The organism is Psychrobacillus syltrankelensis (assembly GCF_055454035.1).
Map to the genome: position 1 here is coordinate 2520172 of NZ_CM144227.1, position 230686 is coordinate 2750857.

Below are 230686 nucleotides of genomic sequence, written 5' to 3' on the forward strand. Positions count from 1 at the left end.
ATTTTAACACTGATTTCCTTGCAAGTCCAAAATGCTCGTCTTTCGCTAATGTTATTGCTTCCTCGACCTGATTCGTCATTTTACTTACCGTAGAGGCCATCGATTCTGTAATTCCAGCTTCTATTAATTTCTGTTTTAAGAAGGATTGTGGCATAGAACTTAAACTAAGTTGCTGACATCTAGAGCTTATTGTGGGAATTAACGCATGAGCTTTATCAGTTAAAAGAATTGCAGTTATTTCACTTTGAGGCTCTTCTAAAAATTTTAACAATGCATTAGCTGCACTAGCATTTAGCTGATCCGCATGGTGAATAACATATATTTTTCGTCCAGTTTCAATAGCTGTCTTACTCATCTCATGTATTAATTCATCAATTTGACCCCTTTTAATAAATTGACCGTCTGGCTCTAGTTCAATAAAGTTCAAATGATTATTTGATCTTAATCTTTTACACGATCGACATGTTTCACATGGAACATTTTTTGTCGGATTTTCGCATAAAATGAGTTGAACAAAAAATTGCATGACCCTAACTTTTCCTGTCCCTTTTGCACCCTCTATTACGTATGCATGTCCTATGCGCTTTTTCGAAAAAATAGACTGTATTTGTTTGATAGCAACAGGCTGTAATTTTTCTATACCTTCTATTGACCAACTTTCCATGTTTTATCACCTTCTTAAATTAAATACGTTTTTATGTAATTAAATTAGCGCAAGAGTAACTGAGAGGTAGAAATGTACTTATCTTTTTGAAAAAATCCCGTGCCTCGCTTAAAGCGAAAACACGGGAAATTTACGTGTATAGATTGATTAGTAGACCTTTTATTTCTCCTATCTTATCTAACAAATCAATGGAGCTTTTCTCTTTAACTAGAATTTCTTCCGCTAACTCGACTAATTTTTCATCAATAGTCTCAACTATTTTTAGTTTTCTACCTTCGCCAAAACGATTCCAAGTATGTGATTGTTTTAAACCCATTCCAAAATCCACGGCTTCATGTAAAAACTTTCGTATTAGCATTTTAAACTTTGCCATATCACGTAAATTTCTTGAACGTGCAAGTCTATCTCCCGCAGTTGAAATATCTCCTAATAATCTAGTCAATGTTTCCGTCTGCATTCTTTGATCATGTTTCGTTATCATTTGTCCGAACTTTGCTGATTGTGTGCTATTTTGAATAGAATCTTTACGAACTTTATCTATTCCAACTCGTAAATCCTGATTAATTTTCATTTTTTTCTACGCCTTCCTTCATTATTAGAAATGATGGAATTGTTCAATTGGTAGAACAAATACTGTGGCGCCTCCAACCTCTACTTCCACTGGATATGGGATATATGAATCAGCATTTCCACCCATTGGTGAAACAGGTGCAACCATTTGCTCTCTTGCTCTACAATTATCTCTAATTAACTCTAACGCTGATGATACTAATGAGTCGTCTGTGCCGATTAAAAACGTAGTATTACCAGAGCGTAAAAACCCACCTGTACTAGCCAGTTTAGTTGCTCTGAACTTTGCTTTTGTTAAAGCATTAGACAATCGATTACTATCCTGATCCTGCACTACCGCTACTATCAATTTCATCGATACTCACCCCTATTATTATTTTCTTCTTATTATAACATGAATTATCTAATAATTTCTAATTCCCTTTTTATAACATCATAAACTTCTTCTAATACTATCTCTAATGATTGAGAAGCATCGACTACTTGAATACGACTTGGATATTGGTCGACGAGTGATAAATAGCCTTCTCTTACTTTTTGATGAAAAATTAGACTTTCTACGTCTAATCGATTTTTTTCTCTGTTTTTATGTGCTTCGATTCTGGCAAGTCCTACTTTAGGTTCTATATCAAATAGGATAGTTTTATCCGGCATTGTTTTACCTATAGCAAACTTATTAATAGCCAAAATTTCATCTACCCCTATCCCTCTTGCATAACCTTGATAAGCAAGAGAGCTATCGATAAATCGATCACATATAACAATTTTTCCTGCATCTATTGCTGGTTGTACCTTTTCTATTAAATGCTGTCTTCTTGCTGCTGCATATAATAAAGCTTCTGTACGGCTATCCATCATTGTATGCTCATTATCTAAAATTATGTCTCTAATTTTTTCTGAAATCATAATTCCACCAGGCTCCCTAGTCATAACCACATCATAGCCTTCTTCTTTCAATTTAATTCCAAGTAGATTCATTATGGTTGTCTTTCCAGCACCTTCAGGACCTTCACTTGAAATAAAATACCCTTTTTTCTGCACATTTACTCCTCCACTACATATATTAACTTTTCATCCAGTCTATGTTGACCTTGAAATGACGCACCTTTTTCTATCCATTCTTCTAATTCCGTTAACATAGCTATCGTTATCTTCTCACCAACCAATATTAGTGGAATGCCTGGGGGATAGGGAATAATCATTCCTTTTGCAATTCTACCCAAGGACCGTGCGTACGGTATCCATTCCCCTTGTTTTTCATTTAACAAACTTATATTCATATGTAATGTTGAAATAGATTTTTGTTTTATTAATGGAACATCATTTGGAATAATAGGAACTTCTTTACGCAAAATATCCACAGCATGCTTTATCCGCTTTCTAATTTCTGCAAAAGGATACTCATGCTCAACTTTTAATAATGGCAAAATCATTAAAACTTGATAAGCGTCCGCAAGTTCGACATAAATATGCTGCTGTTCCAACACTTTTTGTAATTGAAATCCTGAGTACTTTTTCATACGTATCAATAATTTTAGAGGATCATCTACCTGCACGATTTCTAATTGAGGAATCGTTTCTAATGTCCCTATAAATAATTTCCTTCTATATATAAGCTGTTTAAAATCAATTTCATTGTATCTCTCCACATAGCTTCTTGAATCATCTAATGAAGCTAATAAGAGATATGATGGACTACTTGACTGTAGCATCCTTAAATATTTATTTACTCGACTTGTATCTATTAAATTGGAGTTGACATGTAAAAAGGAGCCCATCGTCAATGCAGGTAATGTTTTGTGAGCTGATTGAACCACTATGTCAGCTCCATATATAAGAGAAGACTTTGGAAAGTCTTTATTAGCCCGGAAATGTGCACCATGTGCCTCGTCCACCAATACTGGAATGTTTTTAGCATGACATAAGTTTATTATGCTTTCTAATTGTAACGAAGAAACTCCATAATAATTCGGATAAGTTAGTACAATAGCTTTAGCTTGAGGATATTCCGCTAATGCTTTTTGAATAACTTCAAATGTAACATATGAAGCGGTTTTCGTTCTCTCATCCCATTCAGGAGTTACAAAGATAGGTTCTGCTCCCACTAGTTCAATTGCATGAAAAATAGATTTATGTGCATTTCGTTGAACAATGATTTGCTCACCAAACTGACATGTAGCATAAATCATCGATAGATTTCCTACGGTAGTTCCATTTACCAAAAAAAAGCTTTTTTGAGCTCCGTATACCATTGCAAGCAGGTGCTCGGCCTCTTTTATAGCTTCCTCAGGATGATGGTAATCATCTAATCCACTTAATTCGGTCAGATCATACTCCATCGTTTTTTTTATTGTATTTGGTAAATTTGATAAAAGTCCGTTTTTATGTCCAGGAACATGAAAAGAAATGCTTTTTTGTTTATGAAATTTTTCAATAGCTTCGACTAGCGGACGTTTCTCCTGCATTTTTATGACCCCACTATTTATTATGACTTCCTTCTCCTATTATACATCAACAAATAGCACACGACCTTAAAATTAAGTGTTGTTTCTATGGGAGAGTTGTTACTATTTCAATTAAAAGGGGGAAATTCAAAAGTTTTTTCGATAGCTTAACATATTGGGAAATCAAGTGTCTTAATTATAGGTTATTTCTATGTGAAATAGGTCTTAATCAAACCTTTATACAGAAGAGAACACTTGAATTATTATCTATAGTCATTTATAAAAAGGCACTTCGAGACCAGTTGAACCAGAAGTGAGACCAAATTTATAGCAGGCGAGATTAAATTTCACAAATTACTTTCTCGCTACTCACTTCAAGTTCCTACAGTAATTAATTTTATATCAAAATAATAGAAAAAAGCCGCCACCGATTACTCGGTAACGACTTTCTCTAGTGCCTAGCGACGTCCTACTCTCACAGGGGGAAACCCCCAACTACCATCGGCGCTGAAGAGCTTAACTTCCGTGTTCGGTATGGGAACGGGTGTGACCTCTTCGCCATCATCACTAGACTGTTCGGCTTTCAATACACATCGTACTTCTTCGTCAACTTCATTCGTTCGGTCAGTCACGTACTTGAGTACGCTCCTTTCCTCTCTCAATCGTTTCCTCGAATTACTCGTGTCTTGAAACCCTCTTACTAGAGTGCTTGTTCACTCAAAACTGGATAAAAGACATTGGAATATGCAAATTCTATTTGGTTAAGTCCTCGATCGATTAGTATTCGTCAGCTGCACGTGTCGCCACGCTTCCACCCCGAACCTATCTACCTCATCGTCTTTGAGGGATCTTACTTACTTGCGTAATGGGAAATCTCATCTTGAGGGGGGCTTCGTGCTTAGATGCTTTCAGCACTTATCCCGTCCACACATAGCTACCCAGCGATGCTCTTGGCAGAACAACTGGTACACCAGCGGTGTGTCCATCCCGGTCCTCTCGTACTAAGGACAGCTCCTCTCAAATTTCCTACGCCCACGACGGATAGGGACCGAACTGTCTCACGACGTTCTGAACCCAGCTCGCGTACCGCTTTAATGGGCGAACAGCCCAACCCTTGGGACCGACTACAGCCCCAGGATGCGATGAGCCGACATCGAGGTGCCAAACCTCCCCGTCGATGTGGACTCTTGGGGAGATAAGCCTGTTATCCCCGGGGTAGCTTTTATCCGTTGAGCGATGGCCCTTCCATGCGGAACCACCGGATCACTAAGCCCGTCTTTCGACCCTGCTCGACTTGTAGGTCTCGCAGTCAAGCTCCCTTCTGCCTTTACACTCTTCGAATGATTTCCAACCATTCTGAGGGAACCTTTGGGCGCCTCCGTTACACTTTAGGAGGCGACCGCCCCAGTCAAACTACCCGCCTGACACTGTCTCCTACCCGGGTTACGGGTATGGGTTAGAATTTCAATACAACCAGGGCAGTATCCCACCGACGCCTCCTCCGAAGCTGGCGCTCCGGGCTCTAAGGCTCCTGCCTATCCTGTACAAGTTGCACCAAAATTCAATATCAAGCTATAGTAAAGCTCCACGGGGTCTTTCCGTCCTGTCGCGGGTAACCTGCATCTTCACAGGTACTATAATTTCACCGAGTCTCTCGTTGAGACAGTGCCCAGATCGTTACGCCTTTCGTGCGGGTCGGAACTTACCCGACAAGGAATTTCGCTACCTTAGGACCGTTATAGTTACGGCCGCCGTTTACTGGGGCTTCAATTCGCACCTTCGCTTGCGCTAAGCACTCCTCTTAACCTTCCAGCACCGGGCAGGCGTCAGCCCCTATACTTCACCTTACGGTTTTGCAGAGACCTGTGTTTTTGCTAAACAGTCGCCTGGGCCTATTCACTGCGGCTCTTCTAGGCTATACACCCAAAAGAGCACCCCTTCTCCCGAAGTTACGGGGTCATTTTGCCGAGTTCCTTAACGAGAGTTCTCTCGCTCACCTTAGGATTCTCTCCTCGACTACCTGTGTCGGTTTGCGGTACGGGCACCTATCACCTCGCTAGAGGCTTTTCTTGGCAGTGTGAAATCAGGAACTTCGGACTAAGTCCTCGCCATCACAGCTCAATGTTACAGAGTGCGGATTTGCCTACACTCACACCTTACTGCTTGGACGTGCATAACCAACAGCACGCTTACCCTATCCTTCTGCGTCCCCCCATTACTCAAACGGTGGTTTGGTGGTACAGGAATATCAACCTGTTGTCCATCGTCTACGCCTATCGGCCTCGACTTAGGTCCCGACTAACCCTGAGCGGACGAGCCTTCCTCAGGAAACCTTAGTCATACGGTGGATGGGATTCTCACCCATCTTTCGCTACTCATACCGGCATTCTCACTTCTAAGCGCTCCACCAGTCCTTCCGGTCTGACTTCAACGCCCTTAGAACGCTCTCCTACCACTGATACCATAGGTATCAATCCACAGCTTCGGTGATTTGTTTAGCCCCGATACATTTTCGGCGCAGCGTCACTCGACCAGTGAGCTATTACGCACTCTTTAAATGATGGCTGCTTCTAAGCCAACATCCTGGTTGTCTAAGCAACGCCACATCCTTTTCCACTTAACAAATACTTTGGGACCTTAGCTGGTGGTCTGGGCTGTTTCCCTCTTGACTACGGATCTTATCACTCGCAGTCTGACTCCCAAACATAAATCATTGGCATTCGGAGTTTGTCTGAATTCGGTAACCCGGGACGGGCCCCTAGTCCAAACAGTGCTCTACCTCCAAGATTCTAACGTTTGAGGCTAGCCCTAAAGCTATTTCGGAGAGAACCAGCTATCTCCAGGTTCGATTGGAATTTCTCCGCTACCCACACCTCATCCCCGCACTTTTCAACGTGCGTGGGTTCGGACCTCCAGTAAGTGTTACCTTACCTTCATCCTGGACATGGGTAGATCACCTGGTTTCGGGTCTACGACCACATACTCATTCGCCCTATTCAGACTCGCTTTCGCTGCGGCTCCGTCTTCTCAACTTAACCTTGCATGTAATCGTAACTCGCCGGTTCATTCTACAAAAGGCACGCCATCACCCATTAACGGGCTCTGACTACTTGTAGGCACACGGTTTCAGGATCTATTTCACTCCCCTTCCGGGGTGCTTTTCACCTTTCCCTCACGGTACTGGTTCACTATCGGTCACTAGGTAGTATTTAGCCTTGGGAGATGGTCCTCCCAGATTCCGACGGAATTTCACGTGTTCCGCCGTACTCAGGATACACTCAAGAGAGAATGAACTTTTGACTACGGGGCTTTTACCCTATCCTGCGGACCTTTCCAGATCGCTTCGTCTAGCTCATTCCTTTGTAACTCTATATAGAGTGTCCTACAACCCCAAGAGGCAAGCCTCTTGGTTTGGGCTCTTCCCGTTTCGCTCGCCGCTACTCAGGGAATCGATTTTTCTTTCTCTTCCTCCAGGTACTTAGATGTTTCAGTTCCCTGGGTTTGCCACAGATGCGCTATGTATTCACGCAAATGTACTGCTCCATTACGAACAGTGGGTTTCCCCATTCGGAAATCTCCGGATCAAAGCTCACTTACAGCTCCCCGAAGCATATCGGTGTTAGTGCCGTCCTTCTTCGGCTCCTAGTGCCAAGGCATTCACCGTGCGCCCTTATTAACTTAACCATTCGGCTTCCAATCCACTGCTTGTGTCTTGAAATCCTCAAAAATAGTAGTTAAAAGTACTACACAAAAAATAATCACAAATGTGATTACAAATTGAATTTCTTGAATTTGTTTCTTTCAATGTCGTTTTATCCAGTTTTCAAAGAACAAGAGTTAAAGCTGTTGAATCTTCATATAAAATGAACATTCAAAACTGAACTGCAAAACGTTAAGATACAGATAAAAATCTGTATTCCGATATTATCCTTAGAAAGGAGGTGATCCAGCCGCACCTTCCGATACGGCTACCTTGTTACGACTTCACCCCAATCATCTGTCCCACCTTCGGCGGCTGGCTCCCGTAAGGGTTACCCCACCGACTTCGGGTGTTACAAACTCTCGTGGTGTGACGGGCGGTGTGTACAAGGCCCGGGAACGTATTCACCGTGGCATGCTGATCCACGATTACTAGCGATTCCGGCTTCATGTAGGCGAGTTGCAGCCTACAATCCGAACTGAGAACGGTTTTATGGGATTAGCTCACCCTCGCGGGGTTGCGACCCTCTGTACCGTCCATTGTAGCACGTGTGTAGCCCAGGTCATAAGGGGCATGATGATTTGACGTCATCCCCACCTTCCTCCGGTTTATCACCGGCAGTCACCTTAGAGTGCCCAACTGAATGCTGGCAACTAAGATCAAGGGTTGCGCTCGTTGCGGGACTTAACCCAACATCTCACGACACGAGCTGACGACAACCATGCACCACCTGTCACCGCTGTCCCCGAAGGGAAAGATCTATCTCTAGAACGGTCAGCGGGATGTCAAGACCTGGTAAGGTTCTTCGCGTTGCTTCGAATTAAACCACATGCTCCACCGCTTGTGCGGGCCCCCGTCAATTCCTTTGAGTTTCAGTCTTGCGACCGTACTCCCCAGGCGGAGTGCTTAATGCGTTAGCTGCAGCACTAAGGGGCGGAAACCCCCTAACACTTAGCACTCATCGTTTACGGCGTGGACTACCAGGGTATCTAATCCTGTTTGCTCCCCACGCTTTCGCGCCTCAGCGTCAGTTACAGACCAGAAAGCCGCCTTCGCCACTGGTGTTCCTCCAAATCTCTACGCATTTCACCGCTACACTTGGAATTCCGCTTTCCTCTTCTGTACTCAAGTCCCCCAGTTTCCAATGACCTTCCACGGTTGAGCCGTGGGATTTCACATCAGACTTAAAGGACCGCCTGCGCGCGCTTTACGCCCAATAATTTCGGACAACGCTTGCCACCTACGTATTACCGCGGCTGCTGGCACGTAGTTAGCCGTGGCTTTCTAATGAGGTACCGTCAAGGTACGAGCAGTTACTCTCGTACTTGTTCTTCCCTCACAACAGAGTTTTACGATCCGAAAACCTTCTTCACTCACGCGGCATTGCTCCATCAGACTTTCGTCCATTGTGGAAGATTCCCTACTGCTGCCTCCCGTAGGAGTCTGGGCCGTGTCTCAGTCCCAGTGTGGCCGATCACCCTCTCAGGTCGGCTACGCATCGTCGCCTTGGTGAGCCGTTACCTCACCAACTAGCTAATGCGCCGCGGGCCCATCCTGTAGTGACAGCCGAGACCGTCTTTTAACATTTCCACATGTGAGGAAATGGATTATTCGGTATTAGCCCCGGTTTCCCGGAGTTATCCCAATCTACAGGGCAGGTTGCCCACGTGTTACTCACCCGTCCGCCGCTAAATCAGAAGAAGCAAGCTTCTTCATCATTCGCTCGACTTGCATGTATTAGGCATGCCGCCAGCGTTCGTCCTGAGCCAGGATCAAACTCTCCATAATAGAGAACTTAAAAAGCTCATTTTGTTTTGCTGGCATCATCATTAAATGATGTCATTTTTGTTTTGCTATCAAACTAACAAGTTAGTCTTTCAAGCTGTATGTCTTAACGTTTTGCATGTTCAGTTTTCAATGTTCATGTAGTCTGCCGTTTCGTTTACCTCTTGGCGACTTCTACAATATTACTCTCTTATACTTTATAAGTCAACACTTTTTTAAAAAACTTTTAAATTAAAATAGAAATAGCCACTACAGAGGCTACACCAGGCACTCCTAACACTGCTACCATCACACCTGTAAACAAATTAATAGGAACTTGGTAACCAAACAAGCCTAAAAGTAAATGGACTCCAAACAGTAAAAAAAACGAAAAACCTAAACGAAATAAGAAGAACGGTAAACTCTCCGTTACTTTTGAAAATGATGTTCTAAACAAAAGAAACAATAGTAGCAATACCGAACATACAATGATAACTAACTTCATGAAACATCTCTCCTCCATAAAATCACTATCTCTTAGTATATGAAGCTAGTACCACTATCATTCTTACTTTAATATGACATTTCTAATTTTTGCCTCTTTATATAAATAGAAATGAATACTCTCTGCAATTTTTCTTTTTGCTACTATATCTAAATCATAATCATTTAAATAATCTTCTATCAATTGTGTTTGTTGCCAATCTTCTTTTGTGGATTTTATTAGAATCACAAACTGATCATCAAATTCTTTTTTTAATTTACCTTTTTGGAAAAACATTTTACTACAACTCCCTTACAACTCTCGGCGACCCTCTAAAGCTTTTGACAAGGTTACTTCGTCCGCATACTCTAAATCTCCACCTACTGGTAAACCATGTGCAATTCTAGTTGTCTTAATACCAGAAGGCTTCAAAAGACGAGATATATACATAGCTGTTGCTTCACCTTCTATTGTAGGGTTTGTTGCAAGTATTAGCTCTTCCACTTGTGTGTCTTGTAATCTTTTTAAAAGCGAAGGGACATTAATATCTTCCGGTCCTATTCCATCCATTGGAGAAATTGCTCCATGTAGAACATGATACAATCCATTGTAGTCTCTCATTTTCTCCATAGCTATTACGTCTTTCGTATCTTGGACTACACAAATCATTGATAAATCACGTTGTTGATCTTGACATATATGACACGGGTCAATATCAGTAATATGACCACAAACAGAGCAATAACTTAAGTTTCTTTTTGCATCTACTAATGCTTTCGCAAAGTCTAAAACTGTATCTTCTTTCATCGTTAATACAAAAAATGCCAGTCGAGCCGCAGTTTTGGGCCCGATTCCTGGCAATTTCATAAAACTATCTATTAGTTTTGATATTGGTTCAGGATAATGCATGTCTTATTCCTCCTAGAACATGCCAGGGAGGTTCAATCCTTTCGTGAATTGACCCATCGTGGAGTTCGTCGTTTCTTCTGCTTTTTTTATTGCTTCATTTGTAGCAATTACAATTAAATCTTGAAGCATTTCTACATCTTCTGGATCTACTACAGCTGAATCTAGCACTACTTCCAATACTTCTTTATGTCCCGAAACAACAACCTTTACCATTCCACCGCCTGCAACTGCTTCAAAGCGTTGATTACCTAGTTCTTCTTGGGCCTCCGCCATTTTCTTTTGCATTTTTTGCATTTGCTTCATCATACCTTGCATATTTCCCATTCCACGCATAATTAATTTCCTCCTTAGTCGTCATGTACTTCTACAAATTCTTTTCCAAATAACTTTTCTGCTTCTACAATTAATGGATCTTCTGATATTTCTTCCATATCATGTAAAAGTTCCATTGCCATACTAGGCTTAGATTCATCATTTTCTGTATGACTTTGTTTTAAGCCATTTTGTTTGATAAATTCTTCTCTTATTTTCAACCAGCTTTCCTCTGGTACATATATTACTTCGTATACAGTTCCAGTTAAGTTTGTAATGAGTTGAGGAAAAGAGGTAGAAAATGTTTTATTCTCTACAGCCATTTGACAATGGATATCATACTTAAATTTTAACACAAATGCACTTGATGATGCTGCAACTGGTTCAGCGTCATTTAAAAGTGCTGCATGTGATTTTTGGAGCTGTTGTAAAATATTAGCCCATTGAGATTTAATTGTTTGAATGTCTGTTTTTGTTGCAGTTTTTAATATTTCATGAATACGACCACTTGATACTTTGACACCTGACGTTGATCTCTGTCGTTGTTTTTTTGGTTGTTCCTGTACCGCACCATTTGCTTGAGGTATAATCCCTTGACTGATTTGTTGTTGCAATTGTTGCAATTGATTTTCAAGTGATTTTACTTTCTGTTCAAGCTCTGTGCTACTTTCACTGGACAAGGACGCTTCTCTAGGAACTTGTGCTAAACGAATAATAGCTGTTTCTAGATAAACCTTTGCATGATTAGAAAACCGCATTTCTTGTTGCGTATTCGTCAAAATAGAGATGCTTTTATACAATGTATCTATTGGAAATTTAGAAGCTAGGTCAAGAAAGGTAATGTCTCCAGTAGCTATTTCCAGAAGCTCAGTTTGTTCGGGCGCAACAATTAATACAAGTAAATCTCTGTAAAATGTAATAAAGTCTTCCGTTAAACGAACAGGATCTTTCCCATCATCTACTAATTGTTCGATACAACTTAAAGCTTTCGCTATATCCTTTTCAATTAATGCAGTTGCTAACTGAAAGAAGACATCCTGACCAATGGAGCCTGTTACAAGTAATGCATCCTCTAGTGTCATCTTCTCTCCACTAAAAGATACTACTTGATCGAGCATACTTAGGGCATCACGCATCCCTCCAGCAGCTGCTTGGGCTATAATTTTTAATACATGTTCATCATATTCAATATTAGCATCAATTAATACTTCTTTCATTCTAGCGACGATGTCGGTGGAAGTAATTCTTTTAAAATCAAATCGCTGACATCTAGAAATAATTGTTAAGGGAATCTTATGTGGTTCAGTTGTTGCCAAAATAAACACAACATGCGCTGGTGGTTCTTCTAATGTTTTTAACAACGCATTAAAAGCACTTGTAGAAAGCATATGCACTTCATCTATAATATACACTTTGTAACGAGCATTTGAAGGTGCAAAACGTACTTTTTCAATAATATCTCGCATTTCTTCCACGCGAGAATTCGAAGCTGCATCAAATTCAATCACATCTGTGTTGGAACCATCCATAATACTTTTACAAGTTGCACAATTATTACACGGTTCTTTAGTTGGCCCGTTTTCACAGTTCAATGCTTTTGCAAAAATCTTAGCTGCACTTGTTTTCCCTGTTCCACGTGGACCTGAAAATAAATACGCATGTGTAGTTTTATTGTAAAGGAGGGCATTTTGAAGTGTTTGTTTAATATGGGATTGCCCGGACATCTCCGCAAACGACTGAGGTCGATAAGCGCGGTAGAAAGCTTGATACGACAACAAGTTCCCCTCCTTCTCATTTTAAGTTAAATAGTAAATTTATTATACCATAAAGAAGCACTCACTTCGCTTATTAATGCATAGGTTTAATATAAAAAAACTCATTCGTCTATTAGACAAATGAGTGGATATTTTAAATTATTGCCGTGCACCTTCCTTCGCTTGAAACACATAAGCGGCACCCTTGTCGTTAACTCGGTTTAGGCTACCCCGCGGCACATGAGTAAGCACCACTTAATGCTGCTTCCTTCCGGACCTGACATGGTTCATGGGCACTCATTGCGCAGGACCCAAACGTCAACATCACGTGCAAATACCAGACCCTACATGTATTCAACCTCAGAGAAGGGGTTCAGTCTCGCTAGAGCGGATTGCGAGTTACAAGACACCGCTACCTTCCCACCTAGCACGGCATAATTAGTATAGCATTTTTTTAAAAAAAATCAATGAATAAGAGAATATAAGTTTGAAATACTTGCTATGTTCTACACTAACTATTGATATAACTACTTTTATTTTAGCAATCACTATGTCTTATTTTTTAAAAAAATAATTCTTCAAATGTATTGACTTTGATTTTTATCCGTGATAAATTAGTTCATGTACTTCGGAGGAATACCCAAGTCCGGCTGAAGGGATCGGTCTTGAAAACCGACAGGCGGGTCATACCGCGCGGGGGTTCGAATCCCTCTTCCTCCTCCATTTTTAAAATACACACACGCATAAATTTGAGATTGAATTCGTTGCATTGGTAACGAATTTTTCTTAAACTACCGTGTTCAGAATATTATGAACGCAACTATTAAAGTTACGTTCTTTTTTTATGAATTAAAACCCTCTTGCATAGTCGCAAGAGGGTTTTAATTATTTTCTTAATGCTTCTGTTTGTTCCATAAAGTGTCCAATTCTCCCAATGATTGCTTCTACACTTTCAGGGTTTTGAACGATATCATAGTCGGTAATATTCAAACGAAGTACAGGACATCCATTAAATGAATCAATCCATTTTTCATAGCGTCCATGCATTTCTTCCCAATAGGATATTGGGGTTTGCTGCTCCATTGGACGTCCTCTATCATGAATACGATCAATAATATCATCTAAAGATCCCTCAAGATAAATTAATAGATTGGGATGCGGAAAATATGGTGTCATAACCATTGCCTCAAACAAACTAGTATAGGTTTCATGGTCAACTGGATCCATCGTTCCCTTTTCTTTATGCATTTGAGCAAATATGCCTGTATCCTCATAAATGGATCGATCTTGAATAAATCCACCGCCATATTCAAACATTCTCTTTTGCTCTTTAAAGCGCTCTGCTAAAAAGTAAATTTGTAAATGAAAGCTCCATTTTGAAAAGTCTTCATAAAAACGATCTAAATATGGATTTGAATCAACTTTTTCAAAAGATGTTTTAAAGTGTAATGCATCAGCAAGAGCTTTTGTCATAGTAGATTTGCCTACTCCAACTGTTCCAGCAATTGTTATAACCGCATTAGGAGGAATGCCGTACTTCTCTCTCATATTCATGTTTAAAAACTCCTTCTATGTAATGTTGCATCTATTTTTTCTAAAATTAGTTGTAAGTCTTGTCCATTATTAACAAAGTCAATTTCATCTCCGTTAAACCGAAGAACAGGTACTTCTGGATGTTTTTTTTCAAAATCATCGATGAACATACGATAATCTGCTGCAAGTTGTTGCAAGTAATCTGGGCTTATTTTCTTTTCAAAGTCCCTTCCTCGTAAATTGATTCGGTTAATAAGAACATCTAAGCTAGCATCTAAATAGATTACCATGTTTGGAACAGGCATATCATTCGTTAAAATTTTATAGATTGCTTCATATTTTTCATATTCTACTTCATTTAACGAGCGTTTAGCAAAAATTAAATTTTTAAATATATGATAATCTGCTGTTACTGCTTTCGTTTTTGACAGGTAGTTCTTTTGGATATCACTTAATTGTTTATAACGATTGCAAAGAAAAAACATTTCCGTTTGGAAACTCCATTCTGCAATATCGTCATAAAATTTATCTAAAAAAGGATTTTCATCCACAATCTCTTTTAATAATTCAAATTGATAGTTAGAAGCAATCGCTCTGGCTAAGGAGGTTTTCCCTACCCCTATTGGACCTTCTACAGTTATAAATGGAATGGACATAAACTTTAACCTCGCTCTAATATTTCAAGTCGTGCCCTTTATTTTATCATAGTGAGAAAACGAAAAACAGAGCAAATCCACCTTTCTATACGAAAGGTAAATTTGCTCCTATTTTTTCTTCACACGGAACATTTCATTTAATAAATACCAATTTTGTGGGAAGTCAAAACCACTATGCCAATAGGAGATTCCTAGAAGTTTTAGTTCTTTCAATAATTTAAATTTTGCTTGAATAGATCGTGCATCCTCAAACCATACCTCATGCTCTTTTCCATCCTTCCAATAATGAAAGAAAGGAGCTTGGGCAATTTGATCGTACTCTATTGCTACATTTCGTTCCTTTGCTATTTGGAGAGCTCGCTGAGGGCTTACTGCTTTAGCAAAGGGATTTCCAGGTTTATAGGGAAGCGTCCAGTCATATCCGTATAAATTTTGTCCCATCATAATTTTCCTTGAGTCTATTTCTGTTTTTGCATATTCAAGTACCTTTCGAACTGGTCCTATTGGAGAAACTGCCATTGGTGGTCCTCCACTATAGCCCCACTCATAAGTCATTATTACAACAAAATCTACCACTTCACCGATTGCCCTATAATCGATCGCTTCATACCATTTTCCTTTTAGATCAGCACCCGTTTTTGGTGCAAGACTTGATGAAATCATAAATCCTTTAGCAAATTCTTTTAATCCCTTTAAAAAAGCTACATAGTTTTCTCGGTCCTCTTTAGCAATATATTCAAAGTCGGTATGAATATGTGTTGTTCCTCTAGCATTAGCTTGTGCCACCGCTTGCTTATAAACTGTTTGTTTCACCTGTTCATCCGTAAAAATAGTATGCGCTAATGTATCACTAAATGCTCCATTTTCGATATTTGTTATTACTATTGCCGTCTCAACTTGATGGCTCTTTGCTACATCAGATAATTTACCCCAATTCATCTCTGTCAATGATCCATCTCGTAAAATTTCATACGCAAAAGGCATCAAATACGTTAACCCTGGTGCAGCTTTTTCAACTTGGTCAATTACGTGCTGGGATGGGATTTCTGTATACCACTCTACATATAAGTTTGTTTCAATAATTGGTCTATCTGGGCTTGGAGTAGAAGGTAAAACTAGTGCTTGCCCTATGACTAACACATCGGGGTCTGGTAATTCATTAATAGAGGCAAGCGTTGCCGCATTTGTACCGAAATGCTTTGCTATGGAGTATAAGCTATCTCCACTTTTCACCACATATATCAATCGATCACTCCTTCAAAATACAATATGCAAGAGCTAAATAAAACATGCTACACTAAGGTAAAGGGGTTGATTCAAATTGGATGAACACTATATGAATATAGCGCTAGAAGAAGCTAAAAAAGCTGCACAACTTGGAGAAGTACCAATTGGAGCAGTTATTGTATATAAAAACGAAATTATTGCAAAGGCTTTTAACTTAAGAGAAACTACACAAAATGCCACTACACATGCGGAGCTACTAGCCATTCAAGAAGCTTGTAAGAAGATAGGAAGTTGGAGATTAGAGGAAACGACTTTATATGTCACTCTTGAGCCCTGTCCAATGTGTGCAGGTGCTATTTTGCAATCCCGTATCCCCCGGGTTGTATATGGAGCAAGAGATGTAAAAGCTGGATGTGTAGATTCACTTTATCATCTTTTAAATGACAGTAGGTTTAATCATATGTGTGAAGTATCGGAAGGTATTCTTGCAGAAGAGTGCGGGAATCTTCTTACTCAATTTTTTCGCAATCTACGAGCACAAAAAAAGAACAAGAAACATCTCTAAATAATGTTTCTTGTTCTCCCTATTATTTTATAACTGTTTTTCCACCCATGTATGGAACTAATGCTTCTGGAACTACTACTGTACCATCTGCTTGTTGATAGTTTTCTAATATAGCTGCAACAGTACGTCCAAGGGCAAGTCCACTTCCATTTAAAGTGTGTACATATTCCGGTTTTGCTCCTACTTCTCTTCTAAAGCGAATACCTGCACGTCGAGCTTGGAAATCTTCAAAATTACTGCAAGAAGAAATTTCTTTGTACTCCCCGTAGCTTGGTAACCATACTTCAAGATCGTATTTTTTAGCAGCAGTAAAACCTAAATCTGCTGTACACATATTAAGCACACGATAAGGAAGACCTAATAATTGTAAAACTTTTTCTGCATGACCTGTTAAAAGCTCTAACTGCTCATATGACTCTTCTGGTTTCACAAAACGAACTAACTCTACTTTATTGAATTGATGTTGACGGATTAGTCCTCGCGTATCGCGACCTGCTGAGCCCGCTTCTGAACGGAAGCAAGCACTAAATGCAGCAAATGCTTGTGGAAGTTGTTCTCCCCCTAAAATTTCATCACGATAATAGTTTGTTACAGGTACTTCTGAGGTAGGGATTAAGAAATAATCCTCTTCATTTACTAAAAATGCATCTTCTTCAAACTTTGGAAGTTGCCCAGTCCCTGTTAAGCTCGTACGATTAGCTAAATATGGTGGAAGCATTTCCGCATATCCATGCTCTTCTGAATGTAGATCCATCATGAAGTTTATTAAAGCACGTTCAAGTCTCGCACCTAAACCTAAATAAAATGCAAAGCGACTTCCTGTAACTTTCGCTGCTCGTTCAAAATCAACTATTTTTAAATCTGTTGCAATATCCCAATGGGCTTTTGCTTCGAAATTAAAAGAAGGCACTTCTCCCCATTTACGAATTTCCACATTATCATCTTCAGAATCACCAATAGGAACGCTGTCGTGTGGAATATTTGGAATACGCATCATCATATATTCAAATTTTTCCTCGACATCCCTTAATTCATCATCTAATTTTTTTATTTCATCGCCGACTTCACGCATACGAGCAATTAGGTCATCCGCGTTTTCTTTATTTCTTTTCATTTCTGATATTTTTTGTGAAAACTCATTTCTTTCTGCTTTTAACACTTCTGTTTTTGCAATCAGTTCTCTTCGTTTTTGATCTAATGGCAAGAATTGATCAAACTCTGAAATCTCTTCTCCTCGTTTAGCAAGTTTGGCTTTTACTTCTTCATAATGATCTCTTACAAACTTTACATCTAACATGTTAATTTCCTCCTCAATTTTAATTAAATTTGCCTTGGCATAAAATCTGTGACTTCCGCCAGAGACTTTAACCTCATTCAATAAGCGTATTTATATACACTACTTATACAGTTAAAAACGACAAAAAAGCCCTCATCCCTGTAAAAGGGACGAGAGCTACCCGCGTTACCACCCTGATTGATCCAGCAAAACACCAAATCCACTTGTTCAATAACGGCATTTCAACCGGCAACGACTTACTAAAAGTTCAGTCGAGCAACTCAAAGGATGGATTCGCAAGTGTTTATATCAGCTTACACCAACCGCTGACTCTCTATAAAAAACGTGCTTGCTACTACTTCCTATCATCGTTTTTAAATCATGAAATTACTCATACTTTACTATAGGTTTACTTGTTTTGCAAGCGTTTCCTTTATCATTTCAGTAAAATATGAAGTAATTCGATAATCCTCCGTCAGTTCTGGATGAAAGGAGCAACCAAGTATGTTGTCTTTTTTCACCATTACGATTCTCCCTTCAAAAGTAGCAATTATTTCTACACCATTCCCTATTTCCACAATATGAGGTGCACGTATAAATACTGCTGGAAAATCAGTTGCTATATCTTTAATGTTTAGTTTAGTTTCGAAGCTGTTTACTTGTCGACCAAAAGAGTTACGCTCTACTGCAACATCAAGAGCCCCAATATGTGAAAAATTATACCCTGTAAGATGTTTAGCAAGTAAAATTAGCCCCGCACAAGTGCCGAACATTGGTTTTCCTGCAGCAGCAAATTGTTGAAGAGGAAGAAGCATCTCAAATCGATCAATTAGTTTACGCATCACTGTACTTTCTCCACCTGGAAGGATTATTCCATCTACTAAAGCTAAATCGTTTGTGTTTTTTACAGCTATAGCCTCTGCTCCACATTCTTCAATTGATCTAACATGTTCACTAACTGCTCCTTGAAGAGCTAAAACACCTATTTTCATTATTTTACCACCCTCTATCTTGCATACGTTCTTCTGCAGATAAACGAGAAATTTCAATTCCCTTCATCGGAATTCCTAAGTCTTTTGAAACTTCTACAAGTAATTGATAGTCTTGGTAATGTGTTGTTGCTTCTACAATAGCACGAGCAAATTTCTCTGGGTTTTCTGATTTGAATATTCCTGAACCAACAAATACTCCATCTGCTCCAAGTTCCATCATTAAAGCAGCATCTGCTGGTGTTGCTACACCACCTGCAGCAAAGTTTACAACCGGTAATTTTCCATTATGTTTAATTTGTAACAGAATATCATAAGGAGCTCCTAAATTTTTTGCTTCTGTCATTAGCTCATCTTCGTTCATATGAACGATTTTTCGAACATGTGCATTTACTTTACGTAAATGACGGACAGCTTCCACGATATTTCCTGTTCCTGGTTCTCCTTTTGTACGAAGCATAGAAGCCCCTTCCCCAATACGACGAGCTGCTTCTCCTAAATCCTTGCATCCACAAACGAAGGGGACTGTAAATTCACTTTTACCTATGTGATATTCTTCATCTGCAGGAGTTAACACTTCTGATTCATCAATATAGTCAACGCCCATTGCTTCTAAAATACGAGCTTCTGTAATATGCCCAATACGTGCTTTGGCCATTACTGGAATAGTTACAGCCTCCATTACTTCTTCTATAATTCGTGGATCAGCCATTCGAGCAACACCACCTGCTACACGAATATCTGATGGTACACGCTCTAATGCCATCACTGCTACTGCACCTGCTGCTTCAGCAATTCTTGCTTGTTCTGCATTGATAACGTCCATAATAACGCCACCTTTTTGCATTTCAGCCATTCCTCGTTTTACTCGATCTGTCCCTGTTAAGTTTATCGTCATTATTATTCCCCTCCATATTCCTTTATGAATGTAGTATAATAAAAAAAGTGACCATTTTAAAAGTGTCAAAACTTATTTGAATGAAGGGGTCAGATTGACAATGAAAATGGATTCTCTTATGTTTCAACTAGAAAAAGATGCTCAAACACCTTTATACGAGCAACTTTACAATGAGATTAAAGGAGCAATAATAGACGGAACTATCAAAGAAGGAGCTAAACTACCTTCAAAAAAAAAGTTGGCAGAGTACTTGGCAATTAGTCAAACAACCATTGAATTTGCTTATAGTCAGCTAGTGGCAGAAGGTTTTATTTCTTCCGAAGCAAGGAAAGGCTTTTATGTTCAAAACTTAGAAGAATTAGCACTTATAGAAAAAGAATCTCCTGTTATAGTTATGGAAGAAAAAGAGATGGATGCAATTTCTATCGATTTTTCTCCTGGTAAAATTGATACTGAGTCATTTCCATTTTTCGTCTGGAGAAAATTTTCCAAAGAAATAATTAATGATATGAACAAAGACTTTCTTCAACTTGGACATCCGCAAGGTGATTATGTATTAAGACAACAAATCTCCTCTTATTTATATCAATCACGTGGTGTAAAGTGTACACCTGAACAAATTATTCTTGGATCTGGAACAGAGCAATTAATGCCTTTAATCATTCGTTTACTAGGCAAAGAAGCTATATATGGAATTGAAAACCCTGGGTATCCACTTACTCACCATTTATTTCTAGACGATAAGCAAAAATCTATTCCAATTTCTGTAGATTCAGAAGGTGCTGTGGTATCTAAATTGGATGATACAAACGCAACAGTCATGTATGTAACACCTTCACATCAATTTCCTACAGGGGCTGTTCTTTCTGCCACTCGGCGAAGTCAGCTTTTATCTTGGGCTTATCAGCAAGATAATCGATATATTATAGAAGACGATTACGATAGTGAGTTTAGATACACAGGTAGACCAATCCCTTCTTTACAAGGAATTGATCAAAATCAACGCGTCATTTATTTAAGTACGTTTTCTAAATCATTAATGCCCTCTTTACGAATTGCATATGCCGTTTTACCTGAATCTCTAATCATCCAATACAAGCAAAAGTTTTCTTACTACGCCGCTACTGTTCCACGTATGGATCAGCAAATATTAACCAAGTTTATGGATTCAGGTCATTTTGCAAAGCATTTAAATAAAATGAGAAAAATTTATAAAAAAAAGTTAGAAATTGTAACAAAAACTATAGCTAACTTTAATCCAATTGTTACTATCTCCGGTGAACAATCCGGGATGCATATTTTATTAACAATCCGTACTTGTAAAAGAGAAGAAGAGTTGATAGCACTTGCTAGACAATCCGGAATTAGAGTATATGGTCTTCGGGAGTATATAACTGGGGATTTGGAAAATACTTCTGATCCTCAAATAGTTCTAGGTTTTGGGGGTATAGATACTAATGATATCCCGTCCTCCATAAACGCATTAATAAATGCATGGGAAATAAGAAAAACGTAAACGTCCTTTAAATGCATCCTGTCCTCACCGTTTCCAGAGTACTTTGGAAGATACATTGGCTACATTATTACCGTTAGAGTAACTGTAGAAATACCGTTGATTTCCAATATAGAGGAGAAAACCTGTACATGTAATAGTAATTAAAAAACCATAAATCTTAGGTTCATGGCACAAAAATTAAGATACTTTCTTGGCTTCTAAGAAAAGAAAAACACCGTAAACTCATTTAGAGATTACGGTGTTTTCATTTTAAAATAGACCGCCAACAAAATCAGTTGTACTATGCCATAAGTTGCCGAAGAATTTCCCAATTCCCTTAAACATTAAAATAATCCAACTAGCTCGATCAACATCTTCTGTTGTCACTACATTTACTTGTGTTGCTTTATCAGTAATATAACCATAGTCTGTTCCCTCTGTCTTTTCGAGATGAACTGTACCAACTACAGTACCTTTTTTAACTTCTGCCTCTAAAGCTTTTTCTTTAGGTGTAAAAATTGGCTTGTACTGATCTTTTTCACTTGTTTTAATAACCATTGAAATTGGATCTTTTACTGCAATCTTAACTGAATCTTTTTTTCCTTTTTCAACTGGAAGTGTTTCATTTTTAGGGATTTTATAACCTGCTGGTATTACTTCTGTTTTAGAAAATTGTGCAAACCCATAGTCAAATAATGCTCTTGCTGCATCAAATCGAGCTTTATAAGAACCAACTCCATTTGCATCTACAGCCTTCATCACAACTGCAATAACACGCATTCCATTTCTTGTAGCTGTTCCCGTAAAACAATGTCCTGCAAATTCTGTTGTACCTGTCTTTAATCCATCTACACCTTCGTATTGGTAAACTAATCCCGGTAGCATCCAATTCCAGTTGCTCATCTCAATTGCATCCGAAGTCCCTGCACGAAACGTTTTTTTAGGGATCTTCGTCGTTTCTAATACTTCGGGATAATCCTTCATTAATCTGTAAGCAAGAGTCGCTACTGATTTAGCTGGCATAACATTTTCATCATTATCACCTGAATTAGCTGGATACATGCCTTGTAAATCTGCATTATTCAAACCTGTTGAATTGACAAATTTATAACCTTTTAGACCTATTTCTGCTGCTTTATCATTCATTAACTTTACAAAGTTTTCTTCTGTTCCTGCAATAGTCTCTCCTATAGCTATTGTTGCCGCATTTGCAGAGTATATTGCCATTGCTTCATAAAGTTCACGAATTGAATAGCTACCATCTTGACGAAGAGGTACATTACTTAATCGTCGATCTTGAGAAATTTTGTATGTATAATCTGTAACAAGATATTGTTGATCCCAAGATATTTTTCCTTCTTTAATCGCTTCAAATAATAAATACTCTGTCATCATTTTAGTCATACTTGCAATACCTAAAGGTGCATCAGCATTCTTCTCATATAAAATTTTACCTGTATCGGCGTCAACTAATATCGCAGCATCGACATTTAAATTCAAACTTTCCTCAGCTTTTGTAACAGTCGGTATCCCACATATAACTGAAACAAGAAACATAGGAAGTACTAGCCTTTTAATCATTGATGTCATCCAAACTTTCTTCACTACTGTACCCCCACTATAAGTTTATTCAATGCCCATTTTAACACACTTTGTTACACCATAGCACTATCGACAAAAAAAGCACCCATTTTGCCTATATAAAGACGTTAAATGGGTGCAAAAAGTTCGTAATATGTTACTTATGATATGGAATAGTTAGGTGCTTCTTTCGTAATTTGCACATCATGTGGATGACTTTCTCTTAAACCTGCACCTGTCATTCGAATGAATTGAGCATTTTCACGTAAGTCCTGTAAATCTTTTGTTCCACAATACCCCATACCAGCGCGAACTCCACCAAGTAGTTGGTGAACGGTATCTGCAAGTGGCCCTTTGTATGGAAGACGACCTTCAATTCCTTCCGGCACTAACTTTTTCGCTTCTTCCTGGAAATAACGATCTTTCGAACCTTTTTCCATAGCTGCAATTGACCCCATACCACGGTACGTCTTAAAGCGTCTACCTTGGAAGATTTCTGTCTCTCCAGGACTTTCGGTTGTACCTGCAAGTAAGCTTCCTAGCATTACAACATGTCCACCTGCAGCAAGAGCTTTAATAATATCACCTGAGTACTTAATTCCACCATCTGCAATTATTGTTTTTCCAACTTTTCGGGCTTCAGTCGCACAATCATATACCGCAGTAATCTGTGGTACACCAACACCAGCTACAACACGAGTCGTACAAATAGATCCTGGACCAATACCTACTTTTACAACATCTGCCCCAGCTTCAAATAAAGCTCGTGTTGCTTCACCAGTCGCTACATTTCCAGCAATAATGTCTAAATCAGGATATGCTTCACGAATACTCTTGACAGTGTCCATAACACCTTGTGAATGCCCATGTGCCGTGTCAATTACAATAACATCTACTTGTGCTTGAACAAGCTTTTCAATACGGTGCATTGTATCTTTTGTAACTCCGACAGCAGCACCAACTAGCAATCGTCCATGTTGGTCTTTTGCTGCATTAGGAAATTCAATAACTTTTTCAATATCTTTAATTGTAATTAAACCTTTAAGAACACCATCTTCATCTACAATTGGTAATTTTTCAATTTTATATTGTTGTAAGATTTTCTCTGCATCTTCTAAAGTAGTACCAACTGCAGCAGTTATTAACTTTTCTTTCGTCATTACTTCATCAATTATTAAAGAATAATCTTGAATGAAACGTAAATCCCGATTTGTAATAATTCCAACTAACTTTTGTTCTTCTTCATTATTTACAATTGGAACACCAGAAATTCTGTATTTTCCCATTAAATGTTCCGCATCATATACTTGATGAGTTGGAGTTAAGAAAAAAGGATCCGTAATAACACCATTCTCAGAACGCTTAACCGTTTCTACTTGTTCAGCTTGTTCTTCAATACTCATGTTTTTATGAATAATACCAAGACCACCTTGACGAGCCATTGCAATTGCCATTTTTGCTTCGGTAACAGTATCCATACCAGCACTAATCATAGGTATGTTCAATTTGATTTTTGGGGTTAATTGAACAGACAAATTTACGTCTTTTGGTAACACTTCCGACTGTGCTGGAACTAGTAAAACATCATCAAACGTTAAACCTTCTTTTTGAAATTTAGACTCCCACATTTTCCTAATTTCCTCCTCTATAAGTGAATATTATTGTAAGGTTATCAGCGCCACGGCACACTGTCAAGAACCAGGAAGTAAAAAAAGTATTCGAACTTTTCTATTAAAGAAGTTTTTTTATAACTTCTTCGATTTTTAAAGGAGATGTCTGAGGTGCATATCTGTCTACCACTTTTCCTTCCTTATTAATAAGAAACTTTGTAAAATTCCATTTGATTGATCCCGATAAAAATCCTTTTTTCTCAGTTACTAAATATTGAAACAGTGGATGCGCATTTTTCCCTTTAACATTTATTCTTTTAAACATTGGGAATGTTACTCCATGATTTAACTGGCAATATTCCATTGTACTTTCCATATCATCAAATTCTTGGTTATTAAATTGGTTACAAGGAAATCCAAGTATAATTAGACCCTCTTCCTTATAGGTTTCGTACAATTTTTGTAGATCGGTAAACTGTGGTGTAAAACCACAATGACTAGCAGTATTAACAATAATCATTATCTTTCCTTTGTATTCATGTAAAGAAACTTCTTCTCCTTTATTATTCGTAACAGTAAAATCGTAAACTGTATTCATTTTTTTCTCCTTTTTAATTTATTTTTACCTAATTTCTTTCTCTTAATAAACATAAGAACCATATTTGATAAAAATGAATTAGAATCTTATTGCTGCCTCTTAATTTAGAATTTCATAGATAACGAATTCTAAACTAGCCCTCAGAAAAACGCGAGCGGTCCTTTAAGTACATCTTATCTTCTCTATTTCTAGAGTGCTTTGGACGAAACATTGGCTACACTATTACCGTTATAATTTTGGAACGTGAAGTGACTGCGTCACTTCACGATTCACTTTTTTTGGTAATCTTGTGGCAGATGTTTGTCCGTCGCCCTCTTGGAATTCGTGAGGACATGATGCGTTTGGTTTGGATAATTAGAGAAAAAATACTTTCCTACTCTTTTAAATGCGGACGAAGATACAATTTCGTCCGCTTATGCTTTCTATATCAATGGATATTATCTAATTTTCTTGACTACCACCTACTCTAATCATGCACCAACTGATTCAAGTATACTTTGTACTGTAAAAGGAAAAACTATCAAGATCAAGCACTTGAAAGTATACTATGAAGCCTTAATATTACTAGATTCCTAGCATCCAAGATTCTTATACTATCTCTTCAAAAAAGTACATCCCCTAAGAATAAGGTTAAGAATTATTTCTCTCAGCATACATTGAATTAATATTTACTACAACTTTAAATGATCCAAGATCTGCTATCATGTTAATAAGTTTTTAATCATAAAACAATCCATAGTTCGAGACCAGATGAACCAGAGGCAAGAACAATTTTCACAAAAAGAGTTGTCTCTTGTAAAATGAAATCTTTCAATTTATAAAGCAAATCTAAAACTAATTATCACATTTGGATGATTAAACTTGTAAAAAGTCACTAACGATTTTAGTGCCTTGTGACTTCCTACTCTCACAGGGAGAAACACAACTACCATCGGCATTAAAGCTAACTCCTGTGTTTTGTTTGCGAAAGCAGAGGGATGGCAGATTATCGCGAATTTTATTTAATTAAAACAAAAAAAGTCGCTACCGATTATTCGGTAACGACTTTTTATAGTGCCTAGCGACGTCCTACTCTCACAGGGGGAAACCCCCAACTACCATCGGCGCTGAAGAGCTTAACTTCCGTGTTCGGTATGGGAACGGGTGTGACCTCTTCGCCATCATCACTAGACTGTTTGGCTTTCAATACACATCGTACTTCTTCGTCAACTTCATTCGTTCGGTCAGTCACGTACTTGAGTACGCTCCTTTCCTCTCTCAATCGTTTCCTCGAATTACTCGTGTCTTGAAACCCTCTTACTTGAGCGCTTGTTCACTCAAAACTGGATAAAAGACATTGGAATATTCAAATTCTATTTGGTTAAGTCCTCGATCGATTAGTATTCGTCAGCTGCACGTGTCGCCACGCTTCCACCCCGAACCTATCTACCTCATCGTCTTTGAGGGATCTTACTTACTTGCGTAATGGGAAATCTCATCTTGAGGGGGGCTTCGTGCTTAGATGCTTTCAGCACTTATCCCGTCCACACATAGCTACCCAGCGATGCTCTTGGCAGAACAACTGGTACACCAGCGGTGTGTCCATCCCGGTCCTCTCGTACTAAGGACAGCTCCTCTCAAATTTCCTACGCCCACGACGGATAGGGACCGAACTGTCTCACGACGTTCTGAACCCAGCTCGCGTACCGCTTTAATGGGCGAACAGCCCAACCCTTGGGACCGACTACAGCCCCAGGATGCGATGAGCCGACATCGAGGTGCCAAACCTCCCCGTCGATGTGGACTCTTGGGGAGATAAGCCTGTTATCCCCGGGGTAGCTTTTATCCGTTGAGCGATGGCCCTTCCATGCGGAACCACCGGATCACTAAGCCCGTCTTCGACCCTGCTCGACTTGTAGGTCTCGCAGTCAAGCTCCCTTCTGCCTTTACACTCTTCGAATGATTTCCAACCATTCTGAGGGAACCTTTGGGCGCCTCCGTTACACTTTAGGAGGCGACCGCCCCAGTCAAACTACCCGCCTGACACTGTCTCCTACCCGGGTTACGGGTATGGGTTAGAATTTCAATACAACCAGGGCAGTATCCCACCGACGCCTCCTCCGAAGCTGGCGCTCCGGGCTCTAAGGCTCCTGCCTATCCTGTACAAGTTGCACCAAAATTCAATATCAAGCTATAGTAAAGCTCCACGGGGTCTTTCCGTCCTGTCGCGGGTAACCTGCATCTTCACAGGTACTATAATTTCACCGAGTCTCTCGTTGAGACAGTGCCCAGATCGTTACGCCTTTCGTGCGGGTCGGAACTTACCCGACAAGGAATTTCGCTACCTTAGGACCGTTATAGTTACGGCCGCCGTTTACTGGGGCTTCAATTCGCACCTTCGCTTGCGCTAAGCACTCCTCTTAACCTTCCAGCACCGGGCAGGCGTCAGCCCCTATACTTCACCTTACGGTTTTGCAGAGACCTGTGTTTTTGCTAAACAGTCGCCTGGGCCTATTCACTGCGGCTCTTCTAGGCTATACACCCAAAAGAGCACCCCTTCTCCCGAAGTTACGGGGTCATTTTGCCGAGTTCCTTAACGAGAGTTCTCTCGCTCACCTTAGGATTCTCTCCTCGACTACCTGTGTCGGTTTGCGGTACGGGCACCTATCACCTCGCTAGAGGCTTTTCTTGGCAGTGTGAAATCAGGAACTTCGGACTAAGTCCTCGCCATCACAGCTCAATGTTATAGAGTGCGGATTTGCCTACACTCACACCTTACTGCTTGGACGTGCATAACCAACAGCACGCTTACCCTATCCTTCTGCGTCCCCCCATTACTCAAACGGTGGTTTGGTGGTACAGGAATATCAACCTGTTGTCCATCGTCTACGCCTATCGGCCTCGACTTAGGTCCCGACTAACCCTGAGCGGACGAGCCTTCCTCAGGAAACCTTAGTCATACGGTGGATGGGATTCTCACCCATCTTTCGCTACTCATACCGGCATTCTCACTTCTAAGCGCTCCACCAGTCCTTCCGGTCTGACTTCAACGCCCTTAGAACGCTCTCCTACCACTGATACCATAGGTATCAATCCACAGCTTCGGTGATTTGTTTAGCCCCGATACATTTTCGGCGCAGCGTCACTCGACCAGTGAGCTATTACGCACTCTTTAAATGATGGCTGCTTCTAAGCCAACATCCTGGTTGTCTAAGCAACGCCACATCCTTTTCCACTTAACAAATACTTTGGGACCTTAGCTGGTGGTCTGGGCTGTTTCCCTCTTGACTACGGATCTTATCACTCGCAGTCTGACTCCCAAACATAAATCATTGGCATTCGGAGTTTGTCTGAATTCGGTAACCCGGGATGGGCCCCTAGTCCAAACAGTGCTCTACCTCCAAGATTCTAACGTTTGAGGCTAGCCCTAAAGCTATTTCGGAGAGAACCAGCTATCTCCAGGTTCGATTGGAATTTCTCCGCTACCCACACCTCATCCCCGCACTTTTCAACGTGCGTGGGTTCGGACCTCCAGTAAGTGTTACCTTACCTTCATCCTGGACATGGGTAGATCACCTGGTTTCGGGTCTACGACCACATACTCATTCGCCCTATTCAGACTCGCTTTCGCTGCGGCTCCGTCTTCTCAACTTAACCTTGCATGTAATCGTAACTCGCCGGTTCATTCTACAAAAGGCACGCCATCACCCATTAACGGGCTCTGACTACTTGTAGGCACACGGTTTCAGGATCTATTTCACTCCCCTTCCGGGGTGCTTTTCACCTTTCCCTCACGGTACTGGTTCACTATCGGTCACTAGGTAGTATTTAGCCTTGGGAGATGGTCCTCCCAGATTCCGACGGAATTTCACGTGTTCCGCCGTACTCAGGATACACTCAAGAGAGAATGAACTTTTGACTACGGGGCTTTTACCCTATCCTGCGGACCTTTCCAGATCGCTTCGTCTAGCTCATTCCTTTGTAACTCTATATAGAGTGTCCTACAACCCCAAGAGGCAAGCCTCTTGGTTTGGGCTCTTCCCGTTTCGCTCGCCGCTACTCAGGGAATCGATTTTTCTTTCTCTTCCTCCAGGTACTTAGATGTTTCAGTTCCCTGGGTTTGCCACAGATGCGCTATGTATTCACGCAAATGTACTGCTCCATTACGAACAGTGGGTTTCCCCATTCGGAAATCTCCGGATCAAAGCTCACTTACAGCTCCCCGAAGCATATCGGTGTTAGTGCCGTCCTTCTTCGGCTCCTAGTGCCAAGGCATTCACCGTGCGCCCTTATTAACTTAACCATTCGGCTTCCAATCCACTGCTTGTGTCTTGAAATCCTCAAAAATAGTAGTTAAAAGTACTACACAAAAAATAATCACAAATGTGATTACAAATTGAATTTCTTGAATTTGTTTCTTTCAATGTCGTTTTATCCAGTTTTCAAAGAACAAGAGTTAAAGCTGTTGAATCTTCATATAAAATGAACATTCAAAACTGAACTGCAAAACGTTAAGATACAGATAAAAATCTGTATTCCGATATTATCCTTAGAAAGGAGGTGATCCAGCCGCACCTTCCGATACGGCTACCTTGTTACGACTTCACCCCAATCATCTGTCCCACCTTCGGCGGCTGGCTCCCGTAAGGGTTACCCCACCGACTTCGGGTGTTACAAACTCTCGTGGTGTGACGGGCGGTGTGTACAAGGCCCGGGAACGTATTCACCGTGGCATGCTGATCCACGATTACTAGCGATTCCGGCTTCATGTAGGCGAGTTGCAGCCTACAATCCGAACTGAGAACGGTTTTATGGGATTAGCTCACCCTCGCGGGGTTGCGACCCTCTGTACCGTCCATTGTAGCACGTGTGTAGCCCAGGTCATAAGGGGCATGATGATTTGACGTCATCCCCACCTTCCTCCGGTTTATCACCGGCAGTCACCTTAGAGTGCCCAACTGAATGCTGGCAACTAAGATCAAGGGTTGCGCTCGTTGCGGGACTTAACCCAACATCTCACGACACGAGCTGACGACAACCATGCACCACCTGTCACCGCTGTCCCCGAAGGGAAAGATCTATCTCTAGAACGGTCAGCGGGATGTCAAGACCTGGTAAGGTTCTTCGCGTTGCTTCGAATTAAACCACATGCTCCACCGCTTGTGCGGGCCCCCGTCAATTCCTTTGAGTTTCAGTCTTGCGACCGTACTCCCCAGGCGGAGTGCTTAATGCGTTAGCTGCAGCACTAAGGGGCGGAAACCCCCTAACACTTAGCACTCATCGTTTACGGCGTGGACTACCAGGGTATCTAATCCTGTTTGCTCCCCACGCTTTCGCGCCTCAGCGTCAGTTACAGACCAGAAAGCCGCCTTCGCCACTGGTGTTCCTCCAAATCTCTACGCATTTCACCGCTACACTTGGAATTCCGCTTTCCTCTTCTGTACTCAAGTCCCCCAGTTTCCAATGACCTTCCACGGTTGAGCCGTGGGATTTCACATCAGACTTAAAGGACCGCCTGCGCGCGCTTTACGCCCAATAATTCCGGACAACGCTTGCCACCTACGTATTACCGCGGCTGCTGGCACGTAGTTAGCCGTGGCTTTCTAATGAGGTACCGTCAAGGTACGAGCAGTTACTCTCGTACTTGTTCTTCCCTCACAACAGAGTTTTACGATCCGAAAACCTTCTTCACTCACGCGGCATTGCTCCATCAGACTTTCGTCCATTGTGGAAGATTCCCTACTGCTGCCTCCCGTAGGAGTCTGGGCCGTGTCTCAGTCCCAGTGTGGCCGATCACCCTCTCAGGTCGGCTACGCATCGTCGCCTTGGTGAGCCGTTACCTCACCAACTAGCTAATGCGCCGCGGGCCCATCCTGTAGTGACAGCCGAGACCGTCTTTTAACATTTCCACATGTGAGGAAATGGATTATTCGGTATTAGCCCCGGTTTCCCGGAGTTATCCCAATCTACAGGGCAGGTTGCCCACGTGTTACTCACCCGTCCGCCGCTAAATCAGAAGAAGCAAGCTTCTTCATCATTCGCTCGACTTGCATGTATTAGGCATGCCGCCAGCGTTCGTCCTGAGCCAGGATCAAACTCTCCATAATAGAGAACTTAAAAAGCTCATTTTGTTTTGCTGGCATCATCATTAAATGATGTCATTTTTGTTTTGCTATCAAACTAACAAGTTAGTCTTTCAAGCTGTATGTCTTAACGTTTTGCATGTTCAGTTTTCAATGTTCATGTTGTCGACTTGTTTTGACGACTTCTCTATAATATCAAGTTTTGATAAGTATGTCAACACCTTATTGAAATAAAATATAAAACTCTTTCCCTTTTATAAATAATGGAGGAAAGAGCCGAATATAGTTATATAACTGTTTCTATATATACATTCCGATTTGCTGCCAAATCAATTATTTGACCAGTATCTATTAATCTAATCATTGGTCGAAAAGGTGAATCTCTGTGAACAAATACTACCTCTCCTTTATCTCCATTAGATAAAAGAACACGAGTAGAAATAGGTAAAGCTCCTATTAATGAAATCAGAGCATTAACTACTTCAATGCTATATTTACCAAACTCTTCCTCTTTAATCATTTCCAAAACTTTGAATGAAGAGCTTTTTGCTCGATATATTCTTTCACATGTCATGGCATGGAAAACATCTGCTACAGCAATTATTTGTGAAATGATTGAAATGTTATTCATTTTTTCGCCTTTCGGATAACCGCTACCATCCAATCTTTCGTGGTGTTGAAAAATAGCAATTTTCATTTCAGGCTTTAATAATGGGCTATCTTTAATCATTTGAAGACTATAAATCGTATGTTTCTTTATCTCCGAAAAGTCTGCTTCAGTTAAATAAGATTTCTTTTCTCTTATTTTCTTATCCACTTTTGCCATCCCGATATCCGCCATTAAACCTGCAGTCGCTATCTGAATCAACTGTCCGTCTGAATACCCCAATTTTTTAGCTATTGCACCAGATAGTATCCCAACAGCTATGGAATGGTGAGAAATATACCTTTCTATAGAAGAGTAATTATTTAGATGGAAAAAGATCTGCCTTTCTGCAGTTGCTCTTTCTACTAAGGGTATTATAATATTACGTAACTTTGCTACATCAACTTTCATACCAGATTCCCATGAATTGAATTCCTTTTGGTAATTCGTTACGGCATCATTATATAAGTGAACAAAATCTGATTTAGTTTCTGTTATTTTTTCTTTTTTTGTTTCATTTACTTTTTCGTTGTTCAATTTACTTATTATTTCTTCTTCTGATCTATTAAATTGATTATCTATAGCTATTGGTACTTTATTTATATTAAAAGCTTGTAGTACTTGAATATGTTCCCTTGTTAGTCTTGTATCTTTGCGAATAATAGGTGTCTTGGTATTAACCAAGATATCTTCTGCAATAGTGCTGCCTAATCTTAACTCTTCTAAATTCTCCAATGTAAATTCCATTGTGTGTCCTCCTTCCTCTCTGTTTTTTCTTAATTATACCAAATATTCATTTTATATATATGTAAAAAAAACTCTTAGGCAAATATATTTACCTAAGAGTATCTTCTTTTTATTCTTCTATATCTTCTATTATTGATCCATCTATTTCATCTGAAGAAATTTCATCTACTATTTCTTCATCTTCTTCTTTTTCTACTTTTGCCACGGTAGCAATTAATTCTTCGTCCGCTAATCTCATTAATCGAACACCTTGAGTACTTCTTCCAGTTACTGAAATATCGTTTACATCCATACGTATAAGCATGCCGTTTATCGTAATTAACATTAAATCTTCGGTTCCATCAACTGCCTTAACTGCAGATAAAGGACCGTTTTTATCTGTAATTTGACAAGTTTTTACACCCATTCCACCACGACTCTGTAAGCGATATTCTGATTCTGGTGTACGTTTACCATAACCATTCTCTGTGACAACAAGGATTTCTTGATCTGGTTCGATAATTTCCATTCCTACTACGAAATCATCATCTTTTAAGCGAATACCTCTTACTCCACTAGCTGTTCTACCCATAGAGCGGATATCAAGTTCTTCGAATCTAACTAATTTACCTTGACGTGTTCCAATAATGATTTGCTTAGTTCCATCCGTTAAACGTACAGCAATTAACTCATCATCTTCACGTAAAGAAATGGCAATTAATCCATTTGCTCTAATATGTGCAAAACCAGACACAGGCGAGCGTTTAGTTACACCTTGTTTTGTTGTGAAAATAAAATAGTTATCTTCCTCGAAAGATGCCATTGGAATCATTGCAGTTACCTGTTCATCTTTTTCAATACCAAGCAGATTAACAAGTGGCAATCCTTTCGCTGTCCGACCATACTCTGGAACTTCAAATCCTCTTGCACGATACACTTTACCTTTATTTGTGAAAAACAGAATTGTATCATGGGTCGAAGTGTACAATAAATGTTCTACGAAGTCATTTTCATTCGTACCCATTCCTTGAACTCCACGTCCTCCACGTTTTTGGCTTTTGTACGTATTTGCAGGTAAACGTTTAATATAACCTTTATTTGTTAAAGTAAGAACGGAATTCTCCACTGGAATCAAGTCTTCATCTTCTAAAACTTCTGCTCCACCTGCAACTATTTCTGTTCTTCGCTTATCACTATAACGGTCTTTAATTTCTGTAATCTCTTCTTTAATTATCTCAAGTATTCTATATTCATTAGCTAAAATAAACTTCAATTCATCTATTAATTTCACTAGTGCACTATACTCGTCTTCAATTTTGTCACGTTCTAAACCTGTTAAACGTTGCAAGCGCATATCTAAAATTGCTTGTGCTTGTCGTTCTGACAAATTGAATTTCTCCATTAATCCATTTTTTGCTTCTTCACCAGTTCTAGAGCCTCTAATTAAAGCAATAATTTCATCTATGTGATCTAAAGCAATGCGTAAGCCCTCTAAAATATGAGCTCGATCCTCTGCTTTATTTAGTTCGAATTGGGTGCGACGTCGAATAATTACTTTTTGATGCTCTAGATAATAGTAAAGCATTTCTTTAATATTCAATACTTTAGGTTGGTTATCAACCAGTGCAAGCATATTGACACCGAAGCTAGATTGTAATGCAGTTTGTTTATATAAATTATTTAGCAATACATGAGAATTAGCATCTTTTCTAACCTCAATTACAATTCGCATTCCATTTCGGTCGGATTCATCTGCTAAATGTGTAATACCATCTATTTTTTTATCACGAACTAATTCTGCAATTTTCTCGATTAAACGGGCTTTATTTACTTGGTAAGGTAATTCAGTAACAATAATTACTTCTTTACCACTAGATTTTTGTTCAATTTCAACTTTTGCTCGTATTAATACAGAACCTCTTCCTGTCTCATAGGCACGACGGATACCGCTTCTACCTAAAATAATCCCACCGGTAGGAAAGTCAGGACCAGGAATAATGGTCATTAACTCATCAATTGTAATTGCAGGATTCTCAGATAAAGCTAATACTCCATCAATTACTTCTCCTAAATTATGAGAAGGAATATTTGTTGCCATCCCAACAGCAATTCCTGAAGCTCCGTTTACAAGTAGATTTGGATATCTACTTGGTAAAACAACAGGTTCTTTTTCTTGTCCATCATAGTTATCTTTATAATCAATCGTATTTTTATTGATATCACGTAATAATTCTAAAGCTATTTTAGACATTCGTGATTCGGTATAACGCATGGCCGCTGCTCCATCACCATCTACGGATCCAAAGTTACCATGACCATCGACTAACATATAACGATAACTAAAATCTTGCGCCATACGTACCATTGCCTCATAAATAGAAGAGTCACCATGCGGATGATATTTTCCCATTACATCTCCAACAATACGGGCAGACTTCTTATGAGGTTTATCCGGTGTATTTCCCAACTCCTGCATACCATATAAGATTCGACGATGAACAGGTTTTAAACCATCGCGAACATCTGGTAATGCACGGGATACAATTACGCTCATTGCATAATCAAGGAAAGATGTTCTCATTTCTTGACTAATATTAATCCCTTTAACACCTTTATTCGGCATTTCCGACATTCTCAAGACCTCCAGTCACACACTTACTTAAATATCTAAATTTTTAACATATACTGCATTTTCTTCGATAAATAGACGTCTTGGCTCTACTTCCTCACCCATTAACTGTTCAAATACGGCATCTGCCTCCATGGCATTGTCTAAGTTAATTTGAAGTAATGTGCGAACGTCTGGGTCCATAGTTGTTTCCCATAGTTGAGTTGCATCCATTTCCCCAAGTCCTTTATATCGTTGAATATTTGGTTTAGAAGTTTTCGGTAAACGGTCTAAAATTTCTTTAAGTTGCTCATCGTTATAGCAATATTCAATATGTTTACCTTGTTTCACTTGATATAAAGGTGGTTGAGCAGCATAAACATAACCAGCTTCAATTAATGGACGCATGAAACGGAAAAAGAAAGTAAGCAATAATGTTCGAATATGTGCACCATCTACATCCGCATCTGTCATAATAATAATTTTATGGTAGCGTGCTTTTTCTAGTGTAAATTCTTCACCTATTCCCGTGCCAAGTGCTGTTATCATTGCACGAATCTCAGCGTTCCCAAGAATTCTATCTAAACGTGCTTTCTCTACATTTAAAATCTTTCCGCGTAACGGTAATATTGCTTGGAAATGACGATCTCTTCCTGATTTTGCAGATCCACCTGCTGAGTCACCTTCGACAATATAAAGTTCACTTTCTGCGGGTACTCGTGAAGAACAATCTGCCAGTTTACCAGGAAGGCTTGAAACTTCTAGTGCAGATTTTCTTCTTGTAAATTCACGAGCTTTTTTTGCAGCAACGCGAGCTCTTGCAGCCATTAACCCTTTTTCTACTACCTTTCGAGCAATTTGTGGATTTTCTAATAAGAATCGATCAAATCCTTCTGAAAATAAACTATTTGTAATAGTACTCACTTCTGAGTTACCTAGTTTTGTCTTCGTTTGTCCCTCAAATTGGGGATTGGGGTGTTTAACGGACACGATTGCTGTTAAACCTTCCCTTACATCGTCCCCAGATAAATTAGTATCTGCCTCTTTTAATAGACCATTTTTCCTAGCATAGTCATTTATTACACGAGTGAGGGCCATTTTGAAACCCGACTCATGTGTCCCGCCTTCATACGTATTAATATTATTTGCGAAGGATAATATATTTGATGAGTAACCAGCATTATATTGCATAGCAATTTCAATGGATATTCCATCTTTTTCACCTTCTACAAATATAGCTTCTTCCGTAATAGGTTCTTTTGTTTTATTTAGATCTTCAACGTAGGATTTAATACCGCCTTCATAGAAATATTTAACGGATTTTTCTTGTCCTTCACGTTCATCAGCAATTGTAATAGATAACCCACGATTTAAGTAAGCTAATTCTCTTACACGATGAGCTAAGATATCAAATTCATATACAGTAGTTTCAGTGAAAATTTCCGCATCTGCTTTAAATCTTGTGGTTGTTCCAGTTTCTTCAGAATCTCCAATGATTTCTAACGGAGAATTAACATCACCGCGTTTAAATTTAATACTATGAATTTTTCCATCACGTTTTACATATACTTCTGTAAATTCTGATAGGGCATTTACAACGGAGGCACCAACACCATGAAGTCCACCGGAAACTTTATAGCCCCCACCACCAAATTTACCTCCTGCATGAAGAACGGTCATAATAACTTCGACAGCGGGTTTCCCCATTTTTTCTTGATTACTAACAGGGATTCCACGTCCGTTATCTTCGACTCTAATCCAATTGTCTTTTTCAATTGTGACTATAATATGATCACAATAACCTGCAAGGGCTTCGTCTATACTATTATCAACAATTTCCCACACTAGATGGTGGAGTCCTTTTGAACTGGTAGTACCAATATACATCCCAGGGCGTTTTCTTACAGCTTCTAGTCCTTCTAAAACTTGTATCTGATCAGCATCATATGATGATTCTAATTCTTTTTCTTCCATTGCCAAATTGCTCACCCACTCTTTCATCGCAATAATAGTGAATTTAAACCTGTTAAAGATATTAGGAATTCTTTACTTTTTTATAGACTACTGTTTTGTTTCCACTTCACCATGTTCCACATGAAACATTTGAGCTTGTTGAATCGTTTCATGTGCTAGACCATCTACACTTGTTGTAGTAACAAAGGTTTGCACATCCCCTTGAATGGTATTTAACAAATGCGATTGTCTATAATCATCAAGTTCTGACAAAACATCATCCAGCAATAAAACAGGAGCTTCACCTACCTCCTGTTTTATAAGTTCAATTTCAGCAAGCTTTAAAGATAATGCAGTGGTACGTTGCTGTCCTTGTGATCCATATGTTTGAACATCATAATTATTAACAAAAAACTGAAGATCGTCTCTATGAGGTCCAGTTAGAGTAACTCCTCTATCAAGTTCTCTTCTTTGACTTTCAAATAACTTTTTTTCTAAATAGTCCTTCATTTCACTTTCTGACCATTCCGCATTTATTCCAGAGGTAGTGTGATAGGATACGGTTAACTTTTCTAAACCTCTTGATATACCGAAATGGATTGGTTCTGCCCATTTTTGTAATAGGTCCATAAACTGATATCTTTTTTGAATTACTTTTACTGCAGCATCTATATATTGCTCTGTATATACATCAAACATAACATCGTTTAAAATTGATTTCCCTTGATGTTGTTTTAAAATATGATTTCGTTGTTTTAAAACTTTTTGGAAATGAAGTAAATCATGTAAATAAACAGGGGAAATTTGACCGATTTCCATATCAAGAAATCGTCTTCTAACTTGTGGACTACCTTTTACTAAATATAAATCTTCAGGAGCAAACATTACGACATTTAATTGTCCGATATAATTACTAAGCTTTGTTTGCTCTAGGTGGTTTACTTTTGCCTTTTTTCCTTTTTTCGACAAAACTAATTCCAAAGGTAAACGACCATATTTCTTTTGAATATCACCTTTTATTTTACCATAGTCTGCTTCCCAACGTATTAATTCTTTATCATTAGCTGTTCGGTGTGACTTTGCCATGGATAAAACATAGAGTGATTCCATTAAATTTGTTTTTCCTTGAGCATTTTCTCCAAGTAAAACATTAATTTTAGAGGAAAATTCCAATTGAATTGAATCATAATTACGGTAATCTTTTAACTCTAATCGTTCGATATACATATCAATCCCCGTTCTCTGGTCCAATCATTTGGAATCTTCCTACAGTTGGAATATTCACAATATCCTTATTTCGAAGTTTACGGCCTCTTCGCTGTTCCTCTTCTCCATTTACATAAACGATATTCTCGCTTAAAAACCATTTAGCCATTCCACCAGAACTTATTGTATCTGTCATTTTTAATAATTGACCAAGTGTGATAAATTCTGAGTCAAATCGAATCTCTTCCAAAAATAATTCAACCTCTTCTCATTTTCATTATCCCTTCATTTTACTCTAAATAATCAAATAAGTAAAAAAGATAGTCACTGCAGTGACTATCTCGAAGTTAATATGTTCTTACAGGTAATATTAGTTGCAAAATGGAGTCATCATGTACGGACTTCAAAACAAAAGGTCTCATAGCTCCCGAAAATAATATTTTTATGTCTTGTCCATCAATTGCTTTTAGGGCATCCATCATGTACTTAGCGCTAAAAGATATTTTTAATTCTTCTCCTTCAATTGACTCTGCCAAAATTTGTTCTTCAACATTCCCTATTTCAGGAGAATTGGAGGATACTTCAACAAAACCTTGTCCAATAGTTGAAAAACGAACAACATTATTTCTTTCCTCTCTAGCTAATAATGAGGCGCGATCTATTGCTTGCAACAACGACTTTCCATTTACTAAAATCGTAGTTTTATATTCGCTTGGTATTAATCTCGATGTATCTGGATAATTTCCTTCTAATAATCTTGAATAGAATAATACGTCTTCAGTTTTAAATAAAATTTGTTGTTGGGTCATTACAATTGCTACCTCAGATGAAGTCTCCTCTAAAATTTTATTTAACTCATTTAAACTTTTTCCAGGAATTACGACTGTATATTCTTCTTGAGGTAATTCATTTATAACAGTTTTCCTTCTAGCAAGTCGATGGCTATCTGTTGCTACACAATGAAGTTCACCATCTTTCAGTTGCCAGTTTACACCAGTAAGTACCGGGCGACTTTCAGATGTAGATACTGCAAATACAGTTTCTTTTATAATAGATTTCAATAAATCAGAAGGCATAACAAATTGACGATTTTCCTCGATTTGTGGAAGCAAAGGATATTCAGTTGCATCTAATCCTATTAAGCTAAATTCCGATTTTCCAGATCTAATATGTGTTTGAAACTGATTAGTTACTTCAATTTCTATATCATTTGTAGGTAATTTACGAACAATCTCATTAAAAACTCTTGCTTGTAAAACAATAGAACCTGTTTCTGTGATTCTAATAATTTGTTCCCCGTTTTTTTCTACTGGGATAAATGTTTGGATAGTGATATCTGAGTCACTACCTGTAATATAAAGTCCTTTATTTACAACTTCTAATTTTAGACCAGTTAATATCGGAATAGTTGTTTTGGAACTAACTGCTTTCATTACATCATTTAATCCCTCTAACAATCTATCTCTTGTTATATCGAATTTCATTTTTTTACCTCACTTATATAATTATTATTTATTTAAAAGATTAATAGATATAGTAATAGGGCCTGTGGATTTGTTGATAACTCTCTTTTTCCTTACGCACACTAAACTGTCCACATGTTAATAAGTTGTGTTTAAAACCACTGAGAATCACCTCACTTATCCACAATTACTTTTAACGTCCTAAAATTGATTTTATTTGTTTCACATCATCTTGTAAGTTCAAGTCATCTTTTAGCATTCTAGAAATTTTCTCATGCGCATGTATCACGGTAGTGTGATCACGCCCCCCAAATTCTTCTCCGATTTTAGGTAAAGAGAAATCAGTAAGCTCTCGTGAAAGATACATTGCTACTTGACGAGGAAATGCAATAGATTTAGTACGCTTCTTAGCAGTGAAATCTTCTAGTCTAATATGAAAATGCTCTCCAACAACTTTTTGGATATCTAGAATCGTAATAATTCTTGGACGAGCGTTTGGCATAATATCTTTAAGTGCTTCTGCAGCTAAATCAGGATTAATATCTTTATTTACAAGCGAAGAATATGCAACGACTCTAATTAGTGCACCCTCTAATTCACGGATATTCGAATCAATTTGATTTGCAATATAAGCCATTACTTCGTCTGGTATATCTAAACCATCCGCTCGTGCTTTTTTACGTAAAATAGCAATTCTTGTTTCTAAATCAGGCGGTGCTATATCTGTGATTAAACCCCACTCAAATCTAGAACGAAGGCGGTCCTCAAGTGTAGGAATTTCTTTTGGTGGTCGGTCACTTGAAATAACAATTTGTTTAGATTCTTCGTGTAAAGCATTAAAAGTATGGAAAAATTCTTCTTGAGTTGATTCTTTTCCTGCTAGGAATTGAATATCATCTATTAATAGGACATCAATATTACGATATTTATTTCGAAATTCAATTGTTTTATTATCACGAATAGAGTTAATAAACTCATTCGTAAATTTTTCAGAAGATAAATAAACCACTTTAGCATTTGGATTGTGTTCTTGTACATAGTGACCAATCGCATGCATTAAGTGGGTTTTACCTAATCCTACTCCTCCATAAACAAAAAGAGGATTATATGCTTTAGCAGGAGCTTCTGCCACTGCTAAAGATGCAGCATGAGCAAAACGATTTCCTGAGCCTATTACAAATGTATCGAAAGTATATTTGGAATTTAACATCCCTGGTGAAAAATCTGGTTGATCTCCATGGTTTGCAGGTATTTTAGGACTTGGTACATCAAAATCATCTAAACCTTGATTTTTAGGTACGACAAACGAAATAAGTAGTTCATTGCCCGTTAACTCAGTTAGTATGCCGGCAATTAGATGAACATAATGATTTTCAAGCCAATCTCTTGCAAAGGAATTAGGAGCAGCTATCGTTACAGTTTCTCCATGATATGAAAGTAGTTTAGTTGACTTTAACCAAGTTTCAAAACTCGGTTTAGATGTCTTTTTTTCTACTTCAGAGAGAACTTTAGCCCATAGTTCTTCTAAATGTTCCAATAATCTAATCTCCTTTTTTATGATTAATAAATATGTATAAATAAAATGAGATATACACAAATCCACTATCTGTGGATAAACATTATAAACGGCCGTGGAAAAACTTGTCCACATATTATTAACAGTTGTGGATAATATTTTGGTGTGAAATTCTATTAGAAAAGTAAAACACAAATATCGTATCAAAAAAATGAGGATATTACAAGAGAATAAAGGGTTATCCACAAAAGTAAAATTATTAACAAGCAGAGTTGTCCACAAGGTATGATTATGTTTAAAACATGTTCATAAGCATTGTGGATAATTTTGTTGTTGTTTTTTTTATTAACAGTCTGTAACTTCTACTATTATTAAATATGTGGATAACTTATTGTTCGTAATAATAAAGAATCTAGAAATAGTAATTGACAAAAGGGAGGTATTTTATATATAATATCGGAGACTGTCTAAAGAAGTTTTTAAGATAATCACTCAGGAGGTGTCATATAGATGAAACGTACATTCCAACCAAATAGCCGTAAACGTAGCAAAAATCACGGATTCCGCGCACGTATGAGTACAAAAAATGGTCGCCGCGTAATAGCAGCCCGCCGTGCAAAAGGAAGAAAAGTATTATCAGCATAAGTCCACTGACCATTTCAGTGGTCTTTTTTTCTGTTAAAAAGATTAGTTGGAGCAGGTGAACAGATGAATAACAAACAACGAGTAAAAAAGAATAAAGAGTTTCAGACGATTTTTAAAAAAGGACAATCTTATGCAAATAGACAGTTTGTTGTTTATTGTTTAGAAAAAGAACAAGATTATTTTCGCGTTGGTTTATCTGTCAGTAAAAAAGTGGGGAATGCTGTTGTTCGTAATCGTATAAAGAGATATATACGACAAACCTTCTTAGAATTAAAGGATCAAGTGGATACAAATAAGGACTATATTATTATCGCTAGAAACCCGGCGGCCAAATTAGATTTTCATGAATCAAAGAAAAGTCTTGAACATGTGTTGAAAATAGCAAAGGTTATAAAAAAGAAAAGCTAGTGAAGACTTTCTGTTAAATGGTAATATAGAATGAATATATATTTTTGCTCTAAATAGGGGGAAGAAGGTTGAGAAAAAGATTATCATTACTACTTTTACTCGTAGTAACAATTGCATTACTAGCTGGGTGTTCGGAATTTAAAGAACCGATTTATGTAGACTCTGAAGGCTTTTGGAATCACTATATTGTTTGGCCATTGGTATCAGCAATTACATTCTTTAAAGATTTGCTGGGTACGTATGGTTTAGGTATTATTACAGTAACTATTATTATTCGTCTAGTAATATTACCATTAATGATTAAACAAACAAAAAGCTCTAAAAATATGCAAGAAGTTCAACCAGAATTAAAAAAATTAAAAGAGAAGTACAGTTCAAAAGATGCCGCAACCCAACAAAAATATCAACAAGAAATGATGGCTCTTTTTAAAGAAAGAGGTATTAATCCAGCAGCAGGTTGTTTACCTGTTTTTGTTCAAATGCCAATTCTTATAGGCTTCTATCATGCAATTAGTCGAATGAATAACACGCCTCAAATTGATTTAGGTAGTTTTTTAGGTTTTGCACTAGCAGATCCAAGTATCACATTGGCAATACTTGCAGGTTTAATGCAATTTTTCGTTTTGAGAACTGGTCCAGCAATGGATAATCCTCAAATGAAAATAATGATGTATATCATGCCATTTATGATTATTGGATTCGGTACGGTTTTACCTGCAGCGTTAACATTATATTGGGTTATTGGGAATATTATTTCTATTATTCAAAATTTATTCATTTATAAACCTTGGAATAAACCTAAGGCTGAACCAGTCAAAATAGGAGGGGCAAAAAAATGAATCAGATTACGCAAACTGCACCTACAAAAGAAAAAGCTATAACTGTTGCATTGGAAAAACTTGGATTATCGAAACAAGAAGTTACAATTACAGTATTAGATGAAGGTAAAAAAGGTTTTCTTGGAATTGGAGCTAAACCTGCAGTTGTTCAAGTAACTGTTCTTAAAAAAGAGGAAAAAATTGAAGAAGTTTTACAGTCTCTAGAGATGATTGAAGAATCAATAGATATTAATGTTATTTCTAATATGAATGTTGTGACCCATTCCCAAGGCTCAAATAATCAAGCAATAGAAGAAACGATTGAATATATTCGTGAAATTGCGAAAGAAATGAAGATTGATGATTTAATGATTGAGCAAAAACAAGAAGGTAAATTCATACATCTTCATTTAAATAGTAATAAAGCAGCTTTATTAATAGGTAAACGCGGTCAAACATTAAATGCAATGGAAAATTTAGCTCAGCTTGTTGCAAATAAATATTCTAATTCATTTATTATTATTAAATTGGATGTTGGAAATTACCGTGAGCGTAGACAAGAATCGTTAGAGCAACTTGCAGAACGAATGGCCGATAAAGCAGTACGAACTGGCAACAAAGTAGAGTTTGAGCCAATGTCTTCTTTTGAAAGAAAAATAATTCATAATGCATTATCTGCTCGAGTAGATATCGAAACTTACTCAGTTGGAACTGATCCAAATCGTCATTTAGTTATTGAACCAATAAAATAAGTAAAAACGGATTTTAGCATTTAGCTAAAATCCGTTTTTCTTATGGTATGTTGATAACTTTTGTTCACAGAAATAAAATCTTCTATACTTCTGATTTTTGATGATTTGTGTTATTGTTAGATGTTAGATAGTCATGTTCGTTTTACTTATTCACATGTGGATAAGTAATCATTTGTAAGGAGGTGAACATCAGTGGAATTTGATACAATAGCTGCTATCTCAACTCCATTAGGAGAAGGTGCTATTGCAATAGTTAGACTTAGCGGACCTAATGCAATATCAATAGCAAATAAAATTTTTCGTTCACCAAACGGGAAAAATTTACTAAACCAATTATCACATACTATCCACTATGGGCACTTAATAGATCCAAATTTGGATGAGGTAGTAGAAGAGGTAATGTTATCTTTAATGAAGGGACCTAAAACCTTTACAAGAGAAGACGTTGTAGAGATAAATTGCCACGGAGGTCTTGTAACGGTAAACCGTGTTCTCCAACTAGTTTTGATAAATGGAGCACGACTTGCAGAGCCTGGTGAATTTACTAAACGTGCATTTTTAAATGGACGAATCGATTTATCACAAGCAGAAGCTGTCATGGATTTAATAAGAGCAAAAACAGATAAAGCGATGAATGTTGCTTTAGGACAAATGGATGGCCGATTATCTAGACTTATTAAAACATTGAGGCAAGCACTACTAGAAACCTTAGCACAAGTAGAAGTGAACATTGATTATCCAGAATATGATGATGTAGAAGAAATGACTTTGCCAATGATAATAGAAAAATGTACTTGGGTTAGGGAAGAGATAGACAAACTATTACTCACTTCATCCCAAGGGAAGATTCTTAGAGAAGGACTTTCAACGGCTATTATTGGCAGACCTAATGTAGGTAAGTCATCACTTTTAAATAGTTTAATTCAAGAAAATAAAGCAATTGTTACAGATATAGCAGGAACAACTAGAGATATAATAGAAGAGTATGTTAATGTACGTGGAGTTCCTTTAAAATTAGTAGATACTGCTGGTATTCGTGAAACAGAAGATATTGTTGAACGAATTGGAGTAGAAAAGTCACGGCAAGTTCTAAATGAAGCAGACCTTATTCTTCTAGTTTTAAATAATGCTGAGCAACTTACAGAAGAAGATCGTAAATTATTTGAAGCAATTGAAGGTATGGATTGTATTGTGATTATTAATAAAACAGATCTTTCTACTAAAATTGATATGAATGAAGTAAAACGATTAGCATCAGATAAGCGAGTGGTTACAACTTCTTTACTAAAAGAAGAAGGAGTAGATGAGTTAGAAGAAGCGATCGCTTCTTTATTCTTTGAAGGCTCGATTGAATCATCCGATTTGACATATGTTTCAAATGCACGTCATATCTCTTTGCTTCATCTTGCAAAAACAACCGTAACAGATGCAATTGAAGCAGCAACTGAGAGCGTTCCAGTTGATATTATTCAAATAGATGTGACAAGAACGTGGGAAATATTAGGGGAAATTATTGGAGATACAGTAGAAGAAAGCTTAATTGATCAGTTATTTGCACAATTTTGTTTAGGAAAATAAATTAATTGAGAGGAAGTAACGAACATGCCAAAATTTGAAGCAGGCAAGTTCGATGTGATTGTTGTTGGAGCAGGACATGCTGGTGTAGAAGCAGCACTTGCAGCTGCTAGAATGGGCGTAAAAACGCTTGTTTTAACAATAAATCTTGATATGATTGCATTTATGCCATGTAATCCATCCATCGGAGGACCTGCAAAAGGAATTGTCGTGCGTGAAATAGACGCATTAGGTGGGGCCATGGGAAAAGTAATAGATAAAACACATATACAGATGAGAATGCTTAATACAGCGAAAGGTCCAGCTGTTCGTGCATTAAGAGCACAAGCGGATAAAGTACTGTATCAAAATGAAATGAAACACTTATTAGAAGAGCAAGAAAATTTAACAATTCATCAGGCAGTTGTGGAAGAATTACTAGTGGAAGATGAAAAAATTATTGGTCTAGTAACACAAGTTGGTGCTATTTATCGAGCGGAAACAGTTGTTATTACTACAGGAACTTTTTTACGTGGTGAAATAATCATTGGAGACCTAAAGTATTCAAGTGGACCCAATAATCAACAACCATCTATAAAATTAGCGGATAGTATTCGAAATCTTGGATTTGATTTAGTTCGTTTTAAAACAGGAACTCCTCCTCGTGTAAATAGTAAAACAATCGATTATAGTAAAACAGAAATTCAACCTGGAGATGACGTTCCAAGGGCTTTCAGTTTTGAGACCACTGATTTTATTATGGATCAATTACCATGTTGGTTGACATATACAACAGAAACAACACATCAAATTATTAACGAAAACTTACACTTATCTCCTATGTATTCAGGTATGATTAAAGGTACTGGACCAAGATATTGTCCATCTATTGAAGATAAAATAGTACGCTTTAGTGATAAGCCACGACATCAAATATTTTTAGAGCCAGAAGGTAGAAGTACAAAGGAAGTATATGTGCAAGGACTTTCAACTAGTCTGCCAGAACATGTTCAACGTCGTCTTATTGCTTCAGTTCCGGGACTTGAAAAGGCAGAGATGATGCGTGCGGGCTACGCTATTGAATACGATGCAATGGTTCCAACACAGCTTTGGCCAACACTCGAAACCAAAAAAATAAAAAATTTGTATACTGCCGGACAAATTAATGGGACTTCTGGTTACGAAGAAGCTGCTGGTCAAGGTTTAATGGCTGGAATTAATGCGGCTTTACGAGTACAAAAAAAGGAAGAAAAAGTATTAAGTAGATCAGATGCGTACATCGGAGTTTTAATAGATGATTTAGTTACAAAAGGTACGAATGAACCTTATCGTTTATTAACTTCCCGTGCAGAATATCGCCTATTATTACGTCATGATAATGCAGATTTACGTCTTCTTGAAATGGGATATGAAATAGGGCTTATTCCCCAAGAGCGCTACGATAGATTTTTAGGGAAAAAGCAAAGAATTGAACAGGAACTACACCGTTTGCGTACATTGATGATTAAACCTAATGATGCGACTCAGACTTTAATTCGTAGCGTGGAAGGTAGCGAATTAAAAGATGGTATTCGAGCTGCAGATTTACTGAAACGTACAGAAATGAACTACGATTTAGTTGCCGAACTAGCTCCATCAGAAGTGGTATTAACTTCTGAAGAGAAAGAACAAGTTGAAATTCAAGTTAAGTATGAAGGGTATATAGAAAAATCTCTTCAGCAGGTAGAAAAACTTAAAAAAATGGAAGACAAAAAAATTCCTGATCAAATAGATTATGATGTAATTTCAGGATTAGCAACAGAAGCTAAACAAAAATTAAAGCAAGTACGACCATTGTCTATTGCACAAGCATCTAGAATTTCAGGAGTAAATCCAGCAGATATTTCAATTTTACTTATTTATATCGAACATGGAAAAATTGCAAAAATCACTGGGTAGTCTAAAATGATAAGGAGAACTACATGAACGAAGAACAATTCATTCAAGCCCTTCATGAAAAAGGTATTGAACTAACTATTAATCAAGTACAGCAATTCAGAAAATATTTTGAATTACTTGTTGAATGGAATGAAAAAATGAATTTAACAGCAATTACGGATGAACCAGCCGTATACTTAAAACATTTTTTTGATTCTATTAGTGCTTCTTTTTATGAAGATTTTACTGGCTCTTACTCTGTGTGTGATGTAGGAGCAGGAGCTGGTTTTCCTAGTATTCCTTTAAAGATATGTTTTCCAAATTTAAAGGTTACGATAGTTGATTCATTAAATAAAAGAATTCAATTTTTAACTCACCTTAGCAAAGAATTGCAATTATCTAATGTAAACTTTGTGCATGCAAGAGCAGAAGAGTTTGGTCAAAATTCCAAACATAGAGAAAGTTATGATATTGTAACAGCAAGGGCAGTTGCAAGGCTTTCCGTGCTTGCTGAATTATGTGTTCCGTTAGTTAAAATAGATGGTAGATTTATAGCAATGAAAGCAGCTAGTGCATTCGATGAACTTAAAGATGCCAGAAAAGCTCTTCAAATATTAGGTTCAGAAAAAAACGCAGAGTATTCCTTTCTTTTACCAATAGAAGATAGTGAAAGAACGTTGTATGTCTTTTCTAAAACAAAAAGCACACCGAAAAGATACCCTCGAAAACCAGGTATTCCAAACAAAACACCTATTATTTAACCTTGATTTTAAAGGTTAAAGCTTCCGGCGGATGGACAGATTTTGTAATTGAGTTTATCAATCAAACTGGATATAAAATCTGGACCAAATACGCCTTCGCATATATGATTGAGGAACGTTCCACGTGAAACATTTATAGTATTATAGTTTGTATTAGTGAATATTTAGCGTACAGAGTTTCTAAAAGGTGGTGCTTGTGAGATGAAAAGTCCTTTTTCGCGTTTTTTTGGAAGTTCCGAAAAGCAAGGACAAGATGAAATTGTGGAACCTACACAAAGTCATTTAGAGGAAGTTGTAAATGTAGCTATTGATAAAATAGTACCAAATAGGTATCAGCCTAGAACGGTTTTTGATGATGCTAAAATAGAAGAGTTGGCTCGTACTATCCATACTCATGGTGTAATTCAACCAATCGTCATTCGAAAGATGGATGACGATCGGTATGAAATTATTGCTGGAGAACGCAGATTTAGAGCAATGTCAAAACTTCAATGGTCAGAGGTACCAGCAATTATTCGTAATTTAAGTGATAAAGAAACAGCCTCCATTGCATTGATAGAAAACTTGCAACGTGAAGAGTTAACTGCAATAGAGGAAGCAGTTGCTTATCAAAAGTTATTGAAGTTGCACGAATTAACTCAAGAGGCATTAGCACAACGTCTTGGTAAAGGGCAATCTACAGTTGCTAATAAACTTAGATTACTAAAGTTACCTGTAGAAATTCAGGAAGCAATAATGAAAAGAGAACTTTCTGAACGTCATGCTAGAGCTTTAATGCAAATAAAAGAAAAAGATGTTCAAATCCAATTAATGAATTTGACGAAAGAGAAACATTTGAATGTAAAACAACTTGAAGAAAAAGTAGAAGAATTACTGAATCCTCCAAGCAAAGAAGAGAAAAAATCAGTAAAGCCTAAAAGAAAAGCAGTAAGTAAAGATGTTCGAATTGCTTTAAATACGATTAAACATTCTTTATCAATGGTAACTAAAAGTGGAATAAATATTAAGACAGAAGAAGAAGATACTGAAGAATTTTATCAAATTACAGTGAAAATACCTAAAAAGAAATTATAATATACTTATATTTTTCCAAACTCTCACAAAAAATTGTGAGAGTATTTTTTTTGTAACAAGAATAAAACCCAAATTTCTTAGAAAATTTGGTAGAATGTAATAGAGTCAGATAAACCAATAAGATAGAAGGTGCAAGAGTGGGAAGAATTATTGCAATAGCTAACCAGAAAGGTGGAGTAGGAAAGACTACTACATCAGTAAATTTAAGTGCCTGCCTTGCATATTTAGGTAAGAAAGTGTTACTTGTGGATATTGATCCGCAAGGAAATGCTTCAAGTGGCGTAGGTGTAAATAAAGGTGATGTAAATCAATGTATATATGACGTTTTAATAGATGATGTGAATGTAGTAGAAACAATTCAAGAAACAAAAGTTGAGAATTTACATATTGTACCTGCCACTATTTCGTTAGCAGGAGCTGAAATAGAACTTGTTTCTACTATTTCAAGAGAAGTAAGATTAAAACGAGCACTTCTTGAGGTAAAAGAAAAGTACGACTATATCCTCATTGATTGTCCACCGTCACTCGGATTGTTAACAATTAATTCATTAACAGCTTCAGATGCAATTATAATACCTGTTCAATGTGAATTTTACGCTTTAGAGGGTCTTAGTCAGCTTTTAAGTACAATTAGACTTGTGCAAAAGCATTTAAATAAGAACTTAGAAATAGATGGTGTTCTTTTGACTATGTTTGATGCTCGGACTAATTTAGGTATTCAAGTTATAGAAGAAGTTAAAAAGTATTTTCAAGAGAAAGTATACAAAACGATAATTCCTAGGAATGTTCGGTTAAGTGAGGCACCAAGTCATGGTGAACCAATTATTATTTATGATCCAAAGTCAAGAGGAGCAGAAGTTTACTTAGATTTAGCGAAGGAAGTGATCCGTAATGGCTAAAGGATTGGGTAAAGGGCTTAATGCATTGTTTCCAGGGGAAGATTTGAACCAATCAGAAAAAGTAGAGCGAATTAGTTTAGTAAAGATTAAACCAAACCCTTTTCAGCCTAGAAAGATTTTCGAAGAAGAGGCAATGACAGACCTATGTGAATCAATCAAAGAACATGGTGTATTACAACCAATTATTGTTAGGAAAAAAGGTTCAAAGTATGAAATAGTCGTTGGTGAGAGAAGATTTCGTGCTTCCGAACTAGCCGGTTTAGATGAAATCCCAGCTGTTGTTCGTGAACTAAATGATCAGCAAATGATGGAAATTGCTATTTTAGAGAACCTTCAAAGGGAAGATTTAACGGCAATAGAAGAGGCAGAAGCCTATCAAAATCTCATGGAAAACTTAAGTTTAACACAAGAACAACTAGCATTCAGGTTAGGTAAAAGTCGCCCTCATATCGCTAACCATATAAGATTATTATCACTTCCACAAGAAGTTAGAAATGCTATCTCAAATGGTGAGTTATCAATGGGACATGGCAAAGCTTTATTAGGTTTAAAAAAGAAAAAGAATATACCATTAATAATGCTAAAAACACTGAAAGAAAATTTAAACGTTCGTCAATTAGAAGCATTAGTGCAACGATTAAATGAAAATGTTCCACGTGAAACAAAAAAAGAAGAGAAAAAAGATATATTCACAGTAGAAAAAGAGACAGAATTAAGAGAGTTACTTGGTACTTCAGTTTCTATTGTTAAAGGCAAAAATAAAGGGAAAATAGAAATCGAATTTTATTCCGATGATGACTTAGAAAGAATATTACAACTATTAGAAGACTAAGAATATAACCTATTTCTAGCTGTTTCTAGAAATAGGTTCACTTTTTAGTTTGAAAGTATACTTTTTAGATTAGAAAATGATTAGCTTTTGTGTCTTTACTTTAAAGAAATCAAGCTCTTTCATTTCTACTATAGGGAATGAGGAATAGGGATGGTTTTACTTGGTACACTGGTGAATGCGATATTAATAATAATAGGTTCAATTATTGGAAGATTCCTAAAAAATATTCCTGAAAATATGAAACAAACAGTTATGTATGCAATAGGAATTGCAGTCGTAGTTTTAGGTATACAAATGGGTTTGAAAAGTAATAATTTTGTATTGGTTATTATTTGCTTAGTATTTGGAGGAGTAATTGGTGAATGGATTGATTTAGATAAATGGTTAAACAGATTAGGTAATTATATAGAACAAAAATTTGGATCTAAAGAAGCTCAGGGTGGAAGTATTGCTCAAGGGTTTGTTACTGGTACTTTAATATTTGTGATTGGCGCTATGGGAGTATTAGGTGCATTGAACAGTGGGCTTCAAAATGATCACGAATTATTAATTAGTAAAGGTATTATTGATGGATTTACTTCTATTATTCTATCAGCAACACTTGGAATAGGAGTGATTTTATCCGCTATACCTGTAGCTATATACCAAGGTGCAATCGCAATCTTTGCTACTCAAATCACTAAACTAATTCCAGAAGCTGCACTTGATTTGTTTCTACAAGAGATGACAGCTACTGGAGGAATAATGATTATGGCAATAGGATTAAATTTGCTTGGATTAACAAAAATAAGAGTTGCAAATCTTCTCCCAAGCCTAGTTGTGGTCGCAATAGCTGTCACTTTTATTTATAACTTTTAAATTAAAACGATGCCATGCTAGAAGAAGCGAGCGGGAAATAACTTTACCCATTTCAAATGTAATGTTTAGACGAGTACTTTGTAGAACATTATATTCCATAAAGCCCCCAATATTTACTACTGCTTTTATTGAAATTTCACCTATTGGAGGTAATTCCTTTTTTACCGCTTTTCCAGGGTAAAGTGGTCCGGGATGGATAATAATTTGTCCGATATTTCCTGAATTCCCCAAACAAGCATCGATAGCAATAATATATGGTTTTAAAGGAGAGTTTATTAACTCTTGTGATATTGCTTCGATATTAAGAGCGTGTAATGGATTATCTAGTGTTCCGACAATTTGAAAAGGAAAAGAAGAGAGCTGGGTTAAAAATGAACCTGTCATTGGCCCAAGTGCATCACCCGTTGAACGATCTGTTCCTATACAACAAAAAACTAAGTTTGGATGATCAAATGGGATTATTTCTAAAAAATGGGTACTTAAGCGCCAAACTACACCTGTTTCTTTATAATAAATAGTAGTTGAATCTTTAAATGTTGCAGCTTGAGAATTCATATATAGACTCACTTTCTTTTTAAGACAGTATATGTAAATAACAAACTATTTATTCAGTGAGGAGACAAAAAGAACTATATGAATACAGATATTAATGTTACCTATATCGAAAAATTATTGTTGAATGAAAAAACTTGGATAAGTCTTGGATTTGTAGTATTTAAAATAATCGTAATCTTACTTATAACTGCAATTGTAGTGAAAGTAGGAAAAAGGATAATTAAACATATCTTTTTAGTACGAGAAAAGAGTCCACTGGCGTATTCTGAGAGAAGACAAAATACTTTAATGAAGTTGCTACAAAATATTTTGACATATGTAGTTTACTTTACAGCTATTTTATCGATATTATCGGCATTTCACATTGATGTTGCTGGTCTTTTGGCTGGTGCGGGAATTGTAGGGTTAGCAGTAGGTTTTGGTGCACAAAGTTTAGTAAAAGACGTTATTACAGGTTTTTTTATTGTTTTTGAGGATCAATTTGCTGTAGGAGACCAAGTACAAATTGGTTCGGCTACAGGAACAGTACAAGAAATTGGTTTGAGGACTACAAAAGTAAAAAGTTATACAGGCGAGTTGCATACTATTCCAAATGGTAGTATTTCTGTAGTTATTAATTTTTCTATATATAACTCATTAGCATTAATAGATATAAGTGTGGCCTATGAAACAAACATGGAGGAACTGGAAAAGAATATAGAAGAATTTCTACAAAGGTTGCCAAATAAATATGAAAAACTTGTTAAACCTCCAACTTATTTAGGCGTACAAAACTTTAGCTCATCTGAAATAGTTATTCGGATTGCAGCGGAGACTAAACCAACGCAACAAAGTGGAGTTGCTAGAAACATACGAAAAGACTTAATGGAATTCCTTGAACAAAAGGGTGTTAAAATTCCCTAACCAAAATTATTGTAAGAAAGTTAAGAATAAGTAGGTGAGTGAAATGGAAAGCAAACATTTTCAATTGAATGATATTGTAGAAATGAAAAAACAGCATCCTTGTGGTACTAATGCGTGGAAAATAATACGTATGGGTGCGGATATTCGTATAAAATGTGAAGGTTGTCAGCATAGTGTACTAATTCCGAGAAAAGAATTTGAGAAAAAGATGAAAAAACGTTTGATACAAGCAGAACCAGAGTAACGATAGACTTTTATCTGTGAAATCAATATAATGAACAAGTTAAATATAAAATGAATTGGTTTAGAAAATAGAAGGGTTGGGAAATAGATGGCATTAACAGCAGGGATCGTAGGATTACCAAACGTAGGTAAATCCACACTATTTAATGCAATAACGAAAGCGGGAGCACTTGCCGCAAATTATCCGTTCGCTACAATTGATCCAAACGTAGGAATTGTTGAAGTTCCTGACGCTCGTTTAGATAAATTAACAGAGTTAGTAGTACCAAAGAAAACTGTTCCAACAGCATTTGAATTTACGGATATCGCAGGTATTGTAGAAGGTGCTAGTAAAGGGGAAGGTCTTGGAAATAAGTTCTTAGCTCATATTCGCGAAGTAGATGCAATTTGCCAAGTCGTACGTTGCTTCGATGATGAAAATATTACACATGTATCTGGAAAAGTTGATCCGATTTCAGATATCGAAGTTATTAATTTAGAATTAATTTTAGCGGATTTAGAAAGTGTTGATAAACGATTAGCTCGAGTGACGAAAATGGCTAAGCAAAAAGATAAAGATGCAATGGTAGAAGAACCTATTTTGACTCGTTTAAAAGAAGCTTTTGAAGCCGGGAAATCCGGTCGTTCGGTTGAGTTTTCAGACGAAGAGCTACGTGTAGTAAAAGGTCTTCATTTGTTAACGATTAAGCCAATGCTGTACGTTGCTAATGTATCAGAAGAAGATATTATGGCAGATGATGAAAATGAATACGTTCAAAAGGTACGTGCATTTGCAGCTGAGGAAGGAGCACAGGTAATAGTTATTTGTGCGAGAATTGAAGAAGAAATGGCAGCTCTGGAAGATGATGAAAAATCAATGTTCCTAGAAGAGTTAGGAATTAAGGAATCTGGTTTAGATCAATTAATTAAAGCTTCTTACTCACTTTTGGGACTTGCTACTTACTTTACAGCAGGTGTTCAAGAGGTACGTGCATGGACATTCCGTAGAGGGATGAAGGCTCCTCAATGTGCAGGAGTGATTCACTCAGATTTTGAAAAAGGATTTATCCGTGCAGAAACCGTTGCTTACGATGATTTAGTAGCCAATGGTTCTATGAGTGCAGCAAAAGAAGCTGGAAAAGTCCGTTTAGAAGGAAAAGAGTATATAGTACAAGACGGAGATGTTATGTTATTCCGTTTTAATGTTTAATAAAGACAAGGGATTAGCGAGAAATTGCTAATCCCTTTTTTACGGAGTGAGAAAGTATAAAAACTTTTTGTAGCAGAATAGGTGGATTTCCGTTTCAGGTGGACGCTTTCCGCGGGGGCGCCGCTTACGCGTTCGTTGTGATGGTTCATCTCCTCACTCATCCCGCCGGAGTCGCCACCCTTCACTCCAATCTATTAAGTAAGTAGTACTTAAGAAGAAGATTTAGCCTAGCTAAATAACTCTAACGGTAATGATGTAGCAAATGTTTCGTACAAAGCACTCTGGAAACGGTGAAGACAAGATGCACCTAAAGTGCGTCTGTCGTTTTTCTTAATACATACAACTTTGGCTTTTCAGGATCGTCTTTAATTAATACATCTGCTGGATATTTTCTAAGCTCTTTATACATAGCGAAATCTCCGGCAGCTCCTGCAATTAACCAAGCTCCTAATAAAACCAAACTTGGTGATTCTACGAAATAGCCTAAAAGCATTGGAAGAATTCCTGTCATCCAAAAAGGAAGTAATAAAGCTCTCTTCATTGCTTTATTTGAAAGTGGCACTTTTGTTGTTGCATATGCAATCCCTAGTTTAAGATTAAGACCATAATCCATACAACTCCATGGAACGTTTCCAAAAAAACAAAAACCGATTAAATGGAAAGATTCATGTAGAACTATAAGTAATGCATATCCGATGAAAAATAATAGGAAATCAAGGAATGAAAAAGTTATGGTAAAGCCATCGTATAGCCAAGAATAAAATAGTAAACCAAAAATGGAAACAAATAAGGTCATTAATAAACTATACCAAGCAACTTTTTTTAAATCTATTTCAATAATAGACAAGAATTCTTCTTCATTTTCCAATAGCAACTCCTCCTTGTTAAGTAAGTCAAAACCTTAACTTTAATTCCTCGCAGATTAGAGTTAAAATAAATATACATGATTTGTGAAAACAATGGTATTCAGTTCTTGTTATAATAGTTTATTTATGTTACAATTCATTGATGTGAGTAATAGCATTACTTGCTCCTTGTCGGCTATGAATAGTCGGCCAAAGACCATAGGGAGGTGTAAATAGATGAGAAAGTACGAATTAATGTACATTATCCAACCAGCAATCGAAGAAGATGCGAAGAAAGCTTTAGTTGAGCGTTTCAACGAAATCTTAACTTCAAATGGTGCAGAAATCATCGAAGCAAAAGAGTGGGGTAAACGCCGCTTAGCTTACGAAATCAACGACTTGCGTGAAGGTTACTACCAAATCGTTAAAGTAAACTCTGATTCTAAAGCAATCGATGAATACATTCGTTTAGCTAACATCAATGAAGACATTATCCGTCACATTGCTGTTCGTATCGACGATAAATAATATCGACTAACAAAAGCTGAATGAGGGAGGTTATACACTGATGATTAACCGTGTCGTTTTAGTTGGAAGACTAACAAAAGATCCGGAACTTCGCTATACGCCAAGTGGTGTTGCAATGGCAAGATTTACACTAGCTGTCAATCGAACATTCTCCAATCAACAAGGTGAAAGAGAAGCCGATTTTATCAACTGTGTCGTTTGGAGAAAACAAGCGGAAAACACAGCTAACTTTTTGAAAAAAGGAAGTTTAGCTGGGGTTGAAGGGCGTATTCAGACAGGCAGTTATGAAGGACAAGATGGAAAACGTGTTTATACGACGGATGTTGTCGCAGACAGTGTTCAGTTTTTAGAGCCACGTAGTAGTTCTGGTGAACGTAGCCAAGGGGGACAACCATTTGGTGGACAACAGCAGCAACAACAAAATCCATTTCCAACATATCAGCAAAACCAACCAATGAATCAGCAAAATTATACACGTGTAGATGAAGATCCATTTGCAAATAGTAGCGGGCCAATCGAAGTATCGGATGACGATCTACCGTTTTAAAATGACTTCACACGTTTTACTTTAATCGAAAAGGAGGCAACCTATTATGGCACCACGTCGCGGAGGCAAAAGACGCCGTAAAGTTTGTTACTTCACTGCTAACAACATCACAAACATCGATTATAAAGATGTAGATTTGTTGAAAAAATTCGTGTCAGAACGTGGGAAAATTCTTCCACGTCGTGTGACAGGAACAAGCGCGAAGTACCAACGTAAATTGACACGAGCTATCAAAGTATCTCGTATCATGGCTTTACTACCATTCTCTTCTGAAGAGAGATAAGTTAATAAATAAAAAGGACCGGGAAACCGGTCTTTTTTTTATAATTTTTTGCAAGATCTTCCGCTGTAGGCGGACGCTTTCCAGGGGTAAAGTATCAAGCCAGTTCCCTCAATGTTAAAGGGCACTTGTGCTTTTCTAAACATATAATCAAAGAGAAATAAAAGGAATTTTAGTTGTAGTAGAAAATCTGTTACAATGGATAGATGATTACAACAAAGGAAGGTACTTTATGTTAAAAAATCAGGCAAGCTATTTAACTTATGGAGCAGGGATAATTGTACTATTTTCTATCCTTTTGGCAGTGTCCTTGTATGTTCCGTTTGTTGGTTTCATTACTTCTTTCATCGTACCATTACCAATTGCTTGGTATAGTGCTAAATTTGAACGAAAACAAGCAGTGTGGGTTATGATAATTGGTATAGTAATTTCCTTTATTGGTGGTGTTTTTGGCGTTTTATTTGCGTTAATTGTAGCTCCACTAGGTTTTATCATAGGTACATCTATTCGAAGTAAAAAGACAAAGCTCTATATGCTAATGACTTCAGGAATTTTTTTATTACTTATGATTGCTTTACAATACGTAATTTCTATATGGGTATTAAATATTAATGTTCTGGAGCAACTTTTGGGGGCTGCTGAAATATCCTACAAACAGGCAGGAAATATTATGTCATCGGTTGGACAGTTACCAAAAGATTATGATTCTCTTGTGGAACAAAGCTTATTAATAGCCAAAATGACTATGCCTGCTTATTTTATTGTCATAATATTTATCATAGCTTTTATATACTTGGTAATTAATTTAGGTTTATTAAAAAGGTTGAAATTAGAAGTACCCAAGTTTTCGAAGTTTACGGATTTTAGACTACCTAAAGCAGTGTTATGGTATTATTTATTCGTATCCTTCTTCTCATTATTTGTTTCTTACGAGGTTGGATCGTTTGGTTATTTAGCAACTATTAATGCTTTACTTATATTAAGAGTACTTCTGTTTTTACAAGGGGTTTCTTTTATTCATTATTATATTCATGTATTAGGCTATCCAAAATGGCTTGCAGTAGTTTTAACATTTCTTGCGGTACCACTTTATACGTTTACAATAATATTAGGTGTATTTGACTTAGGATTTAATTTACGAAGTTATTTAAAAGGCAGGTACAAAAAATAAGGAGCTGATCAAGTGGCGTCTTTTTTTAGAAAACGACCAATTCGATATCCACTCGTTTTGTTTATGCTTCTCGGTGGGGTTGCATCTTATTTAATCCTGTCTAATAGCATTTTAATTGGGTTATTATTTGCTTTATTAGTTATTGGAGTATCTTTTTATGCATGGATTTTAGAACAACGAGTATATGAAGAAACTGAAAAACACATAGAAACACTTTCATATCGAATGAAAAAGGTTGGGGAGGAAGCACTGTTAGAAATGCCTATAGGAATTATATTGATAAACGATCAATATATCATTGAATGGGCAAATCCCTATATGACACAAAAGCTTCCTTTCGATACGATTATTGGTGAGGAACTTCTTTCTATATCAAAGGATTTCCAACAATTTATAAAGCAAGAGGATTCAAAAGAAATAACCATTTCTATAGATAACAATAATTATAAAGTACTCTATAAGGCTGAAGAAAAATTACTCTATTTCTTTGATATTACGGAACAAATAGAAATGGAGTCGTTATACTACGGTGATCGAACGGTTATTGGTGTTTTATTTATTGATAATTATGATGAAATTGCACAAGGCATGGATGATCAAACAAGAGGTCAATTAAATAGTATCGTCACTTCTTGTGTAAATGACTGGGGAGCTAAATACGGAATTTATGTAAAAAGAATTTCATCTGATCGCTTCTTAGCTGTTTTTAATGAATCTATTCTAGTAGAGCTAGAAAAGAATAAGTTCTCTATATTAGATGACATTAGAGAAACAACCTCTAAATTTGGATTTTCTCTAACATTAAGTGTTGGGGTTGGGGCTGGATCTATTTCACTTGTTGAGCTCGGTGAATTAGCACAGTCGAGCCTAGATTTAGTACTAGGAAGAGGCGGAGATCAAGTAGCGATAAAGCACCCAAATGGAAAAGTAAAGTTTTACGGTGGGAAAACAAACCCGGTAGAAAAAAGAACTCGAGTACGAGCAAGAGTTATATCCCATGCACTTCGAGATCTAATCCAAGACAGTGATAAAGTATTCGTCATGGGGCATCGTATGCCGGATATGGATGCAATTGGATCGGCTGTCGGAGTTAGAAAAATGTCTGAGATGAATAAAGTAGAAGGCTATGTGGTCATTGACTTTAATGAATTAGATAAAAGTGTACTTCGTTTAATGGATGAAATAAAAGAAAAACCAGAGCTTTATGAGCGCTTTATAAGTCCGGAAGAAGCGATGAATAAAATTACGGATAAAACATTATTAGTTGTTGTAGATACACATAAACCAAGTTTAGTGATAGATGAGAAATTGCTAAATAAGGCCGAGAAAATTGTCGTAATTGATCATCATAGAAGAGGCGAAGAGTTTATATCTAATACAATGCTCGTATACATGGAACCATATGCTTCATCCACTTCAGAATTAGTCACAGAATTACTAGAATATCAGCCTAAAAATGAAAAAATGACTATGCTCGAAGCAACCTCCATGCTAGCAGGAATAATTGTGGACACGAAAAGTTTTACCCTGCGAACAGGGGCTAGAACTTTTGAAGCAGCTTCATATCTTCGAACCCACGGTGCAGATACGGTATTAGTACAAAAGCTATTGAAAGAAGATATTGATACGTACGTTGAACGCTCCAAAATAATTCAAACCGTTGAATTCTATAAAGCAGGAATTGCCATTGCACACGGAGCAGAAGATATATCTTATAGCCAAGTATTACTTGCTCAAACAGCAGATATTTTGTTAGCAATGAATAATATTACAGCTTCCTTTGTGGTAGGACGAAGAAGTGATACTGTTATTGGAATAAGCGCGAGATCACTTGGAGATGTGAATGTACAGTTGGTAATGGAAAAGCTTAGTGGCGGAGGTCATTTAACAAATGCTGCTTGCCAATTAGAAAATACAACTATTGAAGAATCTATTCAAATGCTCAAAACAGCAATTGTAGAAACACTAGAAGGAGGAACAACAGAATGAAAGTAGTATTTTTAAAAGATGTAAAAGGTAAAGGTAAAAAAGGCGAAATCAAAGACGTTGCAGATGGATATGCACATAACTTCTTATTGAAAAATAACTTTGCAGTTGAGGCAAATGCAGCAGCAATTAGTGCGTTAGAAGGACAAAAGAAAAAATCCGAAAAAGAAGCAGCAGAAGAATTAGTAGAAGCCAAAAAACTAAAAGAGTCTTTGGAACAACTTACAGTAGAGTTAAAAGCAAAGTCTGGTAATGACGGTCGTTTATTCGGTTCTGTAACTACTAAACAAATTGCAGCTCAATTAGAAAAATCACATGGTATTAAACTAGATAAACGCAAAATGGAATTAAATGATGCCATTCGTGCATTAGGATTTACAAATGTTCCTGTTAAACTTCACCATGAAGTAGTGGCTACATTAAAAGTCCATGTAACAGTAGAAGCGTAAGGAGAGAGGTCAATGAGCGATCCATTATTGGACCGTGTTCCACCACATAACCAAGAAGCTGAACAGTCTGTCATAGGAGCAATATTTTTAGAACCGCAAGCACTTATTACCGCAGCAGAAATAATTATGTCAGAAGACTTTTTTCGGGTAGCTCATCAGAAAATTTTTCAAACGATGCTTCGTTTAAGTGATCAAGGAAAAGCAATTGATGTAGTTACAGTAACAGAAGAACTTTCTGCAAAAAAAGAATTAGAAGATGTGGGTGGAATTACATACATTAGCGAAATTGCAAATGCAGTACCCACAGCAGCAAACATCGGACATTATGCAAAAATTGTAGAAGAAAAATCAATATTACGTCGTTTAATTCGAGTAGCAACAACAATTGTAGAAGATGGATTTACAAGAGAAGATGAAGTTGAAGCCTTACTAGCTGAGGCTGAACGAAAAATGATGGAAGTTGCTAATCGAAAAAATGCTGGGGACTTTCAGCATATAAAAGATGTTCTAGTCGAAACATATGATAACATCGAAAAACTTCACTCTAGAAAAGGCGATGTAACCGGTATTCCAACAGGATTTAGAGACTTGGACCGCATTACAGCGGGCTTCCAAAGAAATGATTTAATCATTGTAGCTGCTCGTCCATCTGTAGGGAAAACTGCTTTCGCTCTGAATGTTGCACAAAATGTGGCTACAAAAACAGATGAAAATGTAGCTATTTTTAGTTTGGAAATGGGTGCAGAACAACTAGTAATGCGTATGCTCTGTGCGGAGGGAAATATTGATGCACAAGTATTACGAACAGGAGCTCTTACTACAGAGGACTGGCGTAAACTGACGATGGCTATGGGAAGTTTATCTAATGCAGGAATTTTTATAGATGATACTCCGGGTATTCGGGTTAATGAAATACGCTCTAAATGCCGAAGATTAAAACAAGAATATGGTTTAGGTATGATTTTAATTGATTACTTGCAACTGATTCAAGGAAGTGGCGGGAGCCAGGCAAATCGACAACAAGAGGTTTCTGAGATTTCACGTTCATTAAAAGGGTTAGCAAGAGAACTCCAAGTCCCTGTTATTGCTTTATCTCAGCTTTCTCGTGGAGTAGAGCAGCGCCAAGATAAAAGACCGATGATGTCTGATTTACGTGAATCGGGTTCGATCGAGCAAGATGCAGATATCGTTTCTTTCTTATATCGAGAAGATTATTACGATAAAGAAACAGAAAATCAGAACATGATTGAAATAATTATTGCGAAACAACGTAATGGTCCAACTGGAACAGTTACACTAGCATTCGTAAAAGAGTTTAATAAATTTGTCAATATAGACTGGAGCCAACATCAAGCTCCACCAGCTTAAGAAAAGCTAGCAACATTTCTGCAATATTACCTAAATGGAGTAAATGAAAAAACAAAAGAGTAATATTTTAATATTTTCCTCTGTAAACACGAACGATGAATGTTTTATACATTTATTCATTCGTGTTTTTCTATGTAATTAATTGACTCTAATGAGGTAGCTTGGTACAATTACACTGATTTCATTTAGGACATAAAAATGTCTAGCGGAGGTGCTGGCACATGCCATCAGTAGTAGTTGTAGGAACGCAATGGGGAGATGAAGGAAAAGGAAAGATAACAGATTTTCTATCCGAAAATTCCGAAGTAATCGCACGATATCAAGGTGGTAACAATGCGGGTCATACAATAATTTTTGGAGGAGAGACTTATAAGCTTCACCTTATTCCCTCTGGTATTTTCTATAAAGATAAGATTTCGGTAATAGGAAATGGTATGGTAGTGGATCCAAGAGCACTTGTAAAAGAATTAAAAGGCCTACATGATCGTGGTGTAACAACAGAAAATTTACGTATTTCAAATCGTGCCCATGTTATTCTTCCTTATCATTTAAAACAAGATGAAGTAGAAGAAGCGCGTAGAGGCGTGAATAAGATTGGTACAACAGGTAAAGGTATAGGTCCCGCGTACATGGATAAGGCTGCACGGGTAGGTATTCGTATCGCAGATCTACTTGACTACGAGGTATTTAAAGAAAAATTAGAGCGTAACTTGGAAGAAAAAAATAGAATGTTTGAGAAATTTTATGAAACAGAAGGATTTTCAGTAGAAGAGATCTTAGAGGAATTTTATAACTACGGGCAAGAAATTGAAAAATATGTAACAGATACTTCAAAGGTATTAAATGATGCGTTGGATGAAGGACGGAGAGTATTATTTGAAGGTGCACAAGGAGTTATGTTGGATATTGATCAAGGAACTTACCCATTTGTAACTTCTTCTAACCCAGTAGCTGGCGGTGTTACAATCGGTGCAGGTGTAGGACCAACAAAAATATCACATGTTGTTGGTGTATGTAAAGCATATACATCACGTGTTGGTGATGGTCCATTCCCTACAGAACTTTTTGATGACATAGGAAATAAAATTCGTGAAGTGGGTAAGGAATATGGAACTACAACTGGCAGACCACGACGTATTGGTTGGTTTGATACAGTCGTGATTAGGCATGCTAGACGTGTAAGCGGTCTAACTGATTTAACTGTAAACTCCATCGATGTGTTAACAGGACTGGAAACAGTAAAGATTTGTACTTCTTATAAATATAAGAATGAACTAATCACGGAATATCCAGCAAATCTTCGGATATTAGCTGAATGTGAACCAATTTATGAGGAACTTCCAGGTTGGAGCGAAGATATTACAAGTTGCAAAACATTAGATGACCTACCAGATACAGCTCGTCATTATTTAGAACGTATATCCCAACTCACTGGTGTACCAATTTCTATCTTCTCTGTAGGCCCAGATCGAACACAAACTAATATTATCTCGAGTGTTTGGCGATAGTATAAGGATTTATGGCAGGCTTCACAGCTATCTTTTCTGAGATGAGCAGCTTCAGAGGCGTTAGTATAGGGACAATTATTAAATAAAACAGCATACAAAAATAAAACCTTTAGGAATTCCTAAAGGTTTTATTTTTTGTCGATATGGCGAAGATTCAAAAATTATAATCTCCTATTATGACAAATATAACATTGAATAAAAAGGGTCTATGTATAAAATTTAGTTATTTTGGTGAAAAGTAAAATATAAAAGTCGAAAATTATAAATATTTAATCGATTTAGGTAAAAATTGGATAATAATTTAAAAATATGGTGTTAATTATACAATTACTTTACATTAGGCTCGTTTTTGTCCTTATTTTATATCAATTATGTTAAATTAAAATAGTATGAAACAAAGAGACATCAACTTTTAATGAATTTGGAAGGAGCTTTATCATGTTTTTGAATAGAAAGAATGATGAACAAATAGATATTGATATTGATATTCTTTCAAACAGAAAGTCACATATGATGAAAAAAGTAGCCATATCACTTTTACTTATATCTAGTTTAACTATTAATATGGCTTTTGCAAACGAAGGTAAAAAAAGCACATTAAAAGAAATATATCATATATACTCAAACGGACAATATGTGGGGTCATTATCTGCTAAAAAAGAAATGCAAAGTATTATAGAACAAAAAGAAAAAGCTTCAAGCAACCAGTACGTCGATCTTTCTATTAAAGCTGGTTCCAATATCTCTATTGTACCAGAACAAGTTTTTACAGCATCAACAAACGATGAAGAAACACTTAAAAAGCTAGATAAAATAATCGAAGTAGAAGCAACTGCATTTGCTTTATCTGTAAATGACGAGATGGCCGTCTACGTCAAAGATTTAAAAGCATATCAAGAAGCTATTAGAAAACTAAAACTGCATTTTGTTACGGAAGAAGAGTTAAACGTACTGGAAGCAAGAAAGAGTTCTCTTGAATCATTACCCGAATTAAAAGAAGACGAAACCCGTATTGCTGATGTAATTTTAAAAGAGAGAGTTACTGGAGTTACAGTAAATGTAAAACCAGAGGAAATTATATCTCCTGATGATGCTGTAAAACTATTATTAGATGGAACATTAGAACAAGAAAAGTATAAAGTCATGGCAGGCGATGTGTTGGGATCAATCGCAAGCAAACATAATTTATCGACTGCTGAACTATTGAAGATTAATCCGAGTATTGATGAAACTACAATATTACAAATAGGAAAAGAGTTAAATGTTACTGTCTTAAAACCAATTATTAATGTAGAAGTTCAGTACGAGAAAAAAACGATTGAAGTTATGAAGCACAATAAAACAGTAGAAGCAGCAGAGGATATGTTTAAAGGTGATACAAAAGTAAAACAAGAAGGTTCAGACGGGAAGAAAATTGCTACTTATCTAGTACGAAAAGAAAATGGAGTTCAAGTGGGAGAGTCGCTCATTACAGAAACAATTCTCGTACAACCAAAGGATAGTATTATTTTAAAAGGAACAAAGGTTATTCCATCTCGAGGATCAGGCAACTTTGCCTGGCCAGCAGAGGGTGGATATATCTCTAGTCAAATGGGTTATCGTTGGGGTCGAAAACACGAAGGGATAGATATAGCTCGTCCTAGCGGGTTTACTATTAAAGCGACTGATAATGGTGTTGTAGAAGCTGCAGGATGGGATGGAACATACGGTCAAAGAGTAATTGTAGATCATCAAAACGGTTATAAAACTACTTATGCTCATCTTTCATCTATTAGTGTTAATGTAGGAGAAGTTGTTCCTCAAGGTTCAAAACTAGGTGTCATGGGCAACACTGGACGTGCCACAGGAACCCACTTACATTTTGAAGTAGAAAAAAATGGAGTTACGATTAATCCTTTATCCGTGTTAAAGTAAATATTAATTAAGAGATAGTCATTAGCTTGGCTATCTCTTTTACTGTTTTTTAAGTAGCTAGTATTCTGACTCCGTACGCACTTGGAGTCGGCAACTTCTGCGGAAATAGTAGATGTTTTCTGCACCGAAAGCGTATAGGAAGGAAGGCTAAGAGCGCCTCGTCCTGTGGCAACGCCTTCATGACCAACATCCTGTTGGTTTAGGAGCCTGAAGCCATGCCCACGAAAGGCGTCCGCCATAGCGGAAATTAACGATATTTCTACAGTTACTCTTCTCAAAAGATAAGAAAATATGGATTATCATTCTGCGGAAACAGTGTTCATAATACTTGAAGGAATTAAATAACACGTGGATTTCCGTTTCAGGTGGACGCGTTCCGCGGGGTGAGCGATGAACCATCACCGCCGCTTACGCGTTCGTTGTGATGGTTCATCTGTCTCACTCATCCCGCCGGAGTCGCCACCTTTCACTACAATCCATTTAAGTGAGTAGTACCTAACAAGAAGATCTAGCTCAACTATCACTAAGTGGATAGAATTATTTTAAGTAAACGTAGTGATTATGCCGTCCAGTAATCATTGTTGAACAAGAAAGCCAGTATGCTTTGTCAAAATAATAACTCCAATTTCTTTTGCTAATTCATATATATGGCAAGCGGAACGAGAAAAAATAAGTAGTATCAGAAGCGATGAGCTACCGACATAGCATCTTCGGAAACTTTTAAAAGAGTAGGAGAGTATTTTATCTCTAATTCTCCAACCAAACGCATCATGTCTACACAAATTCAAGAGGGCGACGGATAAACATTTGCCACAAGATTACTGAAAAAAATGTAGTAGCTTATGTTCCCAAAGCACTCTGGGAACTTTAAAGACAAGATGCACTTAATGAGAGCTTGTGTCTTTCTTATTCATTTCCTGGGAAATAATTCGACAATCCTCGACTTTGAAATTTCGGCTTTTACTTAAAATGATGCGTATAGTTTAAAAGCATGTTAGAGTTAAAGAATAAACATAAAAATAATATACTTTATTAATAGAACATATCACGAGAAGGGGTACGATCAATGAGTAAAAAAATATTAGTAGTAGATGACGAGAAACCAATTGCAGATATACTGCAATTTAATTTGAAAAAAGAAGGTTATCAAGTATTTTGTGCGTATGATGGAGATGAAGCTCTGAAGAAAGCAGAAGAAATACAACCAGATTTAATGTTATTAGATATTATGCTACCAAACAGAGATGGTATGGAAGTTTGTAGAGAAATTCGAAAAAAATACGATTTCCCAATTATTATGCTCACTGCTAAGGACTCAGAGATTGATAAAGTACTTGGTTTAGAGTTAGGAGCAGATGACTATGTAACAAAACCTTTTAGTACCCGTGAGTTAATAGCACGAGTAAAAGCGAATATGAGAAGACATCAAGCAATACAAGAAGATGTGGAAGTTGTAACGAATGATATTAAAATTGGACTACTTACAATTCAACCAGATGCTTATTTAGTGTTAAAAAGAGATGAAACAATCGAACTGACTCATCGAGAGTTTGAATTGCTACATTATTTAGCTAAACATATAGGACAAGTGATGACAAGAGAGCATTTATTGCAAACAGTATGGGGTTATGATTATTTTGGGGACGTTCGAACTGTAGATGTTACAATTCGTCGTTTACGCGAGAAAATTGAAGATAATCCAAGTCACCCAACATGGATTGTAACTAGAAGAGGTGTTGGTTACTACTTACGAAATCCTGAACAGGAGTAGAAGGAATGCAGAAGGTTGGTTATTTTAAATCTATTCATGTAAAGATTGTGTTCATTTATATATTATTAATCATAATTGCTATGCAAATAATTGGTTTATATTTTGTAAAGGGGCTTGAGCAGTCCTTAAGAGATAACTTTCAAAAATCTATCTCGGATCGTGTTAGTTTACTCGAATTTAGCGCAAGAGAAGAGATATTAAAAATAAGAAATGAAGGAGACGCAACTGTAGAACAAAGTTTGCGTTCTATTTTGTCTGGTCTAAACTCGAATGATATTAAAGAGGTTAGAGTGATAGATGCAAGATATCAAATTCTCGCATCTTCAGATATAAATAATCAAGCAATTGTTGGCCAAAGATCAATGGACGACCTAGTAAGATCATCTATAACTGCTGAAACACCTAAAAGTAAGATTTCACTGGATGAGAAAACAAGAAAACAACGAATTTGGATTTTATCAACGCCAATTATATCTCAAGGGGAAGTAATTGGATCCTTGTATGTTGAATCTAATATAGAAAATATTTTTGACCAAATGAACGAAATAAATCGAATTCTTGCGGGTGGAACTGCAGTTGCGTTAGCGATAACAATTGTACTTGGTATTTTAATAGCACAAACAATTACAAGACCTATATCAGACATGAGAAAACAAGCACAAGCAATGGCAAAAGGTAACTATTCCAGAAAAGTACGTGTTTACGGAAATGATGAAATTGGTCAGCTAGCTATTGCTTTTAACCATTTAACAAATCGATTACAGGAAGCCCAGTCTACGACAGAAGCAGAAAGAAGAAAACTTGCCTCTGTTCTTACCAACATGACAGACGGAGTTATTGCAACAGATAGGAAAGGAAGGGTTATTTTAATCAATGACCCAGCACTACGCTTTTTAAGAATTCCAAGAGAAATGGTTTTAAATCGCCCCATTACTTCTGTATTAGGAATTGACATGGATCAGCCGTTTGAAGACTTAATACATTCTAAAGAATCAATTACACTTGACTTTAGCACACACGATCGACCTTTTATATTGCGTGTAAATTTCTCGGTTATTCAGAAGGAAACAGGTTTTGTTAATGGTTTCATAGCAGTTCTTCATGACAACACTGAACAAGAGAAGATTGATATGGAACGTAGAGAATTTGTAGCGAATGTATCTCATGAATTGCGCACTCCTCTTACGACCATGAGTAGTTATTTAGAGGCTCTAGCGGATGGAGCGTGGAAAGATCAAGAGATTGCACCATCTTTTCTACAAGTTACTCAAACAGAAACACAAAGAATGATTCGTCTAGTAAATGATCTTCTTCAGTTATCAAAAATGGATAGTAGAGATTATGAATTAAATCGTGATATAGTCAATTTTATTCAATTTTTTAATCGAATCATAGATCGTTTTGAATTATCTAAATCACAAAATGTAACTTTTCATCGACTACTTCCTGACACACCTTATTATGTAGACATAGATACTGATAAGCTAACACAAGTAATTGATAATATTATTTCCAACGCGTTAAAATACTCCCCAGATGGAGGGAATATACGATTTGGAATAGCGGTGAAGGAACAAGTGTTGAAGGTGATGATTTCCGATGATGGTATGGGTATACCTTCTGAAAATGTTGAGAGAATTTTCGATCGTTTCTATCGTGTAGATCGTGCAAGGGCAAGATCTATGGGGGGTACTGGCCTTGGATTAGCAATTGCCCGGGAAATGATTGAAGCACATGGAGGGACTATTTGGGCAGAAAGTGAAGAAGGTCAAGGAACAACAATATTTTTCACACTTGAAATTGAAATGGAAGAGGAAGGTGAGTGGGATTGAGGTATATTGAACATGTGAAATCTGTCATTTTACTCTTGCTCATCTTGCTTAGCCTAACCTTAACCTTTACTATATGGACCTTTTCTCCGACTTACGATACGATTGATACACCAATTGTGGATATTTCCATTGCGGATAAAAAGAAAATAGAAGATGTTGTGAAGCCCTATCGTGTATTATTTAGTCATGAGGAAACAATGACGGGTTCAGAAACTCCGTTAAACATAGAAAGGGTATTAAACTTAATTAAAAACTGGGAATTACAAACTATAGAACCAATGAATAATAGAGCTAGTTTTCAACAAATAAATGATTATATTACAACGTCGAATCGAATTACGTTTATGTATCCTTCAGAAGTTCCTATTAAAACATTTGGTAGCATTTTTTCTTTCACTGATCATAACTTTCCGGATATCTCATTTAATCGTTTAGTAATTGATTTGAATGGTCCTGCAGAAGGTGAAGTAGTATTTTATTTCATTAATACGGCCAAACAAAGGGTATATAAATCTATCGTTAAAAAAGTGGATAGTGAAGCGTTTTCGGAGCGTTTAATAAAACAAACTGTTAACTTAAAGACTTATAGTGAAATAGTAAGGCCAGGTAAACTCTCTCTATTTGTTTCGGATAATCCAGAAAATATAAATGAGTATAAGTATTTTTTAGAGGAAATTCCAACAGAGAAGTTTAAAAATGCTCTGTTTAGTTCTCCTAGTCTTGTTCGTAGTAATTCTATCGGAACAAATGGCCAAGAATATACAGATGATAGTGCTCTAATGACTGTTGACTTTTTGTTTAAAAGATTAAGTTATGTACATCCTGCTTCAGAGAGTAAGAATCCTGGGATTCCTGCAGATCTCATCCAGCACAGTGTAGATTTCATAAATGAGCATAATGGTTGGACGGATGATTACCGATATAGTCGTATTAATCCAGCTACACAGCAAGTTAGTTATCAGCTTTATATGAACGGGTTACCTGTGTTTAGTAATGATACGAGTACGGAAATTTCGCAATTTTGGGGAGTGAATCGAGTCTATCGATATATTAGACCGTATTATTCATTAAATGAATCTACACCAATTAAAAAAAGAGAAGTACAATTACCTTCCGGGAAAACCACATATGATTTAATTTCTTCAGAGATAAAATTGTCATCAGTAGATGATATTGTAGTTAGTTATTATTTGTCGCAAGATGATCAACAGTCATTATTAAATTTAACGCCTTCTTGGTATTATTTATCAAAGGGTATATGGACTCGTGTATCTCCAGATATACTTGGAGGTGGCAAATTTGGATTGGAATAAAACAAAGACAATATTTATTATTGTGTTTTCAATTTTAAACGTATTTTTGTTTTCTCTGTATTTAAATAGATACAATGAAGCACTCGACGTAGAAGTGCAGAGTGATACGCCTATAGAGGAAAGACTTTTTCTTGATAATATAACAGTTCCAAAAATGGAGTCAGTTGTTCAAGCGGCAGCCTATGTTTCAGGCGATGTTCATAATTTTAGTGATGATGAATTTGATCATCTTACGAACCAAAGAGTGGAAATTAAAACTAGTGATCATTTAATTAGTACATTTATTAAACCAATTCCAATAACAGAAGACGATTCATTGGAAAAATTAGTATATGAAAATATATTACATGGAGATTCTTATGGGATATGGAAAATTGATAAGGAAAATAAATCCGCTTCGTTTTTTCAAAAGGTAAATGATCGATTTGTCTATTACAATAAGAATGCGAAGATAGTTGTCTATTGGAATGACCAACAAGAACTCGTTGGGTATGAACAAACGATATTGGACAACTTGGAAGACTATAATGAATCGAAAAACTTATCACCTTATATGCAAGCAATTAAAGCTTTATATTCAAGAGGACTACTAAAACCTGACACCACTGTAAAAGAGATAAGTCTTGGATATTCCAGATTAGTTGAAACATCGGAAACGCAAGTATTTTCACCAACTTGGTATATACTAGCTGAACTTTCAGATGGAACAAAAGAAGAATATTTTGTAAACGCAGTCGAAGGAAGAGTTATTGATTTGCCAAAAGAAATGGAAGAAGCAGCTGTAAAGTAAGGAGTAATTAGTATGAGATTTAGTGTATTAGCAAGTGGGAGTAGTGGAAATGCGGTATATGTGGAAAATGAGGAGCATTCCTTTTTAGTTGATGTTGGGCTAAGCGGAAAGAAAATGGAACAACTCTTCAGTGAAATTGATCGCGATATGAAAAAACTATCGGGTATTTTTGTTACACATGAGCATAGTGATCATATTAAAGGACTAGGTGTAATCGCAAGAAAACATGGAGTACCCATTTTTGCAAATGAGAAAACATGGTTAGCGATGGATTCGCATATTGGAAATGTTTCTTTAGATCAACGATTTCAATTCGACATGGAAACGATTAAAACATTTGGCTCAATCGACATCCAGTCTTTTGCAGTGTCTCATGATGCCGCAGATCCAATGTTTTATATTTTTCATGAAAATGGACGAAAACTTGTTTTAATTACTGACACTGGCTATGTAAGTGATCGGATGAAAGGGCATATTAAAGGAGCAGATGCTTTTGTCTTTGAGAGTAATCATGATGTAAGTATGCTTCAAATGGGACGTTATCCTTGGTCTGTAAAGCGAAGAATCTTAAGCGACGTAGGTCATGTATCAAATGAAGACGCCGCTGTTGCCATGAGTGAAGTAATAGAAATTAAAAATACTAATATTTATTTATCTCATTTAAGTAAAGATAATAATATGAAAGATCTTGCTCGTATGAGTGTGAGCCAAACACTTGAATCGTGTGGTATTATAGCTGGGGAATATGTGCATCTACATGATACGGATGCAAATGTACCGACCGAATTAGTATTAGTGTAAACAAAAAGTTCCAAAGGCTTTCTAGCCTTTGGAACTTTTTTTAGAGAAAGTAAATAAATTAACATTCTACGAAACCAGTGTTGGCCGTACTTTATAGATTTAAATAATACCGCGGATTTCTTTTTCAGGTGGACGCGTTCCGAAGGGTGAACGATAAGCCAACACCGTCGCTACGCGTTCGTTGTGGCTCAACTGTCTCAGTCATCCCGCTAGAGTCGCCACCTCTCACGACAATCTATTAAGTGAGTAGTAGTTCTCTAACGGATGTTCATATGATAAAAATGTCATCTTTCTTACTAAGTAATGATAAAACGTCGCATCCTTACTAGGTGATTGGAGCACAGGCAACGCTTTCATGACTAACATCCTGTTGGCCAAGCAGACTGAAGACATGCCGCGAAACGTGTCCGAGTAGCGGAAATTATACGGCATTCATATGCTACTCTTCTAAAAGCACCGGTTATATTTTTGCCCGGTTTTTCTTATTCGAAAAAATTTTACAAGTATGTTTTATTAAACTTTTAATTAATTTTCATCTTATTTTAATGTTAATTGGGTAAATTAATTAAATAAACATATACGTAAAAAGAAAGGGAGATGAAAAATGGACGATTATAATCCATATGAACCACAGGAAGAACCGATAAAAGAAAAGAAAAAAGGTTTGGTAGGTTATTTTTTTAGTGGCTTGGCAGGAGTAATGGTAGGAGCACTTCTTGTTTGGTTTTTAATACCATCCGTTTTAACTAATATGCCAACAAATAATGGAACGAAAACGACTCAGACTTCTATGGAAACCCAACAGCTATCAGTTGATGTGACAACTGGAGTTACAGAAGCAGTTGAGAAGGCTTCGGGTGCTGTAGTTGGTGTATCAAATATTCAATCAGTCACCGATTTCTGGAACCATACAAAATCTAACCAAGAAGCTGGAACAGGTTCGGGAGTCATTTATAAAAAGGAAGGTGGAAAAGCTTACGTCATAACTAATAATCACGTCGTGGAAGGTGCAAAATCACTAGAAGTAACATTAGTGGATGGAACAAAGGTAGAAGCAAAACTTGTAGGAACCGATATTTGGACAGATTTAGCAGTGCTTGAAATTGACGCAAAAGGAGTAGATTCTGTCATTACTTTTGGTAGCTCAGATGCATTAAAACAAGGTGAAACAGTAATTGCTATTGGGAACCCACTTGGACTTGATTTTTACGGATCAGTAACAACTGGTGTCGTATCTGGTAAAGATCGTGCAATACCAGTAGATATAAATGGAGATGGTGTGATAGATTGGCAAGCAGAAGTTTTACAAACAGACGCAGCGATTAACCCTGGTAATAGTGGAGGCGCGTTGATAAATTTAGCAGGTCAACTTGTAGGGATTAATTCTATGAAAATATCCGAGGCTGCTGTTGAAGGTATAGGCCTTGCAATTCCAGTTGACTCAGCAATTCCAATCATTCAGGACTTAGAGCGAAATGGAAAAGTTAATCGTCCTTCTATGGGGATTACATTAATTGATTTAACAAACGTACCTGCAATTCATCAAAAAGATACTTTAAAGTTACCGCCAGAAGTAACTACAGGAGTTGTGGTAAACGAAGTTATTCGAAATTCACCTGCAGCAAAAGCTGGAATGAAGGCTTATGATGTAATCGTTGAGATGGATGGAGAAAAAATTGAAAATACAATTGATTTAAGAAAACATTTATATAATAAAAAAGAAATTGGGGACGTATTAAAAGTTAAAGTGTATCGAGACGGAAAAATAGTTGATTTAACACTTAATTTGGTGGATACAGACAGTTTATAAAATGTGGATAACTTGTTATTGTAAATAAAGATTTACACAGCGAGTAGGAAAAGAAAAGCTATTCTTTCCTACTCGCTTTTCGTTTGGTAAAATAGGATGTGGATAACAATGAGTGTTTTGTGTATAACTTAATAAATTAATCATTAAAATAAAGGAAGTGAAAAATTGAGAATATTCAGTTGTGAAACCCATATAAACCATGCTTTAGACATGTTTGTAGCGGAACAAAAAACCTTTCCAATGTTAGAGAAGTTATTGAACGAAGAAAAGTTATCCACAAACTGTACCTATTGTAAAGAACGAGCAATATATATTGTAGCAAGTGAAGAATAGAACACAATATGTAGATAAGTGTTGTGGATATGTGCATAACTTCAGTGTATAACTTGTTTGTAAATGAAATGTAAAGGTGGATAACCTGTGAATATACAAATTATCTCGGTTGGAAAGTTAAAAGAAAAATATTTAAAACTAGGGATAGAAGAATATGCTAAACGATTAAGTAGTTATGCAAAAATGGACTTGGTAGAGGTGGCTGATGAGAAAGCACCTGAAAATCTAAGTGAAGCCGATATGGAAATCGTTAAGAAAAAAGAAGGAGATCGTATCCTGGCAAAAATCAGTGGAGATACATATGTTATTGCTCTTGCAATTGACGGTAAAATGAAATCATCGGAGCAGCTTGCAAATGGCTTAGAATCGTTAATGACCTATGGAAGAAGTAAAATTGCATTTGTTATTGGTGGTTCACTTGGTTTACACGAAGAAGTATTGAACCGATCTGATGAAAAACTATCATTCGGTAAGATGACATTGCCCCATCAATTAATGAAGTTAGTACTGATCGAGCAGATTTATCGAGCGTTTCGAATAATTAAAAATGAGCCTTATCATAAGTAAGTGAGATTTTTAGAAGGGGTTGTCTTCTTAGTCATTTAGTGACTGAGAGATGGTCCCTTTTTATAAAAAATAAAAGCATTATGTCCACACAAATTCCAAGAGGGTGACGGACAAACATCATCCGCCACAAGATTACCGAAAAACGAAAAATGAATGGAGAAGTGACGCAGCACTTCTCCATTCACAAAAAATTAAACGCTAATAGTGTAGTAAACGTTTCGTCCAAAGCATTCTAGAAATAGAAAAGACAAAATGCACTTAACGGAAGCTTGCATTTTTCTTAAAAGATAAGTATAGGCATTTCTATTAAGTAACTGTCTAGACACCAACTCCTTGCCCTAGTGGAAGACATAGTCTCTTTGGCTTTTTAATGTCACTGGAACTTCATGGTACTACTTCTCCCTTTTTTATTAGCTTTAAATAGTCTATAATTATTAAATGATGACAGGTTTTATAACTATAAATAATTTTTTTAAACTTTGATAGGGTTATATAGAGACTGAAAAGGTGTGAGACGAGGTACACCAACATCTTTTCTGCAAATTTTAGGGTATAAGGATGGTAAAAATGAGCAGAGAAACTAAAACAGACGTCATCTTAATTGGTGCCGGAATTATGAGTGCAACTTTAGGGACACTTCTGAAAGAATTAGTACCGGAATGGAAAATTACAGTTTTTGAGAAGCTCGAAAATGCTGGTGAGGAAAGCTCTAATGAATGGAATAATGCAGGAACTGGGCATGCAGCACTGTGTGAGCTTAACTACACTTCCGAAAAACCAGACGGCTCAATAGATATTAACAAAGCTATCAAAATAAACGAACAGTTCCAACTCTCCATGCAGTTTTGGTCTTACCTTGTAAACAGTAAGCGGATAAATAATCCGAAAGACTTTATCATGCCATTGCCTCATATGAGTATGGTACAAGGGGAAGAAAATGTATCGTTTTTAAAGAAACGTTTTGAAGCGATGTCAAAAAATCCATTATTTCAAGGAATGGAATTTTCCGATGACCATGAAAAACTAAAGGAATGGATTCCGCTTATTATGGAAGACCGTCCATCGAATGAAGTTATTGCAGCAACAAAAATCGACTCTGGTACGGATGTCAATTTTGGCGCTTTAACGCGCATATTGCTTGACCACTTAAAGAATAATAACGTTGATATTAATTACAGACATAGTGTTGAAAATCTTAAACGTACGAGTGATGGTAAGTGGGAAGTGAAAGTCAAGAATGAGGCTGAAGGTAAAATTGAATACCATACAGCAAAATTCATCTTTGTAGGAGGCGGAGGAGGAAGTCTTCATTTACTACAAAAATCCGGCATTCCTGAAGGAAAACATATTGGAGGATTCCCAGTAAGCGGACTATTTTTAGTGTGTAACAATCCTGAAATTGTAGAGCAACATCATGCAAAAGTATATGGTAAAGCTAAGGTTGGTGCTCCGCCAATGTCTGTTCCACATCTAGACACAAGATTTATTGATAATAAAAAATCGTTGTTATTCGGACCGTTTGCTGGTTTCTCACCAAAGTTTTTAAAAACTGGTTCAATGTTAGATTTAGTAACTTCAGTAAAACCAGATAATGTCATAACTATGTTGGCGGCAGGCGCAAAAGAGCTATCATTAACAAAATACTTAGTCCAACAAGTTATGTTATCGAAAGAAAAGCGCATTGAAGAGTTACAGGAGTTTGTCCCAAATGCTAAACTCGAGGATTGGGATACAGTAGTGGCTGGTCAACGTGTACAAGTTATCAAAGATACGGAGGCCGGTGGAAAAGGAACTCTTCAATTTGGAACGGAGATTGTTAGTGCAGCTGATGGTTCTATTGCCGCGTTACTAGGTGCTTCTCCTGGGGCCTCTACCGCTGTTCACGCTATGCTTGAGATACTTAATAGATGCTTCCCACAACATATGCCAGAATGGGAATCCAAAATTAAAGAGATGATTCCTTCTTATGGTATGTCACTAATGGAAAATCCAGAGCTTTTGCACGAAATTCATACTTCAACAGCGGGTACCCTTGAACTAAATGATTCAGATTTAGTTAATAGTTAATTCTTTGAATGTAGAATCCATTGTATTTGATCAATGGACAATCGTTTAAGTGATTGAAATGCAATGAACAATTATTAAATAATAAAACATAGAATCTTTGATCTATCTATAGATTGAAGGTTCTTTTTTAAGAGATAAGCATGCGTGTATATGAAATGGAATTCCCATGAAATAGGTTGATTTGCAACAGCAAGTGGACACTTTCCAGGGGACAAGCATTAAGTAGCTTACTTCGCTTTCGCTTTAAGTCCGGGGTCCGACCTTCCCCTCCAATCAACATTGAAAACAGAAATTTATCCAAACAAAAAAGCATCATGTCCTGACAAACTCCAAGAGAGTGATGGACAAACATCTGCCGCAAGATTACCGGAAAAATGAATTGTGAAGTGACACGCAGTTCACGATTCATAACCACTAAAGGTAATAGTGCAGCTAATGTTTCGTCCAAAGCACTCTGGAATTAGTGAAGACAAGATGCTCTTAATGGGCGAATGACTTTTGTAAAATAAATACTGTGTATTAGTTGATAACTATTTAAAAACAGGAACTTTTCTCAGTAAAGCAGATACTGGAATGGCAATTATAATCCCCACAACATTTTGAACTATGTTTCCAGGGATAGAAGCAAGTGGTATAATCCAGCTTCCATAAAGTACTCGTTCACAAATGTAATAAATACCTAGCATAACGGGAATCGAACTAATGGTAGCTATTAAATTGAAAGTAATACTATTTCCTTTACGGCCGAACGACCAAGCAATTTTTCCAACTAAATATCCTTGCAGGCCACGTGCTACAAATGTAAAGGGTGCCCACAATGTCCAACCAGAAACTAAGTCAAATAACCCCATACCTATAGCCCCAGCGAGAGCCCCTTTTTTAGGGCCAAATAATATAGATGCGATAAAGAGCATGGCTGTGCCAAGATGAACCAATCCCCCGTTTGCAGCGATAGGTAGCTTGATATTTAAAACGAGAGTAGAAACGAATACAAGTGATATTAACATTGCTGTTAGAATTAAATTAAAAGTACGAGTTTTTGTTGTTTTTTGCATAGACATAAACCTTCCTTAACTTTTTATCTTTATCAAAATCAGAGTTGTTACTACTTTTGGCGTCAGCCAAGCGTATTGTTTCGTATTTATTGATAACCTTAGCAAAGGATTAGTATATTTAAAAGTATCAATTTAGCAAAAAACTTAGGTGTCAGTTTGAAAAGAAAGCTAGTTATTAGTAAGCAAAGTATAATAAAATAATGCGTTTTATAAGAAAAAAATTCATATGCGGGAGATACCAATGTTATCTAAAAACAAATTTTTTAGTAAGCATTTTATTAGACCAGAAACTGGGGTATTGATTCTTACTGCAATATTGACGACGGTTGCAAGTGAGATAAAAGTAATTCCTTTCGATGAAGAATCTTTTCGTTTTGGATTAGGAAGTGTTACTTTCTTTTTATTAATACTAATTTGGACCCCAGTGTCTCTATTAAGAACAGGTTTTGTAACAGGGTTAACAGTTGTTGGATTTCGTTTATTCGGGGATATACTATTGAATGATGCACATCTTTCAATTAGTTTAAAAAATCATTCCCCTGCATTCTTATTTTATTTTTTATTTGCACTTGGATTTCATATTGTTAAAGTCGAAAAATATAAAGCATTGCCACTCATATTGGGGGCATGGGCTGTCTTATTTGAATTTATCGGTAATGGTGCAGAACAGGTAATGAGGCATGTTTTATTGCACAGATCAAATTTAAGTATTCAGGATTGGGAACTAATAAGTGGAGTAGCACTATTAAGGAGTTATTTTGCTGTGGGCCTATTCGGTTCTATTATCATATCTGAACAAAAGAAACGTATGCAAGAAATGCTTAAGGTTGGCTCTGATTTATATGCAGAAACCCTCTATTTACAAAAATCAATGAACCATATAGAACAAATTACTGCATCAAGTCACAATTTGTATCGACAATTAAAAGAGAAAGAATTAAATCATCTAGGTAATCAAGCACTACGTATTGCCCAAGAAATTCATGAAGTAAAAAAAGATTCCCAACGAATACTATCAGGGCTTACTAAAATAACTTCACAAAAAACAGATCAGCCTCTTTTTCTTTCAGATGTTATAAATCTGGTTATTACCGCTAACGAAAAATACAGTGAACTGTTAAGAAGAGATATTAACTTTTATTTATCTGTCAAAACTGATTTTGAAACAAATCAACAAATTCCTCTTCTTGCTTTGTTAAATAATTTAATTGCAAATGCTGTTGAATCTATAATAAGTAAAGGTGATATTAATGTAACAGTACTCGAAGACTCTACAAATACTTGTTTCGTTATAAAAGATTCAGGTAAGGGTATTTTAAAAGAGGATGTACCGATAATCTTTGAGCCAGGATATACGACAAAATTTAATGATCAAGGGGTGGCATCGACGGGAATTGGATTATCTCATGTTAAAGAAATTATCCAAACGTTGGTAGGTCAAATTGAAATCGAAACACTCGAACAAGGAACGATTTTTCGAATCTACATTCCAACTGAAAACATACGAAAGCGAGTGGAATAAAACTGCGTTATTTTATAGTAGATGATGATACAGCTAGTAGAGCAATGCTCAAGAAAATAATAACAGAAGGAGATCTTGGTGTTGTAATAGGAGATGCAGATAGCGGCGAGAATTGTATTCTGTCTATACTTAAGATGCATCCGGATGTTGTTTTAATCGATTTATTGATGCCAGTAATGGATGGCATTGAAACAATGGAACACTTAAGAAGTCAAGGATATGAAGGTAAATTCATTATGATATCTCAAATCGTTAATAAAACAATGGTAGGAGAAGCTTATGAAAAAGGTGTAGAGTTTTTTATTCATAAACCAATCAATCGTGTAGAGGTCCAGAGTATTCTTAAAAAAGTTGCGGAACAGTTTCGATTAAAAGATTCTCTTCAATCAATACGCGAATCATTAGAGAAAATTGGAACTGTTAAAACTGTTCAGAGACAGCAAAGTGTAAAGGAAATAGTATTATCCATACTCAATGATATGGGGATTATCGGAGAAGCGGGGAGCGACGATATAGTTTCTATTATGGAACATGTTATAAATCAGCATAGTGCAGAGACCCAAATACCTCCTTTAAAAGATTTATACGAATCCGTTGCCACCAAGATGGGCTTGAATCAAGTAGACGCGAAAAAGGAAAGTAAGGCAATTGAACAGCGTATACGGAGAACAATTCTTGTAGCAATAAATAATTTAGCTTCTTTAGGTTCAATCGATTACACGAATCCTGAGTTTGAATACTATGCTCCTCGTTATTTTGACTTTCAAGAAATTAGAAATCAAATGATACATATTAGAGAAAGTAGTAGAGAACAAATAAAAATAAAAGTTAATAGTAAAAAGTTTTTGCAGGTGCTGTATTTAGAGACAATCGAAAAATACAAACAACAAGCAGAAAAAAAATAAATTTGTAAATGTCGTATTTTGTCGGATTTTATAATTCATCCTTATAATATTGTAAAAGCTATTTTGGACACAAGAAAGCGTTTTCAATAAAAAAGAGGTGACTAATTGATGAAAAAGAAGTTTAAATTCACTTTGGCATATCAAATTCTAGTCGGATTAATACTAGGGATTATTGTCGGAGCAATTTTTTTCGGAAATCCAGCAGTTGAAAAATATTTGCAACCAATCGGGACTATCTTTATAAACATGATCAAAATGATTGTTGTACCAATCATTGTTTCTACACTAATTTTAGGTGTTGCAGGTACTGGCGATATTAAGAAATTAGGTAAGCTTGGTGGAAAAACACTGATTTACTTTGAAATTGTTACAACTATTGCTATTGTTGTCGGTTTGTTTGCTGCAAATATATTTAAACCCGGAGTAGGTTTGGATATTTCTACACTTACAAAAGGTAATATTGATCAATATGTTCAAACAACTCAGGAAGTTCAACATCATGGTTTTGCGGACGTATTAGTAAATATCGTTCCGAGTAATATTGTCAAAGCTATGTCAGATGGTAATATGCTAGCAATTATTTTCTTTTCCGTACTTTTTGGTTTAGGAATTGCAGCAATTGGCGAAAAAGGAAAACCAGTTCTTGCATTTTTCCAAGGTACGGCCGATGCCATGTTCTGGGTAACTAATCTGATTATGAAGTTTGCACCATTTGGAGTATTTGCATTAATTGGTGTTACAGTTTCAAAATTTGGATTAGAATCGTTGTTACCTCTTGGAAAGCTAATGATCCTTGTTTACGCAACGATGCTATTTTTTATTATTGTTGTGCTAGGAGGAATTGCGAAGCTTGTCGGTATTAACATTTTTCATCTTCTAAAAGTGTTAAAGGACGAGCTATTACTAGCTTATTCTACTTCAAGCTCAGAAACTGTATTGCCAAAAGTTATGGAGAAAATGGAAAAGTTCGGGTCTCCGAGGGATATTGTTTCCTTTGTAGTACCTACGGGTTATTCTTTTAACTTGGACGGGTCAACTCTATACCAGGCTTTAGCAGCAATTTTTATTGCACAAATGTATGGTATTGATTTAAGTATTGGGCAACAAGTTACATTAGTACTCGTATTAATGTTAACATCAAAGGGAATTGCTGGAGTACCAGGTGTTTCATTCGTTGTTTTACTTGCAACTTTGGGAACGGTAGGTATTCCACTAGAAGGACTTGCATTTATAGCAGGTATTGACCGACTTCTTGATATGGCACGTACAGTAGTAAATGTAGTAGGTAATTCACTAGCTACAATTGTTATGTCTAAGTGGGAAGGTCGATTTGACACTGCGAAAAAAGAGGAATATTATTCTTCCCTTGAGTAAGGACAATAGAGTGACAAACGAAAACCGGCATCCAAATTGGATAGCCGGTTTTTTTTGAGAATATGAATAATATCAAGTACATTTTGACAAAATTCTTATAAAACCTACCATCATCGTTCAGAGGTATTGATGTTAAACAAAATAAAAGATAGTATTTTCTTATATGGATTCTGAATCATTAAAATTGTTAAAGAGGCGCAAAAATTTTGTTAGTAAATTTTTGGAAGTGAGTTGAAGCAAATGGAGAAAAATAAAATTTTATCTATATTAGAAAAGGAATTAGTTGTCGCACTTGGTTGTACGGAACCAGTTGCCATTGCATTGGCGGCTGCAACTGCGAAAAAGCATGTGAGCGGAGAAATACAAGAAGTCGTTGTGAGAGCAAGTGGAAATATTATTAAAAATGCTAAATCTGTTGGGATTCCTGGAATGTCTGGAAAAGGTCTAGATTTCTCGGCAGCCATTGGAGTAGTTGCTGGAAACCCAGATAGAGGGTTGGAAGTGTTAACTGGACTCACAGCGGATGATGAGCGTGTAGCGTCTAAGTTAATTGAAGAGGGAAAAGTGAAGGCAAGCCAAGCTGATACGCCAAAAAGATTATATATTGAGGTCGATATTCAAACGGATCAACAAAACGCTCGAGTAATTATCTCTGACAATCATAGCAATATTACATTAATAGAAGTTGATGGAAAAGCAATTTTCCGAGGTGGTTGCGAAAATAATAGTATTCAATCAGTCGAGGAAGACTCAGAAAAATTAACGATAAATGAAATTTATGAGTGGGTTCTTCAGGTAGATATTAATAGTCTTGAACTTATAAAACGGAGTATAGAATTAAATAGTGTGATTGGAATAGAAGGGCTTTCTGGTAACTACGGACTAAATGTTGGAAAAACCATTCGGGAAAATATTAAAAAAGGGATTTTATCAGATGATTTAGCAACTGCGGCAATGTCGCTTGCTGCTGCTGGTTCCGATGCAAGGATGGCGGGCTCGACACTGCCGGTTATGGCTAACTCTGGAAGTGGAAATCAAGGCATTGCCGTAACGTTACCAGTAGTTGCAGTTGCAGAGAAACTCCAGGTTCCAGAAGAAAAAATGATTCGGGCAGTAGCACTTAGCCACTTAGTTACAATCCATATTAAATCTAAATTTGGACGTCTATCAGCATTGTGTGGTGTGACTACAGCTGGGATGGGAGCAAGTGCGGCTATCGTCTATTTACTCGATGGTACTCTTCAGCAAGTCAAAGCTGCAGTTCAAAATACAATTGGTAATGTTTCAGGAATGATTTGTGATGGAGCGAAAGCAGGTTGTGCGATGAAGGTTTCCACCTGTTCAAATGTTGCGGTTCAGTCAGCTTTGTTAGCCTTGAATAATCAAGGGATACAGTCTACAGACGGATTTATACATGATGATGTAGAAAAAAGTATTGATGCTTTTTGTACATTGGGAAATGAGGGGACAAGAGAAACAGATAACTGGATTCTAAAATTAATGATGGAAAAGTAATGAGAAATAAAAAAGTATAGCGAAATTAGAATCTTGAGTATTTTTAGTTCTTTCGATTTTTATCATTCGCATCGATTATTCCTAAATTCGGCTCTGTTAAACTAGGTTGTTGTTTTTTATAAGCATTTATTTTGTGATGAAAATCCGCGAGACTCCTGCGGAAAAACGGGGACGGAACTGAAAAACCTTAAATATAAATTTTTTTAGTTACTTGCTCAATTTTTATTACCATAAAAGGATTTAGTGCGGCGGCAAATATTTTTTGCGACGAGTAACCGCAGGAGCATGAGACTCTTGCGGGAATAGCGAGACAGACGAGACCCCGCACGAAGCGAAGGAGGAGGCTCATCGCTCGCCCCACGGAAAGCGAATGCCAGAGCGCTAAATCCGGGAAGTAGCTATTAATAATTTATTTGCAAATTATTAGAATGACACTTTTTCAGTGCCCTCAAAACGGGCTGCCAAGACCCCGCAACAAGCTTGCGAGTGGGAGGCTTGGCAGTTCTTCCGCGGAAAGCGAGCGAATTTTCGTCATTAAAAACATTATCGTTTAATAGAGCCTAATTATAAGTAAAAAGAAGACCCCGTTTCCAAAAACGGGATCTTCTTTTTATTGACTCATTTTAATAAGAGTGGGAAGTTGGTAAGTCACACCTTTTTCAGGTAAGAAAGTTTGATTTGGCCCTTTCAACAATTCCGGTGTAAAGCCGTGTAGCGGAATTGTCACTTTTGCTTGCATAGCATCCGCCAACCACTTAATCTGTGTAGCCGTTGCGTGACCAGACACACTGAGTACAACGAGTTCCATTCCTAGTGTATCTATCCATTCCAACAATTTAGCATACGTAGGATCAAAGCTGCCTAATGGTACGCCATTAGAGTGAACATACGTCGCACCTTTCACAGGTAAATCTAATAAGGTTCTAATATGATGATAGGAAGATTGGAACCATACGGATGAAAAATTGTCTCGTACTTCATCTAAGATTATTGGTTGTATCTTCTGTATTTGAACATCGATCTTTGATTCATCTTGTCCAGCTACTAAATATCGTACGTGTGGTGCTTCTAAATTGAATGCTTGTACTAAATAAGCAGTTTCAGGTTCGAAGACAATCATTTTCTCTTTTTGCCTTGCTGCTTCGATCAATATTTCTAAACGCTTCACATTTCGATGATAAATATTGAAAACTATCGGAGACTCAATCTCTAGTAAATCCGGTATTAACTTGTCCGCTTCACTTTGAATGACGGGATTAGAATCCAGAAATTCCTCTTGCACATTGGTTGTCTCTATTATCAATATGTCAGGAAATCCTGCGATGTTCGGTAAATTTGCAGTATTCACATCGCTTCCGTGTAGACGCACGTCACCAGAATAGACAAGCGTTGTATCGGGAGTTGTAATTCTCATTGCAGAGGCACCAAGTGCATCGTGATTCACAGGGAAAAACTCTACTTGTATATGTTCAGATACTAATATCGGTTGATGAAATGGCACACTCTTCACTTGTCGTTCTACATCCACATTTGGCTCTTCACCAATTGTATGCAAATGCTCATATAAGGTTTTGCTATCCTCACTCATTATTATTGGTATATCTGGGTGTACATACTGTAACAAACCTATATGATCTAAATGTAAATGAGAGATTGCGATTGTTGTATTTTCATCAATCTCATCCGTTTTCAACACGCCGCTAATTTTAGGAATCACGCCGATTGCTTGTAATTCTGAAATCATAGTTTGAGGGCGTGCTTGGACGCCTTCTTTATTTTGAAATACCATCCCAAAATCAGCTATAAATCTTTCTTCTTTATACTTTACTTCAAAAATAGTACCTCCAATTGTTTTTAAGCCAGCATAAAATTGAATGGTAGTACCACTATTTTTGATTGTATTTTCTGTCATCATTTAGCTTGATCTAGTGCTTCTTGAGCTTTTGTGCTCATTGCTTTTAAAGTTTCCGCTGGCGTTGCGTTATCATATAACATTTTATCTAATTCTGTTTGAATTGCGTTTTTCATTGCAAAAGAACCCGGTAAACGGACATCAATAAATCCATATGCGTATTGTGCATTACCTGCTTGATAAGGCTCATTTGCTTCAATGAATGAAGTCCAATCTGAGCCTTTTTGAGCAGATTCACGGACTGGAAGGTAACCTGTTGTTTTAGCCCAATCTACAGTATTATCAGGAGAAATAAGGAATTTCATGTATTCAAATGCTGCTGTTTGTTCTGCTTCAGTGCTATCGGCAAACATTGTAATATTTGTTCCTTGGAAAGGAGCAGCTTGCTCAACGCCTTTTGGTAGTGTAGTTGTTGACCATGGCATATCCCCAGCATCTTTCGCTACATATGCAATACCTGCACTTGAACCAATGTACATAGCGACGTCACCTCTTGTGAAAGGACCGGACATGTAACCATCTTCACCAGCCATACGAGCAGAACCTTCTTTAAGTATATTGTTGATAAATGTTAAAGCATTTAATCCTGCATCTGAGTTAAATAAAACTTTTCCTTGTTGTTCATCTACGAATTTTCCGCCTGCTTGTTCAACCCATAAGCTGAATTCAGAACCCATTCCATTTTCAAAGCCCATTCCAACAACTTTTTTACCATCAATTTCTTTTGTTAAAGCTTTCGCATCAGTTGCTAATTCGTCCCATGTTGTAGGAGGTGTTAAGGCGTTATCTTCAAAATACTTTTTGTTGTAGAAAAGTACACGTGATGATTTATTAAAAGGTAATCCTAAAATTTTATCGCCAAATGTATTATCGTTACGGAAAACTTCGCTAATATCTTCATAGCTTTGATCAGCAGGGAATCCATTTTCTCCGTTAATCATTGGAGCAAGGTCTACTACCAGGTTATTTTTATTATAATCCGTCATCCACTCAGCATAAGCTTGTGCAATGGTAGGAGAAGTTTTTGCTTTAGCAGCAGCTAATAACTTTTGTGACAAGTCGCCGTAGCTGCCTTGGTTCACTAATTTTACTGTAATATTTTCATGTTCAGCATTGAATTTAGCTGTTGCATCTTCTAACCATTTTTCATGTGTGTCACTCATTGCATGCCAAAATTCTACTTCTACTGGTTCACTTGCTTCTGCTTTTGCTGTTTTTGTTGCTTCTGTCGAAGTATTGCTTTCGTTTGTACTGTTGCTACAAGCGGCTATTAATACGCTCACCATCATTATAAATAATAATAAAGATAACTTTTTCATGTTTAAATCTCCTTATTTTTTAATGTTTTGAAACAGGTAGAATTAATAATTTTCAATACTTCAATATCTCTAAGCAACACCTCCTCAAATGTATACACGTTCAACCTTTAATCCCAGCTCCTGCAATCCCTTTGATGATGTATTTCTGTAAGAAAATAAATAAAATAATCATAGGGAAAATAATCATCGTCGATGCCGCCATAAGCAGTTCATACACAGTTCCTGCTTCCGTTGTAAAGCTAGTTAATCCAACTGGTAAAGTTCTCATTTCTTTTGAATTTGTTACAATTAATGGCCATAGGAAAGCGTTCCAAGATCCAATTGCTTTCAATAAAATAATGGTAATTAACGCTGGTTTTGCGATTGGAATCATAATAGACCATAAAAATCTAAAATTTGTACAACCATCCACACGCGCTGCGTAATTTAACTCTTTAGGGATTTTGAGAAAGAATTGACGTAGTAAAAAGATAGAAAAGATACTTGCGGTCCAAGGAACAATTAATGCTTGATAATGATCAATCCAACCTAAATTAGAAAGCAAAACAAAATTAGGCACTAATAATACTTCACCTGGAACCATCATCGTTCCAATCAATATTGCAAATAGCACATCTTTTCCCCAAAAGTTTAAACGACTAAATGCATAGGCAGCTAAAATGGTTGTAATTACTTCACCTATCGTACTTAAGACCATGACAATGACGGAGTTCATGAAATAGGTTGCAAAGGGTGCTTTTTTAAATGCTTCTGAAAAGTTATCAAAACGAAATGTTTCTGGAATCCAAATAGGAGGCATAATCATGACTTCGTTACCACTTTTAAGCGATGTGGAAATCATCCAAACGAAAGGTAATAGCATTAAAACACTACCGGCACCTAGCATTACGTAAATAAATAACTTCGAAAGTGGACTGGTTTTCATGTTCTTGCTCCCTTAATAAGTAATTTTTTTCTTACTGAAATAAAATTGGATTAATGTAAAGATGAAAATAATTAGGAACAGGACATACGCAGCCGCGGAAGCAACTCCAAAATTCCATTCCCCGTAAAACTTGTCGAATACATAATAAACAACAGTTAGTGCACTATTGGAAGGACCAGCTTTCCCATCGAACAATGCATAAATCTCATCAAACACTTTAAATGAATTAATAATCGAAATGATGGATACAAAGAATGTAGTAGGTGCCAATTGAGGCAGCGTAACATGTATAAATCGATTCCAACGATTTGCCCCATCAATTTTTGCTGCGTTGTAATAGGTATCGCCAATCGTTTGTAAACCGGCTAGAAAAATAATAATGTTATAACCCAATCCCTTCCAAATAGATAGGATGATGAGAGCAGGCATTGCCCACTGTGTACTTGTTAGCCATTGAATAGGTTCAACTCCAAAGAAACTTAGAAAATAATTTAAGATTCCGTAATTAGAATGAAAAATCCAACGCCATACGATAGACACTGCTACAACACTTGTAACAAATGGGATAAAATAGATTGTTCTAAAAAATTTATTTAGCACGGTAATAGAGTTCAGCATTAAGGCAATCCATAAAGATAAAATAATGGAAATTGGTACAACACCTAGCACAAAGATAAACGTATTTTTCAGTGCCTTATGAAAGACCTCATCATTCCACAAATAAACAAAGTTATCAAAACCATATCGACGGACTACATCATTGAAAAAATCATAGTCGGCATAAAAACTCATTAAAAATGATTTAATCATTGGATAAATGATGAAAACCCCGATAACAAGCAGTGCTGGAAATAAGTAAAGAGTGGCTTTTATTGTTTCCTTGAGTTTCATCGTTCATTTACCCCTTTAAATAAATTCTTTCTCCAGTTTTTTGGAAAACTCGAATATCTGTTTTGTCTGCTTTAACGCATATTGCTTGTCCCGACACTATTTGTACTCCTTTTTGTAGGAATAAGCGTATTTTGTTATCTTCTGATCCAATAACAGCTAACGTATCTTTTCCTATGCGCTCCACATATTGAACTTCCTTGCTTAGCCCCGTATTAGAAAGGTAAATATTTTCAGGTCGAACAGCAATTTGTACTAGTTGATTTGGTGCTTCAACAGTTACTTCATAACCAAACGGGGTTTTTAGTACAGTATCAATAATTTCTCCCTCAAAATAGTTCATTGGTGGAGAACCAATAAAACTTGCTACAAATTGATGATTAGGTTCATCGTATAGATTTTCAGGAACGTCAAATTGCATGAGTTCGCCTTTGTTCATTAGTAAAACATGATCTGATATACTTAGTGCCTCTTCTTGGTCATGTGTAACGAAAACGGTTGTAATTTTAAGAGCTTGTTGGATTCTTCTGATTTCCTCCCGCATTGTGAGGCGTAACCGTGCGTCTAAGTTAGATAGTGGTTCATCTAATAATAAAATTTCCGGTTCTCTCACTAACGCACGTGCAATAGCCACACGTTGTTGTTGACCACCCGACAACATACTTGGTTTTCGATCCAATAAATGATCTATTTCCACAAGCTTAGCCATTTCTATTGCTTTGTTTTTTGCCTCTGATTTTTTTACTTTATGCATTTTTAAAGGAAACATAATATTTTGTAAAACAGTCATATGCGGATAAAGGGCATAGTTTTGAAATACCATCCCAATGCCTCGCTTCTCAGGGGTCAGTTTTGTTACATCCTTTTCATTAAATAGAATGGATCCATCGGTCGGTTGGTAAAGTCCTGCAAGCATAAATAATGTGGTACTTTTTCCACATCCACTAGGACCTAAAATGGATACTAGTTCTCCTTGAGGAATTGTGACAGATAATTCATTCACTGCAGTTGTATTTGAAAATTTCATAGAAACATTATTCAGCGTAATAGTCATCATCATTCTCCTTAAATACTTTTTGTGTAGCACATCAGTATATCAAGGAAGTTTCAGTAGAGCGTTGAGTTGTCGTAAAGATTCTATTAATATTCTGTAAATTTATTGATTAAAACAGAAAATAAAAAAAGAGAGTTGATAAGCTCAACTCTCTTGAAGAATATTTTATAGTATATTTACTATCTTTATTACCAAATAACTTTCCAATTGTGATTGACAGTTGCTTTAATAGTTTCTCTTTCAAGAATATAGTTAGCAAGAATTTCGGTCATATCCATAGTAATGTCTTTGACAACTGGTTTGTCTTTAAACATCATGTAATCTCCACCGCCTCCTGCACGGTAATTATTCATGACGACATCATATTCCCCATCAAGATTTAAAGGAGTTCCTTTATAGTTTAAAGTGGTTACTCGGTTTCCGATCGGATTTCGAATATCTAAAATATACTCAATTCCTTCCCACATATCGTAATTATAATGTTGGGGTTTTGGAAGAATATATGTTGGATTTACTTGAATTTTTCCTTCTTCATCTAGAACAAAGTAACGAGCATTTTGTTCTAAAGCATCTTTAATATCTTGTCCCGATAAACGAAGCACCTTCAATGTATTTGGAAACATATAGTTAGAAATAATGTCTCGCATTGCTACATTCGGTGCGAATCCTGGAGAAGAGTTGTTAAATAGTGATGTATTAGAAATCTCAACTCCTGCTATATCCATCTGTACTTTGTTAATAAATTCGATAAGGGGATGGTCACTTGTTCTAACTAAAAGCGGGTCATTGATTAACATATCTCCCTCAATTTTTCCAATGGGTTGATCCAGCCACTTTTGTGTTTCTACTTCATAAAGAGAAGTCATTTTTAGCACTTCTTCGTCCGCATGTACATTATCCACTTCTAACAACTGAGAAGTTTTGTTTATTATTTCATTTTGATCATTCAATGTAAGAACTATTTTGCCTAACAATTGCCCATTATTAGAAGGTTGAATAATTTCTACCCCATTAATATTACCGGTTAAAGAGCGATGTTGGTGACCTGTTAGTAAGATGTCAATACCTTCAACTTCCTGGCATATTGCATAACCTTGGTTTTCCCCAGTTAAATTTTCAGTTGGTTCACCCGTTTCAATATCTCGTTCAAAGCCGCCATGATAAGAAACAATCAGAACATCAGGGTTTTCTTGTTCTTTAATATATGCAACCCATTTCTTTGTTTCATTTAGGCAGTCTTTAAAAGCCAGACCCGCTATATTATGTTCGTTTTCCCAATTAGGTATGTAATGAGTCGTGACACCTAAAATTGCTATCTTTACAGAATTTATTTCTTTAATAATATAAGGACAACCAAAATAAGGTTGATTAGAGTCTTCGTTTACAATGTTAGCAGATAGCCATGGAAAGTTAGATTCACGTACAGCATGATTTAAAACGTCCATGCCGTAGTTAAATTCGTGATTTCCAATAATTGCAGCATCATAAGACAGATGATTTAATAATTGAATCATTGGGTTCTGTTTATCTTTCAAAAATTGAACATAATAGTATGTCAAAGGAGTACCCTGGATTAGATCACCGTTATCAATCAGAATTAGTTGATTATCTAGAGAGCGTTCCTGTTTTATTTTTGTAGCTAGCTTCCCAAGACCAAGATCTGCTTTTTCATTATTTCCATAGTTAATAGGATAGACGCTACCGTGAATATCGCTTGTTTGAAGTATGGTAATTTTCTTCATATATTATCTCTCTTTCTTTTTAGGGTTGTATTAAATAATATAGCATTATATCTTCAATGATAAAAAATCTCTAAATATTTCTTCAATTCCTTTACAATAAATTTAATTTATTTACAAAGTTCCTGTGGTATAATTTGTTTTGCAAAACCATTACAACTTTGGAGGTAACATAGATGATTAAAAAATTATCATTGCTTGTTTTATCATTCGCTTTAATCGCGGGTATCTTAGCTGGTTGTGGATCTTCGGACGAAAATGCAAAAACAGCTTCTGGATATGAACCAAAAGAGCTAACAGTTCAGTTCGTTCCATCTCAAAATGCTAGTACGCTTGAAGCAAAAGCGAAACCACTTGAAAAATTATTATCTGATCAATTAGGAATTCCAGTAAAAGTTAGTGTTTCTACTAATTATAATACGATTATTGAAGCAATGGCTTCTAAAAAGGTAGATGTTGGATTTTTACCACCAACAGCTTATGTATTAGCTAAAGAAAAAAATGCAGCAGAAGTAATACTTCAAGCACAACGTTTTGGTGTAAATGACGATGGTACACCGTCATCAGAGTTAGTAGACTATTATAAATCGTTATTTATCGTTAAAAAAGACTCTAACATCAATAATGTGAAAGATTTAAAAGGGAAGAAGATTGCATTCCAAGACGTTACTTCTTCTGCTGGTTATGTATGGCCTGCAGCAATGTTAATGGATAATGGTATTGATCCTATTAAGGACGTACAAGGTATCACATTAAAAGGACATGACCAAGCAGTTCTTGCTGTTCTAAATGGTGATGTAGACGCAGCAGTAGTATTCCAAGATGCTCGTAATATAGTAAAAGGTGACTATCCTACTGTATTTGAGGATACTAAAGTTATCCAATACACAGAAAATATTCCGAATGATACGATTACTGTACGTACAGATATGAGTCCAGAATGGAAAACTAAAGTTCAAGAAGCTTTTATTAAAATTGGTGAGAGCGAAGAAGGACATGCAATCGTTCGTGATATTTACTCACATGAAGGTTATACTAAGTCAGACGATAGTAAATTTGAAATCGTTCGTGAGTACGGTAAGAAAGTGAAAACGGAATAGAATAAAAGTCTTAAATGAATAACATTTCCCAACCATTCTGATATTAGCGGAATGGTTGAGTTTTTTTTTCAAATTTTATTATGGAAGAAAGTTGGTTGTGACGTGATTGAGTTTAAAAATGTTACAAAGGTTTACCAGAATGGAACAAAAGGACTAGATAATATTAACTTAACCATTCATAAAGGTGAATTTATTGTCATTGTAGGGTTGTCAGGTGCGGGTAAATCTACGCTGCTTAGATCAATCAATCGCCTACATGAAATATCAGACGGTGAAATATTAATAAATGGAAAATCTATCACAGCTGCAAAGGGTACTGAACTACGTAGAATAAGAAGAGATATTGGGATGATTTTCCAAAGTTTTAATCTTGTGAAGCGTTCTTCTGTATTAAAAAATGTTCTTTCTGGTCGAGTTGGTTACCATTCGACGTTAAGAACAGTTCTAGGACTTTTTCCAAAAGAGGATATTCAACTTGCTATGAAGGCGTTAGAACGAGTAAATATTCTTGAAAAGTGTTATTCACGTGCAGATGAACTTTCCGGTGGTCAACAGCAGCGTGTATCTATTGCCAGAGCTTTAGCGCAGGAAGCACAAATTATTCTCGCAGATGAGCCTGTAGCCTCTTTAGATCCACTAACTACTAAGCAAGTAATGGATGATTTAAAGCGAATTAATGAAGAGGATGGAATTACCACTATAGTAAATTTACATTTCATTGATTTAGCAAGAGAATATGCAACTAGAATTATTGGTCTAAGAGCTGGAAAAGTTGTTTTTGATGGTCCTGTCGAAGAAGCCACAGATGAAATGTTCTCTGAAATTTATGGTCGTGCAATCAAAAAAGACGAGCTACTGGGTGAGCAATCATGACGAATGAAAAAAGTAGTAAAACTATTCCGAGTCCTCCAGCAAAAACAAAACATATATTTACAGCTGTTTTTGTTATATTAGTTATCTGGTTGAGTGGAGTAAGAACAGAAACGTCTATGTCCGATTTATGGACAGGTATTCCGAATATGTGGGACTTATTAAAGCAGATGTTTCCACCTAATTTAAGTTATATTGATAACATTACGCCGGCTATGCTCGAAACCATTAGAATGGCAGTTTTGGGGACTACTTTTGGTTCTATTATTGCTATTCCAATCGCTTTATTATGCGCTAGTAATATTGTGAAATCTACCGTTTGGAATTATCCTGTACGCTTTATTCTAAACTTAATCCGTACAGTACCCGATCTATTGTTAGCAGCTATTTTTGTTGCAATCTTTGGATTAGGTCCACTTCCAGGTATTTTAGCTTTATCTATATTCTCTATTGGTTTAGTCGCGAAGTTAACGTATGAAGCAATTGAATCTATTGACCCAGGACCATTAGAAGCGATGACGGCTGTTGGTGCAAATAAAGTGCAGTGGATATTTTTCGGAGTTATTCCACAAATTTTAGCGCATTATACATCGTATGTTTTATACACTTTTGAAGTAAATGTTAGGGCAGCTGCTGTTCTGGGACTGGTAGGAGCAGGTGGCATAGGGCTGTATTATGATCGTACACTAGGGTTTCTTGAGTATGATAAAACTTCGACAATTATTATTTATACTCTTGTTGTGGTTTTATTTATAGACTATATTAGTATGAAATTACGGGAGAAGTTAATATGACAGAGAAATTAACTAAACCGAAGAAGAAGCATTTTCAAAGATACGTTATCATAGTTTTATTGATCCTTTTATATGTTTGGGCGTTTTCAGGTATGCCACTGAATGGTTTTAAAGAAACTGCTGGTCAAATTTCAAAATCTATTTTCAATGGAATTTTTCATCCAGATTGGGATTACGTATATCTTCCTGAAGGCGAGGATCTTCTACGAGGTTTATTAGACACGTTGATGATAGCTATTTTAGGAACATTTATTTCTTGTTTTTTATGTGTTCCATTTGCCTTTTGGGCAGCTAGTAATATGAGTAAGGGAAAGGCTACATCCAGCGTAGGTAAGTTTGTTCTTAGCTTCGTGCGTACTTTTCCAGAGATAGTAATGGCTATATTGTTTATAAAAGCAGTTGGACCTGGTTCCTTTGCAGGGGTATTAGCTTTAGGATTGCACTCAATTGGGATGCTAGGTAAACTATTCTCCGAAGAAATTGAAAACCTCGACATGGGACCTTCTGAAGCCTTACTTACGACGGGGGCTAACCGCTTTCAGATTCTATGGTTTGCGGTTTTACCGCAAGTATTGCCTGGTTTCCTATCATACACACTTTACCGTTTTGAGATTAATGTTCGTTCTGCAGCCATTTTAGGTATTATTGGAGCGGGTGGTATAGGTACACCGTTAATCTTTGCACTGAGTTCTCGTGATTGGAGCCGAGTGGGGATTATTTTGTTAGGTATCATTGTAATGGTTACACTTATAGATATAATTTCTGGATATTTCAGAAAGAAGATTATTTAATAAGTAATCAAATCAATTTCATAATTCAAATGCTCACTTATATAAAAGCGAAAATTTTTAACGATTTTTTACTATTTGTTCACCCTTCCATTTCGGGTGAGGCCGAGTCTACTATGAATGTTCAGTATTTTGATTAAAATAGCTATTTATGAAATTGATTAATCGATATTGTATTTAAAAATGAATATTTGGATGTACGAGAGATCTCTCTTTTAGCACGTAATAATGCTGAAGGGGGATTTTTTTTGCTCTATTAAACGATAATGTTGTTAATGAAGGCACCTGCTCAAAATGAAAATCTTTTTGCGGGTAAAAAGTCTTCTAAAAATTCAAACGAATAAGCATCCATTGGATTTATGTTACACTATAAAAGTGTGTAATTTGAACTATTAGAAAGGGAAGGTAATTAGGATTGTTGGGGAGTATAAGTGCAAATAGCGCTTGTATTTAAATGAAAGGGGTAAGGTCATTGAAATTAAAAAATGTCAGTATAGCAAGGAAGTTATTCGTTTTAATATTTAGCTCCATTATCATTTTTTGTTTGATCGGAGGAACTGGATTTTATTTTATGGGAAAGATGAGTAAAAACTCAACTGCAATGTATGACAATGCCGTTCTTCCTATAAAATGGCAAGCGCAAATACGAATCAATAATAGAGCTGTAGATAGTATGTTGTTAGAAATGCTGCTAACATCCAATAAAAAAAATAAAGATCAATTAAACGAAGATATCGTTTCGTATATGGATGATAATAAAGAATTAATAGAAAAGCTCGAAAATAGCTATTTAACTAAAAATGCAGATGAAAAAGTTAAACAATATAAAGTTGAAAATGAAAAATACATAACTGAATTACAAGAAATTATAAATTTCTCCACTAGAGGAAATAATACTTTAGGTTACGTAAGGTACCAAGAGGATGTTAAACCAACTCGAGAAAGACTAAACGCAATAATGAAGGAGTTAGGAAATAATTTAGAGAATCAAGCGGAAGAATTAAATAAAAACTCTATAAAGAGCAACAATATGAGTAAAATAATAATAATTGTAGTTATTATACTTTCGCTAGTTTTAAAAACTGGGCTTGGCACTCTAATTGTACGAATGATCGTAACTCCACTAAAAAATATTCAAGAACTAATGGTTCAAGCGGAGAATGGCGATTTAACCGTCGAAGGAAAGTATCGTTCAAAAGATGAGATTGGAGTATTAACTACTTCATTTAACAGTATGATGTCTAGATTAAGAGAATTAATGAAACAGGTTAATGGTACTTCAGAACAAGTAGCGGCATCGTCTGAAGAATTGACAGCAAGTGCTGAAGAATCAACGAAAGCAAGTGAAGAAGTTGCCTCTACTATACAAGAGGTCGCATCTGGGGCAGAGCTTCAAGTGAAAAATACAATGGAGAGTACAAAAGTAGTGGAAGAAATGGCTATAAGTATTCACCAAATAGCTTCTAATGCAAAAAATATCTCCACTAATGCATTAGTTACTTCTCAAAAAGCAACAGATGGGAATAAAGCAATTTACTCCACTATTGAACAGATGAGTTCGATAAATGCTACGGTTTCTGAATTATCCCATATAGTAAAAGGACTAGGAGACCGTTCTCAAGATATAGGTAATATAGTGGAAGAAATAACAAGTATAGCAAATCAGACAAATCTCCTAGCTTTAAATGCTGCTATTGAGTCCGCAAGAGCAGGAGAATATGGAAAAGGTTTTGCTGTTGTAGCAGATGAGGTTCGTAAATTAGCAGAGCAATCTGCCAATTCTGCAAATAATATTTCAGAGCTAATAGCATTGATCCAGCATGAAACAAAAATTGCCGTTCAATCAATGGATAAAACAACGAATGAGGTTGCTGGTGGAATAGACATTGTCAATAAAGCTGGGGAATCATTCGAACAAATACGCACTTCTGTAGATGAGGTGTCAAAGCAATTACAGGATGTATCTAATAGTGCTCAACAGTTATCAATCAGTTCAGAGCAAGTGCTACAAGCGGAGCAACTATTAGCTGAAATTGCAGATGAAGCTGCGTCAGGAACCCAAAATGTAGCAGCATCTATTGAAGAACAATTGGCTTCTATGCAGGAAATTTCTGCATCGGCTGAATCATTAGCTAATATGGCTAGCAGTTTACAAGAACAGATCAGTAGATTTAAAGTATAAACAGTGAAATATATGCAAGTTATTATTATTATTATTATTATTATTATTATTATTGGTTTTGTGGGCGATTTCATCACTGGGTGAAATCGTCTTTATTAAAAATAGGCTATGTTAAAGGTAAAGGTTGATTTAAAATGCACATAAAAAATGAGCTAGGATATGTTCTCCAAGCTCATTTTATTTTGTTGTCCTTTTTTGCTAAAGCACCCGTTCGTTTAAGTGCATTATTTCACAATCGTTATTTGGAATAAGAAAAGCGAGCTTCTATGACAAAGATTCGACTATCATGTTTGTCAGCCGAATCATTAATTAATATTCAGGATGATTATGTCGCTTACATCCAAATAGGTAGCAAGCTCCAGTAAGGTAAGTTTCAAATTCTAATTTAGGAACATATCCAGATGTAATAAGATTTATCATATCTTTATACTGATTATTCTCGTCCATTAACTTTTCAATTACCTCTTTCTTATCCGTTTCCGTCCAATTTTCTTCTACCTCTTCTTTTTTAACGTCTTCTATTACTTCTTCCTTCTCTTCAATGGCTTCTTGTATAACCTGATTCATAAGTGAGAAATTGTTAGTTTTAAATAGAGCATAAACAAATCTACCAATCCAATAAGGACTTTTCCCGTATTCTTTGTACCCCTTTTCAAACCATTGAATTGCTTCTTTATAGCAATTTAATTCAACATATAAATCAGCTACATCGATTTCACCTACAAAATCATCAGCTTTTTCGTTAAACACATCCAACTTCTCTTTAGCTTCTGTTGTTCGCCCTAGGTCAATTAAACATTTTACATGGTTATACATTGTATTATCCGAATCTCCTGAGGCTCGCAAGAAAAACTCCGAAGCCTCTTTAAACTCTCCAAGTTTATAATAAGCTACAGCTAAATTGTGATGTGCTTCATTGGATATTTGAATCGAAATGGACTTTCGCAATGCTTCTTTAGCTTCTTTCCATTGTTCTTGTCCAATGTAAATTTCCCCTAGAATGTTATAAGGAAAGTATGAGGATGGATTCATCTTAACAGCCTCGTTTATTAATTCAAGGGCTTTATCATCATCCTCTTCCTCATAAAGGTACATCCATGCAAGATTATTTAAGGATTGTACGTCTCTGGATTCGAGAACTGCTTGTTGAAACAGTTCCATCGCTTCCTCATATTCATTTTGTTCAAACATTTCAATTGCCTTCTGATTAGTGTTCAAATATGTACCTCCAAAGTAAGTTAATAATAAATAGATTAATTTACACAGTTCAACTATTCTGCACCTTTAGTTAAACAAGAAAGAAGAGCCGTCTAAGCAGCTCAACGATCTTCAAGTAAAGCACTCCGTTAATTCAAAGTGTTACTTTCCTAATTTAGCTTTGTAGTACGCTTCTTTTATAAAAGGTAACACTTTATTAAAATTGTATATTAAATCATTCATCGTTTGTATTGGCTTAACAAATCCTACATTGTAAACTCCCCATCTATCTTCTTCTGGTTCAATACAAACTGATAAATAGGGTTCATGTTCTACATCCCATATAATTCCTGCCCTACTCCCATCTGGTGCTTGCACAAAACCGTCTCCTGATGTACAAAATTCGCCTTCCTCATATTCAAAGTTAAAATGGTCTGTAATTTCTCCATAAATAAATCCATCCGTTTCTGTTTCCTTTACAAGTGGAAAACCACTATATACTGGTTTCATTTTAAATCACCCTCCTTAGAATATAGTTTTCCTTCTTCATCAATATTAATATAAACCAGAATTTCTTATTTAACTAAACTGCGGCTTTAGTTCAATAAGAAAAAAAGCTTTACTCCTTCTTGAAGTAAAGCACCTCGTTAGCTTAAGTACATTTCTTCACAATATTTTCGTTAAGTTCACAAAGACTTATCGCATTCGCTTAGTTCCTTAGTTACTCACTTCCCATTTGAATTTCCCATTATTTTGCTTAAGTTGTTGTTTCACCAATTCTAATTCATAGAAACTTAAGTTTGTTTTTTCTACAATCTCTTCGTTTGATTTACCTTCATTTAAAAGTGCTCTTGCTTTCTCGTATCTTGATACCTCAAACTCAAAATAACCACGATATAGTTTGAGCTGCTCTCTTACGTCCTTTAATTCCACATAGCTTGTTGGTATCAATCGAACAAGCTCTTCATCCGTTTTTCCTAATTGAATCAGGCTTCTTGCGATTCGATACCTTTCATTTACAGTTCCTGTACCATAACCCAGACTATACCCGTCATCCCAAGCGGTATCATAGCATTCTTTACAATGAAGGCATTTGTCTTGGTCTTTCTTAACAAAACCTGTAAGAATGATTACAGAAATTAATGCTATAAGAAAAAATGTTTGTTTCATAAAGCCACACCTTTTTATCTTAGTATGACCTGTTAGTTCACTAAAGAGTCAAATACGCATTATTCGTTTTTATTCTTCTTCAACTAAACTGCTTCTTTAGTTCAATAAGAAAAAAAGCTTTACTCCTTCTTGAAGTAAAGCACTTCGTTAGTTGAAGTACAAATATTTACACTGATTGTCAGTGGACTGCTATTAGGTACTAACTTAAAAAAGCGACAAGAATAAAAATCCACGAGTTTATAAACTCGTGGATTTTATCTTTTTATATAAAAAATAATTGTATATGAAATCGACTATTGAAACGAAATAGGCAAAACCGACAATTAATAATACGGGGGAATCGTAACCGTAATAAATAAAGTTTTGTGAATGTTGAGAAAGGAACCAAATTGTTGTTATGACGAAAAGAAAAATATCGAAAGCGATACATAGTGGGCGTTTAATGTTTTTTAGAGCAAAATTAAAAACGATAATTCTAAAAATAACAAATAGGAATAAACAAAAAAAATAAGCGGCGGTAGTATAGATGATTGATGGCTGAAATGATTCTGGTATCGTCGGCATCAGCGTAAACCCCCTTTGAATATTTTTATAAATAGTGTATCGATTGGAATTGTTATAAAGTAGGAAACGAAATTATGATTCCAAAATTTAAAAAAGTAAAATTCTTATATTGCATACGAATTTGACGAGCAAAAAGAATCATTATTGAACTAACCTGCCGCTTTAGTTCAATAAGAAAAAAGGCTTTACTCCTTCTTGAAGTAAAGCACCCGTTAGTTTAATATCTCAATAACATAAGTTAGATAACCCCTAACTAGAAGTTAGAGTTAGATAGTAAAAGAAAAGGAATCAAACCCAATAACATAAAAATTTGAATGATTAGTCCAACAATACTACAAATTAAGCCTGATGTTGCTAACCCACTACCGTTTTCATTAGTTTTTTCAATTTGTTTTACAGCCTTTCTTGAAAACACTATTCCGATAACACCTAATACTAATCCAATAAAAGGTATTACTAATGATAGAATACCAAGAGTTAAAGAGATAACTGAATTATTGTTTGTTCGAACTTTTTCAGACATTTACAACTTCTCCCTTCTAAATAAATAATAGCATTTCTTTGTTTAACTTCACGAACATTTTTCCAAATTTCCTCAACAATCTGTCTCGATTTCTGAATAAAAAAGAATGTCAATTATTAAACTAAACTGCCGCTTTAGTTGAAGAACTTTCTAGGCTGTCTCCTGATAGCCCTGTTCCGCTAAAGCACCCGTTAGCCATCCATGCAGCACAAAAAAATGCTGCACCACAGAGAATGAAAATGGTTAGGAAGTGTCAATACTGATACTGACCTTAATCCAGTCAACCGTAATCCATAGACTTATTTACGCTCTCCTCTTTTTTTTTAACGATTAAGTAGGGGTCTTCTTAAGTATTGTCATTTTTCATTTCTTGAAGAACTAATTTTCATGGGAGTTGAAGAAGGAAAGTGAAGCTTATTCCACAATCGCGCCCTTTGAAGATTGTGCAACAATATTTTTAGATAAATAGATGCCTATGATATTTCACAAAAGTCTTTTAACATAAGTAATGTCTTTAATAATTTGTAATAATCATTTATTATTAATATTCCTTGACAGGAATATTCCTTTTTAGGTATATTACGAATACTAATTAAAAGGAGGTGGGAGAATAAGAGATGGATTATTCAACAATCCTAAGCACTCTTGCCGAGCCCAGTAGGTTAAAGATTGTTGAATTACTTCGTAAGGGCCCACTAACAGTGGGGGAAATAGCGGACCATATTCATATTCGCCAGCCTCAAGCATCTAAACATCTCCGTGTACTACATGAAGCAGGAATGGTGGAGTTTGATGCAGAAGCGAATCGTCGAATCTACAAGCTGAGGTCAGAGCCCTTCAAAGCCTTAGATTTATGGCTGAAAGAATACCGTGACATTTGGGAAGAAAAATTCGACAACTTGGATCGTTATTTGGAGGACCTGCAAAAGAGAGAAAATAAAGAGAATGAAAACTAAAATTATTGGAGGAATCACAATGTCAACTCAAATCAAAATCACTCATACTTTCAATGCTCCACGTGAACTTGTGTTTAAGTCATTAACTAAATCAGAACACCTAATGAATTGGTGGGGTCCAAAAGGATGGACATTTGAGGTTTCTAAATCGGATTTCCGTCCGGGTGGTGTCTTTCACTACAGCCAGAGACCTGTTGACGGCAACGTAATGTGGGTTAAATTTGTATATAGTGAAATTATTACACCAGAGAAAATTGTTTACACCAGTTTCTTTTCTGATGAAGAAGGTAATATTGTACGTGCACCATTTGACGCAAATTGGCCAATGGAAACCCTGAATACCATTACGTTAACCGAGGACGCAGATAAAACAACTCTTACAATGATTGTGGCTCCCATATCTCCGACTGAGGAAGAGATCAAAACCTTCGAGGATTCAAAAGAGATGGCTGAGGAAGGTCATTCCGGAACCTTTGATCAATTAGATGAATACCTAACAAAGATTTAAGTCGTTTAAAATAGCCACAACAAAAACAAGACCATCGGTGTTTTTTGTTATTTATGACCATCCCTTCTTTAGCTTAACAATAATTAGTTTAAAATTTCATCGTTCGTAAAATAAGTTACTCTACAATCTGGCCAGATTGTTGAACACAAGTTAAACAACACTCTTCAACTAACCTGCGGCGTTAGTTCAATAAGAAAAAAGGCTTTACTCCTTCTTGAAGTAAAACACCCGAAAGTTCAACAATCATCTTATTCTTCCTTATTTCAATAAAAGACCGCGTCGTTTGTTAAATACAAATTCCCAAGTAATTTGTAAATTATAATAAATAAGTGATGCAATTATTCCAACAGACAAAAAACCAAATGTCTCTGAATTATATTGAATTTCGCCATTTGAGAGTATAAACAAAAAAAATCAAAGTGCTAATTATTCCTGCCAGAATATACCAAACAGATTTTCTCAAGTATCTAATAAATCTTGAATAATGTTGATGTTTTACACTCATTTTATCAATAAAAAACGACCAAATAACGCCTGCAATTATAAAGACAGGACCTGAGAATATGGCGTAAATAACAAAAAGTCCTGATAGAGAATTATACGAACTATTCGGCTGTCTATTAGAAATAGGTTCATACGCAAATATAGCGAGTGAAACACTAAATAAGACTGTCGCAATAACTCCTATTAAGATTCGTTTAACTATTTCACCTATCACTTATTAACCTCCTTTCATTGTTACCGCTTGCCTTCTTCAACTAAACTGCTGCTTTAGTTCAAAAACAAAATTACGATTTTATTTCTTTATCAAGAAGGTACAATAGCTTTCTTCGTGCTTCTTTACTACGAATAATTTTTCTAACACGAATTGTGCCTTGTAAATAACGTCTGACTTGTTTATTTACAAAAAACAAACGGTGATATTTTTCATCCTCGTAAACCTTTTTAAACCAATCGTATTGATTTAACCTTTCAATATTTTGGTCAATTTTTTTCGTATTTAAAGTGTCACTATATCCAACACTGCCGAATAATCCTGCAATTAATTCAAATAAAAAACTAAGCATAGCTTACTCCTGTCTAATTTTGCTTTTGAGAATTCTCTCCTGATTGTGTCTAATCCTTATTCAACTAACCTGTTGCGTTAGTTTAAGTGTAACATTTCACATTGTACATAAAAATAGACCATCGAAATGATGGTCTCGTTTCACTAAAGCACCCGTTTAAGTACATTACTTCACAATCTCCTGGTCGAATGATCCCTAAATTGTGTATCAAAAAGCTATCAACGTTGTACTTGTATCGTTTTGGATTATTGCAATAGCATACTTTTAAAATCACATTTAAGTATTGCCATAATAATTTCATCGGAGTACACATCATTGTAATATAAGGATTGACGTAAGACTCCTTCTTTTACAAACCCAACCTTTTCATATGCTCTAATTCCACGCAAATTATGGCTAAATACTTCTAACTGTAAACGATTTAATTGGAGTTGTTCAAAGACAAAACTTAGAACAATTTTTATAGCTTCAGTACCATATCCTTTTCCTGTTAATGAAATGGAAACCATCGATATCCTGAATCCTGCTTTTTTGTTCTCCTCATCTATAACGAAAATCGATAACTCTCCAATCATTTCGTCAGTGCCTTTTAAACAAATAGCGAAATCATAGCGGCTTGAATCATTATTAATATTTTCAATATGTGTCTTAATTTGATCCAATGAAAAATTAGAATTGGTTCCAGTCATATAACGTATTTCTTCATCCATTGTATTTTCTAACATAATAGGTGCATCAAACTCAGAAAGAGGTCTTAAATAAATTCTCTCACTCTCTAATCTCATTTAAACTTTCTTCTTAATTTCTGTTGTTTTATGTATTGTTTAAAATATATGAATCTTACTTTGATATTACATGAATCTTATAATGCTATGAAATACCAAAAACAAATAATAAAAGTTTTATACCTAAAAAAGTACAGTTTTTTGCTAATGCTATTATTACTGCTTATCATTCTACTTTTAATGACCATGAATTTTATACAGATGTTCTAATGTTGATGGTCTCGTTAACTAAAGCACTTCGTTAGTTTAAGTGTAATTCTTCACAAACTTTTTTTTTTTCGTTTAGGCAATGTTACTTCGTTCAAGACCCCGAAGTTCCTCTAAACAGGAATGCTGACCGTTATTTGAAGAGAGAAAATCAGATTACCACTGTTTTCTTGTCTATTTTCAACTGATTTACTATGGAGGAAATTAATGTATCCAAAGGGTTAATTATAGACTGTGATGTCATATATTCAACTTCCTGAGATGCATCGACCATAGATAATTGAGCAACGGAGATAATTTTATTTTCTTTTATAATTGTATTCAGGAATTTGGATAATTCTTGATTATATTCGTGTTTTAGACCTTGCATTATCAATTCAAAAGTATTGTTAATGACAATTACCTCTATATCTATGGATTTTTGATGATTATAAGCATATTGGTTGAGACGCTCCATTGTCCCATCAACAGTTGCAGGATTTGTAAATAGGATTGTTTGAGGTTGCTGTATATTACAAATGAATTCAAAGTAGGGTTCATCAATTTTTATGATTGGCACTGATATTGAGAGTTGTTCTTCCTGTAGAATTGCAATATAGTTTGTGCAAGTAATGAGAATGGCATCAACATTACATTGGGCAATCCATTCTACTTGTTCATCTACTACTTTAAAATTCTCATCTGATGTAACCCTATACATTAATGCAGGGTCAACAAAATGTATTAATTCAATGTCATATGTGGAAAGTGCGTTTTCGATATACTCAATATTTGAATAATGGGCATGTAGGCATCCTAATCTTTTTTTCAATTGTAACTCCACCTCTAATATGTTTCTGATTATTCTACCAGTTTATATATGGAAATATCTATGAAAATGAAAATAAAATCTCCAACGGTTTCTTTCACTAACCTGCCGCGTTAGTTTAAGTGTAACATTTCACATTTTACATAAAAATAGACCATCATTTTTTTTGATGGTCTTGTTAACTAAAGCACCCGTTAGTTTAACAATATCGTTTCTTTATTATTTCTATGGAAGCTTCATCAATTCCAGTAATATTTGAAATTACTTTTATTTCAATACACTCTTTTAGTGCTTTTCGTACGGTGTTCAAGTTCTGTCTTATTTCTAACATTTTATATTCTACGGGAATACTGTCAAAATCTAAAAAATCGTCTAATACTTCCCCATCCAAGTCAAATTCAATGCAGTATGTTCCAATTTCCTTATCAAAGTAAAAGATATTTACAGTAAAGAATACAGATGCTTCAACCGTTGAAAATGGATACTTAATTTGAATGGATTCTTCTTCAACACTAATGAATTCTTCGTACAGCTTCCCTTTAAAAGTGTCCAAATAATCGTATTTATCTTCCGTCTGCCATTTCTTAAAACAGTCCCAAAATCCCTTAATTGTTTGATTTTTGGCATCGTGTTTTCGTTCCCATTCTAGTAAGGTTTTCGCGTTCAAATTCATCCCCCATTTATTATTTAGTATAAGCTATTTACCAAATTTCTTATTGAACTAACCTGCGGCTTTAGTTCAATTAGAAAAAAAGTTTTACTCCTTCTTGAAGTAAAACACACCGTTAGCTTAATAAGCATAAATGACGACAAAAAATGCAAATGCAACTGCAAGGAAAGAAATTATTGCACTTGTTTTCCGTTTTGCTTTTAGTTCCAAAACCCCCGTAACCAAAACAGAAACTCCTAAGAACAACAGCATATATGGCATAAACTCAAAGTTTTTAGTAATAAGACTATAACCTGCTAATGCAAAAGCAATAATTGATGAGATGATTCTTAATATTTTTAACATTTTTTCTCCTCCATTCAATCACAGTGCAAATTCTTGTTTAATCACATCATTTTGAATCTTTATTCCACTAAACTGTTGCTTTACTTTAATACGTACGAAACAAATGGAAGTTCCAATTTTAAATAAATTTTCCATTTGATATAAGCATAAATCCATTTTTCTTATTCGACTAAACTGCTTCTTTAGTTCAATAAGAAAAAAGGCTTTACCCCTAATTGAAGTAAAGCACCCGTTAGTAGAATAAATTGTATTACCTTACTTTCCCTTTTAAATATGAACTCCTTGATTAAGATATGATTTTGATATGTTGACATCGTTTGGAGAGTATTTTTATGAACTCCTCTCTATCAAAAGGAGAAATTAGTACAGAATTATATTGACCGTATTCAATCTCAAGCCTTTTTAAAGATAACGCAGGACTTGATAATGGGTTATTTGTTTTTTTTACAGACGTTATAGTGTCTAATGGAATATTTCTTTTAAAAGGACCAAACCTGATAGTTAAGTTGTTATCTTCTATGACATAAAAGGTGGTTAACCACATCCATAAAATAAAAATTGGTAAAATAATAGAAAGCGAAAACATAATTATAAGTCCCAGAGTATCCAATGTTTCATCAATAAGTGCATAAACACCACTTCCCAGAATAAAAATCATAGATACCCAAACGATAGTGGATAACCACCAATCTTTTCGTGACATAAATTTCAATAGGTTCACCTCCCAGGAATTCAAAACTTCTATCTTTATTACGATTAACCTAAGTAACAAGATTCATGTGCGTATTCAACTAAACTGCCGCTTTAGTTTAAGTGTAACATTTCACATACAATAATATTTTACGAAAAATCAACCCTTACCTATAACATAGCCTAAAAATAAGAAAGCATATAAGTTTTATGCCATGAACAGGAATTTCCGCTACAGGCGGACGCGTTCCAGGGGGCAAGCATCAAGCCGCTTCGGGCCAACACGACGTTGGTCACAAAGACGTTGCCACACGATGTGGTGCTCTTAGCCTTTGAACAATTGAATGTTCCGTCCAGGGTCTTGATTTGCTTGCTAATCCCCTAGGAGTCGCCGCCTTCCGCTCCAATCTACAGTGCAAATTAGAAAGACGATATGTTGGTCGAAATACTGGATTGGTACTTTATTTTGTTCATCGATAGAACAACTGGACATAGATTTGTTGATAAGGAAATGGAGTAGCTTCCGAAATTGTATCTCTGGCACCTTAAAAAGTAGGACAGGATATTATCGTTCATCATCCAAACAAAACGAGGCGACGGACAAACATCCGCAACAAAATTACAGAAAAAAATGGATCGAGAAGTGACACAATCACTTCTCGATCCATAATTCTAACGGTAATAGTGTAGCGGAATTTTTCGTCCAAAGCACTTTAGTAACGGTGAAGGACATCATGCACTTAAATGGCGCTTGAGAATAGAAGAAATAAATATTGGATTTTGATGTTTTGAGGTAATTAGTAGTGTAAAACCAATCATGTGATCAGCATACTATAAACACAACCTCAAGAAAGAAGCGCGAAAACAGTGTGAAAACGAATTGTGTGCCTAATAAAGAACAGCATGGAAGTAAGTAAATAGAATGAATGGAAAGCTGATCGATTGGTTAGTAACTCAGAAGTGAGAACAAAATTTTTATATATTATGCAACGTAGTCATCCTTAGGGATATCGTTAGGGAGATTTTTACTGTAATATTTTCCTTTTGTAGATACGGCTATAATCACAGTAAGTATAGCTGCTAGAATTGCTGCAAAGAATGCTGCGGTACTTTGTAAAAATGCCCCCATATAACCTAATGCTGCTATTGTACCTAGACAGCTTGATATAAGTAATGATATAACTCCAACGGGATTCCATTTATATAAATATTCGTGTCGGGCCTCATAATAGCCAGGACCGATTTTTAATAGTTTTTTTACAATCATGGCATCACTAACGATTATAGCTGCCCAAGCAAGTAAGAAGACTCCTTGGAATGTCATCGCTGTATCTAAATGATTCACGATATCACCAAGCATTAAAGCCATTGCACAAACTCCTGTGACAACAACCCAAAATCGTCTGCCGGGTGTAAATTTAAATATGTTCTCGAAGAAATTAGAAAGTGATAAGGAACTACTGTATATATTCGTAACGTTTATTCTTAGTTGAGTTAACATAGTGAATAACGCACCACCAATACCGAGGAGCAGTACGATATAAACACCTGGATTTGGTTCTCCTAAACGAACACCAAACCAAATACCAAGACCACCCATAACTCCAAAACAAAAGATTTGTGGAATAAATCCGATAGCCACTGATCCTATTTTAATATCCTTAGGTTTAAGGAATCGGGCATAATCTGATGAAAGAAGGGCTGTGAGTCCCATTATTCCATGTTGCATTCCTATACAAAGTAGTAAAGCTTGTCCTCCCATTTGAACTCCTTCTGGCATATATGTCCAAAAAGCTCCTTCGTAAACGGAGGGAGTGCGGAATGATGCTATTATTGTGATCGTTAAAAAAATTATGAAAATCGGTAAAGACCACTTTTGTAGTTTATCGAGTTGTTTAATTCCGAACCAATTTAATGGAATTACAATTGATCCGAAGAAGATGATTAGTGCCCATTTTGGTAGGGAGGGTAAGAAGGTGTGAATTGCGGAAACTAAAATCAGGCCTTCAAAAGCACAATACATGATGAAGTTTGTTGCATAAATAAATGAGGTTAACGATGCGCCTATGTAGCCAAAACCTCCACCTCTAGATAATAGGTTGACGTTCATACCAGATTTTGCTGAAAGATAAGCAATGAAAGTTCCGAGTATACCCGCAACGATTATCGCATATATGGAGGATATGATGGCATTTATGGCTCCAAATTGAAGTGCCATAACGCTTCCCATTTGAAAATAAAAAATTGCCGTTGCGATACCGAAAGTGATATTGGTAATACTAAACCAACCCATCTTCCTTTGATCTCGTGGCACTCTATCTAATGAATAATCATCTTTCATTTCTTCTGACACTTTGTGATCTGCGACTTGGACAGACCCCATAATATCAACTCCTTTTTTGTATGATAACATTAAAAACCTCGCTTCCATTTATTGTATATAAATTCGTATATCACTTCATTCGATTTCTATTATATCAGTAATACCAACGATTTATCAAACTCAGTGATTCCTGAACTTATGGTTAATGGCTATTAAATTTACTCATCCAATAGTGATTTAGGGCTTTGAAAAAATGTATTAGAAGGTATGTATCTATTTTTTAGAACATATTTTTCAATTTAGAATATTGTTTTTCATCGTAGATTAATTGACAGATAGAGTTTGTTATTGTAGACTATGAACAATAATTAAAAATTAAATATAACCTCACTTATTTGGTGGGGTAGAGGCGCGATATTTAACAGTCCTTAGTGGAGTTTGAGAAGCCATGATTCTAGGGAGAAGGAAATGTCGCCGAAGTTTGTAATAAATCTCTGTATTACTTGCTGGGTCTGTAGTGAATAACTCCAGGACTGTCCATTATAATCATCCCGGTTTATAATGGTGTGCTATCTCATTTGGGAAAAGTAGAGGATTTAGGGCAACTATACATATTGCGACCTGAGTTCATCTCAGGTCTTTTTTTGTATAGATTGTCCTTTTTTTATATCCAAACACATAAACTAAATTTAAAAAGGGGAGAAACAATGATGAAAAAGAAGTTATCAATATTTATTGGGCTATTCCTTACGACAATGTTGGTATTGGCAGGATGTGGAACAAGCTCAAAGAGTAATGGTTCAGGTTCTTCTAACAATGATACAAAAGAAAAAGATACATTTACGATAGGATTAGAAGCAGGATATCCACCTTTCAACTGGACACAGATGAATGATTCTAACGGCGGAGTGAAGCTTGACGGTAATGCAGAATACGCAGGTGGATACGATGTAGAGATTGCCAAAAAGATTGCGGATGGATTAGGGAAAAAATTAGTAATTGTAAAGACAGAGTGGGATGGTCTTGTACCAGCGTTAACTTCTGGAAAAATTGATGCAATTATGGCTGGGATGTCACCTACAAAAGAACGTAAAAAAACAATCGATTTCTCAGATAACTACTATACATCTAATTTTGTTATGGTAGTAAAAAAGGGCGGTCCTTATGAAGGAGCAACATCTATACAAGATTTTAAAGGTGCTAAAGTAACTGGTCAGTTAAATACATCACATTATGGTGTAATCGATCAAATTAATGGCGTCAAAAAACAAACAGCTATGGATAACTTCCCTGCAATGCGTGTTGCATTGGAATCAGGTAAAATTGATGGTTATGTATCAGAACGTCCAGAAGGAATTAGTGCTTCATCAGCTAATGAAAACTTTGCGATGATAGAATTTACAGATGGATTTAAAGCACCGGAAGAAGAAACAGCAGTTGCAGTTGGGCTAAGAAAAGATAGTGATTTAACAGATAAAATCAATGAAATATTAGCCAAAATATCAGATCAAGACAGACAAGAAATTATGGATAATGCAATAAAAAATCAACCAGCTGCAGAATAATGATGAGGATAACCGGCTGCAACTTCCAAGCAGTCGGTTTTCATGTTTAAAGGAGGAATATGATGAGTTTCGAGTGGGTAGTTTCAATTGTTACCAATAACTGGCCGATGTTCCTTCGAGGAGCAGGATATACTCTATTAATATCTATCATTGGTACTATAATAGGAGCAGTTATCGGTTTATTGGCTGGTGTAATACGTACAATTCCTATGCCTGAAAGAACAGCCAAAAAAATTATATTAAAAATAGTGAATATTATTCTTTCTATATATATAGAGTTTTTCCGTGGAACACCAATGATTGTGCAAGCGATGGTTATTTACTATGGATCTATGCTAGCATTTAATATTGATATGAACCCTATTATGGCAGCAGTTTTTATTGTTTCTATTAATACAGGGGCTTATATGGCAGAAATCGTTCGTGGCGGTGTTATATCTATTGAAAAGGGGCAATTTGAAGCAGCGCAAGCGATTGGTATGAATCATATACAAACGATGCTTCACGTTGTATTACCACAAGTGATTCGCAATATTTTACCAGCGACTGGAAATCAATTTATTATTAATATTAAAGATACGTCCGTCCTAAATGTAATTAGTGTATCGGAATTATTCTTCCAAACGAAATCAATTGCGGGAAATAACTTCCGTTACTTTGAATCCTTTTTTGTAGCTTGTATTTTGTATTTCGTCATGACGTATACAGTTACACTAATCCTACGTTATTTTGAAAGAAGGCTAGATGGTCCTGCGAATTACAGCATGATTGGACAGCCAGCACAAGTCACACAACCAATAAATAATACAGGAAATCAGTAATCAAAGGAGTTGATGATATGGAAAAGGTAATTGCAATTGAGCATCTAAGTAAATCCTTTGGTTCCCATGAAGTATTAAAAGACATTGATTTTTCGGTTAGTAAAGGTGAAGTTGTATGTATTATTGGTTCTTCGGGTTCTGGTAAATCTACTCTCCTTCGTTGCGTTAATCTACTGGAAAAACCAAGTGGTGGTCAAATTATTTATAATGGAGAAAATATATTAGATAACAAGCATGATATTCACGCTTATCGTACTAAGCTTGGAATGGTTTTTCAATCGTTTAACCTATTTAATAATCATAATGTCTTAAACAATTGTGTTGTTGGACAAGTGAAAGTGCTGAAACGTTCTAAAGAAGATGCTGAAAAAACAGCGATGAAATATTTGGAAGTCGTTGGTATGTCTCAATATGTGAATGCTAAACCAAGCCAGTTATCAGGAGGTCAAAAGCAACGTGTTGCGATTGCTAGAGCGTTATCGATGGAGCCAGATGTAATGTTGTTTGATGAACCTACTTCCGCGCTTGATCCTGAAATGGTTGGAGAAGTTCTAAAAGTCATGAAAGAACTAGCTGGAACAGGGCTTACCATGTTAATCGTAACGCATGAAATGGAATTCGCAAAGGAAGTATCAGATCGTGTCGTTTTTATGGATAAAGGGGTTATTGCGGAAGAAGGCACTCCGGAACAAATATTTAATAATCCTAACCAAGAACGAACAAGAGAATTTTTAAAACGAACACTAAAATAGTTGTGTAAATAATTCAATATTATAGGATAATTTTAGTAATAATACTTGATATTTATAGAGCTTCCCTTCAACATGAAGAGGAAGCTTTATTTATTTACTTATTGTACTAATCGGCACATGTTTAATAATTATTACTTCAGGAGTTTTAAAAATGACCAACGTTTTAGAAGGAAATAATGTAAAGGTTATAGGTGAGGGAATAAAACGATTATATATGGAGAAATTATGGAATCCATTGTTAAAGTTGAAAAAGCCGAGAACCTAAACTGGAAATTAGCAAAAAGGTAGAAATCGGATGATTTATTTAGTAGAGATGTCACAAGAGAAATAGATTAATGGAAAAATGAGGAGACTTAACAGAGTCTCTTCATTTTTTAGTATATAGAGGTACTTCATACTTTTATCACAAAGAGTAGTTATAATAAGATAGAGAATTTAATTTAGGAGGATTTTTTATGAAAAAGATAATTATTATTGCATTTGTTTTTATGTTTACATTTGCGAATAGTGCCTTTGCACATACAGGGTTAGAGAATTCCAGTCCTGCAAATGGAGAAGTAGTGACGAATGAACTGAGTGAAATTACGTTAACTTTTGAAGGTAAATTAGAAAAAAGTAGCACATTTTACTTGAAAAATTCAACTGGAGAAAAAATTCCTGTAGACAATATTACAATAAATGAAGAAAAACTGACCGGTACTATATCTACTACTTTGCCTAATGGAAGTTATGAAATAGACTGGAACATTGTTGGAGCAGACGGACATCAGATCGAAGGTAATGTACCTTTTACCTTAGAGGTTCCCACGGCTTCTGAAACACCAGTGGAAGATGAAAAAGTAGAAGAAGCAAATATAACTTCAGCACCAGCTGCTAATCCAACAACAGTAGAACAAAAAGAAGAAGTTAAATCATCTTCCAATGTTATTCCTGTCGTTGTAATTGGATTAATTATAATTATTGGCGGAGCTTTCTTTTTGTTACGTAGAAAGAAATAATATAGATTCATGATTACGATTAGTGAAATTTTAGTATATCTTTGTTTTTCTATATTAATTGGTAGTTTTCTAATTGCACTTCTGCCAAGCTCTTTGAAGCCAGAAGTAGAAGTGCGAAGGTGGATACAAATTGTCGCTACAATTGGAATTGCGTTCTTTTCTTTTATTCCTATGTTTCTACTAGTGCTGAATTTAGATAAAAGAAATGATTTTAGTGAGACACTTCAAATGGTTCTTTATACTTTTGAAGTTGGGAAAGCGTGGATTTTTACTTTTTTAGTTGCTAGCATATTATTCATCTTTCTTCTATCGTTTAAAAATCAAAAAAACCGCATTTATTCAATTGGAGGGCTAATCCTTACATTTCTTTTAATTTTAGGATTAGGTTGGGCAAGTCATGCTACTTCTATTGAGCATATAAAAGGGTTAATTACACATACAACTCATTTTACAGCGGTTACGGTGTGGATTGGTATTTTACTAATGGTAGGTTGGTTTTCAAAAGGTACTTCCAATTGGTTGAACTTTTTAAAATGGTTTACACCAGTTGCGGCTATATGCTTCGGCATAACGATAATTTCCGGCTTGGTGCTCATGACGTTTGTAGTCGATTTTGCTACATATACAGATGCTTGGATGCTTCCATATGGACAACTTTTGCTAATCAAACACCTATTAATTATTCCGTTACTTTTGTACGCTACTATAAATAGTATATTCATTAAAAAGAAACTACAAACAGATCCAAGCTTTAATCCTAAACCTTGGGCGAGAGTGGAGAGTTTAGTAGTGTTACTCATTTTTTCGGTCACTGCTGCACTAGGTCACCAATCACCACCAAGTGAAAGTACGTTTAAAAATGAAGGTCCTTCAAAACTATTTAGCTATTTTTATCAAGGGCAGAATCTTCAAGCATTTCGTGTAGAACTCACATTAAATGCTACGGGATTATCCTTATTGATATTATCGATACTTTTCATATGGTTGACTATATATGCATTTCTTAAGAAAGCACCAGCTTTGACAACTTTTTTACTAAGTATTCTATTTGTATTTTCTAGCTATTTAGCGTTAATATGGAGCATTAAATAAGAAGAGGCTATCCTATTTTGGATAGCCTCTTCTTGCAGAATAAAAAAGTATATGAATTTTTTGTCCATGAACAGGGTGATCTCCGCTACAGCTGTACGCTTGCAAGTTGGGCAAGCATCAAACCGCTTTCCTTGCTCCTGCGCAAGCTCGTCGCAAACTTTTATGTATGGATGTGCCGGTGAAAATAGGAGGCTTACATCAAATAAAGAATTGAAATAACTCCCGAAATTGCATTTTTGGGAGTTTCCTGAATGTGTAAGAAAGCATCTTTTCTTTCATTATCCAAACAGGTTTTAAACCTATTCCTAAAGTTGAAGGAGAGCGACGACCTGCCTCTTTCATAACTTTCGGTAATGATATAGCCCAAGTCTGTCCAAAGCCCTCTAGAAACGTTTGAAAATAGGTTTAAAGGATGTTTGCGTTTTTCTTATATCATTTTGCAAAGCTTGCTTTTTCTTTCCGCCCATGCAAAAAGAAATATGGAATGAATGTAATAATAGCTAGTATACCTAAAATTATATACAGAGTACTGTAGCCTGTTAAGGGAATGATAAATCCAAGGATATAAGGTCCGAAACCAAGTCCCGCATCCAAGAAGATAAAGAAAGTGGATGTCGCGAGCCCCATTCGATGAGGCGGTGTTAGTTTAACGGCTACCGCTTGAGTAGTGGACTGCATATTACCGAATCCAAGTCCAATTAAAGCACCCGCTAATAATAATGTGAAGCTAGTACCTGCTGTGCTAAGGAGTAACATACCTGCACCGAGAACAAAAAAAGCTGGATACATAATATAATTTGCACCTTTGGTATCCATGAGACGACCCGTAAATGGGCGTGATAATAAAATTACTATAGCGTATACGATAAAGAAGAAGCTTGCTGTATTTACTAGATCTATTTCAATTGCATAAAAGTTGATAAAGGAAAGAACACTAGAATAACAAAAAGCAACCGCTAATGTAATAAATGCAATAGGTAGTGCCTTTGGTTCAACAAAGTTAGAAAGTTTAAACCCTGTCGTTTCAGCTGTTTTCATTGGCTTTTCAGTTGCGGGAACATACAGGAAGAACATAGTGAAGAGACTAAATATTCCTAATGCAAGACAAAATCCGAAGATCACGTGGAAGCTTGTATGTTGACTCATATACAAACCAATGAAAGGTCCAATTGCAGTAGCAAGTGTTGCACTCATGCTAAAGTAACCTATTCCTTCTCCTTTTCTTGTCATCGGAATAATTTGTGCAACAATCGTTCCTGCTGCAGTACTTGCTATCCCTAAGGTTAAACCATGAAGCAATCGATTTATAAGTAAAAATGTTAAACCGAGGTTTACAAAGTATAGAGAGGTTGTAAGCGTAAATAAAGTTAAACCGATAAGCAATGTTTTTTTGCGACCAATTAGATCAATTACTCGTCCTATGAAAAGACGTCCAATTAAAGTTCCAATAATAAAAATTCCTGTTACTAAACCTGCTTGACTTGTAGAGGCATCAAATTCGTTAACAGCATAAACGGCGATTGTCACCATTAATAAATAAAAAATTAGCGTTAATAAAAAGTTGATAGAAGATACAACGATAAAATCCTTCGTCCATAGTTTTGGTCTAGATTTATCCATGTTATTTAGCTCCTTGTACTAAAATATTCTTGCGTATTTCATCCATAATCTGAATTACTTTTAGTTGATTCTCATTAGATATCCCTTTTAGAATATTTTGCTCGTATTCATCAATTGTTACTCGAACATCTTCATAAACATTTTTTCCAAGTAACGTTAGCTGCATTCTTTTTTCTCGCTTATCTTGGCTAACTAGCTGCTCAACATATCCTAACTCTTCTAAACGATTAATCGTTCTTGTAATAGTGGGCTTTTCTACACCTTGATAATTAGAAAGCTCGACAAGTGTCGCAGAACCATTGGCAGATAAGTAGAACATAATAGTCCACTGTGCTCGGTATAAATCATGCTTCGCCAGTTGAAGGTTTAAATGATTTTCAAATGGACGATATAGCTGTAAAAAATGTTGAAAAAATTCTCTATATATTTTGATAATAAACACTCCTCATAAAAAAAGTAGTTACCAACGATAATAGTTATCCCGGGTAACTATTTTAGTATAACAAATATTTAAGTGGATGAAAAGTTGTAAGAATTTTCATGAAAAAACTCCTACTTAAGCGTTGTATAACCGCATAAGTAGGAGTTTTAAAATAAATCAGTATTATTTAGAAGAACTGGCTTCAATCGTTGATGCAACTTTTGAAATAACTAATTCACTTCCAAGGAGGGGTGATTCTTGAGAAGCTGCTTTTGAACCTGGCTCTGGTCGTTTATGAGATTCTTTAAATGCATCACTGTTTTTCCAAGCTTCAAAGTTCTCAAGGTTTTCCCAGTACATATTAACATTTAACTCATCGTAGTCTGTTAGGTTTTGTGTAAGAGTTACTTCTACTTTTACAAAACCCTCCATTTCTTGTAATGCACCTGGCTTAGTGAAATTAGGAGCCATTTTTTCTGCAAAGCCTAGTTTTGTTTTAATTCTATTTGTCACAATAAACATTTCGCATTACTCCTTCTTAATTAAATTATTTAATTAGTGTATCACTTTTCCATCGAAAAACCTTTTCTCAAGATTTTTTTGGAAATGTCTCACCTTTTCTTTGTTAATTTGAGCTAATTTCATAAATAGCATTTAATTATTAAAACACGAGCAATACTTAATTTATTGATTGGAGCGACAGGCGGCGACTCCAGCGGGATGAGTGAGACAGATGAGCCATTACAACGACGCGAATGCGGCGGTGATGGCTCATCGCTCACCCCGCGGAAAGCGTCCGCCTATAGCGGAAATCATGCTGATTTATGAAGAGTAAATTATATATATTCATACAATTCACTTTAATAATGTTCGTGTTTTTGCTCTAAATTGGAATTACGAAATTGATTTAATTAGTAAAACTATTTGAAATTTATCCTAATCTAATTCATTATTAATAATAGACAGTCTTTTCGTAGTTAAAAGTAGAAAATTGCGCAAAAGAAATATGTTCTATAAAGGAAGAAGCTTGTGAAAGAGGATAATATTACTCGTATAAACCTAGATGGTAGAGAACTCATACTTATCGGTACTGCGCATGTATCTAGACAAAGTGCAGAACAAGTAAAAGAAGTGATTGAAGCAGAAAGACCAGATGCAGTTTGTATTGAATTAGATGAACAAAGATACCAGTCTGTTATGGACAGCAATAAGTGGAAAGAAACAGATATTTTTAAAGTAATTAAAGAAAAAAAAGCTACACTCCTATTAATGAATCTAGCTATATCTTCGTTTCAAAATCGTTTAGCAAAACAATTTGACATAAAGCCGGGGCAGGAAATGATTCAAGGGATTGAATCTGCAAAAGAAACAGGTGCAAATCTCGTGCTAGCTGATCGAAATATACAAATTACCTTTTCTCGTATTTGGCATAATCTTGGGTGGGTAGGAAAGAGCCAACTTCTTACTTCCGTGTTTTTTAGTATTTTCAGCAGAGAAAGTATATCAGAAGAAGAACTCGAAAAAATGAAATCACAGGATACGCTTAACGCTGTTCTTGCTGAGTTCACCGAATCTTTTCCAAAGTTAAAGACTCCTTTAATCGATGAACGAGATCAATATTTAGCGCAAAAAATCAAAGATGCACCGGGTAAAAAAATAGTTGCTGTGTTAGGTGCTGCGCATGTGCCTGGTATTACTAAAGAGATTCATAAAGAACATGATTTAGAAGCGTTAGCTCAAACCCCTCCAAAATCTGTTGTTCCAAAAATTCTTGGGTGGGTAATACCGGTGCTACTTATTGCAATTGTAGCTTACACCTTTGTAGCAAATCCCACAGCAGGGTTTGACCAAGCATTTAGTTGGATATTATGGACAGGGACTACTGCGGCTATTGGTGCGGCTATTGCTCTTGGTCATCCACTTGCAATACTATCGGCATTTATAGCGGCTCCCATCACTACTTTACATCCTTTAATAGCATCAGGATGGGTATCGGGAATTGTACAGGCATATTACCGTCGACCAAATATCGGGGATTTCGAAACTCTTTCCGAAGATGTATTTACTGTAAAAGGATTCTGGCACAATAAGGTTACACGTATCTTACTGGTAGTTGTCCTTACTAACTTAGTGGGTTCTTTGGGGGCTTTTATTGGTGGGGCAGATGTTATTAGGTTATTTTTTAAAAACTTTTAATAAGGCTTATTCGGGCTAAAATCAATAATATAAAATCTCCCTTGTTGCAGTTTGAAAGTTTGCAACAAGGGAGATCTTTTTATTTTGTAGCTGAATTTGATTCATCTTTTTTTTCAGCCAATGTTTTATAAGCAGCGTCGTCATGGTCATCGCCTTGGAGTTGGAAAACCAAACGCAATTGGTACATTTTTTGGAGCACCCGTAATTGGCATTTTGCTTAACGGTTTAACCATTCTTTCAGCACTTGCTGTTACGTATGTATACGCAAAAAAGCGATTTATCCAAATTTAATAAACTTTGTGTCTCGAAGTACTTGTTTTCTGTGCATGCAAGTATATAATTCTAGCATATCCTATATTTTTTATTGAATGGGCTGATAGAATGAGACCGTATAATGAAAAGATTAGTATTTACCACGGAATGGCATCTACTATAGCACTTAATTTTTCTAATAACTTTTTTCCCATATTCGCAATTACGATATTGGGAGCAACTAATTATCAAGTTGGATTAATTAGTTCGTTGCCTCCGTTAATTGCTCTAATAATGACAATTCCAGCAGCTATATTATTAAATCGGGCGCGTGCTCAGAAGAAATTGGTTGCAATGTCTGTTTTACTCGCTCGACTAATGTTCTTGTTGATTGTACTAGTTGTTTTTTTGCCTTCTACCTCTCTCCAAAGATGGGCATTTTTAGGAATTATTGCTTTCATTAGCGTCCCGAATACAGTAGCCAATATTGGTTGGCAAACATTCATTAGTGGAATGATCGAAGAATCTAGAAGAGGGCAATTTTTTAGTGATCGAAACCGACTGTTAACGATGGTCGGACTTGTGTCGACGTTACTTATCGGTATTTTAATGAAAGATTCCTCGGAAAGTGTTGTAGCGTATCAAATACTTTTCACAATTGCTTTAGGATTTGGCTTATTAGAAGTTTTTTTCCTATTAAAACATAAAGAAGAAGTTGTGCAAGTAGGGAATGAACAAGTAAAAAAGAAGTCTATGGACTGGAGCATTTTTAAACATAGCAACTTTGTTTGGTTTTTAGCTGCAGCACTATTTTTTAATTTTGCTTGGCAAATGGCTTGGGGATTATTTAATATTTATAATGTAAGAGTAGCGGGTGCAACAATATTTTGGATTAGTATGTTTTCAGTTGGTAATATGCTCATACAGTTTTTAACGTTTCCTTTGTGGAAAAAATGGGCAGATAAAAAGTCCAATATGCATGTTTTTATATGGGCTGCAGTAGGTATGGCGACTACTCCTTTTCTAACTGTGTTATCTACTAACTTATACTATTTAACATTTGTCCAAACTATTTCAGGCTTTTTCTTGTCTGGTACTGTATTGATACTTTTTAATTTATTATTGGAGCAATCGCCCGAGGAATCTCGTACGTATTGTATAACAACGTACAATGTGTTGCTTGCTTTCATTGCTTTCGTTGCTCCTCAAGTCGGCATTTGGTTATTGGATCAACTAGGAATGGAAATAGCGATGTATATTAGCTCTGGATTACGTTTCTTAAGTGCTTTTGGCTTTTTATACGTATCTATTCGACATAGAAAAGGTTAAGCACTTAATAGAGAAAGCGCCCGTAGATTGGGCGCTTTTTCTATTTCCCTATTCCATGCAAGATGAATTGGACGGTACGCTCTGTTTCTAGTTCATCATCCCATTCACTGTCAGGGAAGAAGATGTAACGAGAAAACAAGTAGCCAAAAATACTTGTGACTGTTAATCTCGCTATACTAGCTGGGGGCATTTCAATTAGTTGTCCTTTATCTTGATATCCTTTAATGACAATTAGTATCCGATCAAAAACTTTCTTCGCAATCTGGTCCAGAAACTGTTCTTTCAATTCTGGCTGGAAAGGGATCTCTTGAATCATTATTTTTATGACTGGAAGGAGTTTTTTTATAACTTCTCTTCTGTTTTCAATCGTTGCTCTCAAAAAATCCTCGGCCTTTTCATAGGGCTGATCTAATACCTTGTGAAAATCATTTACAATGATTGGTCCTATTAGTTTTGTCATGAGTGGAGCAACAATGGAAATGAGCAACTCTTTTTTTGTTTTATAATGACGGAAAATAGTTCCCTCAGCTACGCCTGCTTTTTTAGCGATCTCACTTGTAGAAGTGGCAGCATAGCCCTTTTCCGAAAATGATTCAATGGCAGCAACGATAATTTTTTTCTGTTTATCAGTGAATTTTTCTTCGTCAAATAATTGTTCTAATAATAGTTCGTCTTCGGACATAGTCTACTCCTTTCAGATTTTTCGATATTTCTTTAAAGCCAATATATTTAACACAATAAAAATAAAGGCGAAACCTAATAATACAAAGATGTCGTTTTTAATACTTTCTAGTCCCAATCCTTTATACATAACGTCCACTAATGCATTTCCACCATAGTACATTGGCATGCACTTAGCAATAATTTGCATCCAGGCTGGCAACCCTTCTATTGGAAGAATACCTGCGAAAAAGACTTGTGGAATAATCGCAATCGGAATAAACTGCATCATTTGAAACTCTGAGTTCGCAAAAGCAGATAATAAAATACCAAGCAACAATGCAACAAGTGCTAAAGACAAATTAATTAATACGACATTCCAAAGAGAACCAACGAGCATAATATTTAAAACCTTAACTGAATATAATACAACGATTAATGTTTGGATAATAGCGAATAATCCATATCCAATTAAATAGCCAAATACAATATCCCGTCGTTGAATAGGTGTTGCCATTAAACGATCTAATGTACCGGTAGTTCTTTCTCGTAATAATCCAATACCGGAAATGAGAAAGACAAAGAAGAATACAAAGAAACCAACTAAAATAGGGCTTAATTGATCAAAAAAAGTAGTATCGCCGCTTCCATAAATATAAGTAGTAGCTATTTCGGGAGTGTTTAATCGATCTATTCCTGCTGGAACATTTGAAAGTTTACCCTGAATATCTTGAATGAATTTGTTCAAGTTATTAGACTTTGTCTTTGCGTTTTCAATCGAAATAGCCTGAGTTATTTTTGTTTGTAATAACCTTGAAGTAGAGGGGTGATCATTGGTAAGGGTTAAATGAATCGAATCTCCTTCAATTTCAAGCAGTCCATCTAAGTTATCGTTCAATATTACTTGTTTTGTGTTTAACAGTTCATCATATAAGACAACTTCAATATCTTTCTCTTTTATTTGTTCTATTAAAGATTCTTCCACACCATGAATACCTAAAATAGGAGAGGTTGAGTCTGATGAGAGTAAATAATGCAAAAGAGTTAGAATGACTAATGGAGCAACCATCATTAATGCAAGTGTTCGTTTATCCCGAATCATTTGGATACAAATTCGTTTAACTAATGCGATTGTTCTCATCTTTTACACCTCCAGCTCTCAAAAATACCTCCTCTAGACTATCAATTTCGTAATTGTTTTTTAGTTCTAACGGTGAACCACTCGATATTATTTCTCCATCTCGAACCATAGCGAGTTGATCGCATTTTTCTGCCTCGTCCATCACATGAGTCGTTATTAATATTGTTTTTCCTTCAGTTTTAAGTCGTTTTATTTCTGCCCAAATAGACTTTCGAAGTTCCGGATCAATTCCAACAGTTGGCTCATCTAAAATTAATATTTGCGGGTCATGTAATAGTGCAATTGCAAGGGATAGTCTTCTTTTCATTCCTCCTGAATAGTTTTGCACTTTGCTGGTTAAATGGGGAGTTAGGCTAACTAAATTGGCAGCGTAAGCAATCCGCTTTTTTTGCACATCCTTATTCAATTTGTAAAGCGAAGCAAAAAATGCAAGATTTTCTTGACCAGTTAAATCATTGTATAAAGCATCTGCCTGGGCCATATAACCGATATTTTTTAGAAGATTCAAATTAGGAACTTTTATGTTTAGTACGTGTACTTGGCCAATGGATGGTTGGTCCATACCTACAATAATTTTTACCAACGTAGTCTTTCCGGAACCTGACGGACCTATTAATCCGAATATTTGTCCAGAGTTAACTGAAATACTGATGTTATTTAAGACAGCTTTTTTTCCGAAACTTTTACTAACTTGATCTAATACAATGGTTGAAGTCATTTGCATTCCTCCTTTAATTATAAAAGTGAGTAATCACTCATTATAATCATTATATGCTTATTAATACCGAGGTCAATACAATCTAGAAAAATATAATGAATGTCGAATGAAGGGAGAATGGATAGTAATATGCACTTTAATTTGTATAAATAAGCTAATTAATGTAAATGAATGCAAGGGAGGTGTTTCTTATAAAAAACTTATTTTCTGTACTGGTATCAGTTGTTTCGCTCTTATTTTTTTCAAATATTCAAGTGAACGAACCTTTTAATGAAAAGTTTCACGGGAAACAATTTTCGACATTTCATATGGATTATAAAGAGGAGATTATAGAGATTGGTATGATTGGAGATATTTTATTACATCATCCATTGTACAATTACGAAAGCTTTCTACCATCTTTTGAACCAATAAGAGGGGAGTTAGAATCATTAGATATTTTATTGGCTAATCAAGAATCTATACCTGCAGGAACCGAGTTTGGATTCTCAGGATATCCTAATTTCTCAAGTCCTGCACATATTATTGGAGATTTGAAAACGGTCGGAGTCGATATAATTTCAATGGCGAATAACCATACACTTGACCAAAAGGAAGCAGGTGTTTTATCGGCTATTAATCATATGAAAAAGTACGATATTCCTTATATTGGGGCATATGAATCATGGGAAGATCAAAAAACTGATCGTATATTACAAGTAAAAGATATTAGTTTTGGATTTCTTGGTTATACATATGGAATGAATGGCTATTCTACTCCAAATGGAAAAGAGTACTTAGTAAACAAAATAGACACTAAAAGCATATCCCAGGATATTCAAGCATTAAAACAAAAAGTGGATATTGTTATAGTGAGTATTCATTGGGGTAGTGAATATGAACTTGAACCGAATGAAGAACAAAAACAACTAGCGATAAAGATGGCGGATGCAGGGGCTGACATTATTTTTGGACATCATCCACACGTTATACAAAAGTATGAAATGCTTACTACAAGCAGTGGACACGAAACACATGTGTTTTATTCATTAGGAAACTTTTTTTCGGGGCAGAGTTTTAGTTATACGAATGTTGGAGGTATAGCGAAAGTAACGATTTTGAAAAAGAGGGTAAATGATAAACAAGTAATCTTGCATGTGCAGCCTTCTTTTTTTGCGACTGCTGTTGTACAAGGTAATCCTTACAGTGTATATCCACTAAAGAATGTTGAAACTCAAATTGGTCTAAGTGATCAGTGGGTACTATCGCATGTATTTGGTGAATAATATAAACCTATTTACTTTAACGTTATATATTTTAATGTTAAAGTATATATGTAATTGGAGATTTTAAGTTACAAGGAAAATAGCTAATATAACTAGTGGTAAAGCACGCATCTGTTCAAAATACTCATCTTGTACGTAGGTCTCAAAGCGATCCGATTTAAAGTGAGACTTGGCAAGTTCATGGGCATCACTGATATCTGTCTTATTTCTACGCATGGAAGCCATTTCAATTTTAGCCTGCAAAGGATTAATTCGGCTATAAGGATATTTTTGCGTCTGCAGAAAGCTCTCCAGACCTTGCGAATAGACGCCTGTAGCTTCAAACACGATTTCAGGTGCTTGACCGTCCTGTGCTCTTAATAAATCGATACTCTCTATTAAGGATTGGAAACCGGATACTGTGTGTTCCAATTCACCTTCATATTCACAATGTTGATTGCGATCATACACAACCATTGTGCATTTCACCATACTTACATCAAAAGCAATTACATGTTTCATCGTTCATCCACCTTCTTAGGTTGTTTCATAGAAGCCTTCACAGTGCCTTATCGATTCCACTTTCTTATACACGATCTCGAGGATCCAACATACTAAACTGATTCAAATAAGGGTGTGAAGTGAATCGGTTTCCTTCTACGGATTCTAAGATCCCCGCGTCCGCTCGACTTTACTTCACTTCTACTATAAAAAAATAGTAGCACAGACCATGGCCGTGGTCTGTACTACTAATGTTAGTATGTTTCCGGGGGCACGCATCAAGCCGCTTCGGGCCAACACGACGTTGGTCACAAAGGAGTTGCCACACGATGTGGCGCTCTTAGCCTTTGATCAATTGACCGCTCAGACCAGGGTCTTGATATACTTGCTAATCCCCTAGGAGTCGCTGCCTTCCGCTCCAATCAACAGTGCAGCTAAGAAAGGCAACATGATTCGTAGAAATAATTAACTAGTACTTTCCATTGTTTATCTATAGAGCTAGTGGAACCTGAAAAAATAGGTAGCATTCATTGATAAAGAAGTGTTGAGCGTACGAAATTGTATCTTCGTCCGCCTTTGAAAGAGTAGGAAAGCATCTTATCTCTCATTATCCAAAACAAATGTATCAAGTCTTCACATATTCCAAGAGGGCGACGGACAAATACCCGCCATAAGATTAGCGAAAAGGCTCGTGAAGTGAAGTGACGCAGTCACTTCACGAGCCATACTCCTCCGGTAATAGTATAGCTGAGGTTTAGTCCCAAAGCACTCTAGAAATAGAGAAGACAAGATGCACCTAAACTGAACTTCCACTTTTATCTTTATCCATTAAAACATCTTTAAATGCTAAAACATGTCTTTTCGTTTCCATAATTGGGGCACAAACATATGAAAACATACGTTTAAAAGGCATTTGGTTAAGAGGAAGGATAGCTAAGTCATGATTTTTAATTTCTTTATAAATTGTATGAACTGATAATAGGGATAGGCCTTCCTCACTAAGGGTAACCATTTCTTTAATTCCTTGATTGCTATTAATAGTGACTATGGATTCCGCTTTTAATCCATTTGAACGTATGACATGTTTTAAGTATTCCCGTGTTCCTGAGCCTTCCTCTCTCATAAACCACGTTTGATTTTGAAGGTCATCGATAGTAAGCGACTTTCTTGAAGCTAGCGTATGATTGGGAGAACTAATAATAACTAATTCATCTTCCATAAACGATTCTACTTGTAGTTCCTTATCATTTGTTTGGCCTTCTATTAACCCAATATCAACTTTAAATAATCGAACAGATTGTACAACCTCATCCGTATTTCCGATGAATATCTCAAGTTCAAGATTTGGATGTTTTTCATGCAGCTCGATGATTAAAGAGGGAAGAATGTATTCTCCTATTGTAAAACTAGCACCAATGATTAACTTTCCTCTTATTTCATGTTGATGCTCTAATATATCCTTTTGTGTTTGCTCATACATAGAAAGTATTTGTTTAGCACGTTCATACAAGATTTCTCCTGATGGAGTAATCTTTAATAACTTGGGGGACCGTATGAATAATTCTGTTTGAAATTCTGTTTCTAGATTTTTGACATGAACACTAACGCTAGGTTGAGAAATATGAAGGATTGTTGCAGCCTTTGTAAAGTTTTTTACTTCCACAAGTGTCACAAAAGTTTTTAGTGCATCATAGTACATCTCTTCCCATCCTTTATTAATAATATTAATAATGACCATTATATATATGTATTTTACTAATAATTAAACAAGTCGTATAGTGAACTTACAAATGGAGGAGGTGGGTTTTAAGATGAAAAAAGATATACATTTCTTTTACGGAATTGGGATTACTTTAATCATCGCTTTGTTAGCAAAAGTATTAGCTGGAGTTCCATTTCTAGCAATAATGGGGCAATTAGTAATTGCTATTATTTTGGGTATGATTTGGAGTGCGACAATCGGTGTGCCAGCACAACTTCAACAAGGGGTAACATTTTCAAGTAAGAAATTATTACGCATAGGTATTATATTATTAGGTATGCGATTGAATTTGTCAGATATTTATGATGCTGGGTTAAGCGTTTTTTTTATTTCACTTATTAATATCCTTTTTGCCATTTTCACTGTGTATGGCTTGACCCGTTTGTTTGGTGTAGAAAAGAAACTAGGTATTTTAACAGCTTGCGGTACAGCTATTTGTGGAGCGGCAGCAGTCGTAGCTATTGCACCACAAATTAAAGCAAACGACGATGAAACGGCTATCGGAGTTGCTACAATTGCTATACTTGGTACGTTGTTTACGTTAGTATATACTTTTATTTATCCAATACTAAATTTAACTGTAAAAGGATACGGTGTTTTTGCCGGAGGAACTCTTCACGAAATTGCCCATGTTATTGCAGCGGCAGCTCCTGGCGGAAGTGACGCAGTAGATTTGGCTGTTATTGTAAAGCTTACACGTGTTGCATTGTTAGTGCCAGTTGCTTTAGTAATAGGTTTTATTACGCAAAGAGGGGAAAATAACGGAGAGAAAAGTAAATTTTCGATGTCTAGTATTCCTTGGTTCATTATTGGATTTCTAGTGATGAGTGGTATTCATACACTTGAAATTTTCCCAGAATCAATTGCAAGTTTTCTAGTCTTAATAGCTTATCTGCTTATTGCTATGGCAATGGCGGGATTAGGATTAAATATAGACATCAAAACATTTAGAAGGTTAGGCGTGAAGCCTTTTGTAGCTGGTCTCATTGGTTCTGTATTTTTATCCATTCTTGGTTATGTTCTTGTTTTTGTTTTTCATTTGAATGTTTAATGAATAGAAGGAGGCGCTATGAAAGAACAAGATCAAGATCGTTTGCTTCGTGTTAAGACAGAGGGAATTAGAGAATGGCAACATCAGTCTACTCATTATAATCGTTACGAAGCAACCCCTTATATAGCTTTAAAAGCTCTTTTTGATGAGTATGCATGTGATTCGAATGATAAATTTGTAGATTTTGGTTGCGGCAAAGGACGGTTTCCATTTTATATTCATCATCATTTTCATGTATCCGTAACAGGGGTTGAAATGAGTGGTCAACTATATCAAGAGGCGATGGAGAACTTAATAAAATATTTGGAGCGAGCAAAGCATTCAAGAGCTTCCATTCAATTTGAACGAATCCTTGCACAGGAGTATGAAGTGGAATATGGAGAAAACCGTTTTTATTTTTTCAATCCATTTTCCGTTCAAATCTTCCAAAAGGTTATAAGTAATATTATTCAATCAGTTGAAAGTCATCCGCGTTCTGTTGAGATCATCCTGTATTATCCTACTTCGGATTATATTCAGTTTCTTGAGTTAAATACTGCTTTTGAGTTAATAAAAGAAGTGAAAGTACCAGAATTATATGACCAAAATAGCAATGAACGATTTTTGATATTTCGGTATGATTAAATTAAGACACCCTACAGTAAATGTTCACTGTAGGGTGTCTATTATTTAAAAAGTACGTCTGAAACTAGTGTTCATAGTACTTTAAAGAATTAATTTCTGTTTTAGGTGGACGTGTTCCGCGGGGTGAGCGATGAGCCATAAACACCGTATTCACGTTTGTGACGGCTCATCAGATTGTATAACACTGATTTATGCCATCTCACATAAAGTTAACTCACTACATTGAGAAATGGTTGCTTTCACGATAAAATTGGTTGCTGTCACTGTGAAATCTGTAGCTTTCTCCTTACAATTAGTTGCTCTATGACAGTTTTTAACTTTTGCTTCTCATAAAAATATTTATTCTCTCATTAACCAAAATAAATGCATTATGTCTTTGCATATTTCAAGAAGGCGACGGACAAACATCCACCACAAGATTACCGAAAAAAATGGCTCGTGAAGTGATGCGGGCACTTCACGAGCTAAATAACTACGGTAATAGTGTAGTCGGATATTCGTCCCAAGCACCCTGGAAATAGTAAAGACAAGATGCACTAAAAGACGCTTGCGTTTTTCTTATAGGAATGTTTTGAGAAGCTCCTTATATTTCACATACCAAACTTTCCATTTATCTTCTCTAGAGGTCACTGTTTGTCCATCTAATAATATTTCAATCACATCAAGGCATACATGCCACCCTGCAAGATCTTTTATTGTTTGTTCTGTAAAGGATGAGAGAGTTTCAATAAAAACTAGACGACATCCATCAGAATCAGGAGATAATTCAAATCTTGCAGTATCCTTACCCCATTCAAAAGCTAATACTTGAAGAGGTTCAAAATCTAGAACCTTCATGTCAATGAAAGTTCCATCTTGCATATCAAACTTGATCAAGCCATCTTTTCGTAAATCAACAACTTTTAGTTCCGTGAACCATTGTTGTAGCTGCTCGTTATCAGTCAGCATCGACCAAACCTTCTCTACCGAATGGTGAAAATGTCGTTCGTAATGTGCAGTGTAGACTTCATCCTCTTTTTGAATCGTTGCAATCATTAGCAATTCCTCCTTAGATATGAAATATATTTTTAGACTGAATGAAAGTGTTTTCCATCAGTCTAAAGACAATGCATTGCTTCCTCCGCTTCATCCCATGGAACTTTATAACCTTTCCCTTTTGCACAAAAAATTGAAGTGGATGTATATTCAGGGTCTGCTTCTTTATTATAGCCAATTTTTTCAATGACCTCTTCTATGTTATGACATCGGTCATATCCCCCAAATAGTAAACTTAGAGTTCCTTTACCATGTGTGAAAGAAGCAAAAGCTGTACTATAATTCATAAATGTTGCGACAGGTACTCGTCCTTTGACGATTACTTTGTCTCCCATATTTTCTGGTGATTCAAAGGTTCCGTGAGCTTGTTGAATGTCAGATAAGACTCGTCCAATTAGATCCATATTTACTTTAATTTTGTAGTCGTAAAATGGTTCTAGTAAGACATTTTGAGCTTTTTCTAAGCCTTGTCTTAGAGCTCGGTAAGTCGCTTCTCTAAAATCTCCACCGGATGTATGTTCATTATGCCCACGACCGGTAAGTAGCGTAATTTTTACATCGGTTAGCGCAGAACCTGTTAGTAACCCATGATGGTCTCGTTCTAACAAGTGATGTCGGACTAAGTTTTGATTGCCAATTGATAAATCATTCGCATGGCATATATTTTCAAATGAAATCCCGCTACCACGTTTCGCTGGTTCGATTAAAAGATGTACTTCTGCATAATGTTTTAACGGCTCAAAATGTCCATAACCTTTCACAGAGGTATCAATTGTTTCCTTATAAAGAATTTTAGGTTCGCCAAAGGATACGTGAAAATGAAACCGCTCTAGAACAATTTGTTCAAGTACCTCAAGTTGAATCACACCCATCACATGTACATGGATTTCTTGAAAATGCTCATCCCAATAAACACGTAAAGAAGGATCCTCTGAGTCCAAAAGTTTAAAACAATTCAGTACCTCTTTGATGTGAATGGAATCCTTGAAGATGACTTTTGATTTTAAGGTTGGAATCATATCGTATACTACCTTGTTATTGTTAGCTCCAATTCCATCACCAATTGAGGCTGCAGTTAGCCCACTTACAGCAACTAGTTCACCTGCAATGGCCTGATCGACGGGTTTATACTTATTTCCGTTATATAGTCGAATCTGTGTAATTTTCTCTGTTTGCTCATCATATCTCACTTCGTCGCGAACTTTTAGCTTCCCGCTTAATAATTTTAGAAAAGTGACTCGATTTCCACTTTCATCATGGCGAATTTTATACACCTGTGCGGCAAAATCATTATCTGGATTATATACAGTCTTTGTTAACATATCGAGTGTATCTAAAAATTCAAGGATACCGACATCCTTTAATGCAGATCCCTTTGCACATGCAAAAATTTTACTTTCTTGAATCATTCGTTTTAATGTCTGTATCCACAAGTCTTGATCATAACCAGTGTCCATATATTTTTCTAAAAGTTCTTCATCACGTTCGGCAATAAACTCAATGAACTCATCATTAAAAGAATTAGTTAAATCACATACATCTTTTGATAAATTAGCACGCATTTCAGCTAGAATGCTCTCAGTATCTGTTTCCTCATAATCGGTTTTATTGATAAAGAAAAAAGTTGGTACTTGGTGTTTCCGTAGTAGCTGCCAAACGGTTTCTGTGTGACCTTCTACGCCATCTACTGCACTAATAATGATAATGGCGTAGTCCATCACTTGAATTGCTCGCTCCATCTCTGGAGAGAAATCAACGTGACCAGGAGTATCGATAATATAATAAGTAGAATCGTTATAAGTAAATATTCCTTGATCAGCAAATATGGTAATGCTTCTATTTTTTTCAATCGAATGACTATCGAGGAAGGAGTCTTGATGATCGACACGACCTCTTTGCCTAATCGTCTTTGTATGATAAAGAAGTTGCTCGGAAAAGGTAGTTTTTCCGGCATCTACATGTGCAAGAATTCCAATTGTTTTATACACAACGTCACCTCAGTTCGCTCTATCTATTGTTTCTATTATAGCAAACGATTTAGTTGTGGATAGAAGTACTACATGTTTTATCCTGCACTTTTAGCTATTCTAAGTTTCAACCGTTTAAACGTTTTTGGCAACCAACCGTCATGAGGATGAAGCAAGAATACCAGCCTAAATAATATGCCTACCATTGCGGCCATCATTCCTGCTACGCCGTAATATCAGAAGAACTGTACTGGTATTTTCCTATAGTGTTATACTATAAAGACAAATTTAGTTTAGCGGAGGTAACCAATTATGCAATATTCAAAATCTAAAATGGAAGAATTAGTGAAGTACAGTCCCGAACTTTCCAAGAGATTAAAAGAAGTTATGAAAGAGCATGACTTAGAAAAAAGTTTTGCATTAAAAGCTTTATATCACTCGGAAGTAAAAGATGGCGGCAAATATCAGAGAGATTATCAGGATCTCTAATTAAAAATAAACGCGTGGTGAGTTCAATTGAACTCGCCACGTTTTTTTTGAAAGAAAGTATAAAAAAATTTATGTTATGAACAGGCGGAAGCACTTTCCAGGGAACAAGCATTAAACCGCTACCCAGTTGCGCGGGAGGGAACGGCTATCTCCTAGGAGTCGCCGCTTCCCCCTACAAGGAAAGAATATGCTTCGTCCATTAAATTAATAAATTGGTACCTTCCTTTGTTTATCTATAGGACAAGTGGAAGTAGAGAAAAAATAGGCAGTATCGATTTATAAAGAAGTGAAGCCGCGTCCGAAATTGTATCTTCGGACGCCTTTAAAAGAGTAGGAAAGAGTTTTATCTCTCATTATCCAAACCCAATGCACCATGTCGATTCACATTCCAAGAGAGCGACGGACAAACATCCGCTACAAGATAACCGAAAATAGAGGAGTTGGAAGTGATGCAATCACTTCCAACTCCTCTAAATCTAACGGTAATAGTGTAGTGAATGTTTAGTCCAAAGCACTGGAGAAATGGAAAGGATTAAACCGCACTTGCGTTTTTCTTAGATGAACAAACCAAGCAGTTTTTTACAAAAAGCACACAATTAATTTACAAAAGCATCAAACTATTTTAATAATTCAGGAATAAAATTCTAATTAGAAACTTAATAGGAAACAGAGAGGGGAGTTTCTTGAAAAGGTAAGTTTTTCCAATAAAAGAGTGCAACTAAATGGGGGAAGAGAAAATGAAGCGTAAAATTTCAAGTTTAGTTATGGCTACTGCTGTATTATCGGGAAGTGTATTAACTCCTGTAGCAGTAAATCACGTAAGTGCAGCATCTATACAACAACAGCAAAATGCTCAAAAAGAAACAATTGTTGTAAATGGACAAGAAAAAGTAATTTCTGTTACACAATTAAACAAGAAAAAGCTATATTCACTTGATCAATTATCTCAAATAATGGTTGCTACAGTGAAATACAATAGCAAAACAAAAACTTATGAAGTATCAAAGGGTACCGGTAAACAAGTCAAAAAAATGGACTACAAAGTAAATTCTGCAAATGTAGTAGTGAATGGTAAAAACATAAAATTAAGCACCCCAACTAAATTAGTAGGTAAAACGTTATTTGTGGAAGCAGATTCTTTCATAAAAACGCTTGGCGGTGATGTATTAATTGATAAAAACCTTTTAGTGTCTGTTTCAGGGGCTTTTAATATGACGGAAAAATCATTAAAAGTGGATGGAAATGATAAAAAGGTAAAAGCGCTAAATGTTAATGGAAAACAATTATATTCGGTACAAGATATTGCGAAATTATTCTCTGCTTCTACAACGGTAAATAATAACGAAGTAATAGTAACGAAAAAAGGTAAAACGATCAAATTGAAATTATCAAACAAAGCGATGGTAGTAAATAATAAATCCGTAAATTTAAAAGAAAATCCTATATTAGTAAAAAATGTTGTGTATGCAGAACTTTCCGATTTAATTAAAGCGTTGGATGGAGAAATTCTTACCCTTCCAAACGGGTTCTTTGTTTCAACTGCAGGACTAGTAAGTGGTGATACATTCAATCCACAATGGATCGACAATGATATTGTTCTTGTAACAAATGAAACAGATACAGAAAGTCGCTCATTACTTGTGAGTACTTCTGCTAAAAAAGGATTATTCACAGTAAATGCAACGGAACTAGTAGTTTCTCCTAATGGAAAACAAGCTATCTATTCTGACGAAAGTGGATATGTTTATTTAGTAGATTTAGTAACTAAAAAAATTAATGGAATAAATCTAAAAGATGACTCTGTAAAGTTAGAATTTGTTTGGTCAAAAGATAGCCAAAAAGTTTACTTCTTACAAGGTGATAAAAGTGAAGTAATCTCCTCTATAAATGTGACAGATGGTTCTATTACAAAAATCTTTGAAGATAAATTAATTTACAAAACGGATCTTCGTTTGTCAATGGATGGTAAAAAGCTTCTCTATGTAGTAGGTAAAGAAGGAAGCACATCACTTACTGAAGGTGAAAACCCAGAGGTAGACAAAATAGACTTAACAGGAACTGAGCAGCAAATTTATGTTATTAACTTAGATGATGTGGAACCAAAAGCAGTTCCTGTAACTACTTCACTAGATAATAAAGTTTTCCCGGGCTTTTTAGCAAATGGAAATATTGTGTATGTAAGTGCAGATGCAGAGAGTGATAAACTTCCTGATGTAAAAGTCATTAACTCAGAAAATGCTGGTTCAACCCTTATTTCAAACAAAGACATTAAAGATCTTTTTGTCACTACAAAAGGGGAAGTAATGATCTTGGTAAAAGAAAGTAACGGATACTCGGTTATTTATGAATGGAACTCTGTTACCAAAAAGTTAAAAAACATTGCACAAACAAAATTAGAATTAACATCTTTCTCCGTTTCAAATGATGGAAAATCCATCGTTGCAACGACACCAGGAACAATAGGTGAAAAATTAGTTTTATTTAAAAACGGATTAATGGAAACATTAACGAAATAAGAAAAGGGGTAGATGATCAGTGAATATTATTAAACGTATAGTAATTTTAACTCTAACATTAGTTGTATCTGTAGGATTTGCATTCAGTGGTATTGCTTCAGCAGCAACATCGGGGAAGATTGTTGTAGCTGGTTCTACAGCATTACTTCCATTAACACAACAAGCAGCGAAAGAATTTAAAAAAATTAACCCTAAAGTTTCTGTATCTGTGTCCGGCTCTTCTTCTATTGCAGGTCCACAATCTGTATCAAAAGGTGCTGCAACAATAGGCGCTGTCGATTGGGATGCGACGAAAGAAGTACCTGGATTTAAAGCTTTTACAGATTTGAAAGCGCACAAAGTAGCTGCGATTCCATTCGCTACTATCGTTAATAAAGCGAATCCTGTGAAAAATTTAACAACAAAGCAATTGCAAGATATTTATGCTGGAAAAATTACAAACTGGAAAGAAGTTGGCGGAAATGATGCAGAAATAGTTGTTGTAAACCGCAAACATGGTTCTGGTACACGCGTAAACTATCAAATGAAAGCTTTAGACGGGGCAGCCTTTATGACAAAAGGTGAGAACTATAAAGAAGTTGGAAAAAGTGGAGAAATGGTTACTGCTGTTGACACCAATCCAAATGCTCTTGGTTACGTAGACTTTGCTTACGTAAAAGGAAATATTAAAGCAGTTGATTTCAACGGTGTAGCAGCTACGACTGAAAACGTTATTAAAGGAACGTATAAAGTTTGGAGTTATGGTTACCTAGTAACAAAAGGGGATCCAAAAGGCGCTGATGCTGAGTTTATAAAGTATATTCAAAGCGCTAAATTTCAAAATGGTTCTTTAACAAAACTAAAGTTTATCCCAATTGATAAAATGAAGTAAGTTCTTCAGTAAATTAAAATGCCAGCCGTTTAATAGGCTGGCATTATGTTGGTATTTGGAGGATTCTATGGGTAAAATAGAGCACTTGTTAACAAGTAGATATGAAAAAAAAATTACAAAGAGTACCTATTTTCAAAATCGATTATTTAAGTTTTTTTGTTTATTTAGCGTCTTGATTTTAGGATTAACCTTATTATCCATTATTATTTTTGTAGGCCGTACTGGATTATTAGTATTTAAAGACGTTTCTTTTCAAGAGTTCTTTTTTTCTACAATATGGGAACCGTATGATGACAAATTCGGAGCGGCCATATTTATATTAGGAACGCTTGCTTTAACGGGTTTGACTTTATTATTTGCAGCACCTATTTCGATAGGGGTTGCAATCTTTACTGCCGAAATAGCTCCAAAATGGCTTAAGCGAATATTGCGTCCAGTTTTAGATTTATTAGTAGGTATTCCATCTATTGTTTACGGATACTTAGGATTAACAGTACTTATTCCTTTTTTAAGAAATATAACAGGAGCTACTATGGGCGATGGATTACTTGCAGCAGCTATAGTATTAAACATCATGGTATTACCCACTATTTCAAGAATTAGTGATGATGCAATTTCTTCCGTGCCTTCTGATTTGAGAGAAGCAAGTTATGCGCTAGGGAGTACAAGAATGCAAACCATCATTAGAGTGATTCTACCTTCCGCAGCACCTGGACTATTCACAGCTGTTATTTTAGGTATGGCCCGGTCAATAGGGGAAACGATGGCAGTTGTAATGGTTATAGGTAACACTCCTCAACTACCATCTGACTTATTGACCCCAACTGCAGTTTTAACAAGCAATATTGTGAATCAAATTATTGATGTAGAGTTTGATTCAACTTGGAATCACGCATTGTATATGATGGCGTTCTTATTACTACTCATTTCAAACTTACTGATTATAATTATTAGAAAGCTTCGTGTAAAAGGAGCATGAAAATGACTGGGGATTTATCTAACAAGTTATATAAACACATAAAAAAAACAACTGATAAAATATTCACGTGGTGTTTATGGATTATCACAACACTTATTTTAGTGCTTATTTTTGGATTACTCCTATATATTTTATCAAAGGGATTACCTAAGATTTCTTTTGATTTTTTAGTTGGATTACCTAGTGAAATTGATGCGGGTGGAGGAATTGGTCCTTTTTTACTTAACTCTATCTATGTGTTAATCATCTCACTATTTATTTCGATTCCAATTGGCATTGGATCAGGAGTTTATTTATCTGAATATGCACCAAACAATAGATTTACAGAGTTTATACGGACTTGTGTGGAAAGCTTGGCATCAGTTCCTTCTATTGTAATTGGTTTATTTGGTTATGTGTTATTTGTCGATATTTTTAATATTGGGCTAACTATTATTGGTGCAGGTATTACTCTTTCACTATTAAATTTACCTGTGATAACTCGAGTTACAGAGGAAGCAATTCAGACTGTACATAATGATTTAAGAGAAGCTTCTTATGCGGTAGGAGCGACTAAATCACAAACCATTGTAAAAATAGTAATACCTGCTGCTTTAAATGGAATTATTAGTGGAGTGAGTCTTGCTGCATGTAGGGCATTTGGTGAGTCCGCATTAATACTATTAGTAGGGGGTACTGGTACATCCGGGGAGATGTGGGATTGGAATTTCATGTCGCAAGGAGGAACTTTACCGGTGCACTTATGGTATGTCCAATCAGAAGCACTTGTGGATGATGCAGCAGATATTGCTCAAAAAACATCTGCTTTACTCGTATTAATCACACTCATCTTGAGTTTATTCATAAGACTTCCATTATGGGTAAGAGATTTTCGTTTTCATAGCAGGTCGAATAGGAACTAAAATGTAAATTTGTTATCTAATAAACCCTGTAAAGTAGACTTTTTTCAGTATCTATTTTACAGGGTATTTTTTAAAAGATAAGAAGGCATTTGGAATATCGTCCTACGAAACCAGTATTCATAGTACTTTAAAGAATTAAATAACACCATGAATTTCCATTTCAGGTGGACGCGTTCCGCGGGGTGAGCGATGATCCAACACCGCCGCTACGCGTCCGTTGTGATGGATCATCTGTCTCACTCATCCCGCTGGAGTCGCCACCTTTCATTACAATCCATTTAAGATATAGCTTGGCTATCGCTAAGAGGATAGTTTTTCTTAATTATCGCAAATTTGGACAAGTAGTGGGTTACTCCCCTCTTTATAATCAATTCTAGGGGGTAACGAAATGAAAATATTAAAAACAAAAGATCCATATCGAGTTTATATTTCTACCTGCTTTTTATCACAATTATTTTTTACGATTATATTTACAGTAAACTTGTTATATCAAGTACAAACTGTAAAGCTTGATCCGCTACAACTTGTATTAGTTGGGACAGTTTTGGAGCTATCGGTGTTCCTTTTTGAAATTCCTACCGGAGTAATATCAGATTTAAGAAGCCGCAAGCTTTCTATGATAATTGGTTATCTACTAATAGGATTTGGCTTTTTAGTGGAGGGGATATTCCCCTATTTTATACCTGTACTATTAGCTCAGATTGCATGGGGGATAGGGTATACATTTACTAGTGGATCCCAACAAGCGTGGATTGCAGACGAAATTGGAGAGGAACGCGCTTCATTAGCATTTATAAGAGGAGCAAAGGCAGGTAACCTTGGACAAATTATAGCTATCCCATTAAGTATATTCATAGGTTATTTCATGATTAGCCTGCCAATCATTATTGGTGGATTATGTATGGTTGGATTAGCAATATATTTAATGATCTTTATGGTAGAAGACAATTTTAAACCTTTAAATAAGCTAGATAGAATCTCTTCTTGGGAAAACATGAAAAGTAGCATGGGCAAAATTATTTTTTACTCTAAAGCGAGCTTTATCATGAGAATGTTATTTTTAATAGCTCTGTTTGTAGGATTTTATAGTGAAGGTTTTGACCGTTTATGGATGTCTCATTTATTGAATGTATCGAATATAGGGGATTTGACAGATGAGAAATTAGTATTAATAATGGGTGGAATTCAATTTATAGTCGTGTTAGTTTCATTTGCAGCACTTCATTTGATGAATCGAAGTTCTATACATCAAAATCTGAAACATATTTATATGTCTCTTTTTATAGGAAGTTTATTTGTTATAACTTCATTAATTGGGTTTGCATTTTCCAAGTATGTAGTTGGATTGTTAGTCTTTTATATAATTATCCAAGTGACAAGGAAAGTCATGTATCCGCTTGAGGACATTTGGCTAAATAAGATCATACCGGAATCATCTATACGTGCAACTTTCTTTTCGGTAAAAGGTCAAGTAGATGCTATTGGTCAAATTGGAGGTGGACCAGTTATCGGATTAGTAGCCTCGAACTTTACAATAAAAACAGCAATCATTGTAAGTGCAATACTATTATCTCCTGTTCTGTACTTATATAAAATTATTATGAAAAGTTCTAAAGAGTGATTTTTTTACGAATGAAATTTATTAAAACAAATAAAAAAGCATTCGTTTTAGAATAACGGGTTTGATTAGTGGGAGTAAAATGCCAATAAAAAAGTAAATTTCATACTAACCAGCATATATTTCAAATTGGCAATATAAATGACAAGTAAAACGCTCAGGAATATGAGCGTTTTTTGATGTAATATTCTACTATCCTTATTGAGCTAAAGCACGCGTTAGTTGAAGATGAAAAATGTAATCAAAGCACCCAAAGTTATGCCACTAATGTCCAAAATAATTCTTTACGTTTTTATACATCAATACATCATCTATATATTCTTTATCATTCAGCTTAACCTCACCAATTTTTCTTCCTTCTTCGATAAAGCCCATTTTTTTATAAAGAGATATAGCATTAATATTTGTAGAAAATACACCTAAGCTTACTTTCTCAATGTACCGATTTTGTTCAGCCCAATTTAGTAATTCTTCCAATAAAGCTTTTCCAATTCCTTTTCCCCGAAAGGCACTATCAATCATCATGCCAAAGGAACCTGTATGACTCAATCTTTTGCGATTTGATGATTGGAAGACAAGCCATCCAACAACAACATTTTCTATCTCTGCTACTAAAATTGTTTCACGTTCATTGTCTATCTTTGATTGAATCCACGCTTTTTGACCATCTACGGACTGGTTAAATTCTTCTAAGGTCGACAATAAATATTGTTCTTCTGATAAAACTGCACGCTGAATTTCAAGCATATTCACAGCATCTTTCTGTTCCGCTAATCTAATTTGTAGTTTTTCCACATTTTCTCACTTCTCCTTCGATACAGTTACTTGAAAAATTTTCGTTATTATATAATCTACTTCGATATGCATTCAAATTGTACCTGCTTATTCAACTAAACTGCTACTTTAGTTCAATAAGTAAAAAGGCTTTACTCCTTCTTGAAGTAAAGCACCCGTTAGCTTAATAGGAATAAAAATGAAATATTTGGTTGAGATAAGTTAATGTTTTACGAACAAACTAAACATTAAAAAGGAGGTGCAAAAATGAAAAAAATTATTATAGCTCCTTCTTTTTTACTGTTATTTCTAATATCAACAACATTAATTTATGCTGAATCAGATTATTATCAGCCTGCTAAAGAGTCTAAAGAAGAACACGTAATGGACATGCTTTTTTTACTACTATTACCAAATATTCAAGAAGCGGTTTCTAATTACTACTCAGATTATCTTACCGAAAGTCCCTCGGTGTATGCATATCAAATAAAAATTTTAAATACGGAAAGAACTAATAATTCTTTTATGTTTTCAGTAACCCTTGAAGTCACTCCAGTTATAGGTGCACATAACCCAGTAGGAAGAGACCAACTAACATTTTCTATAGCTCCAAGTGAAATTAAGCTTAAAGATTTTAAACACATGGAAACTTTTGAACTTCCACCGCATTTGCAAAATGTCATAAAGAAAAATAAATGATTGTATGATTTGAATCTTTTAAATTTAGTCCCCATTTTTGGGGATTTTTTTTACGGAATCTACAAATAACTTAGTCAATATATTCAACTAAACTGCCGCTTTAGTTCATTAAGAAAATGCTTTATTTATTCTGGAAGTAAAGCACCCGTTAGCGAAAAAAACGAAAATAAAGTGCGATAAGATAATTAACTATAATAAATAATGAATAAATCTTATACACGGTAGAAAAGAAACCTTTTACTTTTATGTTGAAAACTAAATATCCAATACTCATAACTAAAACAATAATATACAAAGGAGAACCAACAAGGTTTGTATATAGTTCTGGAAAAGACATCATAAAAACACCTACTTATTATTAGTTCGGATTTTTCGTATTATATATTCCGATTTTTAACCATGCTTATTAAACTAAACTGCCACGTTAGTGAAAAAACACCTATGTCTATAATTCTATTAAACTGGCAATAATCCTTTTAATATTATTATTTTAGGGGGAATGGATTTGTTATTGTCAAAAGCATGGGCTTCCTTTGAAGCCGATAAGCGAATAGAGGGCTTTTCGCCACAAACGTTGAAGGCCTACCAGTTACAGTCTTCACTACTAATTGAATACTTTAAGGATGTAGAGATGGAGTTACTGGATACAAATCAACTAAAAGAATATCTCGCTATATCCGGCAAGCATTTAAAACCAGCCAGTCTTGCACATCGTATCCGCTTTATGAAATCATTTTTTCGCTGGTCCCATGAAGAAGGCTACTTGAGTAAGAATCCAACTTCCAAAATTAAAGCACCCAAAATAGGGAAGCGAATACCCAAGTATTTAACCGAACGGGAGATTGAACACCTTCGTGAATCCTGTCATTCTCCAATAGAAAAAGCGATTTTTGAATTCATGTTTTCTACCGGTTGTCGAATTGGAGAAGTAGTCGCGTTAGAAAAGAACCATATTAATTGGTCCAATCAATCTGCAATTGTTAGAGGAAAGGGCGACAAGGAAAGGGAGGTTTATTTTAATACACGTTGCGACATATGGCTTAAACGCTACATAGAAAGTCGTAATGATCATAACTCTGCTATTTTTGTAACAGCCAGACAGCCACACAAAATGAGTGTCGCCCAAATGCGATACATCATCAAGCGTATTTCCAATCGTGCGGAAATTAATAAAGAGATTCACCCACACCAACTTCGACATAGCTATGCAACTCATTTGTTGAATAATGGAGCTCCTATTGAAGTCATACAAAGTCTTATGGGGCATGAAAAAAGTGAAACCACCAAGATCTATGCTCAGTTGAGCGGAAGGTTAAGAAAAGAGTACTATCAGAAGTACTTTTAAATGAAAAAGGAGCAACGTCTTAAAGGACGTTGCTCCTTTTGACTAAAGCACCCGTTAGTTGAACAACATATTAACCACTATGAATTTCAAAGCAAAAATACCCAAATGGTAAATGTTCTTCTTTTAACTCCATTTCTGATTTTGCTATTTTCATCATCCTAGGTAAAATCTCCCTTAAAGACTCCTTATATTCTTCAAGTGCCTTTTGATATGAAACAATATCGTTATGTTTACAAAATGGATAAAGTATTGAACCTAGCTTCACATCATTAAGTGTTCTAGGGGTATCTATTGGATTAAGACAATCTAAGATATGCATCTCTTGGTCTTTCTCATCAAACCAATTTCTACATTCTATATAAAACATGAATTCCTCGAATTCAATTTGCATATCTACTTCCTCATTTATATAGAATGGTGTAATCCTAATATATTCGGTAGTTGAATCAGAACTAATAATCTCATCTAATATTCCTTTTAACTCAGTAATGGTTGGGTAACGTCTATATTTTCCATTGTAGTAAACAGTGTTATTGTAAACTATTTCGTTAATTTCCCCTTTATCTTTCCCTATCATTTTCACCGCCTCCTTTATTACATATTTAAGCCCACTTCTTCTTGAAGTAAAGCACCCGTTAGTTGAACAAAAATAAAAATTTTTAAAAATAAATACCTGTGAGAAATGCACAAACGACCACTGAGCTTAGAGAAGCTATTACTAATAATAATGTTTTTTTAACTTTGGATAATTCGTTAAATCTCATATAAGTATCAATAATAAATAATCCACTTGCCAATTTAATTATGCCTATCAAAACCATTCTTGAAATATCCATAATATCTAAAGTATTGAATGGCTTTTGAAAATTTTCACTAGAATAAATACTCGACATCAGGAATATACCCATCATTAAAAAGAAATACATAAAAATTTTCATATAGGTTTTCATACAATCTCCCATTCTTAATAACACTCAGAAATAAAACATACGTCATCCCACTTTAATCTTTATTACATCGAATACGCTACATGAAAATATTTCCTTATCCTTCTTCAACTAACCTGCGGCGTTAGTTCAATAAGGGTAACAAATTAATTTTCGTTAAATTTTACCGACAATTGCAGAAAGAAATGCAATGAATAAAACGCCTAATGAAACGGAAAGTAACGAGACATACTTCAAAAATCCTTTTTCTTTCTTAAAGAAAGCAACGATTCCAAGTACTATGCCTGTTAAATAGATACCAAAACCAATAAATATTCCCCACCAACCCAATAGATCAATACTAATTGGTGGGAAAGCCATATAAGCAACAAAAATTCCAATAACAATTAAAATGATAGAATACTTACTAAAATTTATTTCCATTTTTTTATCCCCTTCTGCATCTATAACTATCTATTTCTCCAATCTATTCTTCTATCAAGTGTTGTTCTTTTTGTTTGTAACATCAAAAACTTTAAGAATGCGATGTTAATGGAAATAAAAAATGTTCTGTTACATCTTTAATCAATGGACGGACGAATAATGTATCATCACTATCTGTTATAAACGCTGTATTGAACTTTTTCCCATCATAATCTGGGGTAAAATAAAAATTAATTGTCTTTGTTTCAGTAGAAATAATATGATTTAAAATGGTATCTATATCCACTCTTTTTTTGCTCACTATATCAAAAATATGAAGATGACTATCCCCGTGTTTAAATAGTACAATTACGTCTTCCTCTTCGATATAATAAATTGCATCATTGAATACCAAAATAAAATAAAACATTAAGAGATGTTCATTATTTTTCACACCTAATAATGCTGATACAGGTATTCTTTCAGTTGCAAAACTTTCTAATAGTTGCAAATCCATTGCACTTTCAATATTTAAACGTCGTAAAGTACTTGATTTTGTTTGTTGTTTTTTAACGTCTGATATACTCAATGAAAAACTGCTTTCTTGTACTTTTTCAAATCCAAATTTAGGATAGAAGTCTAAAACGGATTTATTAGCAAATAAGAATATAAAATCGGACTCTTTTTCATATTTCTCCATGATATGGTTCATCAGTTTTCCGGATAAGCCTTGATTACGATAATCAGGATGAGTCATAACCGTGCCGATTTGTATGGCTTTATATTCTTTACCATTTGATAAAATCGTCATTTTGTTTATAGACGCATTTGCAATCACTTTCTCTCCATCGACGTATGAATAACAAACATAGTTGTCGCTCCAATACCCCTTTTCATACCATGTTTTAAAATCGATTCCAAAGACCAATTTAGCCAGTTCATTAAAGCTTTCCTTATATGCGTTTATGTTTTTGTAGTCACTTATTAATTGATATACAGTCATACTAAACCTCGATTCTTTCTTTTATCGGTAAATAAATTTCCATATATATTTTTTCATATTCCCAGTAGTGGCAGTGTTCATCATAATATTCAAAGTCATAAACAGTTTCATCCACTTCATAATGAGATTGTGGTAACCAATCCTCCAAAATGTATTGCCAAGTCCCTCTGATAGAAGGGACAAATTGTTCCACTTCCACAAAAGGGGTTCTAAAAACTGCATAAGTCGCAGCTTTAATTTTCAACCTTGTTAATCCATCAGGAAGTTGTACTTCTTGATCATAATTTACTGCGAATAAATAAGTAAATCTGTCCTTTAATTCTGGATCACTTAAATTAATACAGTATTCTCCATGCTCTCTTGGAGATAATAAATTGTATAGTGTGCTTTCGATTGCTTCATCCGCTGGAATTCTTTGTTGCCAAAAGGCAGGGGCATCTCTTGTATAAGAGACCTTTTCAATGTCACTCTCGAATGTCTTGCCAGCAATTTCAAAAGATTGTTTATAAACAATTTTCGGTTGCATAACGATGCCCCCAGTTTGTTTTTGACGAAGACTCTGTAAATCCAATTTTTGTGGCAATGAGATTGGGCAATGCATTTTATATAAGCTTGGAGGACTTCCGAAGCATCTTTTAAAAGCTTTTGTAAAACCAGAGTGAGTTTCAAAACCATAATCCAATGCAATTTGAATAATTTTTTTGCCTTGGACTAAGTCATATAAAGCAAACTGAAGCTTTCTTTTTTGTACATAATCCATAACCGTATAACCAATATGCTTATCAAAAATTCTATAAAAATGATAAGGGGAATAACCCATAAGGGTGGCCAGTTTCTCTGGATCAATGTCTTCCGTAATATGATTATCGATATAATCAAGTACTCGTTGTAGTAAAAATAACTGTTGAATAGGAATTTCCACCCTTTTTATTTATTCAATGTTCATAATATACCTTACTATTTAATTATAATAGATTATAATCAATGAAAATTAAAAAATATCAACAAAGGAGATAAAATGTGAAAAAACTTGTAAATAGTATTCTAGAATTGATTGAACAAACGGATGGAACATGGGGCATTGTTTTGGAAGATTTGGATTTAGGTGAGAGATGGGTGTTGAATGGGGACGAACTCTTTTACGCAGCAAGTGTTATAAAGGTGCCTATTATGGCAGCAGTTTTCGCCGCAGCTGAAAGGGGAAAACTAACAACAACAGATCATCTTGTTCTCAAGTCCGAAGATATCGTTTTAGGTTCTGGTGTTCTTCAACATCTGACGCCCGGAACTACGCTTTCCATTAATGACATAGTTATGCTGATGATTATTCAAAGTGATAACACAGCAACGAATATCCTTATAGATCTCATTGGAGTGGACAACATTGTTCACACGATGAAAGAGATAGGAATGGAAAAAAGCACTTTTTATAATAAATTAATGATGAATAACCCTAATCCAAAAGGTTTTAATCAAATAACGCCAAATGATATTTCAAAGTTGCTCAAACAGATGACAAGAGGAGAGTTAGTGAGTGCAGAGGCTAGTGAACAAATGATAGGTATTATGAAAAAGCAACAAATAAAAGATTGCTTACCAGAAAAGTTGCCATCCCCGTATTCCAATTTTAATAATGGAATGACTGCTTGGGAGCTAGCTCATAAAACGGGATGGATTCCTGGGACGCGTCATGATGTTGGCATTTTTTACGTCGAACAACGGAAGCTAATTGCAACTGTTCTATCGAAGGATGTAGATGACTTAATATCGAAGCGAATTTTAACGGAGATAGGGGAAGAGATTTACAACTACTTACAAGAAGGTGGGATATGTTAACGCTATATATAACAAGACACGGTGAAACAGAGTGGAATATACAAAAGAAGATGCAAGGATGGAAGGATTCAGAGTTGACGGATAGCGGAATTAAAAATGCCATGAACTTAGGAAACAGTCTTAAAAAAACTTCAATTCATGCTGTTTATTCAAGCCCGAGTAATAGGACACAAAAGACAGCAGAAATAATTTGTGGTGATCGAATTATTCCAATAATAATCGATGAAAATCTAAAAGAAATTAATATGGGGTTGTGGGAGGGAAAAACGCAAACTTTTATTCAAGAAAATTATCCGGAAGAATTCAATTCTTTCTGGAATGCCCCACAGAACTACAATCCAGTAGGGGGTGAAACTTTTTTTGAAACACAAGAAAGGGTTAGAGAGGTCTTAAACCGTATTAAAAGTGAGCATATTTCAGGGAATGTTTTAATCGTTACTCACTCTGTTGTCATTAAATGCCTAATATCCATTTTTAAAAATTCTTCTATTGAGAAACTGTGGGATCCTCCTTATATTCACGATACAAGTCTTACAATAGTAGAAGTACACGAAAACGAATATAAAATTATTTTAGAAGGAGATATCTCTCATAAAGAAGTTGTTTGAGAAAATAAAAAACCGATTCCCTTTTCCGAGGAATCGGTTTCTAAATATAATTATTTCGCTGTTACGCCGCCATCAACTGGAAGCTCTACACCAGTAATATATGAAGAAGCATCAGATGCTAAGAATAATACTGCTTCTGCAACTTCAATAGATTCCCCAACACGAGGAAGAGCAGTTTGAGATAAGAACCATTTACTCATTTTCTCATCTTCCATGTATGCTTTACTCATAGGAGTTGTAATAAATCCTGGGTGAACTGAGTTTACACGAATATTATCTTTTCCATAGTCAACAGCAGATGCTTTCGTTAACATGCGAACAGCTCCTTTAGAAGAAGTGTAAGCACCCGCTCCTGAGCTACCTTTTAAACCAGCGATAGAAGAAATGTTCACGATAGAACCACCACCATTAGCACGGAAGTGAGGTAATGATAATTTAGTTCCTAGGAAAACACTTTTAACGTTTATATTCATAATAGTATCCCATTGTTCAATTGTTAGATCTTCCATGGAACCACGTTGACTAATACCTGCATTGTTTACAAGCACATCTAATTTACCGAAAGTGCTAATTGTTTCTTCATAAACTTTATTCCAATCTTCTTCAGAGGTAACATTATGAGAAACAAAAATAGCCTCTCCGCCAGCTGCTTTAATTTCTTCCGCTACTACTTGAACAGTTGCGTCATTAATATCAGTTGCAACAACCTTTGCACCCTCTTTTGCGAATAATATTGCTTCTTCGCGTCCCATACCTGAACCTGCACCTGTAATAATTGCTACTTTACCTTCTAATCTAGCCATGTATATTTCCTCCTGAAATATATTTTAGTGTTAAAATATTTGAATGCAGGATAATTATAACTCTTGGATATAGTGTTTTCAAATTTAAAGCCTTTCTGATAAGAATGCTTAGGATACTCCGTATTACAGTTATGTATGTATCTCGCCCGAAGCAAATAGCATGTTATAATAGAAGTACTATTGGAGGGAATATATTGACGAACATTAGCCGACAACCGGCATTCATTTATACATATGCATACAATGATGCAGAACGCTCTTTATGTCACTTAGAGATGCGCTCTTTTTTTGGAGAAGACACAGAGTTAAAAATTATAAAAAGCCAAGTGAATATCGATCCTAGTAGAAGTCCATTTATGAAAGGTCGAGTAGAAGTTTTGATAGATGGTGACACAGTGCAAGAAATCATTGCACAGGCTTCTGCTTTTGGTTCGGAAGAAGAGACGAATAAAGTAATATTCCTGAAAATTAATGATCGCCAAGGCGAAGATAAAATCGAAAATAGCGAACGTCTTCAAATAGAACGAGCAATCGGTAGTGAAATGCAAGGAGACTTTGATTTACATAATCCCGACCAGCTATACGCAGTAGTTCCATATGGTGGTCGTTGGTATTTTGGAGCTTATACCAAAAGTGAACCGATATGGTTTCATCATTTGAAAAAACCGAGAGAGTATTCTACAGCTTTAAGCACACGTGTTGCTAGGGCAGTAGCAAATATCGCGGTTCCACATCCCACGGGAATCCGAGCAATAGATCCTTGTTGTGGAATAGGAACGGTACTAGTAGAAGCGCTTTCGATGGGAATACATATCGTTGGTCGAGATATTAATCCACTTGTTTGCGAAGGATCAAGAGAAAATATTGCTTATTTTGGTTTAAACGGTGATGTAAAAAAGGGTGCAATAGAAGACATCGAGGAAACATATGATGTAGCTATTATTGATTTACCTTACAATTTATATACAAGTGCATCTTATGAAGAACAATTTACCATTTTAAAAAATGCTAGAAGAATTGCGAAGAAGGTAGTTATTGTAACAATTGAATCGATGGATGAGCGTTTGGAGAAGGTAGGTTTAAAAATAACAGATCGTTGTATAACAACAAAGCAGCAGTTTTCTCGTGAAATAGTCGTTTGCGAATAAAGGGAGGTAAAGGGATGAAGGATCTATCCATTGTTGCACTCTTAGATGTTATTGGTGAATTATTTTCAGAAGAAATTTCAATTGCCGTTTCTAATACGGAGGAATATATATATTATCGACCAAGTAAGAGAATTGATTTGAAGATTACCCCAGGAGACTCTGTAAAAGAAGGAACAATAGCATATAAAGCTTTGCACAGTAAGCAAAAGGTTTCCGAATTTATAGAAAGGGAAGTTTTTGGGGTGCCTTATCATGGCATGGCGGTACCATTTCAGTTTAAAGGAAAATTGGAAGGCTGTGTTTTAGCTATATATCCCACTTTCACGGAAGGTAAATCAGTTGTTACAATTAAGACCCAGGACGGTTGGAAACCTATCCCTTTTTCAGATGTTTTATATATAGAAGCTAGAGATCGTAAAACATATATTGTTACGAAAACATTATCTGGTACACATACTAGTTCTTTGCAAGACTTTGAATACAGGCTTCCAAGAGAAATGTTCATCCGATGCCATAGATCCTTTATTGTTAATGTACATCATATTAAAGAAATTTTTCCAGATACACATTCTACATTCTTACTTGCGATGGATAATGAAGAAAAAATATCTGTAAGCCAATCGTATTCTAGTTATTTTCGAAAATTATTAGGATTTTAAATATAAACGCTTGAATAAGGGGAAAACTCCTTGTAATTCAAGCGTTTTTTTTCATCTGTTTTTTCAAAGGAAATAAAGAATATTATTAAATTTAAAAAGAATGCTGTTTTAGTAATTAGATTTTCTGCTTCAAACGCATAAAACGTATATTAATCAATTTTTATCTAAATTGTGACAAAACACGATAAAATTATTTAAATGCTATATTCAAGGGGGATCTCAAGTTATGGAAAAAAGTCTTGAGCGTATAAAGGATAATAGTTTACATAGTCTAGTTGTTGGTGCGGATGAAGCCGCATCTTGGATTCAAGATGGAATGACATTGGGGTTAAGTGGTTTTACACGTGCAGGTGATGCGAAAGCGGTTCCATTTGCATTAGTAGAAAGAGCGAAAAAAGACGATTTTAAAGTGAATATTTTTACAGGAGCATCTTTAGGCTCCGATATAGATAAATTACTATCAGAAGCAGGTATCATAAATAAGCGTTTGCCATTCCAAGCAGACGCAGCAATGAGAAACAACATTAATGCCGGCAAACACTTATTTGTAGATCAGCATTTATCACACACATCAGAAATGATTCGAGCGGGTGCATTACCTACAATTGACTTCGCAATTGTGGAAGCGGTTTCAATTACGGCGGATGGAATGATTATTCCAACTACATCTGTTGGTAACTCTCTAACATTTGTATCACAAGCAAAAAATATTATTGTAGAAATAAACATGGGGCACTCTGAATTATTAGAAGGATTGCATGATTTATATGAACCAGCTGAACAAGGGAAAAGAGAGCCTATTCCTTTAAAGAAAGTAGATGATCGAATAGGGACAATTGGTATTCCTTTCGATTCAACAAAAATAAAAGGGATTGTGTTTACAGAACATATCGATTCCCCTTCAACAATTGTTCCTCCAGATTTTGAAACGGAAGAAATTGCGCAGCATTTAATTGCATTTTTATCTGAAGAAGTGAGGGCAGGTAGATTTACAAATAAACTTGCACCTATACAAGCTGGTATTGGATCCGTTGCTAATGCTGTATTACATGGAATGATTAATTCTGAGTTTGAAAATTTACAAGTATATTCAGAAGTACTGCAAGACTCTGTTTTTGATTTAATAGATGCTGGAAAAGTAAACTTTGCATCAGCATGCTCCATTACGCTTTCAAGTGAGAAAATGAAGCAAGTATATGGAGACTTTGAAAAGTATCGTGATCAGCTTGTAATAAGACCACAGGAAATTACAAATCATCCGGAGATTATACGTCGTCTCGGATTAATCGCTATTAATACTGCTTTAGAATTCGACATCTATGGGAACGTTAACTCGACGCATGTTTCCGGAACAAGAATGATGAATGGTATTGGTGGTTCTGGTGACTTTGCCCGTAATTCACGAGTAGCGATTTTCGTTACAAAATCAATTGCAAAGGGCGGTAACATCTCAAGTATCGTTCCGTTCGTAGCACATGTGGATCATACGGAGCATGACGTTGACGTAGTTGTAACGGAGCAAGGTTATGCAGATTTACGAGGACTAGCACCTAGGGAACGAGCAAAACTAATAATTGAAAACTGTGCACACCCTAAGTATAAAGAACAATTAAATCGTTACTATGAGGAAGCATTAACAAGAGGCGGACAAACTCCTCATGTACTGGAGAAGGCATTTTCATTCCATACGAATTTAGCAGAACATGGGACGATGCTAGAAAAAGTAGAAACATCGGTATAAAACTAATAAAGTATTTAAAATATATTGAAATCCATGCATAAGACATCTAAATAGACTGTGGTATTAAAAAATGACTCTGTTCAACACTAATATTAAAATCAAAAAGACCATCATAATTTGATAGTCTCAGACTGTAGACAAACTCGAAAAAACGAGTTGTCTATAGTCTTTTTTCTATTAGTGTTCTCTAATCATTTAAACCTTTTCCATCAAGAATTTGCTGGATAGATTTTTCAACCCTTGATTGTCGAGTTTTGGATTGCTTGGGAGCTGAAAAATAAAGAATGTATGCTCGTTGTCTTCCTGGCGTCAATGCTTCAAATGCAGTTTTCAAGGCAGAATTTTCATCGAATTTATTTTGAAGTTCTTCAGGAATTACGAATTCAGTATTCTTTTTAAAGTTCACTTCCAAACCGGCTTTTTCAACTTCAATTGCTTCATAAATATATGCTTTTAAGATGGTTTCCATTTCCACTATTTCTTGAACATTGGTGAACCGTATCTGGCGCGCGGCCTGTACATTCTCCGTTTGTTGGATTAGAATCCCGTGGTCATCCTTTAACAAGGAACCTTTGTGAAAAAGAAGCGCACAATATTCTTTAAATCCATGTATTAAAACTATGTTTTTTTTCTCAAACGTATAACAAGGATGCATCCACTTAAATTCTTCGTTCAACTCACAGTCAAGAACGATACTTCTTAACTTCTCGTATTCTTCCTTCCACTTTTTAGCTTTACTTAAAAATTCATCAACTTTAGAATTCATACTACTATTTGTCATTAAGGAATACCTCTCTTCAATTTTTCAATTAGTTGACAGATAAGTTTGCTTGAATAGGTTAAGGCGAAAAAGCGCTACTTACGTAATTCCCCGGTAATAGTCATTATGATTAGTAACGAGTAACCGAGATAAGTTGCACTTAAAGAGCTTCGTGTTTCTTAATGAATATCTTTTTTCTTGAATCTTCCACCACGAACCTCAGCTATGTTGCCAACGGCTAGAAAGGCATGATCATCAATCTCTTCTACGATCGTTTTTAGCTTAGCTTCTTCTAATCGCGTTATGACGGTGAAAATCACTTTTTTATTGTCTCCAGTATATGCACCTTCACCATGCAAATACGTAACACCACGTCCTAAACGATCCATAATTGTGTCTCCAATATCTTCTATATAATCACTTATTATATATACAGATTTGGATTCATCAAGTCCCTGAATAACAATATCGATTGTTTTGAATGCAATGAAGTATGCTAAAAATGAATACATCGCTTGTTCCCATGTAAAGACAAATCCAGCGACAGAGAAAATAACTAAGTTTATAATCATAATGATTTCTCCAACAGAGAACGGGAGAGCTTTATTGAATAAGATTGCTAAAATCTCGGATCCATCAAGTGAACCCCCATTTCGTATTACAAGACCAACCCCTATTCCTAATACAATGCCTCCAAAAACAGTGGAAAGTAACAAATCTGTAGTTACTGGTTCAACTTTATGTAATAACGACGTGAAAATGGATAATACAGTAATACCAAATAGTGTAGATAATGCGAAGGTTTTTCCTATTTGCTTATAACCGAGGAAAAAGAAAGGGATGTTCAAGATAAATATGAAAACTCCTAAACGAAAGCCTGTAAGATGTGAAAGTATGATGGATACACCAACGACTCCGCCGTCTAGTATTCGATTAGGTACTAAAAATAGTTCTAATCCAACTGCCATCAATATTGCACCAACGGCAATCATAATAGTCCGAGCTAACAAGACTTTTTTGGGAGCACTCTTATGTGGGACTTTAACTGGTTTAACTTCCGAGCTTATACCATTTGCTATGTCACCCAATGTTATCAACCTCTTTTCTAAAAAACTCGTATATTCTATATTTTAAAGAACATTTCAGTATAATTAAAGGATAAAGCCTCCGTTAAGTAAAATAATATTGAAATAAATATATTATGGTATAATGAGTAAGAATTATATTGCGAAAGAGTGAATCCAAATGGAAATTATTCAAGGCTTAATTAGTTTTATTTTGCATATAGACAAGCATTTAGTAGATATTATCCATAATTTCGGTGGATGGTCCTATGCAATATTATTTTTGATTGTATTTATTGAGACAGGTGTTGTCGTTTTTCCTTTTTTACCGGGAGATTCTCTATTATTTGCAAGTGGAGCATTTGCAGCAGTTGGAGCGTTTCACATCGCATTGTTGTGGATTGTCTTTTTTGTCGCAGCTGTGCTTGGAGATACGATGAATTATCATATTGGGAAAAAAGTAGGGACTTCTATTCCTCCTAATAGTTTTCTTGGAAAGTGGATTAATCAAGATAAGCTTTTGAAGGCACAACAGTTCTTTAATAAACATGGTGGAAAAACGATCGTCATTGCAAGATTTATGCCATTTATCCGGACATTTGCACCGTTTATTGCAGGAGCTAGTCAAATGCATTACCGTTATTTTTTAATTTATAATGTAACAGGTGCAGCACTATGGGTTACTCTAGGCACAGTACTTGGTTATTTCTTTGGAGGTATCCCAATAATTAAAGATAACTTCTCAACAGTTTTATTACTGATTATCTTTATTTCTATTTTACCTGGAATAATAGGACTTTTGCGAAGCCGTATTAAAAAATAATAGAAAAGGAAAGTGTTGCATTATTTGCAACGCTTTTTTATTGACAAAAAATATAGATGTAATTATGATGGTTACATCGGAAGGTGGAAAGACATGAAAATTAGTAGTCGATTTACAGTGGCGGTTCATATACTATCTCTCATTACTTTAGATCGAAGTGTCGTTTGTACATCCGAGTGGATTGCAGAAAGTGTTAATACAAATCCTGTAGTAATCCGAAGAGTAATGGGTAAACTAAAAAAAGCGGGGATTATAGATATTCGTCGTGGACTAGGTGGAGCAACCCTTCAAAAGCCGTTACAAGAAATAACATTATTAGAGGTGTACCACGCTGTAGAAGTAGTGGAAACGGGAGAACTTTTTCAAATGCATGAAAATCCAAATCCAGATTGTCCTGTAGGTGCCAATATTCAAGGTGTGTTGGAGTTAATATTGTTCCGTGCTCAAGAAGCCATGGAGGCAGTTTTAAAGGAAATTACGATGGAAGAGCTAGTTCAAGTGTTAAATCGAAAAATTGGATAAGTAGATTCAATTTTTTTGTTATAGTTGTAACTGTATTGGTTACGACAAATATTAATTTATCGGAGGGAAAATACATGAAAATAGGTATAATCGGAGCAACTGGAAAAGCAGGAAGTTTAATTTATAAAGAGGCAACTGATAGAGGACATGAAGTAACTGCAATCGTTAGAAATGCTGCAAGAGTAGATGATACGAATGCATCCGTATTAGAAAAAGACATCTTTGATTTAAAAGGGGAAGATTTAAACCAATTTGATGTAGTAGTTAATGCGATTAGTGCACCTCCTGGGCAAGAACATTTACATGTGGAAGCTGGAAAATCATTAATCAATGCAATAAAGAATGCACCTGAAACAAAACTAGTCGTAGTAGGCGGAGCAGGAAGCTTATTTGTAGATGAAGCAAAAACAATTAAAGTAATGGATACACCTGATTTCCCGAAAGAATATCTAGCTACAGCAACTAATCAAGGTAAAAACTTAGAAGATTTACAACAAAGCGAAGGAATTAAATGGACATTTGTAAGTCCTGCGGCATTCTTTAACCCAGAAGGTAAAAGAACTGGTTCTTATAAAAGAGGAAAAGATAATCTTATTGTAAAAGCAAAAGGGAATAGCTATGTGAGCTATGCTGATTATGCAGTCGCGGTTGTGGATGAAATTGAACGTCCTCAGCATGTAAACGAGCGATTTACAGTCGTATCAGAGGAAGTTTAAATGATGGAAATTGGTATTTATACTTTTGGGGATCTTGGTCCAAATCCGCTTACTGGAAAAACAATAAGTTCGTCACAGCGTTTAAGAGAGGTAATAGAACTAGGGAAGTTGGCAGATCAAGCGGGATTTGATATCTTCGGTGTTGGGGAACACCATCGTTTAGACTACAGTATATCTTCCCCGGCGGTTGTACTCTCTGCCATTGCACAAGTAACAAAGCGTATAAAATTAACAAGTGCAACATCCGTAATAAGTACGTTGGATCCGGTTCGCTTATTTGAAGATTTCGCTACACTAGATCAAATATCGAATGGAAGAGCTGAAATTATAGCAGGACGTGGTGCATTTGTGGAGTCTTTTCCGCTTTTTGGATATGACTTGCAAGACTACGATGCTTTATTTGAAGAAAATATTAAATTGCTTCAACAATTAAATAGAGAAGAGATCGTAACATGGCAAGGTAATTTTCGTTCTAATCTTACAAACGCCATGATTTCTCCTAGACCAGTTCAAGAAAAGCTTCCCATATGGGTTGGTGTAGGCGGAACTCCAGAAAGTGCAGTTAGAGCAGGTAGACTTGGAACAGGGTTGGCACTTGCTATACTTGGAGGAGATCCGATGCATTTTAAACCTCTTGTAGACTTATATTTACAAGCTGGAGCAGATGCTGGTCACTCTCCTGCTAGTTTACAAGTTGGCGTAACTGGACACACATATATTGCGAAAGAAACACAGCGAGCAAAAGATGAATTTTATCCATACTACTCCAATTACTGGTCTTATGTAAATAATCAAAGAGGCATGACAACAAGAATTTCTCGGCCAGATTTTGAACATATGGCAAGCCCAGAAACAGCGCTATTTGTTGGTAGTCCGCAACAAATCATTGAAAAGATTCTTTATCAATATGAATTATTTGGACATCAACGATTTATCGCACAAATAGATATAGGCGGTCAATCATTTACGGAGGTTGTAAAAGGAATTGAACTACTTGCAACAGAAGTAGCTCCTGTAGTAAGGAGAGAGACAAGTAAATAAGTTTTTTATAAATGGCTCGAGTGTATAGTATATACACTCGAGCTTTTTTTCGCAGAAAGTATATAAACTTTTTATGGAAGGAATAGGTGGATTTACGTTTCAGGTGGACACGTTCCGCGGGGTGAGCGATTAGCCATCACCGCCGCTAACACGTTCGTTTATGATGGCTAATCTGTCTCCGAGGAACGAAGGCGTTGCCACATCGTGTGGCAACGCCTTCGTGACCAAAATCCTGTTGGCCACCGTCCGGAGTCGCCACCTTTCACTTCAATCCATTAAGTGAGTATTACCCAGGTAAGAGATGCTATTGCTTTTTAAAAAGCTGGTAAAAGGATTTAATGTGTATATTTAATTAAGCAATCAAAGTTTGGTGCTTTCATTTGCCAATCTATACGGCAAGCGGAACTAGGGGAAAAAATACATAGCATCTTAAGGTAAAGAAGTGAAGAGATTCCGAAATGGTATCTTCGGAATCTTTTAAATGAGTAGGGGAGCATTTTTTATCTAATTACCCAAACAAAACGCATCATGTCCTCACAAATTCCAAGATTGGCGACGGACAAACATTCGCCAGAAGATTACCGAAAAAATGGATCGTGAAGTGACGCAGTCACTTCACGATCCATTATTCTAACGGTAATAATGTAGCCAATTGTTTCGTCCAAAGCACTCCGGAAACTGTAAAGACAAGATGCACTTAAATGGCGCTTGCGTTATTTTTGTTTAATAGGCAGAATAATTGTAATATTAAATCTAATCTGTCAAAATGAATACTAGACTATTTATATTTAAGTAGTTTTGAAAGCGCATATATAACTATATGTTTGCATAAAATGTGGAATGCGCAAAAAAAGTTTAAGGGGAGGAATTTCAGAATGGTTTATGCATTTCCGAATACAGAAGGCTCGAAAGTTTCATTTAAGGACAAGTATGAAAACTACATTAATGGCGAGTGGACACCACCGGTAAAAGGAGAATACTTTGAAAACGTAACACCAATAACAGGTAAAGTATTTACACAAGTTGCACGTTCAACTGCAGAAGATATTGAGCTTGCTTTAGATGCAGCGCATGCAGCTAAAGATGGCTGGGGCAAAACATCCGTGGCGGAGCGTTCAAATATATTAAATAAAATTGCAAATCGTATTGAAGAAAATCTTGAGATGCTTGCAGTAGCAGAAACATGGGATAACGGAAAAGCAGTTCGTGAAACATTAAACGCTGATTTGCCGTTAGCAATTGATCATTTCCGTTATTTCGCAGGGGCTATTCGTGCACAAGAAGGCGGATTAAGTCAAATTGATAATGATACAGTTGCATACCACTTTCATGAGCCGCTTGGTGTAGTTGGACAAATTATTCCTTGGAACTTCCCAATATTAATGGCAGTATGGAAACTAGCTCCAGCGCTTGCGGCAGGAAATTGTGTTGTCTTAAAACCTGCGGAACAAACTCCTGCATCTATTTTAGTACTGACTGAGTTAATTGGAGATTTATTACCCCCTGGTGTGTTGAATATTGTAAATGGTTTTGGATTAGAAGCCGGGAAACCACTAGCATCTAGCCCACGAATTAGTAAAATTGCATTTACAGGTGAAACAACTACTGGCCGTTTAATCATGCAATATGCTTCTCAAAACTTAATTCCTGTAACGTTAGAGCTTGGAGGAAAATCACCAAATATATTCTTCGAAGACATAATGGACGAAGACGATGCGTTTTTAGATAAGGCAGTAGAAGGATTCGTTCTGTTTGCTTTAAACCAAGGAGAAGTATGTACGTGTCCATCTCGCGTGCTTATTCAAGAATCAATTTATGATAGATTCATCGAACGAGTATTGGCGCGTGTGGAAGCGATTAAAATTGGAAACCCTTTAGACCCAAATACGATGATGGGTGCACAGGCATCTACTGAACAAATGGAAAAAATCATGTCTTACTTAGATATTGGAAAGCAAGAAGGTGCGGAGTGCTTAATAGGTGGAGAACGTAATATGCTTGATGGGGAATTTGCAGAAGGATATTACATTAAACCAACAGTATTTAAAGGTACTAACAATATGAGAATTTTCCAAGAAGAAATCTTCGGACCCGTAGTGTCAGTGACGACTTTTAAAACAAAAGAAGAAGCACTGGAAATTGCAAATGATACATTATACGGATTAGGGTCTGGTATTTGGACACGTAATATGAACACAGCGTACCGTTTTGGACGTGGAATTCAAGCGGGACGTGTTTGGACAAACTGCTACCACCAATACCCAGCACATGCTGCATTCGGTGGTTATAAAATGTCCGGTATCGGTCGTGAAAATCATTTAATGATGTTAAGCCATTACCAACAAACTAAAAATCTTCTTGTTAGCTATAACGAAAACAAACTTGGGTTCTTTTGATAAGGAATATAAAAGGTTTTCTAATATTTAGATGAAAGGGTGAGTGTAGGTGGTTGAACGAGTAGTCGCTACAGACGCTGCACTGGAACTCATTGAATTATTGAAAAATAAGCATGGTCAGCTAATGTTTCATCAATCGGGAGGCTGTTGTGATGGCTCTTCCCCCATGTGTTATCCGGATGGTGATTTAATTTTAGGGGATCAAGATGTGCTGCTAGGAAGTATTGGAGATACGCCGTTTTATATGCATAAAAGTCAGTACGATTATTGGAAGCATACACAACTAATCATTGATGTAGTGGATGGTAGAGGGGGAATGTTTTCCCTTGAAGGAGTTGAAGGGAAACGCTTTTTAACAAGATCCCGAGCTTTCACTGTAGAAGAAAATAAGCAAATACAAAATTAAATAAAAGCGAATTAGAGAGTTGTTATAGACATTCTAATTCGCTTTTATTTTTTCTCCTTTCGCAAGATTCAGCTATACTATACATAAGAAAAATGAAGAAAAGAGGTTAGACAACATGGTAGAGAAATTATTACGCAATCATGCTTCTGTTCGAAAATATAAAGACTATACATTGTCTAGAGAGGAAGTTTCAGAGCTTATAGAAACCGCTCAACATGCCGCAAGCTCTCATTTTGTTCAAGCATATAGTGTTATCTGGGTAACAGATGATAAGAAAAAAGAAGAGTTAGGTAGACTATCTAGCAACCCAAAGCAATTTGAAACTGCGGGAGCATCGTTTTTATTATGTGCAGATTTTCATCGTCTTAAAGCAGCAGGTAAACTGCATGATACAGATATTATAGTGGATACGACTGAAAATGTTTTAGTAGGTACAGTGGATGTCGCTTTATTTGCACAAAATTTAGTAATCGCTGCAGAATCTAAAGGGTATGGAATTTGCTATATAGGTGGAGTACGAAATAAACCTGCTGAAATCAGTGATTTATTTGATTTGCCAGAAGGGGTTTTCCCATTATTTGCAATCACATTAGGAATACCTGACCAACAAAATGAAGTGAAACCTCGGCTTCCTGTTACCGCAGTACTTCATGAAAATGCATATGATAGCTCGAAATACGAAGTACTCTTAAAGGAATACGACCAAATAATGGAAGATTATTATCTTAGCAGAGGATTTAACCAAAAAGTTGCAAATTGGACTAAGTCAATGGCTGATTTTCTTGAGAAGCCAAGACGTCCAGATATAGCAGAATTCTTATCTAGTAAAGGATTTCATTTGAAATGAGGATTTGTTATGAAGCCTAAGTGGTCAACAGAACTGGTTAAAATTTATATGGAGCCGCATCGAAACGAAGAAAATGCAATACCAATGGCAAAATACATGAAAAACAATTTCCCTTTTTTAGGGATCAAAACCCCGGAACGAAGAATGGTTTTTAGTGCACTTATAAAAGAAAATGAGCTTCCTCCCTATGAATCTTTACATGATGAAGTATGGGCACTGTTTGAACAAGAAGAGCGCGAGTATCATTATGTTGCAATCGAATTATTAAGTAAGTACAAAAAGAAACTAACTATAGAAGATTTACCTTTTTGTCTAAAGTTAATTGAAAATCATTCGTGGTGGGATAGCGTAGATTCGATTGCACCAAAGATTGTTGGAGATATTGTGAAAACAAATAAAATAGAAGGGGAATCCTTTATGGTCGAATGGGCTAATTCTTCCAATATGTGGACTAATCGGGCTTCTATTTTACATCAACTAAAATACAAGAAAGACACAAATGAAGAACTTTTATTCGCAATTATTGAACGTCATGCAACTTCAAAAGAGTTTTTTATTCAAAAAGCAATCGGTTGGATATTAAGAGAGTATGCAAAAACAAGTCCAGAGGTTGTTCGCCAATTTGTAGAAAATACACAACTTGCAGCTTTAAGTAAGCGAGAAGCATTAAAACATTTTAAATAAAGGGACTGTGGAACTAGAAAAAATAGTCAGTGTCCATATTTAAAAAAGTACAGTGCATCCGAAATTGAATCTTCGGATGCTTTTAAATGTATAGGACAGGTTTATATCTCTAATTATTAAAACCTTAAGCATTATATCTTTACAGATTTCAAGAGGGCTACGAACAAACACCCGCCACAAGATTACCGAAAAATGGATCGTGAAGTGACGCAGTCACTTCACGATCCACAAAAATTCCAACGGTAATAATGTAGTTGATGTTTTGTCCAAAGCACTCATGAAATAGTGAAGATAAGATGCACATAAGGACGCTTGCGCTTTTCTTATTTCGAGTAAAAATTCTCCGTGTAATAGGGAGTAGATTCTACATTGAAAGCAGCGCCTACTCCTAAATTATGAAAATCGACACTTAAAATATTTTTACGATGACCAATTGAATTCATTAGACCTTCATGAGCAAAAATACTACTTGCTTGTCCATAAGCTAAGTTTTCACCAGCATAAGTAAATAGTAAACCATCCTCTTCCATCCTATCAAATGGAGATTTGCCTTCTAGATTTTCGTGACTAAAATAATTGTGAATCGCCATATCTTCACTATGTTTTCTAGCTGTATTACTCACGTTTTGATCATAGGAAAGAATAGATAGACCACGGATTGCGCGTGCAGCATTTGTTAAATCGAAAAGCTGAAATTCAAATCCTTTTTTCAATTCTTCAGTCGGTTTCCCAAAGGTAGAGGGCTGATTGTTCTCCACCGATTTTGCGATTATTTGTATAGCTGTAATCGTATTATCTTCATGTAAATCATAAAAAAAAGTTACATAACTCTGATCGATCAGATATAAATCATATTCCCCTGAATTTGGTAGAATATAGACGATATTACCTTTCCTCAGTTTAGTGAGCGGTTCACCAAGTACTGAGTGTACTTCATCTCTAGTACTATTCATATGCATTCCTAGAAAAGACGATTGAGATGGTTGATTGGTAAACATTCCATTTACCTTATTGTTTATATCATAAGAAACCATCATGAAGTTTTGATAATTTTCATGATACGTATGCCAGACTAGATTATATTCATTTAAGCTAACTCTTTTTGCATTACCGTGTATTTTCTCAATCTCGCTTTTTTTCATACCAAGTGTTACTTGTTCTAGTTCTACTCCGCTACCTGTAGGAAGTTCTTGATCAGAAGAAATTGTAGTTGCTGGTTCACTTTTTATTTCCATCAAATATGATTTTGCTTCATTCAAATATTGACCGACCCCTAAAGAATCAATCCACTCATCCACGGGTGTTAAAAAGGAAAGATCTACATAGTCCTCGGCATACTCTTCCCAATATGGCCTAGAGAAGAAAATGGCTAAAACAAAAAGTAAAAACCAACCTACTTTTCTCATTACACTCACCGTCCAGCTTACTTTTTAATTACCCCACAAACAATTCGTTTTCCTGAATTGCCAGCGGGATCTGTTTTATAATCATCTGCATTTTCATGGATAATAATAGCACTACCATCTTCGTCTAAAAGTGAATTACTTTTCCCTGCAGCTAAAACCACTGCTGGTGAAACTGTCTCTAACTCTACTTTACCATCTTCACCAACCTCTATGTTAGGCAAATCCCCTAAGTGATAGCCTTTCGGATTTTCAAAACCGTGCTCTTTATGAGTTGGGTTAAAATGTGCTCCTGCAGTAGTGAATTCTGGTTTTTCACATACAGCTGTTTCATGGAAGTGTATAGCTTTTACTCCTGGTTCTAATCCCTCTGCTTTTAAAAGGATATGTACCCCTTTAGCGTGTTCAGTAAGTGTTGCATGTCCGACTTCTTTTCCTTCAGTGTTTATTAATGAAACTTCCACTGGTTCATTTAAGTCGGCATCTGCGGATGAGAAATTACATCCTCCGAGTACGACCATTGTAGCTAGTAAAATAAACATGTATTGCTTTTTCATTTAATTACCTCCCAAATTTATGTCCATTCAAGTCTTTCCAAATACAGGAGTAATATACATACATGGACAATTAAATTGGAAAAGATAAACCGTTCAACATTTAAGTTAAACGGTCCATTTTCTTCTGTCTTGCTATAAATAATGCAACAGCAATGACGAGGAATATAGTGGAAAATAAATATAAGTTTTGATACCCGAGCTTACTGGCTATTAATCCAAGTACATAAGATCCTATTGCTAGCCCTGTATCGAACAATGTGAAGAAGGTAGCAGTAGCATAGCCACTTCTCTCATTCTTTGTCGATTGGATTGCAAGTGTTTGAAAGCTGGGTACAACAGCACCATATCCAAGTCCGATAAATGCACCTGCTAGTAAGAATAGGAATGGTGAGTTCATAAATGCAAGTAATACAAGTCCTAATATAAATGAAAACAGACCTGGAATAATAATGTATTTAGGACCCTTTTCATCAAAAATGCGACCTGTAAATGGTCTAGTTAAAAGCATAACAGCGGCGAATACAGCAAAGAAACTACTTGTTAAGTGCAATACACCTTTTTCTTGTGAATAAATAGACAAATAAGATAGGACGCTAGCATACGCAAAAGCTACCAAGCTAGCGTTTAGCGCAACCGGTAGAGCTTTCTTTTCAAAAAGATCATTCCAAGTTAATTTTGTTTTTGGGATCTGTTTAGCATGTCCTTTATCTGCAGGTATCATTAAAGCGGAGCTTGCACCGAGGATTAGTAATGCAGTTAGAGATAGGAATAAAACGTCATAAGAGAAAACCTGTATTAAAGTTAACGCAATAAATGGACCTACAACAACTGCTAAATTTGTGGACATAGTAAAATATCCTAGTCCAGCGCCACGACGTGATATTGGAATATTATCTGCTGCCAATGATCCGCTTGCGGTCGTTGCAATGCTAAAGAAAATACCTTGTACAAATCGTAATACTAATAACGCATTAAAAGGTTCTATAAAATAATAAAGCCCTGTACATATTAAATACAAGAATAGTGTAGTCCATAGCATTTTGCGTTTTCCTGCAAGATCTAGAAGTTTTCCGGAGAAAGGTCGAACAATTATAGCGGATATTAAAAAGATCGTCATTAATAGACCTGCATCTTCATCCGAACGAGATAAGGCGTCCTTAGCGTAAAGGGGAAGTGCAGATACTAAACCGTAAAAAATAATAAAAATAGAAAAGTTTGTTGCAAATAAACTAATAAATGCTTTAGTCCATATTGGATCTTTTTTATTCAAAACGATTAAGCCTCCTTGTTTATTTAATTTTTTGTAATAAATCAATCAAAAGAGTCTCCTCTTCACTTGTCAGATTAGATGCGATTCTATCTTCAAATTCAAGAATAGAAACCATAATATTTGGGAAGTCTTGTAAAGCTTTTTCTGATAACTGTACGATTTTCTCTCGACGATCTTTACCAGGATGAATATCTATCCATCCAAGCTCTACTAAGCGATAAACTGTACGAGTAATCGTGGGAGCTTCGACATTTAAGTATTTCCAAATCTGTGTTAAAGACATTTGTTTATGTTGTTGAATACAGTACAATACTGTCCATTGCGAAGCGTATAAATCATGTTTTTTTAAATATTGATTTATTTCATTTGTTAAAAATCGTGTCTTTTGAAAAAGTTCATGGAAAAGTGGGTTCATAGTATGAGTAACTCCCTATAATAAAATAATTTACCTAGCTAAATTATTTTACATCTCTTTATGATATTTGTAAAGCTATCTAATACTTCAGTATGAGTCTCAGATTCTTACACAAACTAACAAACAGAAGATAATTTTTTTAAAAGGAGTAGAAGTAATGACAGAGTTTCCTATTATCCATACGAATGTATGGGACTCACTTTGGGCTGTGCCAGTTGTTCTCATAATCACAGAAATTATGAAGATATTATTACCCATACGACCACAATATGTATCCACAATTGCTACAATAATTGGACTGCTTATTTCTATATTTATAAGCCATCGCCATAACTTACCGGCAGGTATATTTATGGGGTTTTTTTATAGCGGAGCAGCAATTGGTTCATACTCTTCGTTAAAGACATCTATACGTGCTTATAGAAATCGTCCATAAAAAAATGCGTACTAATTAAACAAGTACGCAGTCCGAAGTTTTATTAGTAGCATTGAAAAGAAGATATCCTATCTAAATCTGTTCCATAATATGTCCACATATGGCCATTCCATCTGAATCCAGAAATTGAGTTTCTACCAACAAAAGTTGGGTAAAGCCAAAAAGCACTGCCATTAGTCAGCCATACATAAGTATTGTGGTGTAAACATCCACGAATAGAACCCGGATCTACTGCAAAAGTTCCAACATTTTGTTTTTGTGGGACAAAAGAAGGAGGGGGACTAGTAGGTGCTTCCCCTTGTGGTTCAGGCGGATCAAGCGGTGGGAAACTAGGTAGAGATGAGTGCTCTGATTCCTGTGGCCACTGTTGTTGGCCAGGAATTTGTCCGGGATTTTGCCCAGGATATTGGCTAGGATACTGCCCGGGATTTAGCCCAGGATATTGGCTAGGATACTGTCCGGGATTTTGCCCAGGATATTGGCTAGGATATTGCCCCGGGAATTGCCCAGGATATTGGCTAGGATACTGTCCGGGAAATTCCCCAGGATTTTGACTTGGATACTGACTTGGGAATTGTCCTGGATACTGCCCGTATATTGGCATCATATTTCCAGGTGGATATCCTTGTTGCCCTTGAAAATATGGAGATTGGTTGTTCATAAAACAATCCTCCTTTCACTATATATTCAACCTAGTATATGTAAGGAGGATTATTATGGAACGGTTGTTACAAGGCAAGATACTGTAGTACACTTTCTAATAATTGTTCACTTGATATCAAACTTTCTCCGCCACCTTGTGCAATCGAGGCGTTTCCACCACCTTTTCCTTGGATAAGTGGGAGGATGTGTTCTACTAGTTCTTTCATGTTTTGGTCCACAGAACTTCCTCTAGCAGCAACAATTTGTTTCCGACCTTCATTTTCTGATACTAAAATACAAACTGACTCCATTGATTGAGTAGTAATCAGCTTTGCAAGTTTTTGAAGTTCTTGAATGGACCGATTTTCAAAGGTAGATGAAATGATTTTTCCTTCCGCATCTCTAATAAGATCCTTTGCTTCGTATTGTAAAATTTGCCCACTTAAGTTTGTTATGTGTTTTTCTTGCATCTTGTCTTTATTCAATAAAACATGTACAGCATCCTCAAGTTTTTCTTCTGGGGAACTTAAACTACTTATTAAATTTGTTATAATAGTATGTTTACGTTGTAAGTGAGTAATGACTCTTTCTCCGCAAATGAATTCTACTCGAATATTTCGTTTTTGTTTCTCCATCTGTAATATTTTGAAAAGCCCAACTTGGCCTGTAGTTTTTGGATGAGTTCCGCCACATGCGTTGTAATCGAAGTCTGGTATTATGACAAGTCGTATATCCTCTTTCACTTTAGTAGGTTTGCGAAGGTTGTATTGAGTAAGCTCTTCTTCTGTGACCCACTTTGTCTCTATTGGACGATTTTCTAAAATAATCTTATTTGCAAGTGCTTCTACTTCTGTTAACTGTTGCTCTGAAATCTCACTTATATCTAAATCAATCGTAGAGCTATCTTTTCCTAAGTGAAAACTAACCGTTTTAAAGCCTAACGAATTATCAAAGGCAGCTGACAATATATGTTGTCCTGCATGTTGTTGCATATGGTCAAACCGTCTTTTCCAATCAATTGCACCTTCTACATACTTAGTATTTGGAGCTAGACTTGTTGCTAAGTAATGTCTAATCTCCCCGTCTATTATTTCTACATTCGTGACTTCAATGCCATTTAATATTCCGCTATCATGCGGTTGCCCTCCACCAGTTGGATAAAACGCAGTTTCTGAAAGCACTACATAATTCTGCTCTTGCTTAGTTATACTTGCGGAGAATGTCTGAATGTATGGATCTTTGTAATAAAGTTTCGTTGTCATGTGAAATCACTCCTTTAATAAAATATATCACCATAAAAAGAAGACCGCATTCATTTTTAAGTGTTTCTCTTTTTGTAATTAGTAATTCATGCGATTCTTTTCTATACTGTAAATAAACATTACTCAAGAATTGAGGTGTCAGAAATGAATACCCAGGCACAGAATTATTGGGATGCATTTTGGAATAGGAAAGAAAAACCGAAGTCCGTTAGTGCATGGCAATTTGGAGGAAACCCAGATGAATTGGCTAAATTGGTTATGGACGGAGTGAAAACTGCGACATGTTCTGGTCATATCTTTTATGAAATAGAGAGAGAACCTCTTCCAAAAGTAGATGACTATAGTATTGTGTTAAATACCAGCGACGAACCTGTATGTATTATAAGAACTACAGAAGTAACAATTTGTCCTTTGAACAAAGTATCAGAAGCATTTGCATATGATGAAGGAGAAGGAGATCGTTCGTACGATTACTGGAAAAGTGTGCATGTACAGTTTTTTAGGAAGGCATTAATAGAAGTAGATTTAGAGTTTTCAGAGGATATGCTGCTCGTGTGCGAACGATTTGAATTAATTAACGTAAAATAATGGGGTGAGAATGTGTTCAAGTCAGTAATCATGTATACGAATAAGTTAAAGCATCTAAAGGGGTTTTATGGTAATGTACTAGGACTACATATTTTAGAAACAAGCAGTGCGCATTTTACTATATCTATAGGCACGTCAACGCTTACTTTTCGGGAGTCAGAACAACCCACTTTGTATCATTTTGCTATTAATATACCAGGAAATCAATTCACTCTTGCGAAACATTGGGCCTTAGATAGAGTGACATTAAACAGAGAAGATGCGGTAGATGAAATTTATTATTCACGTTTTGAAGCAGATGCTTTCTACTTTGAAGATCCCGTGGGAAATGTGATTGAGTTCATTGCTAGACGTAATGTGGATAAATGGAGTGGTTTCAGTGTGGAGTCCCTGTTAAGTTTAAGTGAGGTAAGCATTACAACTCCTTTTGTAGAAGAGGTAGGGGAACAACTCCAAAGTATTGGTATTCCTATCTTAGGACATGTAGACATTGAACCAAGTCAACTTAACTTCTTAGGAAGCAAAGATACGTATATTTTATTAGTCCCTCCCAACAGAAGATGGTATTTTTCGAAAAGAATGAGTGAAACTTCTCCTCTAGAAATAGAACTCGTTGACGGACCCCGAATTATTGTTTCAAATGAAGGGAAAACTGAAATAAGATAAGAAAAGCGCAAATTTTTAGTGCCTCTGCCTTAAGATAACTGAAAGAATCAGTTGGTGCATGATTAGAGTAGGTAGATACACTAGAAAAATAGATAGTATCCATAGATAACGAAGGCTTAAGCGGACGAAATTGTATCTTCGTCCGCTTTTAACCAAGTAGGAAAGTATTCCTTCTCTAATTACCTAAACCAAACGCATCATGTCCTCACAAATTCCAAGAGGACGAAGGACAAACATCCGCCACAAGATTACCTAAAAAATGGATTCTGAAGTGACGCAGTCACTTCAGAATCCATTACTCTAACGGTAATAGTGTAGCTAATGTTTCGTCCAAAGCACTCTGGAAACAATAAGGACAAGGTGCAATTAAAGTGCACGTGCGCTTTTCTTATTTCCCCTATCATTTTGTATGAACTTCTAATGCACGTGATAAGGAAGAGTATGTTTGTATATTCATGAAGTCTATTCCAAGCGAGATAGCAATCTGGGCTAATTCTGGGCGAATTCCTGAAAAAATTGGTTCTACTCCTATTAACTTTAATGCAGCTAATAATTGGTATAACTGCTGTGCAACGATTTTATCGAGGATCGGAACCGCAGATAAATCGATGAAAATTGTAGTTAGTTTTTTGTTAGTACATTGTTCTAAAGTTGATTCTAATATTAATTTTGCGCGTTGGAAGTCAATATCGCCAACGAGTGGCAAAACACCGATACCTTCTTTTACAGGGATTACGGGGCTACTAAGCTCCGTGATTAGTGCTTGCTGACTCATAAGAATTTGTTGTGTATGACCGTGATGGTACTTAGCAAAGCTTTCAATAATGTAGTCAAAAGCTGAATTCATATTATCTGACAACAAACTTACATCTTTAGTAGTGATTTTATTATCATATTGTTCCATAAAAATTTGAACGAATTTCCACATTGTTTTACGTACTCTACGAAATGAACGAATACTTTCATAAAGAGGGAAAGCTTCCACAGCTCTCTTTTTAGCCACAATCTCAGCGCGATTTTCAATATAATTCCGATATTCTTCTCTATCTTGAACGTATATAGAGGCAATTGCTTCTATTAATGTACCGTTTTCATTTCTTAAATACATCTCTGAGGTCGAAGAAATATATTCAGGGTCTTCCGAAATCTGTTTAGAGAGCCATTCGTCTGTTATTTTTGATTTATTTTCAATAATAAAATCATATAGATCTTTATTAAGTTGACTCATAGTCTCTAACCCCTCCACATTATCTTATATTAAACCTATTGTAGTGTATTAAAAGTTATTATTCTAGTATGATTATCGATAAAATGAAACAAGTTGGAGGGGAATAAATGCAAAAAAACATTTGGTTAGTAGTGGTAGTAGTCTTATTGTTACTGATGGGTATATTTTATGTATTAAATAATAATCAAAAGAAATTAGTTGAAGATAAAACTAGTCAGTTAAATATTGCTACACATAAATTTGAAAAGTTATTAGCATATGAAAATACCTTCTTGGGAAATGCGTCAAATACGAATAATCTATTTAATAATCTTCCACTATCAAATGATAAAACGGGTATCGTAATAGATTCTGATAAACTAACGTTAATTGTAAACTATGATATTCCTAGCAATTCAGAGGAAGAAAAAGCGGTAATCTATAATACCACTGCTGCTTTTGTGTTAATAAAAAACCTGGAAGAAATAGATATGCGCTTCTCTAGTCGTTCATATTTAGTTAAAAGAGATAATGTGGTAAAAAGGTTTGGACATGACTATACAAAATTAATAAACCCCGAAACGTTTAAGGATTTGGTACAAAAACCATTACTGCAAAATAATAGCGATGATTGGTTAGAACAGTATACAAACGAGGGAGATGAAAAAAGTGATAAGTAGTCTAATGACAAGGTTAGAACAAATTGGGAAAGAAATAAACTTTTCCGGATCTATCTTAGTTGAAAATAGTGAGTCTATGCTTGCGAGTTCTAGCTATGGTCTTGCAAACCGAGCAGACATTATAGGGAATGCTAATGGTACACGATACGGTATAGCTTCCGGATGTAAAATTTTTACTGCAGTTGCTATTTGTCAGCTTGTAGAAGAAGGAAAGTTAACTTTTGATACTAAACTAACCGATTGTTTGGGTGTGAACTTTCCTAACTTTCCTGAAAATATTACAATTCATCATTTATTAACTCATACATCAGGGATCCCTGATTATTTTGATGAAGAAGTAATGGATGATTTTGAGGAGTTATGGATTGCGAGACCGATGTATCAAATGCGAAACCTAGAGGACTTCTTACCGCTGTTCCAATTTGAAAAGATGAAAGCTAATCCAGGTGAACGTTTTCACTATAATAATGCAGGTTATATTTTATTAGGTTTAATTGTTGAAAAAGTAAGTAACCAGGTATTTACTGATTATGTGCAACATCATATTTTTGATAAAGCAAGAATGCTGGATTCAGGTTATTTTGCTTTGGATTCGCTTCCAGGAAAAGTAGCGACTGGTTACATAGATTACGAAGACGGTTCTTGGAAAACGAATATTTACTCGTTACCTGTTCAAGGAGGATCGGATGGCGGAGCTTTCGTGACGACCAAGGATATGTTGAAATTTTGGGAAGCCCTTTTTAATAATATTCTATTAAGTGAGCCATTGACTCAGCAACTGCTTACACCATATGTTCATGAAGAGAATGATGATTTCTATGGATATGGAGTATGGATTCAGAAAAAAGGGGAAATTACTTTTAAATACCATGTGATGGGTTATGATCCAGGTGTTTCTTTTCATTCCGCCTATTATCCGAACTTAGGTATAACACTCGCTATATGTTCAAATGTTTCAAAAGGTGCCTATAGAATGATGAATGAAATAGAAGATGAATTAATGTGATTTGGGCTAGAGCACTGAAAAACTATCATTTATTTAAGATAGATGGTTTTTTGGCAAAAAATAGAACACTCACTCCATTTTTTAATTACTAGAAAATCGTTGAAAAAGGCGACACTCCTGCGGCAATAGCCTTAGCCGAAGACCCCGCAGCGAAGCGAGGAGGCTGAGGTAACGCCCGCGGAAAGGGAGCCGTTTCAACGATTATCTTACTAATTGGACAACCCCATCTTGCAATGCCGAATTATGGGGACTTTTTCAGTACCGTCATATTGGGCAGGGCTTCTCAGGATTGTTTCCGTTCTTTCTTTTGTTTTCTTAAAAGTTTAAATGCAAGATAAAGCATTGTAATTCCGAGAATAAAGGATATTACAGAATAGAGAATAGTATTTAATCCCTTTCCGAATACTAATAATAACAGGTAAAGTGGGACGACTATGTAAATTAATTTTTCAGCACTAAGTTTCATTTTTATCTCCCCTTATGTGTTTTATTATATTCATTATAACAACAAATTAGATAAAGGATTATTTTCTGTTAAGAAAGTGATAAAATGAGTAAATGGAGGTGGAATTTTTGAAAATAACATCCTATGAGGTTGAAAAAATAAAAGATCCAACAGGCATTATAGCAGGAGACCGTTATGAGTTTTTACTAGGTATTGAAGTGCCAGAAGATGATGAGATATTTGGTGATGGTGAATCTTTAGATTTACGAGTTATTTTAGCTGTTGAAGATGCTGTTGAACGAATTGTACAGTACCATATTTTATACAGAAGCAATGGGAAAGTATTAGATTTTGGATTAGAGGAAGAAGAAGAAACAGAAGTACTTTCATTTTGTAAGGAACATTATAACGAAGCAATATAGTAAAACGGAGAAGGGGGAAGCCTTCTCCTTTTTTGACCTTTTATTACTCCCCTTTCAGTTTTCTTCTTGTAGTAATTGGGGTAAACTATAATGAAACAACCTATCTTTATACAAAGGTGTTAAACCTCCTGTTGAGTAAAGAAACTCAGGATATAATCGCCGCGTACTATCGCAACGCCTGAGTTACCAACTTAGTGTTGGTTCAAAACCTATAAGGCGAATTTAATCATGTGAAAAGGTGGCCATTTTATGGAACTAACAAAGTTAATGGAGCATGTTGATGTTAAAGAAGTCATTCATGCAAAACGAATAGATATAATAGGACTTGCCTATAACTCGAGAAAAGTTGAAAAAGGACAAGTGTTTGTTTGCGTAAGAGGGTTTAAATCGGATGGACATCAGTTTGCTGGACAAGCAGTAGAAAACGGAGCAACCGCACTTGTAGTTGAGGAATTCATAGAAGGTTTAGATGTACCTCAATACAAAGTAGAAAGCGGAAGAAATGCTTTAGCTACACTTGCAGATGCATTTTATGATCATCCAACTCAAAAGTTAAAAACCATTGGTATTACAGCTACAAATGGAAAAACGTCCACATCTTTTATGACAAATGCTATTTTAGAAAATCATGGTCTTAAAACGGGACTAATGGGTACGGTTGTAGTGAAAATCGGAGATTATGCTGAGCCATCAGAATTGACGACACCAGAATCATTAGACTTGCAACGGTTTTACGCACAAATGGTTGAGGCAGGTGTTACTCATGCAACGATGGAAGTGTCCTCCTCTGCACTAGAGTTAAATCGCGTAGGTTGTGTGGATTTTGATATTGTAACATTAAATAATATTAGCCGTGAGCATATCGATTTACATTCTTCATTTGAAAATTATTTTAAACATAAGTCTAGCTTGATTCGAAATGCGGGAGCAGACAAAGTGGCAATATTAAATTTGGACGACGAATATTCTGCTTCTCTTGTAAATAAAACAAAAGCAAAAGTAATCACTATTGGAGTAGAAGAACAATCTGCAGATGTCATTTGTAGAAACTTGGATTTATCGACGGGTCGCGCAAAATTCACAGTAGATATTACGCAGGATCTAGTTACACAAGATCTTGTAATTCCAAAGCAACAATTCCAAATTCAACTTTCTACACCTGGTTTCCACTCAGTTTATAACTCCATGGTTAGTATTGTAATTGGGCTACTATGTGAAGTACCTATAGAAACTATTCAAAAAAGCTTGTTTGAATTTGTTGGAGTTGAGCGTAGGTTTGAAATAATATTCGAGGACGACTTTAAAATTATTGACGACCACTTTGCTAATAGTGGAAATATTGATATTACGCTCGGCACATTAGAAAAAATGGATTTCAATCGTGTCTCTCTTGTATATGCAATTCGCGGAGATAGAGGAGTCACAGTAAATAAAGAAAATGCAGAAGCAATTGCAAGATGGGCTCCTAGACTGGGAATCCATGAAATCATAGCAACTCTTAGCCGTTCTCATGTCACGCAAAAGGACGTAGTGTCAGATGAGGAATTAGCTGTTTTTAAAGAAGTGATGGATATAGCGGGAATAAATGTTCATTTATATGAAGAATTACCAGAGGCAATAGGACATAGCCTTCAAGAAGTAACAGAAGGAGACTTACTATTACTTGCTGGTTGCCAAGGAATGGACTTTGGTGCAAAAATTGCTTTAGAACAATTAGAAACAATCCGACCAGATATGGATAAAAAGAAATTATTTCAACCACTTGAAAAGCGAGTAGCTGGTAATTCATAAATAGAAAAACACCGACTGCAAAATGTAACGGGTTGGTTGGTGGGAAGAAAAATGCCAATAACAAAGTAAATTTCATACTAACCAGCTTATATTTCAACAACAAATTGGCAATATAAATGGCAAGTAAAAACGCTCAGAAATTGAGCGTTTTTTTGATGTATACAATTGAAGTAGACTGTAGTGGGTGAAACAAGAGCCGCCAAACAGTTCTTGCTCAAAAATCTTGCATTAAAATAGTTATTTAATGTGGGGTTGATTAATACGTACGCCGATTCTTCCATCAGTTTTGTGAGATTCAAAACTTTTACTGTAAAATCGGTGGTAATAATTATTTTTAACCATTCAGGATTTAGCCATTTCCCTAATCCTCGGTCAACTCCGGCACCTCAAATACTTGGCGCAATTCAATCTGACCTTCCCCATGTCCTTGTGGGTCCGGCATCCGCATGGCCCACTCGATGGCCTCTTCCCTCGACTTCACATCAATCAGAATGAACCCGGCAATCAATTCTTTCGAATCCGTAAAGGGGCCATTCGAAACCTCGGGCTTTTCCCCTGGTTTCGGATACGAAATGCGAATTCCATTTGAACTTGGATGAAGTCCCTTAGCAGCAACCCGGACCCCTGCCTTAACTAATTCCTCATTGAACTTCGTCATGGCCTCAATGAGCTCAGAGCTTGGGAGCTTTCCAGCTTCCGAATTCTTAGAAGCTTTAACAATCATCATAAACAGCATAAAAATTTCCTCCTTTTTTTAGAGTAAAATCCCCCAATAATCTCTTAATAATACAGCGAACCAGTATCTTCAAAATCGACACATTGATATAAAATGTTATTGTTACTTAAAATTTTGTTCTTCTCAAATAGTGTAGCTACTGCTTAGTCCACAGTTCTCGGGAAACAGTGAGGACAAAATGTACTCTTAAAGGGCATGCTTGTGCTTTTCCTATTCTTTATCGTTTTCAACTATATACTTAAGAATTGACAATTTGTTACTCCAAAACTGTTCATAATAGGAAAGCCATTCACTTAACTCTTTTAAAGATTCAGGCTTAAGTTGATATATTTTTTCCCTACCAACTTTACGTCCTTCCACCAATTCTGCTTCTGAAAGAACATGAAGATGTTTTGCAATCGCAGTACGACTAATAGAGAAGTGAGAAGTAATTTCAGAAATAGGTAATTCTTTTTCAGAAAGAAGCTTTAGAACTTCTCTGCGCGTTGGATCAGCGATAGCCTGAAAAACATCATATTTCTGTGCGGCAGAAGACACTTATCCTTCAACAACCTTTCTTAAACGATCCTGAACAAGAGCTTTCCAACCAAAAGCCATTTTTTCCCGGATAATAGAACTTTTTTCATTTGCTTTTGTAATAATGTCATTCGGTTGTTTCCATCCACCGTGTATAAGCGTAAACTCGGTTTTATCACCAATTTCTTTCAAAATAAATGAAACATTCCATCCGTCTATATCCCATATAAAAGAAAGCCTATTAGGAGGATTTACTTCTGTGACCTTGCAAGGGGATGGACCAAAAGGTGATTGAATATGAAATTCATGGCCGACTTTTAATTGAAAGTCATTTGGCATAAACCAGCTAGCAATCGCTTCTGAGGTTGAAACATTTTCCCACACTTTTTGAATTGGCGCATTTAACACAACTGTTTGTATGATATCTTGAAGTTTCGTTTCCATTGTTATTCCTACTTTCATAATTAAAAATAAAACCAAATGGTTTCGTATAATTTATAATACGAAACCATTTGGTTTTATGTCAAGTGATATTACTACATTTCGTCTCAAAAGGTTCTATTTTCGTTTTGGCGAATAATTAAGTGTAGTGAACAACTCTTTTTTCTCTAATTCGGTTAATTCTCTCCATTGTCCTATAGCGAGACCTTCCAGTGAAATATTCATAATTCGAATTCGTTGAAGTCTTTTCACAGTGAATCCAAGTGCGGAACACATTCTTCTTATTTGTCTGTTCAACCCTTGTGTTAAAGTAATATTAAAGGTGTATGGACCTAATTTTTCCACTTTGCAAGGTAGGGTTTTCGTCCCTAAAATATTTACGCCGGAGGACATTTTCTCAAGAAAAGAATCTGTTATTTTTTCATTAACCGTAACAACATATTCTTTTTCATGTTTGTTTTCAGCTCTTAGTATTTCATTTACGATATCCCCGTCATTCGTAAGTAAAATGAGACCATCTGAGTCTTTATCCAATCGGCCGATGTGGAAAATTCGAAGCGGATGATTTACGAAATCGACAATATTTCCTTTTACATGGCGTTCTGTTGTACTAGTAATACCAACTGGTTTATTTAGCACAAGATAAACTAATGGTTGTTCAACCACAATCGGATTACCATCTACCTTGACGTCATCACCTGCCTCAACTTTGCTGCCTAGCTCAGCGATTTTACCGTTAATGGTCACTCTTCCTTCTGCGATCCATTTATCAGCACCGCGTCTAGAAATAATTCCAGATTCACTTAGAAATTTGTTAATGCGCATAATAGACACCTACTTTTCTTATTACAATAATTATAACAAAAACTGAAACTATTTTAGTGTTTACAGCGTAAAAAAGAAAAGGAGTGATAGCCGATGTTAATCAATCAAAAAATAGAAGAGACATTTATAGCGTTAAAAAAAGTAGTAGGATGGGGTGTTGATAAACGAGTTACTTTATCACTTGCGGGTTATTACGTAACTTTAGGTAAAGAGTTTAATGAAAGCAGATTTAAGGAAATAGATGCTTATATAAAAAAGAAAGCAAATATATTTTCTCCACTACGCTCACATTTACAACCACTTTTTGTTGCTACAATCGACGCTGGAGGATTAGAACCGATTCAAGCGGTAGATCTATTATTAGAGAAAGTAGAAGTCTTAAAAAAGTCTTCCTTTAAGGTGAATAGCTATACCTATTTAGCGGCATTACTAATGTCAGATGATAAAGAGGTTTGGTCAAATGAGGTAAATCGAGCAAAACAGTTAATGGAGGCTATGAAAAAACATCATCGTTTTTTAACATCAACGGATGATTATCCATATGCCATGTTTTTAGGAAAACTGGATGGTGACACTTCTGTTCGTGCTGAATCGATGAATCAATACTATCAAGAACTTCGAAATCATAAGTTTTATTCGGGAAATGAATTACAATGGATGTCGCAGGTGTTAACGTATACAAGTCAAAACTACGAAGAAGATTTGTTATCACGAGCATTGATTATTCGAGATGGATTAAAAAGTGTCAAGATAAAGACTTCTGCAACCCAATATCCAATGATTGGATTTATGGCTGTATTAAAAATGAATGAAGAGCAATTAAATGCAATAGTAGCAACTTATCAGTCCCTGGTAAGTATGAAATTATTTTCTTGGTACAAAGACAGTGCACTACCTATTTCACTTGGATGGGAAATGAGATCCTCAAAAGATGCGTATACAACAGCAGCTATTTCAATGGCGACATCTCTCGAAATGCTTCTCCAAGCGCAACAAGCGATGATGATTTCGACTATTGCGGCAACTACTGTAGCGACTTCATCTTCCAACTCTAACTAACCTTCATGTTATACTATAAAGGATGCTATGATTCGCGGAAACCGTGAAAAAAAATGGTCAAGCATAAATTACTCATACCTGAAAAAACATGAGTAATTAATTTAACAAAATTAGAGGAGTAATACATGATGAAGACAAACCCCATGAGACAATCTAGAACAATACAAACGCACCTAATACTTCCACCTGATACAAACCATCATCAAACGATTTTTGGTGGAAAAGTACTTGCTTATATAGATGAAATAGCTGCCATTTCGTCTATGAAACATGCGCAAGGTGAGGTAGTAACAGCATCTATTGATTCAGTTGATTTTCTTTCTTCTGCAAAAGTTGGAGATGTTCTTGAGTTAGAGGCAGTTGTTTCATCCACTGGTCGTTCATCTATGGAGGTCTATGTTCGTGTAACATCGACGAACCTAATAACAGGAGAAGAAAAACTAACGACAGAGTCGTATGTAACAATGGTTGCAATAGATAAAAATAGTAAGCCAGTTCCTATACCAGGCATTCATCCAGAAACCGATGATGAAAAAAGATTATTTGAAACAGGTCCAGCTAGACGTGCCCATCGTAAACAAAGATTAGAGATGAAACACTAAAATATAGGACGTGATGTTGTGCTGAAGCAAATCGATGAATTCTATATGCATATAATGATTATGTTACTTGTTATATATTTAGTAAACTTTGCGTATTTTGGTGAAGTGACGATTACGTTCACGGTCATAGCTCTTGCAATTATTCTTGAAATAATTAAACATCGAGTTCATATGAAGCAACTTTCCTACGCACAGCTATCCATTATAGGAGTAATTTTAGTGGCCGGTATTGCTGGCATTGTATATTTGTTTGTGTTGTTTCGCATATTTTTAGACCCTTTAAGTCTATCTTCTAACTTAGAGCATGTATTATTACTCGCTTTTGTGCTTATTTGTTTTTACGCACTCATTCGCTTTATAAAAAACCTTTTTGGTCGTCTTATTGAAAATAAATAATACCTTTGAGTAGTTATTGAATAATAGCTCCTCAAAGGTATTTTTTTGGAACTATTATCCTTTACATTCGTATGCATAAGAAGGAGTGGTGAATATGAAGCATATATACGAACGAACGGCAAAATACGCGAAATTAGCTGCATTTTTTATACTAGTTCTATACATAGCGATACAATTTATTTTTAAAGATGTTATATGGAAGGACTTTGAAACACATTTTACTGTTGGATTTATGGTTTTTATATTTTATAGTATTTCTTTTGTCTTTCAAAATGCAGCAGAAAAATTGCCTTCTGAGCATGGACTTCAAAGTGATTATTTTTCAGTAGAATTCCCTGTAAAAGAACTTAATTTTCAACGAGATGTGTCTTTAATTCCTCAATCATATTTAGTTTCATGTATAGGAGAACGTTTATATAAAATTGAACCTTCAAAAGAACAATCGATTAGTAGGTTTTTAACCGCATTTGCAATATTCAAGAGTGGATTGTTTTTTCCTATTACATACAATTTAAAAACGATGGATGAAAATTTAGTTTGTCAGTTTACTATAAAAAATAAAATAAAATTCATACAGTTAAAAGTTTATGATCATGCTAAAAAGCAGATTTCCACTATTGTCTTGCCGCCAATTTCGGTTAAAAATAGAGCTGTTATTTTCAACGCGAATAATGAAAAAATCCTTCAAATGGAAGCGAAAAGTATGTATGGCGATATCGATGTGGATGATTTCAATGGGAAGCGCTTAGCAACTTATCGTTTCGGAATATTCCCTTACGCTACACATCCTGCATTTGAAGTTCAAGCGATGAACGTACATGTAAAGCTTGCACAAGACTTAACGCATACAGAAAAGCTTACTTTTACAGCATTGTTTTACTATTGGACTGGAAATCAATAAATTATTGATTTAACTAATTTTAAGATTTAGCACTTTAAAGCGCACTAAAAGAAGCTGATATGCTCAGCTTCTTTTTAATTTCCATCTTTATTGTTCATATTCATATTACTAAGTTTTCTATTGAGTTAGTTAATTCATCGATAATGATCTGCGATTTGTTCTTAAATTTCGGTTGGCTCTATTTCGGATTCTAAGAGGAACTAAAATACTTATATGTTCCTCTTATTTCTATCAAGATCACCTTTTTTTATGTTCTAACAATTAGTTTTTAAACAAATTAAACCAGCCCTTATATTTAAACCAAGCAAGCATTGCAATCGCAATAACTACCATCAATGCCATTACACTAAAATATCCATATTTCCACTCTAGCTCAGGCATATTTACAAAGTTCATTCCGTACACTCCTACGATAAATGTTAGAGGGATGAACACGGTTGAAACAATTGTTAAAATCATCATAATTCTATTCATATGGCTGGAATTAATGGACATATGACTATCGCGTATATCTGCAGTGAGCTCGCGATTTGTTTCAACCATATCTGCAAGCTTAAGCAAATGATCGTAAATATCTCCAAAATAAGCTCTCTCGGATGATTGTAAATTAATTCGCTCAGAGTTCATAATTCGGTAGAGCAGATCCCGCATCGGAACAATAGTTCGACGAAGTCTCAGTAGATCACTGCGAAGGTCAAACACTTGATTCATAGATAAATGACGCATATCTATAGATAGTCTGTCTTCTACTTCATTTAAATAGTCTTCGATTTTATAAACAATTGGAAAATAAGCATCCACCACTTTGTCTACAATATGATACATTGCATGCATGGATCCGCGTTCCCAACCTTTTGGATTTCGTTTTATACGTTCTCGAGCTTGATCTAGTTCGTGCATGATAGGGAAGTGGAAGGTAACGACAAAATCTTTTCCAACAAATAAATTCAATTCCTCTGCATCAAGTGTTACTTCATTAAATGTATGTATGACAAAAAATACATGGCCATCGTAATGATCCGCTTTTGGACGTTGGAGTCTTAATAAACAATCCTCAATTGCTAAAGGATGGAACTGAAAAAAGGAACTTAGAAGATTTTTCTCTTCTTCTGTAGGTTCCCCTATATCTACCCAGTACCATTCAAATGTTTTATGCTTTATATCCTCAAGAGGAAAATCACTAATTAGCTCGTGGTTCGTCGTTATCCCAAGTGTTCGAATCATATTATAACCTCGTTTCAACCCTAAATATCTTTCGCCATTATCTCATATTTTTCCGTTTCCTACAAAATTCACCCACTTGAAACAACTTCATAAATGTGGGTTCAATTTGTTCGTAAACAACGTCGTCCTAGTGTATTCTTTTTTATTTACAATGAATTGAGGTGTTTGTCTAGTTTGTGAGTATACGTTTTGCATCTACTAGTATAAGTGAAAGGAGGTGAATTTATCGTGAACCCATACTCTTGTAATTCATGTCAGTCACCTATACAATCACCATTGCTACAACCTGCTCCACCGATAGTATGTCCACCGCAATATCGCTGTCATGATTCATTTCTGCCGAGAATGCAGCCTGTTATACACCCGATTGTAAATGTGAATAGAGAGCATATTGTCAATGTTCCACAGCATTTTTATACAGAAACGAACCGAAATGTAGTTATTCCCCCACCACAACAAGCTTTTCCTGTGCCACCAATCGCACCGTATCCGCCACAGTTCTTCCCAGGCCAACCACGATTCTAATGGAGTATATCTGCGAGAAGTCACCTAATCGCAAGGTAACACAGTTATAATCGGAGGGACTAAAAAGAAATAAGTAATAACTGATATAGAAGCATAGAGCATCCGAAATTGTATTTTCGGATGCTTTTAAAAGAGGGGCACACATAGGCACTACCTCTTTTCTTATCTTATAGAAGAAAAACCCTCATAATCTAAAACTTTTATATTATTGTAATTTTCTATTTATTTTGATAAAGTGATAGTTATTCCAACTTAGGAAAGTTTTATAAAAATAGATGAGGATATGGAGGTTTTGGGATGAAACTTTTTATTTCGATAGATATGGAAGGGATTACTGGTTTACCGGATCATACTTTTGTGGACTCAAGTAAGCATAATTATGAACGTGCTCGCCGTATAATGACTCAAGAGGCAAATGCAATTGTAGAAGGTGCTCTATCAAAGGGAATAAAAGAAGTACTAGTAAATGACAGTCATTCTAAAATGAATAATATTTTAGTAGAAGAATTACATCCCGAAGCGTCTTTAATAACAGGTGACGTGAAACCGTTTTCAATGGTACAGGCATTAGACGAATCATACATAGGCGCAGTATTTGCTGGTTATCATTCGAGAGCAGGACAACCTGGAGTAATGAGTCACTCGATGATATTTGGAGTTAGAAATATGTATATAAACGATGTAGAAGTTGGTGAACTGGGATTAAATGCATATGTAGCGGGCCACTTTGGTGTACCAGTTATCATGGTTGCAGGTGATGATGGAGCGTGTAAAGAGGCAAAGGCACTGATTCCTGGAGTTGTCACTGCAGTAGTGAAAGAATCTATCTCTAGATCTGCGGTTAAGACATTGCATCCGCAAAAAGCACAAGCATTATTGAGAGAGAAGGTTGCCGAAGCGATTAGTGAAAGAAATCAAATCAAACCGCTCACTCCTCCTAAAACACCAATATTACGTATTGAATTTGTTAATTATGGCCAAGCGGAATGGGCAGCACTTATGCCTGGTTGTGAAATTATAGAAGGAACGACAATAGTTAAGTTCGAAGCAAAAGATATATTAGAAGCATACCGTGCCATGCTCGTAATGGTAGAGCTAGCAATGCAAACGAAATTTTGTTAAGAAGGAGGTTTGCTTATGACGAAATATATTATTAAACGTTTTATTATGATGATCGCGACCATTCTTATCATTTCCACTGTAACTTTCGTATTAATGCACTCTATTCCAGGTTCTCCATTTGATGGAGAACGTACTTCTAACCCTACTATTCAAGCAAATTTAGAAAAGTTTTATAAACTAGATGAACCTATGCATATTCAATACTTGTATTATTTAAAATCTATTGTGACCTTTGACTTTGGTCCTTCGATTAAAAAGCCAAATGACTCTGTAAATGAGTTACTTGCAAGGGGATTTCCGATATCTTTCGAGTTGGGAATGGTCACGATACTAGTGGCTTTATTGTCTGGGATAATTCTTGGGACCCTTGCAGCACTCCGGCACAACGGAATAATTGATTATTTAGCCATGACATTTGCGGTAATTGGGATATCTGTACCAAACTTTGTGCTAGCAACCTTACTAATTCAACAACTGGCAGTAAAATTAGAATGGCTTCCAGCCGCTACTTGGAGTAGCCCATTACATATGATATTACCAACACTCGCTCTTGCTACTGGACCAACTGCCATAATTGCACGATTGACGAGATCCAGTATGCTCGAAGTGCTAACACAAGATTATATTAAAATGGCTCGTGCAAAAGGACTTTCGCCGGTGAGAATCGTCGTTCGACATGCCTTAAGAAATGCACTAATGCCTGTTGTCACGATTTTGGGGACAATGCTTGCTGGTATTTTGACGGGAACTTTTGTTATAGAACGAATTTTTGCTATTCCTGGAATGGGTAAATACTTTGTAGAAAGCATTAATAACCGAGATTATCCTGTAATAATGGGCTCTACTGTTTTCTACAGTGCGTTTCTAGTATTTATGCTGTTCCTTGTTGATATTGTATATGGTCTTTTAGATCCGCGGATAAAACTACATCGTAAAGAGGGGGATGCATAATGACAAACAAACAAGTTGTGGTATCCCCACAAAGTATAAAAGATGAATGGTTTATACCAAAACAGAAGGAACAAGGAAAAGCTGAATCTGTTGTGCGTCCTTCTTTATCTTACTGGAAAGATGCATGGCGCAGACTGTGCAAAAACAAACTTGCAATGGGTGGACTAATATTTCTAATTTTGCTTGCACTCTTTGCAATATTTGGTCCCATTTTTTCTTCTTATTCTGTGACAGCTACTGATTATCCAAATCAAAACAAAGCACCTTCCGCAGCTCATTGGTTCGGCACCGATGAGGCTGGTAGAGATGTATTTATTAGAACATGGTATGGTGCTCGTATCTCATTATTTGTTGGATTAATGGCAGCACTTATCGACTTTTTTATAGGAATAATATATGGCGGAATCAGTGGATATAAAGGTGGAAAAGTAGACGCCACCATGATGAGAATTATTGAAGTATTATATGGTTTGCCACACTTGTTGGTCGTTATTTTATTGATGGTTGTAATGGGACCAAGCCTAACTACAATTATAGTGGCACTTACCGTTACTGGCTGGGTAGGTATGGCAAGGATTGTTAGAGGACAAGTGCTACAATTAAAAAATTATGAATTTGTGACTGCTTCCAAATCATTTGGAGCAAAAACATCTAGGATTATACGTAAAAATCTACTTCCCAATACGATGGGACCCATTATCGTACAAATGACTCTTACCGTTCCAAGTGCTATATTTGCGGAAGCATTTTTAAGTTTCCTAGGTTTGGGTATTGCAGCTCCTTTTGCGAGTTGGGGTGTTATGGCGAATGATGCATTGCCAGTAATCTTATCTGGTCATTGGTGGCGTTTGTTTTTCCCGGCTTTATTCATATCTTTAACAATGTTTGCTTTTAATGTACTAGGAGATGGTTTACAAGACGCTCTAGATCCAAAGCTTAGGAGGTGAAAATTGGTGAATGACCATAAGAAGAAAAATAGGAAAATCATATCCAATGAAAAAATATTGCAAGTAAATAATTTGCAAGTTTCTTTCCGAACATATGGTGGCGAAGTAGAGGCAGTCAGAGGTGTTGATTTTGACTTATATAAGGGAGAGACACTTGCAATTGTTGGTGAATCTGGTTGTGGTAAAAGTGTCACATCCAATGCAATTATGGGCCTAATTCCACAACCGGCAGGAATTATTAAAAATGGAAGCATTTTATTTAAAGGAAAAGATCTAACTAAACTGTCTAAAGCGCAGTTAAGGAAAATTCAAGGGGTCGATATTTCGATGATTTTCCAAGATCCAATGACTGCTTTAAATCCAACGCTTTCAATAGGAGAACAACTAACGGAGGGTCTCCTAACCCATCAAAAAATAGGAAAACAAGAAGCGAAGAAGAAAGCAATTGATATGTTAAATCTTGTAGGGATTCCGAATCCGGAGGAACGTTTAAAACAATTTCCTCACCAATTTTCAGGTGGAATGCGTCAAAGGATTGTCATTGCAATTGCACTTATTTGCGATCCCAAACTACTCATAGCAGATGAACCAACAACTGCATTGGATGTTACAATTCAAGCACAAATTTTAGAATTGTTTGAAGAAATTCAACGAAAAACGGAAATATCAATCATATTAATTACGCATGATCTGGGGGTAGTTGCAAAAATTGCGGATCGAATTGCCGTAATGTATGCGGGGAAAATTGTTGAAATTGGCGACAAAAGAGAAATTTTTTATAATCCTGAGCACCCCTATACAAAAGGATTATTAAACTCTGTTCCACGACTAGATTTAATGGAAGAAGAATTGAAACCAATTGAAGGAACTCCACCAGATTTATTTTCACCTCCGAAAGGGTGTCCATTTACCGCCCGTTGTGACTATGCAATGGAAGTGTGTGATCATGTTTATCCAATTACAACTCAGTTAACAGAAGCACATATGGTTGACTGTTGGCTACAGGACAGTCGTGCAAAGGTTTTACAAGTACAAAAATAAGACCGGATGAGCGCGCGAGAGTGCATTCACATATACAATACAAAGGGGGAACTAGGATGAAGAAGTGGTTATCATTATTTGTAGTTGCATTTTTTATTCTTGTGTTGAGTGCTTGTACAGCAAACAAAGATGCAGGGCAATCGACGAGCACAGAGAAAGAAAGTGGCAAAGAGGAAACAGGAACAACAACAGAAACATTGCCTACAGAAAAAGTACTTCATTTGAATAATGGAAATGAACCAACATCGTTCGATCCATCTGTAGGATTCGATGCAGTTTCTTGGAATGCATTAAATAATATTATGGAAGGTTTGGTCAGACTTTCAAAAGATCATTTAGCAGAGCCAGCTACTGCGGAAAAAGTAGATATATCAGATGACGGTTTAACGTATACTTTTACTATTCGTGAAAATGCTAAATGGTCCAATGGAGACCCCGTATTAGCTAGCGACTTCGTATTCGGTTGGTTGCATATGTTAGATCCCGAAACTGCATCTCCTGCGGCTTTCCTTGGATATTTCATTGAAGGAGCAGAAGCATACAATAATGGTGAGGGAAATACAGATGCGGTAGCCATTAAAGCGTTAGAGGATAGAGTATTTGAAGTAAAACTAAACACACCAACAGAAGCATTTTTGAATATTATTACAAATCCAAGCTTCTTCCCGGTAAATGAAAAAGTAGCTACAGATAATCCTACTTGGTTTGCTGATGCAGCCACTTTCGTAGGAAACGGTCCATTTAAATTAGTGGATTGGAAACATGATGCAAGTTTTACTTTTGAGAAAAACGAAAACTATTGGGATGCATCGACTGTAAAACTCGATAAAGTAGAATGGGCAATGATTAATGATTCGAATACAGAATATCAGATGTATCAAACAGGAGAACTAGACACATCTGGAGTACCATCTGAACTGGCGGAAACTTTAATGGATAATCCTGAATTAAAAAATGAAGACCAGGCAGGTTTATATTTCTATCGTTTCAATGTTTCGATGGAGCCATTTACAAACAAAAAAATACGTCAAGCATTTGCTTACGCAGTGAACCAACAGGAAATTGTAGACTATGTAACGAAAGTTGGACAAAAAGCCGCGGATGGTTTTGTTCCTTATGGATTCATTGGACCAGATGGTAAGGAATTCAGAGAATCAGCAGGAAAACTAATTGGGTTTGATGCAGAAAAAGCAAAAACTCTATTAGCTGAAGGTATGGCAGAAGAAGGATATAAAAAGTTACCTGAAGTCACATTAACTTATTCTACAAGTGATTCTCATAAGAAAATTGCAGAAGCGCTTCAAAGTAAATTTAAAGAAGTATTAGGTGTTGATGTATCGTTACAAAATGTTGAGGCGAGTGTTTTTGCTGCTGAACAAAAAGAATTTAAATACCAATTGTCACGTTCTTCTTTCTTGTTTGACTATGCAGATCCAGCGAACGCACTAGAAAGTTTTATAACAGGTTCTTCTATGAACCGGACAACATGGTCGAATGCTGAATATGACAAATTGATTAAAGATATTAAGAACGAGACAGATGCAACAAAGCGTTGGGAAATGTTAATAAAAGCTGACAAATTATTGCTAGATGAAATGCCTATATTCCCACTCTATTATTACAACCAAGTAACGCTTGAAAAGCCATCAGTATCAGGTATTTTAAGACATCCAGTAGGTTATATGGACTTAAAATGGGCTGATATAAAATAAGAAAGTAGCGGCACCTAAAAAGTGCCGCCCCTTTTGTTAAAAAGGAGATAACATAAAGATGAAAATCCGTCCAAAACGATTACAAATTGGAGATACCATTGGTATTATTGCTCCGTCTAGTCCACCAAATCTTAAGCAACTAAAGCGCTCGTTAAAATTTTTAGAAGAGCTAGGTTTGTCTTATGAAATGGGGAAAAGCGTAGAAAACGTATATGGTTATCTTGCTGGTTCAGATGATGAACGCTTAGAAGACTTACATGAGATGTTCGCTAATCCTGATATTGCAGGAATTATCTGTGCTGGTGGAGGATATGGGTCAGCTAGATACACAGATAAAATAGATTTTCAATTGATGAATGAATGTCCCAAAATTTTCTGGGGTTATTCGGATATTACTTTTTTACATACAAGTATGAATCTATATTCCGATATTGTGACTTTCCATGGTCCAATGTTAGCTTCGGATGTAGGGAAAGAAAGTTTTTCTGATTTGTCGAAAAAAATGTTTCAGCAATTATTTACACCAATGGAACTACATTATACAGAAGCAATTTCACCGTTAACACGCTTTTCAGGTGGAGTGGCCCGAGGAGAGTTAACGGGAGGGAATTTATCACTTCTTGCAAATGGGGTTGGGACGAAATACCAAGTAGATACAAGAGGGAAATTATTGTTGATAGAAGATATTGGTGAAGAACCATACCGAGTAGATGGGATGCTCAATCAGCTTCGACAAGCAGGTATCTTGGATGCAGCTTCCGGCTTTGTCATTGGAGACTTTAAAGACGCAGAACCTAAAAAACGCCAAGTATCTTTGTCCTTAGATGAAGTGCTAAACCACTACTTAGGTAGTTTAGGTAAGCCTGCTATGAGAGGATTCAAGATTGGGCATTGTGAACCTCATTTTGCCGTTCCACTTGGAGCAGAGGCTGAGTTGGATGCAGATAACTTGTCACTTGTTATTTTACCAGGTGTGGAATAAAGGGGGCTATTTGATGTTAATTCAATCAATAGAAACGGTTGATGTGGCTGTTCCACTTACGAAGCCTTTTAAAACAGCACTTCGAACTGTAACAACAGCGTATTCTATTTATGTAAAGGTAACTACTAGTGAAGGGCTAATAGGATATGGGGAAGCACCTCCAACGCATGTAATTACTGGCGAATCAATGGAAAGTATTCGATATGCAATTAATGAAATTATTGCACCCTCATTAATAGGACTTAACCTTTTGGAAAGTGAACATATTTTTCAAAAATTGAATGCTTGTCTTGTTAGGAATACAAGTGCGAAAGCTGCTGTGGATATGGCAATTTATGATTTACTAGCTCAACAAGCAGGGTTACCATTGTTTCGATTTCTTGGAGGATATAAAAACACGCTTGAGACTGATTTTACAGTTAGTGTTAATGAACCGAAAGAAATGGCAGACGATGCTGCTCGATATGTAAATGAAGGATTCAATGTGCTGAAAGTAAAAGTCGGGATTGGTAGCGTAAAAGATGATATTGCCCGTATTCATGCTATTCGAGAGCGTGTAGGAAATACACCGAAGCTTAGACTCGATGCAAACCAAGGGTGGAGTGCCAAAGAAGCAATAAGAGGTATTCGAATGATGGAAGATGCTGGCCTTGAGATTGAATTCGTTGAACAACCTGTTCCAGCTCATGATTTAGAGGGATTAAAGAAAGTAACAGATTGCACGGATACACTTATTATGGCGGATGAAAGTGTGTTCTTAGTGAATGATGCAAAAAGAGTTCTAGAAATGCGAGCTGCCGACTTGATCAATATAAAGCTCATGAAATCTGGTGGTATATATAACGCTATTAAGATTAACACACTTGCGGAAGCAAATGGAGTTGCATGTATGGTTGGAAGCATGATTGAAACGAAAATAGGAATTACAGCCGCTGCTCATTTTGCTGCCAGCCATGCAAATATTCATTACTACGATTTTGATGCACCTCTGATGCTAGCAAAAGATATGATTGTTGGTGGGGTTATTTATGAAAGAAGTAAGATGAGCTTCTCAAATGAACCAGGACTTGGCATTTCACGTGTACAAAAGGGATAGGAGGGGAGGTTAATAGATGACGATAGAAGCAAATGAATGGATATGTTCAGTAAAAGTTGCAACTGTTTGGACGGAGCCAGTTTCTGCTAGAGAAATGGATGCACCAGGGACTGCAAATCCTGTTTTATTAGCTGAATGGCTTGAGGCATTACAGTATAAGGAAAGACTTGCACTGTGTAATGAGAATCGTGTTCAGACGCAGCTTTTATATGGAGAACCAGTACTTGTAGAGGAAATAAAGGATGGTTGGGCAAAAATCATAGCTATTTGGCAACCATCTAAAAAAGATACTCGAGGATATCCTGGTTGGATTCCTTTAATACAATTACAGAAATCAAAACGAGTGGATTCGATTGGGGTTGCTCGTGTCTCTTCCGTGAGAGCTCAGTTGTGGGATATGAAGAAAAGACCGTTGCTTGTTGTACCATTTAATACGACTCTTCCTGTTATTTCAGAACAATCAACCTGTTATAAAGTCCATACAGCTCATGGGGAAGCCTTACTGGAAAAAAAGTTTGCTGATTACGCTAAATCTATGTACCATTTTCCAAAACTTTCGGTTGAACATGCAGTGGATTTAGGTGAGATTCACTTAGACTTACCTTATTTATGGGGCGGGATGTCTCCGTACGGCTATGACTGTTCAGGTTTTTCGTACAATATGTTGAAAGCGTGTGGGTATTTGATTCCGCGGGATGCAAGTGACCAAGCGCGTAACGGAGAAAAAGTCTCGATAGATGATTCCTCCACTTGGAAAAAAGGGGATTTAATCTTTTTTGCAAATGATGAGGGTACAGGACCTGTGCGTCATGTTGGGTTTTACTATGGAAATGGTCAATTATTACATTCCCCTTCGACTGGAAAATCAGTTGAAATTTTAGTGTTAGAGGGTTCTAAGCTTGAAAAGGAAATTTGTGCAGTGAGAAGGTATGCCGTTTAGGGGGGATTTACGTGACGGAAAAAGTTCTTTTGTCTGTAGAAAATTTGAAACGCCATTTTCAAATAGGGCATGGAGAGACGTTAAGGGCAGTTGATGGGATAAGTTTTGATATCGTCAGAGGTGAAACATTTGGACTGGTGGGAGAGTCAGGTTGTGGAAAGTCCACTGCAGGGCGAACCATTTTAGGGTTGTACAATAAAACAGAAGGTAACGTTCTGTTTGATGGTAAAAGTGTACATGACATGTCTGATAAAGAACGTAAAGATTATTTGAAGAAAATGCAAATGATTTTTCAAGACCCATATGCATCTCTAAATCCACGTTCAACAGTGTTAGAGATTATTTCGGAACCAATGGAAATACATAAACTGTACAATTCGAAAGAAGAGCTCAAAAGTAGAGTATATGAGTTATTAGAGGATGTTGGGCTTAATAGGGATCATGCCAATCGTTATCCCCATGAATTTTCAGGTGGACAAAGACAACGCATCGGGATTGCTCGTGCATTAGCTTTAGATCCTGAATTTATCATTGCAGATGAACCGATTTCGGCTCTAGACGTCTCCGTTCAAGCGCAGGTAGTGATGCTGCTACAACGATTGCAAAAGGAAAAAGGGTTAACATATTTGTTTATCGCCCATGATTTATCTATGGTGAAATACATTTCTGATCGAATTGGCGTAATGTATCTTGGACATATGGTAGAACTAACAACGAGTAGTCAGTTATATGACGATCCTTTGCACCCATACACAAAGGCATTATTGTCAGCTATTCCTATTCCGGATCCAGATATTGAGGAATCACGGCAGCGAATTCTATTACAAGGAGAGTTGCCTAGTCCGATTAATCCTCCTTCTGGATGTGTGTTTAGAACACGCTGTCCACATGCTATGGCAGTTTGCTCTGAAAAAAAGCCGGCTTGGAAGGAACAAGAACCGGGTCACTTTGTAGCTTGTCATTTATATAACTAATATATAGAAGCCTCTGCCTAAATAGATGCTTTCAGGTTGTAGACAAAGTCATTTTTAATTGGTATCTCTTCAGACTGTCTTGAAAACGCTTGTCAGTCGAGGCGCGCCAGCACGAGGCGGAAGCGAATAGAACTAAAGTTCATGAGCTTACAACGAAGTGCCAAGCAAGCGTTTTTGTTTGCGACGAGCTGTGCGCAGGAGCAACGAAGAATGCGAGCGTTTGTCAACAGTCTGAAAGCATCTGCCAAAGTAGATGCTTCTATTCTATTGCCCCTTATAACAAATCCATCCACCAAAAAGGGTTGTGGAGAAAAACATGGCGATTCGGTTAAAACCGGCCTCTGCTAGCAATTGTTCAATCATTTCTTTAGGTAAATAGGAAAGAGAAAGGATGTCCTGTTCCATTTCATTTACTTCATTTATAGAGAGTTTTGTCATATCTAGCCAGTAACTTTTCCAAAGTTTCAAACGTTCCTTGAACTCAACGCTTGTAGGCTCCCCGTACTTACTGATTAATACGAAAGGAGCTCCATTTTTTAATCTAGAATGAATCTCTTGAAGTGTTTTTAATTTTTCTTCATAGGAATGAATAAAATGTAAAACTAAAATACAAGTAGCAGCGTCAAAATTATTTAAACCTTCCACGTCTTCCACTGTACCTTGTATCAATTCTACGCGATCACTTACTCCAGCTTCTTTGCATTTATCTTTTGCAACTGCCAACATCGTCTCAGACTGATCCACTCCTGTAAACGTCCATCTTGGATTATTTGTGCTAAAATTAGTCACTTCATTGCCACCACCTGCTCCCACAACTAATATGTTTGCATCTCCCACGGTGTTAGCTCGTAAGAATGTTTCAATTAATCGAAGCATCGGATCATAAGTAGGTAAGGCTCTTCTAATTCCGCTATCATATTGTTTTGAAAGTTTTGCATCAAATTCCATTTTCATTCCTCCTAAATGCACTTTACAGTAACCTAAAAATTACAAATATGATTGTATAAAAATATTTTACTTAAAAAAATGAACTTTTGCGCTATAAAAACGTATTACCTAGTAAGGAAGGTGTGAGGAAATGGAAACAAAACCAATTGTTAAACTACAAAATGTAACGAAAGTAATTGGAAAAAAGAAGATTATTGATAATCTCAGCCTAGATTTATTGCCAGGTCAAATTACAGGATTTTTAGGGCCGAATGGAGCAGGGAAAACAACAACGATACGCATGATGACAGGCCTGATGAAGCCAACATCAGGAGAAGTATTTATTGATGGGCAAGCAATTTCTACTAACTTTGAGCAGTCTATGAGTAAAGTTGGAGTAATTGTAGAAAATCCAGAAATGTATAAGTTTATGAGTGGTTATAAAAATTTGCTACACTTTGCGAGAATGAACAAGAACGTGACAAAGGCTAGAATAGATGAAGTCATCGTTCAAGTGGGATTACAAAATCGGATTAATGAAAAAGTCTCGACTTATTCACTGGGAATGCGTCAACGTCTTGGACTTGCACAAGCGCTTTTACACCGACCGAAGTTCTTAATATTAGACGAGCCAACAAATGGACTGGATCCAGCTGGAATTCGTGAATTCCGATTGTACTTGCGTAAAATAGCTATTGAAGAAGGAGTTTCTATTTTTGTGTCCAGCCACTTACTAGCTGAAATAGAATTAATGTGTGATAGAATCGCTGTTATACAAAATGGGAAGTTAATCTCTATAAAAGAGGTTAAGGAGGATCAGGAGTCACATTATTACGTGGAGGCATCTCCTAAAGAAATGGCAAATGCTTTTTTTGCATCTAAAGATATGAAGGTAGAATTTCAAGGCATCGGCTTTGTGGTTCCGTTAGAAAAAGAGGCTGTACCAGTCATGATTGCTGAAATGGTTGAAAGCAATCTACAAGTTTATTCATTCAGTCCACATAAAAAAACACTTGAAGATCAATTCTTAGAAATGACAGGAGGTGGGCAAATTGCTGAATCTCATACGAAATGAATGGTTAAAGTTGTGGAGTAAAAAAGCTACTTGGGTGATGGTTGTACTTGTAGCCCTATTAATGATTGGATCTGCAGGTATTACAAAATGGGTCAATAACCAAACTGACTCGGTGGAAAACTGGAAACAGAATTCACAAGCGAAGATTACGTATTTTGAGCAAGAACTTGAGAATCCTAACTTGTCCAATGACGTATTGCAAGGTGACAAAGACTCCCTGGCAGTGGAAAAGTATCGTCTAGATCAAGATGTTGCGCCAATAAGTTCCAATAGCATTAAGGGATTTATTAGTAACATTCCTAACATGCTTTCCATTATTACGTTATTTTCAGTAATAGTGGCAGCTGGGATTGTTGCGTCTGAGTTTTCTCAAGGGACGATTAAAATGCTTTTAACGAGACCGGTGAAAAGGTGGAAAATACTAACCTCTAAACTTTTAACTGTAGGAATTTTTGCAATAGTAATGTCCATCATTCTATTTGTGTTTGGAGTAATTGGAGCTTATATTTTCTTTGATTCTGTCCCAGGAATGTATTTAGATGTAGTAAATGGTCAAGTAATAGAAGTTTCCTTTTGGGGTAGGGTTCTATTATTAACTGGACTTTCTCTTGTGAATGTATTTGTTATTGGAACGCTTGCATTTATGATTGGTTCGGTGTTTCGTTCGAGTTCTCTTGCTATTGGTATATCCATCTTTCTAATGTTCATGGGTGTAAATATTACGTTCATGTTAGCTAGGTTTGATTTTGCTAAATATATCTTATTTGCAAATACCAATCTAACTCAATATATAGGCGAAAATCATCCGATAATAGATGGGTTAACAATGCCTTTTTCTATCGTGGTAATTTTAATATACGTCATTGTATTTTTAGTTATTAGTTACTGGTCTTTTATGAAGAGAGATGTAACTGCATAAAATTTTGTTGACATATTGTTAATACTTATAGTATTCTGAAAATAACTTAAGGAAAGGAGTGAGGCATTATGGCTAGTGTAAATATTAAACAGCGAATCAGTAAGTTCATGATGTCCCACTCTATATGTCTCTAAAAAAGTAAGGTTTCTTACTTTTCTATTTGATATGCTTCTTTACTAATGACCGGGAAACCATGACTGCTGATTCGTGCAGTCATGGTTTTTTTATTGTTTAGCTTCGATGCCTTACCCCTTTGGGTAGACATAGGCATTGCCGCTATTCTACCCAAAATTAGGAGGAAGTTAAATTGAATTTAATCGAAAAATATGGTTGGAATAATAAATGGGAAGAAAAAATGCACGGTAAAGGAATTGCGGGTCGCGTTTTACTTGAGCATAAACACTTATATCGTGTCGTAACAAATGAAGGAGAATGGCTATGTTCTCTGTCAGGGAAATTCAAGTTTGATCATGACCGAGAAGCATTTCCCGCGGTAGGAGATTGGGTAGTGCTGGAGCAAATGCCTGGAGAAGAAAAAGGAATTATTCAAGAAGTCCTTCCACGCAGTTCCCAGTTTTCAAGAAAAGTAGCTGGTCAGACAACAGAAATACAGTTAATCGCTGTCAATGTTGATTTTGTATTTCTTGTGATGTCTCTTAATCACGATTTTAATGTACGTCGTTTAGAGCGGTATTTATTAGCGGCATGGGATTCAGGTGCAACACCGATTGTGGTGCTGACAAAAAAAGATACTTGTGACGATTTGTCCTATTATATTAATGAGGTGGAATCTGTCGCTTTTGGTGTAGATATTTTTGCGGTGAGTAGCGTCACGGGAGAAGGAATCGAGGAACTTTCGGTACTGTTATCAGCTGGTAAAACAGGAGCGCTTTTAGGTTCTTCGGGAGTTGGCAAATCCTCGTTGATTAATGCATTATCTGGAGAAGAAGTAATGGCGGTTAGTGATATACGAGAAGATGATAGTAAAGGACGTCATACGACAACGCATCGTGAGTTATCGTTGCTTCCAAGCGGAGGTCTGTTAATTGACACCCCCGGGATGAGAGAATTCCAACTATGGGAAAGTAGTGAAGGCATAAGTGCAAGTTTTAAAGATATTGAAGAACTAGCGGATGAATGCCGCTTTCGTGATTGCAAACATCAAAAAGAGCCAGGATGCGCTATACGAGAAGCAATTTCAACAGGTTCACTCAAAGAAGAACGATATAAAAACTATTTGAAGCTATTAAAAGAGCTTGCGCATATTGAAAGAAAAAATGATATCGTCGCTCGAAAAGTAGAACGAGACAAATGGAAGCAAGTGACCAAAATACAAAGAAGTAATTATAAGAAGAAAAAATAATTGCTTTTAAAGGAGTAATAAGATGATAAAGAACCTCCTTCATCAAGATGAAAAAGTTGCTGCGGAGATTTTAGAAATTCAGGTACCTGCTTATAAAATAGAGGCGGAGTTAATCGGATTTAATGGAATTCCTCAGATTCATGATTCTATTCATGACATAATGACCTCAAAGGAAACTTTTATCGGATACTATGAAGAGTCGCAATTGACCGGCTTTATATCATTTATAAATACTGATGAACTTATAGATATTTGTAGACTAGTTGTACATCCGAACTTTTTTCGTAAAGGAATTGCATCCATATTATTAAAGCATGTATTAGAAATCAAAAAGGCAAATCAGCACATTGAAGTTTCAACTGGAGCGAAAAATACCCCTGCTATTCAATTGTACGAACGCTTCGAATTCAAAAAAATAAATGATATTGAAATTGAACCAGACTTCTTTATTACACAGTTAATATACAAATAAAAGATTTGTGGAATACAAGTGCCCCCTTTGAAGCAAGCTAACTACTAACCATTCGGTTAGTAGTTTTTTGTTTTTTTCATTACGAATCATATCAATTGCACATATAAAATTTTCTCGCTATAATATAGTCAAAGTTAGTCAAAGTCAGTTTGCGAGAAGAGGTGAGAAGATGAAAAATATATCTGACATAATTGAAGGTTATTTAAAGTCTATTATAGAAGAAGAGAGTAAGGGCCAAATTGAAATAAAAAGAAGTGAAATTGCAGAAAAGTTTCAATGTGTTCCTTCTCAGATCAACTATGTGATAAATACCCGTTTTACCCAAGATCGCGGTTATTTAGTGGAAAGTAAACGCGGTGGTGGTGGATATATTCGAATTCTCCGCGTTCGTGCGCATACAAAGGCTGATTTGATTGAGCATATTATACAGAGCCTAGAAAATGGAGCATCGGAATCAATGACGGAAGACATAGTGTTCAGATTAATTGATGAAGAGGTAATCTCTAAACGAGAAGCCAAGCTCATTCTAGCTGGGCTTAATAGAACTACTCTTGCAATTCCACTACCCGTAAGGGATGAATTACGCTCACGAATATTATGTGCCATGTTGCTAACATTAAAGTATGAAATAAAGTGAAGTTAAACGGGGTGTTGAAAAGTGATTTGTGAAAATTGTAAGCAAAGACCAGCTAAAGTAACGGTTACGCAAGTGCATAACGGTGAACACTTTGAAAGACATTATTGTGAGAATTGTGCTAATAGTCTCCACCCGTTTTACGTAGAGTATAAACAAGATCCGTTATCTCTGCACCAGCTACTATCAAACTGGTTTAATCATGCAGAACAACAACCAATACATCAAAAACAGGATAGACCCAAATTAGTTTGCGATGAATGTGGTTGGTCTATCCAACGATTTTTAGATGAAGGAAAATTTGGATGTGCCTCCTGCTACAATAGCTTTCGTAACCAGTTACCTAATGTACTAAAACGACTGCATAACGGAAACATTACACATGTAGGCAAAGCACCAGGAGCACTAGGCGAAAAATTAGAACTGAAAAAAAGGATTGAGGCTATTCGTTTGCAAATGAAGGACGCCATTGAAACTGAACGATTCGAGGAAGCTGCCAAGTTAAGAGACGAGGCAAGAGAACTTGAGAGTAGGATTTCTTCTGGAGGTGACGAAAAGCATGTCGATTGAACGTTTTTTAGATAATTCTCCTTCTAGCTGGATGGCCGGTAGTGGAGATCATTCGGATATTGTAATGAGTACAAGAATTCGTTTGGCAAGAAACTTAAATGGCTACAGATTTCCACTAGCATTTACTGAGGATGAAGCGCATAAAATTGACCATTCAGTTTCCGCCACACTTTTAGATGCAGATGAAGAATTACAAATGAACTTCTCCTCTATTCAAATAAAAGATTTATCCGAATTAAATCGACAAGTATTAGTTGAAAAGCATTTAATTAGTCCTAAGCTTGCCAATTCACCGATGACTGGTTCGGTTTTACTTTCCGACGATGAGTCAGTTAGCGTGATGGTTAATGAGGAAGACCATATTCGAATCCAATGCTTGTTTCCCGGACTTCAGATTCAAGAAGCTTACGCGCAAGCGGATACAATCGATCGAGTTTTAGATAAAGCATTACCATTTGCATTTGATGAGCAATTTGGTTATTTAACAAGTTGTCCAACTAACACCGGAACTGGTTTAAGAGCATCTGTCATGATGCACCTACCAGCTCTAACAATGACAAAGCAAATGAACAGAATAGTTACAATTATCTCCAGATTAGGAATGGTTGTGAGAGGAATTTACGGTGAAGGTAGCGAAGCCCTCGGAAACGTTTACCAAGTATCTAATCAGACTACATTAGGTAAAACGGAAGAGGATATTCTTTCGGATCTTCAAAGTATTACGGAACAAATAATTCAAAAAGAAAAAGAATCAAGAATTGCACTATTAAATCATTCTGCCAATACACTAGAAGATCGGTTATACCGGTCATTGGGAACTTTATCATATGCACGTATCATCACGACAGAGGAAGCTGCTAGATGTCTGTCTGACGTACGTCTAGGAATAGATATAGGGCTTATAGAAGATGTAGATGTGACTATTTTGAATGAATGTATGGTTTTTATGCAACCAGGATTTTTACAACAATATGCAGAAACCACTTTGAATGCTTCTGAACGGGATACGTTTCGAGCAAAGTTATTAAGGGAACGGTTAAAAATGGGAGAAAATCCTAAAACAAAAGGAGAGGAACTTGCATGATGTTTAATCGATTTACACAAAGATCTCAAAAAGTATTACAACTAGCACAAGAAGAAGCTATTCGCCTAAAGCATGAATCAATTGGAACAGAACATATATTACTTGGACTTATAAGAGAAGGTAGTGGAATTGCTGCAAAAGCATTGGAAGCGATAGAAGTAGATCCTAAAGTTATTGAAGCTGGAATCGAAGAGTTAGTTGGTACAGGAGCTGAAGAAGTCGGTCCAATTGTTCACTACACACCTCGTGCGAAAAAAGTTATCGAACTTTCAGTAGATGAGTCTCGCAAGCTGGGGCACTCCTATATTGGAACGGAACATTTACTTCTCGCATTAATCCGAGAAGGAGAAGGAGTAGCGGCAAGGGTTTTAAATAATGCCGGAGTTAGCTTAAATAAAGCTCGTCAACAAGTGCTTCAATTGTTAGGAAGTACTGATCAATCTCATGGAAACGGCAGTAATAGTGCTGCACCTGCTAGTACTCCAACATTAGATGGATTAGCACGTGATTTAACGCAAATTGCGAGAGAAGGTACTTTAGATCCTGTTATTGGGCGTAGTAAAGAAATTACGCGTGTTATAGAAATTTTGGCACGTCGTACTAAGAATAACCCTGTATTAATAGGTGAACCAGGTGTAGGTAAAACTGCCATTGCTGAAGGACTTGCACAACAAATTGTACAAAATGAAGTGCCGGAAATATTACGCGATAAACGAGTAATGACATTGGACATGGGGACTGTCGTTGCAGGTACGAAATACCGTGGTGAATTTGAAGATCGTTTGAAAAAAGTGATGGATGAAATTCGCCAAGCTGGAAATGTTATATTATTCATCGATGAACTTCATACACTAATAGGAGCAGGTGGAGCAGAAGGTGCAATTGATGCTTCAAATATTTTGAAACCTGCGTTAGCGCGTGGCGAAATTCAATGTATTGGTGCAACAACACTAGATGAATATCGTAAATATATAGAAAAAGATGCAGCACTTGAACGTCGTTTTCAACCAATTCAAGTAGATGAACCATCAGTGGATGAAGCTATTCAAATTATTTACGGCTTACGAGATCGTTATGAAGCACATCATCGTGTGAAAATTACGAACGAGGCAGTAGAAGCTGCAGTTAAAATGTCAGATCGGTACATTTCGGATCGCTTTTTACCTGACAAAGCAATTGATTTAATCGATGAAGCTGGTTCAAAGGTTCGTCTGCGCTCTTATACAACTCCACCTAATTTAAAAGAATTAGAAGCTAAATTAGAATCAGTTCGTTCGGAGAAAAATGCTGCAGTACAAAGTCAAGAATTTGAAAAAGCCGCATCTTTCCGTGATAAAGAACAGAAACTAAAAGATGAACTAGAACAAATGAAAGACTCATGGAAAGAAAAACAAGGAAAAGAAGAGTCTGAGGTGACAGTGGAGGATATCGCAGCGGTTGTCTCTATGTGGACGGGAGTCCCAGTATCGAAACTTGCCCAAACAGAATCTGAAAAGTTATTAAAATTAGAAGAAAAGCTTCATGAGAGAGTAATTGGGCAAGCAGAAGCTGTCGATGCAATTTCACGTGCAATTCGTCGAGCTCGAGCGGGTCTAAAGGATCCAAAACGACCGATTGGATCATTTATTTTCCTTGGACCTACTGGTGTAGGTAAAACCGAACTTGCTCGGGCATTAGCAGAAGTAATGTTTGGTGACGAGGATGCAATGATTCGTGTTGATATGTCTGAGTACATGGAAAAGCATTCGACTTCTCGTCTTGTTGGCTCTCCTCCAGGCTACGTTGGATTTGACGATGGTGGCCAATTAACTGAAAAAGTACGTCGTAAACCTTACTCTGTCATTTTGTTAGACGAAATAGAAAAAGCACATCCTGATGTGTTTAATATTCTTCTTCAAGTATTAGAAGATGGACGTTTAACTGATTCTAAAGGGCGTACAGTTGATTTTCGTAATACAGTTGTTATAATGACATCTAACGTAGGTGCAGATGCACTTAAATACAATAAATACGTTGGATTTAACCTACAAGACGGTGGAAAAACAGATTATAAAGATATGAAAGGTAAAATGCTAGAAGAATTGAAAAAAGCATTCCGCCCTGAATTCTTAAATCGTTTGGATGAAATGATTGTGTTCCACTCGTTAGAAAGAGAGCATTTAAAGCAAATAGTAACGCTTATGACTCAACAACTAGCAAAACGTTTAAAAGAACAAGGTATTGAGTTAGAGTTAACAGAAGCGGCTCAAGATAAAATAACGACAGAAGGATACGATCCAACGTATGGTGCACGTCCATTACGTCGAGCATTACAAAAACACGTAGAAGATCGGTTATCGGAAGAGTTGCTTAAAGGTGAAGTACTAACTGGTCAACATGTAGTATTTGACGTGGAGAATGACGAATTCGTTGTCCGGATTAAATCAGCAGTAACAGAGGATTAATATTCTGGGGCATTCCAAACTTCGTGTAAGGAATGCCTTTTTTCAATTAAGCTACAGCGCGCCTATCCTTAGGGTCATTAGCCAATATTTATATGACGAAATGGAATCTTCTTCGGAATTCGACTCTTGTTTGTTGAAGGGTGTAGAGGTAAATAATGCTATAAGTATAGAAGTGTTTTCAGTCGTTTAGAAACGATGTTAGGGCAATATACGGACTCTTTTTGATACAGCGCTGGTGGCTTTTTCTACATAGGAGGATCAAATGGCGAAACGAAAAACGAAATTTATGTGTAATTCATGTGGTTATGAGTCAGCAAAATGGATGGGAAGATGTCCTGGTTGCGGTGAATGGAATACAATGGTAGAAGAGATGGAGGTTGTTTCGAAAGGACCGAAACGATCATTCCAACATTCTACGGGAGTAGCGCAAAAAGCTACGCCGATTGTTGCAGTGGAAACAGTTGATGAACCCCGAGTAGAAACGGAACTCATGGAGTTGAATCGAGTACTTGGCGGTGGTATTGTACCTGGATCCCTTATATTAATCGGTGGAGACCCGGGTATCGGAAAGTCAACTTTACTTTTACAAGTTTCTGCACTACTAGCTAATAAAGGTGAGCGCGTTTTATATATTTCTGGTGAGGAGTCGATTAGACAGACGAAGCTTCGTGCGGAGCGTTTAGGTGTAACTTCTGGTGAACTTTATATCTATTCAGAAACCAATTTAGAATTAATCAATGAAACAATTGATAGTGTAGAGCCTAGATTTGTCATCGTCGATTCCATTCAAACGGTACATCATCCAGAAGTGACAAGTGCTCCTGGAAGTGTATCTCAAGTTCGAGAATGTACAGCTGAACTAATGCGTATTGCGAAAACAAAAAATATAGCAATCTTTTTAGTAGGGCATGTAACAAAAGAAGGACAGATTGCCGGTCCTCGTTTACTTGAGCATATGGTAGATACAGTTTTATATTTTGAAGGTGAACGCCATCATACGTACCGAATTTTAAGGTCACAGAAAAATAGATTTGGTTCAACAAATGAAATTGCTATTTTTGAGATGGTACAACAAGGCTTAAAAGAAGTATTAAATCCTTCTGAACTATTTTTACAAGAGCGTTCACACGGAGCTGCCGGATCAGCAATTGTGGCATCGATGGAAGGGACAAGACCTATTTTAGTTGAAATTCAAGCCCTTGTTACACAATCTAGTTTTAATTATCCAAAACGAATGGCAACAGGACTCGATCAAAATAGAGTTTCCTTACTCATGGCCGTACTAGAAAAACGTATGGGATTACTCTTACAAACGCAAGATGCTTATATAAAAGTTGCAGGTGGAGTTAAATTAGATGAACCTGCTATCGATTTAGCCGTCCTAGTAAGTATCGTATCTAGTTTCCGTGACACAGGGGTCACACCTACTGATTGTTTTGTAGGTGAAGTTGGACTAACCGGTGAAGTGAGAAGAGTATCAAGAATTGAACAACGAGTGCTAGAAGCAGCTAAATTAGGATTTAAACGAGCGGTGGTTCCTGCCTCTAATTTAGGGGGGTGGGACTATCCAAAAGGAATTCAAGTAATTGGGGTAGAAACAGTAAATGATGCGATGAAAGAAGCGTTTAAATAATATCGTTTTATTTGTACATTTAATATAACTAACAGGAGTAGTGGGTTACTCCTGTTAGACAAAATAGACGTATAAAGAGATTAGGCGGTATAATTAAATGGTAAATAAATGGAGGTGGAGTGTTTGTTAAAATGGATTATTCAAATTGCATTCATTTTAATAGGAGGTACATTAGGGTTAATTTTTTTACCGCACTTATATGAATTTTTTAATTTATCCGATAACCCATGGATTCAAAATCCTTATGTTTCTGTTATTATTGGTGCGATCATTCTGTATATTGCGGCGTTTTTTTTAACAGACTATTTAATTAACTTTATTCGATGGATGGAAGAGCGGCTCTTAAAGGCGCCTATAGGTGATTTGCTTTTTGGGACAATAGGACTTGTCATTGGATTAATTGTTGCATTTTTACTTGGAACAGCTATAAATAATATAGTGATTCCTGGTATCGGATCAGTTGTTCCGGTTTTGTTATCTATTGTGCTTGGTTATTTAGGTTTTCAAGTGGGCTTTAAAAAACGGGATGAGTTACTACAAGTTTTTACTACCTCCAAACAACCGGGACAAAAGAAAAAAAGTGTAGAAGAAGAGGAGGGTCTAAGTTTAGGTACCTATAAACTTCTGGATACAAGTGTCATTATAGATGGGCGAATTGCTGATATTTCACAAACCGGTTTTATGGAAGGGGTATTGGTAGTTCCTCAGTTTGTTCTAACAGAATTACAGCATATTGCAGATTCTTCTGATACATTGAAAAGAACAAGAGGGCGTCGTGGTCTAGACGTGTTAAAAACATTACAGACAGAACGTTCTTCAGCTGTATTAATTGTGGAAGAAGACTTTGAAGACATACAAGAAGTCGACTTAAAGCTTATGCGTTTAGCGAAAAAAATGAATGGAATTGTAGTGACGAATGATTTCAACTTAAATAAAGTTTGTGATCTTCATCAAGTGCGGGTTCTTAACATTAATGATCTTGCAAACGCTGTAAAGCCAGTCGTTATTCCCGGGGAAATAATGCATGTAGTCGTTATTAAAGATGGCAAAGAGCACAACCAAGGTGTCGCATACTTAGATGATGGAACGATGATTGTTGTAGAAGGTGGAAAATCATATATTGGGCAAGCAATTAATGTAGAAGTTACAAGTGTTCTTCAAACTTCTGCAGGTCGAATGATTTTCGCTAAACCACAAGACTCAAAGTAATGGTTGGGGTTGTTTCCTAGAGTTTAGTAGGAACAACCTTTTTCTTTTGCTTACAGGAGGAGAAGATATAAGATGTATACGGTACTATTACCTGCCGCAGGTAGTGGAAAACGCATGGGAGCAGGTCAAAATAAGCTTTTTTTAGAATTGAGACAGATTCCAATATTAATACATACTTTGAGTGTCTTTGAGCAAGATTCGAAGTGTAAACACATTGTATTAGCTGTAAAAAAAGAAGAGAAAGCATTTATTGAGCAATTGTTATTAAAACATCATATTACGAAAGTTGTTGCAATTACTGAAGGTGGAGCAGAGAGGCAGCATAGTGTATATGCTTGTTTAAAATGTTCTCCTGACAAAGGGATTGTACTTGTGCATGATGCAGCAAGACCTTTTATAAAACAAGAAGTCATTCACCAACTTGTTCAAACCGCTATGGACTCGGGAGCGGCGGTAGCCGCAGTACGTGCAAAAGATACGATGAAAAAAGTAAAGAACGGTATAATTCAAGAAACGGTAGATCGTGATAGTTTGTGGATTATTCAAACACCACAAGCTTTTCAATTTTCACTATTAGAAAAGGCAGAACGCCTTGCGGAAGAAGAAGCATTTTTGGGTACGGATGAAGCGATACTTGTAGAACGTTTAGGAGAGCAAGTTCACATAGTAGAAAGTACTTATGATAATGTAAAAATGACGACAAAGGAAGATCTTCTCTTTGGAGAAGTAATATTAAATAAACTTAAGCAGGAGGAACAATAATATGATGCGAATTGGTCAAGGATTTGATGTGCATGAATTTGCGGATAATCGTCCGTTAATTATAGGAGGAGTTACGATTCCTTATGAGAGAGGGCTTATTGGACATTCGGATGCGGACGTATTGCTCCATACTATTACAGACGCAGCACTAGGCGCAATTGGAGAAGGAGATATTGGGAGACATTTCCCAGATACAGATCCGGAATTTAAAGATGCGGATTCAGCGAAATTACTAGAATATATATGGAAACTAGTGGATGCTCGTGGTTACAAATTAGGAAATATCGATTGTACGGTTATTGCACAAAAGCCAAAAATGGCGCCACATATTGAAGTGATTCGTGCGCGAGTAGCAGAATTACTTCAAGCAGATGTATCGCAAGTGAACGTAAAAGCAACAACTACTGAAAAGTTAGGATTTACAGGTCGAGAAGAAGGAATTGCTTCCATGGCAACAATATTACTTGTGAAGAAAGACTAACTTTAAAAAACATGTTAGCAATGGTAGAATAAATAAAGTTTAAGCCTCCGGTGAAAGGGATTCATCGAGCAGGCTCGATACAAGATCTGGAAGCAAGTATGCCAAGGCAAATTTGATTACGTTCGAAAACTAGGAGGATATTACAATGACACAAGAAGTTCGTGTACGATACGCACCAAGTCCAACAGGGTTTTTACATATTGGAGGGGCGCGTACAGCATTATTTAATTATTTATTTGCACGTCATCATAACGGAAAGTTTATCGTTCGTATTGAGGATACAGATATTGAACGTAATGTGGAAGGCGGCGAATTATCACAGCTTGAAAATTTGAAGTGGTTAGGCATTGAATATGATGAGTCCGTGGATATCGGAGGACCTTATGCACCGTATCGCCAAATGGAGCGTCTAGATATTTATGCAAAACATGCAGAAGAAATGCTAGAAAAAGGACATGCCTATAAATGCTTCTGTACTTCGGAGGAGCTAGAGGCAGATCGTGAAGTTCAAAAGGCAAAAGGAGTAGCCGCTCCTATGTATAATGGTAAATGCCGTCATTTATCTGCTGACGAAGTACAAGCAAAAGAAAATGCAGGTATGCCATTTACAATTCGCATGCGTGTACCTGAAAATGTAACGTATACATTTGATGATTTAGTTCGTGGATCGGTTACATTTGAATCGAAAGATGTGGGTGACTGGGTACTTGTAAAAGCTAATGGAATTCCAACATATAACTATGCGGTAGTATTAGATGATTATTTTATGAAAATTTCACATGTATTCCGTGGAGAAGAGCATTTATCTAACACGCCAAAACAATTAATGGTATTTGACGCATTTGGATGGGATTATCCAAAATACGGACATATGACATTAATCATTAATGAAAGTCGTAAAAAACTATCAAAACGTGATGAGTCCATTATTCAATTTGTCACTCAATATAAAGATCTTGGTTATTTGCCAGAAGCGATGTTCAACTTCTTTGCTCTTTTAGGGTGGTCACCAGAAGGGGAAGATGAAATTTTCTCGAAAGAAGAATTCATTAATATCTTTGATGTGAACCGTCTATCTAAATCACCGTCTATGTTTGATAAACAAAAGTTGACGTGGATGAACAATCAATACATTAAACAGTTACCGCTTGAGAAAGTCGTTGAACTTGCACTCCCTCATTTGCAAAAGGCAGAACTTCTTCCAGCAGAATTAACTGCGGATGAGCATGAATGGGCTACAAAGTTGATAGCTCTTTACCATGATCAAATGAGCTACGGGGCAGAAATCGTTGAATTATCTTCTCAGTTCTTTGATCACGAGATTGCATATACTGAAGAAGCAGCAGAAGTATTAGCGGGTGAGCAAGTTCCTGAAGTAATGGCATCGTTTAAAACACAATTAGAATCTCTAGAAACATTTGAAGCGACCGATATTAAAGCAGCGATAAAAGCAGTTCAAAAAGAAACGGGTCATAAAGGGAAAAATCTATTCATGCCAATTCGTGTAGTGACTACTGGTCAAACACATGGACCCGAGTTAGCAGATGCTATTAGTCTTATTGGCAAAGAAAAAGTAATTGCTCGAGTGGCTAAATTCGCGAAACAATAAGATTGACTTTCAGCTTATTAGGTGTGAAAATGAGGATACAAATTCCAGTTTGGAAGCTATAGAAAGCTAGGAAGAGGAGAAGTAAGTAACGCAAGTTCTTTAGAGAGGACCATCACCGGCTGAAAGTGGTCTGAACCAATGGGTTACCGAAATGCACCTCAGAGTGCCATGCCGAACATACAAGTAGGCTGGACGTATCATCTGCGTTAAAGATGCGAAGTGGAAAGGGTATATTATTTGCCTTTTCAATCAGAGTGGAACCGCGCCCAAAGCGTCTCTGTCTATACATATAGACAGAGGCGCTTTTTTATATTTTTTGAAAGGAGAGAAAGACGGATGTTTGAGCGAATGAAGGAAGATATAGCTGTTGTATTTGAACAGGATCCTGCTGCAACAAGTATGCTAGAAGTAGTGTTAACGTACTCAGGTTTACATGCTATATGGAGCCACCGAATTGCGCATGCTTTTTATAAAAAGAAATTATTTTTCCTTGCACGTGTTATCTCCCAAATTAGTCGTTTTTTCACAGGAATTGAAATCCATCCGGGTGCTAAAATAGGCAGACGATTTTTCATTGACCACGGAATGGGTGTAGTCATAGGAGAAACTTGTGAAATCGGAGAAGATTGTACAATTTATCAAGGAGTTACATTGGGAGGGACGGGGAAAGAAAAAGGGAAAAGACATCCTACCCTTGCTAATAATGTGCTAGTAGCAACAGGTGCAAAAGTTTTAGGATCCATTACAATTGGAGAAAATAGTAAAGTTGGTGCAGGGTCGGTCGTTTTAAAAGATGTTCCTATTAATTCAACGGTTGTTGGTATTCCAGGTGTTGTTGTTATCCAAGATGGTGTAAAAGTGAAGAGGAATCTAAACCATCAAGATTTACCTGATCCTTTTTCAGATAGATGCAAAAAAATGGAAAATGAAATTAGTGAGTTACAAGAAGAAATAAATAAGCTTAAAAAAGAAAAGGAGATAAATAAATATGGCGATTCAAATTTTTAATACTTTAAAACGTGAAAAAGAACCCTTTGTGCCAATGGAAGAGGGAAAAGTAAAAATGTACGTTTGTGGACCAACTGTCTACAACTATATCCATATTGGTAATGCTCGTCCTGTGATCGTATACGACACAGTAAGAAAGTATTTACAGTACCGTGGATATGATGTGACGTATGTATCCAACTTTACAGATGTAGACGATAAAATTATTAAAGCTGCAAATGAGCTTGGTGAGGATGTTTCTGATTTAACAGAACGTTTTATCAACGCTTACTTTGCAGATGTGGAAGCACTAGGTTGCAACAGAGCAGATTCACATCCTCGTGTAACTGATCATATGAAAGAAATTATTGATTTTATAAAGGTTTTAGAAGAAAAAGGATACGCTTATGAATCTCAAGGAGATGTATATTACCGAACGAGAAAGTTCGAAGGTTATGGTAAGCTTTCACATCAATCAGTGGATGATTTAAAAGTTGGCGCCCGTATTGAAACTGGCGAAAAGAAAGAAGACGCGCTAGATTTTGCATTGTGGAAAGCAGCAAAGCCGGGGGAGATTTTCTGGGAGAGTCCATGGGGTCAAGGACGTCCGGGTTGGCATATTGAATGTTCGGTAATGGCTCGTGAAATACTTGGAGATACTATTGATATACATGCAGGAGGTCAAGACTTAACTTTCCCTCACCATGAAAATGAAATTGCTCAATCAGAAGCGAGAACTGGAAAAACTTTTGCGAGATATTGGATGCATAATGGCTATATTAATATTGATAATGAAAAGATGTCAAAATCACTTGGCAATTTTGTATTAGTAAACGATATTCGTAAACAAATTGATCCGCAAACATTAAGATTGTTCATGCTGAGTGTCCACTACCGTCACCCGATTAACTACTCTGGGGATCTAGTAGAACAAGCAGAAGCGGGTCTTGAAAGAATTCGCACTTCCTATGCAAATGTGTTACATCGCTTAGATGCAACTGCTGATCTAGGAGACCATCATGATACTTGGCTATACAAAATAGGAGAAGTGAAAGAGCAATTTATTGTTGCTATGGATGATGATTTCAATACAGCTAACGGAATTGCAGCAGTATTTGAACTATCCAAGCTTGCAAATACGTATTTGCTTGAAAAACAAACTTCCGAAAAAGTGTTAAAGCAGTTCCTTTCTGTATTTGATGAGTTAACGTCTGTATTAGGGCTTACGCTCAGACAAGAAAAAGAAGTATTGGATGAAGAAATCGATGCTTTGATTGAAGAGCGTAACCAAGCGAGAAAGGATCGTAACTTTGCTCGCGCAGATGAAATTAGAGACCTATTAAAAGAAATGAATATTATTTTAGAAGATACTGCACAAGGTATCCGATGGAAAAGAGGATAAACTTGTGGGTGAATTTAAACTATCTGATGTTAAGCAATTAAACTCTTTAGCGTTAGCGTATATGGGAGATGCTGTATTCGAACAAGTTGTTCGAGAGCATCTCATTCGTTCAGGTCGTGTAAAACCTAATATTTTGCATAGAGAAGCTACAAACTACGTATCTGCAAAAGCACAGGCCACAATTGTTAGAGAATTGTTAAACACAAATTTTCTAACTGAAGAGGAAGAGGCGGTATTAAGAAGAGGACGAAATGCAAAGTCTGGTACTGTACCAAAAAATACAGATGTTCAAACGTACCATTATAGTACAGCGTTTGAAGCGGTAGTGGGAAGTCTATATTTAAGTGAACAAAAGGAACGATTACAGGAATTGCTTCAATTCTCTATTAAATTTATTGACGGACAGAAAGGGGAGAAAAAATAATGACAGAACAAACAGAACAAACAGGTGAAATAATTGCTGGAAAAAACCCAGTAGTAGAAGCTTTACGTTCAGGTAGAGATATGAACAAGGTGTGGATTGCAGAAGGTGTACAAAAGAGTGGTGTCAATGAAATTATTCAATTAGCAAAAGAAGCTGGAATTATCGTTCAATTTGTTCCGAAGAAGAAGTTGGATAACTTAACTGATGCAAATCATCAAGGGATTGTAGCTTCAGTAGCTGCTTATCGTTATGCAGAACTAGATGATTTATTTGAACTCGCAGCTAGTAAAAAAGAGGATCCACTTTTTATTATTTTAGATGAAATTGAAGATCCGCATAATCTTGGTTCTATTATGCGGACTGCAGACGCAGTTGGGGCGCACGGTATTATTATTCCAAAAAGACGGGCAGTGGGGCTAACTGCAGTGGTAGCAAAAGCTTCTACAGGTGCCATAGAGCATGTACCTGTGTATCGAGCAGGCAATTTAGCGCAAACAGTTGATGAGTTAAAAGCACGGGGAGTTTGGATTGCAGGAACAGATGCATCCGAATCAACTGACTATCGTAATATGGATGCAACACTTCCGCTAGCACTTATCATTGGTAGTGAAGGAAAAGGAATGGGGCGTTTATTAAAAGATAAGTGTGACTTCTTATACCATTTGCCAATGGTCGGTCATGTGACTAGTTTAAATGCGTCTGTTGCTACAGCTATACTTTTATACGAAGTATTGCGTGTTAGACGTCCGCTTAAAGGATAAAAAAATGCAGATTCTACTTGTCGATGGTTATAATATCATTGGCGCATGGAATGAATTAAGGTTATTAAAAAAAGAAAAATTATTAGACGCTAGAGACCGATTGATTGAACTAATGGCAGAATATAAAGCATTTACGGGTACTCGAGTGATTGTGGTGTTTGATGCACATCTAGTACCAGGAATAGAGAATAAACAGAAGCAAAATGATGTAGAGATAATATTTACTCGTGAAAATGAGACTGCGGATGAACGTATTGAAAAGCTCACGCAAGAGTTAAATGGGAGAAGAGTTCAAATTCACGTAGCAACCTCAGACATGACAGAGCAAAGAGTTGTTTTTGGACAAGGTGCATTACGAAAATCTGCCAGAGAATTTGAAATTGAAATGGCTTCTATTTCATCGAATATTACGAAAAAGGTGAGGAATATCCAAGAAAACAAGCCAATTTCAAAATTACATTTAACGGATGAAGTTGCGGAAATTTTCGAAAAATGGAGAAGAGGAATAAAATGATGGATTGACTGGATAAATTTTCATCCTGTATACTTGATATTAACTATCGTAAACTTGCAGAGGTGACTTCATGGAAAAGATCGAACATAATCTACAACAAATGGATAGTTTACAAGATGAGGAACTTGTAGAGATGGTTCATCAAGGGAACACTGAAGCACTAGATTATTTAATAACGAAGTATCGTTCATTCGTTCGAATGAAAGGAAGGTCCTATTTTTTAATTGGAGCCGACCGAGAAGATATTCATCAAGAAGGCATGATTGGATTATATAAAGCAATCCGTGATTTTAAGGAAGAAAAACTATCCTCTTTCCGAGCATTTGCTGAGCTATGTATTACTCGACAAATTATCACAGCTATTAAAACTGCAACTCGACAAAAACATATTCCTCTAAATTCATATGTTTCGTTAGATAAACCGATTTATGATGAAGAATCTGATCGAACTTTGATGGATATGATTGCTGGTTCAGTAATAGACGATCCAGAAGAGTTAATTATTAATCGAGAAGATTATGATTATATGGAAGGCAAAATGTCCGAGATTTTAAGTGAACTAGAGCAACAAGTGCTTGTGCTTTATCTAGATGGTCAGTCATACCAAGAGATTTCAGAAGAGTTGAATAGACATGTGAAATCAATTGATAATGCGCTTCAAAGAGTGAAAAGAAAATTAGAGCGATATATGGAGATTGGTAGTAATTATGTATAAACCCTGGGATTTTGTTGACACCGTTTATGTAAAATGATAATCTTGAAAAAGACTTAGACGCCAAAAAGGTGAGAAAATGACAAAGAAAATTGTCTTGAGTTGTGCACAATGTGGTCACCGAAATTATACGGTTAATACATCAAAAGAGAGCGCATCTATTCGTATAGAAAGAAAAAAATATTGTACGCATTGTAACGCACATACACTTCACAAACAAACATTGTGAGTATGTAAGTAAGATAGATTTTCCGTGTGGAGGTTTAGCTAATGGCTAATGTTGGGGGATTCTTTAAAAACGTAATGTCCGAAATGAGAAAAGTAAGTTGGCCTAGAAAGAAAGAGCTTACAAGATATACAGTGGTTGTGCTTGCAACTGTGATAGTTATGGCTGTATTCTTTGGTTTGGTGGATTTAGGAATTTCACAACTTTTCCGTTGGTATTTAGATTTATAAAAAGCATCATGTAAATATTTTTTTGAAAATAGCCCGTCTTACAAAACGAACGGGTTTTTTCATTTGTCTTAGAAAAGGAGGGAAGGACGTTTTAGTCCTGCACTATGGAAAAAAATTGGTATGTCGTTCATACTTACTCTGGGTATGAAAATAAAGTAAAAGCAAATTTAGAAAAGCGCGTAGAAACAATGGGAATGTCAGATAAAATTTTTCGAGTATATATCCCTGAACAGGAAGAAACAGATTTTAAAGATGGAAAAAAACGTGTCGTTTCGAGAAAAACTTTCCCTGGTTACGTATTCGTTGAACTGATTATGACAGATGACGCTTGGTATGTTGTAAGAAATACACCAGGTGTAACTGGCTTTCTTGGCTCTTCAGGTGGAGGAACAAAACCAACACCTTTAGCTCCAGAGGAAGTACAATCTATGTTGAAACAAATGGGTAGCAATGAAGCAAGAGTAGAAGTTGACTTTGCAGTAGGTGAATTGGTTGAAGTATTAGAAGGACCGTTTGCTCACTTCCAAGGAAAAGTAGAAGTAATTGACTCTGCTAAAGGAAAAGTAACTGTTTCCGTCGATATGTTTGGTCGAGAAACAAATATGGAATTAGACTTTGATCAAGTAACGAAAATATAATTTTATAAGTTACTTGCTAAAGGTTGAAAAAAGTGGTATCATTTCAAAGGTCAGACTGAAAATCAGTCTGCATGAAATTTTATAATGTTTTCAACAATTTGTTGAGAGACAGATATTTGAGTGGGAGGGGCAACCCAATTACCACATCACGGACTTAAGGAGGTGTGTCTCGTGGCTAAAAAAGTGATTAAAGTTGTTAAATTACAAATTCCTGCTGGTAAAGCAAACCCAGCGCCACCGGTTGGTCCTGCATTAGGACAAGCGGGTGTTAATATCATGGGATTCTGTAAGGAGTTCAACGCACGTACTGCAGATCAAGCAGGTCTAATCATTCCGGTTGAAATTTCTGTATTTGAAGATCGTTCATTTACTTTCATTACAAAAACTCCGCCGGCAGCAGTGTTACTTAAAGTAGCAGCTGGTATTCAATCTGGATCAGGTGAACCAAACCGCGTAAAAGTGGCAATGGTGAAACGTGATAAAGTTCGCGAAATCGCAGAACAAAAAATGCCAGATTTAAATGCAGCGTCTGTTGAAGCAGCTATGTTGATGGTTGAAGGTACTGCACGTAGCATGGGTATTACAATCGAAGACTAATATTTAATGTGCATTTTAATATAATGCATTTGTTTTTTGGAAGGTTGTAGTTGTTCCTTAGAATAACTACAACCTTTACACGTGGGAGGTTTATTCCGCTAAAACCACTATCAAGGAGGACATTTTAAATGACTAACAAAGGTAAAAAAATTCAAGAGGCTTCAAAATTAGTTGACCGTAACGCGTTATACTCAGTTAAAGAAGCGATCGAACTTGCTAAAAAAACTAGCACAGTTAATTTCGATGCAACTGTAGAAGTTGCTTTCCGTTTAGGAATTGATACTCGTAAAAATGACCAACAAATCCGTGGGGCAGTTGTGCTTCCAAACGGAACTGGTAAAACTCAACGCGTATTAGTATTCGCTAAAGGTGAAAAATTAAAAGAAGCAGAAGCTGCAGGTGCAGACTATGCAGGTGATGTTGAGTATATCAATAAAATCCAACAAGGATGGTTCGATTTCGATGTTATCGTAGCGACTCCAGATATGATGGGTGAAGTTGGTAAAATCGGTCGTGTACTTGGACCAAAAGGCTTAATGCCAAACCCAAAAACAGGTACAGTTACATTTGATGTAACTAAAGCGATCGAAGAAATTAAAGCTGGTAAAGTAGAATACCGTGCTGAAAAAGCTGGTATCATTCACGCTCCTATCGGTAAAGTTTCTTTCGAAGACGACAAATTAGTAGAAAACTTCATGGCAGTATTTGAAGTAGTTCAAAAAGCAAAACCTGCTGCTTCAAAAGGTATTTACATGAAGTCTGTTAATGTAACAACTACTATGGGACCAGCTGTAAAAGTTGATGTTCAATCAGTAAAATAATAATTGACAACTAAAAGTCTATCTGTTAAGATGACTTTTGTTGTGAAATATACATTTGTACCGAAGACAGTAGGAGTGACATGTCACTTAATATCCTACCGAGGACAAGCAAATTCAGATTCTTCTTAAGATGATGACTTTCTGCCTCTGTGTCTATCCGTAGATATCAGAGGCTTTTCTTTTGTCGGTATAAATGGCCAATTCTTATAGGAGGTGCCAAAATGAACAAAGCGATCGAAACAAAAAAAGTGCAAGTTCAAGACATTGCAGAAAAGTTTAAAGCTGCTGCTTCAGTAGTAGTAGTTGACTATCGTGGTTTAAATGTTGCGCAAGTAACTGAACTACGTAAACAACTTCGTGAAGCTGGTGTGGAATTCAAAGTTTACAAAAACTCTCTTACACGCCGTGCTACTGAAATTGTTGGTGTGGATGGAATCAACGAACACCTTGTTGGACCAAACGCAGTAGCATTTTCAAACGAAGATGTAGTTGCTCCTGCAAAAATCATTAATGATTTTGCTAAAAAGAACGAACAACTTGAAATTAAAGCTGGTATCATCGAAGGTACTGTAGCATCTGCTGAAGACGTGAAAGCATTAGCAGAACTTCCATCACGCGAAGGTCTTCTATCTATGCTTCTATCAGTACTTCAAGCTCCAATGCGCAACTTCGCGCTTGCAACAAAAGCTGTTGCAGAACAAAAAGAAGAACAAGGCGCATAATTTATTACGCGACCTAACAATTAAAAAAGGGCAAATAGCCTAAAATATCCATTATAGGAGGAAAATAAAATGAATAAAGACGCAATCTTAGAAGCTATCAAAGAAATGACAGTTCTTGAATTAAACGACTTAGTAAAAGCAATCGAAGAAGAATTTGGTGTAACTGCTGCTGCTCCAGTAGCAATGGTTGCAGGTGGCGGTGCTGCTGCAGCTGAAGAGCAAACTGAATTTGATGTAATCCTTGCTTCTGCAGGAGATCAAAAAATTAAAGTAATCAAAGTTGTTCGTGAAATCACTGGACTTGGCTTAAAAGAAGCTAAAGAAGTAGTAGATAACGCACCAAAAGCACTTAAAGAAGGCGTATCTAAAGAAGACGCTGAAGCTATTAAAGCTCAACTTGAAGAAGTTGGCGCTAACGTAGAAGTTAAGTAATTTTTGTACAGTTCGAAGAAAAAAGCTCGTCAGTTAACGACGGGCTTTTCTTCGTATGTATTATGGAGGGTTATTCGGTGTCTGATCACTATTACTCTAGAAAACCTCAAACGGAAAGTAAGCCACGTCACTGGAATTTTACTTTGCTTGGAAATGACTTTCGATTTGAAACAGATGCTGGTGTCTTTAGTAAGAGCGAAGTAGATTTTGGCTCCCGTGTATTAATCGATGCTTTTGAAACACCTGAACTAGAAGGAGATTTTTTAGATATAGGTTGTGGATACGGTCCGATTGGTCTGTCTATTGCGAAAGCAAATGAAGGAAGAACAGTTCATTTAGTAGATGTTAACACACGTGCTATCCAACTTGCAGAAAAAAATGCTGCTGCTAACGGGATACAAAATGTACGAATCTATGAAAGTGATGGGTTGTCAGCGGTTCAGACTGCAAACTTTGCGGCTATATTAACTAATCCACCGATTCGCGCTGGAAAAGAAACTATTTTTCGTTTTTACAAGGAATCTCATGAAAATTTGGTTTCAAAGGGAGAATTGTGGGTTGTGATTCAAAAGAAACAAGGGGCACCATCTACTTTTGGCTATTTAGAAGAGATTTTTGGTCAAGTGGAAATAGTAGAAAAAGTAAAAGGTTACTGGATTTTAAAAGCTACAAAAGATTGACTTGACAAAATCGCTATGATATTATAATAAAATGCAAAAATATTATTTTGAGGACGTATGCCTTTTTGAATAAAGGTAATAAATAAGGGTATACTGGCCGAAAGAAAAGTTTCGTTATTTAAAAATGAGCTCTTATTTAGAACTCGTTTTCTTTTTGTCTTTTCGATATCATACACTAATTTGTTGATATGGGAAAGACCTATTATCGCTTTATTGAGGGGTGAATGAGTTGACAGGTCAACTAGTTCAGTACGGACAACACCGCCAACGCAGAAGTTTTGCGCGTATTAGTGAGGTGCTTGAACTTCCGAATCTAATCGAAATTCAAACGGCATCTTACGAATGGTTCCTTGAAGAAGGTTTACGTGAAATGTTTAAAGATATTTCACCAATCGAGGACTTTACAGGCAATCTATCACTTGAATTTGTCGACTATAGTTTAAATGAACCGAAATATTCCGTCGACGAATCAAAAGAACGTGACGCAACATACGCTGCACCATTACGCGTAAAAGTACGTCTCCACAACAAAGAAACGGACGAAGTGAAAGAACAAGATGTATTCATGGGTGATTTCCCACTGATGACAGAAACAGGTACTTTCGTAATCAATGGTGCTGAGCGCGTTATCGTATCTCAGTTAGTCCGTTCACCAAGTGTTTACTTCCATGACAAAACAGACAAAAATGGTAAAAAAGGCTTTGGAGCTACAGTTATTCCAAACCGTGGTGCGTGGCTAGAATATGAAATAGACGCTAAAGATGTCGTATACGTTCGAATCGATCGTACTCGTAAATTACCGGTTACTGTTTTACTTCGCGCATTAGGCTTTGGATCAGATCAAGAAATCATTGATCTAATTGGTGATAATGAATACTTACGTAATACGCTTGAAAAAGATAACACTGAAACGTCTGAAAAAGCGTTACTTGAAATCTATGAGCGTCTACGTCCAGGTGAACCACCGACAGTTGAAAGTGCAAAGAGCTTACTATATTCGCGCTTTTTTGACCCAAAACGCTATGATTTAGCTAATGTAGGTCGCTACAAAATGAACAAAAAATTGCATATAAAGAATCGTTTATTTAACCAAACGATAGCAGAAACGCTAGTGGATCCTGAAACAGGTGAGATTTTAGTTGAAGCAGGTACTCTTATCGATCGACGAGTATTAGATCGACTAATTCCTCATTTAGAGAATGGAATAGGTTTTAAAACATTGTCACAAGTTGGTGGTGTATTAGAAGATGATATTACCATTCAGTCCATTAAAATTTATGCACCTAATGAAGAAGAGCAAAAAGAAATTAATGTAATTAGCAATGCGTATGTGGAAACAGAAGTTAAAAACATTACGCCTGCTGATATTGTTTCTTCTGTTGGATATTTCTTCAACCTTTTATATAACGTCGGAAACACAGATGATATAGACCATCTAGGAAACCGTCGTTTACGTTCAGTAGGAGAGTTATTACAAAACCAATTCCGTATTGGTCTTTCTCGTATGGAACGTGTAGTTCGTGAAAGAATGTCTATTAACGATACACAATCAATTGTTCCACAACAATTGATCAATATTCGTCCGGTTATTGCATCTATTAAAGAATTCTTTGGTAGTTCACAATTATCTCAGTTCATGGACCAAACAAACCCTCTTGCAGAACTTACGCACAAACGTCGTTTGTCAGCTTTAGGACCTGGTGGTTTAACACGAGAACGTGCTGGTTTCGAAGTACGTGACGTTCATTACTCACACTATGGTCGTATGTGTCCGATTGAAACGCCTGAGGGACCGAATATTGGGCTTATTAACTCACTTTCAAGCTTTGCAAAAGTAAATAAATTTGGATTTATTGAAACTCCATACCGACGTGTTGATCCTGAAACAGGTTTAGTCACTTCACGCATCGATTATTTAACTGCTGATGAAGAGGATAACTATGTAGTAGCACAAGCAAACTCTCCATTATCAGATGAAGGTGCATTCTTAAAAGAAGAAGTGGTAGGTCGTTTCCGTGGAGATAACACCGTATTTAGAAAAGAACAAATTGATTACATGGACGTTTCTCCAAAACAAGTAGTTTCTGCTGCAACGGCATGTATTCCTTTCCTAGAAAACGATGACTCGAACCGTGCCCTAATGGGAGCAAACATGCAACGTCAAGCAGTTCCTTTATTAAATCCAGAAGCTCCATTTGTTGGAACAGGTATGGAACATGTGAATGCACGTGATTCTGGTGCTGCTGTAATTGCGAAGTATCACGGAATCGTAGAACATGTTGAAGCAAAAGAAATTAGAGTTCGTCGCATTGAAGTAGTCGATGGAAATGAAGTAAAAGGCGATTTAACTTCTTACAAAGTACACAAGTTTGAACGTTCTAATCATGGTACATCTATTAATCAACGTCCAATTGTGAAAGTTGGAGATCGTGTAAAACCTCTTGATATTCTTGCGGATGGTCCTTCTATGGAACAAGGTGAATTAGCACTAGGTCGTAACGTACTAGTTGCCTTTATGACATGGGATGGGTACAACTACGAGGATGCTGTAATTATGAGTGAGCGTTTAGTGAAGGATGATGTATACACTTCTGTGCATATTGAAGAGTATGAATCAGAGTCACGTGACACAAAACTTGGACCAGAGGAAATTACAAGAGATATTCCGAACGTTGGGGAAGATGCATTACGTAACTTAGACGACCGTGGAATTATCCGTGTCGGTGCAGAAGTTCGTGATGGAGATATCCTAGTTGGGAAAGTAACACCAAAAGGGGTTACAGAACTAACTGCTGAAGAACGTTTGCTTCACGCTATTTTCGGTGAAAAAGCTCGTGAAGTTCGTGATACGTCTTTACGTGTACCTCATGGTGCAGGTGGGATTGTATTAGATGTAAAAGTATTTAATCGTGAAGATGGCGACGAGTTATCTCCAGGCGTTAACCAATTAGTCCGTGCTTATATCGTTCAAAAACGAAAAATCTCTGTAGGAGATAAAATGGCCGGACGTCATGGTAACAAAGGGGTTATCTCACGTATCCTTCCGGAAGAAGATATGCCATTCCTTCCAGACGGCACACCAGTTGATATCATGTTAAATCCACTTGGTGTACCTTCTCGTATGAATATTGGGCAAGTACTAGAGCTTCACTTAGGTATGGCTTCTAGACTTCTAGGTGTTCATATGGCATCACCGGTATTCGATGGTGCAAACGAAGAAGATGTTTGGAATACAATGGAAGAAGCAGGACTTAACCGTGATGGTAAAACGATTCTTTATGACGGTCGTTCGGGTGAACCGTTTGATAACCGCGTTTCAGTTGGGGTTATGTATATGATTAAACTTGCCCACATGGTTGATGATAAGTTACATGCTCGTTCTACTGGACCTTATTCACTTGTTACGCAACAGCCTCTTGGAGGGAAAGCGCAATTTGGTGGACAACGTTTCGGAGAGATGGAAGTATGGGCACTTGAAGCATATGGTGCTGCTTATACATTACAAGAAATTTTAACAGTTAAATCCGATGATGTTGTGGGTCGTGTAAAAACGTACGAAGCAATCGTTAAGGGTGAAAGTGTACCAGAACCAGGTGTTCCTGAATCATTCAAAGTATTGATCAAAGAATTACAAAGTCTAGGTATGGATGTTAAAATGCTTACAATTGACGAAGAAGAAATTGAACTTCGTGATCTAGATGAAGATGATGATATTCCAGCAGCTGATGCACTTGGAATTTTGCCACAAGCGAATGAAGAGGAACCAGTAGGAATAGTGGAATAAGAAGTAAAGAGAAATCGGACAGGTGATCCCTGTCCGTATTTCCGTATAAAATTGCATGATGCAGAGCTACTTGGAAAGTCTTTTAAAAGACACAAGACTAAAGGGAGGTAGGCTCCTTGATAGATGTTAATAATTTTGAGTATATGAAAATTGGTTTAGCTTCACCTGATAAAATCCGTTCTTGGTCTTACGGGGAAGTCAAAAAACCTGAAACAATTAACTACCGAACACTAAAGCCTGAAAAAGATGGTTTATTCTGTGAACGTATTTTTGGTCCAACAAAAGACTGGGAATGTCACTGTGGTAAATACAAACGAGTTCGTTACAAAGGTGTAGTATGTGATCGATGTGGAGTTGAAGTAACACGTGCAAAAGTACGTCGTGAACGTATGGGCCATATCGAATTAGCAGCACCAGTTTCACATATTTGGTATTTTAAAGGTATTCCAAGTCGTATGGGTCTAATTTTGGATATGTCTCCAAGATCTCTTGAAGAAGTAATTTATTTTGCTTCTTATGTAGTAATTGAACCAGCTGATACACCACTTGAAAAGAAACAATTACTTTCTGAAAAAGAATATCGTGCATACCGTGATAAGTTTGGTACAAAGTTCCAAGCTGCTATGGGTGCCGAAGCGATTAAACGTCTACTTCAAGAACTTGATTTAGAGAGTGAAACAGAAAGTTTGAAAGAAGAGTTAAAAACTGCACAAGGTCAACGTCGTACACGTGCTATTAAACGATTAGAAGTAGTAGAATCTTTCCGTAATTCAGGAAACAAACCAGATTGGATGATCTTAGATGTTCTTCCGGTAATTCCTCCAGAACTGCGACCAATGGTTCAATTAGATGGTGGACGATTTGCTACATCTGACTTAAACGATTTATATCGTCGTGTTATAAACCGTAATAATCGTCTTAAACGTTTACTAGATTTAGGTGCACCAAGTATTATCGTACAAAATGAAAAGCGTATGTTGCAAGAAGCGGTAGATGCTTTGATAGATAATGGTCGTCGTGGTCGCCCTGTTACAGGTCCTGGTAACCGTCCATTGAAATCACTTTCTCATATGCTAAAAGGAAAACAAGGTCGTTTCCGTCAAAACTTACTTGGTAAACGTGTAGACTATTCTGGTCGTTCCGTTATCGTAGTAGGTCCAAACTTAAAAATGTATCAATGTGGTCTTCCAAAAGAGATGGCTATTGAATTATTCAAACCATTTGTAATGAAAGAATTAGTTGAACGTGGGTTAGCTCACAATATTAAGAGTGCGAAACGTAAAATCGAACGTATGCATGCTGAAGTATGGGATGTATTAGAAGATGTCATTAAGGAGCATCCGGTTTTATTAAACCGCGCACCTACTCTTCACCGTCTTGGTATTCAAGCTTTCGAACCAACATTAGTAGAAGGTCGTGCAATTCGTCTTCACCCTCTTGTATGTACAGCTTATAACGCTGACTTTGATGGTGACCAAATGGCTGTTCACGTTCCTTTATCAGCCGAAGCGCAAGCGGAAGCTCGTTTACTAATGCTTGCGGCACAAAACATTTTGAACCCGAAAGACGGAAAACCAGTTGTTACACCATCTCAAGATATGGTTTTAGGAAACTATTACTTAACACTTGAGCGTAAAGGTGCAACAGGAGAAGGTTCTACTTTCTACGGTCCAGAAGAGGTACTAATTGCTTACAACACGGGTCATGTACATTTGCATTCACGTATTGCAATTGCTGCATCATCACTTAAGAACCAAACATTTACAGAAGAACAAAACAAGATGTTATTAACAACGACTGTTGGTAAAGTAATTTTCAATGAAATACTTCCAGAGACGTTCCCTTATATTAACGAGCCAACGGACTTCAATTTACAAATTGAGACTCCTTCAAATTATTTTGTTTCTACAACTACAGATATTAAGAAACATATTGAAGCTATGGATCTTGTTCAACCATTTAAGAAAAAAATCCTTGGAAATATTATTGCAGAAGTATTTAAACGTTTCCATATTACAGAAACTTCGAAAATGCTTGACCGCATGAAAGCACTTGGATTTAAATATTCTACTAAAGCTGGTATTACAATTGGTATTTCTGATATCGTCGTACTTCCAGACAAAGGTGAAATTTTAGAAGAAACACAAGGAAAAGTAGATAAAGTTATAAAACAATTCCGCCGTGGTTTAATCACGGAAGAAGAGCGTTATGCGAGTGTAATCGGACATTGGACTAGAGCAAAAGAAGTTATTCAAGATAAACTGATGAAATCTCTTGATAATTCAAACCCTATTTTCATGATGAGTGATTCAGGTGCCCGTGGTAATGCATCTAACTTTACTCAACTTGCAGGTATGCGTGGGCTGATGGCCAACCCGGCTGGACGAATTATCGAACTTCCGATTAAATCATCATTCCGTGAAGGTTTAACAGTTCTTGAATACTTCATCTCAACTCATGGTGCTCGTAAAGGACTTGCGGATACTGCACTTAAAACTGCCGATTCAGGTTACCTAACGCGTCGTCTTGTTGATGTTGCTCAAGATGTTATTGTTAGAGAAGATGATTGCGGAACAGATCGAGGACTACTAATCGGTTCATTAATGGAAGGTACAGAAGTTATTGAAGAGTTTGGTGAACGTATTGTCGGTCGTCATACGAAGAAAACAATCTTCCATCCAACTACTAATGAATTAATTCTTGCAAAAGATGGGTTAATAACTCAAGATGTAGCTCGAATCATTGAAGAAGCTGGCATTAATGAATTAACAATCCGTTCAGCGTTTACATGTAATACAAAACATGGTGTATGTAAAAAATGTTACGGTCTAAATCTTGCAACTGGAGATACTGTTGAGGTTGGGGAAGCTGTTGGTATTATTGCAGCACAATCAATCGGAGAACCAGGTACACAGTTAACGATGCGTACATTCCATACAGGTGGAGTTGCTGGAGACGATATTACACAAGGTCTTCCACGTATCCAAGAGATATTCGAGGCTCGTAATCCAAAAGGGCAAGCTGTTATTTCAGAAATTACAGGTATAGTTACTGAAATTGATGAAATTAGAGAGGGTCAAAAAGAGATTACGATTCAAGGTAACGTAGAAACTCGTAAATACTTAGCTCCATATAATGCACGTATAAAAGTTCAAGTGAACGATACGATTCATCGTGGACAGGTATTAACGGAAGGTTCTATCGATCCAAAAGAATTATTAAAAGTAAAAGATGTTTCTACTGTTCAAGAGTATTTATTAAAAGAAGTACAAAAAGTTTATCGTATGCAAGGGGTAGAAATCGGTGATAAACACATCGAAGTAATGGTTCGTCAAATGCTTCGTAAAATTCGTGTTATTGAAGCTGGTGAAACGGAATTACTTCCAGGTTCACTGCTCGATATTCATCAATTTGCTGAAGCGAATAAAGACGCAGTATTGCAAGGTAAAATACCTGCAACTTGTCGCCCAGTAATTCTTGGTATTACGAAAGCTTCACTTGAAACAGAATCATTCTTATCGGCAGCGTCATTCCAAGAAACGACTCGTGTTCTAACGGATGCAGCGATTAAAGGAAAACGTGATGAATTACTAGGATTAAAAGAGAACGTAATTATTGGTAAACTAGTTCCAGCAGGAACGGGTATGCAACGTTATCGTCAAATTCAAATTACTAGTAATAAAGCAGATAAAGGAAAAGAAGCGGTAAGCGCTGAATAAAAAATAAATATTAGGGAGAAATCTTATTGAAGTTCTCCCTAATATTTTTATTATTAGTGTTGACAGTCTTTTCTAAGAGTGATAATATATTTAAGGTTGATAGTTATCTGACTTGTAGCTTTGGAGGATATGAAAATGTCTTATGAAAAAGTGAAACAAGCAAAAAAAACAATCATAGGTACAAAGCAAGCAGTAAAAGCAATGAAAAAAGGGCTTGTCAAAGAAGTTTATATTGCACTTGATGTAGAGGAAAGAATTATTGAACTAGCGCGATCAACAGCACAAGAAAACAATGTTCTTATTTACTACGTAGAGTCTAAAATAGATCTTGGTAAAGCTTGTGGAATGCGCTTAGGTGCTTCAGTAGTAGCTCTTACTGTGTAACAGTTTTTGTGTAAAACACAAAAACTTTGTTTTTACCCAAAAAATGAACCACCTGGATGTGTGGTATTAAAAAGAACAAATGAAGGGAGGAATAATCGATGCCTACAATTAACCAATTGGTCCGTAAGCCTCGTCAATCCAAAATCACGAACTCAAAGTCTCCAGCATTAGGAAAAGGCTATAACAGCTTTAAAAAATCAGCTACAAATCTTAACTCGCCACAAAAGCGTGGGGTTTGTACTCGTGTTGGTACTATGACGCCGAAGAAACCTAACTCAGCACTTCGTAAATATGCGCGTGTACGTTTAACAAATACGTTAGAGGTTACTGCTTATATTCCAGGAGAAGGTCACAACCTACAAGAACATAGTGTTGTACTTATCCGCGGAGGAAAAGTAAAAGACTTACCAGGGGTACGTTACCATATCGTACGTGGTGCTCTTGATACAGCTGGTGTTACTGGTCGTATGCAAAGCCGTTCTCTATACGGTGCAAAACGCCCGAAAGTAAAAAAATAATTACTAAATAAATAACAATCAGACATTCGTCGAAAGGAGGAAAACACATGCCTCGTAAAGGTCCTGTTTCCAAACGTGACGTGTTACCAGATCCAATTTATAATTCGAAACTAGTAACTCGTTTAGTCAATAAAATGATGGTAGATGGTAAAAGAGGTACTTCTCAAAAAATTCTATACGGAGCGTTCGAACTTGTAAAAGAACGTTCTGGTAAAGATGCTTTAGAAGTATTTGAAGCTGCATTAAACAACGTAATGCCAGTTCTTGAAGTACGTGCTCGTCGTGTTGGTGGTGCAAACTATCAAGTACCGGTAGAAGTACGTCCAGATCGTCGCTCAACTCTAGGTCTTCGTTACCTAGTAAACTATTCACGTCTTCGTGGAGAGAAAACGATGGAAGAACGTTTAGCTAACGAAATTCTTGATGCATCTAACAACACAGGTGCTTCAGTTAAGAAACGTGAAGATATGCACAAAATGGCGGAAGCTAACAAAGCGTTCGCACACTATCGTTGGTAGGATTTATCTTAAAATCATACTCTAATCCGAAATTGAAAGGAGAAATACAATATGGCTAGAGAGTTCTCCTTAGCAAAAACACGTAATATCGGGATCATGGCTCACATAGATGCTGGTAAAACGACTACTACGGAGCGTATTCTTTATTACACTGGGAAAATCCATAAAATTGGAGAAACTCATGAAGGTGCGTCACAAATGGACTGGATGGAGCAAGAGCAAGAACGTGGTATTACAATCACTTCTGCTGCAACAACTGCTGCTTGGGATGGTCACCGTGTAAATATCATCGATACACCAGGTCACGTAGACTTCACAGTTGAAGTTGAACGTTCACTTCGTGTACTTGATGGTGCGGTTACAGTACTAGATGCACAATCTGGTGTTGAACCACAAACTGAAACAGTATGGCGTCAAGCTACAACTTATGGCGTACCACGTATTGTTTTCATTAACAAAATGGATAAAACAGGAGCAGACTTCTTATATTCTGTAGGAACACTACATGATCGTTTACAAGCTAATGCTCATCCAATTCAGTTACCAATCGGTGCTGAAGAAGATTTCCGCGGAATTATCGACTTAGTAACTATGACTGCTACTATGTATGCGAATGACCTAGGAACTGATATGGAAGAAGTGGAAATTCCAGAAGAATTTAAAGCACAAGCTGCTGAATACCGTGAAAAACTAGTTGAAGCGGTAGCAGAACTTGATGAAAATCTAATGGAAAAATATCTTGGTGGAGAAGAGATTACGAACGAGGAATTAGTTGATGGTATCCGTAAAGGTACTCTAAACGTAGAATTCTATCCAGTAGTATGTGGTACTGCATTTAAAAACAAAGGTGTTCAGAAAGTACTTGACGCTGTTGTTGCATACCTTCCATCACCACTTGATATTCCTGCTATGAAAGGAATCGACCCTGATTCTGAAGAAGAAATTGAACGTCATTCAGATGACTCAGAGCCATTCTCTGCATTAGCATTTAAAGTAATGACTGACCCATATGTTGGTAAGTTAACATTCTTCCGCGTATACTCTGGTACGTTACAAGCAGGATCGTACGTACAAAACTCTACTAAAGGTAAGCGTGAGCGCGTAGGACGTATCCTACAAATGCATGCTAACTCTCGTGAAGAGATTTCAGAAGTACATGCTGGGGATATCGCTGCAGCTGTAGGTTTAAAAGATACAACTACTGGTGATACACTGTGTGATGAAAAGGCTTTAGTAATTCTAGAGTCTATGGAATTCCCAGAACCAGTTATTTCACTATCTGTTGAACCGAAAACAAAAGCGGACCAAGATAAAATGGGCCAAGCTTTACAAAAACTTTCAGAAGAAGATCCAACATTCCGCGTTCATACTGACCAAGAAACTGGTCAAGTAATCATCGCAGGTATGGGTGAACTTCACCTTGATATTTTAGTTGACCGTATGCGTCGCGAGTTCAAAGTAGAAGCTAACGTAGGTGCTCCACAAGTATCTTACCGTGAAACTTTCCGTAGCTCTGCAAAAGTAGAAGGTAAATTTGTACGTCAGTCTGGTGGACGTGGTCAATTCGGACACGTTTGGATTGAATTCTCTCCAAACGAAGAAGGAAAAGGCTTTGAATTTGAAAATGCTGTTGTCGGTGGGGTAGTTCCACGTGAATACGTTCCAGCTGTTGAGGCAGGTCTTCGTGACTCACTTAACAATGGTGTACTTGCTGGATATCCACTAATCGATATTAAAGCTAAACTATATGACGGATCTTATCATGATGTTGACTCGAATGAAATGGCGTTTAAGATTGCTGCATCAATGGCACTTAAAAATGCTGTATCTAAAGTAAATCCAGTAATTCTTGAGCCACTTATGAAAGTAGAAGTTGTTATTCCTGAAGAATATTTAGGAGACATCATGGGAGACATTACGTCTCGCCGTGGACGCGTTGAAGGTATGGAAGCTCGTGGTAACGCACAAGTAGTTCGTGCAATGGTACCACTTGCTGAAATGTTCGGATATGCAACGTCTTTACGTTCTAATACGCAAGGACGCGGAGTATTCTCTATGGTATTTGATCACTATGAAGATGTTCCAAAATCAATTTCTGAAGAAATTATTAAAAAAAATAAAGGTGAATAATTGAATTTTCACCAATATTAAAGTATAACTAATCTATAGCGTATAAAAGTTAGAGGGACGTACGCCCTCTACCTTTTATCATAAAAAAACAAACAATTACTGAGGAGGCAATCTCTAATGGCTAAAGAAAAATTTGACCGTTCAAAAACACATGCTAACATTGGTACAATCGGACACGTTGACCATGGTAAAACAACTTTAACTGCTGCTATCGCAACAGTTCTTTCTAAAAAAATGGGTGGGGTAGCTAAATCATATGCTGACATCGACAACGCACCTGAAGAAAAAGAACGCGGTATCACAATCAATACTTCACACGTTGAGTATGAAACTGAAACTCGTCACTACGCTCACGTAGACTGCCCTGGACATGCTGACTATGTTAAAAACATGATCACTGGTGCAGCACAAATGGACGGCGGTATCTTAGTAGTATCTGCTGCTGATGGTCCAATGCCACAAACTCGTGAACATATCCTTCTTTCTCGTCAAGTAGGTGTTCCATACCTAGTTGTATTCATGAACAAATGTGATATGGTTGATGACGAAGAACTTCTTGAATTAGTTGAAATGGAAATTCGTGACCTTCTTACTGAATACAATTTCCCAGGCGACGATATTCCAGTAATTAAAGGTTCTGCTCTTAAAGCTCTTGAAGGAGAGCCAGAATGGGAAGAAAAAGTTGTTGAATTAATGGACGCTGTAGATAGCTATATCCCAACTCCAGAACGTCAAACTGACAAACCATTCATGATGCCAGTTGAGGATGTATTCTCAATCACTGGTCGTGGTACGGTTGCTACTGGACGCGTTGAACGTGGACAAGTTAAAATCGGAGATGTTGTAGACATCATCGGTATCGTTGAAGAACCAAAATCAACTACTGTTACAGGTGTTGAAATGTTCCGTAAACTTCTTGATTATGCAGAAGCTGGTGACAACATTGGTGCTCTTCTTCGTGGAGTATCTCGTGAAGAAATCCAACGTGGACAAGTATTGGCTAAACCAGGCACAATCACTCCACACACAGATTTTAAAGCAGAAGTTTATGTTCTTTCAAAAGAAGAGGGTGGACGTCATACTCCATTCTTCTCAAACTACCGTCCTCAGTTCTACTTCCGTACAACTGACGTAACAGGTGTTTGTAACTTACCAGAAGGCGTAGAAATGGTTATGCCTGGAGACAACATCGAAATGACTGTTTCTCTAATCTCTCCAATCGCTCTTGAAGAAGGTACTAAATTCTCTATCCGTGAGGGTGGACGTACTGTAGGCGCTGGTGTAGTAGCTACAATTACTAAATAATTTATAAATTACAAGTTAAAATCCATCTCGTGACGACGAGATGGATTTTTTTTGCGTGAAATTAGTGTAAACTAGTGGTGAGAGGTGAGCCTAATGAATGCGAAAATTTTACTGATCGAAGACGATCAATCAATTTTTGATATGTTACAAGAGAGGTTTGTTCAATGGTCATTCGATGTAATCAGACCAGTAGACTTTCAAAACATAATAGCTACATTTATAGAGGAGAAACCACAATTAGTTATTATAGATATACAATTACCTGCATTTGATGGTTTTCATTGGTGTAGAGAGATTCGCCATCTCTCAAGAGTCCCTATTATTTTCTTGTCTTCACGAGATCATCCTATGGATATGATTATGGCAATGCAAATGGGTGCAGATGATTTTGTTCAAAAACCGTTTCATTTAGATGTATTGATTGCAAAAGTTCAAGCAATACTGCGTCGATCATATGATTATCATAGCGAGAATTTGGATATTAGTAACTGGAATGGTGCGGTAATTGATTTTGCTAAAGGTGAAATAACCTTCTTGGAAAAAACAAATGAGCTGACAAAAAATGAGCTTTTTATATTGCGAATTCTCATCCAATCTGTAAATACTATCGTTTCTCGTGATGAATTAATGAGAAAACTTTGGGACGATGAACGATTTGTAAATGATAATACATTATCCGTAAATGTAAATAGACTTCGGTTAAAATTAGAAGAGATAGGCTTAAATAATTTAATTGTCACCAAAAAGGGATTGGGTTATATGGCGATTACAAAGGAGTAGAATCATTTGTTCTTAGCATATATCAAAGAAAGAAAAGCGTGGCTACTATTTTTCTTAAGTGTACAGATTTGGATGAATATTATATTAACTTTAGATATTGCTTTTCTAAATGTATCTATCATCTACATTAATGTTATAAACATTTTAGCCTTTTTAATATTTTTTGTTTGGAGATATAGGAAAGAAACAACGTATGTAAAGGCGTTAGAAGAAAATTTGTATAATGAAATTACACTAGATAGTTTACGTACTGCTTTCCCAGAAGGACAATCTAGTTTTGAGAAAAAGATAACAACTGTTATTGATGAACTGATACTAGTAGCTGATGAGAAAATGAATCAAATTAAGGTAGAGCATCTAGAAGAAAACGATCACACATTATCATGGATTCATGAAGTTAAGACACCACTAACGAGTATGCAGCTCATGATTGGTACAATAAATGATTCCGAGATGAGAAAAAGGCTTGAAATTGAGTGGTTAAGAATTTACTTACTATTAGATCAGCAGCTCCACCATACAAGGTTGCCTTCTCTAGAAAAAGATTATATCATCGAATCGATTGGCATACAAAAAGTCATTCATTCGGAAATAAAGGAGTTACAGGCGTGGTGTATGCAAAATGGAATTGGTTTCGAGATTGAGCTTTCAGATGAAGAAGTGTTAACAGATCAAAAGTGGTTATCATTCATTATTCGTCAGATTTTAACGAATGCAGTGAAGTATAGTGATAAAGGCAGTGAAATTAATATTTATACACGAAAAGATAATTCAGATCATACTTTACTTTATATACAAGACTATGGAAATGGGATCACACTAGCTGACTTGCCGCGTATATTTGATAAGTCCTTTACTGGAAAAACAGGGAGAGGAACGACCGCCTCTACTGGTATGGGCCTATATTTAGCTAGGAATGCTGCAGAAAAACTAGGAATTGAAATTGCGGTAGATTCTAATATTAATAGTGGTTCTATTTTTTCACTTAGATTTCCCTTAAAAAATGAAATGACGAAAATAGCTGGTAGGTGACAAAATCGTCATCTACTTTATTTTTTTGTCATGTAAATCAAACGATTAACAGACTAAAAAGCCGTACAATGAAGTTAATAATATGTAGGAGGAAGATACATGATTATTTTAAGCGGTCGTAAAATAAAAAAAGTATATGGTAAAAAGTCAACAGCGCAAGAAGTACTAAAAGGAATCAATATGGAAGTGCAAGAAGGAGAGTTCGTAGGAATAATGGGACCATCGGGATCAGGAAAAACTACATTATTAAACGTACTTGCCTCTATAGACAAAGTAACAGAAGGTATTATTGAAATAAGTGGAAATAGTTTAAGTAAGATGAAAGAACGAGAGTTATCAAATTTTCGTAGAGAGCAACTAGGGTTCATTTTTCAAGATTATAATTTACTGGACACTTTAACGGTAAAAGAAAATATACTATTACCGCTTTCTATTAGTAAAGTCCCAAGAAAAGAAGCAGAAGAGCGATTCAAGGAATTGACAATAACCTTGGGAATTGAAGATATCACAAATAAATATCCAAATGAAATTTCAGGAGGACAAAAGCAAAGAACGTCGGCGGCACGAGCATTGATTAGTAATCCTTCTATTGTTTTTGCAGATGAGCCAACAGGAGCGCTAGATTCAAAAGCCGCTACTGCCCTTCTAAGCAATTTAGAGAAAATTAATTATCATAAAAAAGTGACTATTATGATGGTGACACATGATGCTGTAGCAGCAAGTTTTTGTTCACGTGTGTTGTTTTTAAAAGATGGTCAACTGTATACAGAGTTGTATAAAGGAGAGAAAGATCGTACACAATTTTTCCATGAGATAATGAACATACAAGGTGTACTTGGTGGTGATGGTTATGACGCTTAGTCACCTAGTTTTCCGTAGTATGAAGAAAAACATTAAACATTATTATTTATACTTTTTTGCACTAATTTTTAGTGTAACACTTTACTTCTCTTTTGTTACTCTACAATATAACCCAAGTGTTATAGAGGTTTCGCAGGGTGTGAAAATAACTGCAGGTTTAAAAGCAGCTTCATATTTATTGTTGTTTGTTGTGGTGTTTTTTGTTTTATATGCAAATCATCTTTTCATGAAAAGAAGAAGCAAGGAGATTGGGTTATATCAGCTGATAGGTATGTCAAAAGGTCTTGTTACAAGACTGTTAGCACTTGAAAATACGATTTTATGGTTTGGTGCGATTAGTGTAGGAGTAGTCCTAGGATTTTTAACATCTCGCGTTTTCGCGATGATTTTACTTCGTATTTTAGAAAAAGAGGTTTTAGTTGACCTAATCTTTTCAATTGAGGCACTGCAAATGACGTTAGTAGTATTTCTGGCATTACTTGTCATTGTATTAATTCAAACAATGGTAAGCATTCGACGAGTTTCATTACTAACGCTATTTAATGCAACAGCAATAGCAGACACTAGAGTAAAAAAATTTAGTGGATTTCAAATGCTTCTCGGGTTCATTGGATTAGTAATGATTGGCTATGGATATTATTTATCAACGACGTTGTTTGAATTAGATACAAATAATGCCAGTATGCTTTTGTACAAAATGCTAGCTATTTTAGGGACAACAATTGGTGGAACGTATTTTGTGTTTCGATTTTCTGTTTCTTTCATAATGAATTTAATAAGAAAACAAAAAAGAGGACATTTGTCTATTAAAGATGTGCTGTCCCTATCGCCAATTATGCATCGTATGAAGTCAAATGCCATGTCTCTTACCATTATTACAGTAATATCTGCCACCGCGCTTGGTATTCTTTGTTTGTCGTATATCTCCTATTATTCTGCAGGTTCAATGGCAAAGCAGAATGTTCCGTTTGACTTTATTTTGATGAATGACCAGGGACAAGCATTTTTAAATGAATTAAATAAGCAGGAAATTAGTTATTCGCAAACAAATATTGATTTATTGGATGTAGATGTTAACATCAATGATTTATTTACTAACGATATACCTGCTGGAATTAGTATGATGACAAATGGCCCCCTTCCAATTGTGAAGCTGAGTGATACGCAAAAGATGATGCCTGAGCTTTCATTAGAAGAAGGAGAAGGCTATGTGACTGGTTATAGTAATATGATGTCAGAAATAGTGAAACTAGAAAAAAATAAGCCGGTGCAACTAGCAACCTCCAATGGAGAAGTAGTACTTAAAATAAAGGAAATTACAGCAGACTCTTTACTTGTATACTATCTTACTGGCGGTGGCATGGCCATTGTAGTTACTGACGAACTATTTAATAAGCTTTCAGCAGATAGTATGATAAAACAAAAGACTTTTTGGAATAAACAAGTGGGGATTGATTTAGAAGATCGCTCGCAACTAAAAGAAGTTCAATTAATATATGAAGAAGCAACTAATGCTGGTCATTTTGAAGGGATAAATGATAATGGTGAAAGAAGACTAGTGAACTTAGATTCCCAAGAGGCATATAGATTATCTACATTAGAAATGATGGGATTAGTTATATTTGTTACAGGATTCCTTGGTTTAGCCTTCTTAATAACAACAGGAAGTATTTTATATTTTAAACAAATGAGCGAAGCTGACGAGGAGAGGACTTCATATACAGTTCTTCGAAAAATAGGTTTTACAACGAACGAGTTAATGAAAGGCATCTATATAAAGCAACTTTTTAACTTCGGAGTACCATTAATTATTGGTTTAGCACATAGTTATTTTGCTGTAAAATCAGGCTGGATGTTATTTGGAACGGAACTGACTGCGCCATTGTTAATCACTATGAGTATTTACGTTATTCTATATTCAATATTTGCATTCTTAGCTGTTGGATATTATAGAAAAATAGTAAGCCAATCACTATAGAAGATTTTGCAGATATATTTAACTAAGCCCTTTTTGTTTAAGCAAAGGGGCTTTTTATATTGACAGATTGGCAAAAAACTATTAAACTTTCTTACGTTAGTAATCTAGTGTGTGAAAGTGAGATGTTTTTATGAATGCTGTTATTGTGGCAGTTGTTATAATGTTAGTATTGAGTTTATTACGTATAAACGTTGTATTCTCATTGATTATAGGTGCTCTTGTAGGTGGTCTGACGGCCGGCTTATCGATTGCAGAGACGATAGATGCATTTACAGGGGGGTTAGGTGCAGGAGCGACAATAGCATTAAGTTATGGGCTATTAGGAGGCTTTGCAATTGCGATTTCAAGAACAGGAATACCTGATTTATTAGTCGTTGCTATTCTAAAGCTCGTGAAAAGAGGAGACGATTCCCAAAACAAGGGGTTAGCGAAAGTATTAGTTTTCTTACTGCTGTTACTGATGGCTGTTTTTTCCCAAAATCTAATTCCAATCCATATCGCCTTTATACCTTTGTTAGTGCCGCCAATTCTAAAAATATTAAATATGTTACAAGTGGATCGACGTTTGATAGCTTGTATTATAGCGTTTGGCTTAATTACTCCGTATATGTTTCTTCAATATGGGTTTGGAGCAATCTATCAGCAAATTTTAGCTACACAAATAGGATTATCGGGCCTTGAAGTAAAATTATCAGATATACCAAAGGCGATGGCTATACCGGCTTTAGGAATGGTATTTGGTTTAATGATGGCTTTTATATTATTTAGAAAACCTCGTAAATATAATCAAGTCAGATCGGAAGTAGATGTTGCTGAAGTTAATGTAAAAACAAGCAGTGTAATATTTACAGTGCTTGCCTTAATCGCTGCGCTATTTGTTCAAATAGAAACGGATACAATGATTGCAGGAGCTCTTGCGGGTATTACAGTTCTGTATGTAACAGGTGCCTTAAAATGGCGAGAAGCAGA

The 230686-nt window shown here is 36.2% G+C and carries 213 protein-coding genes, 1 tRNA gene, 6 rRNA genes, 1 other RNA gene, 1 pseudogene, 1 riboswitch and 3 other annotated features (2 of these 226 running past the window's edge); of the genes and pseudogenes, 137 read left to right on the plus strand and 85 right to left on the minus strand.

Features of this window, described 5'->3' with window-relative positions; all coding sequences use genetic code 11:
- The 14 genes from ACTSKG_RS12190 to ffs form a co-directional block, all read right to left on the minus strand.
- On the minus strand, positions 1–664 hold the 5' portion of the coding sequence (locus tag ACTSKG_RS12190; protein ID WP_464754870.1) for a DNA polymerase III subunit delta' C-terminal domain-containing protein. 344 nt of this gene lie to the left of the window's left edge; only the first 664 of its 1008 coding nucleotides appear in the window; its start codon is at positions 662–664; its stop codon lies off the left edge, out of view.
- Positions 665–794: 130 nt separating this feature from the next.
- Positions 795–1235: a YaaR family protein gene (locus ACTSKG_RS12195; protein ID WP_464754871.1), complete on the minus strand. Its 441-nt coding sequence runs from the start codon at positions 1233–1235 to the stop codon at positions 795–797.
- A 24-nt stretch (positions 1236–1259) separates the two neighbouring features.
- On the minus strand, positions 1260–1589 hold the full coding sequence (locus tag ACTSKG_RS12200; protein ID WP_142643831.1) for a cyclic-di-AMP receptor: 330 nt from the start codon (positions 1587–1589) through the stop codon (positions 1260–1262).
- A 44-nt stretch (positions 1590–1633) separates the two neighbouring features.
- Positions 1634–2275, minus strand: coding sequence for a dTMP kinase (gene tmk, locus ACTSKG_RS12205; RefSeq protein WP_464754872.1), 642 nt, complete (start codon positions 2273–2275; stop codon positions 1634–1636).
- 2 nt (positions 2276–2277) lie between these two features.
- The gene (locus ACTSKG_RS12210) at positions 2278–3699 is read right to left on the minus strand and encodes an aminotransferase class I/II-fold pyridoxal phosphate-dependent enzyme (protein WP_464754873.1); all 1422 of its coding nucleotides are present in this window, start codon (positions 3697–3699) and stop codon (positions 2278–2280) included.
- A 435-nt stretch (positions 3700–4134) separates the two neighbouring features.
- Positions 4135–4250, minus strand: a 5S ribosomal RNA gene (rrf, locus tag ACTSKG_RS12215).
- Positions 4251–4435: 185 nt separating this feature from the next.
- Positions 4436–7362: ribosomal RNA gene (locus ACTSKG_RS12220) — 23S ribosomal RNA — on the minus strand.
- Positions 7363–7612: 250 nt separating this feature from the next.
- Positions 7613–9166, minus strand: a 16S ribosomal RNA gene (locus ACTSKG_RS12225).
- The 16S, 23S and 5S rRNA genes sit together here, the layout of an rRNA operon.
- Positions 9167–9389: 223 nt before the next feature.
- A complete protein-coding gene (locus ACTSKG_RS12230) occupies positions 9390–9647 on the minus strand; it encodes a pro-sigmaK processing inhibitor BofA family protein (RefSeq protein ID WP_464754874.1) in 258 nt (85 codons plus the stop codon).
- 63 nt (positions 9648–9710) lie between these two features.
- A complete protein-coding gene (locus tag ACTSKG_RS12235) occupies positions 9711–9923 on the minus strand; it encodes a YaaL family protein (RefSeq protein WP_464754876.1) in 213 nt (70 codons plus the stop codon).
- Positions 9924–9938: 15 nt separating this feature from the next.
- Positions 9939–10535, minus strand: coding sequence for a recombination mediator RecR (recR, locus tag ACTSKG_RS12240; RefSeq protein ID WP_387586270.1), 597 nt, complete (start codon positions 10533–10535; stop codon positions 9939–9941).
- 12 nt (positions 10536–10547) lie between these two features.
- A complete protein-coding gene (locus ACTSKG_RS12245) occupies positions 10548–10868 on the minus strand; it encodes a YbaB/EbfC family nucleoid-associated protein (protein WP_464754877.1) in 321 nt (106 codons plus the stop codon).
- A gap of 14 nt (positions 10869–10882) precedes the next feature.
- A complete protein-coding gene (gene dnaX / locus ACTSKG_RS12250; protein WP_464754878.1) occupies positions 10883–12622 on the minus strand; it encodes a DNA polymerase III subunit gamma/tau in 1740 nt (579 codons plus the stop codon).
- Positions 12623–12766: 144 nt separating this feature from the next.
- Positions 12767–13034: signal recognition particle sRNA large type (gene ffs, locus ACTSKG_RS12255), an RNA gene on the minus strand.
- A gap of 197 nt (positions 13035–13231) precedes the next feature.
- Here ffs and ACTSKG_RS12260 point away from each other — a divergent pair.
- Positions 13232–13324, plus strand: a tRNA-Ser gene (locus tag ACTSKG_RS12260).
- A gap of 162 nt (positions 13325–13486) precedes the next feature.
- On the opposite strand, the gene ACTSKG_RS12265 is transcribed toward ACTSKG_RS12260, so the two are convergent.
- From ACTSKG_RS12265 to ACTSKG_RS12275, 3 genes are all read right to left on the minus strand, one after another.
- Positions 13487–14155, minus strand: a complete 669-nt coding sequence (locus tag ACTSKG_RS12265; RefSeq protein ID WP_464754879.1) for a deoxynucleoside kinase — start codon at positions 14153–14155, stop codon at positions 13487–13489.
- A 2-nt stretch (positions 14156–14157) separates the two neighbouring features.
- Entirely contained in the window at positions 14158–14790 is a 633-nt protein-coding gene (locus ACTSKG_RS12270; protein WP_464754880.1) for a deoxynucleoside kinase, read from the minus strand.
- Positions 14791–14898: 108 nt separating this feature from the next.
- The gene (locus tag ACTSKG_RS12275; protein WP_464758020.1) at positions 14899–16026 is read right to left on the minus strand and encodes a glycosyl hydrolase family 18 protein; all 1128 of its coding nucleotides are present in this window, start codon (positions 16024–16026) and stop codon (positions 14899–14901) included.
- An 85-nt stretch (positions 16027–16111) separates the two neighbouring features.
- Here ACTSKG_RS12275 and tadA point away from each other — a divergent pair, with 85 nt between their 5' ends.
- On the plus strand, positions 16112–16582 hold the full coding sequence (tadA, locus tag ACTSKG_RS12280; RefSeq protein WP_464754881.1) for a tRNA adenosine(34) deaminase TadA: 471 nt from the start codon (positions 16112–16114) through the stop codon (positions 16580–16582).
- 22 nt (positions 16583–16604) lie between these two features.
- Here tadA and serS read toward each other — a convergent pair whose 3' ends face one another.
- The 3 genes from serS to pdxS form a co-directional block, all read right to left on the minus strand.
- Positions 16605–17879 carry a serine--tRNA ligase gene (serS, locus tag ACTSKG_RS12285; RefSeq protein ID WP_464754882.1) on the minus strand — a complete coding sequence of 425 codons (1275 nt, stop codon included), beginning with the start codon at positions 17877–17879 and terminating at the stop codon, positions 16605–16607.
- 142 nt (positions 17880–18021) lie between these two features.
- Positions 18022–18236, minus strand: a binding site (T-box leader).
- Between the two features lie 23 nt (positions 18237–18259).
- Complete coding sequence (pdxT, locus tag ACTSKG_RS12290) at positions 18260–18850, minus strand: pyridoxal 5'-phosphate synthase glutaminase subunit PdxT (RefSeq protein ID WP_464754883.1); 591 nt, start codon at positions 18848–18850, stop codon at positions 18260–18262.
- Between the two features lie 4 nt (positions 18851–18854).
- Positions 18855–19739, minus strand: a complete 885-nt coding sequence (gene pdxS, locus ACTSKG_RS12295; protein WP_464758021.1) for a pyridoxal 5'-phosphate synthase lyase subunit PdxS — start codon at positions 19737–19739, stop codon at positions 18855–18857.
- Between the two features lie 112 nt (positions 19740–19851).
- Between pdxS and pdxR the strand changes: the two genes are divergently transcribed.
- Positions 19852–21261 carry a MocR-like pyridoxine biosynthesis transcription factor PdxR gene (pdxR, locus tag ACTSKG_RS12300; RefSeq protein WP_464758022.1) on the plus strand — a complete coding sequence of 470 codons (1410 nt, stop codon included), beginning with the start codon at positions 19852–19854 and terminating at the stop codon, positions 21259–21261.
- 249 nt (positions 21262–21510) lie between these two features.
- Here the strand turns inward: pdxR and ACTSKG_RS12305 are convergent, their stop codons facing one another.
- From ACTSKG_RS12305 to dnaA, 13 genes are all read right to left on the minus strand, one after another.
- Positions 21511–22845 carry a serine hydrolase gene (locus ACTSKG_RS12305; protein WP_464754884.1) on the minus strand — a complete coding sequence of 445 codons (1335 nt, stop codon included), beginning with the start codon at positions 22843–22845 and terminating at the stop codon, positions 21511–21513.
- A 137-nt stretch (positions 22846–22982) separates the two neighbouring features.
- Positions 22983–24449 carry an IMP dehydrogenase gene (gene guaB / locus ACTSKG_RS12310; protein WP_464754886.1) on the minus strand — a complete coding sequence of 489 codons (1467 nt, stop codon included), beginning with the start codon at positions 24447–24449 and terminating at the stop codon, positions 22983–22985.
- Between the two features lie 103 nt (positions 24450–24552).
- Entirely contained in the window at positions 24553–25029 is a 477-nt protein-coding gene (locus ACTSKG_RS12315; RefSeq protein WP_464754887.1) for a glutathione peroxidase, read from the minus strand.
- A 1055-nt stretch (positions 25030–26084) separates the two neighbouring features.
- Positions 26085–26200, minus strand: a 5S ribosomal RNA gene (gene rrf / locus ACTSKG_RS12320).
- A 185-nt stretch (positions 26201–26385) separates the two neighbouring features.
- Positions 26386–29311, minus strand: a 23S ribosomal RNA gene (locus ACTSKG_RS12325).
- 250 nt (positions 29312–29561) lie between these two features.
- Positions 29562–31115: ribosomal RNA gene (locus ACTSKG_RS12330) — 16S ribosomal RNA — on the minus strand.
- A 262-nt stretch (positions 31116–31377) separates the two neighbouring features.
- Positions 31378–32484, minus strand: coding sequence for an HD-GYP domain-containing protein (locus ACTSKG_RS12335; RefSeq protein WP_464754888.1), 1107 nt, complete (start codon positions 32482–32484; stop codon positions 31378–31380).
- Between the two features lie 109 nt (positions 32485–32593).
- A complete protein-coding gene (gene gyrA, locus ACTSKG_RS12340; RefSeq protein WP_464754889.1) occupies positions 32594–35095 on the minus strand; it encodes a DNA gyrase subunit A in 2502 nt (833 codons plus the stop codon).
- A 27-nt stretch (positions 35096–35122) separates the two neighbouring features.
- Positions 35123–37045 (minus strand): DNA topoisomerase (ATP-hydrolyzing) subunit B, encoded by a 1923-nt coding sequence (gene gyrB, locus ACTSKG_RS12345; RefSeq protein WP_464758023.1) that lies wholly within the window; start codon positions 37043–37045, stop codon positions 35123–35125.
- 87 nt (positions 37046–37132) lie between these two features.
- Positions 37133–38251 (minus strand): DNA replication/repair protein RecF, encoded by a 1119-nt coding sequence (recF, locus tag ACTSKG_RS12350; protein WP_464758024.1) that lies wholly within the window; start codon positions 38249–38251, stop codon positions 37133–37135.
- A 1-nt stretch (position 38252) separates the two neighbouring features.
- Entirely contained in the window at positions 38253–38480 is a 228-nt protein-coding gene (gene yaaA / locus ACTSKG_RS12355) for a S4 domain-containing protein YaaA (RefSeq protein WP_464754890.1), read from the minus strand.
- Positions 38481–38577: 97 nt separating this feature from the next.
- On the minus strand, positions 38578–39714 hold the full coding sequence (dnaN, locus tag ACTSKG_RS12360; RefSeq protein WP_464754891.1) for a DNA polymerase III subunit beta: 1137 nt from the start codon (positions 39712–39714) through the stop codon (positions 38578–38580).
- Between the two features lie 172 nt (positions 39715–39886).
- Positions 39887–41230: a chromosomal replication initiator protein DnaA gene (gene dnaA, locus ACTSKG_RS12365; protein ID WP_464754892.1), complete on the minus strand. Its 1344-nt coding sequence runs from the start codon at positions 41228–41230 to the stop codon at positions 39887–39889.
- Between the two features lie 489 nt (positions 41231–41719).
- Here dnaA and rpmH point away from each other — a divergent pair, with 489 nt between their 5' ends.
- The 11 genes from rpmH to ACTSKG_RS12420 all read left to right on the plus strand — a co-directional run bounded on the left by rpmH (position 41720) and on the right by ACTSKG_RS12420 (position 51727).
- Positions 41720–41854: a 50S ribosomal protein L34 gene (gene rpmH, locus ACTSKG_RS12370; RefSeq protein ID WP_387584337.1), complete on the plus strand. Its 135-nt coding sequence runs from the start codon at positions 41720–41722 to the stop codon at positions 41852–41854.
- A 63-nt stretch (positions 41855–41917) separates the two neighbouring features.
- Positions 41918–42262, plus strand: coding sequence for a ribonuclease P protein component (gene rnpA, locus ACTSKG_RS12375; protein ID WP_464754893.1), 345 nt, complete (start codon positions 41918–41920; stop codon positions 42260–42262).
- Positions 42263–42330: 68 nt separating this feature from the next.
- Positions 42331–43101 (plus strand): membrane protein insertase YidC, encoded by a 771-nt coding sequence (yidC, locus tag ACTSKG_RS12380; protein ID WP_464754894.1) that lies wholly within the window; start codon positions 42331–42333, stop codon positions 43099–43101.
- Entirely contained in the window at positions 43098–43832 is a 735-nt protein-coding gene (jag, locus tag ACTSKG_RS12385; RefSeq protein WP_464754895.1) for an RNA-binding cell elongation regulator Jag/EloR, read from the plus strand. Before yidC ends, jag begins: the two co-directional genes overlap by 4 nt.
- A gap of 192 nt (positions 43833–44024) precedes the next feature.
- Complete coding sequence (gene mnmE, locus ACTSKG_RS12390; protein ID WP_464754896.1) at positions 44025–45410, plus strand: tRNA uridine-5-carboxymethylaminomethyl(34) synthesis GTPase MnmE; 1386 nt, start codon at positions 44025–44027, stop codon at positions 45408–45410.
- Positions 45411–45434: 24 nt separating this feature from the next.
- Positions 45435–47324 (plus strand): tRNA uridine-5-carboxymethylaminomethyl(34) synthesis enzyme MnmG, encoded by a 1890-nt coding sequence (gene mnmG, locus ACTSKG_RS12395; protein ID WP_464754897.1) that lies wholly within the window; start codon positions 45435–45437, stop codon positions 47322–47324.
- Positions 47325–47347: 23 nt separating this feature from the next.
- The gene (gene rsmG, locus ACTSKG_RS12400) at positions 47348–48064 is read left to right on the plus strand and encodes a 16S rRNA (guanine(527)-N(7))-methyltransferase RsmG (protein ID WP_464754898.1); all 717 of its coding nucleotides are present in this window, start codon (positions 47348–47350) and stop codon (positions 48062–48064) included.
- Positions 48065–48265: 201 nt separating this feature from the next.
- Complete coding sequence (noc, locus tag ACTSKG_RS12405; RefSeq protein ID WP_464754899.1) at positions 48266–49138, plus strand: nucleoid occlusion protein; 873 nt, start codon at positions 48266–48268, stop codon at positions 49136–49138.
- A 137-nt stretch (positions 49139–49275) separates the two neighbouring features.
- Positions 49276–50037, plus strand: coding sequence for a ParA family protein (locus ACTSKG_RS12410; RefSeq protein WP_464754900.1), 762 nt, complete (start codon positions 49276–49278; stop codon positions 50035–50037).
- A complete protein-coding gene (locus ACTSKG_RS12415; protein WP_464754901.1) occupies positions 50030–50869 on the plus strand; it encodes a ParB/RepB/Spo0J family partition protein in 840 nt (279 codons plus the stop codon). Before ACTSKG_RS12410 ends, ACTSKG_RS12415 begins: the two co-directional genes overlap by 8 nt.
- 150 nt (positions 50870–51019) lie before the next feature.
- Positions 51020–51727 (plus strand): DUF554 domain-containing protein, encoded by a 708-nt coding sequence (locus ACTSKG_RS12420; RefSeq protein WP_464754902.1) that lies wholly within the window; start codon positions 51020–51022, stop codon positions 51725–51727.
- On the opposite strand, the gene yyaC is transcribed toward ACTSKG_RS12420, so the two are convergent.
- Positions 51683–52282, minus strand: a complete 600-nt coding sequence (gene yyaC, locus ACTSKG_RS12425; protein WP_464754903.1) for a spore protease YyaC — start codon at positions 52280–52282, stop codon at positions 51683–51685. The two genes, ACTSKG_RS12420 and yyaC, sit on opposite strands and share 45 nt — an antisense overlap.
- Positions 52283–52360: 78 nt before the next feature.
- Between yyaC and ACTSKG_RS12430 the strand changes: the two genes are divergently transcribed.
- The 3 genes from ACTSKG_RS12430 to ychF all read left to right on the plus strand — a co-directional run bounded on the left by ACTSKG_RS12430 (position 52361) and on the right by ychF (position 54617).
- Positions 52361–53185, plus strand: a complete 825-nt coding sequence (locus ACTSKG_RS12430; protein WP_464754904.1) for a mechanosensitive ion channel family protein — start codon at positions 52361–52363, stop codon at positions 53183–53185.
- Positions 53186–53228: 43 nt separating this feature from the next.
- Positions 53229–53429 carry a DUF951 domain-containing protein gene (locus ACTSKG_RS12435; protein WP_464754905.1) on the plus strand — a complete coding sequence of 67 codons (201 nt, stop codon included), beginning with the start codon at positions 53229–53231 and terminating at the stop codon, positions 53427–53429.
- Positions 53430–53516: 87 nt separating this feature from the next.
- Positions 53517–54617, plus strand: a complete 1101-nt coding sequence (gene ychF, locus ACTSKG_RS12440) for a redox-regulated ATPase YchF (RefSeq protein WP_464754906.1) — start codon at positions 53517–53519, stop codon at positions 54615–54617.
- Between the two features lie 307 nt (positions 54618–54924).
- Here ychF and ACTSKG_RS12445 read toward each other — a convergent pair whose 3' ends face one another.
- Complete coding sequence (locus ACTSKG_RS12445) at positions 54925–55485, minus strand: DUF3267 domain-containing protein (RefSeq protein ID WP_464754907.1); 561 nt, start codon at positions 55483–55485, stop codon at positions 54925–54927.
- 214 nt (positions 55486–55699) lie between these two features.
- Here ACTSKG_RS12445 and rpsF point away from each other — a divergent pair, with 214 nt between their 5' ends.
- From rpsF to ACTSKG_RS12535, 18 genes are all read left to right on the plus strand, one after another.
- A complete protein-coding gene (gene rpsF / locus ACTSKG_RS12450; protein ID WP_142642276.1) occupies positions 55700–55990 on the plus strand; it encodes a 30S ribosomal protein S6 in 291 nt (96 codons plus the stop codon).
- 40 nt (positions 55991–56030) lie between these two features.
- Positions 56031–56537, plus strand: a complete 507-nt coding sequence (gene ssb, locus ACTSKG_RS12455; protein ID WP_464754909.1) for a single-stranded DNA-binding protein — start codon at positions 56031–56033, stop codon at positions 56535–56537.
- Positions 56538–56583: 46 nt separating this feature from the next.
- Positions 56584–56820 carry a 30S ribosomal protein S18 gene (rpsR, locus tag ACTSKG_RS12460; RefSeq protein WP_142608051.1) on the plus strand — a complete coding sequence of 79 codons (237 nt, stop codon included), beginning with the start codon at positions 56584–56586 and terminating at the stop codon, positions 56818–56820.
- Between the two features lie 229 nt (positions 56821–57049).
- Positions 57050–57988 carry a YybS family protein gene (locus tag ACTSKG_RS12465; protein ID WP_464754910.1) on the plus strand — a complete coding sequence of 313 codons (939 nt, stop codon included), beginning with the start codon at positions 57050–57052 and terminating at the stop codon, positions 57986–57988.
- 12 nt (positions 57989–58000) lie between these two features.
- On the plus strand, positions 58001–59977 hold the full coding sequence (locus ACTSKG_RS12470) for a DHH family phosphoesterase (RefSeq protein WP_464754911.1): 1977 nt from the start codon (positions 58001–58003) through the stop codon (positions 59975–59977).
- Complete coding sequence (rplI, locus tag ACTSKG_RS12475; RefSeq protein WP_464754912.1) at positions 59974–60423, plus strand: 50S ribosomal protein L9; 450 nt, start codon at positions 59974–59976, stop codon at positions 60421–60423. The genes ACTSKG_RS12470 and rplI overlap by 4 nt, the downstream gene beginning before the upstream one ends.
- Before the next feature lie 12 nt (positions 60424–60435).
- Positions 60436–61791: a replicative DNA helicase gene (gene dnaB, locus ACTSKG_RS12480; RefSeq protein ID WP_464754913.1), complete on the plus strand. Its 1356-nt coding sequence runs from the start codon at positions 60436–60438 to the stop codon at positions 61789–61791.
- Between the two features lie 221 nt (positions 61792–62012).
- Complete coding sequence (locus tag ACTSKG_RS12485; RefSeq protein WP_464754914.1) at positions 62013–63299, plus strand: adenylosuccinate synthase; 1287 nt, start codon at positions 62013–62015, stop codon at positions 63297–63299.
- A gap of 438 nt (positions 63300–63737) precedes the next feature.
- Positions 63738–65213: a peptidoglycan DD-metalloendopeptidase family protein gene (locus ACTSKG_RS12490; protein WP_464754915.1), complete on the plus strand. Its 1476-nt coding sequence runs from the start codon at positions 63738–63740 to the stop codon at positions 65211–65213.
- Between the two features lie 1066 nt (positions 65214–66279).
- The gene (gene yycF, locus ACTSKG_RS12495; RefSeq protein WP_464754916.1) at positions 66280–66984 is read left to right on the plus strand and encodes a response regulator YycF; all 705 of its coding nucleotides are present in this window, start codon (positions 66280–66282) and stop codon (positions 66982–66984) included.
- Between the two features lie 5 nt (positions 66985–66989).
- Positions 66990–68816 (plus strand): cell wall metabolism sensor histidine kinase WalK, encoded by a 1827-nt coding sequence (gene walK / locus ACTSKG_RS12500; RefSeq protein ID WP_464754917.1) that lies wholly within the window; start codon positions 66990–66992, stop codon positions 68814–68816.
- On the plus strand, positions 68807–70129 hold the full coding sequence (locus tag ACTSKG_RS12505; protein ID WP_464754918.1) for a YycH family regulatory protein: 1323 nt from the start codon (positions 68807–68809) through the stop codon (positions 70127–70129). Before walK ends, ACTSKG_RS12505 begins: the two co-directional genes overlap by 10 nt.
- Positions 70116–70919 carry a two-component system regulatory protein YycI gene (locus ACTSKG_RS12510; protein ID WP_464754919.1) on the plus strand — a complete coding sequence of 268 codons (804 nt, stop codon included), beginning with the start codon at positions 70116–70118 and terminating at the stop codon, positions 70917–70919. Before ACTSKG_RS12505 ends, ACTSKG_RS12510 begins: the two co-directional genes overlap by 14 nt.
- 12 nt (positions 70920–70931) lie before the next feature.
- A complete protein-coding gene (locus ACTSKG_RS12515; protein WP_464754920.1) occupies positions 70932–71720 on the plus strand; it encodes an MBL fold metallo-hydrolase in 789 nt (262 codons plus the stop codon).
- A gap of 604 nt (positions 71721–72324) precedes the next feature.
- The gene (locus tag ACTSKG_RS12520) at positions 72325–73530 is read left to right on the plus strand and encodes a S1C family serine protease (RefSeq protein ID WP_464754921.1); all 1206 of its coding nucleotides are present in this window, start codon (positions 72325–72327) and stop codon (positions 73528–73530) included.
- Between the two features lie 165 nt (positions 73531–73695).
- Positions 73696–73863, plus strand: a complete 168-nt coding sequence (locus ACTSKG_RS12525; protein ID WP_464754922.1) for a CxxH/CxxC protein — start codon at positions 73696–73698, stop codon at positions 73861–73863.
- A gap of 87 nt (positions 73864–73950) precedes the next feature.
- Positions 73951–74430, plus strand: a complete 480-nt coding sequence (gene rlmH / locus ACTSKG_RS12530; RefSeq protein WP_464754923.1) for a 23S rRNA (pseudouridine(1915)-N(3))-methyltransferase RlmH — start codon at positions 73951–73953, stop codon at positions 74428–74430.
- A gap of 567 nt (positions 74431–74997) precedes the next feature.
- Positions 74998–76497: a malate:quinone oxidoreductase gene (locus ACTSKG_RS12535; protein ID WP_464754925.1), complete on the plus strand. Its 1500-nt coding sequence runs from the start codon at positions 74998–75000 to the stop codon at positions 76495–76497.
- A 530-nt stretch (positions 76498–77027) separates the two neighbouring features.
- On the opposite strand, the gene ACTSKG_RS12540 is transcribed toward ACTSKG_RS12535, so the two are convergent.
- Positions 77028–77552: an ECF transporter S component gene (locus tag ACTSKG_RS12540; RefSeq protein ID WP_464754926.1), complete on the minus strand. Its 525-nt coding sequence runs from the start codon at positions 77550–77552 to the stop codon at positions 77028–77030.
- A gap of 241 nt (positions 77553–77793) precedes the next feature.
- Between ACTSKG_RS12540 and ACTSKG_RS12545 the strand changes: the two genes are divergently transcribed.
- From ACTSKG_RS12545 to ACTSKG_RS12560, 4 genes are all read left to right on the plus strand, one after another.
- Positions 77794–79074 carry an ATP-binding protein gene (locus tag ACTSKG_RS12545; RefSeq protein ID WP_464754928.1) on the plus strand — a complete coding sequence of 427 codons (1281 nt, stop codon included), beginning with the start codon at positions 77794–77796 and terminating at the stop codon, positions 79072–79074.
- A gap of 2 nt (positions 79075–79076) precedes the next feature.
- Positions 79077–79979, plus strand: a complete 903-nt coding sequence (locus ACTSKG_RS12550; RefSeq protein ID WP_464758025.1) for a response regulator — start codon at positions 79077–79079, stop codon at positions 79977–79979.
- Between the two features lie 108 nt (positions 79980–80087).
- The gene (locus ACTSKG_RS12555; protein WP_464754929.1) at positions 80088–81353 is read left to right on the plus strand and encodes a cation:dicarboxylate symporter family transporter; all 1266 of its coding nucleotides are present in this window, start codon (positions 80088–80090) and stop codon (positions 81351–81353) included.
- A 240-nt stretch (positions 81354–81593) separates the two neighbouring features.
- Entirely contained in the window at positions 81594–82868 is a 1275-nt protein-coding gene (locus tag ACTSKG_RS12560) for an L-cysteine desulfidase family protein (RefSeq protein WP_464754931.1), read from the plus strand.
- 610 nt (positions 82869–83478) lie between these two features.
- Here the strand turns inward: ACTSKG_RS12560 and ACTSKG_RS12565 are convergent.
- From ACTSKG_RS12565 to ACTSKG_RS12590, 6 genes are all read right to left on the minus strand, one after another.
- A complete protein-coding gene (locus ACTSKG_RS12565) occupies positions 83479–84783 on the minus strand; it encodes an MBL fold metallo-hydrolase (protein WP_464754932.1) in 1305 nt (434 codons plus the stop codon).
- Positions 84780–86099, minus strand: a complete 1320-nt coding sequence (locus tag ACTSKG_RS12570) for an ABC transporter substrate-binding protein (protein WP_464754934.1) — start codon at positions 86097–86099, stop codon at positions 84780–84782. The genes ACTSKG_RS12565 and ACTSKG_RS12570 overlap by 4 nt, the downstream gene beginning before the upstream one ends.
- Positions 86100–86199: 100 nt before the next feature.
- Positions 86200–87024 carry a carbohydrate ABC transporter permease gene (locus tag ACTSKG_RS12575; protein ID WP_464754936.1) on the minus strand — a complete coding sequence of 275 codons (825 nt, stop codon included), beginning with the start codon at positions 87022–87024 and terminating at the stop codon, positions 86200–86202.
- A 12-nt stretch (positions 87025–87036) separates the two neighbouring features.
- A complete protein-coding gene (locus ACTSKG_RS12580) occupies positions 87037–87915 on the minus strand; it encodes a carbohydrate ABC transporter permease (protein ID WP_464754937.1) in 879 nt (292 codons plus the stop codon).
- 7 nt (positions 87916–87922) lie between these two features.
- On the minus strand, positions 87923–88966 hold the full coding sequence (locus ACTSKG_RS12585) for an ABC transporter ATP-binding protein (protein ID WP_464754939.1): 1044 nt from the start codon (positions 88964–88966) through the stop codon (positions 87923–87925).
- 188 nt (positions 88967–89154) lie between these two features.
- Complete coding sequence (locus ACTSKG_RS12590) at positions 89155–90708, minus strand: bifunctional metallophosphatase/5'-nucleotidase (RefSeq protein ID WP_464754940.1); 1554 nt, start codon at positions 90706–90708, stop codon at positions 89155–89157.
- A 173-nt stretch (positions 90709–90881) separates the two neighbouring features.
- Here ACTSKG_RS12590 and ACTSKG_RS12595 point away from each other — a divergent pair, with 173 nt between their 5' ends.
- The 5 genes from ACTSKG_RS12595 to ACTSKG_RS12615 all read left to right on the plus strand — a co-directional run bounded on the left by ACTSKG_RS12595 (position 90882) and on the right by ACTSKG_RS12615 (position 96439).
- Positions 90882–91805 carry a phosphate/phosphite/phosphonate ABC transporter substrate-binding protein gene (locus tag ACTSKG_RS12595; protein ID WP_464754941.1) on the plus strand — a complete coding sequence of 308 codons (924 nt, stop codon included), beginning with the start codon at positions 90882–90884 and terminating at the stop codon, positions 91803–91805.
- Positions 91806–91907: 102 nt separating this feature from the next.
- On the plus strand, positions 91908–92678 hold the full coding sequence (gene phnC, locus ACTSKG_RS12600; RefSeq protein WP_464754942.1) for a phosphonate ABC transporter ATP-binding protein: 771 nt from the start codon (positions 91908–91910) through the stop codon (positions 92676–92678).
- Positions 92675–93469: a phosphonate ABC transporter, permease protein PhnE gene (gene phnE, locus ACTSKG_RS12605; RefSeq protein ID WP_464754943.1), complete on the plus strand. Its 795-nt coding sequence runs from the start codon at positions 92675–92677 to the stop codon at positions 93467–93469. The genes phnC and phnE (ACTSKG_RS12605) overlap by 4 nt, the downstream gene beginning before the upstream one ends.
- Entirely contained in the window at positions 93466–94260 is a 795-nt protein-coding gene (gene phnE / locus ACTSKG_RS12610; RefSeq protein WP_387584405.1) for a phosphonate ABC transporter, permease protein PhnE, read from the plus strand. Before phnE (ACTSKG_RS12605) ends, phnE (ACTSKG_RS12610) begins: the two co-directional genes overlap by 4 nt.
- Before the next feature lie 469 nt (positions 94261–94729).
- Positions 94730–96439 (plus strand): methyl-accepting chemotaxis protein, encoded by a 1710-nt coding sequence (locus ACTSKG_RS12615; protein WP_464754945.1) that lies wholly within the window; start codon positions 94730–94732, stop codon positions 96437–96439.
- Between the two features lie 309 nt (positions 96440–96748).
- Here the strand turns inward: ACTSKG_RS12615 and ACTSKG_RS12620 are convergent, their stop codons facing one another.
- From ACTSKG_RS12620 to ACTSKG_RS12635, 4 genes are all read right to left on the minus strand, one after another.
- Positions 96749–97657 carry a tetratricopeptide repeat protein gene (locus ACTSKG_RS12620; protein ID WP_464754946.1) on the minus strand — a complete coding sequence of 303 codons (909 nt, stop codon included), beginning with the start codon at positions 97655–97657 and terminating at the stop codon, positions 96749–96751.
- A 141-nt stretch (positions 97658–97798) separates the two neighbouring features.
- The gene (locus ACTSKG_RS12625; RefSeq protein ID WP_464754947.1) at positions 97799–98146 is read right to left on the minus strand and encodes a 3-deoxy-8-phosphooctulonate synthase; all 348 of its coding nucleotides are present in this window, start codon (positions 98144–98146) and stop codon (positions 97799–97801) included.
- 207 nt (positions 98147–98353) lie between these two features.
- Positions 98354–98806, minus strand: a complete 453-nt coding sequence (locus ACTSKG_RS12630) for a hypothetical protein (protein ID WP_464754948.1) — start codon at positions 98804–98806, stop codon at positions 98354–98356.
- 817 nt (positions 98807–99623) lie between these two features.
- Positions 99624–99893 carry a DUF4190 domain-containing protein gene (locus tag ACTSKG_RS12635; RefSeq protein ID WP_464754949.1) on the minus strand — a complete coding sequence of 90 codons (270 nt, stop codon included), beginning with the start codon at positions 99891–99893 and terminating at the stop codon, positions 99624–99626.
- A gap of 617 nt (positions 99894–100510) precedes the next feature.
- Here ACTSKG_RS12635 and ACTSKG_RS12640 point away from each other — a divergent pair.
- Both ACTSKG_RS12640 and ACTSKG_RS12645 read left to right on the plus strand, forming a co-directional pair.
- A complete protein-coding gene (locus tag ACTSKG_RS12640; RefSeq protein WP_464754950.1) occupies positions 100511–100849 on the plus strand; it encodes an ArsR/SmtB family transcription factor in 339 nt (112 codons plus the stop codon).
- A gap of 19 nt (positions 100850–100868) precedes the next feature.
- Positions 100869–101357: an SRPBCC domain-containing protein gene (locus tag ACTSKG_RS12645; protein WP_464754951.1), complete on the plus strand. Its 489-nt coding sequence runs from the start codon at positions 100869–100871 to the stop codon at positions 101355–101357.
- A 373-nt stretch (positions 101358–101730) separates the two neighbouring features.
- Here ACTSKG_RS12645 and ACTSKG_RS12650 read toward each other — a convergent pair whose 3' ends face one another.
- The 8 genes from ACTSKG_RS12650 to ACTSKG_RS12685 all read right to left on the minus strand — a co-directional run bounded on the left by ACTSKG_RS12650 (position 101731) and on the right by ACTSKG_RS12685 (position 108312).
- Entirely contained in the window at positions 101731–102075 is a 345-nt protein-coding gene (locus ACTSKG_RS12650) for a hypothetical protein (protein ID WP_464754952.1), read from the minus strand.
- A 70-nt stretch (positions 102076–102145) separates the two neighbouring features.
- Positions 102146–102424, minus strand: a complete 279-nt coding sequence (locus ACTSKG_RS12655) for a hypothetical protein (RefSeq protein WP_464754953.1) — start codon at positions 102422–102424, stop codon at positions 102146–102148.
- A 245-nt stretch (positions 102425–102669) separates the two neighbouring features.
- Entirely contained in the window at positions 102670–103209 is a 540-nt protein-coding gene (locus ACTSKG_RS12660; protein WP_464754954.1) for a GNAT family N-acetyltransferase, read from the minus strand.
- Between the two features lie 358 nt (positions 103210–103567).
- Positions 103568–104227, minus strand: coding sequence for a hypothetical protein (locus tag ACTSKG_RS12665; RefSeq protein WP_464754955.1), 660 nt, complete (start codon positions 104225–104227; stop codon positions 103568–103570).
- A 196-nt stretch (positions 104228–104423) separates the two neighbouring features.
- Positions 104424–104891 carry a hypothetical protein gene (locus tag ACTSKG_RS12670; protein ID WP_464754956.1) on the minus strand — a complete coding sequence of 156 codons (468 nt, stop codon included), beginning with the start codon at positions 104889–104891 and terminating at the stop codon, positions 104424–104426.
- 123 nt (positions 104892–105014) lie between these two features.
- Complete coding sequence (locus ACTSKG_RS12675; RefSeq protein ID WP_464754957.1) at positions 105015–105239, minus strand: DUF3953 domain-containing protein; 225 nt, start codon at positions 105237–105239, stop codon at positions 105015–105017.
- A gap of 286 nt (positions 105240–105525) precedes the next feature.
- Positions 105526–105942 carry a PH domain-containing protein gene (locus tag ACTSKG_RS12680; protein WP_464758026.1) on the minus strand — a complete coding sequence of 139 codons (417 nt, stop codon included), beginning with the start codon at positions 105940–105942 and terminating at the stop codon, positions 105526–105528.
- A 969-nt stretch (positions 105943–106911) separates the two neighbouring features.
- Positions 106912–108312: a purine-cytosine permease family protein gene (locus tag ACTSKG_RS12685; protein ID WP_464754958.1), complete on the minus strand. Its 1401-nt coding sequence runs from the start codon at positions 108310–108312 to the stop codon at positions 106912–106914.
- A gap of 336 nt (positions 108313–108648) precedes the next feature.
- A riboswitch (Lysine riboswitch) is annotated at positions 108649–108832 on the plus strand.
- 130 nt (positions 108833–108962) lie between these two features.
- Between ACTSKG_RS12685 and ACTSKG_RS12690 the strand changes: the two genes are divergently transcribed.
- From ACTSKG_RS12690 to ACTSKG_RS12710, 5 genes are all read left to right on the plus strand, one after another.
- A complete protein-coding gene (locus ACTSKG_RS12690) occupies positions 108963–109817 on the plus strand; it encodes a transporter substrate-binding domain-containing protein (RefSeq protein WP_464758027.1) in 855 nt (284 codons plus the stop codon).
- 62 nt (positions 109818–109879) lie between these two features.
- Positions 109880–110638, plus strand: coding sequence for an amino acid ABC transporter permease (locus tag ACTSKG_RS12695; protein ID WP_464754959.1), 759 nt, complete (start codon positions 109880–109882; stop codon positions 110636–110638).
- Positions 110639–110655: 17 nt separating this feature from the next.
- A complete protein-coding gene (locus ACTSKG_RS12700; protein WP_464754960.1) occupies positions 110656–111390 on the plus strand; it encodes an amino acid ABC transporter ATP-binding protein in 735 nt (244 codons plus the stop codon).
- A 455-nt stretch (positions 111391–111845) separates the two neighbouring features.
- Positions 111846–112388 carry a copper resistance CopC family protein gene (locus ACTSKG_RS12705; RefSeq protein ID WP_464754961.1) on the plus strand — a complete coding sequence of 181 codons (543 nt, stop codon included), beginning with the start codon at positions 111846–111848 and terminating at the stop codon, positions 112386–112388.
- A 9-nt stretch (positions 112389–112397) separates the two neighbouring features.
- Entirely contained in the window at positions 112398–113480 is a 1083-nt protein-coding gene (locus ACTSKG_RS12710; RefSeq protein WP_464754962.1) for a copper resistance D family protein, read from the plus strand.
- Between the two features lie 432 nt (positions 113481–113912).
- On the opposite strand, the gene ACTSKG_RS12715 is transcribed toward ACTSKG_RS12710, so the two are convergent.
- The 3 genes from ACTSKG_RS12715 to ACTSKG_RS12725 all read right to left on the minus strand — a co-directional run bounded on the left by ACTSKG_RS12715 (position 113913) and on the right by ACTSKG_RS12725 (position 116043).
- The gene (locus tag ACTSKG_RS12715; RefSeq protein WP_464754963.1) at positions 113913–115100 is read right to left on the minus strand and encodes an MFS transporter; all 1188 of its coding nucleotides are present in this window, start codon (positions 115098–115100) and stop codon (positions 113913–113915) included.
- Between the two features lies 1 nt (position 115101).
- Positions 115102–115533 (minus strand): MarR family winged helix-turn-helix transcriptional regulator, encoded by a 432-nt coding sequence (locus ACTSKG_RS12720; protein WP_464758028.1) that lies wholly within the window; start codon positions 115531–115533, stop codon positions 115102–115104.
- A 171-nt stretch (positions 115534–115704) separates the two neighbouring features.
- Positions 115705–116043 carry a heme oxygenase gene (locus ACTSKG_RS12725; protein ID WP_464754964.1) on the minus strand — a complete coding sequence of 113 codons (339 nt, stop codon included), beginning with the start codon at positions 116041–116043 and terminating at the stop codon, positions 115705–115707.
- Between the two features lie 507 nt (positions 116044–116550).
- Between ACTSKG_RS12725 and ACTSKG_RS12730 the strand changes: the two genes are divergently transcribed.
- From ACTSKG_RS12730 to ACTSKG_RS12740, 3 genes and pseudogenes are all read left to right on the plus strand, one after another.
- Positions 116551–117717, plus strand: a complete 1167-nt coding sequence (locus ACTSKG_RS12730; RefSeq protein ID WP_464754965.1) for a TraB/GumN family protein — start codon at positions 116551–116553, stop codon at positions 117715–117717.
- A gap of 153 nt (positions 117718–117870) precedes the next feature.
- A pseudogene (locus tag ACTSKG_RS12735) lies at positions 117871–118008 on the plus strand (ABC transporter permease); the annotation flags it as partial.
- A 90-nt stretch (positions 118009–118098) separates the two neighbouring features.
- Entirely contained in the window at positions 118099–119298 is a 1200-nt protein-coding gene (locus tag ACTSKG_RS12740) for an MFS transporter (RefSeq protein WP_464754966.1), read from the plus strand.
- Between the two features lie 40 nt (positions 119299–119338).
- On the opposite strand, the gene ACTSKG_RS12745 is transcribed toward ACTSKG_RS12740, so the two are convergent.
- Genes ACTSKG_RS12745 through ACTSKG_RS12755 form a run of 3 tightly spaced genes read right to left on the minus strand, consistent with a single transcriptional unit; the run spans position 119339 to position 121817 of the window.
- Positions 119339–119980: a TetR/AcrR family transcriptional regulator gene (locus ACTSKG_RS12745; protein ID WP_464754967.1), complete on the minus strand. Its 642-nt coding sequence runs from the start codon at positions 119978–119980 to the stop codon at positions 119339–119341.
- A 12-nt stretch (positions 119981–119992) separates the two neighbouring features.
- Positions 119993–121099: an ABC transporter permease gene (locus ACTSKG_RS12750; RefSeq protein WP_464754968.1), complete on the minus strand. Its 1107-nt coding sequence runs from the start codon at positions 121097–121099 to the stop codon at positions 119993–119995.
- Positions 121077–121817 carry an ABC transporter ATP-binding protein gene (locus ACTSKG_RS12755; RefSeq protein ID WP_464754969.1) on the minus strand — a complete coding sequence of 247 codons (741 nt, stop codon included), beginning with the start codon at positions 121815–121817 and terminating at the stop codon, positions 121077–121079. The genes ACTSKG_RS12750 and ACTSKG_RS12755 overlap by 23 nt, the downstream gene beginning before the upstream one ends.
- A 182-nt stretch (positions 121818–121999) precedes the next feature.
- Between ACTSKG_RS12755 and ACTSKG_RS12760 the strand changes: the two genes are divergently transcribed.
- On the plus strand, positions 122000–123082 hold the full coding sequence (locus tag ACTSKG_RS12760; RefSeq protein WP_464754970.1) for a CapA family protein: 1083 nt from the start codon (positions 122000–122002) through the stop codon (positions 123080–123082).
- 63 nt (positions 123083–123145) lie between these two features.
- Here the strand turns inward: ACTSKG_RS12760 and ACTSKG_RS12765 are convergent, their stop codons facing one another.
- Together ACTSKG_RS12765 and ACTSKG_RS12770 are read right to left on the minus strand one after the other, a co-directional pair.
- Positions 123146–123583, minus strand: a complete 438-nt coding sequence (locus ACTSKG_RS12765; protein WP_464754971.1) for an IS110 family transposase — start codon at positions 123581–123583, stop codon at positions 123146–123148.
- A 775-nt stretch (positions 123584–124358) separates the two neighbouring features.
- A complete protein-coding gene (locus ACTSKG_RS12770; RefSeq protein WP_464754972.1) occupies positions 124359–125261 on the minus strand; it encodes a LysR family transcriptional regulator in 903 nt (300 codons plus the stop codon).
- 91 nt (positions 125262–125352) lie between these two features.
- Here ACTSKG_RS12770 and ACTSKG_RS12775 point away from each other — a divergent pair, with 91 nt between their 5' ends.
- Positions 125353–126375: a YeiH family protein gene (locus tag ACTSKG_RS12775; protein WP_464754973.1), complete on the plus strand. Its 1023-nt coding sequence runs from the start codon at positions 125353–125355 to the stop codon at positions 126373–126375.
- Between the two features lie 18 nt (positions 126376–126393).
- On the plus strand, positions 126394–126999 hold the full coding sequence (locus tag ACTSKG_RS12780) for a class I SAM-dependent methyltransferase (protein WP_464754974.1): 606 nt from the start codon (positions 126394–126396) through the stop codon (positions 126997–126999).
- A 558-nt stretch (positions 127000–127557) separates the two neighbouring features.
- On the opposite strand, the gene ACTSKG_RS12785 is transcribed toward ACTSKG_RS12780, so the two are convergent.
- The gene (locus ACTSKG_RS12785; protein ID WP_464754975.1) at positions 127558–128034 is read right to left on the minus strand and encodes an SRPBCC family protein; all 477 of its coding nucleotides are present in this window, start codon (positions 128032–128034) and stop codon (positions 127558–127560) included.
- A gap of 62 nt (positions 128035–128096) precedes the next feature.
- Entirely contained in the window at positions 128097–130022 is a 1926-nt protein-coding gene (locus tag ACTSKG_RS12790) for a GTP-binding protein (RefSeq protein ID WP_464754976.1), read from the minus strand.
- A gap of 291 nt (positions 130023–130313) precedes the next feature.
- Here ACTSKG_RS12790 and ACTSKG_RS12795 point away from each other — a divergent pair, with 291 nt between their 5' ends.
- The 6 genes from ACTSKG_RS12795 (at position 130314) to ACTSKG_RS12820 (ending at position 137379) form a co-directional block, all read left to right on the plus strand.
- Positions 130314–130490 (plus strand): hypothetical protein, encoded by a 177-nt coding sequence (locus tag ACTSKG_RS12795; protein WP_090567581.1) that lies wholly within the window; start codon positions 130314–130316, stop codon positions 130488–130490.
- A gap of 737 nt (positions 130491–131227) precedes the next feature.
- Positions 131228–133006 (plus strand): stalk domain-containing protein, encoded by a 1779-nt coding sequence (locus ACTSKG_RS12800; protein ID WP_464754977.1) that lies wholly within the window; start codon positions 131228–131230, stop codon positions 133004–133006.
- A gap of 19 nt (positions 133007–133025) precedes the next feature.
- Entirely contained in the window at positions 133026–133877 is an 852-nt protein-coding gene (locus tag ACTSKG_RS12805) for a phosphate ABC transporter substrate-binding protein (protein ID WP_464754978.1), read from the plus strand.
- Between the two features lie 67 nt (positions 133878–133944).
- Positions 133945–134856, plus strand: coding sequence for a phosphate ABC transporter permease subunit PstC (pstC, locus tag ACTSKG_RS12810; RefSeq protein WP_464754979.1), 912 nt, complete (start codon positions 133945–133947; stop codon positions 134854–134856).
- Between the two features lie 2 nt (positions 134857–134858).
- Positions 134859–135758, plus strand: a complete 900-nt coding sequence (gene pstA, locus ACTSKG_RS12815) for a phosphate ABC transporter permease PstA (RefSeq protein WP_464754980.1) — start codon at positions 134859–134861, stop codon at positions 135756–135758.
- A gap of 388 nt (positions 135759–136146) precedes the next feature.
- The gene (locus ACTSKG_RS12820; RefSeq protein WP_464754981.1) at positions 136147–137379 is read left to right on the plus strand and encodes an MFS transporter; all 1233 of its coding nucleotides are present in this window, start codon (positions 136147–136149) and stop codon (positions 137377–137379) included.
- Between the two features lie 261 nt (positions 137380–137640).
- Here ACTSKG_RS12820 and ACTSKG_RS12825 read toward each other — a convergent pair whose 3' ends face one another.
- Positions 137641–138171, minus strand: a complete 531-nt coding sequence (locus tag ACTSKG_RS12825; protein WP_464754982.1) for an N-acetyltransferase family protein — start codon at positions 138169–138171, stop codon at positions 137641–137643.
- A gap of 246 nt (positions 138172–138417) precedes the next feature.
- On the opposite strand from ACTSKG_RS12825, the gene ACTSKG_RS12830 reads away from it, so the two are divergent.
- Positions 138418–138849, plus strand: a complete 432-nt coding sequence (locus tag ACTSKG_RS12830) for a DUF3888 domain-containing protein (RefSeq protein WP_464754983.1) — start codon at positions 138418–138420, stop codon at positions 138847–138849.
- A gap of 505 nt (positions 138850–139354) precedes the next feature.
- Positions 139355–140194 (plus strand): site-specific tyrosine recombinase/integron integrase, encoded by an 840-nt coding sequence (gene xerA, locus ACTSKG_RS12835; protein WP_464754984.1) that lies wholly within the window; start codon positions 139355–139357, stop codon positions 140192–140194.
- A 70-nt stretch (positions 140195–140264) separates the two neighbouring features.
- Here the strand turns inward: xerA and ACTSKG_RS12840 are convergent, their stop codons facing one another.
- From ACTSKG_RS12840 to ACTSKG_RS12855, 4 genes are all read right to left on the minus strand, one after another.
- Positions 140265–140771, minus strand: a complete 507-nt coding sequence (locus tag ACTSKG_RS12840) for a hypothetical protein (RefSeq protein ID WP_464754985.1) — start codon at positions 140769–140771, stop codon at positions 140265–140267.
- A 526-nt stretch (positions 140772–141297) separates the two neighbouring features.
- Positions 141298–141564 carry a hypothetical protein gene (locus tag ACTSKG_RS12845; protein WP_464754986.1) on the minus strand — a complete coding sequence of 89 codons (267 nt, stop codon included), beginning with the start codon at positions 141562–141564 and terminating at the stop codon, positions 141298–141300.
- Between the two features lie 91 nt (positions 141565–141655).
- Positions 141656–142546, minus strand: coding sequence for a GNAT family N-acetyltransferase (locus tag ACTSKG_RS12850; protein ID WP_464754987.1), 891 nt, complete (start codon positions 142544–142546; stop codon positions 141656–141658).
- 1 nt (position 142547) lies between these two features.
- Complete coding sequence (locus ACTSKG_RS12855) at positions 142548–143468, minus strand: AraC family transcriptional regulator (RefSeq protein WP_464754988.1); 921 nt, start codon at positions 143466–143468, stop codon at positions 142548–142550.
- A gap of 98 nt (positions 143469–143566) precedes the next feature.
- Here ACTSKG_RS12855 and ACTSKG_RS12860 point away from each other — a divergent pair, with 98 nt between their 5' ends.
- Positions 143567–144382, plus strand: coding sequence for a serine hydrolase (locus tag ACTSKG_RS12860; RefSeq protein ID WP_464754989.1), 816 nt, complete (start codon positions 143567–143569; stop codon positions 144380–144382).
- Positions 144376–144990: a histidine phosphatase family protein gene (locus ACTSKG_RS12865; protein WP_464754990.1), complete on the plus strand. Its 615-nt coding sequence runs from the start codon at positions 144376–144378 to the stop codon at positions 144988–144990. The genes ACTSKG_RS12860 and ACTSKG_RS12865 overlap by 7 nt, the downstream gene beginning before the upstream one ends.
- Positions 144991–145040: 50 nt before the next feature.
- On the opposite strand, the gene ACTSKG_RS12870 is transcribed toward ACTSKG_RS12865, so the two are convergent.
- Positions 145041–145793 (minus strand): SDR family NAD(P)-dependent oxidoreductase, encoded by a 753-nt coding sequence (locus ACTSKG_RS12870; protein ID WP_464754991.1) that lies wholly within the window; start codon positions 145791–145793, stop codon positions 145041–145043.
- 194 nt (positions 145794–145987) lie between these two features.
- Here ACTSKG_RS12870 and ACTSKG_RS12875 point away from each other — a divergent pair, with 194 nt between their 5' ends.
- The 3 genes from ACTSKG_RS12875 to ACTSKG_RS12885 all read left to right on the plus strand — a co-directional run bounded on the left by ACTSKG_RS12875 (position 145988) and on the right by ACTSKG_RS12885 (position 149341).
- Positions 145988–146941 carry a TRM11 family SAM-dependent methyltransferase gene (locus tag ACTSKG_RS12875; RefSeq protein WP_464754992.1) on the plus strand — a complete coding sequence of 318 codons (954 nt, stop codon included), beginning with the start codon at positions 145988–145990 and terminating at the stop codon, positions 146939–146941.
- A 14-nt stretch (positions 146942–146955) separates the two neighbouring features.
- Positions 146956–147600 carry a LytTR family DNA-binding domain-containing protein gene (locus ACTSKG_RS12880; RefSeq protein ID WP_464754993.1) on the plus strand — a complete coding sequence of 215 codons (645 nt, stop codon included), beginning with the start codon at positions 146956–146958 and terminating at the stop codon, positions 147598–147600.
- Between the two features lie 226 nt (positions 147601–147826).
- Positions 147827–149341, plus strand: a complete 1515-nt coding sequence (locus ACTSKG_RS12885) for an acetyl-CoA hydrolase/transferase family protein (RefSeq protein WP_464754994.1) — start codon at positions 147827–147829, stop codon at positions 149339–149341.
- A 187-nt stretch (positions 149342–149528) separates the two neighbouring features.
- On the opposite strand, the gene ACTSKG_RS12890 is transcribed toward ACTSKG_RS12885, so the two are convergent.
- Entirely contained in the window at positions 149529–150122 is a 594-nt protein-coding gene (locus ACTSKG_RS12890; RefSeq protein WP_464754995.1) for a YdeI/OmpD-associated family protein, read from the minus strand.
- 158 nt (positions 150123–150280) lie between these two features.
- Complete coding sequence (locus ACTSKG_RS12895; RefSeq protein WP_464758029.1) at positions 150281–151093, minus strand: YitT family protein; 813 nt, start codon at positions 151091–151093, stop codon at positions 150281–150283.
- 253 nt (positions 151094–151346) lie between these two features.
- Between ACTSKG_RS12895 and ACTSKG_RS12900 the strand changes: the two genes are divergently transcribed.
- From ACTSKG_RS12900 to ACTSKG_RS12935, 8 genes are all read left to right on the plus strand, one after another.
- Positions 151347–151988: a VTT domain-containing protein gene (locus ACTSKG_RS12900; protein ID WP_464754996.1), complete on the plus strand. Its 642-nt coding sequence runs from the start codon at positions 151347–151349 to the stop codon at positions 151986–151988.
- A gap of 93 nt (positions 151989–152081) precedes the next feature.
- A complete protein-coding gene (locus ACTSKG_RS12905; protein WP_464754997.1) occupies positions 152082–152510 on the plus strand; it encodes an Rrf2 family transcriptional regulator in 429 nt (142 codons plus the stop codon).
- Between the two features lie 74 nt (positions 152511–152584).
- The gene (locus ACTSKG_RS12910; RefSeq protein WP_464754998.1) at positions 152585–153226 is read left to right on the plus strand and encodes an NAD(P)-dependent oxidoreductase; all 642 of its coding nucleotides are present in this window, start codon (positions 152585–152587) and stop codon (positions 153224–153226) included.
- A gap of 3 nt (positions 153227–153229) precedes the next feature.
- Positions 153230–154267 (plus strand): LLM class flavin-dependent oxidoreductase, encoded by a 1038-nt coding sequence (locus ACTSKG_RS12915; protein WP_464754999.1) that lies wholly within the window; start codon positions 153230–153232, stop codon positions 154265–154267.
- Positions 154268–155142: 875 nt separating this feature from the next.
- Positions 155143–156663, plus strand: a complete 1521-nt coding sequence (adh, locus tag ACTSKG_RS12920) for an aldehyde dehydrogenase (protein WP_464755000.1) — start codon at positions 155143–155145, stop codon at positions 156661–156663.
- A gap of 49 nt (positions 156664–156712) precedes the next feature.
- Positions 156713–157069, plus strand: coding sequence for a DUF779 domain-containing protein (locus ACTSKG_RS12925; RefSeq protein WP_464755001.1), 357 nt, complete (start codon positions 156713–156715; stop codon positions 157067–157069).
- A gap of 115 nt (positions 157070–157184) precedes the next feature.
- Positions 157185–157916 carry an NADPH-dependent oxidoreductase gene (locus ACTSKG_RS12930; protein ID WP_464755002.1) on the plus strand — a complete coding sequence of 244 codons (732 nt, stop codon included), beginning with the start codon at positions 157185–157187 and terminating at the stop codon, positions 157914–157916.
- A 9-nt stretch (positions 157917–157925) separates the two neighbouring features.
- Positions 157926–158600 (plus strand): DNA alkylation repair protein, encoded by a 675-nt coding sequence (locus ACTSKG_RS12935; protein ID WP_464755003.1) that lies wholly within the window; start codon positions 157926–157928, stop codon positions 158598–158600.
- Positions 158601–158923: 323 nt separating this feature from the next.
- Here the strand turns inward: ACTSKG_RS12935 and ACTSKG_RS12940 are convergent, their stop codons facing one another.
- From ACTSKG_RS12940 to ACTSKG_RS12955, 4 genes are all read right to left on the minus strand, one after another.
- A complete protein-coding gene (locus tag ACTSKG_RS12940; RefSeq protein WP_464755004.1) occupies positions 158924–160006 on the minus strand; it encodes a CAP-associated domain-containing protein in 1083 nt (360 codons plus the stop codon).
- Between the two features lie 17 nt (positions 160007–160023).
- The gene (locus tag ACTSKG_RS12945; protein WP_464755005.1) at positions 160024–160560 is read right to left on the minus strand and encodes a superoxide dismutase family protein; all 537 of its coding nucleotides are present in this window, start codon (positions 160558–160560) and stop codon (positions 160024–160026) included.
- Between the two features lie 100 nt (positions 160561–160660).
- A complete protein-coding gene (locus ACTSKG_RS12950; RefSeq protein ID WP_464755006.1) occupies positions 160661–161830 on the minus strand; it encodes an MFS transporter in 1170 nt (389 codons plus the stop codon).
- Positions 161831–161849: 19 nt separating this feature from the next.
- Positions 161850–162245: a MarR family winged helix-turn-helix transcriptional regulator gene (locus ACTSKG_RS12955; RefSeq protein ID WP_464755007.1), complete on the minus strand. Its 396-nt coding sequence runs from the start codon at positions 162243–162245 to the stop codon at positions 161850–161852.
- Between the two features lie 157 nt (positions 162246–162402).
- Between ACTSKG_RS12955 and ACTSKG_RS12960 the strand changes: the two genes are divergently transcribed.
- The gene (locus tag ACTSKG_RS12960; RefSeq protein ID WP_464755008.1) at positions 162403–162681 is read left to right on the plus strand and encodes a hypothetical protein; all 279 of its coding nucleotides are present in this window, start codon (positions 162403–162405) and stop codon (positions 162679–162681) included.
- A gap of 43 nt (positions 162682–162724) precedes the next feature.
- Here the strand turns inward: ACTSKG_RS12960 and ACTSKG_RS12965 are convergent, their stop codons facing one another.
- Both ACTSKG_RS12965 and ACTSKG_RS12970 read right to left on the minus strand, forming a co-directional pair.
- Positions 162725–163342 carry a hypothetical protein gene (locus tag ACTSKG_RS12965; protein ID WP_464755009.1) on the minus strand — a complete coding sequence of 206 codons (618 nt, stop codon included), beginning with the start codon at positions 163340–163342 and terminating at the stop codon, positions 162725–162727.
- A gap of 67 nt (positions 163343–163409) precedes the next feature.
- Positions 163410–164585 (minus strand): alanyl-tRNA editing protein, encoded by a 1176-nt coding sequence (locus ACTSKG_RS12970; RefSeq protein ID WP_464755010.1) that lies wholly within the window; start codon positions 164583–164585, stop codon positions 163410–163412.
- Positions 164586–164729: 144 nt separating this feature from the next.
- Between ACTSKG_RS12970 and ACTSKG_RS12975 the strand changes: the two genes are divergently transcribed.
- Together ACTSKG_RS12975 and ACTSKG_RS12980 are read left to right on the plus strand one after the other, a co-directional pair.
- A complete protein-coding gene (locus ACTSKG_RS12975; protein WP_464755011.1) occupies positions 164730–165173 on the plus strand; it encodes an ASCH domain-containing protein in 444 nt (147 codons plus the stop codon).
- Positions 165174–165185: 12 nt separating this feature from the next.
- Positions 165186–165839, plus strand: coding sequence for a glyoxalase (locus ACTSKG_RS12980; RefSeq protein ID WP_464755012.1), 654 nt, complete (start codon positions 165186–165188; stop codon positions 165837–165839).
- A gap of 400 nt (positions 165840–166239) precedes the next feature.
- Here the strand turns inward: ACTSKG_RS12980 and ACTSKG_RS12985 are convergent, their stop codons facing one another.
- Positions 166240–167067, minus strand: a complete 828-nt coding sequence (locus ACTSKG_RS12985) for an STAS domain-containing protein (RefSeq protein ID WP_464755013.1) — start codon at positions 167065–167067, stop codon at positions 166240–166242.
- Between the two features lie 107 nt (positions 167068–167174).
- Between ACTSKG_RS12985 and ACTSKG_RS12990 the strand changes: the two genes are divergently transcribed.
- The 4 genes from ACTSKG_RS12990 to ACTSKG_RS13005 all read left to right on the plus strand — a co-directional run bounded on the left by ACTSKG_RS12990 (position 167175) and on the right by ACTSKG_RS13005 (position 171390).
- Positions 167175–167726: a DUF4825 domain-containing protein gene (locus ACTSKG_RS12990; protein WP_464755014.1), complete on the plus strand. Its 552-nt coding sequence runs from the start codon at positions 167175–167177 to the stop codon at positions 167724–167726.
- On the plus strand, positions 167716–168732 hold the full coding sequence (locus tag ACTSKG_RS12995) for a serine hydrolase domain-containing protein (RefSeq protein WP_464755015.1): 1017 nt from the start codon (positions 167716–167718) through the stop codon (positions 168730–168732). The genes ACTSKG_RS12990 and ACTSKG_RS12995 overlap by 11 nt, the downstream gene beginning before the upstream one ends.
- A gap of 573 nt (positions 168733–169305) precedes the next feature.
- Positions 169306–169599 (plus strand): DUF6509 family protein, encoded by a 294-nt coding sequence (locus tag ACTSKG_RS13000; protein ID WP_464755016.1) that lies wholly within the window; start codon positions 169306–169308, stop codon positions 169597–169599.
- 249 nt (positions 169600–169848) lie between these two features.
- On the plus strand, positions 169849–171390 hold the full coding sequence (locus ACTSKG_RS13005; protein ID WP_464755017.1) for a Mur ligase family protein: 1542 nt from the start codon (positions 169849–169851) through the stop codon (positions 171388–171390).
- A gap of 361 nt (positions 171391–171751) precedes the next feature.
- On the opposite strand, the gene ACTSKG_RS13010 is transcribed toward ACTSKG_RS13005, so the two are convergent.
- The 4 genes from ACTSKG_RS13010 to rluF all read right to left on the minus strand — a co-directional run bounded on the left by ACTSKG_RS13010 (position 171752) and on the right by rluF (position 173908).
- Complete coding sequence (locus ACTSKG_RS13010; RefSeq protein WP_464755018.1) at positions 171752–172126, minus strand: YciI family protein; 375 nt, start codon at positions 172124–172126, stop codon at positions 171752–171754.
- Positions 172127–172336: 210 nt separating this feature from the next.
- Positions 172337–172663 carry an ArsR/SmtB family transcription factor gene (locus tag ACTSKG_RS13015; RefSeq protein WP_464755019.1) on the minus strand — a complete coding sequence of 109 codons (327 nt, stop codon included), beginning with the start codon at positions 172661–172663 and terminating at the stop codon, positions 172337–172339.
- Complete coding sequence (locus ACTSKG_RS13020; RefSeq protein ID WP_464755020.1) at positions 172664–173086, minus strand: SRPBCC family protein; 423 nt, start codon at positions 173084–173086, stop codon at positions 172664–172666.
- A gap of 114 nt (positions 173087–173200) precedes the next feature.
- Positions 173201–173908, minus strand: a complete 708-nt coding sequence (gene rluF / locus ACTSKG_RS13025; protein ID WP_464755021.1) for a 23S rRNA pseudouridine(2604) synthase RluF — start codon at positions 173906–173908, stop codon at positions 173201–173203.
- A gap of 93 nt (positions 173909–174001) precedes the next feature.
- On the opposite strand from rluF, the gene ACTSKG_RS13030 reads away from it, so the two are divergent.
- From ACTSKG_RS13030 to ACTSKG_RS13045, 4 genes are all read left to right on the plus strand, one after another.
- Positions 174002–174967, plus strand: a complete 966-nt coding sequence (locus ACTSKG_RS13030) for a DUF4003 family protein (RefSeq protein WP_464755022.1) — start codon at positions 174002–174004, stop codon at positions 174965–174967.
- 125 nt (positions 174968–175092) lie between these two features.
- A complete protein-coding gene (locus tag ACTSKG_RS13035) occupies positions 175093–175569 on the plus strand; it encodes an acyl-CoA thioesterase (protein ID WP_464755023.1) in 477 nt (158 codons plus the stop codon).
- Positions 175570–175587: 18 nt separating this feature from the next.
- The gene (locus ACTSKG_RS13040) at positions 175588–175965 is read left to right on the plus strand and encodes a hypothetical protein (RefSeq protein WP_464755024.1); all 378 of its coding nucleotides are present in this window, start codon (positions 175588–175590) and stop codon (positions 175963–175965) included.
- Positions 175966–176059: 94 nt separating this feature from the next.
- Entirely contained in the window at positions 176060–176866 is an 807-nt protein-coding gene (locus ACTSKG_RS13045; RefSeq protein WP_464755025.1) for a hypothetical protein, read from the plus strand.
- 261 nt (positions 176867–177127) lie between these two features.
- Here ACTSKG_RS13045 and corA read toward each other — a convergent pair whose 3' ends face one another.
- Positions 177128–178090, minus strand: a complete 963-nt coding sequence (corA, locus tag ACTSKG_RS13050; RefSeq protein WP_464755026.1) for a magnesium/cobalt transporter CorA — start codon at positions 178088–178090, stop codon at positions 177128–177130.
- A gap of 822 nt (positions 178091–178912) precedes the next feature.
- On the opposite strand from corA, the gene ACTSKG_RS13055 reads away from it, so the two are divergent.
- From ACTSKG_RS13055 to ACTSKG_RS13095, 9 genes are read left to right on the plus strand one after another with little or no spacing between them, the layout of a single operon-like run.
- Entirely contained in the window at positions 178913–179737 is an 825-nt protein-coding gene (locus ACTSKG_RS13055; protein ID WP_464755027.1) for a M55 family metallopeptidase, read from the plus strand.
- Positions 179738–179752: 15 nt separating this feature from the next.
- Positions 179753–180688: an ABC transporter permease gene (locus tag ACTSKG_RS13060; protein WP_464755028.1), complete on the plus strand. Its 936-nt coding sequence runs from the start codon at positions 179753–179755 to the stop codon at positions 180686–180688.
- Positions 180688–181635, plus strand: a complete 948-nt coding sequence (locus ACTSKG_RS13065; RefSeq protein ID WP_464755029.1) for an ABC transporter permease — start codon at positions 180688–180690, stop codon at positions 181633–181635. Before ACTSKG_RS13060 ends, ACTSKG_RS13065 begins: the two co-directional genes overlap by 1 nt.
- A gap of 6 nt (positions 181636–181641) precedes the next feature.
- The gene (locus ACTSKG_RS13070; RefSeq protein ID WP_464755030.1) at positions 181642–182676 is read left to right on the plus strand and encodes an ABC transporter ATP-binding protein; all 1035 of its coding nucleotides are present in this window, start codon (positions 181642–181644) and stop codon (positions 182674–182676) included.
- 56 nt (positions 182677–182732) lie between these two features.
- Positions 182733–184388: a peptide ABC transporter substrate-binding protein gene (locus ACTSKG_RS13075; protein WP_464755031.1), complete on the plus strand. Its 1656-nt coding sequence runs from the start codon at positions 182733–182735 to the stop codon at positions 184386–184388.
- A 58-nt stretch (positions 184389–184446) separates the two neighbouring features.
- Positions 184447–185370 carry a S66 peptidase family protein gene (locus ACTSKG_RS13080; RefSeq protein WP_464755032.1) on the plus strand — a complete coding sequence of 308 codons (924 nt, stop codon included), beginning with the start codon at positions 184447–184449 and terminating at the stop codon, positions 185368–185370.
- Positions 185371–185383: 13 nt separating this feature from the next.
- Entirely contained in the window at positions 185384–186466 is a 1083-nt protein-coding gene (locus ACTSKG_RS13085; RefSeq protein WP_464755033.1) for a dipeptide epimerase, read from the plus strand.
- A 16-nt stretch (positions 186467–186482) separates the two neighbouring features.
- Positions 186483–187406 carry a C40 family peptidase gene (locus ACTSKG_RS13090; protein ID WP_464755034.1) on the plus strand — a complete coding sequence of 308 codons (924 nt, stop codon included), beginning with the start codon at positions 186483–186485 and terminating at the stop codon, positions 187404–187406.
- An 11-nt stretch (positions 187407–187417) separates the two neighbouring features.
- Positions 187418–188380 carry an ABC transporter ATP-binding protein gene (locus tag ACTSKG_RS13095; protein WP_464755035.1) on the plus strand — a complete coding sequence of 321 codons (963 nt, stop codon included), beginning with the start codon at positions 187418–187420 and terminating at the stop codon, positions 188378–188380.
- A gap of 264 nt (positions 188381–188644) precedes the next feature.
- Here the strand turns inward: ACTSKG_RS13095 and ACTSKG_RS13100 are convergent, their stop codons facing one another.
- Positions 188645–189328, minus strand: a complete 684-nt coding sequence (locus ACTSKG_RS13100; RefSeq protein ID WP_464755036.1) for a class I SAM-dependent methyltransferase — start codon at positions 189326–189328, stop codon at positions 188645–188647.
- A 130-nt stretch (positions 189329–189458) separates the two neighbouring features.
- Here ACTSKG_RS13100 and ACTSKG_RS13105 point away from each other — a divergent pair, with 130 nt between their 5' ends.
- The 39 genes from ACTSKG_RS13105 to ACTSKG_RS13295 form a co-directional block, all read left to right on the plus strand.
- Positions 189459–190382: an ABC transporter ATP-binding protein gene (locus ACTSKG_RS13105; RefSeq protein WP_464755037.1), complete on the plus strand. Its 924-nt coding sequence runs from the start codon at positions 189459–189461 to the stop codon at positions 190380–190382.
- Positions 190351–191301 (plus strand): ABC transporter permease, encoded by a 951-nt coding sequence (locus ACTSKG_RS13110; protein ID WP_464755038.1) that lies wholly within the window; start codon positions 190351–190353, stop codon positions 191299–191301. The genes ACTSKG_RS13105 and ACTSKG_RS13110 overlap by 32 nt, the downstream gene beginning before the upstream one ends.
- 355 nt (positions 191302–191656) lie before the next feature.
- Positions 191657–192664 carry a ribosome small subunit-dependent GTPase A gene (gene rsgA, locus ACTSKG_RS13115; protein WP_464758030.1) on the plus strand — a complete coding sequence of 336 codons (1008 nt, stop codon included), beginning with the start codon at positions 191657–191659 and terminating at the stop codon, positions 192662–192664.
- 22 nt (positions 192665–192686) lie between these two features.
- The gene (locus ACTSKG_RS13120) at positions 192687–193136 is read left to right on the plus strand and encodes a GNAT family N-acetyltransferase (RefSeq protein ID WP_464755039.1); all 450 of its coding nucleotides are present in this window, start codon (positions 192687–192689) and stop codon (positions 193134–193136) included.
- A gap of 169 nt (positions 193137–193305) precedes the next feature.
- Positions 193306–193773 (plus strand): CtsR family transcriptional regulator, encoded by a 468-nt coding sequence (locus tag ACTSKG_RS13125; RefSeq protein WP_151701765.1) that lies wholly within the window; start codon positions 193306–193308, stop codon positions 193771–193773.
- Between the two features lie 21 nt (positions 193774–193794).
- Complete coding sequence (locus tag ACTSKG_RS13130; protein ID WP_464755040.1) at positions 193795–194340, plus strand: UvrB/UvrC motif-containing protein; 546 nt, start codon at positions 193795–193797, stop codon at positions 194338–194340.
- On the plus strand, positions 194330–195424 hold the full coding sequence (locus tag ACTSKG_RS13135) for a protein arginine kinase (protein WP_464755041.1): 1095 nt from the start codon (positions 194330–194332) through the stop codon (positions 195422–195424). Before ACTSKG_RS13130 ends, ACTSKG_RS13135 begins: the two co-directional genes overlap by 11 nt.
- Complete coding sequence (locus ACTSKG_RS13140) at positions 195421–197868, plus strand: ATP-dependent Clp protease ATP-binding subunit (protein ID WP_464755042.1); 2448 nt, start codon at positions 195421–195423, stop codon at positions 197866–197868. The genes ACTSKG_RS13135 and ACTSKG_RS13140 overlap by 4 nt, the downstream gene beginning before the upstream one ends.
- Positions 197869–198130: 262 nt before the next feature.
- Positions 198131–199501 (plus strand): DNA repair protein RadA, encoded by a 1371-nt coding sequence (gene radA / locus ACTSKG_RS13145; RefSeq protein ID WP_387584551.1) that lies wholly within the window; start codon positions 198131–198133, stop codon positions 199499–199501.
- Positions 199502–199624: 123 nt separating this feature from the next.
- Entirely contained in the window at positions 199625–200710 is a 1086-nt protein-coding gene (locus ACTSKG_RS13150; protein ID WP_464755043.1) for a PIN/TRAM domain-containing protein, read from the plus strand.
- A 72-nt stretch (positions 200711–200782) separates the two neighbouring features.
- The gene (ispD, locus tag ACTSKG_RS13155) at positions 200783–201472 is read left to right on the plus strand and encodes a 2-C-methyl-D-erythritol 4-phosphate cytidylyltransferase (protein WP_464755044.1); all 690 of its coding nucleotides are present in this window, start codon (positions 200783–200785) and stop codon (positions 201470–201472) included.
- Position 201473: 1 nt separating this feature from the next.
- On the plus strand, positions 201474–201953 hold the full coding sequence (gene ispF, locus ACTSKG_RS13160) for a 2-C-methyl-D-erythritol 2,4-cyclodiphosphate synthase (RefSeq protein ID WP_464755045.1): 480 nt from the start codon (positions 201474–201476) through the stop codon (positions 201951–201953).
- A gap of 145 nt (positions 201954–202098) precedes the next feature.
- Positions 202099–203562, plus strand: coding sequence for a glutamate--tRNA ligase (gene gltX / locus ACTSKG_RS13165; protein ID WP_464755046.1), 1464 nt, complete (start codon positions 202099–202101; stop codon positions 203560–203562).
- 59 nt (positions 203563–203621) lie between these two features.
- Positions 203622–203844 (plus strand) — a binding site (T-box leader).
- Positions 203845–203871: 27 nt separating this feature from the next.
- Positions 203872–204570 carry a serine O-acetyltransferase gene (gene cysE, locus ACTSKG_RS13170; RefSeq protein ID WP_464758031.1) on the plus strand — a complete coding sequence of 233 codons (699 nt, stop codon included), beginning with the start codon at positions 203872–203874 and terminating at the stop codon, positions 204568–204570.
- Entirely contained in the window at positions 204551–205951 is a 1401-nt protein-coding gene (cysS, locus tag ACTSKG_RS13175; RefSeq protein ID WP_464755047.1) for a cysteine--tRNA ligase, read from the plus strand. The genes cysE and cysS overlap by 20 nt, the downstream gene beginning before the upstream one ends.
- A gap of 4 nt (positions 205952–205955) precedes the next feature.
- Entirely contained in the window at positions 205956–206375 is a 420-nt protein-coding gene (locus ACTSKG_RS13180; protein WP_464755048.1) for a Mini-ribonuclease 3, read from the plus strand.
- Positions 206375–207136, plus strand: coding sequence for a 23S rRNA (guanosine(2251)-2'-O)-methyltransferase RlmB (gene rlmB / locus ACTSKG_RS13185; protein ID WP_464755049.1), 762 nt, complete (start codon positions 206375–206377; stop codon positions 207134–207136). The genes ACTSKG_RS13180 and rlmB overlap by 1 nt, the downstream gene beginning before the upstream one ends.
- A 4-nt stretch (positions 207137–207140) precedes the next feature.
- On the plus strand, positions 207141–207650 hold the full coding sequence (locus tag ACTSKG_RS13190) for an NYN domain-containing protein (protein ID WP_464755050.1): 510 nt from the start codon (positions 207141–207143) through the stop codon (positions 207648–207650).
- Positions 207651–207720: 70 nt separating this feature from the next.
- Positions 207721–208365, plus strand: coding sequence for an RNA polymerase sporulation sigma factor SigH (sigH, locus tag ACTSKG_RS13195; protein ID WP_464755051.1), 645 nt, complete (start codon positions 207721–207723; stop codon positions 208363–208365).
- 76 nt (positions 208366–208441) lie between these two features.
- Positions 208442–208591, plus strand: a complete 150-nt coding sequence (gene rpmG / locus ACTSKG_RS13200; RefSeq protein WP_387584566.1) for a 50S ribosomal protein L33 — start codon at positions 208442–208444, stop codon at positions 208589–208591.
- A gap of 41 nt (positions 208592–208632) precedes the next feature.
- Positions 208633–208818, plus strand: a complete 186-nt coding sequence (gene secE / locus ACTSKG_RS13205; protein WP_464755052.1) for a preprotein translocase subunit SecE — start codon at positions 208633–208635, stop codon at positions 208816–208818.
- A gap of 104 nt (positions 208819–208922) precedes the next feature.
- Positions 208923–209456 (plus strand): transcription termination/antitermination protein NusG, encoded by a 534-nt coding sequence (gene nusG, locus ACTSKG_RS13210; RefSeq protein WP_464755053.1) that lies wholly within the window; start codon positions 208923–208925, stop codon positions 209454–209456.
- 171 nt (positions 209457–209627) lie between these two features.
- Positions 209628–210053 (plus strand): 50S ribosomal protein L11, encoded by a 426-nt coding sequence (gene rplK, locus ACTSKG_RS13215; RefSeq protein ID WP_464755054.1) that lies wholly within the window; start codon positions 209628–209630, stop codon positions 210051–210053.
- A 128-nt stretch (positions 210054–210181) separates the two neighbouring features.
- Positions 210182–210874 carry a 50S ribosomal protein L1 gene (rplA, locus tag ACTSKG_RS13220; RefSeq protein ID WP_464755055.1) on the plus strand — a complete coding sequence of 231 codons (693 nt, stop codon included), beginning with the start codon at positions 210182–210184 and terminating at the stop codon, positions 210872–210874.
- Between the two features lie 42 nt (positions 210875–210916).
- Positions 210917–211063: a sequence feature (ribosomal protein L10 leader region), on the plus strand.
- Between the two features lie 32 nt (positions 211064–211095).
- Positions 211096–211596: a 50S ribosomal protein L10 gene (gene rplJ / locus ACTSKG_RS13225; protein WP_464755056.1), complete on the plus strand. Its 501-nt coding sequence runs from the start codon at positions 211096–211098 to the stop codon at positions 211594–211596.
- A 69-nt stretch (positions 211597–211665) separates the two neighbouring features.
- Entirely contained in the window at positions 211666–212028 is a 363-nt protein-coding gene (gene rplL / locus ACTSKG_RS13230) for a 50S ribosomal protein L7/L12 (protein ID WP_464755057.1), read from the plus strand.
- A gap of 77 nt (positions 212029–212105) precedes the next feature.
- Positions 212106–212708: a class I SAM-dependent methyltransferase gene (locus ACTSKG_RS13235; RefSeq protein ID WP_464755058.1), complete on the plus strand. Its 603-nt coding sequence runs from the start codon at positions 212106–212108 to the stop codon at positions 212706–212708.
- A 229-nt stretch (positions 212709–212937) separates the two neighbouring features.
- Positions 212938–216492 (plus strand): DNA-directed RNA polymerase subunit beta, encoded by a 3555-nt coding sequence (gene rpoB, locus ACTSKG_RS13240; protein WP_464755059.1) that lies wholly within the window; start codon positions 212938–212940, stop codon positions 216490–216492.
- 116 nt (positions 216493–216608) lie between these two features.
- Positions 216609–220211 carry a DNA-directed RNA polymerase subunit beta' gene (gene rpoC / locus ACTSKG_RS13245; RefSeq protein WP_387584579.1) on the plus strand — a complete coding sequence of 1201 codons (3603 nt, stop codon included), beginning with the start codon at positions 216609–216611 and terminating at the stop codon, positions 220209–220211.
- A gap of 135 nt (positions 220212–220346) precedes the next feature.
- Positions 220347–220595: a ribosomal L7Ae/L30e/S12e/Gadd45 family protein gene (locus tag ACTSKG_RS13250; protein WP_464755060.1), complete on the plus strand. Its 249-nt coding sequence runs from the start codon at positions 220347–220349 to the stop codon at positions 220593–220595.
- Positions 220596–220693: 98 nt separating this feature from the next.
- Positions 220694–221113, plus strand: a complete 420-nt coding sequence (gene rpsL / locus ACTSKG_RS13255) for a 30S ribosomal protein S12 (RefSeq protein WP_151701740.1) — start codon at positions 220694–220696, stop codon at positions 221111–221113.
- 47 nt (positions 221114–221160) lie between these two features.
- Positions 221161–221631, plus strand: coding sequence for a 30S ribosomal protein S7 (gene rpsG / locus ACTSKG_RS13260; RefSeq protein ID WP_093274830.1), 471 nt, complete (start codon positions 221161–221163; stop codon positions 221629–221631).
- A 51-nt stretch (positions 221632–221682) separates the two neighbouring features.
- Entirely contained in the window at positions 221683–223761 is a 2079-nt protein-coding gene (gene fusA, locus ACTSKG_RS13265; RefSeq protein WP_464755061.1) for an elongation factor G, read from the plus strand.
- A gap of 117 nt (positions 223762–223878) precedes the next feature.
- Complete coding sequence (tuf, locus tag ACTSKG_RS13270; RefSeq protein WP_464755062.1) at positions 223879–225066, plus strand: elongation factor Tu; 1188 nt, start codon at positions 223879–223881, stop codon at positions 225064–225066.
- 93 nt (positions 225067–225159) lie between these two features.
- Positions 225160–225846 (plus strand): response regulator, encoded by a 687-nt coding sequence (locus ACTSKG_RS13275; protein ID WP_464755063.1) that lies wholly within the window; start codon positions 225160–225162, stop codon positions 225844–225846.
- 6 nt (positions 225847–225852) lie between these two features.
- Positions 225853–226878, plus strand: coding sequence for a sensor histidine kinase (locus ACTSKG_RS13280; protein WP_464755064.1), 1026 nt, complete (start codon positions 225853–225855; stop codon positions 226876–226878).
- A gap of 99 nt (positions 226879–226977) precedes the next feature.
- Positions 226978–227739, plus strand: coding sequence for an ABC transporter ATP-binding protein (locus tag ACTSKG_RS13285; RefSeq protein ID WP_464755065.1), 762 nt, complete (start codon positions 226978–226980; stop codon positions 227737–227739).
- Positions 227729–229717, plus strand: a complete 1989-nt coding sequence (locus ACTSKG_RS13290) for an FtsX-like permease family protein (RefSeq protein WP_464755066.1) — start codon at positions 227729–227731, stop codon at positions 229715–229717. The genes ACTSKG_RS13285 and ACTSKG_RS13290 overlap by 11 nt, the downstream gene beginning before the upstream one ends.
- 130 nt (positions 229718–229847) lie before the next feature.
- Positions 229848–230686: the 5' portion of a Na+/H+ antiporter family protein gene (locus ACTSKG_RS13295; RefSeq protein WP_464755067.1), read on the plus strand. 478 nt of this gene lie beyond the right edge of the window; 839 of the gene's 1317 nt are visible here — the first part of the coding sequence; it begins with the start codon at positions 229848–229850; its stop codon lies off the right edge, out of view.

Coding starts and splice junctions, on each gene's coding strand:
- ACTSKG_RS12675 (WP_464754957.1), bottom strand. CDS start 105,239: ATGTTAAAAATATTAAGAATCATCTCATCAATTATTGCTTTTGCATTA.
- ACTSKG_RS12235 (WP_464754876.1), bottom strand. CDS start 9,923: ATGTTTTTCCAAAAAGGTAAATTAAAAAAAGAATTTGATGATCAGTTT.
- rpsR (WP_142608051.1), top strand. CDS start 56,584: ATGGCACCACGTCGCGGAGGCAAAAGACGCCGTAAAGTTTGTTACTTC.
- ACTSKG_RS12685 (WP_464754958.1), bottom strand. CDS start 108,312: ATGGGGTCTGTCCAAGTCGCAGATCACAAAGTGTCAGAAGAAATGAAA.
- ACTSKG_RS12570 (WP_464754934.1), bottom strand. CDS start 86,099: ATGAAAAAGTTATCTTTATTATTATTTATAATGATGGTGAGCGTATTA.
- ACTSKG_RS13060 (WP_464755028.1), top strand. CDS start 179,753: ATGACGAAATATATTATTAAACGTTTTATTATGATGATCGCGACCATT.
- ACTSKG_RS13105 (WP_464755037.1), top strand. CDS start 189,459: ATGGAAACAAAACCAATTGTTAAACTACAAAATGTAACGAAAGTAATT.
- ACTSKG_RS12565 (WP_464754932.1), bottom strand. CDS start 84,783: ATGATGACAGAAAATACAATCAAAAATAGTGGTACTACCATTCAATTT.
- ACTSKG_RS12905 (WP_464754997.1), top strand. CDS start 152,082: ATGAAAATTAGTAGTCGATTTACAGTGGCGGTTCATATACTATCTCTC.
- ACTSKG_RS12555 (WP_464754929.1), top strand. CDS start 80,088: ATGAAAAAGAAGTTTAAATTCACTTTGGCATATCAAATTCTAGTCGGA.
- ACTSKG_RS12960 (WP_464755008.1), top strand. CDS start 162,403: ATGACAGAGTTTCCTATTATCCATACGAATGTATGGGACTCACTTTGG.
- ACTSKG_RS12660 (WP_464754954.1), bottom strand. CDS start 103,209: ATGAGATTAGAGAGTGAGAGAATTTATTTAAGACCTCTTTCTGAGTTT.
- ACTSKG_RS12645 (WP_464754951.1), top strand. CDS start 100,869: ATGTCAACTCAAATCAAAATCACTCATACTTTCAATGCTCCACGTGAA.
- ACTSKG_RS12245 (WP_464754877.1), bottom strand. CDS start 10,868: ATGCGTGGAATGGGAAATATGCAAGGTATGATGAAGCAAATGCAAAAA.
- rsgA (WP_464758030.1), top strand. CDS start 191,657: ATGCACGGTAAAGGAATTGCGGGTCGCGTTTTACTTGAGCATAAACAC.
- ACTSKG_RS12710 (WP_464754962.1), top strand. CDS start 112,398: ATGATTACGATTAGTGAAATTTTAGTATATCTTTGTTTTTCTATATTA.
- radA (WP_387584551.1), top strand. CDS start 198,131: ATGGCGAAACGAAAAACGAAATTTATGTGTAATTCATGTGGTTATGAG.
- ACTSKG_RS12545 (WP_464754928.1), top strand. CDS start 77,794: ATGTTATCTAAAAACAAATTTTTTAGTAAGCATTTTATTAGACCAGAA.
- guaB (WP_464754886.1), bottom strand. CDS start 24,449: ATGTGGGAGTCTAAATTTCAAAAAGAAGGTTTAACGTTTGATGATGTT.
- ACTSKG_RS12655 (WP_464754953.1), bottom strand. CDS start 102,424: ATGCTTAGTTTTTTATTTGAATTAATTGCAGGATTATTCGGCAGTGTT.
- ACTSKG_RS12885 (WP_464754994.1), top strand. CDS start 147,827: ATGGAAAAAAGTCTTGAGCGTATAAAGGATAATAGTTTACATAGTCTA.
- ACTSKG_RS13125 (WP_151701765.1), top strand. CDS start 193,306: ATGAAAAATATATCTGACATAATTGAAGGTTATTTAAAGTCTATTATA.
- ACTSKG_RS12520 (WP_464754921.1), top strand. CDS start 72,325: ATGGACGATTATAATCCATATGAACCACAGGAAGAACCGATAAAAGAA.
- ACTSKG_RS12230 (WP_464754874.1), bottom strand. CDS start 9,647: ATGAAGTTAGTTATCATTGTATGTTCGGTATTGCTACTATTGTTTCTT.
- ACTSKG_RS13140 (WP_464755042.1), top strand. CDS start 195,421: ATGATGTTTAATCGATTTACACAAAGATCTCAAAAAGTATTACAACTA.
- recF (WP_464758024.1), bottom strand. CDS start 38,251: ATGTATATCGAACGATTAGAGTTAAAAGATTACCGTAATTATGATTCA.
- pstC (WP_464754979.1), top strand. CDS start 133,945: ATGGGTAAAATAGAGCACTTGTTAACAAGTAGATATGAAAAAAAAATT.
- rplL (WP_464755057.1), top strand. CDS start 211,666: ATGAATAAAGACGCAATCTTAGAAGCTATCAAAGAAATGACAGTTCTT.
- pdxT (WP_464754883.1), bottom strand. CDS start 18,850: ATGAAAATAGGTGTTTTAGCTCTTCAAGGAGCAGTTAGTGAACATGTT.
- ACTSKG_RS12880 (WP_464754993.1), top strand. CDS start 146,956: ATGAAGGATCTATCCATTGTTGCACTCTTAGATGTTATTGGTGAATTA.
- ACTSKG_RS13055 (WP_464755027.1), top strand. CDS start 178,913: ATGAAACTTTTTATTTCGATAGATATGGAAGGGATTACTGGTTTACCG.
- ACTSKG_RS12965 (WP_464755009.1), bottom strand. CDS start 163,342: ATGAACAACCAATCTCCATATTTTCAAGGGCAACAAGGATATCCACCT.
- ACTSKG_RS12895 (WP_464758029.1), bottom strand. CDS start 151,093: ATGATTGCCGTTGGTGCAATATTGATGGCAGTTGGATTAGAACTATTT.
- ACTSKG_RS12795 (WP_090567581.1), top strand. CDS start 130,314: ATGCAATATTCAAAATCTAAAATGGAAGAATTAGTGAAGTACAGTCCC.
- ACTSKG_RS12930 (WP_464755002.1), top strand. CDS start 157,185: ATGGTAGAGAAATTATTACGCAATCATGCTTCTGTTCGAAAATATAAA.
- ACTSKG_RS12625 (WP_464754947.1), bottom strand. CDS start 98,146: ATGAAACCAGTATATAGTGGTTTTCCACTTGTAAAGGAAACAGAAACG.
- ACTSKG_RS12335 (WP_464754888.1), bottom strand. CDS start 32,484: ATGGAATTTACATTGGAGAATTTAGAAGAGTTAAGATTAGGCAGCACT.
- ACTSKG_RS12585 (WP_464754939.1), bottom strand. CDS start 88,966: ATGACTATTACGCTGAATAATGTTTCTATGAAATTTTCAAATACAACT.
- ACTSKG_RS12430 (WP_464754904.1), top strand. CDS start 52,361: ATGAATACAGATATTAATGTTACCTATATCGAAAAATTATTGTTGAAT.
- ACTSKG_RS12865 (WP_464754990.1), top strand. CDS start 144,376: ATGTTAACGCTATATATAACAAGACACGGTGAAACAGAGTGGAATATA.
- rplJ (WP_464755056.1), top strand. CDS start 211,096: ATGAACAAAGCGATCGAAACAAAAAAAGTGCAAGTTCAAGACATTGCA.
- ACTSKG_RS12635 (WP_464754949.1), bottom strand. CDS start 99,893: ATGTCTGAAAAAGTTCGAACAAACAATAATTCAGTTATCTCTTTAACT.
- ACTSKG_RS12750 (WP_464754968.1), bottom strand. CDS start 121,099: ATGAGAACAATCGCATTAGTTAAACGAATTTGTATCCAAATGATTCGG.
- ACTSKG_RS12910 (WP_464754998.1), top strand. CDS start 152,585: ATGAAAATAGGTATAATCGGAGCAACTGGAAAAGCAGGAAGTTTAATT.
- ssb (WP_464754909.1), top strand. CDS start 56,031: ATGATTAACCGTGTCGTTTTAGTTGGAAGACTAACAAAAGATCCGGAA.
- ACTSKG_RS12515 (WP_464754920.1), top strand. CDS start 70,932: ATGAGATTTAGTGTATTAGCAAGTGGGAGTAGTGGAAATGCGGTATAT.
- ACTSKG_RS12680 (WP_464758026.1), bottom strand. CDS start 105,942: ATGTCACGAAAAGATTGGTGGTTATCCACTATCGTTTGGGTATCTATG.
- ACTSKG_RS13020 (WP_464755020.1), bottom strand. CDS start 173,086: ATGGAAACGAAACTTCAAGATATCATACAAACAGTTGTGTTAAATGCG.
- ychF (WP_464754906.1), top strand. CDS start 53,517: ATGGCATTAACAGCAGGGATCGTAGGATTACCAAACGTAGGTAAATCC.
- ACTSKG_RS12780 (WP_464754974.1), top strand. CDS start 126,394: ATGAAAGAACAAGATCAAGATCGTTTGCTTCGTGTTAAGACAGAGGGA.
- ACTSKG_RS12435 (WP_464754905.1), top strand. CDS start 53,229: ATGGAAAGCAAACATTTTCAATTGAATGATATTGTAGAAATGAAAAAA.
- ACTSKG_RS12990 (WP_464755014.1), top strand. CDS start 167,175: ATGCAAAAAAACATTTGGTTAGTAGTGGTAGTAGTCTTATTGTTACTG.
- noc (WP_464754899.1), top strand. CDS start 48,266: ATGAAAAGTCCTTTTTCGCGTTTTTTTGGAAGTTCCGAAAAGCAAGGA.
- ACTSKG_RS13120 (WP_464755039.1), top strand. CDS start 192,687: ATGATAAAGAACCTCCTTCATCAAGATGAAAAAGTTGCTGCGGAGATT.
- rnpA (WP_464754893.1), top strand. CDS start 41,918: ATGAATAACAAACAACGAGTAAAAAAGAATAAAGAGTTTCAGACGATT.
- ACTSKG_RS12940 (WP_464755004.1), bottom strand. CDS start 160,006: ATGAGAAAAGTAGGTTGGTTTTTACTTTTTGTTTTAGCCATTTTCTTC.
- ACTSKG_RS13085 (WP_464755033.1), top strand. CDS start 185,384: ATGTTAATTCAATCAATAGAAACGGTTGATGTGGCTGTTCCACTTACG.
- ACTSKG_RS12705 (WP_464754961.1), top strand. CDS start 111,846: ATGAAAAAGATAATTATTATTGCATTTGTTTTTATGTTTACATTTGCG.
- rpmG (WP_387584566.1), top strand. CDS start 208,442: ATGACAAAGAAAATTGTCTTGAGTTGTGCACAATGTGGTCACCGAAAT.
- rpmH (WP_387584337.1), top strand. CDS start 41,720: ATGAAACGTACATTCCAACCAAATAGCCGTAAACGTAGCAAAAATCAC.
- serS (WP_464754882.1), bottom strand. CDS start 17,879: ATGTTAGATGTAAAGTTTGTAAGAGATCATTATGAAGAAGTAAAAGCC.
- ACTSKG_RS12915 (WP_464754999.1), top strand. CDS start 153,230: ATGGAAATTGGTATTTATACTTTTGGGGATCTTGGTCCAAATCCGCTT.
- fusA (WP_464755061.1), top strand. CDS start 221,683: ATGGCTAGAGAGTTCTCCTTAGCAAAAACACGTAATATCGGGATCATG.
- ACTSKG_RS12640 (WP_464754950.1), top strand. CDS start 100,511: ATGGATTATTCAACAATCCTAAGCACTCTTGCCGAGCCCAGTAGGTTA.
- adh (WP_464755000.1), top strand. CDS start 155,143: ATGGTTTATGCATTTCCGAATACAGAAGGCTCGAAAGTTTCATTTAAG.
- gyrA (WP_464754889.1), bottom strand. CDS start 35,095: ATGTCGGAAATGCCGAATAAAGGTGTTAAAGGGATTAATATTAGTCAA.
- ACTSKG_RS13005 (WP_464755017.1), top strand. CDS start 169,849: ATGGAACTAACAAAGTTAATGGAGCATGTTGATGTTAAAGAAGTCATT.
- rpsG (WP_093274830.1), top strand. CDS start 221,161: ATGCCTCGTAAAGGTCCTGTTTCCAAACGTGACGTGTTACCAGATCCA.
- phnE (WP_387584405.1), top strand. CDS start 93,466: ATGACAGAGAAATTAACTAAACCGAAGAAGAAGCATTTTCAAAGATAC.
- ACTSKG_RS12955 (WP_464755007.1), bottom strand. CDS start 162,245: ATGAACCCACTTTTCCATGAACTTTTTCAAAAGACACGATTTTTAACA.
- ACTSKG_RS12945 (WP_464755005.1), bottom strand. CDS start 160,560: ATGAAAAAGCAATACATGTTTATTTTACTAGCTACAATGGTCGTACTC.
- ACTSKG_RS12595 (WP_464754941.1), top strand. CDS start 90,882: ATGATTAAAAAATTATCATTGCTTGTTTTATCATTCGCTTTAATCGCG.
- pstA (WP_464754980.1), top strand. CDS start 134,859: ATGACTGGGGATTTATCTAACAAGTTATATAAACACATAAAAAAAACA.
- ACTSKG_RS12765 (WP_464754971.1), bottom strand. CDS start 123,583: ATGAAACATGTAATTGCTTTTGATGTAAGTATGGTGAAATGCACAATG.
- ACTSKG_RS12840 (WP_464754985.1), bottom strand. CDS start 140,771: ATGATAGGGAAAGATAAAGGGGAAATTAACGAAATAGTTTACAATAAC.
- gltX (WP_464755046.1), top strand. CDS start 202,099: ATGACACAAGAAGTTCGTGTACGATACGCACCAAGTCCAACAGGGTTT.
- ACTSKG_RS12985 (WP_464755013.1), bottom strand. CDS start 167,067: ATGAGTCAACTTAATAAAGATCTATATGATTTTATTATTGAAAATAAA.
- ACTSKG_RS12745 (WP_464754967.1), bottom strand. CDS start 119,980: ATGTCCGAAGACGAACTATTATTAGAACAATTATTTGACGAAGAAAAA.
- walK (WP_464754917.1), top strand. CDS start 66,990: ATGCAGAAGGTTGGTTATTTTAAATCTATTCATGTAAAGATTGTGTTC.
- ACTSKG_RS13045 (WP_464755025.1), top strand. CDS start 176,060: ATGAAGCATATATACGAACGAACGGCAAAATACGCGAAATTAGCTGCA.
- gyrB (WP_464758023.1), bottom strand. CDS start 37,045: ATGGAAGAAAAAGAATTAGAATCATCATATGATGCTGATCAGATACAA.
- ACTSKG_RS12690 (WP_464758027.1), top strand. CDS start 108,963: ATGAAAAAGAAGTTATCAATATTTATTGGGCTATTCCTTACGACAATG.
- ACTSKG_RS12540 (WP_464754926.1), bottom strand. CDS start 77,552: ATGCAAAAAACAACAAAAACTCGTACTTTTAATTTAATTCTAACAGCA.
- corA (WP_464755026.1), bottom strand. CDS start 178,090: ATGATTCGAACACTTGGGATAACGACGAACCACGAGCTAATTAGTGAT.
- ACTSKG_RS13010 (WP_464755018.1), bottom strand. CDS start 172,126: ATGCTGTTTATGATGATTGTTAAAGCTTCTAAGAATTCGGAAGCTGGA.
- ACTSKG_RS12485 (WP_464754914.1), top strand. CDS start 62,013: ATGCCATCAGTAGTAGTTGTAGGAACGCAATGGGGAGATGAAGGAAAA.
- ACTSKG_RS12715 (WP_464754963.1), bottom strand. CDS start 115,100: ATGGATAAATCTAGACCAAAACTATGGACGAAGGATTTTATCGTTGTA.
- ACTSKG_RS12850 (WP_464754987.1), bottom strand. CDS start 142,546: ATGACTGTATATCAATTAATAAGTGACTACAAAAACATAAACGCATAT.
- ACTSKG_RS12200 (WP_142643831.1), bottom strand. CDS start 1,589: ATGAAATTGATAGTAGCGGTAGTGCAGGATCAGGATAGTAATCGATTG.
- phnE (WP_464754943.1), top strand. CDS start 92,675: ATGACGAATGAAAAAAGTAGTAAAACTATTCCGAGTCCTCCAGCAAAA.
- ACTSKG_RS12695 (WP_464754959.1), top strand. CDS start 109,880: ATGAGTTTCGAGTGGGTAGTTTCAATTGTTACCAATAACTGGCCGATG.
- cysS (WP_464755047.1), top strand. CDS start 204,551: ATGGCGATTCAAATTTTTAATACTTTAAAACGTGAAAAAGAACCCTTT.
- dnaB (WP_464754913.1), top strand. CDS start 60,436: ATGAGCGATCCATTATTGGACCGTGTTCCACCACATAACCAAGAAGCT.
- ACTSKG_RS12315 (WP_464754887.1), bottom strand. CDS start 25,029: ATGAATACAGTTTACGATTTTACTGTTACGAATAATAAAGGAGAAGAA.
- yycF (WP_464754916.1), top strand. CDS start 66,280: ATGAGTAAAAAAATATTAGTAGTAGATGACGAGAAACCAATTGCAGAT.
- ACTSKG_RS12975 (WP_464755011.1), top strand. CDS start 164,730: ATGAATACCCAGGCACAGAATTATTGGGATGCATTTTGGAATAGGAAA.
- ACTSKG_RS12575 (WP_464754936.1), bottom strand. CDS start 87,024: ATGAAAACCAGTCCACTTTCGAAGTTATTTATTTACGTAATGCTAGGT.
- ACTSKG_RS12770 (WP_464754972.1), bottom strand. CDS start 125,261: ATGTACTATGATGCACTAAAAACTTTTGTGACACTTGTGGAAGTAAAA.
- ACTSKG_RS12415 (WP_464754901.1), top strand. CDS start 50,030: ATGGCTAAAGGATTGGGTAAAGGGCTTAATGCATTGTTTCCAGGGGAA.
- rluF (WP_464755021.1), bottom strand. CDS start 173,908: ATGCGCATTAACAAATTTCTAAGTGAATCTGGAATTATTTCTAGACGC.
- nusG (WP_464755053.1), top strand. CDS start 208,923: ATGGAAAAAAATTGGTATGTCGTTCATACTTACTCTGGGTATGAAAAT.
- ACTSKG_RS12195 (WP_464754871.1), bottom strand. CDS start 1,235: ATGAAAATTAATCAGGATTTACGAGTTGGAATAGATAAAGTTCGTAAA.
- ACTSKG_RS12870 (WP_464754991.1), bottom strand. CDS start 145,793: ATGGCTAGATTAGAAGGTAAAGTAGCAATTATTACAGGTGCAGGTTCA.
- ACTSKG_RS13075 (WP_464755031.1), top strand. CDS start 182,733: ATGAAGAAGTGGTTATCATTATTTGTAGTTGCATTTTTTATTCTTGTG.
- ACTSKG_RS12830 (WP_464754983.1), top strand. CDS start 138,418: ATGAAAAAAATTATTATAGCTCCTTCTTTTTTACTGTTATTTCTAATA.
- ACTSKG_RS13100 (WP_464755036.1), bottom strand. CDS start 189,328: ATGGAATTTGATGCAAAACTTTCAAAACAATATGATAGCGGAATTAGA.
- ACTSKG_RS13190 (WP_464755050.1), top strand. CDS start 207,141: ATGCAGATTCTACTTGTCGATGGTTATAATATCATTGGCGCATGGAAT.
- ACTSKG_RS12785 (WP_464754975.1), bottom strand. CDS start 128,034: ATGATTGCAACGATTCAAAAAGAGGATGAAGTCTACACTGCACATTAC.
- sigH (WP_464755051.1), top strand. CDS start 207,721: ATGGAAAAGATCGAACATAATCTACAACAAATGGATAGTTTACAAGAT.
- rplA (WP_464755055.1), top strand. CDS start 210,182: ATGACTAACAAAGGTAAAAAAATTCAAGAGGCTTCAAAATTAGTTGAC.
- ACTSKG_RS13065 (WP_464755029.1), top strand. CDS start 180,688: ATGACAAACAAACAAGTTGTGGTATCCCCACAAAGTATAAAAGATGAA.
- ACTSKG_RS12740 (WP_464754966.1), top strand. CDS start 118,099: ATGAGACCGTATAATGAAAAGATTAGTATTTACCACGGAATGGCATCT.
- ACTSKG_RS13035 (WP_464755023.1), top strand. CDS start 175,093: ATGATGAAGACAAACCCCATGAGACAATCTAGAACAATACAAACGCAC.
- jag (WP_464754895.1), top strand. CDS start 43,098: ATGAATCAGATTACGCAAACTGCACCTACAAAAGAAAAAGCTATAACT.
- ACTSKG_RS13135 (WP_464755041.1), top strand. CDS start 194,330: ATGTCGATTGAACGTTTTTTAGATAATTCTCCTTCTAGCTGGATGGCC.
- ACTSKG_RS12590 (WP_464754940.1), bottom strand. CDS start 90,708: ATGAAGAAAATTACCATACTTCAAACAAGCGATATTCACGGTAGCGTC.
- recR (WP_387586270.1), bottom strand. CDS start 10,535: ATGCATTATCCTGAACCAATATCAAAACTAATAGATAGTTTTATGAAA.
- ACTSKG_RS12580 (WP_464754937.1), bottom strand. CDS start 87,915: ATGAAACTCAAGGAAACAATAAAAGCCACTCTTTACTTATTTCCAGCA.
- ACTSKG_RS12630 (WP_464754948.1), bottom strand. CDS start 98,806: ATGAAACAAACATTTTTTCTTATAGCATTAATTTCTGTAATCATTCTT.
- rpsL (WP_151701740.1), top strand. CDS start 220,694: ATGCCTACAATTAACCAATTGGTCCGTAAGCCTCGTCAATCCAAAATC.
- ACTSKG_RS13090 (WP_464755034.1), top strand. CDS start 186,483: ATGACGATAGAAGCAAATGAATGGATATGTTCAGTAAAAGTTGCAACT.
- rlmB (WP_464755049.1), top strand. CDS start 206,375: ATGACAGAACAAACAGAACAAACAGGTGAAATAATTGCTGGAAAAAAC.
- ACTSKG_RS13250 (WP_464755060.1), top strand. CDS start 220,347: ATGTCTTATGAAAAAGTGAAACAAGCAAAAAAAACAATCATAGGTACA.
- ispD (WP_464755044.1), top strand. CDS start 200,783: ATGTATACGGTACTATTACCTGCCGCAGGTAGTGGAAAACGCATGGGA.
- ispF (WP_464755045.1), top strand. CDS start 201,474: ATGATGCGAATTGGTCAAGGATTTGATGTGCATGAATTTGCGGATAAT.
- rplI (WP_464754912.1), top strand. CDS start 59,974: ATGAAAGTAGTATTTTTAAAAGATGTAAAAGGTAAAGGTAAAAAAGGC.
- ACTSKG_RS13285 (WP_464755065.1), top strand. CDS start 226,978: ATGATTATTTTAAGCGGTCGTAAAATAAAAAAAGTATATGGTAAAAAG.
- rsmG (WP_464754898.1), top strand. CDS start 47,348: ATGAACGAAGAACAATTCATTCAAGCCCTTCATGAAAAAGGTATTGAA.
- ACTSKG_RS12420 (WP_464754902.1), top strand. CDS start 51,020: ATGGTTTTACTTGGTACACTGGTGAATGCGATATTAATAATAATAGGT.
- dnaN (WP_464754891.1), bottom strand. CDS start 39,714: ATGAAATTCGATATAACAAGAGATAGATTGTTAGAGGGATTAAATGAT.
- ACTSKG_RS12820 (WP_464754981.1), top strand. CDS start 136,147: ATGAAAATATTAAAAACAAAAGATCCATATCGAGTTTATATTTCTACC.
- ACTSKG_RS12725 (WP_464754964.1), bottom strand. CDS start 116,043: ATGTTTATTGTGACAAATAGAATTAAAACAAAACTAGGCTTTGCAGAA.
- ACTSKG_RS12900 (WP_464754996.1), top strand. CDS start 151,347: ATGGAAATTATTCAAGGCTTAATTAGTTTTATTTTGCATATAGACAAG.
- ACTSKG_RS12755 (WP_464754969.1), bottom strand. CDS start 121,817: ATGACTTCAACCATTGTATTAGATCAAGTTAGTAAAAGTTTCGGAAAA.
- mnmG (WP_464754897.1), top strand. CDS start 45,435: ATGCCAAAATTTGAAGCAGGCAAGTTCGATGTGATTGTTGTTGGAGCA.
- ACTSKG_RS12210 (WP_464754873.1), bottom strand. CDS start 3,699: ATGCAGGAGAAACGTCCGCTAGTCGAAGCTATTGAAAAATTTCATAAA.
- ACTSKG_RS13275 (WP_464755063.1), top strand. CDS start 225,160: ATGAATGCGAAAATTTTACTGATCGAAGACGATCAATCAATTTTTGAT.
- ACTSKG_RS12935 (WP_464755003.1), top strand. CDS start 157,926: ATGAAGCCTAAGTGGTCAACAGAACTGGTTAAAATTTATATGGAGCCG.
- ACTSKG_RS12490 (WP_464754915.1), top strand. CDS start 63,738: ATGTTTTTGAATAGAAAGAATGATGAACAAATAGATATTGATATTGAT.
- ACTSKG_RS12845 (WP_464754986.1), bottom strand. CDS start 141,564: ATGGAAATAAATTTTAGTAAGTATTCTATCATTTTAATTGTTATTGGA.
- ACTSKG_RS13290 (WP_464755066.1), top strand. CDS start 227,729: ATGACGCTTAGTCACCTAGTTTTCCGTAGTATGAAGAAAAACATTAAA.
- ACTSKG_RS13080 (WP_464755032.1), top strand. CDS start 184,447: ATGAAAATCCGTCCAAAACGATTACAAATTGGAGATACCATTGGTATT.
- secE (WP_464755052.1), top strand. CDS start 208,633: ATGGCTAATGTTGGGGGATTCTTTAAAAACGTAATGTCCGAAATGAGA.
- ACTSKG_RS12535 (WP_464754925.1), top strand. CDS start 74,998: ATGAGCAGAGAAACTAAAACAGACGTCATCTTAATTGGTGCCGGAATT.
- pdxR (WP_464758022.1), top strand. CDS start 19,852: ATGGATTCTCTTATGTTTCAACTAGAAAAAGATGCTCAAACACCTTTA.
- ACTSKG_RS12265 (WP_464754879.1), bottom strand. CDS start 14,155: ATGAATATGAGAGAGAAGTACGGCATTCCTCCTAATGCGGTTATAACA.
- ACTSKG_RS12970 (WP_464755010.1), bottom strand. CDS start 164,585: ATGACAACGAAACTTTATTACAAAGATCCATACATTCAGACATTCTCC.
- ACTSKG_RS12800 (WP_464754977.1), top strand. CDS start 131,228: ATGAAGCGTAAAATTTCAAGTTTAGTTATGGCTACTGCTGTATTATCG.
- rpsF (WP_142642276.1), top strand. CDS start 55,700: ATGAGAAAGTACGAATTAATGTACATTATCCAACCAGCAATCGAAGAA.
- ACTSKG_RS12700 (WP_464754960.1), top strand. CDS start 110,656: ATGGAAAAGGTAATTGCAATTGAGCATCTAAGTAAATCCTTTGGTTCC.
- tuf (WP_464755062.1), top strand. CDS start 223,879: ATGGCTAAAGAAAAATTTGACCGTTCAAAAACACATGCTAACATTGGT.
- ACTSKG_RS12270 (WP_464754880.1), bottom strand. CDS start 14,790: ATGTCCATTCCATTTATAACTGTAGAAGGTCCAATAGGGGTAGGGAAA.
- yyaC (WP_464754903.1), bottom strand. CDS start 52,282: ATGAATTCTCAAGCTGCAACATTTAAAGATTCAACTACTATTTATTAT.
- ACTSKG_RS13030 (WP_464755022.1), top strand. CDS start 174,002: ATGTTAATCAATCAAAAAATAGAAGAGACATTTATAGCGTTAAAAAAA.
- ACTSKG_RS12560 (WP_464754931.1), top strand. CDS start 81,594: ATGGAGAAAAATAAAATTTTATCTATATTAGAAAAGGAATTAGTTGTC.
- ACTSKG_RS12775 (WP_464754973.1), top strand. CDS start 125,353: ATGGAGGAGGTGGGTTTTAAGATGAAAAAAGATATACATTTCTTTTAC.
- ACTSKG_RS12890 (WP_464754995.1), bottom strand. CDS start 150,122: ATGACAAATAGTAGTATGAATTCTAAAGTTGATGAATTTTTAAGTAAA.
- ACTSKG_RS12465 (WP_464754910.1), top strand. CDS start 57,050: ATGTTAAAAAATCAGGCAAGCTATTTAACTTATGGAGCAGGGATAATT.